The 230,686-nt window shown below is 38.0% G+C and carries 191 protein-coding genes, 3 tRNA genes, 4 pseudogenes and 2 riboswitches (2 of these 200 running past the window's edge); of the genes and pseudogenes, 40 read left to right on the top strand and 158 right to left on the bottom strand.

The window, feature by feature from the left end; genetic code table 11:
• Positions 1-806 (top strand): IS3 family transposase gene (locus AC4QJR_RS10220; RefSeq protein WP_496523681.1); it begins 750 nt to the left of the window's first position. Within the gene, positions 1-806 belong to an annotated coding region that runs on past the window's edge; the region does not span the whole gene.
• 81 nt (positions 807-887) lie between these two features.
• Here AC4QJR_RS10220 and thrC read toward each other — a convergent pair.
• Positions 888-2,291: a threonine synthase gene (thrC, locus tag AC4QJR_RS10215; RefSeq protein WP_496526088.1), complete on the bottom strand. Its 1,404-nt coding sequence runs from the start codon at positions 2,289-2,291 to the stop codon at positions 888-890.
• Positions 2,292-2,622: 331 nt separating this feature from the next.
• On the opposite strand from thrC, the gene AC4QJR_RS10210 reads away from it, so the two are divergent.
• A complete protein-coding gene (locus AC4QJR_RS10210) occupies positions 2,623-3,339 on the top strand; it encodes a hypothetical protein (RefSeq protein WP_496526087.1) in 717 nt (238 codons plus the stop codon).
• 175 nt (positions 3,340-3,514) lie between these two features.
• Here AC4QJR_RS10210 and AC4QJR_RS10205 read toward each other — a convergent pair whose 3' ends face one another.
• From AC4QJR_RS10205 to gdhA, 10 genes are all read right to left on the bottom strand, one after another.
• Positions 3,515-4,141: a DNA-3-methyladenine glycosylase gene (locus tag AC4QJR_RS10205; RefSeq protein WP_496526086.1), complete on the bottom strand. Its 627-nt coding sequence runs from the start codon at positions 4,139-4,141 to the stop codon at positions 3,515-3,517.
• A gap of 220 nt (positions 4,142-4,361) precedes the next feature.
• On the bottom strand, positions 4,362-5,501 hold the full coding sequence (locus tag AC4QJR_RS10200) for a M20 peptidase aminoacylase family protein (protein ID WP_496526085.1): 1,140 nt from the start codon (positions 5,499-5,501) through the stop codon (positions 4,362-4,364).
• Positions 5,502-5,541: 40 nt separating this feature from the next.
• Positions 5,542-6,378 carry a GNAT family N-acetyltransferase gene (locus AC4QJR_RS10195; protein ID WP_496526084.1) on the bottom strand — a complete coding sequence of 279 codons (837 nt, stop codon included), beginning with the start codon at positions 6,376-6,378 and terminating at the stop codon, positions 5,542-5,544.
• On the bottom strand, positions 6,356-7,963 hold the full coding sequence (locus AC4QJR_RS10190) for an N-acyl-D-amino-acid deacylase family protein (protein WP_496526083.1): 1,608 nt from the start codon (positions 7,961-7,963) through the stop codon (positions 6,356-6,358). The genes AC4QJR_RS10195 and AC4QJR_RS10190 overlap by 23 nt, the downstream gene beginning before the upstream one ends.
• 34 nt (positions 7,964-7,997) lie before the next feature.
• The gene (gene menC / locus AC4QJR_RS10185; protein ID WP_496526082.1) at positions 7,998-9,128 is read right to left on the bottom strand and encodes an o-succinylbenzoate synthase; all 1,131 of its coding nucleotides are present in this window, start codon (positions 9,126-9,128) and stop codon (positions 7,998-8,000) included.
• A 28-nt stretch (positions 9,129-9,156) separates the two neighbouring features.
• Complete coding sequence (locus tag AC4QJR_RS10180) at positions 9,157-10,035, bottom strand: MurR/RpiR family transcriptional regulator (RefSeq protein ID WP_496526081.1); 879 nt, start codon at positions 10,033-10,035, stop codon at positions 9,157-9,159.
• A gap of 78 nt (positions 10,036-10,113) precedes the next feature.
• Positions 10,114-11,604, bottom strand: coding sequence for a M81 family metallopeptidase (locus AC4QJR_RS10175; protein ID WP_496526080.1), 1,491 nt, complete (start codon positions 11,602-11,604; stop codon positions 10,114-10,116).
• A 49-nt stretch (positions 11,605-11,653) separates the two neighbouring features.
• Positions 11,654-12,883, bottom strand: a complete 1,230-nt coding sequence (locus AC4QJR_RS10170) for an MFS transporter (protein ID WP_496526079.1) — start codon at positions 12,881-12,883, stop codon at positions 11,654-11,656.
• Positions 12,884-12,917: 34 nt separating this feature from the next.
• Positions 12,918-14,423: an amidase gene (locus tag AC4QJR_RS10165; protein ID WP_496526078.1), complete on the bottom strand. Its 1,506-nt coding sequence runs from the start codon at positions 14,421-14,423 to the stop codon at positions 12,918-12,920.
• Between the two features lie 771 nt (positions 14,424-15,194).
• On the bottom strand, positions 15,195-16,577 hold the full coding sequence (gene gdhA, locus AC4QJR_RS10160; RefSeq protein ID WP_496526077.1) for an NADP-specific glutamate dehydrogenase: 1,383 nt from the start codon (positions 16,575-16,577) through the stop codon (positions 15,195-15,197).
• Between the two features lie 146 nt (positions 16,578-16,723).
• Between gdhA and gltC the strand changes: the two genes are divergently transcribed.
• Positions 16,724-17,635 carry a glutamate biosynthesis transcriptional regulator GltC gene (gene gltC, locus AC4QJR_RS10155; RefSeq protein ID WP_496526076.1) on the top strand — a complete coding sequence of 304 codons (912 nt, stop codon included), beginning with the start codon at positions 16,724-16,726 and terminating at the stop codon, positions 17,633-17,635.
• Positions 17,636-17,707: 72 nt separating this feature from the next.
• Here the strand turns inward: gltC and AC4QJR_RS10150 are convergent, their stop codons facing one another.
• The gene (locus AC4QJR_RS10150) at positions 17,708-20,044 is read right to left on the bottom strand and encodes a YhgE/Pip family protein (protein WP_496526075.1); all 2,337 of its coding nucleotides are present in this window, start codon (positions 20,042-20,044) and stop codon (positions 17,708-17,710) included.
• A 294-nt stretch (positions 20,045-20,338) separates the two neighbouring features.
• Between AC4QJR_RS10150 and AC4QJR_RS10145 the strand changes: the two genes are divergently transcribed.
• The gene (locus AC4QJR_RS10145) at positions 20,339-20,665 is read left to right on the top strand and encodes a replicative helicase loader/inhibitor (protein ID WP_496526074.1); all 327 of its coding nucleotides are present in this window, start codon (positions 20,339-20,341) and stop codon (positions 20,663-20,665) included.
• Positions 20,666-20,746: 81 nt separating this feature from the next.
• Here the strand turns inward: AC4QJR_RS10145 and AC4QJR_RS10140 are convergent, their stop codons facing one another.
• The 6 genes from AC4QJR_RS10140 to argH form a co-directional block, all read right to left on the bottom strand.
• Positions 20,747-21,526, bottom strand: coding sequence for a Cof-type HAD-IIB family hydrolase (locus AC4QJR_RS10140; RefSeq protein ID WP_098575161.1), 780 nt, complete (start codon positions 21,524-21,526; stop codon positions 20,747-20,749).
• Between the two features lie 58 nt (positions 21,527-21,584).
• Entirely contained in the window at positions 21,585-26,054 is a 4,470-nt protein-coding gene (locus AC4QJR_RS10135; RefSeq protein WP_496526073.1) for a coiled-coil domain-containing protein, read from the bottom strand.
• Complete coding sequence (locus tag AC4QJR_RS10130; RefSeq protein WP_496526072.1) at positions 26,032-26,781, bottom strand: DUF6063 family protein; 750 nt, start codon at positions 26,779-26,781, stop codon at positions 26,032-26,034. The genes AC4QJR_RS10135 and AC4QJR_RS10130 overlap by 23 nt, the downstream gene beginning before the upstream one ends.
• Positions 26,778-28,283, bottom strand: a complete 1,506-nt coding sequence (locus AC4QJR_RS10125) for a hypothetical protein (RefSeq protein ID WP_496526071.1) — start codon at positions 28,281-28,283, stop codon at positions 26,778-26,780. The genes AC4QJR_RS10130 and AC4QJR_RS10125 overlap by 4 nt, the downstream gene beginning before the upstream one ends.
• On the bottom strand, positions 28,280-29,353 hold the full coding sequence (locus AC4QJR_RS10120) for a Wadjet anti-phage system protein JetD domain-containing protein (protein WP_496526070.1): 1,074 nt from the start codon (positions 29,351-29,353) through the stop codon (positions 28,280-28,282). The genes AC4QJR_RS10125 and AC4QJR_RS10120 overlap by 4 nt, the downstream gene beginning before the upstream one ends.
• A gap of 253 nt (positions 29,354-29,606) precedes the next feature.
• Positions 29,607-31,127 (bottom strand): argininosuccinate lyase, encoded by a 1,521-nt coding sequence (argH, locus tag AC4QJR_RS10115; protein WP_496526069.1) that lies wholly within the window; start codon positions 31,125-31,127, stop codon positions 29,607-29,609.
• A 153-nt stretch (positions 31,128-31,280) separates the two neighbouring features.
• On the opposite strand from argH, the gene AC4QJR_RS10110 reads away from it, so the two are divergent.
• Complete coding sequence (locus AC4QJR_RS10110; protein ID WP_496526068.1) at positions 31,281-32,201, top strand: hypothetical protein; 921 nt, start codon at positions 31,281-31,283, stop codon at positions 32,199-32,201.
• A 5-nt stretch (positions 32,202-32,206) separates the two neighbouring features.
• On the top strand, positions 32,207-32,941 hold the full coding sequence (locus AC4QJR_RS10105) for an SH3 domain-containing protein (RefSeq protein WP_496526067.1): 735 nt from the start codon (positions 32,207-32,209) through the stop codon (positions 32,939-32,941).
• Between the two features lie 163 nt (positions 32,942-33,104).
• On the opposite strand, the gene AC4QJR_RS10100 is transcribed toward AC4QJR_RS10105, so the two are convergent.
• The 20 genes from AC4QJR_RS10100 to AC4QJR_RS10005 form a co-directional block, all read right to left on the bottom strand.
• Positions 33,105-33,809, bottom strand: a complete 705-nt coding sequence (locus AC4QJR_RS10100; RefSeq protein WP_496526066.1) for a DUF421 domain-containing protein — start codon at positions 33,807-33,809, stop codon at positions 33,105-33,107.
• Positions 33,810-34,113: 304 nt separating this feature from the next.
• Complete coding sequence (locus AC4QJR_RS10095; RefSeq protein WP_180230168.1) at positions 34,114-34,287, bottom strand: hypothetical protein; 174 nt, start codon at positions 34,285-34,287, stop codon at positions 34,114-34,116.
• A 21-nt stretch (positions 34,288-34,308) separates the two neighbouring features.
• On the bottom strand, positions 34,309-35,175 hold the full coding sequence (gene purU / locus AC4QJR_RS10090; protein WP_496526653.1) for a formyltetrahydrofolate deformylase: 867 nt from the start codon (positions 35,173-35,175) through the stop codon (positions 34,309-34,311).
• A 69-nt stretch (positions 35,176-35,244) separates the two neighbouring features.
• Positions 35,245-36,645, bottom strand: coding sequence for a dihydrolipoyl dehydrogenase (gene lpdA, locus AC4QJR_RS10085; RefSeq protein ID WP_496526065.1), 1,401 nt, complete (start codon positions 36,643-36,645; stop codon positions 35,245-35,247).
• Between the two features lie 93 nt (positions 36,646-36,738).
• Complete coding sequence (locus tag AC4QJR_RS10080; protein ID WP_496526064.1) at positions 36,739-37,044, bottom strand: iron-sulfur cluster biosynthesis family protein; 306 nt, start codon at positions 37,042-37,044, stop codon at positions 36,739-36,741.
• 28 nt (positions 37,045-37,072) lie between these two features.
• Positions 37,073-37,951, bottom strand: coding sequence for a lipoyl synthase (gene lipA, locus AC4QJR_RS10075; RefSeq protein WP_496526063.1), 879 nt, complete (start codon positions 37,949-37,951; stop codon positions 37,073-37,075).
• A 638-nt stretch (positions 37,952-38,589) separates the two neighbouring features.
• Positions 38,590-39,705: an IS110 family RNA-guided transposase gene (locus AC4QJR_RS10070; protein ID WP_496524190.1), complete on the bottom strand. Its 1,116-nt coding sequence runs from the start codon at positions 39,703-39,705 to the stop codon at positions 38,590-38,592.
• A gap of 74 nt (positions 39,706-39,779) precedes the next feature.
• The gene (locus AC4QJR_RS10065) at positions 39,780-39,989 is read right to left on the bottom strand and encodes a hypothetical protein (protein WP_496526062.1); all 210 of its coding nucleotides are present in this window, start codon (positions 39,987-39,989) and stop codon (positions 39,780-39,782) included.
• A gap of 33 nt (positions 39,990-40,022) precedes the next feature.
• Positions 40,023-41,507, bottom strand: coding sequence for an aminomethyl-transferring glycine dehydrogenase subunit GcvPB (gene gcvPB / locus AC4QJR_RS10060; protein ID WP_496526061.1), 1,485 nt, complete (start codon positions 41,505-41,507; stop codon positions 40,023-40,025).
• Positions 41,500-42,852 carry an aminomethyl-transferring glycine dehydrogenase subunit GcvPA gene (gene gcvPA, locus AC4QJR_RS10055; RefSeq protein WP_496526060.1) on the bottom strand — a complete coding sequence of 451 codons (1,353 nt, stop codon included), beginning with the start codon at positions 42,850-42,852 and terminating at the stop codon, positions 41,500-41,502. Before gcvPA ends, gcvPB begins: the two co-directional genes overlap by 8 nt.
• Position 42,853: 1 nt before the next feature.
• Entirely contained in the window at positions 42,854-43,246 is a 393-nt protein-coding gene (gcvH, locus tag AC4QJR_RS10050) for a glycine cleavage system protein GcvH (protein WP_496526059.1), read from the bottom strand.
• A gap of 85 nt (positions 43,247-43,331) precedes the next feature.
• Positions 43,332-44,444 carry a glycine cleavage system aminomethyltransferase GcvT gene (gene gcvT, locus AC4QJR_RS10045; RefSeq protein ID WP_496526058.1) on the bottom strand — a complete coding sequence of 371 codons (1,113 nt, stop codon included), beginning with the start codon at positions 44,442-44,444 and terminating at the stop codon, positions 43,332-43,334.
• The gene (gene sdaAA, locus AC4QJR_RS10040; RefSeq protein ID WP_496526057.1) at positions 44,441-45,340 is read right to left on the bottom strand and encodes an L-serine ammonia-lyase, iron-sulfur-dependent, subunit alpha; all 900 of its coding nucleotides are present in this window, start codon (positions 45,338-45,340) and stop codon (positions 44,441-44,443) included. The genes gcvT and sdaAA overlap by 4 nt, the downstream gene beginning before the upstream one ends.
• Positions 45,340-45,852: a serine dehydratase beta chain gene (locus AC4QJR_RS10035; RefSeq protein ID WP_251456023.1), complete on the bottom strand. Its 513-nt coding sequence runs from the start codon at positions 45,850-45,852 to the stop codon at positions 45,340-45,342. The genes sdaAA and AC4QJR_RS10035 overlap by 1 nt, the downstream gene beginning before the upstream one ends.
• A gap of 14 nt (positions 45,853-45,866) precedes the next feature.
• On the bottom strand, positions 45,867-47,117 hold the full coding sequence (gene glyA / locus AC4QJR_RS10030) for a serine hydroxymethyltransferase (protein WP_496526056.1): 1,251 nt from the start codon (positions 47,115-47,117) through the stop codon (positions 45,867-45,869).
• A gap of 104 nt (positions 47,118-47,221) precedes the next feature.
• A riboswitch (glycine riboswitch) is annotated at positions 47,222-47,317 on the bottom strand.
• A 208-nt stretch (positions 47,318-47,525) separates the two neighbouring features.
• On the bottom strand, positions 47,526-48,914 hold the full coding sequence (locus tag AC4QJR_RS10025; protein ID WP_496526055.1) for an amino acid permease: 1,389 nt from the start codon (positions 48,912-48,914) through the stop codon (positions 47,526-47,528).
• Between the two features lie 343 nt (positions 48,915-49,257).
• Positions 49,258-49,359, bottom strand: a riboswitch (glycine riboswitch).
• A 176-nt stretch (positions 49,360-49,535) separates the two neighbouring features.
• Positions 49,536-50,714: a GNAT family N-acetyltransferase gene (locus tag AC4QJR_RS10020; RefSeq protein ID WP_496526054.1), complete on the bottom strand. Its 1,179-nt coding sequence runs from the start codon at positions 50,712-50,714 to the stop codon at positions 49,536-49,538.
• A gap of 199 nt (positions 50,715-50,913) precedes the next feature.
• Positions 50,914-51,948, bottom strand: a complete 1,035-nt coding sequence (locus AC4QJR_RS10015) for an electron transfer flavoprotein subunit alpha/FixB family protein (protein WP_496526053.1) — start codon at positions 51,946-51,948, stop codon at positions 50,914-50,916.
• Positions 51,949-52,776, bottom strand: coding sequence for an electron transfer flavoprotein subunit beta/FixA family protein (locus AC4QJR_RS10010; RefSeq protein WP_375376141.1), 828 nt, complete (start codon positions 52,774-52,776; stop codon positions 51,949-51,951).
• A 229-nt stretch (positions 52,777-53,005) separates the two neighbouring features.
• Positions 53,006-54,271: an MFS transporter gene (locus AC4QJR_RS10005; RefSeq protein ID WP_496526052.1), complete on the bottom strand. Its 1,266-nt coding sequence runs from the start codon at positions 54,269-54,271 to the stop codon at positions 53,006-53,008.
• Positions 54,272-54,427: 156 nt separating this feature from the next.
• Here AC4QJR_RS10005 and AC4QJR_RS10000 point away from each other — a divergent pair, with 156 nt between their 5' ends.
• From AC4QJR_RS10000 to ystJ, 3 genes are all read left to right on the top strand, one after another.
• On the top strand, positions 54,428-54,958 hold the full coding sequence (locus AC4QJR_RS10000) for an ECF transporter S component (protein WP_098575137.1): 531 nt from the start codon (positions 54,428-54,430) through the stop codon (positions 54,956-54,958).
• A gap of 311 nt (positions 54,959-55,269) precedes the next feature.
• Positions 55,270-55,884, top strand: a complete 615-nt coding sequence (locus AC4QJR_RS09995; protein WP_496526051.1) for an RraA family protein — start codon at positions 55,270-55,272, stop codon at positions 55,882-55,884.
• A gap of 280 nt (positions 55,885-56,164) precedes the next feature.
• A complete protein-coding gene (ystJ, locus tag AC4QJR_RS09990; protein WP_496526050.1) occupies positions 56,165-57,391 on the top strand; it encodes an NADP-dependent malic enzyme in 1,227 nt (408 codons plus the stop codon).
• A 170-nt stretch (positions 57,392-57,561) separates the two neighbouring features.
• On the opposite strand, the gene fbp is transcribed toward ystJ, so the two are convergent.
• The 3 genes from fbp to AC4QJR_RS09975 form a co-directional block, all read right to left on the bottom strand.
• Complete coding sequence (fbp, locus tag AC4QJR_RS09985; protein ID WP_496526049.1) at positions 57,562-59,493, bottom strand: fructose-1,6-bisphosphatase; 1,932 nt, start codon at positions 59,491-59,493, stop codon at positions 57,562-57,564.
• A 158-nt stretch (positions 59,494-59,651) separates the two neighbouring features.
• Complete coding sequence (locus tag AC4QJR_RS09980) at positions 59,652-60,356, bottom strand: response regulator (protein WP_496526048.1); 705 nt, start codon at positions 60,354-60,356, stop codon at positions 59,652-59,654.
• 16 nt (positions 60,357-60,372) lie between these two features.
• The gene (locus tag AC4QJR_RS09975; RefSeq protein ID WP_496526047.1) at positions 60,373-61,965 is read right to left on the bottom strand and encodes an ATP-binding protein; all 1,593 of its coding nucleotides are present in this window, start codon (positions 61,963-61,965) and stop codon (positions 60,373-60,375) included.
• Positions 61,966-62,316: 351 nt separating this feature from the next.
• Here AC4QJR_RS09975 and AC4QJR_RS09970 point away from each other — a divergent pair, with 351 nt between their 5' ends.
• Positions 62,317-63,618 carry a CitMHS family transporter gene (locus AC4QJR_RS09970; protein ID WP_496526046.1) on the top strand — a complete coding sequence of 434 codons (1,302 nt, stop codon included), beginning with the start codon at positions 62,317-62,319 and terminating at the stop codon, positions 63,616-63,618.
• 404 nt (positions 63,619-64,022) lie between these two features.
• On the opposite strand, the gene katG is transcribed toward AC4QJR_RS09970, so the two are convergent.
• Both katG and AC4QJR_RS09960 read right to left on the bottom strand, forming a co-directional pair.
• Positions 64,023-66,221, bottom strand: a complete 2,199-nt coding sequence (katG, locus tag AC4QJR_RS09965) for a catalase/peroxidase HPI (RefSeq protein ID WP_496526045.1) — start codon at positions 66,219-66,221, stop codon at positions 64,023-64,025.
• Between the two features lie 813 nt (positions 66,222-67,034).
• Entirely contained in the window at positions 67,035-67,223 is a 189-nt protein-coding gene (locus AC4QJR_RS09960; RefSeq protein WP_496526044.1) for a hypothetical protein, read from the bottom strand.
• Positions 67,224-67,848: 625 nt separating this feature from the next.
• Here AC4QJR_RS09960 and AC4QJR_RS09955 point away from each other — a divergent pair.
• Positions 67,849-68,193, top strand: a complete 345-nt coding sequence (locus AC4QJR_RS09955) for a hypothetical protein (RefSeq protein ID WP_496526043.1) — start codon at positions 67,849-67,851, stop codon at positions 68,191-68,193.
• Between the two features lie 719 nt (positions 68,194-68,912).
• Here AC4QJR_RS09955 and aspA read toward each other — a convergent pair.
• The 7 genes from aspA to AC4QJR_RS09920 all read right to left on the bottom strand — a co-directional run bounded on the left by aspA (position 68,913) and on the right by AC4QJR_RS09920 (position 77,534).
• Complete coding sequence (aspA, locus tag AC4QJR_RS09950; RefSeq protein ID WP_496526042.1) at positions 68,913-70,343, bottom strand: aspartate ammonia-lyase; 1,431 nt, start codon at positions 70,341-70,343, stop codon at positions 68,913-68,915.
• A gap of 126 nt (positions 70,344-70,469) precedes the next feature.
• Positions 70,470-71,870, bottom strand: coding sequence for a M20 family metallopeptidase (locus AC4QJR_RS09945; RefSeq protein WP_496526041.1), 1,401 nt, complete (start codon positions 71,868-71,870; stop codon positions 70,470-70,472).
• Positions 71,871-71,897: 27 nt separating this feature from the next.
• The gene (locus AC4QJR_RS09940; protein WP_496526652.1) at positions 71,898-73,274 is read right to left on the bottom strand and encodes a M20 family metallopeptidase; all 1,377 of its coding nucleotides are present in this window, start codon (positions 73,272-73,274) and stop codon (positions 71,898-71,900) included.
• A gap of 96 nt (positions 73,275-73,370) precedes the next feature.
• A complete protein-coding gene (locus AC4QJR_RS09935; RefSeq protein WP_496526040.1) occupies positions 73,371-74,609 on the bottom strand; it encodes an MFS transporter in 1,239 nt (412 codons plus the stop codon).
• A gap of 420 nt (positions 74,610-75,029) precedes the next feature.
• Positions 75,030-75,476, bottom strand: a complete 447-nt coding sequence (locus tag AC4QJR_RS09930; RefSeq protein ID WP_496526039.1) for a Crp/Fnr family transcriptional regulator — start codon at positions 75,474-75,476, stop codon at positions 75,030-75,032.
• 228 nt (positions 75,477-75,704) lie between these two features.
• Complete coding sequence (locus AC4QJR_RS09925) at positions 75,705-76,910, bottom strand: MFS transporter (protein ID WP_496526038.1); 1,206 nt, start codon at positions 76,908-76,910, stop codon at positions 75,705-75,707.
• A gap of 375 nt (positions 76,911-77,285) precedes the next feature.
• A complete protein-coding gene (locus tag AC4QJR_RS09920; RefSeq protein WP_496526037.1) occupies positions 77,286-77,534 on the bottom strand; it encodes a membrane dipeptidase in 249 nt (82 codons plus the stop codon).
• Positions 77,535-78,503: 969 nt separating this feature from the next.
• Here AC4QJR_RS09920 and AC4QJR_RS09915 point away from each other — a divergent pair.
• A complete protein-coding gene (locus tag AC4QJR_RS09915) occupies positions 78,504-80,579 on the top strand; it encodes a helix-turn-helix domain-containing protein (protein WP_496526036.1) in 2,076 nt (691 codons plus the stop codon).
• A 702-nt stretch (positions 80,580-81,281) separates the two neighbouring features.
• Here AC4QJR_RS09915 and AC4QJR_RS09910 read toward each other — a convergent pair.
• From AC4QJR_RS09910 to AC4QJR_RS09830, 17 genes and pseudogenes are all read right to left on the bottom strand, one after another.
• Positions 81,282-81,458 carry a hypothetical protein gene (locus AC4QJR_RS09910; RefSeq protein ID WP_496526035.1) on the bottom strand — a complete coding sequence of 59 codons (177 nt, stop codon included), beginning with the start codon at positions 81,456-81,458 and terminating at the stop codon, positions 81,282-81,284.
• Between the two features lies 1 nt (position 81,459).
• Positions 81,460-81,783 (bottom strand): 2Fe-2S iron-sulfur cluster-binding protein, encoded by a 324-nt coding sequence (locus tag AC4QJR_RS09905; protein ID WP_496526034.1) that lies wholly within the window; start codon positions 81,781-81,783, stop codon positions 81,460-81,462.
• 646 nt (positions 81,784-82,429) lie between these two features.
• A complete protein-coding gene (locus AC4QJR_RS09900) occupies positions 82,430-83,344 on the bottom strand; it encodes a catechol 2,3-dioxygenase (RefSeq protein ID WP_496526033.1) in 915 nt (304 codons plus the stop codon).
• An 82-nt stretch (positions 83,345-83,426) separates the two neighbouring features.
• On the bottom strand, positions 83,427-83,813 hold the full coding sequence (locus AC4QJR_RS09895; protein ID WP_496526032.1) for a VOC family protein: 387 nt from the start codon (positions 83,811-83,813) through the stop codon (positions 83,427-83,429).
• A gap of 12 nt (positions 83,814-83,825) precedes the next feature.
• Positions 83,826-85,295: an amidase gene (locus tag AC4QJR_RS09890; RefSeq protein ID WP_496526031.1), complete on the bottom strand. Its 1,470-nt coding sequence runs from the start codon at positions 85,293-85,295 to the stop codon at positions 83,826-83,828.
• Positions 85,296-85,470: 175 nt separating this feature from the next.
• Complete coding sequence (locus AC4QJR_RS09885) at positions 85,471-85,725, bottom strand: SDR family NAD(P)-dependent oxidoreductase (protein WP_496526651.1); 255 nt, start codon at positions 85,723-85,725, stop codon at positions 85,471-85,473.
• A gap of 17 nt (positions 85,726-85,742) precedes the next feature.
• Positions 85,743-85,943 (bottom strand): SDR family NAD(P)-dependent oxidoreductase, encoded by a 201-nt coding sequence (locus AC4QJR_RS09880; RefSeq protein WP_496526030.1) that lies wholly within the window; start codon positions 85,941-85,943, stop codon positions 85,743-85,745.
• Between the two features lie 50 nt (positions 85,944-85,993).
• Positions 85,994-86,179 (bottom strand): SDR family NAD(P)-dependent oxidoreductase, encoded by a 186-nt coding sequence (locus AC4QJR_RS09875; protein ID WP_496526650.1) that lies wholly within the window; start codon positions 86,177-86,179, stop codon positions 85,994-85,996.
• A gap of 168 nt (positions 86,180-86,347) precedes the next feature.
• Positions 86,348-87,628: a Rieske 2Fe-2S domain-containing protein gene (locus AC4QJR_RS09870; protein WP_496526029.1), complete on the bottom strand. Its 1,281-nt coding sequence runs from the start codon at positions 87,626-87,628 to the stop codon at positions 86,348-86,350.
• Between the two features lie 364 nt (positions 87,629-87,992).
• Positions 87,993-88,139, bottom strand: a pseudogene (locus AC4QJR_RS09865) (transposase domain-containing protein); the annotation flags it as partial.
• A gap of 580 nt (positions 88,140-88,719) precedes the next feature.
• Positions 88,720-89,952, bottom strand: coding sequence for a dipeptidase (locus AC4QJR_RS09860; protein WP_496526028.1), 1,233 nt, complete (start codon positions 89,950-89,952; stop codon positions 88,720-88,722).
• Between the two features lie 50 nt (positions 89,953-90,002).
• Positions 90,003-90,158, bottom strand: coding sequence for a hypothetical protein (locus AC4QJR_RS09855; RefSeq protein ID WP_496526027.1), 156 nt, complete (start codon positions 90,156-90,158; stop codon positions 90,003-90,005).
• Positions 90,159-90,168: 10 nt separating this feature from the next.
• Positions 90,169-90,999 (bottom strand): hypothetical protein, encoded by an 831-nt coding sequence (locus AC4QJR_RS09850; RefSeq protein WP_496526026.1) that lies wholly within the window; start codon positions 90,997-90,999, stop codon positions 90,169-90,171.
• Positions 91,000-91,548: 549 nt separating this feature from the next.
• Positions 91,549-92,751 (bottom strand): CaiB/BaiF CoA transferase family protein, encoded by a 1,203-nt coding sequence (locus tag AC4QJR_RS09845; RefSeq protein WP_496526025.1) that lies wholly within the window; start codon positions 92,749-92,751, stop codon positions 91,549-91,551.
• A 20-nt stretch (positions 92,752-92,771) separates the two neighbouring features.
• The gene (locus tag AC4QJR_RS09840; protein WP_496526024.1) at positions 92,772-94,100 is read right to left on the bottom strand and encodes a CaiB/BaiF CoA transferase family protein; all 1,329 of its coding nucleotides are present in this window, start codon (positions 94,098-94,100) and stop codon (positions 92,772-92,774) included.
• Between the two features lies 1 nt (position 94,101).
• Positions 94,102-94,554 carry a Zn-ribbon domain-containing OB-fold protein gene (locus AC4QJR_RS09835; protein WP_496526023.1) on the bottom strand — a complete coding sequence of 151 codons (453 nt, stop codon included), beginning with the start codon at positions 94,552-94,554 and terminating at the stop codon, positions 94,102-94,104.
• A 24-nt stretch (positions 94,555-94,578) separates the two neighbouring features.
• Positions 94,579-95,757 carry a thiolase family protein gene (locus AC4QJR_RS09830; RefSeq protein ID WP_496526022.1) on the bottom strand — a complete coding sequence of 393 codons (1,179 nt, stop codon included), beginning with the start codon at positions 95,755-95,757 and terminating at the stop codon, positions 94,579-94,581.
• Between the two features lie 250 nt (positions 95,758-96,007).
• Here AC4QJR_RS09830 and AC4QJR_RS09825 point away from each other — a divergent pair, with 250 nt between their 5' ends.
• The gene (locus AC4QJR_RS09825; RefSeq protein WP_496526021.1) at positions 96,008-97,972 is read left to right on the top strand and encodes a XylR N-terminal domain-containing protein; all 1,965 of its coding nucleotides are present in this window, start codon (positions 96,008-96,010) and stop codon (positions 97,970-97,972) included.
• Positions 97,973-98,076: 104 nt separating this feature from the next.
• Here AC4QJR_RS09825 and AC4QJR_RS09820 read toward each other — a convergent pair whose 3' ends face one another.
• The 19 genes from AC4QJR_RS09820 to AC4QJR_RS09730 all read right to left on the bottom strand — a co-directional run bounded on the left by AC4QJR_RS09820 (position 98,077) and on the right by AC4QJR_RS09730 (position 117,429).
• Entirely contained in the window at positions 98,077-99,432 is a 1,356-nt protein-coding gene (locus AC4QJR_RS09820) for an MFS transporter (protein WP_496526020.1), read from the bottom strand.
• 384 nt (positions 99,433-99,816) lie between these two features.
• Complete coding sequence (locus AC4QJR_RS09815) at positions 99,817-100,065, bottom strand: hypothetical protein (RefSeq protein ID WP_496526019.1); 249 nt, start codon at positions 100,063-100,065, stop codon at positions 99,817-99,819.
• Positions 100,066-100,248: 183 nt separating this feature from the next.
• A complete protein-coding gene (locus AC4QJR_RS09810; RefSeq protein WP_496526018.1) occupies positions 100,249-100,956 on the bottom strand; it encodes a hypothetical protein in 708 nt (235 codons plus the stop codon).
• 17 nt (positions 100,957-100,973) lie between these two features.
• Positions 100,974-102,128, bottom strand: coding sequence for an Alp7A family actin-like protein (locus tag AC4QJR_RS09805; protein WP_496526017.1), 1,155 nt, complete (start codon positions 102,126-102,128; stop codon positions 100,974-100,976).
• Positions 102,129-102,384: 256 nt separating this feature from the next.
• Entirely contained in the window at positions 102,385-102,570 is a 186-nt protein-coding gene (locus AC4QJR_RS09800) for a Fur-regulated basic protein FbpA (protein WP_496526016.1), read from the bottom strand.
• A gap of 277 nt (positions 102,571-102,847) precedes the next feature.
• Entirely contained in the window at positions 102,848-104,008 is a 1,161-nt protein-coding gene (locus AC4QJR_RS09795; protein WP_496526015.1) for an MFS transporter, read from the bottom strand.
• Between the two features lie 195 nt (positions 104,009-104,203).
• Positions 104,204-105,502: a CitMHS family transporter gene (locus tag AC4QJR_RS09790; protein ID WP_496526014.1), complete on the bottom strand. Its 1,299-nt coding sequence runs from the start codon at positions 105,500-105,502 to the stop codon at positions 104,204-104,206.
• Positions 105,503-105,872: 370 nt separating this feature from the next.
• Positions 105,873-106,031: a transposase gene (locus AC4QJR_RS09785; protein ID WP_496526013.1), complete on the bottom strand. Its 159-nt coding sequence runs from the start codon at positions 106,029-106,031 to the stop codon at positions 105,873-105,875.
• A 293-nt stretch (positions 106,032-106,324) separates the two neighbouring features.
• A complete protein-coding gene (locus AC4QJR_RS09780) occupies positions 106,325-107,026 on the bottom strand; it encodes an RraA family protein (RefSeq protein WP_496526012.1) in 702 nt (233 codons plus the stop codon).
• A gap of 220 nt (positions 107,027-107,246) precedes the next feature.
• Positions 107,247-108,140 carry a DUF1932 domain-containing protein gene (locus AC4QJR_RS09775; protein ID WP_496526011.1) on the bottom strand — a complete coding sequence of 298 codons (894 nt, stop codon included), beginning with the start codon at positions 108,138-108,140 and terminating at the stop codon, positions 107,247-107,249.
• Between the two features lie 546 nt (positions 108,141-108,686).
• Positions 108,687-109,535 (bottom strand): MurR/RpiR family transcriptional regulator, encoded by an 849-nt coding sequence (locus AC4QJR_RS09770; RefSeq protein WP_335540976.1) that lies wholly within the window; start codon positions 109,533-109,535, stop codon positions 108,687-108,689.
• Between the two features lie 316 nt (positions 109,536-109,851).
• A complete protein-coding gene (locus tag AC4QJR_RS09765) occupies positions 109,852-110,478 on the bottom strand; it encodes a fumarylacetoacetate hydrolase family protein (RefSeq protein WP_496526010.1) in 627 nt (208 codons plus the stop codon).
• Between the two features lie 133 nt (positions 110,479-110,611).
• Positions 110,612-111,670 carry an Ldh family oxidoreductase gene (locus AC4QJR_RS09760; protein ID WP_496526009.1) on the bottom strand — a complete coding sequence of 353 codons (1,059 nt, stop codon included), beginning with the start codon at positions 111,668-111,670 and terminating at the stop codon, positions 110,612-110,614.
• 145 nt (positions 111,671-111,815) lie between these two features.
• Positions 111,816-112,058, bottom strand: a complete 243-nt coding sequence (locus tag AC4QJR_RS09755; RefSeq protein ID WP_496526008.1) for an HPr family phosphocarrier protein — start codon at positions 112,056-112,058, stop codon at positions 111,816-111,818.
• Between the two features lie 184 nt (positions 112,059-112,242).
• A complete protein-coding gene (locus AC4QJR_RS09750) occupies positions 112,243-113,751 on the bottom strand; it encodes a tripartite tricarboxylate transporter permease (protein ID WP_496526007.1) in 1,509 nt (502 codons plus the stop codon).
• A 14-nt stretch (positions 113,752-113,765) separates the two neighbouring features.
• Positions 113,766-114,215, bottom strand: coding sequence for a tripartite tricarboxylate transporter TctB family protein (locus tag AC4QJR_RS09745; protein WP_496526006.1), 450 nt, complete (start codon positions 114,213-114,215; stop codon positions 113,766-113,768).
• Positions 114,216-114,296: 81 nt separating this feature from the next.
• On the bottom strand, positions 114,297-115,304 hold the full coding sequence (locus AC4QJR_RS09740) for a tripartite tricarboxylate transporter substrate binding protein (RefSeq protein WP_496526005.1): 1,008 nt from the start codon (positions 115,302-115,304) through the stop codon (positions 114,297-114,299).
• A gap of 1,075 nt (positions 115,305-116,379) precedes the next feature.
• Entirely contained in the window at positions 116,380-116,553 is a 174-nt protein-coding gene (locus AC4QJR_RS09735) for a hypothetical protein (RefSeq protein ID WP_496526004.1), read from the bottom strand.
• Positions 116,554-116,679: 126 nt separating this feature from the next.
• Complete coding sequence (locus AC4QJR_RS09730) at positions 116,680-117,429, bottom strand: DeoR/GlpR family DNA-binding transcription regulator (RefSeq protein ID WP_026566694.1); 750 nt, start codon at positions 117,427-117,429, stop codon at positions 116,680-116,682.
• A 213-nt stretch (positions 117,430-117,642) separates the two neighbouring features.
• Between AC4QJR_RS09730 and tkt (AC4QJR_RS09725) the strand changes: the two genes are divergently transcribed.
• Positions 117,643-119,655, top strand: a complete 2,013-nt coding sequence (gene tkt / locus AC4QJR_RS09725) for a transketolase (protein WP_496526003.1) — start codon at positions 117,643-117,645, stop codon at positions 119,653-119,655.
• 23 nt (positions 119,656-119,678) lie between these two features.
• Positions 119,679-120,347, top strand: a complete 669-nt coding sequence (fsa, locus tag AC4QJR_RS09720; RefSeq protein ID WP_098575127.1) for a fructose-6-phosphate aldolase — start codon at positions 119,679-119,681, stop codon at positions 120,345-120,347.
• 370 nt (positions 120,348-120,717) lie between these two features.
• On the opposite strand, the gene AC4QJR_RS09715 is transcribed toward fsa, so the two are convergent.
• From AC4QJR_RS09715 to AC4QJR_RS09700, 4 genes are all read right to left on the bottom strand, one after another.
• Positions 120,718-122,112 (bottom strand): sugar porter family MFS transporter, encoded by a 1,395-nt coding sequence (locus tag AC4QJR_RS09715; RefSeq protein WP_496526002.1) that lies wholly within the window; start codon positions 122,110-122,112, stop codon positions 120,718-120,720.
• Between the two features lie 300 nt (positions 122,113-122,412).
• Positions 122,413-123,837, bottom strand: a complete 1,425-nt coding sequence (araA, locus tag AC4QJR_RS09710) for an L-arabinose isomerase (protein ID WP_496526001.1) — start codon at positions 123,835-123,837, stop codon at positions 122,413-122,415.
• A 20-nt stretch (positions 123,838-123,857) separates the two neighbouring features.
• Complete coding sequence (locus AC4QJR_RS09705) at positions 123,858-124,583, bottom strand: L-ribulose-5-phosphate 4-epimerase (RefSeq protein ID WP_496526000.1); 726 nt, start codon at positions 124,581-124,583, stop codon at positions 123,858-123,860.
• A gap of 24 nt (positions 124,584-124,607) precedes the next feature.
• Positions 124,608-126,221, bottom strand: coding sequence for a xylulokinase (locus AC4QJR_RS09700; RefSeq protein ID WP_496525999.1), 1,614 nt, complete (start codon positions 126,219-126,221; stop codon positions 124,608-124,610).
• A gap of 333 nt (positions 126,222-126,554) precedes the next feature.
• Between AC4QJR_RS09700 and AC4QJR_RS09695 the strand changes: the two genes are divergently transcribed.
• Positions 126,555-127,646, top strand: coding sequence for a GntR family transcriptional regulator (locus tag AC4QJR_RS09695; RefSeq protein ID WP_496525998.1), 1,092 nt, complete (start codon positions 126,555-126,557; stop codon positions 127,644-127,646).
• A 182-nt stretch (positions 127,647-127,828) separates the two neighbouring features.
• Here AC4QJR_RS09695 and AC4QJR_RS09690 read toward each other — a convergent pair whose 3' ends face one another.
• Together AC4QJR_RS09690 and AC4QJR_RS09685 are read right to left on the bottom strand one after the other, a co-directional pair.
• Entirely contained in the window at positions 127,829-129,031 is a 1,203-nt protein-coding gene (locus AC4QJR_RS09690) for an aminotransferase-like domain-containing protein (protein ID WP_496525997.1), read from the bottom strand.
• A 151-nt stretch (positions 129,032-129,182) separates the two neighbouring features.
• Positions 129,183-130,571, bottom strand: a complete 1,389-nt coding sequence (locus AC4QJR_RS09685; RefSeq protein WP_496525996.1) for an aminotransferase-like domain-containing protein — start codon at positions 130,569-130,571, stop codon at positions 129,183-129,185.
• A gap of 241 nt (positions 130,572-130,812) precedes the next feature.
• On the opposite strand from AC4QJR_RS09685, the gene AC4QJR_RS09680 reads away from it, so the two are divergent.
• The gene (locus tag AC4QJR_RS09680) at positions 130,813-130,959 is read left to right on the top strand and encodes a hypothetical protein (protein ID WP_375376113.1); all 147 of its coding nucleotides are present in this window, start codon (positions 130,813-130,815) and stop codon (positions 130,957-130,959) included.
• A gap of 396 nt (positions 130,960-131,355) precedes the next feature.
• Here the strand turns inward: AC4QJR_RS09680 and AC4QJR_RS09675 are convergent, their stop codons facing one another.
• A complete protein-coding gene (locus AC4QJR_RS09675; RefSeq protein WP_496525995.1) occupies positions 131,356-131,559 on the bottom strand; it encodes a hypothetical protein in 204 nt (67 codons plus the stop codon).
• Positions 131,560-131,679: 120 nt separating this feature from the next.
• Between AC4QJR_RS09675 and AC4QJR_RS09670 the strand changes: the two genes are divergently transcribed.
• The 4 genes from AC4QJR_RS09670 (at position 131,680) to AC4QJR_RS09655 (ending at position 133,329) form a co-directional block, all read left to right on the top strand.
• Positions 131,680-132,126, top strand: coding sequence for a MarR family winged helix-turn-helix transcriptional regulator (locus tag AC4QJR_RS09670; RefSeq protein ID WP_098575123.1), 447 nt, complete (start codon positions 131,680-131,682; stop codon positions 132,124-132,126).
• Positions 132,127-132,302: 176 nt separating this feature from the next.
• On the top strand, positions 132,303-132,491 hold the full coding sequence (locus AC4QJR_RS09665) for a hypothetical protein (RefSeq protein WP_496525994.1): 189 nt from the start codon (positions 132,303-132,305) through the stop codon (positions 132,489-132,491).
• A 69-nt stretch (positions 132,492-132,560) separates the two neighbouring features.
• Complete coding sequence (locus AC4QJR_RS09660; RefSeq protein ID WP_496525993.1) at positions 132,561-133,046, top strand: ArsI/CadI family heavy metal resistance metalloenzyme; 486 nt, start codon at positions 132,561-132,563, stop codon at positions 133,044-133,046.
• Between the two features lie 67 nt (positions 133,047-133,113).
• Entirely contained in the window at positions 133,114-133,329 is a 216-nt protein-coding gene (locus AC4QJR_RS09655; RefSeq protein ID WP_375377418.1) for a hypothetical protein, read from the top strand.
• A 408-nt stretch (positions 133,330-133,737) separates the two neighbouring features.
• Here AC4QJR_RS09655 and arsC read toward each other — a convergent pair whose 3' ends face one another.
• The 4 genes from arsC to AC4QJR_RS09635 form a co-directional block, all read right to left on the bottom strand.
• Positions 133,738-134,160 carry an arsenate reductase (thioredoxin) gene (gene arsC / locus AC4QJR_RS09650; RefSeq protein WP_496525992.1) on the bottom strand — a complete coding sequence of 141 codons (423 nt, stop codon included), beginning with the start codon at positions 134,158-134,160 and terminating at the stop codon, positions 133,738-133,740.
• Between the two features lie 26 nt (positions 134,161-134,186).
• Positions 134,187-135,242, bottom strand: a complete 1,056-nt coding sequence (gene arsB, locus AC4QJR_RS09645) for an ACR3 family arsenite efflux transporter (RefSeq protein WP_496525991.1) — start codon at positions 135,240-135,242, stop codon at positions 134,187-134,189.
• 25 nt (positions 135,243-135,267) lie between these two features.
• A complete protein-coding gene (locus tag AC4QJR_RS09640) occupies positions 135,268-135,615 on the bottom strand; it encodes an ArsR/SmtB family transcription factor (RefSeq protein WP_496525990.1) in 348 nt (115 codons plus the stop codon).
• A gap of 919 nt (positions 135,616-136,534) precedes the next feature.
• Positions 136,535-136,855 carry an IS110 family transposase gene (locus AC4QJR_RS09635; protein WP_496525989.1) on the bottom strand — a complete coding sequence of 107 codons (321 nt, stop codon included), beginning with the start codon at positions 136,853-136,855 and terminating at the stop codon, positions 136,535-136,537.
• Between AC4QJR_RS09635 and AC4QJR_RS09630 the strand changes: the two genes are divergently transcribed.
• Complete coding sequence (locus AC4QJR_RS09630; protein ID WP_496525988.1) at positions 136,814-137,047, top strand: aldo/keto reductase; 234 nt, start codon at positions 136,814-136,816, stop codon at positions 137,045-137,047. The two genes, AC4QJR_RS09635 and AC4QJR_RS09630, sit on opposite strands and share 42 nt — an antisense overlap.
• Positions 136,939-137,745: an aldo/keto reductase gene (locus tag AC4QJR_RS09625; RefSeq protein WP_496526649.1), complete on the top strand. Its 807-nt coding sequence runs from the start codon at positions 136,939-136,941 to the stop codon at positions 137,743-137,745. The genes AC4QJR_RS09630 and AC4QJR_RS09625 overlap by 109 nt, the downstream gene beginning before the upstream one ends.
• Before the next feature lie 69 nt (positions 137,746-137,814).
• Here AC4QJR_RS09625 and AC4QJR_RS09620 read toward each other — a convergent pair.
• Positions 137,815-139,035, bottom strand: a pseudogene (locus AC4QJR_RS09620) (IS110 family RNA-guided transposase).
• Positions 139,036-139,817: 782 nt separating this feature from the next.
• Here AC4QJR_RS09620 and AC4QJR_RS09615 point away from each other — a divergent pair.
• Genes AC4QJR_RS09615 through AC4QJR_RS09605 form a run of 3 tightly spaced genes read left to right on the top strand, consistent with a single transcriptional unit; the run spans position 139,818 to position 143,549 of the window.
• Positions 139,818-141,311, top strand: coding sequence for a spore germination protein (locus AC4QJR_RS09615; protein WP_496525987.1), 1,494 nt, complete (start codon positions 139,818-139,820; stop codon positions 141,309-141,311).
• Positions 141,312-141,319: 8 nt separating this feature from the next.
• Positions 141,320-142,405 (top strand): GerAB/ArcD/ProY family transporter, encoded by a 1,086-nt coding sequence (locus AC4QJR_RS09610; protein WP_496525986.1) that lies wholly within the window; start codon positions 141,320-141,322, stop codon positions 142,403-142,405.
• A 13-nt stretch (positions 142,406-142,418) separates the two neighbouring features.
• Positions 142,419-143,549 carry a Ger(x)C family spore germination protein gene (locus tag AC4QJR_RS09605; RefSeq protein ID WP_251456042.1) on the top strand — a complete coding sequence of 377 codons (1,131 nt, stop codon included), beginning with the start codon at positions 142,419-142,421 and terminating at the stop codon, positions 143,547-143,549.
• A 1,038-nt stretch (positions 143,550-144,587) separates the two neighbouring features.
• On the opposite strand, the gene AC4QJR_RS09600 is transcribed toward AC4QJR_RS09605, so the two are convergent.
• From AC4QJR_RS09600 to AC4QJR_RS09535, 14 genes and pseudogenes are all read right to left on the bottom strand, one after another.
• Positions 144,588-144,800 (bottom strand): hypothetical protein, encoded by a 213-nt coding sequence (locus AC4QJR_RS09600; RefSeq protein ID WP_496525985.1) that lies wholly within the window; start codon positions 144,798-144,800, stop codon positions 144,588-144,590.
• A 21-nt stretch (positions 144,801-144,821) separates the two neighbouring features.
• Positions 144,822-145,810 (bottom strand): annotated as a pseudogene (locus AC4QJR_RS09595) (ROK family glucokinase).
• A gap of 147 nt (positions 145,811-145,957) precedes the next feature.
• Positions 145,958-150,235 (bottom strand): glycoside hydrolase family 66 protein, encoded by a 4,278-nt coding sequence (locus AC4QJR_RS09590; protein WP_496525984.1) that lies wholly within the window; start codon positions 150,233-150,235, stop codon positions 145,958-145,960.
• Between the two features lie 248 nt (positions 150,236-150,483).
• Positions 150,484-152,160, bottom strand: coding sequence for a glycoside hydrolase family 13 protein (locus tag AC4QJR_RS09585; protein WP_496525983.1), 1,677 nt, complete (start codon positions 152,158-152,160; stop codon positions 150,484-150,486).
• A 2-nt stretch (positions 152,161-152,162) separates the two neighbouring features.
• Positions 152,163-153,410, bottom strand: coding sequence for an extracellular solute-binding protein (locus tag AC4QJR_RS09580; protein ID WP_180230013.1), 1,248 nt, complete (start codon positions 153,408-153,410; stop codon positions 152,163-152,165).
• 44 nt (positions 153,411-153,454) lie between these two features.
• Positions 153,455-154,996: a response regulator transcription factor gene (locus AC4QJR_RS09575; protein WP_180230012.1), complete on the bottom strand. Its 1,542-nt coding sequence runs from the start codon at positions 154,994-154,996 to the stop codon at positions 153,455-153,457.
• On the bottom strand, positions 154,989-156,782 hold the full coding sequence (locus tag AC4QJR_RS09570) for a cache domain-containing sensor histidine kinase (RefSeq protein ID WP_496525982.1): 1,794 nt from the start codon (positions 156,780-156,782) through the stop codon (positions 154,989-154,991). Before AC4QJR_RS09570 ends, AC4QJR_RS09575 begins: the two co-directional genes overlap by 8 nt.
• Before the next feature lie 94 nt (positions 156,783-156,876).
• Entirely contained in the window at positions 156,877-157,578 is a 702-nt protein-coding gene (locus tag AC4QJR_RS09565; protein WP_180230011.1) for a YesL family protein, read from the bottom strand.
• 22 nt (positions 157,579-157,600) lie between these two features.
• A complete protein-coding gene (locus AC4QJR_RS09560) occupies positions 157,601-158,515 on the bottom strand; it encodes a carbohydrate ABC transporter permease (protein ID WP_098572274.1) in 915 nt (304 codons plus the stop codon).
• A 44-nt stretch (positions 158,516-158,559) separates the two neighbouring features.
• The gene (locus AC4QJR_RS09555) at positions 158,560-159,450 is read right to left on the bottom strand and encodes an ABC transporter permease (protein WP_098572273.1); all 891 of its coding nucleotides are present in this window, start codon (positions 159,448-159,450) and stop codon (positions 158,560-158,562) included.
• Positions 159,451-159,521: 71 nt separating this feature from the next.
• Complete coding sequence (locus AC4QJR_RS09550; RefSeq protein ID WP_496525981.1) at positions 159,522-161,174, bottom strand: type 2 periplasmic-binding domain-containing protein; 1,653 nt, start codon at positions 161,172-161,174, stop codon at positions 159,522-159,524.
• Positions 161,175-161,865: 691 nt separating this feature from the next.
• Positions 161,866-162,569 (bottom strand): annotated as a pseudogene (locus tag AC4QJR_RS09545) (SAM-dependent methyltransferase).
• Between the two features lie 84 nt (positions 162,570-162,653).
• A complete protein-coding gene (locus AC4QJR_RS09540; RefSeq protein ID WP_375377406.1) occupies positions 162,654-162,815 on the bottom strand; it encodes a hypothetical protein in 162 nt (53 codons plus the stop codon).
• Between the two features lie 188 nt (positions 162,816-163,003).
• Positions 163,004-163,085 (bottom strand) — tRNA-OTHER (locus AC4QJR_RS09535).
• A 255-nt stretch (positions 163,086-163,340) separates the two neighbouring features.
• Between AC4QJR_RS09535 and AC4QJR_RS09530 the strand changes: the two genes are divergently transcribed.
• The gene (locus AC4QJR_RS09530) at positions 163,341-163,625 is read left to right on the top strand and encodes a hypothetical protein (protein ID WP_098572254.1); all 285 of its coding nucleotides are present in this window, start codon (positions 163,341-163,343) and stop codon (positions 163,623-163,625) included.
• Positions 163,626-163,727: 102 nt separating this feature from the next.
• Here AC4QJR_RS09530 and AC4QJR_RS09525 read toward each other — a convergent pair whose 3' ends face one another.
• The 10 genes from AC4QJR_RS09525 to AC4QJR_RS09480 all read right to left on the bottom strand — a co-directional run bounded on the left by AC4QJR_RS09525 (position 163,728) and on the right by AC4QJR_RS09480 (position 171,649).
• Positions 163,728-163,940, bottom strand: coding sequence for a hypothetical protein (locus tag AC4QJR_RS09525; RefSeq protein ID WP_180230010.1), 213 nt, complete (start codon positions 163,938-163,940; stop codon positions 163,728-163,730).
• A gap of 189 nt (positions 163,941-164,129) precedes the next feature.
• Positions 164,130-164,285, bottom strand: coding sequence for a hypothetical protein (locus AC4QJR_RS09520; protein WP_496525980.1), 156 nt, complete (start codon positions 164,283-164,285; stop codon positions 164,130-164,132).
• 27 nt (positions 164,286-164,312) lie between these two features.
• Positions 164,313-164,522 (bottom strand): ATP-dependent DNA ligase, encoded by a 210-nt coding sequence (locus AC4QJR_RS09515; protein ID WP_375377424.1) that lies wholly within the window; start codon positions 164,520-164,522, stop codon positions 164,313-164,315.
• Between the two features lie 363 nt (positions 164,523-164,885).
• Positions 164,886-165,377: a carbonic anhydrase gene (locus AC4QJR_RS09510; RefSeq protein WP_496525979.1), complete on the bottom strand. Its 492-nt coding sequence runs from the start codon at positions 165,375-165,377 to the stop codon at positions 164,886-164,888.
• 99 nt (positions 165,378-165,476) lie between these two features.
• Complete coding sequence (locus tag AC4QJR_RS09505; RefSeq protein WP_098572272.1) at positions 165,477-165,842, bottom strand: Na-translocating system protein MpsC family protein; 366 nt, start codon at positions 165,840-165,842, stop codon at positions 165,477-165,479.
• A 181-nt stretch (positions 165,843-166,023) separates the two neighbouring features.
• Positions 166,024-168,636, bottom strand: a complete 2,613-nt coding sequence (locus tag AC4QJR_RS09500; protein ID WP_496525978.1) for a DUF2309 domain-containing protein — start codon at positions 168,634-168,636, stop codon at positions 166,024-166,026.
• A complete protein-coding gene (locus AC4QJR_RS09495; RefSeq protein WP_496526648.1) occupies positions 168,633-170,171 on the bottom strand; it encodes an NADH dehydrogenase subunit 5 in 1,539 nt (512 codons plus the stop codon). The genes AC4QJR_RS09500 and AC4QJR_RS09495 overlap by 4 nt, the downstream gene beginning before the upstream one ends.
• A 553-nt stretch (positions 170,172-170,724) precedes the next feature.
• Positions 170,725-170,832, bottom strand: a complete 108-nt coding sequence (locus AC4QJR_RS09490) for a hypothetical protein (RefSeq protein WP_496526647.1) — start codon at positions 170,830-170,832, stop codon at positions 170,725-170,727.
• A 271-nt stretch (positions 170,833-171,103) separates the two neighbouring features.
• A complete protein-coding gene (locus tag AC4QJR_RS09485) occupies positions 171,104-171,382 on the bottom strand; it encodes a hypothetical protein (RefSeq protein WP_496525977.1) in 279 nt (92 codons plus the stop codon).
• Between the two features lie 170 nt (positions 171,383-171,552).
• Positions 171,553-171,649, bottom strand: a tRNA-Sec gene (locus AC4QJR_RS09480).
• A gap of 299 nt (positions 171,650-171,948) precedes the next feature.
• Here AC4QJR_RS09480 and AC4QJR_RS09475 point away from each other — a divergent pair.
• Positions 171,949-172,374, top strand: a complete 426-nt coding sequence (locus AC4QJR_RS09475; RefSeq protein WP_098572248.1) for a DUF2621 domain-containing protein — start codon at positions 171,949-171,951, stop codon at positions 172,372-172,374.
• Between the two features lie 73 nt (positions 172,375-172,447).
• Here the strand turns inward: AC4QJR_RS09475 and AC4QJR_RS09470 are convergent, their stop codons facing one another.
• Together AC4QJR_RS09470 and AC4QJR_RS09465 are read right to left on the bottom strand one after the other, a co-directional pair.
• Positions 172,448-172,927 carry a CcdC family protein gene (locus tag AC4QJR_RS09470; protein WP_375374831.1) on the bottom strand — a complete coding sequence of 160 codons (480 nt, stop codon included), beginning with the start codon at positions 172,925-172,927 and terminating at the stop codon, positions 172,448-172,450.
• A 176-nt stretch (positions 172,928-173,103) separates the two neighbouring features.
• On the bottom strand, positions 173,104-173,811 hold the full coding sequence (locus AC4QJR_RS09465; RefSeq protein WP_496525976.1) for a cytochrome c biogenesis CcdA family protein: 708 nt from the start codon (positions 173,809-173,811) through the stop codon (positions 173,104-173,106).
• A 280-nt stretch (positions 173,812-174,091) separates the two neighbouring features.
• Between AC4QJR_RS09465 and AC4QJR_RS09460 the strand changes: the two genes are divergently transcribed.
• Complete coding sequence (locus AC4QJR_RS09460) at positions 174,092-174,268, top strand: aspartyl-phosphate phosphatase Spo0E family protein (protein WP_098572245.1); 177 nt, start codon at positions 174,092-174,094, stop codon at positions 174,266-174,268.
• A 55-nt stretch (positions 174,269-174,323) separates the two neighbouring features.
• On the opposite strand, the gene AC4QJR_RS09455 is transcribed toward AC4QJR_RS09460, so the two are convergent.
• From AC4QJR_RS09455 to yneA, 8 genes are all read right to left on the bottom strand, one after another.
• A complete protein-coding gene (locus AC4QJR_RS09455) occupies positions 174,324-176,114 on the bottom strand; it encodes an ABC transporter ATP-binding protein (protein WP_496525975.1) in 1,791 nt (596 codons plus the stop codon).
• Position 176,115: 1 nt separating this feature from the next.
• Complete coding sequence (locus AC4QJR_RS09450; protein ID WP_496525974.1) at positions 176,116-177,867, bottom strand: ABC transporter transmembrane domain-containing protein; 1,752 nt, start codon at positions 177,865-177,867, stop codon at positions 176,116-176,118.
• 229 nt (positions 177,868-178,096) lie between these two features.
• Entirely contained in the window at positions 178,097-178,309 is a 213-nt protein-coding gene (locus AC4QJR_RS09445) for a YneF family protein (RefSeq protein WP_373561664.1), read from the bottom strand.
• Positions 178,310-178,380: 71 nt separating this feature from the next.
• Entirely contained in the window at positions 178,381-178,821 is a 441-nt protein-coding gene (sirA, locus tag AC4QJR_RS09440; protein WP_026566602.1) for a sporulation inhibitor of replication protein SirA, read from the bottom strand.
• A gap of 245 nt (positions 178,822-179,066) precedes the next feature.
• A complete protein-coding gene (tkt, locus tag AC4QJR_RS09435; protein WP_496525973.1) occupies positions 179,067-181,073 on the bottom strand; it encodes a transketolase in 2,007 nt (668 codons plus the stop codon).
• Between the two features lie 176 nt (positions 181,074-181,249).
• Positions 181,250-181,480: a DUF896 domain-containing protein gene (locus tag AC4QJR_RS09430; protein WP_496525972.1), complete on the bottom strand. Its 231-nt coding sequence runs from the start codon at positions 181,478-181,480 to the stop codon at positions 181,250-181,252.
• Positions 181,481-181,558: 78 nt separating this feature from the next.
• Positions 181,559-182,206: a YneB family resolvase-like protein gene (locus AC4QJR_RS09425; RefSeq protein WP_496525971.1), complete on the bottom strand. Its 648-nt coding sequence runs from the start codon at positions 182,204-182,206 to the stop codon at positions 181,559-181,561.
• Between the two features lie 12 nt (positions 182,207-182,218).
• Positions 182,219-182,545, bottom strand: a complete 327-nt coding sequence (yneA, locus tag AC4QJR_RS09420) for a cell division suppressor protein YneA (protein WP_375374827.1) — start codon at positions 182,543-182,545, stop codon at positions 182,219-182,221.
• A gap of 159 nt (positions 182,546-182,704) precedes the next feature.
• On the opposite strand from yneA, the gene lexA reads away from it, so the two are divergent.
• Positions 182,705-183,328, top strand: coding sequence for a transcriptional repressor LexA (gene lexA, locus AC4QJR_RS09415; RefSeq protein WP_496525970.1), 624 nt, complete (start codon positions 182,705-182,707; stop codon positions 183,326-183,328).
• A gap of 199 nt (positions 183,329-183,527) precedes the next feature.
• Entirely contained in the window at positions 183,528-183,818 is a 291-nt protein-coding gene (locus tag AC4QJR_RS09410; protein ID WP_496525969.1) for a DUF4257 domain-containing protein, read from the top strand.
• Between the two features lie 69 nt (positions 183,819-183,887).
• Here the strand turns inward: AC4QJR_RS09410 and AC4QJR_RS09405 are convergent, their stop codons facing one another.
• The 5 genes from AC4QJR_RS09405 to hflX all read right to left on the bottom strand — a co-directional run bounded on the left by AC4QJR_RS09405 (position 183,888) and on the right by hflX (position 188,839).
• Positions 183,888-184,142 carry a hypothetical protein gene (locus tag AC4QJR_RS09405; protein ID WP_375374824.1) on the bottom strand — a complete coding sequence of 85 codons (255 nt, stop codon included), beginning with the start codon at positions 184,140-184,142 and terminating at the stop codon, positions 183,888-183,890.
• 248 nt (positions 184,143-184,390) lie between these two features.
• A complete protein-coding gene (gene glnA, locus AC4QJR_RS09400) occupies positions 184,391-185,725 on the bottom strand; it encodes a type I glutamate--ammonia ligase (RefSeq protein ID WP_098572235.1) in 1,335 nt (444 codons plus the stop codon).
• 37 nt (positions 185,726-185,762) lie between these two features.
• Positions 185,763-186,140, bottom strand: a complete 378-nt coding sequence (locus AC4QJR_RS09395) for a MerR family transcriptional regulator (protein WP_180230015.1) — start codon at positions 186,138-186,140, stop codon at positions 185,763-185,765.
• A 153-nt stretch (positions 186,141-186,293) separates the two neighbouring features.
• Entirely contained in the window at positions 186,294-187,565 is a 1,272-nt protein-coding gene (locus AC4QJR_RS09390; protein WP_496525968.1) for a methionine gamma-lyase family protein, read from the bottom strand.
• Between the two features lie 11 nt (positions 187,566-187,576).
• The gene (hflX, locus tag AC4QJR_RS09385; RefSeq protein WP_098572232.1) at positions 187,577-188,839 is read right to left on the bottom strand and encodes a GTPase HflX; all 1,263 of its coding nucleotides are present in this window, start codon (positions 188,837-188,839) and stop codon (positions 187,577-187,579) included.
• Between the two features lie 192 nt (positions 188,840-189,031).
• Between hflX and AC4QJR_RS09380 the strand changes: the two genes are divergently transcribed.
• Entirely contained in the window at positions 189,032-189,637 is a 606-nt protein-coding gene (locus tag AC4QJR_RS09380) for a trimeric intracellular cation channel family protein (protein ID WP_496525967.1), read from the top strand.
• Between the two features lie 55 nt (positions 189,638-189,692).
• Here AC4QJR_RS09380 and spoVK read toward each other — a convergent pair whose 3' ends face one another.
• From spoVK to miaA, 3 genes are all read right to left on the bottom strand, one after another.
• Positions 189,693-190,640, bottom strand: a complete 948-nt coding sequence (gene spoVK / locus AC4QJR_RS09375; RefSeq protein WP_496525966.1) for a stage V sporulation protein K — start codon at positions 190,638-190,640, stop codon at positions 189,693-189,695.
• A 203-nt stretch (positions 190,641-190,843) separates the two neighbouring features.
• Complete coding sequence (gene hfq / locus AC4QJR_RS09370; RefSeq protein WP_026566590.1) at positions 190,844-191,074, bottom strand: RNA chaperone Hfq; 231 nt, start codon at positions 191,072-191,074, stop codon at positions 190,844-190,846.
• Between the two features lie 26 nt (positions 191,075-191,100).
• The gene (miaA, locus tag AC4QJR_RS09365) at positions 191,101-192,057 is read right to left on the bottom strand and encodes a tRNA (adenosine(37)-N6)-dimethylallyltransferase MiaA (RefSeq protein ID WP_496526646.1); all 957 of its coding nucleotides are present in this window, start codon (positions 192,055-192,057) and stop codon (positions 191,101-191,103) included.
• A 307-nt stretch (positions 192,058-192,364) separates the two neighbouring features.
• Between miaA and mreBH the strand changes: the two genes are divergently transcribed.
• Positions 192,365-193,372 (top strand): rod-share determining protein MreBH, encoded by a 1,008-nt coding sequence (gene mreBH / locus AC4QJR_RS09360; RefSeq protein WP_098572229.1) that lies wholly within the window; start codon positions 192,365-192,367, stop codon positions 193,370-193,372.
• 296 nt (positions 193,373-193,668) lie between these two features.
• Positions 193,669-193,890: a hypothetical protein gene (locus tag AC4QJR_RS09355; protein WP_098572228.1), complete on the top strand. Its 222-nt coding sequence runs from the start codon at positions 193,669-193,671 to the stop codon at positions 193,888-193,890.
• Between the two features lie 99 nt (positions 193,891-193,989).
• On the opposite strand, the gene mutL is transcribed toward AC4QJR_RS09355, so the two are convergent.
• Positions 193,990-195,921 (bottom strand): DNA mismatch repair endonuclease MutL, encoded by a 1,932-nt coding sequence (gene mutL / locus AC4QJR_RS09350; protein WP_496525965.1) that lies wholly within the window; start codon positions 195,919-195,921, stop codon positions 193,990-193,992.
• Positions 195,922-195,934: 13 nt separating this feature from the next.
• A complete protein-coding gene (gene mutS / locus AC4QJR_RS09345) occupies positions 195,935-198,535 on the bottom strand; it encodes a DNA mismatch repair protein MutS (RefSeq protein ID WP_496525964.1) in 2,601 nt (866 codons plus the stop codon).
• 201 nt (positions 198,536-198,736) lie between these two features.
• Here mutS and AC4QJR_RS09340 point away from each other — a divergent pair, with 201 nt between their 5' ends.
• Together AC4QJR_RS09340 and AC4QJR_RS09335 are read left to right on the top strand one after the other, a co-directional pair.
• The gene (locus AC4QJR_RS09340; RefSeq protein ID WP_496525963.1) at positions 198,737-199,480 is read left to right on the top strand and encodes a YwaF family protein; all 744 of its coding nucleotides are present in this window, start codon (positions 198,737-198,739) and stop codon (positions 199,478-199,480) included.
• A gap of 174 nt (positions 199,481-199,654) precedes the next feature.
• Positions 199,655-199,728 (top strand) — tRNA-Arg (locus AC4QJR_RS09335).
• Positions 199,729-199,878: 150 nt separating this feature from the next.
• Here the strand turns inward: AC4QJR_RS09335 and AC4QJR_RS09330 are convergent.
• The 15 genes from AC4QJR_RS09330 to AC4QJR_RS09260 form a co-directional block, all read right to left on the bottom strand.
• Positions 199,879-203,271: a PA14 domain-containing protein gene (locus AC4QJR_RS09330; RefSeq protein WP_496525962.1), complete on the bottom strand. Its 3,393-nt coding sequence runs from the start codon at positions 203,269-203,271 to the stop codon at positions 199,879-199,881.
• A 461-nt stretch (positions 203,272-203,732) separates the two neighbouring features.
• Positions 203,733-204,215 carry a DUF2975 domain-containing protein gene (locus tag AC4QJR_RS09325; protein ID WP_496525961.1) on the bottom strand — a complete coding sequence of 161 codons (483 nt, stop codon included), beginning with the start codon at positions 204,213-204,215 and terminating at the stop codon, positions 203,733-203,735.
• 211 nt (positions 204,216-204,426) lie between these two features.
• On the bottom strand, positions 204,427-206,877 hold the full coding sequence (locus AC4QJR_RS09320; protein ID WP_496525960.1) for a family 43 glycosylhydrolase: 2,451 nt from the start codon (positions 206,875-206,877) through the stop codon (positions 204,427-204,429).
• A gap of 31 nt (positions 206,878-206,908) precedes the next feature.
• The gene (gene yjfF / locus AC4QJR_RS09315) at positions 206,909-207,955 is read right to left on the bottom strand and encodes a galactofuranose ABC transporter, permease protein YjfF (protein ID WP_496525959.1); all 1,047 of its coding nucleotides are present in this window, start codon (positions 207,953-207,955) and stop codon (positions 206,909-206,911) included.
• Positions 207,952-208,956, bottom strand: coding sequence for an ABC transporter permease (locus tag AC4QJR_RS09310; protein WP_496525958.1), 1,005 nt, complete (start codon positions 208,954-208,956; stop codon positions 207,952-207,954). The genes yjfF and AC4QJR_RS09310 overlap by 4 nt, the downstream gene beginning before the upstream one ends.
• On the bottom strand, positions 208,937-210,469 hold the full coding sequence (locus AC4QJR_RS09305; RefSeq protein WP_496525957.1) for a sugar ABC transporter ATP-binding protein: 1,533 nt from the start codon (positions 210,467-210,469) through the stop codon (positions 208,937-208,939). Before AC4QJR_RS09305 ends, AC4QJR_RS09310 begins: the two co-directional genes overlap by 20 nt.
• Before the next feature lie 201 nt (positions 210,470-210,670).
• Positions 210,671-212,557, bottom strand: a complete 1,887-nt coding sequence (locus AC4QJR_RS09300; protein WP_496525956.1) for a substrate-binding domain-containing protein — start codon at positions 212,555-212,557, stop codon at positions 210,671-210,673.
• Positions 212,550-213,752, bottom strand: a complete 1,203-nt coding sequence (locus AC4QJR_RS09295) for a response regulator transcription factor (protein ID WP_496525955.1) — start codon at positions 213,750-213,752, stop codon at positions 212,550-212,552. The genes AC4QJR_RS09300 and AC4QJR_RS09295 overlap by 8 nt, the downstream gene beginning before the upstream one ends.
• 48 nt (positions 213,753-213,800) lie before the next feature.
• Positions 213,801-215,432, bottom strand: a complete 1,632-nt coding sequence (locus tag AC4QJR_RS09290; protein WP_496525954.1) for a sensor histidine kinase — start codon at positions 215,430-215,432, stop codon at positions 213,801-213,803.
• A 330-nt stretch (positions 215,433-215,762) separates the two neighbouring features.
• A complete protein-coding gene (locus tag AC4QJR_RS09285; RefSeq protein ID WP_496525953.1) occupies positions 215,763-219,278 on the bottom strand; it encodes a 3-keto-alpha-glucoside-1,2-lyase-like domain-containing protein in 3,516 nt (1,171 codons plus the stop codon).
• Between the two features lie 140 nt (positions 219,279-219,418).
• Positions 219,419-220,024 (bottom strand): TlpA family protein disulfide reductase, encoded by a 606-nt coding sequence (locus tag AC4QJR_RS09280; RefSeq protein WP_496525952.1) that lies wholly within the window; start codon positions 220,022-220,024, stop codon positions 219,419-219,421.
• A gap of 226 nt (positions 220,025-220,250) precedes the next feature.
• Positions 220,251-221,270 carry an ABC transporter substrate-binding protein gene (locus tag AC4QJR_RS09275; protein WP_496525951.1) on the bottom strand — a complete coding sequence of 340 codons (1,020 nt, stop codon included), beginning with the start codon at positions 221,268-221,270 and terminating at the stop codon, positions 220,251-220,253.
• Positions 221,271-221,505: 235 nt separating this feature from the next.
• Entirely contained in the window at positions 221,506-223,473 is a 1,968-nt protein-coding gene (locus AC4QJR_RS09270; protein WP_496525950.1) for an acetate--CoA ligase, read from the bottom strand.
• 307 nt (positions 223,474-223,780) lie between these two features.
• Positions 223,781-224,830, bottom strand: coding sequence for an NAD(P)/FAD-dependent oxidoreductase (locus AC4QJR_RS09265; RefSeq protein WP_496525949.1), 1,050 nt, complete (start codon positions 224,828-224,830; stop codon positions 223,781-223,783).
• Between the two features lie 30 nt (positions 224,831-224,860).
• Positions 224,861-225,628 (bottom strand): hypothetical protein, encoded by a 768-nt coding sequence (locus AC4QJR_RS09260; protein ID WP_496525948.1) that lies wholly within the window; start codon positions 225,626-225,628, stop codon positions 224,861-224,863.
• Positions 225,629-225,935: 307 nt separating this feature from the next.
• Between AC4QJR_RS09260 and AC4QJR_RS09255 the strand changes: the two genes are divergently transcribed.
• The 4 genes from AC4QJR_RS09255 to AC4QJR_RS09240 all read left to right on the top strand — a co-directional run bounded on the left by AC4QJR_RS09255 (position 225,936) and on the right by AC4QJR_RS09240 (position 229,731).
• Positions 225,936-226,781, top strand: a complete 846-nt coding sequence (locus tag AC4QJR_RS09255) for an ABC transporter ATP-binding protein (protein WP_496525947.1) — start codon at positions 225,936-225,938, stop codon at positions 226,779-226,781.
• Positions 226,732-227,655: an iron-hydroxamate ABC transporter substrate-binding protein gene (locus AC4QJR_RS09250; RefSeq protein ID WP_496525946.1), complete on the top strand. Its 924-nt coding sequence runs from the start codon at positions 226,732-226,734 to the stop codon at positions 227,653-227,655. The genes AC4QJR_RS09255 and AC4QJR_RS09250 overlap by 50 nt, the downstream gene beginning before the upstream one ends.
• Positions 227,656-227,725: 70 nt before the next feature.
• Complete coding sequence (locus tag AC4QJR_RS09245; RefSeq protein WP_496525945.1) at positions 227,726-228,727, top strand: FecCD family ABC transporter permease; 1,002 nt, start codon at positions 227,726-227,728, stop codon at positions 228,725-228,727.
• A complete protein-coding gene (locus tag AC4QJR_RS09240; RefSeq protein WP_496525944.1) occupies positions 228,724-229,731 on the top strand; it encodes a FecCD family ABC transporter permease in 1,008 nt (335 codons plus the stop codon). The genes AC4QJR_RS09245 and AC4QJR_RS09240 overlap by 4 nt, the downstream gene beginning before the upstream one ends.
• A gap of 64 nt (positions 229,732-229,795) precedes the next feature.
• Here the strand turns inward: AC4QJR_RS09240 and odhB are convergent, their stop codons facing one another.
• Positions 229,796-230,686, bottom strand: the 3' portion of a protein-coding gene (odhB, locus tag AC4QJR_RS09235) for a 2-oxoglutarate dehydrogenase complex dihydrolipoyllysine-residue succinyltransferase (protein WP_496525943.1). It continues 366 nt past the right edge of the window; the window shows 891 of its 1,257 coding nt (coding positions 367-1,257); its start codon lies beyond the right edge, outside the window — the gene reads right to left on this strand; its stop codon occupies positions 229,796-229,798.

Below are 230,686 nucleotides of genomic sequence, written 5' to 3'. Positions count from 1 at the left end.
TATTATGTGAAATTGCGAGAATTCAACGCTCTTCTTATTATAAATGGCTTAATCGCACCCCTCCTGAGAATGAAAAGATGAATGAGGAAATCCTGGAGGAGATAAAACGTCTATATAAGAAAGTGGACGGTATATATGGATACCGCCGCATTACGATGAACCTAAATCGTACCTTACCAAAGTCCATTAATCATAAACGAGTGTATCGATTAATGAGAATAGCTGGAATACAATCCGTTATTCGACGCAAAAGGAAAAAGTATAAGCCAAGCACTCCACAACATGTAGCTGAGAACATCTTGAACAGAGAGTTCCACGCAGAGAAGCAAAATGAAAAATGGTTAACAGATGTAACTGAATTGAAGTATGGAGTCTCACAAAAAGCTTATTTAAGTGCGATTTTAGATTTGTACGATGGATCCATTGTCAGTTATGTATTAGGCAATTCAAATAATAATCCATTGGTATTTAAAACCCTCGATTTAGCTTTGGAAACTAACCCAGGAGCAAAACCTATCCTCCATAGTGATCGAGGATTTCAATACACTTCCCCTACTTTTAAAAGGAAAATTGATAAGGCAGAGCTGGTTCAGAGTATGTCGAGGGTCGGAAGGTGTATCGATAATGGACCAATGGAAGCTTTTTGGGGAACATTGAAAAGTGAAAAGTATTATCTGAACAAGTACAGCACCTTTGAAGAGCTGAAGAAAGACATTGAGGAGTACATAAAATTTTATAATTATGAACGATTACAAAAAAAACTAAACGGCCTAAGCCCCTTAGAATACAGGGCTCAAGCCGCTTAGTGTCATTTATTTATTTCCACTGTCTACTTGACGGGTGTCACTTCAGTAATAAGGGTAGGTGCCTTTTCTAATAAAAAGAGTTTATTTAGCTGAAAAATGAAAAAGCGTTTCTACTTGTCGAACTACTTCATCTTTATCCGCCTCAACCACTTTGAAATGCTGTGGTTTATTAAACAATTCACTTATTTGTTCAGGTAATGGCTGCTTAATATCACAACGTTCGATAGACTCATTAAATTTTGCAGGATGAGCGGTTGCAAGAGTGACACAAACCTCATTTGGTTGATTACACGTTTCGTATGCTGCGACCCCGCAAGCAGTGTGTGGGTCTAATAAATACCTTGTTTCATCATAGTACTTACTGATGGTTTGCAAGCATTCTTCCCCAACAACTCCATGCGCTGCAAAATCTTTTTTCACTTGATGGAGTAATTCCTCGTTAACGATGATTTTTCCGTCCGTCTTGAATTTCTCCATTAAGTCAGTCACATCTTTAGGATTTTCACCTAGCAAGTAGTACAGATAACGTTCAAAATTGCTTGCGACTTGGATATCCATAGAAGGACTATAGGTACTGCGGAATTCACCAGGCTGGTACACGCCATCACGGATAAAATCTTCTAAAATGTTATTCTCATTTGTTGCTACGATTAGTTTACCTACAGGAAGTCCCATTTTCTTGGCAAGATATCCAGCAAAAATATCTCCGAAATTCCCGGTCGGCACACTGAAGTTAACACTCTCTATGTTATTCTCTTTTTTAATTTGGAAGTACGCATAGAAATAATAAACAGTCTGCGCTAAAATACGAACAAAATTGATGGAATTGATGGCACGCAGATGATATTTATCTTTTAGATCGACATCTGCAAACAATTCTTTGATAATTCTTTGACCATCATCAAATGTCCCTTTTATAGCCAAATTCAATACACTTTGGTCATCAATAGTCGTCATTTGTAATTCTTGCACCTTACTTACTTTACCGTGGGGATACAAAATACAAATGCGAATGCCTTCTTTTCCTCTTACACCTTCAATGGCTGATGCCCCTGTATCTCCCGATGTTGCACCAAGAATATGAATCGTTTCACCCTTCTTCTTTGAAACATAGGAATATAGGTTTCCTAAGAATTGCAGAGCAATATCTTTAAAAGCAAAGGTTGGTCCATGGAAAAGCTCTAATACATACATATTATCCTTTAACTTTTGTACCGGTGTTACCTCTGGGTGGCGGAAGCTAGCATAGCTTTTTTGGATTAATTCCTTTAACTCATTTTCTGGAATTTCACCGTCAACATAATAGGAAAAGATTTCGAAAGCTAATTCTTGATAAGTAAGTTTTGACATAGCCTTTAACTTTTCTGCAGGAAGTTGAGGGATTTTCTCTGGTACCAATAATCCCCCATCGTTTGCCAATCCCATTAAGACTGTATCAATAAAACCAATTTTATTTACGCTTCCGCGTGTACTAACAAAGTTCATAGTTATCCTCCATTGTTGATAATTTTTTAGATTAATATTGGTGCTGTTGTTTTTCTTCTAATATTCTTGGCACTTTAATATATAAAATTTATTGTAACATAATTGAGCGAATAGTCTATAAATTGTCGTTTTTGAAAGCGTTTTTATATTAATTACATGTTTCGATAGTAGATTTCCTCGCAATTACTCAACAAATAGGGGTACTCCTCGTATTTCATAAGAAAGTGACGATAAAAACTCAACACACATATACAGGAATAAAAAGGATTATATGGAATATTACTCTTACAAGAAAAAAATCTTGTGACAAAAATAGAAAGGTTGTGAGTTTATGAGACTTTCTGATCTACAACCTAAGAAAAACTTCAGCTACATCTTCATTCAATTTCCAGGAATGAAAATGAATGTCCCTATGCTCTCGAGTGAGGAGAGAAAGGCGGTGAAAGAAGAGGTTGCTTTATGTCTCCAATTAAATAGTAATAAAAAGGTTCATCAACTCTATTTTGTCCGCACAGAAAGTATTAAACCCTTTGACTTTACCGATGAAGGAATTGGAGCAAAAGCTTTTTATAGAGTTGTGAAGCTAAATGAAAACACCCAAAACTCAAACACGAATGAATACGTAGAATTTGTCACGATTATTACAGATGAAGTAAAAATTGTACAGAAGAAAACAGAAACAGGCTTCGACTTCGTCTTAATGTTAAATAAACGTGAAATCGGAATAGTTGCTTCGATGGAAGTAGAAGTTGCTAAAATAGAATATGAATCAGTGCTAACCACTAAAGAATCGAATGAGCTTGTTGCTACTAAAGATAATAGTAAAAAAAATAAACCTGTCCATGACAGGAGAGCAATCATGGAGATTTTCTTAGGAGGCAATGTCTTTCAGGATATTGGAGTTATGAAATCGATCCGAATACTTTTGGAGGGCGTTAAAAGAAAAGTGCGGGTCTTTTCTCCTGCGGCATTAGATTTTCTCGGTCCGGGTGATCAGAACCAAACCATTTTAAACATGAGGGGGTGTAAATTAGAGTCGTTACTTTAATAAAAACTTCATAATAGTAAAATCGAATCAAAAGGATTAAATGGATAATCCTTTTCGATAGAATACACTTTAGGAAAGGAATGAATATAGGCCTCAAGCCTGTTACTTAATAAGGAAAACTAATCGAATCCATTTATTATAGGGACTTAACCAATGAGTTAAGTCCTTTTACTTTTCAGACAATTACATACTCAGATTTTTGGTGCCTTGAAACATATGGATTATTCGTAACCCAAAAGCGCCATGGATAATCCCGCGCTTCACCAGATTTGTCAATTCCAATCCTTTTGCCGACGGATATGCTGTCCGGACAATAGCCTTTGGCGATATATAAAGGTGGAAGTGTAAGGGGATGGCTATAATCCTCCATGGTAATCCCCAAGGATTTTGTCAAATTGCCAGGGCCATTGGTCAATTTTATAAGCTCTTCCACACCTCTCCTAATTTTCATTAACTCGAGACCCGATTGAGGTTCAAGGGCCCGGATCAAAACTGCTTCTGGTTTTTCTACACCGCCGCTTACCACATTGAAAAGACAGTGTGTGTGCATTAAATAAGTATACGCAAGGCCCGAATGTTGGAACATGACTTCGGTTCTAGCCGTCCTTCTATTATTGTAACTGTGTGCAGCCCTATCTCCAGGACCTATATAAGCCTCTGTTTCAACTATGTATCCTGCTGCCATCCCCTCATTCGTTTCTTTTACAAGGAGGCATCCGAGCAATGCCTTTGCCAGTTCAAGGGTGGGCTGATCATAAAAATCCAAAGGTAATGGTACGATTTCTTTTGTGAATTCTCCCACTAAATACGCCCTCCATAAAAATGATTTTCCTCTGAACTATGCACAAAAAAACAAATAATTAAACATTTTACAATTCTAACCTTTTTCTCATTTACAAAATAAAAAAATCCACCTTCTAAATAGAAAAAGTGGATGCACAAAGTAGGACTTGTGGTTGTTCATGCAAATGGTGCTAGTGTTTTTGGTAAACCGTACCTAAGTCCTTTTATTTTAGACTCTGCTATTCTTTAACCCCTTTCGTTTGGTCCTCAAATAACTTGATGATTGAAGTTGCTAAAATGGCTACGCCAGTACCCAGGGATTCTAAGTTAAATTTCATATTGGGGTGATGAAGACCTGGTTCTAAGCCTGTACCTAGGCCTACCATCGTTGCTTGAATAGCAGGTCTCTTCTTTGTATAGAAATGAAAGTCTTCACCCCCCGGAGTGACCGGAGGATGAGCAAGTGCGTTTTCACCAAGTACTTGGCGTACCGCTTCTCCAACTATTTTTTCCATATAGGTGCTCTTCTCAGCTGCAGCCATTTGTGCCACAATTTCAAGTTGTACTTCAGCGCCATTGGCTTCTCCTGCATTTTTGACCGCTCTCATTACACTATTTATTAAGGCTTCCATAGCCTTATTCGTTTGTGCCCTAAGATCAATACTAAATTCAGCCGCATCGGGAATCACATTGATGTTTTCCCCTCCGGCATTCACTTGTGTCACTTTCGCTGAACTTGGTATAGTTGGATCCACTTTAACCGAATTAACCGCTTGAATGATTGCACCAAGTGAATCAACCACATTAATGCCCAAATTCGGTCTTGCTCCATGGGCTTGAATCCCTATAATTTTTCCTTTTAATAGAGTGGCAGCACCATGGTAAATTGCTGAAGATGCTTGCCCCATCTCAATTTCGATTGCAGGTCTAACATGAATACCGAGCAAGAAATCCACTTCATCGACAATTCCAGCATTTATGATTGCAAGAGCACCTTTACCCGTCTCTTCAGCTGGTTGGAAAATAATTTTGAGACAGCCACAATCCGGTTTAAAATTGGATTCCTTTAAACAACGAAGTGTATTTAAGACCATGGTCATATGCGCATCATGCCCGCAGGAATGATTTGCCTTCCATACGCCATCAACATTTTGCCATAATGCATCCATGTCCGTCCGTAAAGCGATCGTTGGGCCAGGAGTACCGCTGTTCCATTTAACCACTATTCCACAATGATTATTGGATGTTTCGTATGGAAGACCAAGTTTATCAAGTTCATTACAAATGAAGTCCCTGGTTTTTTGTTCCTTCCAGCTAACCTCCGCCAAGTCATGTAATTTGTCGTAATTATCCAGCAGAAGGGTGTTGTTATTCTTCACCCATTCTTTGATGCTAATTAGACTAATGTTTATATGTGTATTATGCAGAAGAATCACTTCTTTCTAGCACGTAATATGCGATATAATTCTCTGGAATCAAACCAGTGACTTGATAGCCACTTGATAGGGCCTCACTTAGTTTATTCCTTGTGTGTGATCGCCACTGTTGGAACAACTCAGGTGAATCTTTTTTAATTTGCCGCACCTCTTTTGGAATAGGTAACAGAAAACCTGAATAATTAGGCTGAAATTTTGTATCATCGCAAGGTATAGGCAGTTCCCCGTCAAACCTAATGTCAGATATTTTTTCATACTTTTTCCATCTTTCTTGATGGCTACGGTCTCCCTCAAGCGCATTTTTAACTGGCTCAGACAAAAGATCCCATTCCAGCAAAAAACGGTCGGAAGGTGAATCTTTATTTAATTTATCATTCATGTAACCATAATAAGCTTTAATATACGTTTTTACATACCCACCAAGTTTGGAAAGGTTCAAATATCCATTTTTAACTTCAAGAGGGTCAAAAGTCCAAATGATTTTTTCATAACCATATTTAATTGCCCACTCTCGCTGTTTAATTTTCAATTTTTCACCGATTCCTTGATTGCGGTATTGGGAATGTATAGCCATCATATGTGAACAGAGATAAGGCTTTCTACTAAGGTTACTGAAACCGGCAAATCCATAGCAAAATCCTACTAGTCTATTACTTTCCTTTGCAAATGCACCAATGACTACCCCGCCATTGTGAATGGCAGCCACCATTTGTGGGAGAGAGGTGACTACCTCTTCTCCCCAAACTATTTTTTGCAATTCAACAATGTCTGATAGTGAATCAAACTCTGTAATTATCTTATACGTAAACTTTTCTTGCATTACTATTCTCCTGTCGCAGCACACTTCCTGCGGTAGTCCCTATATATTTGCCTTCCTTTACAGTCAGTTGCCCATTTACAAGAACGTAATTGATTCCAACAGGCTCCTCTAGCGGGCTTAGATAGGATGATTTGTCATTGACTAATTTGGGATCAAACACCACAATATCCGCAGCATAACCCTCTCGAAGGAATCCTCGATCTTTTAAACGAAGCAGTTGAGCAGGGGCTCCAGTCATCTTACGCACAGCCTGTTCTAGGGAAAGCGCCTGTTTTTCACGCACAAATCTTCCTAAAACTCGTGGATATGTTCCGTAAAGTCTAGGATGGGGCTTCCCGCCAAAAATACCGTCTGACCCAACAATCTGTAGGGGGTGCTGCATTCCAAAAATAACATCTTTCTCATCGCCCCAATGAACGACCATCGTAATTCCCGCATTCTCCTCAATTAATAAATCAAAGGCCGCCTCTGCAGGATCCACTTCTAAAATCTCTGCTACTTCAATCATATTTTTGCCTTCTGCCCAGCGGTTTTTTTCTGTAGAAACAGCAGAAATAATAATATTTTCCCAGCCACAGGTTAGGACCCAGTTTTCGTAGTCCTCATTATGCTTAAGTTCTTGTTTGATTTTTTCTCGAATATCCGGTTCCTGTAATTTTTCTAACAGTTCAGAAGTTCCTCCTGCATGCATCCAAGGAGGTAAAATAGCGTGGAAAACCGTTGATCCAGCTGTATACGGATATTGGTCAAACGTGATTTCGATTCCCTCATTACGGCCCTGGTCCATTTTTTCAAGCGCTTTGACAAATTTATCTCTATTTTTTTTACCTGCGACCTTGAAATGAGAGACATGAAGACGAACACCTGATTGACGAGCAACATCAATGACCTCATCCAATGCTTCTAGGGAGTGATTGCTCTCGTTACGAATATGGACCACAAAGCAACCGTCATATTTCGCTGCCCCTTTGCAGATGGCAATTAATTCTTCTTTATTGGAAAACACATTAGGAGGATAGACTAGTCCCGAAGATACCCCTACAGCTCCCTGCTTCATCCCCTCTTCGACAAGGAGTTGCATTTGATCCATTTCTTCTTGTGTCGCCTGACGTCCATCAAAGCCCATGACAAGTGTCCGAACTGCTCCATGTGGCACGAGGTAGGCGGCATTTCCAGCGATATCGGAATTCTCCAAAAATTGGAGGTATTCGTCGATTGTGTTCCATGGCCAATCACCGATATCTCCATTGAGTCCTTTTAGCTGCTTTTGCCAAAGAGGTTTAGTTTCTTCAGAAACCGGAGCTACGGAAATACCATCCTGTCCAAATAATTCTGTGGTCACACCTTGTAATACTTTAATATGGTGGATTTCAGGTTTTGTACAGAGTAAATCAGAATGGACATGCGTATCGATAAATCCTGGTGAAACAGCTTGACCCTTTGCATCGATCACCGTTGCAGCCTGTTCGTTACTTAAATCACCCATTTTGCTAATTACCCCATTTTGAACACCTATATCCAGTTTCGTCCATGGATTCTCTGTACCATCAAAAACTTGCCCACCTTTTATAATAAAATCAAACAATGTAACCCCTCCTATTCGTATGATTTATTCTCAATTATTTGACTATCAATTCATTTGTAAAATGCTCTTTACTGATCAGATATTGTTCAAATACAGATGTGTTGATTTCATATCCAATACCAGGGGAATCAGGTACTTGAAGACGACCTGGTTGAGATAACATAATCTCTGGCATAACAATATCATAAGCCCAATAACGATCAGAAGCAGATGTATCCCCTGGAATGCTAAAGTTGTCAAGTGCCGAAAGGGCAATATTATGTGCACGACCGATTCCCGCTTCGAGCATACCTCCACACCAAACGGGTATATTGTTAGATTTACATAAATCATGTATTTTTTTTGCTTCTGTCAGTCCTCCAACTCTTCCAACCTTAATATTGATAATTTTACAACTTCCTAGTTCAATAGCTTTTCTAGCGTCTTCTACTGAATGAATACTTTCATCTAGACAAATTGGTGTAGATAGCTGTTTTTGAAGCTTAGCATGATCAATAATGTCATCGTGAGCCAATGGCTGCTCAATCATAATAAGCTTAAACTGGTCCAATTGTTTTAGAATAGGGGCATCATCTAATGAATAGGCAGAGTTTGCATCTGCCATCAAAGGGACATCGGGACCAAATTGTTCCCGAATGGCACGAACTACTTCAATATCATGACCAGGTTTGATTTTCACTTTAATTTTTTTGTAGCCTTCAGCAATAAAGCGCTCCACTTTCTCTAGCACTTTTCCCACTGTAGCTTCGATTCCGATACTGACGCCTACATCGATTTCTTTTTTATCACCGCCGAGAGCGGTCGCAAGTGATATCCCTTGATGTTTTGCATATAAATCCCAAACTGCTCCATCAATAACTGCTTTAGCCATGTTATTCCGTCGAATTGGCTGAAATAGTCTGTGGATCTCAGTAGGATGTTTGATTCTTTCAACTGAAAACAATTTAGGTATTAGAAATTCCTTAAGGATATAACTGACAGTTCCCGTTGTTTCTTCATTATAGATAGGATAAGGAAGGGAAGCGCTCTCAGCATATCCGACAAAATCTCCACTATGAATACTTACTACGAGAAAGTCTTTAAACGTCAAACGTCCAAAGCTCGTTTCAAATGGTTGTTTAAGCGGCATTTTCAGTCTAGATATTTCCACTTTATCAATGTTCATATCATAGTCCCTTTCACTATTAATGTTTTTAGTATAAATCGTTCTCATGCTTAAAAAATGGGAAAAACTGTTCGCTGGTTTGTTGGTAATCATTAATACGATTTTGTACCTCTTCCCACTTTGAGGAGGCAACGCCAGATACAATCACATTCAACAACGAAAACATGGTAGCCATCCCATTTAGCCCTGTAGGAGAGGGTGTGTAAACCTTTATCAACAAATCCGCAAATGCTCCTAACGGAGATATTTCATTATCGGTAATCGCAATTATTTTTGCTCCCTTTTTCTTAGCGGCCTTGACAAACGAAATGGTTTCTTCTGCATAACGCGGAAAAGAGAAGGCGATAACCAGGCTGTCCTGGTCCATGTCCGAAATTAAAGAAATGGCGTCGTCAATTTCACCTCGATACAGATGGGTGTTTCCTTTCACAATATTTAAGCTAAACGCGAGCCAATTAGCAGCTGCATACGAACTTCTCATACCGATGACACATCTTTTTTTTGAATAGAGAATGGCATCGATAATTTTTTGATATAATTCCCCGTTCAAAGAATCCAGGGTTTTTTCTATAAAAGCCATATCGCGTTCCTTGATTTGTTTGATAAGATCATCATTATTCTGGCTAAGGGCCCCAGTTGATACTCTATACTTCCCTAATGGATCTGTTTGTCCATTTTCTAATAAGCTTGTCTGAATTTCCTTTTGCAATTGACTAAAACCTGTATATCCAAGCGCATAACAGAGACGTATCACTGTAGTTTCACTGGTAGATGTCAACTCCCCAACTTCTTTTGCCTTTTGGAATGCGATTTGTTGTGGATGATCCAATATAAATTTGGCAACAATTTTTTGACGATTGGTTAGCGTATTATAATTTATTCGAATGAGTTCTTTAATAGGTTCCATTTCTGATCTACCTTTCTAGATGATGTTCTCCTTGAATTGGAGCCTACAAGTTCACATCTTTTATATTGAAATTTATTATTAAACTTTTGATGCCTGCTTTTTATAATCTTGTACAGCGTCTAAAGGGAATATTGGCCGATTGATTCGTTTATACTCAAATGACGAGAAATCACATGTACTTAAACCTGGTGAATCGACTGTAATAATTTCTTCTGCAATCGACTGAAATGCTGCTCTAAAGTGCTGACTTGATTTTAACGCTACAACTTTATATTCTGCTACATCAATACCATGAAGTAAGAACACCTGCTCATCAAACGTTTGAGCCCTTACCGAGCAAACAATGATATCTACATTCTCGGTTTGTATTCTCGCAGATTTTCCAAGATTTACTTTTATACCTCTCCACATAGGAGAAGTTTGGAAAAACTGACCGTCCGATAAACTCTTTACATAAACTTTTAGTGACAAAGGTCGGCCGTGTAATAAATCTGTTTTGCCTCCCAATTCTACATTTATATATGACCCTGGACCTGCTTGGTGAGCCAACTCTGCGACTTCAGGGTCGTAAATAAATCCAAAGCATGTCTTTGGAGCATTCGCTTCCACCATTGCTTTTAATAAGAATGTTCCATCCCCTGGTGTCCCTCCACCCGGATTATCCGAGGTTTCGTTAATTACGATCGGTTGGCCCTGCTTAGATAAAGCCTGTTGAATTCCATCTTCAGGTGTTGGCAGGTCTGGACGAAACTCCATTCTTTTTTCCCAAATAGTGCTTGCTACCTTGTCTCCCACTTTTTGAGCCAATAAAGTATCGCCGTTTGTTATCGTAAGGATTGTAACGCCGACATCAGGAATATCTGTATAGGGAAACCCATGGAAGAATGTACAATCCACTACATTCTGGTCCTTTTCTAATTCCCAGCATAACTCATTAATATCCTTTGCTGGCGATACATAGGTTGTTGAAGTAGGAATGATTAGAGGCAGCTTTTCTAGATGCATTACTGGATCTATTTTACCTTGGATGATTTGCTCTAGTAACTCAATGGCTTCTTTTCCTCTTTCATGAGAATCCGTATGTGGATAAAAATTAACGCCTAAAAGAGCAGTTGCCTCTTGCACCATTAATTCTGTAACATTTGCATGTAAATCTAATGTTACAACAATAGGAATCTTATATCCAATCGATTTTCGGAGGGATTTTAGTAAATACCCTTCTAAATCATCGATTCCTTCAGCAACACCAGCCCCGTGTAAGGCTAGACAAATTCCGTCTACCTCTCCTGCATTTTGGATGCCGGTAATTAACTCGTTTTCTAATGTTTCATAGGTCTCTTTCGTGATCATTCCTGATGGACCAGTGAAGGCTGAAAAGGTTGGGGCGATTTCGATACCTAGTTGGTTGCATTTATCAATCATGCCCCCTACATAATCATCAACTCCTAGATGTCTTTCTATAATTTTTTCCTTGTAATCCCATTCCCAGCTTTTAAAAAGTTCGACTGTCGTTGGCACATTCGAAAATGTGTTAGTTTCATGAGCAATTTGTGCTATAGCTATTTTCATAGAAACTACCTCTTTTCATTAAATTTAATTGATATAGCAACTTAACTACCTATGCACTTTTTACGTTTGATTCTAGTGATTTTTTAGTATCACCTAGTGTAAAGCAGGCTATCACAGAGATAACAGAAGAAAGGAGTAAAAAATAGAATGCAGCATCGTAAGAACCATTAAAGGCAGTAATTAAAAAGCCCATGATCATTGGAGAAACAAAGCCAGCTAACTGCCCGCCAAAATTTATCATGCCGGCAGCAGATCCCATAACGGCAGTAGGAAGGAATTTTAGCGGTAATGACCAAATCCCTGCGAACCCTGCATATAAGAAAAAGGCTGATATTATTTGATAGGTAACTGCCAGTTGAAGGGATGGAGTTTTAAACATAAGGTAAAGAAACAGAGCTCCCAGTACTGTCACAACAATAGCAAAGTATTTTTCTCGGCCTACAAAATATTTATCAACTACCCATCCTCCTAGTACCATCGCAATTCCTCCTGCAAAAAATGGTAATGATGAAACAAAACCAGCTTGCAGAAGATCCAATTCACGTACTTTTAAAAGGTAGGAAGGCAGCCAGGATGCAAATCCCCAAATAACAACATCTAATCCAAACCATGCAATAACTAGTTTCCACATCGTTGAATTTCGCAGAAGGTCCTTCATAGAAATCTCTTTATTTTTTATCTGATTAGAATCATCTGTTTTTTGTTTTGGCTTCTTTAGAATGATCGAATAAACAGCAACGAGAACAATTCCTGCTAATCCAATTACCATAAACATGTTTCTCCACCCCAACACCAGCATCATTGGTGCTGCAAAGAGAGGAGCTAAGGCAGCGCCAAAAGCGTTGGAAGATAACATTGTGGACTGAGCTTTCGCCCGTTCTGCTTTTGGAAAATATTCGGCAATAGCTTTTGAACTGGCTGCAGGGAATCCGCTTTCACCAACTCCGAATAAGAAGCGGATGATGAGCAAAGAAGTTAATGACCATGCAAAGCCTGTAAACACCGTGAACAATGACCACGCAATAAGTGATACAACCATTACTCTTTTTGAACCGAACTTGTCTGCCAAATAACCGCCTGGAATTTGCATTAATGCATAACCAGCAAAAAAGGCACTAAGAACAATTCCTAATGATGCAGGACTTAAATGTAGGTCATCCCCTATTGACGTAAGGGCTACACTCATGACCATCCGGTCTAAATATGCAACCATCCACCCTGCAAATAGAATAAAAAGGATAAAATACTTATTTTGTGAGAACTCGCGCAAACACCCCATTAATGTTCCTCCCAAATTATATTTATTAAGTAGTTTAATTTCTTGAGGATATTTGATAATTGTCTAAGATGCGATTTCTACAAATCTCATAAATTTGATCCCATGGTTTTAGCTTTTCAAATACAGCACTAGCTGTAATAACATCGGTATCCGCATATCGTTTTCCGATTATTTGCATTCCAACAGGAAGTTGGTCCGCAAGCCCTGCAGGGATTGATGCAGAAGGATGACCGGTAAAATTGGTAATATAGGTCATACACCATCCAATTAAAGAATCTATTTCTACACCGTTAATTTGACTTGGCCCAACCGTGTTTCCATCATAGCCATTTTCTGTTGGGAGGGTGGCTACCGTTGGTGTTATTAATAAATCATAATCATTAAATACGTTTTGAACCTTGTCATAGATAGTAGTACGCATAATTTCGTCTTGATTAACATCGATCATGTTCATCTGGTATGCTTTCTCAATCCATTCAAGATACTGAGGAGGCAAATCTTCTCGATGATCCTTTAATAAATCAATTCCCTTACTTTTATAATTTTCGAATATGGAAATAGACCCTCTCATTACAATCCGATTAAAGAGTTCACTTAACATACCTTGATCATAGGGAATACCGATATCTACTTCTTCAACGGATGCTCCAGCCTGTTGGAATACTTTTACAGCTTCTGCAACGCTATGAGCAACACGACGATCAACCGGGTAAACGCCAAAATTTGAACTGTAAGCAATACGCCATCCTTTGATAGAACCCTTTAATGCTGAGAGGTAGTCCATTTTTTCATCTAGACAATATGGATCCCGATAGTCATACCCTGTTAACATGCTAAGACCTAGCGCAGCGTCCTCAACAGTCCGAGTTAATGTTCCTTCTGTGGAGGATATGTAAGTTCTCAAACCATTAGGCCGCCCTAAGAATGGTACGCGTCCCCCAGAAGGCTTAAAACCATATATCCCACACCATGCTGCTGGGATGCGAGTCGATCCGCCGGTATCAGATCCTTGAGCAATTGGAACAAGGCCATCAGCAACTGCAGCCGCTCCACCACCAGAAGATCCCCCTGCATTTTTACTTAAATCAAATGGATTTCGTGTTGGTCCAAACAAGTAATTATCTGTTACTCCACGAAAACCTAAGACAGGACTATTTGTCTTACCTAGTAAAATACCACCGGTTTTTTCAAAACGTTCCCCATAGGCACAATAATGGTTAACTACGTTATTTTTAAATGCCTTTATGCCCCCAAAGGTAGAAATCCAGCCAGGCTTTGCCCCAAACAAATCTTTTAAGGCAGAAGGTACACCATGAAAAATGCCCGCATCCTCACCAGCTAACAAAAGACGTTCCGCCTCTTTCGCTTTGATCAATGCATCTTGATATCCAAAATAGACAAAAGCATTTAAACTCTTATTTCTTTCCTCAATACGTTGGATAAAGGCTTCAGTTACTTCTACTGGGGAAAATTCAAGGTCTTTGATTTTTGAAGCTAATTCTCTCGCTGACATATAGGCCACTTCATTATGTGAAATCATTTTAAGCCCCCATACTAAAAAATTTTCTTCACATGGATCATCTCAATCACTAAAGCCCCTTTCTGTATATTGAAGTATCAACTTCAAAATTTTAATTATTTTGAAGTTGGCACTTTATAACGTAAAGTCTAAATAATTTAGAAGATTTAGTCAATTAATTTTTTATAATTTTTACAATTTTTTATATTTTTTAGATTTCAAACACATAAGCTCGGTCCCAATCTTGAAAATTTACGTTTTATTGAATTCTGTTTGGTTTGCCTAATTGTTTGCAAAAAAAATCCACCATTCATATAGAACTCGGTGGTTTTGACTTAATGCAATTACTTTTATTATGAAATTTACTTGGATAGACTGACTTCATCTTTTTGTTTTTTTCTCCTGCTTCTCTTTCTTATCTTTCGTAGATTTTAACTCCATGTTCTTGAAATACCTTAATCCAATGATCAAGGGCAGCCTGATTACTATGTGTAAAGCTTAAAACTTCTAATTGATTAAATGAATTAACTCCATACATCATCATTTTGGCCGTTCTTAAAGTAACTAGCGCTGCCCTTATTCGTTTGCATTTCCATTTAAAAACAACCCCCTGTCCTCTCACATTTTACAAGATAGTCAGCAGGAAAAATTACTCATTCTGGATAAGTCCATTGGCGGTATTTTTATTAATAAAAGGTTCTTACAAAATAACAAAAAGCCACCAATCGGTGACTTTTTATTCTTATATAGTGTGGATCCTTCTTCATTAAGATCTTTACTAGATAATAAATCTTATATAACTCCCTGTGCGATCATCGCATCTGCAACTTTTACAAATCCAGCGATATTGGCACCGACAACTAGATTCCCAGGTGCTTCATAATCTACTGATGCCTTCATACTCTTAGAATATATATCTTTCATAATTCCTTGTAATTTTAAGTCCACTTCTTCTTGTGTCCATGCCAGCCTTGCACTATTTTGCGCCATTTCTAACGCAGAGACTGCAACTCCACCTGCATTTGCTGCTTTGGCAGGAGCAAATAAAACATGATGTTCGATAAACGTCTCGATTGCCTCCAGAGTTGAAGGCATATTTGCACCTTCGCCCACTGCCTTAACACCATTCGAAACTAAAATGTCTGCCGCTTCCTTATTTAACTCATTTTGCGTTGCACAAGGTAATGCAATATCACAAGGGATGGACCAGATGCCTGAACACCCTTCTTGATAGATTGCATCTGGATGTTCATTAACATATTCAAAAATTCTTTTATTCTCTATTTCTTTTAATCGTTTGACCGTATCTAGATTAATACCGTTTGGATCATAAACGTAACCGCTTGAATCACTGCATGCTACTACTTTTGCTCCAAATTCCAATGCTTTTTCGATTGCATAAATAGAGACGTTTCCAGAACCCGATACTACCACTGTACTTCCTTCGAAGCTTAATCCATTATCCTTGAGCATTTCTTCAACAAAATATACTAATCCATATCCTGTTGCCTCTTTCCGGCCTAAGCTCCCGCCATAACCAATGCCTTTCCCAGTTAGAACCCCTGCTTCATAAGCACCTTTTAGTCTTTTATATTGTCCGAACATATACCCGATTTCTCTAGCTCCTACTCCAATATCACCAGCGGGAACATCTACATCCGGCCCGATATGTCTGCTAAGCTCCGTCATAAAACTCTGACAGAATCGCATAATTTCAAAATCGGATTTCCCTTTCGGGTCAAAGTCAGAACCGCCTTTTCCACCGCCGATTGGCTGACCTGTTAATGAGTTTTTGAAGATTTGCTCAAACCCGAGAAATTTTATGATGCTTGCATTAACAGATGGATGAAAACGTAGTCCCCCCTTATAAGGTCCAATCGAGCTGCTAAACTGAACACGATACCCGCGATTCACTTGTACATTCCCTCGATCATCTACCCATGGGACACGAAAGCTAATTAAGCGCTCAGGTTCCATCATTCTTTCGAGGACAGCTTGCTTAATATATATTGGATTTTTCACAAGGACAGGTACTAAAGAATCAAGTACTTCTTTAACAGCCTGCTGGAATTCCCCTTCATTTGGATTACGCATTTGAACCGTTTTAAATAAACGATTTACGTATTCTTTAACGATTTGCAATTGATTCTCTTCTACTCTGTCCAGCATTTTCATATCGGTCAGCCCCTAATGTATTATAAAGTTAAGAAAATTCCCTTTTCTTACGTGTGTTTTCATTTTATAATTTTATAATTAATAGTTTCAATCTTAATTTTCGATGAAATTAATGCGTTTTACGCATTAAATGGAGTGATATAAAAATGGAAATAAGGCAAATTCAATATTTCTTGGAAGTGGCAAAAAGAGAGCATGTGACTGAGGCTGCAGTCGCCTTGCATGTTGCTCAATCTTCGGTTAGCAGACAAATCTTCAATTTAGAAGAAGAATTAGGTGTAAAACTTTTTATACGTGAGGGAAGAAGTGTAAAGTTAACCCCTTTAGGCAGAATTTTTTATGAACGAATGAAACAGGTGTGGTATTTAATGGAGGACGCAAAGAGAGAAGTAGAAGAAAATTTAAACCCTGAAAAAGGAACCGTTCGAATTGCATTCCCGATTAGCATGGCGGCCCATACATTGCCTTCTATCATTTACGCATTCCGTATTCGGTACCCAGAAGCAAAATTTCAAATGAGTAATGCCCTTTATTATGATTTAATCGATGGTGTGATAAACGGTGAATTTAATTTGGCCATGATTGCCCCCATGCCCAATCAGGAAAAAGAGAAAAAAATCAAAGGAGCTACGTTATTTACAGAAAATATCGTTGCCCTCCTCCCGCTCCATCATCCATTATCTGATCGGAAAACAATTCGGCTTAGGGATTTAAGGAATGACCCATTTTGTGTCCTTCCTGAAGGGTTTGTATTTCGCAAACAGGTGGTTCAAGCATGCAATGATTCAGGTTTTTCACCACAAATCGACTTTGAAGGAAAAGATATTGATGCATTAAAAGGCTTAGTCTCTGCAGGCTTAGGTGTAGCATTGATGCCTGAGATGACATTGGTAGATAACACCCCGCGTTCTACCGTGGTGCTTCCAATTTCCGATGCGAATCTCACTCGAACAGTCGGTGTCATCTATCCGACCCAACGTAAACTGCTCCCAACCGAAGCATTATTTTATGATTTTCTGCTTGAAACTTATGAAAGATTAAATGAGTTTCGGAATTAATATGTTCTTATCTGCCAGAAGTAAAAAAAGAGGCAGGCCTTTTAAAAGGTCCTGCCTCCCGATCCTTAATGATTATTGTACCTGTAATGGAGACTGCCGTTTGAATTTTATGGTAAAAAATGTCAAAGTTGCAGTTAAGAATAAAACAAAGAAAATCGCAATGTGCCCGATATTATTCCACATATAACCGAAATCACCAGTTGAGATAATCGACCTAAAGCCAGAAATCGAATAGGTCATAGGTAAGAATTTCATTATATTTTGCAGGAATGTTGGGCCTAGTTCAATCGGGTACGTTCCTGCACTGCCTGTTAACTGTAATATTAAGATAATAACCGCTATGAAACGTCCAGGATTATCAAGAGCTGTAACAAGGAATTGAATGATGGCTAAGAATGCCCAGCTCGTAAAGATACTTAGCAAAATGAAATATGGAATGCTCTTCACTTCGAGACCAAGACCCGACAGCATAACCGCATCTACTAAAAGCGCCTGGCCAATTCCTACTGCTAAAATAACACTTGTTTTTCCAATGAACCATCTAAAACCGTTCTTCGGCTCCGAGGCTGGTTCAAACATTGGAAAAATAACGGAGAGCATTAGAGCACCGACAAAAAGACTAAGTGACAAGAAATAAGGTGCTAATCCACTGCCATAGTTTGGAACATGGTTCATCTTGTTGTTTGAAAGTTTTACTGGATCAGCGAACATATCATAAACTCGATCATTGGCTTTTACATCACTGGCATCCTTAGCTCCTTCAGATAGTTGATCGCCCAATTCCTTCGAGCCATCCACTAGTTTAGTCATACCGCTGTTTAAATCCTTCGAACCACTCGCAAGGGCGGACATTCCGTTATTTAAGTCTTTTTCACCCTGATATAGCGATGTGGTGCCAGATGCTAATTTGTTTGCCCCCTGTGCTAACTTATTTGTCCCTTCATTCAATAAAGCGGAACTGGATGATAATTTCCCTAACCCTGAAGTTAGACTGTTTGAACCACTTTCAAGTTGACCGAATCCTTTTTGTGCTTCATCAATCTTTGCACCAAACTGGGTAAGTCCTTGAGTTATCTGTTCTTGGCCATTTAATACCTGTTTTGCTCCGCCAGATAATTGGGTAATACCATCAGCCAGTTTCTGTTGTCCTTGATTCAACTGATTAGCACCTTCGGCTAATGAATCGGAGCCTTGTTTTATCTTCTCAGCACTGCTAGACAAATCTCCTACACCAGAAGCAACCTGCTGGCTGCCTTTCGACAATTTGGTCAGGCTATCCTTTAGTGCGTTTAGTTTTTCCTTCTCTGTTGGATCAGTCGTACTATCCTCCATGCTGCTTACTTGATCGAGCAGCTGCTGAAGTCCTTGACTGACCGTATCTGCACCGGACTTGGTATGGTCAGCTCCTGTCTTCCAACTACCTAAGGAAGCTGAGAGCTGCTCAGAACCATTTACAATCTGCTTTGATCCGTTTTGCAGACTAGGAACATTTTCTGCAGCAGATGTTAATCCATCCGATAATTGCTTCGTGCCATTCTCTGCTTTTTTCGCACCTGCTATCAACTTCGTATTGGCATCTTTCATTTGGCTGAGACCAGTGCTGAATTGCTGCAATCCGCTTTGGAGCTGTTTTGAACCTGATGAAGCTGAAACCACTCCATTTGAAAAAGCAACAGATTTATCTGCTAAAACCTCAAGGTTTTGCTTAATCGTTTTAGCGCCATCGTCCACTGATTTTGCACCATTCGCTAATTTTTCTGCACCACTGTTAGCAGATGTAATTCCATCTGATAAACTACCGGCCCCTTCTTTGGCTTCTGCCATCCCGTTTGAAAGTTCCCCCGCTCCATCACTAGCTTTGTTCAACCCTTTAGCGACATTCTTTAAACTGTCAAACATGGACTCGGCATAGGTCTTGATGACGGATTCGGACACGGCTGCTTTTATCTTTTCAACAGCTGAATCACCGATTTTGGATGATAAATAGTTATTACCTTCATTTACGGTATAGATTAGATTTAGTTTTTTTGGACTTTCACTTTGTAAAGTCGTGGCATTTTTTGAAAAGTCTTTTGGAATTTCAATTTCCAAATAATAATCTTGATTCTTCAAACCTTGTTTTGCCTTTTCTGTACTGACAAAATTCCAATTAAAAGTTTTTTTCTCTTTCAAATTCTCAACTAAATCACTGCCAACTGTTAAGTGCTCTCCATTGTACTCTGCACCTTGGTCATTATTGACAATTGCTACAGGCATTCTGTCCAAATGGGAATATGGATCCCAAAAAGCCCATAAGTAGGTTCCACTATAAAGAACAGGAATCGTCATCACACCGATAATTGCGATTAGTAATTTACGCGTCCGAAAAATCCGCAGAAATTCACTTTTCACAGAAGGGAAAAATTTCAAGTAACTCACCTCATTCAAATTCTTATTTCAGTCCGTTGTGACCGTAATCCCCATTTAGTCATTTTGAGACAAAAAATTTTTCGCCCGATTGACCGTTTTAGTTTTTTAGTCATTTATAAGACTTTGTTATAATACCACAACTTATTTTTAGTTTCAACCATTTCAGTGTTGATTTTTGTTTTGAGAATAGACCATCAAGTCAATACTAGTAGCGGAGAAAAACGGCAAACAACTATGCCCGATTGGATGGATCGGCTGATTCATGAAGGGAAATTGTGTTAGGAGAACATCACTATGACCAAGGAAGAGGTAGTTAAACTTTTAATACTTATAGAATCGGTATATCCTAACTGCGTATGTAAGGGCGAGACGGTCCAGCAATGGTTCCAATTTTGTTCAGAAATAGATTATGAAAAAGTAATGGGCCAGGTGAAAAACCACATTCGAAAAAGCCCCTTTCCACCTGCGTTTGCTGATATCGCAGTATTCACTTCTGTAGAAAATGATTTCCCAGAAACATTACAAAATGGAAAGAAGAAAATAAAACGTGAATGGAAATCTGACCATCGAAATTCAATACCTGAATGGCTTGGCGAATATTCAGCAAGAAAAAATGTTTAACATAATAAAAAATAAACCGAAAATATAAAGCTTCAAATAGAAAACTAATATTTTCGGTTTTTATAGTTTATCTGTATAAAGTTATAATAGACCCACCATTTGGAGACCATGAGTAATTCCATTGTCGTCAACGGATTTTGTCACATATTTTGCAACTGCCTTTACACTTTCTTCCGCATTCCCCATTGCCACACTATTTTTAATGGTGGTCAGCATTTCCAAATCATTAAGCCCATCACCAAAGGCAAATTGGTTTTCTTTTGGAATACCTAATTTTTCTACTATTTTTTCAATCCCTTTTGCTTTTGAGCCGCCGTTAGGGAGTACATCGACTGAAACAGGATGCCATCTTACAAAATCAAATTCACGAAACTCCTGTTCATATTGTTTCTCTTCCCCTTCTGGACAAAAAAGGAGAGATTGAAACAGCTCGCGTCCTTTGTAATAATTCGGATCGTGCGAAGGAAAACGGCTAATTTTTAATGTAGCAATACTTTCTGTAATGTAGCTATGCTCTGGTACATTCGTTTTCATATCCTCGTGATCCATAAAGACTACCGGATGATTGTTAAGAAGAGCTGCTTCTGTTAACTTTTCAATTGCTGAGGCATTTAAAGAATTTTTATATAACTCTTCACCTCTTAACACGACGTATTGTCCGTTATAACTTACAAATGTAGTAATATCCAATTCTTTTCGCAGATCCTCAAACATAAACGGGGCTCGTCCTGTTGCTATGGCTACTTCATGTCCAAGTTCTTTTAATTTAAAAATGGATTCTTTCGTTGAAAGCGGTAGTTCTTTATCATGATTAAGCAGCGTGCCATCTATATCAAAGAATATAATACTTTTATGGGTCATTTTATGATTCCTGCTTTCGATGTGTATTTTTCTTATTAATTCCCATTGGGTTTATTTATTATTTTACCTGAGCGACTGCCTCCCCTTGATAAATCCGAAAGGCTGGAACAATCGTGTCTGAAACAATTTCTTTTCCTTTTTCACGAATGAAATCTAATTTATAATAGGCGTCAAATCTTTGGCTGATTTCCGTTTTTACCAGTTCAGGCGGAGTAACGACGATGAATTGGAACTTCAGTTTTTCGGCGACTGCGAAGATCGGGTCAAGGACATGTGCGGAAGCGGCCTGACCGAACGGATTATCACAGACTAATGGAACCCAGCTTTGAATGGTTTCGCTTTTGACGGATAATAACATCATCATCATTACCATTCGGGCAGATAACTTCTGTCCCCCACTGCCATCGGACTTCGTTTTAGAACCCTGATTAATCGTCTGCCAGGTAGAATAATGTTCTTTTTGCGGTTTCCCGTACATAAAGGCATTATCTGTTCGCATATTATAGACCATCAGTTCAGGGTATCGATTTCGAAGTGAAACAAATAAAATTTGCTCATCACTTATCAGTTGTTTGATTTCTTCATCTAATAATCGGTTATTGTCATCAATCATATCAAATTGTTTGGTAATTTTGTTAATGGCAGTTACAAAGTGCTGCTTTAGCAGTGGTTCGATATCTTCAGCCTTTTTAGGTAAGATATCTTCTTTGAGCTGGACAAGTGGAAATGATCCTCGTTCATTTTTTAGCTTCATTTTCGAAACCATCGAACGAATGGCCTCTGAAATGCTCATTACTTTCATGCTGGCACGGCTGGCCCAAAAGTTTTGAGCTCTTTCTGCTCTTTCTTTGTCGCGTTCTAATTGTTCCAATCCACTTTGTGAAAAACGTTTCATATTTTTAACGATGGACTGGATATGCGAATAATGCCTTGTATCCAAATGGTCTAGTGTCGTTAACACTTCATTTTTAAAACGTATCTCCCAATCTTTCCCTTCAATCGTGAGCTTTAAATTCCTTAATGATTGATCGATTTTCGCATGCTTCTCTTGGCCTTCATCCTGAATCGCTTGATGTTCTTCACACCAGGCTAGGATACACGCTTTTCCTTGACTCTTAATTTTTTCTAGATCATCATTCGTAAAAACTGCAGCATCCTCTTTTAAGATAACGGAAAGCGTTAATAAATCGCCTTCATAACCCGTAATTTTGGAGTCCGTTTCTTTTTGGCGTTTCTCAGCCTGCTTGATTTCTTCTTTCGCTAATCTCGTTTGGTCTTTAATTTCTACTTCCTTGACTTCTAAGTCAAGGGCTTCCCACTGTTCAGGCTGTTTTTCATGTTTCTCGACTTTCTTCCCTAACTTATCACGCTGTTCACCCGCATGCTTTAAGGACGTTTCCGCCACCGTTACAGCCGTTCCTTGTTCCCGTTCTTCTTTTTCTGCTGTCTTCGCTTCCTTCTGTGCCGTATGCAGCATAGTCTCTAATATACTTAGAGGTTCATCAGGTTCTGCTGCTTTATTCCAGTCCTGATCATGGGTAGTCAGTTTTTTCTCTAATTTCTTTTGCTGCTTTTGTTCGGTTTCTCTTTTTGCTTGAAGAACGAGTAATTCTCTAGCCTGTTCTTCTTTTGATTTTTGAAGCTGTTTTAACTCTTCCGTACTTCCGTTAATCTCTTGTAGTAAATGCGTTGAAAGATGAGGGACCTCTTCGGATTGTTCGGCTTTTTCCTCAGCAGGAAAAGCTGCTTCTTCAATAAAAAACCGGATTTCCTTAATATTTTGCTCGGTTGTAAGCTTCCATTCCACATACGTTTGATTCCACTGGTTTTGTAGTTCAACTGTATTCTGGTGCTCTTTCCCTATTTCTTGCTGCTGAGCTCCTAAGGCTTCCTTTAGCATTTCTTTCTCGAGTTTTACCCGTTTATTTTCATGATGAAGAGTTTTTTCTTGATCAAACTCCTCTAATTTTTCTACATTTCTAGTAAGTTTCTCAATTTTACCTTTTGTCTTTTCTAGTTGTTCTTTTAACCCAAGCTGTAATACTTTTTCTTTTTCTTCCTGTGTTTTAATTTCCTGCAATTGCGTCTTTTTAGTAAGTAGAGCGTTTTGTTCCTGAGTGAGAACTTTTTCGATATCAGTCGAAAGTTCGCTAGATAAAAATCGATCAATTTCTTTTAAAATACGACGCAGGGAGATTTCTGTCTTTTCAATTTCTAGAAGTGTATCTTTCTTTTCGTCTATTTGTTTAGCAATCGTTATTTTCCAACTGGTGAATTGGTTTTTATCACTTAATAGATCTTTCTCCGATCCATTAATAATCACAAAGGACGGGTGGTGATATTCGCTGTTCATTTCCTCACGCAAGAAAATTGGTACAGGACTTTTAAACATCCTTCCTGTAAGAACCTGCTGATTAATTTTTTGCCATTGCTGCCCGCTTACGACCAACCCGTATGGAAGGAGCGGATACGTCATAAGGGAATGAGCCATTTCCTCTGAACTTAATGATTGGAGAAATTGGGTTCCATAAAATACATCAATTCCCGTCTTCTCATCGATCCATTCCTTTAATTCCTTCACATCCTTGTTTGCGATCCAGAAGGGCTCATCGTTTAAGGAATGGTCGAGTTGTGTTTCCCAAAGTTCCTTCTTTATTTGTTCAGCTTGTTGGCGGTTATTGCAGAGAATTTCTTCTATTTGTAATGCGTACTTCGACAAGAGTGATTGAGTAAATGGTGCTGTGACATCATCAATTAAACCAAGTAGCTTATCAAAGAGTTTTGCCTCTTTTTGTTTTTGCTCTTCATTTGCTATGTTTAAGTCTTCACATTTTTCCTCTGAATACTGAATCGATTGGACAAGCGTACCATGTGAAGTGGCAAGTTGATTTTGCTTTTCACTAGATTCTTTATCTTTTGCCTGCAGCTCAACTAATCCAGCCTTTTTATCTTCAATTTGTTTCAAAAAACTCTCGATCAAGCCCTTTAAGTCATAGGTTAAGCGATCGCCAAATTCTTGGATAAGTGCCGCTTCCTTCGACTCAAACCTATGCATTTGTGTATAAAGAAAATCAATTTCCGTACTTAGTTGAGCTATTTCTTTTGTCTTTTGTTTATCCTGCTGCAACAGCCCCGATGCTTTTTTATGTAAGAACTTTTGATAGCCCAAATACCGGTTTACACCATCTTGAATCAACAAATAGGATTGCTCCCATTGCTTTCTAGCTTCTTGTTTAATTTCTTCCATTCTTTGATTCACTTGCTCTAAGCCGCTGTTTTGCTCTAATGTCGCAATCTGCTGTGATAGAGAGCGAATAGTTTGTTCGTTTTCACTCCACTCTTTTAATAACAGCTGAAAGTCTAGTTGTGCTTTTCGTTCCTGTTTCTCTTTAACAATTGTTTGTAAGGAAGTATGTTTCTCCCTTTCTTCCACTAATTTCTTCTCCCAGTCCATGACCTCTCTATGAGCTTTCGCAAACTCTAAATTATCTTTCTGATAGCGCAAATCTGCCTGTCTAATCGCCAGTTTTTCCAATTTTTTCTCTAAACCATGCAGCATTTCCTCTTCCGATTGCTTCAAGTGTTCTAATGCACCAAGCAGTTGTCTTCCGGTCTGTATACTTGCATGAACAATTTCTTTATGTTCTACTCCTTTAGCTACGTACTCTTCAAATGGGACAATGTCTTCTAAAAATTCTTTATGGGCTTGCTCTCTTTTTAACAGAACAGGCAGGTCCTTCGCGATACTAGCCTGGCTTTTGAAAATTTCTACTAAATCGTTCTTTTGATGTTCAGCTCGATGCAACACTTGACTTACTGTAGGAATGATTCGTTTTTGAAAGAGAGAATGATCATCCTCAGCGCCCTCGAAATATTTTCCAACGCCGCCTTCATCCTTGTTAATGTCCTTCATAATATCCCAGTCTTTACGATTAATACCATATGTATCAAGGATGCGATAGTGCTTCTTCGGATCTCGGTAAACGTCATATCCATTCCATTTTAGATAGTCCTTTAAGCTTTCCGTTTCAGCAACCTCACCATTTTCATAAAGTGGAATATGCTCAAGCGATGCCTCTTCTTTCCGTTCAAATTCTCTTGTATAAAAGGTAAAAATAGGGAGAATTTTTGCTTCCTGTTCCAATGGTATCCCTTCATGTCCACCTTCATCATTCATCGAAATCCGCTGCTCGGCTGAGAACATCCCGCCCGTCACCAGATGCCGGTTGTCCGCCCCATCTAATTCCCACTGAATGAGAACATGGAAGGTATAGGGAATAAATTGCTCTTTATTGTTAAAGAAAAACTGCTGATAATATCGATTGTTTTGTTTTCCCCACGATGTTCCAGGTTTGAGTATTTGGAAAATAGTCTGGAGGAACACACCTTTCCCGCCCCCATTCATCATGGCAATGAGCCCATTTGTTGATGTCTCATCATTATGAAAATTAAACGTGGTATCTTTATATTGCTTTTGCATGCCATCATACTTGAGGCCGACAATTCTAATTCGATGGATTTTCGGCATGCATATCCTCCTCTGTAGTCATTAATTTTTTAAAAACTTCATAACGATCATAATCATGATACAAATATTCAATTCGCTCAAAAAGTTCTTGTTTGGGAATAACCTTAGCTATATCGTCCCGATCAAGAATGACAATAAGCCCCTCTGTCTCTAATAAGCGCATAGCGCCGGCAATTAAACCGATACGGGTCCGTCTATTGCCTTTTTTACTCCCATAATCATCCGAGTCAACCTCCATGTATTTCCATGTTGTTACAACTTCCTTCATATCAATCCGTTCTTCTTCTCCGAAGGTCGGTTCAATTTTAAGAATGCTCTCCCATTTCATCATTAAGTCATTGACTTGCCGTTCTAATGCATAGTAACTAATCCCTTCCCGCTTTGTGCGGATTTTTGCTGCCTGGTTGCGGTCTATGGCTGCTAAAAAAGACATAATGACAACGCTAATCAGATGAAAATGTTTCTTCGTTTCAACTTGTCTATGCTTTTCCTTCATATGGGTAAAATTCGTAGCAAAGACAGATCCGGTTGGCTGAACAACTAAGTGGATCCGTTTAGGCGATTCAATGATATATGTACCTGATTCGTCTGCCAATAAAAGAACGGTCTGTCTCACTTCCGGATCAAAATATGTCTGAAAGTGTTCGCTATTTTCGTCGATGACTTTATCTTTCAATAAAGAAAAATAGACAGCTGATGCTCTTTTGATCGTTTCTGCATTCATCATTTCTCCTCCTGAACACAAATTTTAAAAGGGGTAATTTTCATTTGATACCATTGATGCGGCTCTGCCCGATGGTCAAACATGGTATAAATCTTTAAGCCTTCGAAGACTTGAAATTGCGGATATTCCTTCATTAATTTATAAAGAAGAATTTCCCTCTCATCTGTTAAGGTTTCTTCCTTTCGATGCAGCACTTGAATCTTCAGCGGTTTTTTATCGAACATCATCCACAAATCAATCGTTTCAGATTCTTCAAACCATAAATCCTGTACTGCTAGTGGCAGCTCGGCTATATCAGCTAACGAGAACTCACGGTTTGTTTGTAAAAATTGAAAAACATAACTCCATGCCTTAATAACTGAATCCCAGTTCGTCACTCGCAACCGAGTAATGTTTTCTTCTGCCTCTTCTTCAATAACGGCATCAGTTAGTTGTTTTTCATCAAATTCTTGTTCGCCCCAAATCCAATCGAGCGGCAGAATAAATTCATTCTTCGGTGAAAATAACGGAGAAAGGACACCTTCTATTATCTCGAAATTTTTGATCCCTTCCTGCATGAACCAATTTTCATAAAAATGCTCCCGAAATGAAACCAGACTGTTTTCCCAAAACAATGAAGGGTTTTCCGCCTTTAATTTCATTTCATAGGAAATATTTTGAATGACTAGCTTAGCAAAACGATCATGCAATTGTCTTGTATGGCCAATTTTTTCTTGAAGAAGAATCAATTCTTTCTGCATAAAATCATCTTCTTCATTCCTGCGTTTGGTCTTTTCTATCATATTAGTAATGGTCCGGAAGTGATTCTTTTCTTCTTCAAATTGCTTTTCAATTTCAACCCGATTGTCGGCCCTTTGCCATTCCTCTTCCATTAATAAGATTTTGGGATTGTTAATCATTTCTTTTTGAAAGGTGAATTCATTTGCCATTAAGCGGTTTACTCTTGAAATGAGGTGATCGAGGTTTCGTGTAGCTTTTCGAAAATTACCGTTCTTAATCAACTGCATACTATAGAGCTGTTCTATTGTAATGGAGAATTCCTCTGCCATTTCTCTGCTCATAAAAATCATTTCCTGAGAGACATCCGTGAGTTTATAAACAATGGATCCTCCTATTTCTAAGTTCGTATATAATTCATCCATCGTGACATATCGATAGGTTTGCGTTTCCCACGATTGTTTGATTTCATCGTAATATAGGGCTTCAAACGGTTTACTATACTCTTCCTTTCCCTGATATAAAAGCCCACTGGTAATTCGTTCAATTTGCTTTTCGTCTGCTAAAAGCTTCATTTGCTTTATGGAATCTTCCACCATGTATTTGATATCGGATTTACTTCTATGATCATCATCATTTAATTCTCGATAAAAAATGGTGAGTAGCACATGCATGAGAATGGTTTGGATATGAGGTTTTAGATCCCCCACCTCCATTCCTCTGCCAAGTTCAAATAATGGATTTAATCTTTGCATCCGCTGGGCGAATCCTTCCCATGATTCGTTCACGTCCACCGCCTCCATGATTCGATCGTTAACACTTCTTGCGCTATCCGCTTATTTTCCTGCCATAAATCCTGTAATAGCGCTTGCTCTTCTTCCGTAAACCATTGAAAGAATAAATCACGGTATTTGAAGTTTTGTGTTTGACCTTGTTTCTGTTCATTCCTTTGTTCTATACATTCGAGCATCTTTCGGTAAATTTTTAAGGCAGGCTGAATACAGCAATCTGGATATTTTTCGATAAGCCGAATAAGGATTCCGTAACCTGCAGCATCAAGGTCTCCTGCATAATAGAAAAGATAGGATTTAGGTGGAAACATTCTAAAGAAAAAGGAGAAGCTCCGTTCAATTTTCGTTCCTTCACCATAAATAATCAGTTCCGGTTCATAGTCGAGTTGATTTGCTTCCAATAACTTAATGGATGTATGAAAGAAAGATAGATTTTCGACGATTAGAACTCTCTGAATATCTTTCATTTCTTTCCCTTGTTTCATCCAAAAGACAAAAGGCTCGCCGTAGTTTACCATTTTAAGCTGGTCGTCTCCAATGCCAATTCTAGCTAAAAAACCTTTTCCATCAGGAAAGCTATCACTGTCGAGTATGAATTTTTCATGACCAAAAAGCTCCAGGCTTCTTTCTTCGACTGACACGACCTCCCGTTCCTGACTGGACTTTAGAAATGTATAGACATTCTGGATACGATTCCATTCATCTTTCTTTTGCCATTCAGGATGCCGTTCATAAAAGGAAAAATCAAACTGATCACCTAATTTCATCATTTCAAGACGATTCCATTTGTTTTCCTGAACTTTTAAATTTACCCAGTGATATAACGATAGAGATGGTGTTCTTCCATTATATTGATTATTTAGAATGGGGATTAGTTGTCCTTCTTCTTTCAATGTTTCTATGGCACGATAAAACAGCGAATACCCATCCATTTCAAAATAATCATCTATTAACTTCCGCAACTGAAGTTCTAAATCGTTAATATTTATTTTCTTTTTTTGTTTAGGGTGTTGAATATCAGCTATAAAACTTCTCACCCGTGTTTCAATGATGTCGATTGTATTCACCTACTTAGATCTTCTTAGTTTCATAGAAATAGACTATTACAGCCAATTTGGACATCCTTTTATTATAAACTAGTTGTGATATGGTTGGTAAATGAAATTTGCTTAAAATAATGACAGGATGCGAAAGGACAAAAAACAATGCTAACACAGTCTAACTCGGGAATGGAAGTTAATCCAAAAACCGCACAAGTGAAAATCACCGTGCGGTTAGTTTTTAACTTCATGTATATCAATACTGATAAATTAAAGTCCACTAGTGTCTTCCATCTGTTTTGCCCCACTGACTTGTCAGTTGATCAAGTTTTTCCATACAAACTTTAAGCCGATTAACCTCGGTATGGAGTAATGAAACATGGTGGTGTAGACCTGCTTCTCTTTCCACAATCGCCCGCTGCATTTCTTCCGGTGCAGGTCCTCCAGGAAGCGATCGAATTTTCACAAAGTGTTCTGGGTCCATTGCTGTGCGAATAATCTCATCCGATAAATTCAATGGAAATCCGACAACTGTTTTTGCAGCTTCGTCTACGAGTACAGATGTGACATGAGTAGCATTCAGTCCCCTTGCCAAGGCAATTTTCACCACTTGGCTGGCTATGGAATGTGAGGTTCGGAACGGTATGTTTGCTTTCCTAAATAGCGTATCGGCCAATTCAGTTATCGTGGCAAAACTTTCTTGGGCCCTTCTTTTTAATAGTCCTTCATTTACTTCCAACGTTCCAACCACCACTTTTGCTAACCGAAAAACTTGATCAATTAGAAGCAGGCCCTTCCATAAATACGGCTGAAGGTCATCCTCAGTATCATTTATATCTCCGTACGGTGTGTTATGTAACATTTGAAGTACGGTTTGGGCATTTCCAATTCCGCTTGAACTTAATGCACGAATATGCTCTAGTGATACAGGATTTCTTTTTTGCGGCATAATGGAACTCTTCTGAACATAAGGGTCTGCCACACGAATCGCTGAAAATTCCTGGCTGGACCATAAGAGAAGGTCTTGTGAAAATCGGCCGAGATTGATAAAGGTTAATTGAATCGCTGTGGCAATTTCCCCTAAATAATCGGCACCGCCAATCGAATCATAGGCACTCTTGATGATTTTCGGAAATCCTAATAGCTCTGCGACTGTTTTTCGGTCAATCGGAAATCCGGTTGTCGTAAGTGCAGCAGCGCCGAGTGGACTTACATTGCAAGTATCATAGGCTGCTTTCAATCTTTTTAAGTCACGGTCAACGACATCGTACATACCCAGAAGATAATGGGAGAACGTCATCGGCTGGGCTTGCTGCGTATGGGTATGCCCCAAGACAATGGTTTCCTTATAGTTCTCGATCACCCTCAAAAGTGTTTCTTGAAACGAGAGCAGCGCCCGGGTGGCGAGGAGAATCTTGTCCCTAAGAACCATCCTGTATATTGCAACACCCATATCGTTCCTACTCCGGGCAAGGTGCAAACTTCCGCCAATCTCGCCAGCTACAGTCATAATTTTACTTTCCACAAGAAAAAAAAGATCCTCATACTGTCCATCATAGGTGGAATTAAGAAGTGCTTCCATATCAAGTGCGGAAATCCCTTCCATAATTTGGGATGCTCCATTCTCCTCCAACAACCCTTGTTCTACCAACATAATCAGGTGGGCTTTATGGACAGCGAGCATCGGCTCTAGTAAAGTTTGTTTGGCATGCTCATAAGCAGGTGCCAATACTACCTCTGAATAGGTCGCTCCTGGAAACTCTCGTCCTTCATTTTCAAAAATGGTATCCTTAATATTCATCACAATACCCCCTATTAATAATTATGTTACTTCAGTTCCCTCAATCCCCAATTTCTGCAGATTTGGGGGCTTTTCTTCCGCTTGTCAGCATAGAATGTAGACAAGCGGAAGTGATCTCTCAATGAAAATAGTTAACCAGGAGGGAATAACCTAATGCAATTTATTGAAGATGTTAAAGACGTCAAATTTAGCTTTTTGGAAAAACCGCCAGCGTCGTCTATGACTTATGCCTTTGTTTATGTTAATAATCACAACGAATACTTTGCAGTCAAAAATGGAGAGCGTTTGTCACGTAGTGAATTGCGGATTGGCAAATATAATAGGGTTTATACTGTCAATATGCAGCAGCAAACTATCGCCTACAAGGAGGAAGTCCCTTCGGCAACAAGAGGTAGAAGGTTCTCTGTCAATTTATTTATCGATATTGCTGTTGAACACCCCGAAAGGTTAGTTCAACAAAATGCAGGAGAAATTGGCAACATTTTCAACAATAATTTGCCCTTCTGGGTGGAGTCGGAAGCAAGATTTTTTCCTATTGAAGAGGATCTGAGTTTTGCCAGACATATTGAAGAATTTTTTCAAACCTCGCGATTGGTCAAGGTGTTAAGAGAGGCTGGTATTGTGGTTCGAAATGTTCGTGTTTTGATCCGGCAAGGTATTCGGGACCAGCGCCATGATGAGGCGATCGCCGATTTAGACCGGAATGCAGAACTATCCGCCTATCAAGAAGCTCTGGACTTGGAGGAAGCACGCCGGATTTCGGCCTCGATTAAAGAAGCCCTTCAAGCAGGTGATTTTATCACTGCAGGGAAGCTTGGAGAAAAAAATGAAATGGCAAAGCGGTTAGTAGAATCGGAGTTTAGCCAAAATCAAGCCTTCAAATATGAGGTAAACAAACAACTTTTAAACTTGATCAACGATCACACTATTAACCAGTTTGAGGCAGAACAAAGATTGGCCAAGCTAAAAAAACTATTCCCCTATCTCCCCGTCAATTTGGAAAACATCAATAGAAAAAAACAGATTGAAGGTCCAAGGAGAGAACTTTCATCCTATTTATATAAAGGAGATTAGCGATTGTGGAATCCATTTTAAATCAGCTGTTTTGGATCTGGTCACTTATTTCTGTACTTCCGGAATGGTTGCGTATTTTTTTGGTTCTCTTTGTGTTCCTGCAACTCGCAAGGCTGATTTTGTTGTACATGGTTCCTCCCTTCTTAAACTTGTTGTGCCGTTTGTTGAAAAAAATGCTTTATCCCATTTCTTACCCAATCATGGCACTTCTTTGCACGATGCAAAGAAGCCGGAGAGAAGCGGGAAAAGCTGGCATTTCTGTTTGGATTGATATCATTGAAGGATTGCTCGCCTTGTTCGAAAGATTTTTCAACAGAATCATACAGCTTTCCATGAAACGGAAAAGAAATAAGACAAGGATTAAAAGATGGTCCTTCTATTCTGCCACAACTCTAGTGATCTTGCTTACTGCAGCAATCATCAACAATCCAAATGAGTGGTATACACAAAAATGGAAGAAAACTGAGGTCTGGTTAAACCAAGAACATGTGCACATACAAGCATCCGTGACTTCACCTGAACGAAAAGAATTAATTTTAAATAAGAAATATGAAGAAGGCGGAAATATTCGTGATGCTCCTACACTAACCGCGCCCCATCTATACACTATTACAAATGGTGAAATAATGCACTTTTTAAATGAAGAACAAGTAGACTCCAAAGGAATAAAGTGGCTAAAAGTTCAAACCCCAAACGGAATTGAAGGCTGGATTTCCGCCCTGATTGTCAGGGAAAAATAAATTGTGAGGGTAATTTACTGTCTTAGTGTCGCAATGGATTGAAAAAATTTCATCATTTTTGATCCTTTTTCCAGTTCATAGAACTATCTAAATAAGGAGAGATGACTTCAATGGGTATAGTCCCCTCTCCTTAACTTTTTCACAACTTATTAGACTTTTCAAATTATTCAACATCTGTAGGTGAAATTAGTTTATCCTCATATTTATCTACAAAAAGGTAACCATTGCTATTGACTACAGCATAATAAATTTCTTCTATTCGTAAATTTCTTCTTTTTAACTCAGCTTCAATCCACTCTCGGTTATAGATGCCGGTAGCATTCTTTTGGATGATTACACCATCCATAATTAGTTCAACTGGCAGCGCCTCCGATGAAATGGGCAAATTTATATCTTTATTTATTACATTTTTAAACGGTGTCTTTTTAAGAATGGATAATTCCCCGTTCACTTCTAGTAATGCGTATTCAACTTCAAATATATTAAAGATATCCTTTTCCCTCAAAAGCTGATTAAGGTCATCAATCGAGAACTTTACCTTTTTCATATTCTTGTCTAGTAATTTTCCTTTTTCTATTAGCACAGTAGGTCTGCCAGATAACCATCTTCTAAAACCTCGACTCCTAGAAGATAACACCATGAACAAATAAAACATTAAAATTAATACAAAAAATGAAATTAGCATTTCTTTGAACTTTAAATTCGTATCAAACCCCATGTTAGCTATGAAGGAACCAATCGTAATGGATAAGGCAAAGCTATAGTGGTTTTTATGAGAATTAATGTGCTTTCCAATAACCAGAGTAACGAGAATTAAAAGCATAAAGCTGAAACCTGTTCTCAGAATTGGTATAATTGTATCTTCCATGTAAATCTCCTGTTTACTTATATTGTTGTTAAAAGACACTGGTTTCTATCTCTTAGAACAGAATCCATTTAGTGCACTTGAACAATCATAAAGTATCCCCTTTTAGTTAATTTATCTTTCCAATTTGCTATTTTATTTATCCATTAGATGTAAATTTAGGACAACACTAATTTTTCACCATCACTTTTCTAACAAAAATAAAAATCCCGCCTTCCATAATAGAAAGTGAGATTTTCACCAATAAATCCTCAAATTTTAGCTTGATAAAAAACTATTTAAACCAATCTAATTTAACTCTGTCCTATCAACTATTGATTGCTTGATAAAGTGAATTGAGCAATATCCCCACTGCAAGTACGAACAAAAAAACATGTGCGTGGTTTATCGTACGCTTTCGTTTATTTTGAAGAAAAATCCATATCCAAAGTATAGCTAAAAGGATATTAATCATGTCCCCTACAAGTTCATTTCCTGGCAATGGCACCCTCTCCTTATAGTCTTAAGCAAATACGATCGTTTTATTACCGTGAACAAGTACCTTATCCTCTACGTGCCAGGAAACGGCCTCAGCAAGAACCCTTCTCTCCACATGACGTCCGGCGGTCTTTAAATCCTCTGCAGTATAGCGTTGGTTAATTCGCTGTACATCCTGTTCAATAATTGGTCCTTCATCAAGATCATTCGTAACGTAATGTGCAGTTGCACCGATTAACTTTACACCACGGTTAAATGCTCTCACGTAAGGATTTGCGCCAACAAATGCCGGCAAGAATGAATGATGGATGTTAATGATTTGATTAGGATACTTAGAAATAAAATTAGGGGAAAGAATCTGCATATATCTAGCAAGGACAATTAAGTCCACCTTCCCTTTCATCAATTCTAATGCTTTCTGTTCGGCATCTTCTTTCGTTTCGTGAGACATTGGAATATGATAAAAAGGAATGCCATAACTTTCAACTACATCTTTTAAACTAGTATGATTACTAATTACCATTGGGATATCTACTGAAATTTCATTGGATTTCCAGCGCCAAAGAAGTTCGTTTAGACAATGATCAGTTTTCGAAACAAAGATAGCCATCCGCTTTCTTTTTTCATTACTGCTCAACTGCCAATCTAAGGCATGATCCTGCGCAAGCTCATTTAAATCTTCTTCAAGCTTTTTAATAGAAGATTCAAATTCTTCCAACTCGAACTCGATTCTCATAAAAAACATACCTGCTCTTGGATCTGTTGTATGTTGGTCAAAATGGACAATATTGGCTTTGTGTTCTAATAAAAAATTCGTGACAGTCGAGATAATACCCGGCTTTTCCCGACATGAAATTAGTAATTTTGCCCGGTTGGGCTTCGATGTTGTGATCACCGCTTATACACCATCCTTAAGATTATTAATTATGTATTATAGAAGGACGAATACCCTCGTAATGAGTTAGGCATGAATTTCCTGTCCATACACAGCAAGGGCAGCTTCACCAATAGCTTCGGCTAATGTAGGATGCGGATGAATTGTATGGGCAATATCCATTGCTGTTGCATTCAATACACAAGCAAGCCCGGCCTCAGTAATCATATCCGTTACATGGGGACCTACCATATGTGCTCCTAAAAGTTTATTCGTTCCATCTTCAACAACCAGTTTGACAAATCCGTCAGATTCACCAAAAACCAATGCCTTTCCAATCGCACGGAAGGAGAATTTACCAACCTTCACCAGGTAGCCCTTTTCCTTTGCAGCTTCCTCTGTGAGCCCGACACTCGCTACTTCTGGGCTGCAATAGATACATCTGGCAATAAGGTTTGAATCAAGTAGTTTTGGCGTTTTACCTGCCATATGTTCAATAGCAATGATTCCTTCATGTGAAGCAGCATGGGCAAGCTGTAAGCCGCCAATGACATCACCAATGGCGTAAATGTTCGGTTCATTTGTTTGATAGAACTCATTTGTTTGAATAAAAAACGGATTTAGTTCAACGGCCGTTTTTTCAAGGCCAAAACCTTCTGTATTTGGAGAGCGCCCTACAGATACCAAAAGTTTGTCTGCAGAAAATGGTGTTTCTTTACCTTTATGCTCCGCTTTAATGGAAACACCCTCACCTTTTTCCAGCGTTTCTGGAAGAACTTTTGCTCCTGTAACGATTTTTACTCCTTTTTTCTTCATCAAACGCTGTACTTCCTTTGAAATATCTGTATCTTCTGTTGGTAAAATACGCTCGGCAAATTCAATTACAGTAACTTGGATGCCGAAGTCAGAAAGCATAGATGCCCATTCAATTCCAATTACACCGCCGCCAACGATAATGATAGAACCCGGAAGCTTCTCCATTTTTAGCGCTTCATCCGATGTCATCACATACTTCTCATCCACTTCAAGGCCTGGAATTGTTCTTGGACGGGATCCTGTGGCAATTAAAATATTTTTAGGGCTTAAAATGACTTCCCCTTCACCATTATTCAATTCGACTAACACATCTTTTGTCTGTGTAATACTTCCCTTTCCATCATAAACATCGATCTTTCCTTTTTTCATTAAATGTTGGACACCTTTATATAGGCGATCCGTAATTTCTTCTTTCCGGGCCTGTACTTTTGAAAAATTAAGACCAACTACAGGGGCAATTACACCATACTTATCTGCATGCTTTGTTTGAGCGAATACTTCTGCACTTCTTAATAGGGCCTTACTCGGAATACAACCAGCATGAAGGCATGTTCCACCGATTTTTCCTTTTTCAATAACCGCCGCTCTTAAACCTAATTGTGAAGCGCGAATGGCAGCCACGTACCCACCCGTGCCACCACCGATAATTACAACATCATATTCTTTTGTCATGTGTGTTATCTCCTCTTACCTTTTTATCTATCGGAAAACTTGCTTTAAGATTGATGAAACTTTCCTATATATTACTAAGACTTCTCTATCTGATTATTCAATTGGAATGGCACATGCACTAGAGGTAAAGCTTTCCCCAATTATAAAACCTTGTTCTGAATTATAGTCAATATGCGTTTCTTCATCTAAATAGCGTTTTGTAAAACGGTCTATTTGAAACTGGATCCCTTCTATTTCCATACATAAATCATTTCGCCGAGGTTCATCAAATACAATCGAAAACTTAACAGATATTCCGCATCCGCCGCTAACTTCGGCATCAATCCGAGGATTTAAATTTTCATTGGCAAACATTTTTTTAAGTTTGTTAATGGCCGCTTCTGTCATTTTTATCATCATGGACCTTCTTCTCCTAACGCCAATTTCATTACACTGTTACGGTTGCGGCATTGACCTGTTCGTCCGCATGATAGGAGGAGCGAACAAGGGGACCTGCCTCGCAGTGACTAAATCCTTTTGACATGGCGATCATTTTTAGTTCCTCAAACTCTTGTGGACTCCAATACTTTTGAACTTTTAAATGATGTTTGGTAGGCTGCAAATATTGACCAATTGTCATAATATCCACATGGTTCGATCGAAGATCGTCCATCGTTTCGATAATTTCTTCCTTTGTTTCTCCAAGTCCAATCATAATACTTGATTTGGTTGGAATACTGGCATTCATTTCTTTAGCCCGGCGCAAAAACTCTAAGGAACGTTCATATGTTGCCCGTGCCCGAATACTTGGTGATAACCGTTTAACTGTTTCAATATTGTGATTTAATATATCAGGCCTTGCATCCATTAATGTTTTTAAGTTTTCATATTCACCTTTCATGTCGGACGGAAGGACCTCAATGCTGCAAAATGGATTTCGGCGTCTTACAGCTCTGATCGTTTCTGCAAATACCCCCGCTCCGCCATCTTTTAAATCATCTCGAGCAACAGCGGTAATCACGACATGTTTTAAGCCCATTTTTTCCACTGAATCTGCAACACGCTCTGGCTCTTCCCAATCAAGTTCTGTCGGCAGGCCAGTTTGAACCGCACAAAACCGGCAGGCTCGCGTACAAATACTTCCTAATATCATAAAAGTCGCTGTTTTCCGTTCAGCCCAGCATTCATGAATATTTGGACATTTTGCTTCTTCACAGACGGTATGAAGGTTTTTTTCACGCATCATTTTTTTTAGGCTTGTATATTGTTCATTTGTATTTAGTTTTATTTTTAACCACTCTGGTTTTCGAACATAATTTGTAGACATGTCTATCACTCCTAAAAACAGACATTAGATTTTTTGTATTAGCTGTGTGTTAAATAGGTCTGTTGGTTTCCGTTCCAGGCACTTCGCTTTCCGCGGGCGTGCCGGGGAGCCTCCTGATATGAACGAAACTGTCAAGGCTCCCCACTTAAACTCGGTTTTGGTTTATTTTTGACCAACTCTAAGAAGAGAAGCTATTTCTCGCTTCTTCGCTTACTTGGTTAGATAGTTAGCCGTTTAGGCTAGGGTAGCTCCTTCTTTAGCTTACAGACCATTTCTCATCTCTTTGAATGGCTGTCAAGTGCTCTCCTTGACAGCCATTCAAAGAGATGAGACACTTTATTAAGCTAAAGTTGGAATAATCTTCCTTCCTTCATCCTTCTTGGAATAGATGTTAAGGACACGGCACGAAGGCAAAAACTTCTACTGCGGTTAGCGCTCTGATATCCGTGGGTTTTCACATTTTATCTTTCCGTATAAAGGCCTTATCCACTAACTCGTGACGTGCGTTAATCTAATTAGATATAGCACAGAGGAGGCACGTGGGTTTTCCTTTCCGGTTTTTCTCTTTGCCTTCGAGCCCTATTCTCATCCATCTATTTTATTTCTAATGTACTAATGTCATAGAGAATCGTACTTCTTTAAGCTGCTGGTACTACTTCGTCTAATTCCTGCGTGATTGCCCAAATAAAACCTGCTAGCTCTCTTGCTACTGCCGTGATGGCTTTACCACTTTCTTTTCCTCTTGATAATAATCGAAAATATTTCTTATGAAGTCGGTTTTGTGCTTTCCAGGATATTGCTAGAACAGTCGGCGACTGTCCATCTTGTCTTTTTTGTAATTCACCTTTAACAGACGGTTTATATCTATAACTCCACGCCGATTCCACGAGTAGTCGCCGGACATGCCGATTTCCTGTTTTGGTGATCTTACCTTGTCTTCTACTTTCACCACTCGAAAATTCACTAGGTACTAACCCCAAATACGCCATAAACTGTCTAGCGGTAGAAAAGCGCTTAAAAGAACCTATTTCCGCCGCAATACTTGTCGCTGTTATTAGCGCAACGCCTCTTAAAGCTTGTAAAGCTTGAATGATTGGGGCATGAATACTGTTCGTTGCTTGTATTCTGATTTCTTCTTCTAGTCTCAAGACTCGTTGTTGTATCTCTTTAATTTGATGGTAGTACTCTTGAAAAACCACTTGTAGTTTTGAGTTTTCAAACTTTACCGTGTCCAACCATCTATAATACCTAACGGTCCATTTTTTTCCCTTTGATGGAGGTTGGATATCATAACGTAGTAAAAATTTACTTAACCGGTGTTTAGCCCTTAATTCGTCTTCTTTTGCATCCTCTCGACATCTAACAAGATCTCGTAAAGCCTCATCCTCTGGAGTAGGAACGTAAACAGAAGTTAATTCTCCAGCTCGATATAATTGAGCCAGTCGAACGGAATCTCTACGATCCGTTTTAATACGCTCACCAGGTTTTTGAGGAATTAAAGATGGCGCTATAACCATACAGTGAATATTTAGAGTAAGGAATAACCTATACAATGCATATCCGGTAGGACCTGCTTCGTAACACACTCGTAAGTTCTCGCTGTTTCCTAACTTTTTCATCAATTTCTTAACTGCTTCTGGTGTATTCGAAATCATGCCCCAATATCTAGGCTCATCTCGACCCTCATCTGCAATCGCAACAGCTATTTTTTCTTTTGATACGTCTAAACCTACGTATTTTATGGTATCCTTCATAATAACTAGCTCCTTCCGTAATGTAGCTCTGATTTGGTTATGTTTTTTTCAGTAAACATTCTAACCAAATTAACCTACGATGTTACGAGTAAGGAGCTAGTTTCGTTCATGATAACTCGTCGCTTTGCTCCTGCGGGGTCTCCCCTGCCCCGTACTCCCGCAGGAGTCTTCGTGCCTTCCACTCCAACCAACAGGGTTTCAAAATCAACATAACCGTTAACACAGCCTTTGTATTTAATAAACCACCAAGAATGAGAGATCATAGGAAGGTTAATTGTCTCCATTTCTTCATTCCTAGTGGTTCAATGATCATTCGTTTAAGATTTTACTGTTACCTTTTGATTAGTTTCTTCTATTATATATCGTAAGATTGGTTGTCTCGCCGCTTGTACTTCATCCAACCGGCCGATGACTGTCGTGTGTGGTGCCTCTAACACAATCTCTGGGTTTTCTTCTACTTCTTTTGCAATTTTTATCATCACATCGGCAAAGGCATCCATTGTTTCCTTTGACTCCGTTTCTGTAGGTTCAATCATCAAACACTCCTCAACATTTAGCGGGAAGTAGATGGTCGGTGGATGATAGCCAAAATCAAGGAGCCGTTTTGCCATATCAAGAGTTCTTACACCCAGTTTTTTCTGTCTAGAACCGGATAATACAAATTCATGTTTACACACTTGGGAATACGGAGCATCAAAATATGGTTCAAGTTTTTTACGGAGGTAGTTCGCATGAAGCACTGCCCCCTCAGAAACTTGACGTAATCCTACAGGTCCCATTGTACGAATATAGGTATAAGCACGAACCAAAATTCCAAAGTTTCCATAGTATCCTTTTACACGGCCAATTGATAGTGGATGATTCGAGTTCAGTACATATTTCTCACCATCTTTTTCAATACGTGGGACAGGTAAGTACGGAATGAGTTTCTTTTTCACACCGACTGGACCAGCTCCTGGGCCGCCACCGCCATGTGGAGTCGTGAACGTCTTATGAAGATTTAAATGCACAATATCAAATCCCATATGACCCGGTGTTGTTTTTCCAAGAATGGCGTTGGCATTTGCTCCATCGTAGTATAATAAGCCGCCTGCTTCATGAACAACTTTGGCAATTTCCAAAATTTCTTTCTCAAACAATCCAAGTGTATTAGGATTTGTCAGCATCAATGCAGCTGTATCCTGATCCACATGCTTTTTTAATTCTTCTAAGTCGACCAATCCATTTTCATTGGAAGGAATGGTGACTGTTTTAAACCCGGCAACCGTTGCACTGGCAGGGTTTGTACCATGCGCGGAGTCCGGAACAAGGACCTTTGTTCTTTTTTCTCCTTTTTGTTCAAGATAGGCTTTTACCATCATTAAGCCAGTCCATTCTCCCTGTGCTCCTGCAGAAGGCTGTAACGTTACTGAATCCATGCCGGTGATCTCTGCTAATTCTTCCTGCAAATTATATAAAAGCTCTAAAGCGCCCTGAACCGTTTCTGCTGGCTGATAAGGGTGAATGCGGCTAAAGCCATCAAAACGGGCAACATCTTCGTTAATTTTCGGGTTGTATTTCATCGTACAAGAACCTAATGGATAGAACCCATTATCAATTCCGTGGTTTCGGTTGGAAAGCGCTGTGTAATGACGGACAAGCTGAAGCTCTGATACTTCCGGGAGCTCGGCTGGTACATCACGAATCAAATGCTTCGGGTATTTCGTGTTTAAATCAATACGATTCACGTCAGTTTCCGGCAGGCTTGAACCCATACGACCTTCACGACTAATTTCAAAGATTAGCTCATTATATTCAATCATTTACGACTTCCTCCAATACTTTTACAAATTGGTCAATCTCTTCTTTTGTTCTCTGCTCTGTCACGGCAATAAGCATTTGATTGTCATAGCCGTATGCACTTTCCAAGTCAAATCCTCCGATGATTCCCGCTTCAAGCAGTTTGTTGTTGACCTCTTTGACCGGACGAGGAAGTTCCACCACAAATTCATTAAAAAATGGTGATTGATTGATAATGATAAAGCCTGCCTTTTGCAGACACTTTGCCATATAGTCAGCTTTCTCAATGTTTAGCTGGGCCATTTGTCGAATTCCTTGCTTTCCAAGTGCAGACATGCATATAGAGGATGCAAGCGCATTTAATGCCTGATTGGAACAAATATTAGAAGACGCTTTATCTCGTCGAATATGCTGTTCACGTGCTTGCAGCGTTAACACAAATCCACGTTTTCCTTGCTCATCCCTTGTTTGTCCTACAATCCGCCCCGGTACTTTACGCATAAATTTTTTGTGAACTGCGAAATAACCGCAGTGTGGGCCTCCAAAGGCCATCGGTATTCCTAATGGCTGCATATCACCCACCACAATATCTGCCCCGAGTTTACCTGGTGACTGCAGAAGCGCCAGTGCCAATGGATTAGCACTTACAATGAGTAATGCTCCTTGTGTATCCACAATTTTTTTAATTTCTGCCAAATCTTCAATCGATCCGAAGAAATTCGGGTATTGAACAATAACGGCGGCAATGCTCTTATCCATTTGTTCTTTTAGTCCTCTTAAATCGGTGACATCATCAACAAGATTGACTTCTTCTACTGCATATTCTTGGCCGCGTGCTACTGTATTTAATATTGCTCGTGATTCAGGATGAACCGCTTTTGAAACAAGCACTTTTGAACGCCTTGTTGATGAAATAGCAAGTGAGGCAGCTTCTGCAAGTGATGTAAAGCCATCGTACATGGAAGAGTTGGCAACATCCATTCCTGTTAACTCACAAACCATTGTCTGGAATTCAAAAATGGCTTGCAGCTCACCTTGACTGATTTCTGGTTGGTATGGTGTATAAGCTGTGTAAAATTCTGAACGTGAAATCATATGATTTACTACGCTTGGAATGTAGTGATCATATGTACCTGCACCAAGAAAGGTTGGATAGTTATTTGCACTTTTGTTTTTGGAAGCAAGCTGTTGCATTTTTTTCAACAGAAGCGGCTCTGGAACCGCTTCTGGAATGTTTAACTCACCCTCTAAACGTATTTCTTTTGGAATGTCCTCAAATAAATCATCGATTGAAGACATGTTTAAAAATGTGAGCATCTCCTCTTGATCTTGTTTCGTATCAGGAAGGTACCTAAATGTGTTGGTCATCTTATTCCCCTCCCTCAATATACGCCTGATACTCATCTTCATTTAATAGGGATTTTAACTCCTTTGGATTAGATAGTTCCACTTCTACTAACCACCCTGCATCATATGGCTGCTCATTGATTGTCTCAGGACTATCGTTTAAATCCTCGTTTACACAAATAACCGTGCCTGATACTGGAGCGTAAATTTCAGAAACAGCTTTAACCGATTCGATTGTGCCCATCGATTCCTCCACTGTAACTTCATCATCTACCTCCGGAGTTTCAACAAACACGATATCCCCTAATTGTTTTTGTGCAAAATGAGAAATTCCAATTCGTACCCGATTTCCGTCTAGTTGTAATACCCATTCGTGTTCCTTGCTATATAGTAAACTTGCAGTTGCGTTTGTCATAATTTTACTTCCCTTCATTTTTGTATTTGTATTTGACCATTTATCATGTAATTAAGTACTGTGGGTATCGAATTCTATGATTCTATTAACCCATTTTATAAAAAGGTGTCTTAATTACTACTGCATCAATTTGTTTATTACGGATTTCTACTTTTATTTGTGTGTCAACTTGTGCATACTCCGCTGATATAAGAGCAAGACCAATGCTTTTCTTTAGAGTGGGTGATTGTGTTCCCGATGTAACTACACCAATTTCCTCTCCACTCTCTGAAATTACTTTATAACCATGACGGGGAATCCCACGACCAGTGACTTCAATTCCTACTAATTTGCGTTTTAATCCCTCTTCTTTTTGTCTTAAAAGTGCCTCTTTTCCAATAAAATCACTTTCTTTATTGGTTTTCACCGCGAAGCCGATTCCTGCTTCAAGGGGACTAATATCGCTTAACAGTTCTTGACCATAAAGTGCAAGACGTGCCTCTAAACGAAGGGTGTCACGTGCACCCAATCCGCATGGCTTTAAGCCATCTTCACACCCTGCTTCTATCAGTTTTTCCCATAGTGCTTCCGCCTGACCAGCTGCTAAATAAAGCTCAAAACCATTTTCACCTGTATAACCTGTACGTGATACGAGGATATCTGTTATTCCGGAAACATTAACATGTTGTGCAAATTTAAATGAGCCAATTTCAGATAGATTGGTTTCCGTTAGTTTTTGCAAAATACGTTCAGCCTCTGGTCCTTGAATGGCTAGCTGCGCAATTTCATTGGAGATATTTTTGAGTGTTACCTCTCCTTTTACATGTTGCTTCATCCATTCAAAGTCTTTATCAATGTTGGCCGCATTGATGACGAGTAAATATTTATCATGCGTTAATTTATAAACTAGTAAATCATCGACCGTTCCGCCGTTCTGGTAGCACATTGCAGTATACTGTGCCTGATTGATACTGAGCTTCGTCACATCGTTTGTGACCAGATAGTTTATGTAGCTTTCTGCATCTTTTCCCTCTACCACTACTTCACCCATATGAGAGACATCAAAAAGTCCTGCACGGATACGTACTGACTCATGCTCTTCTAAAATACTTGAAAACTGTACCGGAAGCTCCCAGCCGCCAAAATCGATGACCTTTGCGCCATGTTTTTTATATGTTTCAAATAAGGGTGTCCGTTTTAACAATGTATTAGTAGTCATTGTGTTACCTCCGATTTAGATTTCCGACAAAATAACTGTTCTTTTACCTTTTTACCTGTTTCGGTCATCGCCAGCCCGCCAAGTGCGGTTTCCCTTAGTGTCCTTGGCATTTCCTTTCCAACCTTATACATCGCTTCTATGACTTCGTCACATGGAATCCGGCTTTCCACGCCAGCAAGTGATAGATCGGCAGCAGAAAAGGCAATCGAGGTACCAATGACATTTCGCTTAATACAAGGTACTTCAACAAGTCCTGCAACCGGATCGCACACCAAGCCTAATAATGATTTCATAGCAATTGCGGTTGCATTTACAGCTTGTTGTGGTGTACCGCCTTTTAACTCTACGATTGTCCCCGCAGCCATTGCCGTTGCGGATCCCACTTCTGCTTGGCAGCCTCCTGCTGCTCCTGAAATAAAGGAACGGTTAGCAATCACGTAACCTAGCATACTTGCAGTAAATAAGCCCATGACTAAATCTTTATATGAATAGGTGTCATTTTTATAAAGTGAAAACAATACACCAGGTAAAATTCCAGCTGCTCCCGCAGTTGGTGTAGCAACAATAATCCCCATACGTGCATTGCTTTCAGATGTAGCTAATGAAAACGTCATGGCATTACTAATGTAATTTCCTGACAAGGCATTGCCCTGAGTCATATAGTTATACATTTTCACCGCATCACCGCCGGAGATACCACTTGGTGCTGTTGAGCCGTCTTTAATTCCGCTATCGACGGCCTCCTTCATTTTGATCAATCGTTCTTCCATCATGCTGATAATGGTTTCTTCGTCTCTTCCCGACTTTTTCGCTTCCAACATCAACATGATTTGACCAATGGTTTTTTGTTCTCTTTCACAAGCTTCAATCAGTTCTGCCATGGACTTAATTTCCATTAAATTGCCTCCATAAATACTTTCTCGTTTGGTTGGAAATGACTAGCAAGGGACGTAAAATCATCGCCTGAACTTAACCGAATATCCACTTTTCTTCCGTTAATCATAAAGATTTTGGATAAACCACCGCCAAGGGATACCCCTCCAACTTTTACAGCCCGATTATTGCATTTGGCTGTCACAATCGTTGTATTGGGATGGTTATAAAAAGTACATTTGTCTTCAAACTCGAAATGGTACTGCATACCTTCCTCTTTTGCCCACTCCAACGAATTTTTTATTCGTGAATCGTCAGTATTCATACCAAGTAATCCGCCGATGAGCGCTTTATCTGTTCCATGTCCTTGGTACGTTTCAGCAAAGGAATCGTAAAATACAATTTTTGTCTCTTCTGGACAACGACCTAATAGTTCAAATATAAATTTTCCGATTGACACAACACCTGCTGTATGTGAACTCGAGGGCCCAACCATAATCGGGCCGATTATATCAAAGCAACTTTGAAATTCCATGGAATGTCTCCTTCTTAAACAGTAATTAACTGTTGAAATAGTGGATAGTTACCACAAATATTTTTAGTCGTTTCTTTTGCTTGTTTAAGAACTTCAAGATTACCTTTATTTTTCAGAACAGCAGCGATTACTTTACCGATCTTCTCCATATCATCCTGCTTCATACCGCGAGTTGTTAAAGCAGCAGTTCCCATACGGATTCCACTTGTGACAAATGGGCTTGCAGGGTCAAAAGGAATCGTGTTTTTGTTAACAGTAATTCCTGCTTCTTCTAACAATTTCTCTGCTTCTTTTCCTGTTAAGTTCCACGGGCGAACATCTAAAAGAACAATGTGATTGTCTGTACCTCCAGAGACAAGGGTTGCTCCTTCTTCCTTTAACGTATCCGCAAGTGCTGCTGCATTATCAATGATTTGTTTCGCATAATCTTTAAAGCTTGGTTGTAAAGCCTCATTGAAAGCAACCGCTTTAGCTGCAATGATGTGCATAAGGGGGCCGCCTTGAATTCCTGGGAACACAGATTTATTAATCGCTTTAATAATCTCTTCATTGTTTGATAAAACGATACCGCCTCGAGGTCCTCTCAACGTTTTATGCGTGGTGCTTGTCACAACATCTGCGTATGGAACTGGCGATGGATGAAGACCAGCAGCAACGAGTCCTGCAATATGCGCCATGTCCACCATGAATTTTGCACCCACTTGATCTGCAATTTGTCTAAAGCGTGCAAAATCAATTGTTCTTGGGTAAGCACTTGCCCCTGCAATAATCAATTTTGGCTGTTCTTTTTTCGCGATTTCCTCCAGCTCATCATAATCAATCAAATGATTGTCTTCTTTGACGCCATAGGACACAACATCAAACCATTTTCCTGAAACACTAACAGGACTTCCATGCGTTAAATGTCCACCTTGTGAAAGGTTCATTCCCATGATTTTATCGCCAGGCTGAAGAAGTGCGAAAAAAACAGCAAAGTTAGCTTGTGCACCTGAGTGAGGTTGAACGTTTGCATATTTAGCACCAAACAGCTTTGTTAAACGATCAATAGCTGCTTGTTCTGCCACATCGACAAATTCACATCCGCCATAGTAACGCTTTCCTGGATAGCCTTCTGCATATTTATTGGTCATCACACTTCCCATTGCTTCTAGGACATCTTGGCTAACGAAGTTTTCCGATGCAATCAACTCCAATGTTTGATGCTGACGATCCTGCTCCTTTTTAATCGCTTCAAAAATGGTTTGATCATTCTGTTGTAAACTCATGATAACTCCTCCTTGAAATATTGTTCAGGCTCCCCTTTATGCTTCAAATATCTGCTTTTTTGCACGCAAAAAAGGACAGAAGAAGGGGAAGCATGTAGCTTCATATTCCCTTCTCTGTCCTTTTTACCTGAGAGTTTAGTTCTGTTACGAACATTCCCCTTTGGTGGCATAACTTTAATGCGCTCTCCAGAGTTGCGTCCCGCTGTGGTTCCATCTACCTGAGAGATTAATTCCAAGGGTTTTTTTTGGAACTTGCTCCTTCGGTGGCGTGTAAAAATTGCACTCTCCCACAACCGTCATCCGCTCTATTTTTTTATTATTTTCAGAATAATTGTTACTGGAAGCCAAGTCAAGCTTTTTTTGAAAACGGTATCAAAAATGGATCATAAGACATTTTTGAGTTACCTATTAATTTTCTGCTATCTTTTCCTGATTGACTTGATCTGCATAGTTTGCCTTCATATTCCGCATCTTATAGATGGCAATTAGTAAAATAAACCAAACTGGAGTTACAAACAAGGCAACGCGAGTATCTTCTGCAAGTGCAAGCACAACCAGAACAAATGCTAGAAAAGCTAGGATCAAGTAATTAGAAAATGGATAAAGCGGCAATTTAAATTTGTTTATTTTTGCTAGATCTGGTCTTGTTTTTCGGTATTTCAAATGGCTGATAATTGTAATCCCCCAAATAAAGATGAAACATACGGTAGAAATACTTGTTATTAGGGTAAATACTCCTTCTGGCATAACATAGTTCAACACAACGGCAATTAAAATGACCACAGTTGAAAAGAGCAATGCATTTGAAGGTACTTTACGGGAAGTAAGTTTTGTAAATGGTACAGGTGCATTTTTATCTCTGGCAAGTGAGTATACCATACGGCTTGTACTGAAGATGGCACTGTTACAGGCCGAAGCCGCGGAAGTTAGAACGACAAAATTGACAATACCAGCAGCTGCAGCGATTCCAACCGCCACGAAGACTTGAACAAATGGGCTTTTCGCAGGATTTATCGCGTTCCATGGATAAATACTCATGATGACAATAAGGGCTCCAACGTAGAAAATCAAAACTCGAATAGGAATATTATTGATGGCCTTTGGAATTACTTTTTCTGGGTTTTCTGTTTCACCTGCTGTAAGTCCTACCAGTTCAATGCCAACAAACGCAAACACAACCATCTGGAATGAAAGAATAAACCCATTTATGCCATTTGGAAACCAGCCGTCATGGCTCCATAAGTTCGTGAAACTGGATGCTCCTGCATTGGTGGAAAAGCCTTTAATAATCATGAACACACCGATTACAATGAGTGCCAGTATCGCGATAACTTTAATTAATGCGAACCAGAATTCCATTTCGCCGAAAAGCTTGACAGTAGCGAGGTTCATACCTAGCAAGATGACAAGCGCAATTAATCCTGGCATCCACTGTGGTACAGAGGGAAACCAATATTGAGTATAAAGACCAACTGCTGTTAAGTCTGCCATTGCAATAGATATCCAGCAAAACCAGTAGGTCCATCCCGTGATAAAAGCTGCCATATTACCTAAATAGTCTCTTACAAAGTCAACAAAAGAATGATAGTTCAAATTGGTTAAGAGCAGTTCCCCAAGTGCCCGCATGATCAAAAAGCAAATGACACCTGTAATTAAGTAAGCAAATAATATTGATGGACCAGCTAAATGTATAGATTTTCCGGCACCTAGAAATAATCCTGTTCCGATTGCTCCACCAATAGCGATTAGTTGTACGTGCCTATTTTTTAGGCCTCTATCCAATTTCTGTTCCTGCATATGAATTCCCACCCTCTACTTTTTTATTTTGAAAAAGGTCAGTCCCATCCCATTAAAATTCTTTCTCCTCCTTATTTTAAAAATGAGTTAATTCCTTAATCAGTAGAAAAAAGTTATAAAAAAGCCATTTAAGAAGTGTTTTTGATGATCTTCACTTTTTATATGGCTATTGCTAATGTAGGGTTTAGTAGTGATTAAGTAGAATTTCGTTAATTTTTGCAACAAAAAAAGGACAGAAGAAGGCAATGTTTCACCTTCTCTGTCCTTTTACCTGAAAGTTTGTTCCGCATAAAAGCGAATCCCCTTTGGTGGCATATATAGAAATATGCACTCTCCAGAGCTACGTCATGTAGTGGTTCTTTTTACCTGAGAGATTAATTCCAAGGATTTTATGGAACTTGCTCCGTCGGCGGCGACATTCGTCACTCTCTCCCAATACAATCAATCGTAAAATATTAAATTATCTAAAAATTGAAAGCGTATTCACAATGCTATATTCTCATAAACATATTCCTTTGTCAATCCAATAATAAATAAAATTTTGAATTTTCTTTTTTTGAATAACAAAAAATAGCCCTAACAAAAAGTAGGGCCTGAATGAATATTTTTATTGGCGTTAAGTTAAAAGAAATCAAAAAATGACGATTTTATCGCTGGAATCTTTTTTTCGAAAAGATCTATCTCAGTCTTGGAACCTTTCAAATATCCCATTTCAAAAAGTTCCATCGGTCTCTTGTACCCGAATAGAATCGCTGAAAGGGAGTTAATATTTAATTGAATCCCTTTTTTAGGAGGATGAACACATTGACCTCCCGTTTTTTCTTTAAACACCCTGATTTCTCCCTTTCCTAGCAGATAACTCCCATTATTCCATGGTGCATGTGTATCTTCAAGATGGAGGAACAGTGGCTCATTTTCTTGTAGAAACGGAAATTTCAGTAAACATGCTTCAGCGTCGACAACCCTTGCCATAAAATAGGGAGCTAACTCATTTTTCACCTTTGGCTGCGGCAGAAAATAAGGAAATGGATCGTGAGTTGCAAGAGTCATAGTAACTGTTTCAACCATGGAGTCATGCTGGCAGATAAAATTCCATAGCCCTTTTCTCGCATCGTGGTCAAGAGTAACCAGCTCCTCCACATCCATTTTTCTATCCTTCACTTGGTACAGAAGATAGCCCCTTGCCTCGTTCGAGGAATGGTAATATACAACAAGCTGCGAATCCTCATTATAAACGTGTTTTTTCCACCAATTTGTATCGCGTTTTAACATTCCGGTATGTTGCGTGGAAAATTGCTGGTAAATCATTTCAATCTCCTCATTATGGGACTCTCTGGAATATCTCTTTATAAAACCTGTCTGCGTTTCAAGGAACTTAAGGTTTGCTTTTTCAAACGTTAATTTCTTCTGTTCACTTAAAACCTCCCATCCATATTTCCGATAAAAAGAGATATCAAATGGGTGTAAAAGCGATACAATCATATTACTATTTCGCATGTGTTTCAAAGATTCGACAATGAGTGCGTTTACATAACCGTTTCGTCTAAACTCTGGGTATGAAGCAACTCCAGCGATTCCACCCATTTTCCATTCGGCATCCTTCATGAAAATGGTGAGTGGCATAATATGCAGTTTCGCAGCCAGATTGTCGTCTTCATCCCATATTCCTAGAATAGTATGATTTTTCAATGATTCTTTTCTAGCCGGTATATCAACTTCCGGAATCTTATATTGAAAAGCATACATTGATAGTTTCATTGCTTCTAAGTATTCATTCTCGGTAATTTCTTTTACCTGCATTTAACCCAATCCCTTTCATTCCTCGACGTTAGTATATTTATGATTTTAATGATAAATCAATATGCTTATTTTTCCAACAATATTTGGAAATCAGATATGATCTTTACTTCAAATATAAAAATCAATTTCTTCTAAAAAAGCCTCGTTTGCTTATTGGGTTTCCCAACATAGCAAACGAGGCGGCCCTAACAATATTAGTTTAAACCTCTCTGGTATTGCTTACCTTTTCTCTAGTTAAAGCATTTTTAAACTGCTCGATTAGAATAGGAACGATTTCAAAGGCATCGCCAACAATTCCATAATGGCAATTCTGAAAAATGGGAGCCTCTTTGTCCTTATTTATGGCAATAATTAACCCGGAGTTTTTCATTCCCACAATATGTTGAATCGCTCCGGAGATTCCAATCGCAAAATATATTTTAGGCGTGACCGTTACACCGGTTTGCCCGACTTGATGAGCATGGTCGATCCAACCCGCTTCTACTACATCTCTGCTGGCACCAACCGCTCCTCCAAGCGTTTCAGCCAATTGGTGGATGATCTGAAATCCTTCGAAGCTCCCTAATCCTTTCCCACCTGCAACAATAATGTCCGCTTCGTCGATTCGTACTTTCTTTACTGTTTCCTTTACAATTTCCAAGACCTTTGTCCGAATATCTTCTTCCTTTAGGGGTATAGTTTCTTGAACAATCTTGCCGCTTCTCCCCGGCTCCGGGTCCAGTGCCTTCATGACTTTTGCGCGTACTGTCGCCATTTGCGGCCGGTATTTTTTACATAAAATAGTCGCCATTATATTTCCGCCAAAAGCCGGTCTGCTCGCCAGTAGTAAACCTGTTTCCTCTTCCACATCAAGTTCCGTTGTATCCGCTGTCAAACCTGTCGGAAGATCGGTGGCAACAGCACTTGCCAGGTCTTTTCCTGTTGAGGTGGCCCCATAGAGAATAATTTCTGGCTTATATTTGTCAGCACACTCCAGCAGCGCCTTCATGAAAGTTTCAGTCCGATAATGTTTAAAGATAGGTTGATCATATACATACACAGTATCGGCTCCATATTCAAAAACGGTCTTTGTTAATTGTTTAACATTTTCCCCGATTAGAATACCGGCCAATTCCACTCCCCGCTTGTCTGCCAACTTCCTACCGGCACCCAGTAGTTCTAGGGATACGGAAGCAACTACACCATCCTTTTGTTCAATAAATACCCAAACACCTTTGTAATCTTTGAAATCCAATTACACTCCCTCCTTTGTTTCAAACAACTCTTTCTTTTCTAGCAGGACAGAGAGCAATTGCTCAACTTGTGCGGATGGGCTACCTTCAAGGAACGTGCCCCCTGCCGGTTTCTGCGGAGCCCATACTTTGGAAACAATCGTTGGAGATCCCTTCAATCCAAGCTGTTTAATATCTACCTCTTCCAAGTCATCGACAGACCAGATGTGAGGATTATATCTGGCTGCTTTCAGCATGTTTGGCAGCGGAGAATAGGGTACTTCATTAATTGTTTTTTCAACAGAAAACAGACATGGCAATGTGGACCTTACGACTTCATATCCTTCCTCAAACTTGCGATGAACAATAGCATATCCTTCCTCTTGATTGACTTCCGTTACTTTATTCACAGACGTAAGGGGTGGAATATCGAGACGTCGAGCAATTCCAGGTCCGACTTGCCCGGTATCTCCATCAATGGACATTTTCCCGCAAATGATTAAATCAACGGGTTTCGTTTTTGCAATTTTTTCAATCGCCTTTGTTACGGCATAGCTCGTTGCCAATGTATCCGCACCTGCAAACCGGCGGTCCGTGATTAAATATCCCTCATCGGCACCTATCTCAATACACTTTTTAATAGCGGTAACCGCAGGAGGCGGCCCCATTGTTACAACAGATACGATTCCTCCATACCTATTCTTTAGACGAACCGCCTCTTCAACAGCATGAGCATCATACGGATTCAAGATCGCGGGCGCTGTCCTGCGGTCCATCGTGTTTGTTTTTGGATTCATCTTAATAATTTTGGTGTCAGGCACTTGCTTGATACAGGCTACAATATGCAGCATTTAACCCCCCCCTTTATTAAAAACACTTAGTTACATTAGTTAAAATAATATAAAACTAGCCGGCTGTTCTCTGGTTAAGAAGCCTTTTTACTCCCGTTACATTTACTTTATTAGAAGAGATGTCCATACATTCGAACTTTCTAACAATATCTATGTAAATGTTGCAAATGACAGAAGTTTTGAACTCTTGTTTGTTAGCCAAATATAGAATAAAAAAACACGACTCTTATTAATTTTGAGTCATGTTTTTCATCTGGCGCTTTTCCTTAATACAAATCACGCCTATCACACCAATCATAGAGAAGATAACTGGAGTAATGAAACCGTAGTAGTATCCATTACCCACACTACCTGAAGCTGTCAGAAAATGATCCAAAATATATCCAAAAATGCTTGGCAGCAATACCGCACTTAGAAATCCGCCTGTATTCGCAAACCCCGATACAATGCCGGATTCTATCATCGGAAAAGATTGGCGAACGACAGCAAAAGTTAAGGCACTTGCCCCGTAACCAAAGCCAATGATAAAGAAAAGCAGAACGAGCATGGAAAAGGGTGGATTCCCCTTAAATAAAAGAAAGAAGGACCAACTCAATAAAATCATAGTATGAACAATAACATAAGGTCGTTTAATTGTGTCTAATCGACTCGAAATCCAACTAGTTAGAGGAGCACCAATAAGTGCTCCAATCAGTCCAATCATAATAAGTTGACTTGCATCTGAACGAGTCATTCCATAGACATCCATCCCATAAGGCACTGCCCACGAACCGATAAATCCCACATATGCACCTACAATCCCAAAGTGACAAAAAAATAAAGCCCACGCTTGTCGATTCGAGAATATTCTTCGTAGTATCGTAAACGTTTTTTCACGTGGTATCACTTCTTTAACAGCGGCCGATTTGGTAAGAAAGATTTGTTTTGCTTTTTTTATAAGAACAAAATAAAGAAGGATTCCACACAGACATAAAAGGAGTCCTGCTGAAAAAAATGCCCCCCTCCAACCAAGTAAGTTAATTAATATGGAGAACGGGACTGTTGCAAAAAGGAAACCTAGACTTCCCGTCATTCCCGCCAAACCAATTAATCGAACAAATTCCTTTACTTTAAACCATTGGCCCAAAATTAACACCATATTTACCCAAATGGTCGCATCCCCCGTCCCCGTCAGTATTCTGGCCAAAAAAAGGACAATTTCATGGGTACCAAGACTATACATGATTGTACCTATGCCAGTAAGTATGGCACCTATCACGAGGAAAAAATTGGGTCCAAACCGATCTGCCAAAATACCCATTGGGATTTGCAATCCTGTGTATACAAAAAATTGTATACTTGTAAGTAAACCAATCGTTGTAGCAGTTACATTAAAATCCTTCATCACTTGTTCTGTAATCAACCCCGGTGCAGTTCGTTGGCTCGCCATCAATAAATAAGTAAACATGACAGAAGCAAATACAATCCATCTAAATCTGCTATTTTGTTTGTCCAATGATTTCTACTCCTATTTTCTTTTACTCCTATTTATATGGATTTTCTTTATCGGTAGATGTGGAAAATTACCTTAAAATCTAATAAATGTTTCAAAATTCCATTTATTAAATATTATTTGTATGATATTATTTTTAAAAAAAGAAGGGGTTAACATATGGAATCCACATTCTCACCACCAAAAACAACATCTAAGACAAAAGTCATTGTCATCAATGCATTATTCATTGCCCTAACTCTTTTAGCTACGATGTTCATTAACATTAAGCTCCCAATTATGGGTAACGGAGGGCTTATCCATCTGGGCAACGTTCCACTTTTTATTGCTGCCCTGGTTTACGGCAAGAAAACAGGAGCCATAGCTGGAGCTTTCGGTATGGGGTTCTTCGATCTAATCTCAGGCTGGGCTATTTGGTCCCCATTCACATTTATCATTGTAGGTGCTATGGGCTTTGTAGTCGGACTTATTTCCGAAAAAGTACCTGGCAATAAAATGTTTGTTAACACTCTAGCAATTGCCACCGCATTAATAATTAAGGTTGTTGGCTATTATTTTGCAGAAGTGATCCTTTATAGTAATTGGATACAGCCATTCGGCTCCATCCCTGGTAACATCATGCAGGTCGTAATAGCAGGTATCATTGTAGTACCTTTAGCAGAACGCTTAAAGAGTAGAGCCTTCAGATAACTAAATATAAAGTGCAGAGTCTATTTTTTAGTTTATTCACGGAGAGAGGATATTTCCTCTCTTTTTTTAATAGGTTTACGTAAATCCATTTCATCTTACACCTTTGTCCCCCTCCCCTTTCTTCAAAAATGTAAACTCTCTCATAATTACCTATCTAATTGAATAGGATTAATGGTGACATGAAATTTTACAACCATTTTTCAGATTCCTTTTGGTTTTATTCATCCATTATTTTTTACTATTATTAAAAGTCCAATGTTTTTAGTAGTATAGAATAACTTTCTATTACAATATTAAAGGAGGGCAACTCAATGAGCGAGTTTGTTTCAGCATTTCATGGGATTCCAACCACATGCATTTCTGACACAATGCAAGGATTAAATAACATGGATCCATTAATTAAACCATTAAAAGAGGAATACAGGATAGCAGGTCGTGCCTATACTGTAAAAATGCCTGTTGGTGATAATCAATGCGTGTTACGTGCGATTCGTGAAGCCAAGCCAGGAGATATTCTCGTAGTGGATGCCAAAGGTGATAGCTATCGTACCATTGCAGGGGATTTTATCCTTGGACTTGCACAAACATTAGGAATTGCAGGGATCGTAACCGATGGGGTTATTCGTGACATCCTTGGTGTAAAAAAGCTTAATTTTCCAGTCTTCTGCAAAGGTACGACTGTTGCATCAAGTGCTAAGGGTGGTTGGGGAGAAGTAAACGTGCCGATTTCTTGCGGTGGAACCTCAGTAAGCCCGGGAGATATCATTGTAGCGGATGCTGATGGGGTTGTAGTCGTTCCGAAAGCTATTGAGGAAAAAGTATTAAGGAAAGCAAAAGAAAAGCTAGTTAAAGATCAAGAACGGGATGAGAAAGTTTCCGGAAAACCAGTTGAAGTAATCCGCTATTTAGATAGTATGTTGAAATAAATAGATAACCAAAAGAAGGGAAACGCGATAGTGACGTTTCTCTTCTCTTTTTTTCATTTTATTAGAAAAGAGAAAAGTACTTTAATGGGCTGCAATCTAGGATGATCATTCTACAATAAAATCCTTTTTTTTCCATATAAAAATTTCTTATAGATAAGTATAATTTTTATCAATTTTTATTATTCTGAAAATTATATTATTATCATCCGTATAGTACTTATATTTTTTTAATAAAGGCGCAACACAAATAATGATTAATAAATGGGAGAGAAAAAAATTTATGTCAATTTTACATGAAGAAGCATTAAGGATACATAAGGAAAAGCAAGGAAAACTTGGCGTTATGTCAAAGGTCCCCTTGCGTGATGCAAAGGATTTGAGCCTTGCTTATTCTCCTGGGGTTGCTGAGCCGTGTATGGAAATTTATAAAGATGAAAACAAAGTGTATGACTATACAATAAAAGGAAACCTCGTTGCTGTTGTCTCCAATGGCACAGCTGTATTAGGGCTTGGAAATATTGGACCTAAAGCCGCTATGCCAGTCATGGAGGGGAAAGCCTTATTATTCAAATCATTTGCAGATGTTGATGCATTCCCAATTTGCTTAGATACATCAGATCCAGACAAGATTGTCGAGGTCGTTAAATTATTAGAGCCGACTTTTGGTGGTGTGAATTTGGAAGATATTGCAGCACCGCAATGCTTCGAAATCGAAGACAGATTGAGAAAAATTTGTAATATTCCAATTTTCCATGATGATCAGCATGGCACAGCCATTGTAACCGCTGCAGGGTTAATTAATGCGTTGAAACTCGTTGACAAAAAATTAGAAGATATTCGTGTTGTTGCAAACGGCGCAGGTGCTGCAGGGGTAGCGATCGTTAAGCTGCTGCTTAATATGGGTGTAAAAGATGTTATTTTATGTGATACAAAAGGAATCATTTATGAAGGTCGTCCAGATGGGATGAATCGTTTTAAGGAGGAACTGGCACGCATCACTAATAAAGAACAAAAGCAAGGTACACTGGCAGATGCTCTTGTTGGGGCGGATGTATTTGTTGGAGTATCAGCAGCTGGTGCCGTTACAAAAGAAATGGTTTATTCGATGAATCGTGATTCTATTATATTTGCAATGGCAAATCCGATTCCGGAAATCATGCCGGAAGAAGCAAAGGAAGCTGGAGCATTTGTTGTCGGGACAGGCCGTTCGGACTTTCCAAATCAAGTCAATAACGTATTAGCATTCCCTGGCATTTTCCGCGGTGCTTTAGACGTTAGTGCAAAAGAAATCAACGAAGAAATGAAACTAGCAGCTGTTTATGCGATTGCTGGGTTAATTGAGGATGAAGAGCTTACCCCGGATTATGTTATTCCGGATCCATTTGATCCTAGAGTAGCTGCACATGTTGCCGCTGCAGTAGCTAAGGCTGCAATGGAAACAGGAGTTTCACAAAGGACTATTAATTTAAACGAGATCGAAGAACGTTTATTGGTATTAAGGGACTAACCTGTCATAGCTTAAATTCTATATTGCAATATATAAAAACAATATAATAAGGAGAGTGGACACAAATGAATAGTCCCCTCTCCTTATTTTTTTCTCCCCATTTATCAAACCTTGATTTTTTATATGCAAAAAAACTGGGACAGTGTTCCTGCCCCATGTCATAATTATTGTCAATCCATATAGCGAAGTTCTCTCAGATTATTCAAAATAGAAATTTCCTGTAATAATTTCTCTCCAATATTCGTTTCTCTTACCTTTTTTCTCTTTAATTCTTTATCTACCAATCTTTTTATTGATAAAACATCAGTACCGTTTAGCAGGACGTCTTCTTTTGAATTAAAATGCTTATGTGCGACGAGCTGCATACCATAGGAATTATAGAGTAATGTATATCCTGCAATACCTGTTGTTGATTGATAAGCTTTAGAGAAACCGCCATCGATGACAATCATCTTACCATTTGCTTTAATTGGATTTTCTCCCTCAATTTCTTTCACTGGTGTATGTCCATTTATAATACGACCCGAGTCAGGATTCAGATCAAATTCAGTTAGGATTTTGCGGCAAAAATCTTCATTTTCGCGTAAATGGTAGTATGGGTTCTTTCCCTCTTTATGAGTTGCCTTGTCCTTAATAAAGTACCTCTCAAAAGTTGTCATTTCTTTTTTTCCAAAGAGTGATGAATATTCTCCTGTCCATAAATACCAGACCATATCTGTCGCAAGATCATCTGTCTCCTCAGGATGTGCAAAAGAATGGCGTAAATAATGTTCAAAAACATCCAGTAATTCACGACCTGAATAGTTTTTATTTTCAATCACCATTTTCCCCATATTCCCTTCTTCATCTAAAGGAATACATCCATGTATTAAAAGGTTCCCGTTATATTTTAAATACAGACTACCTTTCTTCATAAGAAAATTCATATGTCTGGCCAGCTTTTCTGAATGCTGGATAGAAAATAATAATTTTTCCATAACCTGCTTTTCTTCTTCTAATAATTGATCAGGCTGCTCTGGATTTACGGTCGCAAAGCAAGTATTTTCTAGAGGGTAGGTTTTCCCATAAATCGTTATTTCATTTTTGTCATAATCAATTTTCTCCAGCAAAAGCCTTTTTGACATATTAAAATTCGGGCGTCTCTTTATAATAGGCATTTCGAGCTTAAACTGAATCATCGCAATTGCTTGATGAATTTTCGTTATTTGTAATTTTTCATGATCAGATAGTTTCTTTTCTGAATGTATCTTAGGCCTGAAAGCTGGATTGTCCTCATAGTATTTCTCCGCAAGATTCAGCAGGGGTCTAAGATTGATTCCGTATACATCTTCAATAATATCCAAATTGTCGTATCTTGCGCAGATACGAATGATATTAGCGAGACAAACCATTGAACCAGCAAAAGCACCTAGCCATAGTACATCATGGTTTCCCCACTGAATATCAACGGAATGATAATTGATCAGAGTATCCATGATTTTATCAGGTTCAGGTCCACGATCATAAATATCCCCCACTACATGAAGATGATCGACAACCAATCTCTGAGTGGTATACGCAAGTCCTGTTATGAGTTTATCAGCCTGACCTAAGGAGATGATCTGCTGGACAATTTCTGTATAATATTGCTCTTTATTTGTAGATTGATATGTTTTGTATAGCAGCTCTTCTATAATAAACACAAACTGACTTGGCAATGCTTTTCTTAATTTCGAACGTGTATATTTAGAGGAAGCATGAGAAATAAGCCTTATCATCCGCTCGATGATTACTATATACCATTGGTTTAATTCTTGTTCATTGCCAAAATGATTTTTAATTAATTGTAATTTTTCTTCAGGATAATAAACTAACGCCGCAAATTCATTTATTTCTTTTTCAAATAAAACATCTTGAAACAAGTCCCTGATTTTCTCTTTTACATTCCCTGAACCATTTCTTAACACATGTTGAAAAGCTTGATACTCCCCATGTAAATCACTGACAAAATGTTCTGTCCCCTTTGGTAGATTAAGAATGGCTTCCAGATTAATAATTTCAGTTACTACTTTTTCTTCGCAATCATATTTTTGGACCAGTAAATCTAGATACTTTGAATTCAAAATTATGTATCCCCTTTCAAAATTCATCATTTATTTTCTATGTATTCGATTGAGATATATTATTTATATTATCAGATAAACTTAAATTATAGTTATTTTACTATTAAGAATCTCTATGTCAACCATATTCTTAATCAATGCCCAAAATATTAAAGCTTTTACTTCTTCCGATATTTCCTCTCAGGGCGTCCTATCGTCCCATATATAACTTCAACTTCCATCTCATTGATTGAAACTAAATACTCAAGATATCTCCTGCCTGTAGAATGACTGGCTCCGATTATTTTTGAAAATTCTTCTGCATTTATGTTTTCATTTATATCCTTTATTTGCTGTCTCACTTTTTTTAATGTATGTTTGTCAATTCCCTTTGGCAGTATTTCAGGTAATTCCTCCCGGGTTAAAGAATCTTCCCGTGGTTTTTTCAACATGAAAAAATCATTCACATCTTCCTGTTCGACAATGGTTAATTTGACTAGTTTTTCTCTAGTTTCTTTAAATTGTTCCAGTACCTCAAAAAACTTGTTAATCATAATGGGTTTAAGGATATAACTGAATGCGCCTCCCCTGATTGCTTCACTTACCGTGCCAACATCATTAGCTGCTGTAATCATAATGATGTCCAAACTTCTCATATTCTTCCTAATCTCCCATAATAGATCGATCCCATTCATATCAGGAAGAAAGACATCAAGTAAAATGAGATCGGGAGTAAACACATTAAGCATGTCTAGTGCCTGTTTCCCCGTATTTGCAATTGCCACTACTTGGAATCCTTCTGCTTTATCAGTAAATTTTTCATAAATTTTCGCCGCTGTTTCATCATCTTCTACAATCATTACCTTGATTAAACTTTTGCTCATATATCGTAACCCTCTCTTATTTGCCTTTTGGTAAAACAATGGTAAATTGAGCTCCGCCTGAATCACTGGTAGAAATAAAAATCTCCCCGTTCATTTTTTTTAACGCATTTTTAACAATGGCTAGTCCCAAGCCATGATTCTCTCCTTCTTTTGTCGTAAATCCTTGAATAAAAATCATATCCTGCCATTCTTGGGGAATACCGTTGCCGTTGTCTTCTATATCAAAGATGATATCGCTACCAATATCTGTGAAAGAAACTTTCACTTTAGCCACCTCAGAATTAGTCCGAACTGCTGCCTCCATGGCATTATCTATAAGATTACCAAGTATTGAAACAAATAGTTTTGTATTTAATGTAGAGGGGATACTCTCAAGGTTGCTCTCTTTATCTATTTCCAGGTCTACTTTTAATTCCTTTGATCGATTTATTTTTCCGAGCAGACAAGCGGCAATAAAAGGATCTTTCACGGAAGAAGTTAAGAAAACCACAATATCCTGACGTTCTTTGACTTCTTCTGAGATTAGTTCCCTTACCTCATCATATTGTTCCAGGGTAATCAATCCATAAATAGTATTTAATTTATTTAAATACTCATGATTTTGAGCGCGGATATGCTCAGAAACGTTTTGAACTTTAGAAACTTCATCTATAATCTCCTCTATTTCAGAAACAGGACGTATGGTTAATACGGCTCCGCTTGTTCTTTGATTCTCTAGTATAGGAGATGCATCAACCAAATAGAGCTGTTCGCCAAAGATAACTTTTTGATTAATGGTGTTTTGTTGATTTCCCATTACGGTTTTAATCAGTGTATTTAAACGCCCATGCTCCATTCTTATGCCTTTCTCAATGTGGTCGTGTTTCAGCAACTCTCTTGCCCGTTTATTGATGGAGGTTACTTTGCCATCTTTATTTACTGCAACGGTGGCATCTCTAATCGATTCTAAGGTCGCTTCTTTTTCTTTAAACAAAAAAGATATTTCTTCGGGCTCGAGATTAAAAATCAATTTTTTTACCCTCTTTGATATAATGACCGCCCCTCCAATCCCAATTAGCAAAATAAAAACAGTAAAATGAAGTAACTTAAGGCGATAGCTATGAACTTTACCCTCCACTTCCGAAGTTAAGAAGCCAACGGACGATACACCGATTATTTCTCCGTCCTCATTATATATGGGGGTCTTTGCTTTAATAGCCTTTCCCGAAATACCAGTACCTTCGTAAATGATAGAGGCGTTATTTTTAAATACCGTTTTATTGCTGGAACCCATAGTCTTTCCAATATATTTTGTTATATGGTGAGAGTAGCGAATATTTTCTTTATTGCCAATTACAACATATCCGGCACCTGTGGCTTTGCGTATTTCTTCTGCAATGGGCTGTATGGTTAGAGACGGATTTTGATCCTTAAAAGCATTGATAATTTGTTCCTTTTGAGACGTCATCTTTGCTACTGTCATGGCCTGGTTTCCCAATGAAGTTTTAATCATATCATCAATCATAGAGGAAAAGAGGGCGCTTACCGATACAATTGTAAGAAGAATAATAATAGAAATAAATACAATCATTTGTGTTAGCAACCGTGTTTTTTTAATTTTTTTGCCCAATCATTTCGCCTCGCTTATTTTCCTTCATAATGTAACTACTTTATTATATAACAACTATGGTAATATTCTATTTTTTTTAGTTCAACTGCCATCAATGTTACTAGCTATTTAGTAACATTGAAAAATTATAGAATTGGCTGTGAAAAAAATGAAAATAATTATATTTATAAAGAATATTAAAAATATTTGATATATATATTTCTTTGACTGTATCCGTGTTAATCTTTCTAAGAAAGCGCTAACAATCAGTAGGTCACACTCTTGTATTCTTATATGGATTTACATTACTCCAAGAAAATGAGATTTTTTTTGACCCGCTTTTAACAACAACAACAAAGGAGGATATAAAGTATGCTATCTTTTTTGGGTTTTTCTATGGTTGCAGTTTTTATGTATTTAATTATGTCAAAACGATTAACACCCCTTGTCGCTCTCATGCTCATTCCCATTCTATTTGGTCTAATCGGGGGTTATGCGAATGATTTAGGTACGATGATGTTTGAGGGTGTCAAAGCTATTGCCCCAACCGCCATTATGATCTTTTTCGCCATTTTGTACTTTGGACTAATGATTGATACTGGTTTATTCGAACCACTTATTGGAAAAATTTTAAAACTCGTCAAAGGTGATCCTTTAAAAATTGTTGTAGGTACAGCTGTCCTGTCGATGATGGTTGCTTTAGATGGTGATGGAACCACAACCTATATGATTACGGTTTCTTCCTTGCTTCCCCTATATAAACGTCTTAGAATGAATCCTCTAATTCTTGCAGGAGTAGCCATGTCTTCAATGGGAGTAATGAATATGACTCCTTGGGGAGGAGCTTCTGCAATGGCGATGACTTCATTGAAACTTGACTCATCTGAGCTGTTTCTGCCACTCATTCCTGTCATGGGTTTTGGGCTTTTATGGGTACTGGTTATATCCTTTATTTTCGGAAAAATGGAACGCAGAAGACTTGGAGTTATCGATTTTGATGCATTTCGGGAAGTGGCCGGTACGGCTGAAATGGATGCAAAAATTGAGTTTAACTATCGCCGTCCTAAACTGGTATGGTTTAACTTTGCTTTAACCCTTATTCTCATAGTTTTGTTAATTATGGATATTATACCGCTCATGATTTTATTTATGGTTGCATTTGCTATTGCTTTATTAGTTAATTATCCAAATATAAAAGAGCAACAAGAACGAATCTCTTCACACGCAAGTAACGCAGTAGCGGTCGTCTCCATTGTTATTGCAGCAGGTATTTTTACAGGTATTATGTCAGGTACGAAAATGATTGATGCTATGGCTACTACTTTAGTGTCATTGATTCCTGAAGCATTTGGGCAGCATTTACCAGTAATTGTCGCTTTTTTAAGCGCACCCTTTACATTTTTTATGTCCAATAATGCATTTTATTTTGGGGTACTTCCCATTATTGCCCAAGCTGCCGAGTCTTATGGCATTAGCGCTGCCGAAATAGGCCGTGCCTCCATACTAGGACAGCCTTTACACGTACTAAGTCCATTAGTGGCAGCAGCACATTTATTAATAGGTATGGTAGGAATCGAATTTAGTGATTTACAGCGTTTCTTAATTAAATGGGCGTTAGGAACTACTACAGTAATGGTAATAGCAGCACTAGTTTTAGGGGTTATTTCTTTATAAAACAAATGCATATAAATTCATTTTTTAATTGGGGGTTAATACCATGTGGATCATTACTGTATACAATTCCTACTCTAAGGATAATAAAATTACAATGTTTGAATTTGAGTCGGAAAAGGAAGCCAAAGAAAATTATGAAAGAATTCAAGGTTGCAAAATTCTTTCCGAGGTTATTTATAATCACTCCCCATATTTTTCTTTAACTTAAGAATGAGCTGTTATATACCAAGGCCAGTGGGTCAGTCCCCCACCATATTAAAGTATCAATTTATTGGGGGGACTGGCTCCTAGATTGGCTGCTATCATTTCCACAACAATCCTAAATCAAAAAACAGGCCCAAACCTTTTTGTTCAAAGGTTTAGGCCTGTTTGTATTTTACTCTAATTAGATTTTTAACTTGTTACTATGAAAAGCCTAGCAGTTGAGCTTTCTTCAACCGAAGGTCGAAGCGATCTGCATTCATAACTTTGACCCAAGCAGCTATAAAATCACGTACAAACTTCTCTTTGTTATCATCTTGAGCATAAACTTCTGCTATGGCACGTAGAACGGAGTTTGAACCAAACACTAGGTCAACACTAGTTGCTGTACGTACAACTACTCCTGTCTTGCGATCACGTCCTTCAAAAACGTCACCGCCTACAGGCGTCCACGCTATTCCCATGTCAAGTAAGTTAATAAAGAAGTCGTTAGTAAGTGTGCCTAAACGATTAGTGAAAACTCCGTGTTTCGTGCCACCGAAGTAAGTACCTAATACACGCATCCCGCCAATAAGTGCAGTCATTTCTGGTGCAGTTAGGCCTAGAAGTTGCGCCTTGTCAACTAGCAGCTCTGCCGCACTTACACGATACTGTTCCTTTTGATAGTTGCGGAAACCATCAGCGATAGGTTCTAGCACGGCAAAACTTTCTAAGTCAGTTTGCTCTTGGGTTGCATCGCCACGTCCTGGAGCGAAAGGAACTGTTACATCAAAACCTGCATCTTTTGCTGCTTTTTCTATTGCCGCACTACCACCTAGTACAATCAAGTCAGCCATACTAACTTTCTTTCCTAGATGACTTTGAATGCTTTCTAGTACAGAAAGTACTTTGGTAAGTTGTTCCGGCTGATTTACTTCCCAATCCTTCTGTGGAGCAAGACGGATGCGAGCACCATTTGCACCGCCACGCATATCTGAGCCGCGGTACGTACTTGCTGAAGCCCAAGCAGTTGTTACTAATTCGTTGATAGTAAGTTCTGAGTCTAAGATCATGACTTTGATCTTATCAACTTCTGCATCTGTTAAGGCATATTCAACAGCCGGTACAGGGTCTTGCCAGATAAGAATTTCTTCTGGAACTTCTGGGCCTAGATATCTTGAACGAGGCCCCATGTCACGATGTGTTAGTTTAAACCAAGCACGTGCAAATACATCCGCAAACTCTTCTGGATTCTCATGAAAACGACGAGATATCTTTTCGTATTCTGGATCATAACGCAATGCCATATCGGCAGTAGTCATCATAGTCGGAACACGAACGGATGAATCTTCTGCATCCGGTGCAAGATCCTTCTCATCAGGGTTTACCGCAAGCCACTGATAGGCACCTGCAGGACTCTTTGTAAGCCACCATTGATATCCAAATAATAAATCAAAGTAACCATTATCCCACTGTGTTGGACTAGCAGTCCAAGCACCTTCAATACCGCTGGTGATGGTGTCATGACCTTTACCGCTGCCATGTGTGCTTAACCAGCCTAAGCCCATTGTTTCAATTGGAGCAGCTTCTGGTTCTGGACCAACATGAGCAGCATCTCCTGCACCGTGTGCCTTACCAAAAGTATGGCCGCCGGCTATTAATGCTACTGTTTCTTCATCGTCCATTCCCATACGTGCAAAGGTTTCGCGTATGTCACGACCACTTGCAAGCGGATCTGGATTACCATTTGGACCTTCTGGGTTAACATAGATAAGACCCATCTGAACGGCTGCAAGTGGGTTCTCAAGCTCACGATCACCTGTATATCGCTTATCACCTAACCATTCTGATTCAGTCCCCCAGTAAATGTCTTCTTCTGGATGCCAAACATCTGCGCGTCCTCCACCAAACCCAAATGTCTTTCCGCCCATTGATTCAATAGCGACATTACCTGTAAGAATAAATAAGTCAGCCCATGAAATCTTGTTGCCATACTTTTGCTTAATCGGCCAAAGTAGTCGACGAGCTTTATCGAGGTTACCGTTGTCAGGCCAACTGTTAAGTGGCGCAAAACGCTGTGTGCCAGTACCACCGCCACCACGGCCGTCACCCGTACGATATGTACCAGCGGAGTGCCAAGCCATACGGATAAAGAATGGACCATAATGTCCATAGTCAGCTGGCCACCAATCTTGACTGTTTGTCATTAAATCGCGAAGATCCTGTTTAAGGGCATAGTAGTCTAACTTTTTAAATTCTTCTGCATAATCAAAGTCTTCTCCCATAGGGTTTGATTTTCTGTCATGCTGATGGAGAATGTTCAAGTTCAACTGGTTAGGCCACCAGTCTCGATTAGTCGTACTCCTAGAATTGTTACTTGCAGCGCCGCCGTGAAACGGGCACTTTCCAATATTAGCATCCATTCGTTTTTCTCCTCCCTATTCTTGTGAATTAAGCAGTAAATAATTATGTCTCTTTTATTAAGAAGCTTACAAACTGGTTGTATTAATTATTATGATTCAATTCTACTAAACTATTACTTAAAATTGAAAAAATAACCAATTTTATCACAAATTTGTAATATTTTCCGCAAATGCTGTTATACCAAGTTTTTACCGCATTGTATTTTCTTGTTTTCGTAATTTCAAAAAAGAATACCCCTTTCCTGCATCAGTGCAGAATGAACAAGTTGATTCGCTCATCCTGACGTTTTGATAGGTGCGGTTTGACACAAAGAGATACAGCAATACCATAGATTACTTAAGTAGATTACTTCAGAGAGGCTCTGTTATAGCTGAATGTTGATTTCATTATGTTGGAAAAATAAACGGTAAAATTCCGTTTAAATTGGGAAATATCCACATTTCCCTAAAAATAAAGAGTTTTTCCGTTTATACTATCTAAATCTTTGGATTATGTCTTATTTAGAGCAGTTAATCGGAATTTCTCCGCTTATATCTGCTTCTTAAGCCCCAATATTTACATTAGCCGGAAATTCTCCGCCTATGTATTCTCATACCTATACAAAAATCTCATAGATACGTACGGTTTTGATGGATTGCCAAATAACTGTGCCTATTATACTCTTGCACACGCTTTGGTTTCACTGTTTAGTCAAGATAGAAATATATTAAAGGTTTGGGCTTTTAGCACATTGCGGTGCAAGAAGCCCAAACCTCCAATGTTTGACTTAGAATTACTACATAGACACTATTGAAGCTAACAATATCATATATCTAAGTAACTCGAATTCTACCAACTCTTCTATTTCGATTAGGATGCTTATTATTCAGTGATCTTTGGGATTTAGGAATACCTGGAAGTGATATGAGGCCAGCCTTAAACAGGGTATATCCGATAAAGGTAGCAAAAATCGAACTTCCGATCAGAAACCAGATGAGTCTTCTGCCAACATTGCGTAACATGTTTTCACCTCTTTAACCTCTTATTGATGATAAATATGATGAAATCATCTTTTTTATGTCGTCTCATTCAACTCTGCCATCCTTCTTCACTTTCGAGAATTCCAGGGAATCACTTAAAACGTAATAGTTTGGGTGCGGGAGGAGGTTCTTACTTTTCCCCACCAAATCTAAGCTTCAATAGGAAACCATGCATAAGCAGGAAAACCATAATTCCCATCGTTTGAAAGGTTCCTACCATGGTCTTAATCGAGAAACTTCCTCTTAGTTTATTCCTATAAGTAATAATATAATTTCCATCGGCAGAGTTCGCCACGAATAAAAGGATCCAGCTAAGGACGATTAACAATGCACCCAGGACAATAAAAACAGTATGTAATTTACTTTTATCCAAATAGATTAAGAGATTAGTATTAGAAAACCGAGGAGTGCTACAACAACATAAAACCACCAAAAGGATTCAGCACCAACTTTAACTAACAAAACCATATACTGAATCGTAAAACCCAAACTCATTAAAAAAATAGAAACACTATAGAAGCAGGATGTCATGAATTCCCTTTTGTTGTTTTTTCCCATTAATATTAAAAAACGATGATGCTAGGAATTCCTATGACCCAATTTATAAATGCCAATCCATTTTAAACATGGTGAGACAGTTGGGGTTTCAGTAAAACAAATCTCTAAGAATCTAAGCGAAGTGGAGAAAAAGGTGGAGTTCCTTCTCAAAACGTTGTTCGCTGAAAAAGACGAATATCAAAAAGAAAAATTTATCAAGACCTTTTGTGAGCATTTGACTTATTTTGAGGAAGTTCTTTGCTATGAACGTGGCATTCATCCCAATCAGATACCCAATAACAGTGCCGTTATTGCTCGGAATAAGGACCAGTACATACGAAAAGTTGAAGAAGTAAAGAACAGGATGGAGTTACAAATCGAACGACTTTCTGAGCATTTGACTGTTTTTATATAAAGCCATCATTATTAGTAGATATTGGGGCTAAATTGGTACCGTATGGATATGGTACCCCAACGCATTTATCAACTAATGCTCCCTTTAGTTAATATTTTCTATTTATTCAATCTCAAAAGTTGAGCAATAATATCAGAATGGAAATTATTATATATGTTTAAATATATTTTAATATCATTATTGACATATAGGGTAAAAAATGAAATAAATCAATCCTAGATTTAATTCATTTAGAGTAAAACTAGTGCTCAACAGGAGTTCTTTACATATATATAAAGCCTGGAATATTCATTTTCGAGACTTTCAGTTTTTGCAATTCCTCTTTAACGAGCTTGAGATCTATTAGGGAACCAAACAATTTAGGTTTAGGTAGGTAAAAATGGATTTTAATAACCGAATCGTGAATTTAAAAATTAAAAATAAGAATCAATTAACATATCAATTCAATGATTCATACTTCATTTCAAAAATAGGCTGTGTTAAATTTGGCTGTTGATTTCCGCTCAAGGCACTTGCTTTCCAAGGACCTGCCGGGGAGCCTCCTCAGCCCCGTACTCCCACAGGAGTCAAGTGACTTCCGCTACAATCAAACAGGTTAAAAAATCACCAATGTCCTTTAACACAGCCTAAAAATAAAAAAGAACATCCTCATTCAAGAGAGATGTTCTCGCACATTAGATATCCATGCAAATCAATTTAAAAGTCAATTATATATTACATTATTCTCTTTCAAGCAAAGCAGCTCCTGCAATTCCGGGGTGTGTCATTTCATATGGATCAAGTATCAAATTAAGTTCCTCTTCTGTTAACACATCATATTTCAAACATAGATCCCTTATTGGAGCACTCGATAAAATGGCCTCCCTGGCAATTCGAGCTGCAACTTCGTACCCAATATGAGGGTTAACAGCTGTTAGCACTCCAACACTCTTCTCTACATACTCTTTTAGTCTATCTTCATTTGCCTTTATTCCTTTTATGCAATGGGATGTAAATGTGCGGAAAGCATTATTCATAATGCTGATTGATTGTAGCAAATTAAAAACCAGGACAGGCTCCATGACATTTAATTCAAGCTGCCCCGCTTCCGATGCAAGGCAGATTGTATGGTCATTGCCAATAACTTGAAAAGCTACCTGATTTACAACTTCTGCCATTACCGGGTTAACTTTACCAGGCATGATGGAAGAGCCCGGCTGCCTGGCAGGTAAAGTGATTTCGCCCAAACCTGCTCTTGGACCTGAAGCCATTAATCGCAAATCATTGGCGATTTTTGATATATTCATCATACAAACTTTTAGTGCCCCGGATACTTCTGTGTAAGCATCTGTATTTTGCGTTGCATCAACAAGATGTTCAGCACCAATTAGTGGCAGGCTGCTAATATCAGCAAGATGTTTTACGACCAATTCTATATAACGGGGATCGGCGTTTAATCCGGTTCCGACAGCAGTCGCTCCCATGTTTACTTCATATAAGTGCTGGCGTGATTGTTTAATACGCTTGATATCACGTTCAATAACTCGGCTATATGCTTCAAACTCCTGTCCAAGCCGGATGGGCACTGCATCCTGAAGATGGGTGCGCCCCATTTTTATAACATGACTAAATTCTTGAACTTTTTGCTGAAAAACTGTCTGCATATCTTCCATTGTTGCCAACAATTTTTCTAATAGCTTAAGAACCGCAATATGAATCGCTGTAGGAAAAGAATCATTTGTCGATTGTGACATATTTACATGGGTATTGGGACTGCAGTGGAAATAGTCACCCTTTTCTTTTCCTAACAACTCAATCACACGGTTGGCAAGGACTTCGTTAACATTCATGTTAATCGACGTTCCTGCTCCTCCTTGGATTGGATCGACGATGATTTGGTCGTGCCATTTGCCATCAATCATTTCATCGGCCGCCTTGACAATCGCTTCTCCAATACTAGAATTAAGCCGTTTGACGTCCATATTTGCAAGTGCAGCTGCTTTTTTCACCATAGCCATTGCCTTAATTAATTCCCCATGGATCCTGTACCCTGTTATTGGAAAATTTTCAACAGCACGGAGTGTTTGGATCCCGTAATAGGCTTTGGCAGGAACTTCCTTTGTACCTAAAAAATCCTTCTCGGTTCGTAATTGGTTCTTAATAACTGACATCCTTTAACACGGTCCTTTCCTTTATTAAAGCAAATTCCTGTTACGTTCCAATTAAAAAAATAGTTTAAATTTGTATTTCTTTTCAACAAAGGGAGAGACTGTAGTCCCTCCTTTTATTGACATGTTTTAGAACTTTTTTAAGGATTTTGGTTTGGATTCAGGTGGAATAAGCGATGAATACACTTCCCCACCTAGTTGTTTTTGGTGCTCTTCCTTTGCTCTTTGAATGAGCTCAGGATTTTGCATCACTTCAATCGCAGATGCCGCAATTACTTTTCCAGCTAACAGCATTCCTTTATGCGCAATTGATGATTTCCCTTGCGCTACCAATTGCCAACTATGAAAAGGTGTTGCAAAAGCGCATGTGGTTACATATATTTGGCCTGTAGGTACAAGCCAGCTTACGTCTCCCACATCTGTAGAACCAGCTAGGAAGCCTGTTTCTCCTGAATACGGATTAACCGTAGCTGAAATTGTTTTTCCACCACTTTTAAGAATTATCTTTTTTTCTTCTTCCGAGTACGTGGATTGCATAGCTTTCGCAAAATCTAATTCTTCTTTGTTGTAGGAAGCAGCCCCTATTTTTTCAAAATGATTGTGCATGATCTTACCTAACGCTATATTAGGTATTAAATCGGCAGAAGCTGCATCAAATTGAATCTCCAGTTCCGTTCCGGTCATCAAAGCAGCTCCCCTAGCATTATCATCAATTCTGGAAAGTATTTCTTTTACCTGGTGCATCTTAGGGGCCCGAATTTTGTATAATACCTCGGCCTCAGCCTGTACCACATTCGGGGCAGAACCACCGGCATTGGTGATGGCGTAATGCAGTCTTGCATCCGGGATGATATGCTCCCGCAAAAAGTTTGTTCCGACATTCATTAGCCCAACAGCATCTAACGCACTTCGACCCAAATGTGGACTAAACGAAGCATGACTGCTTTTTCCCTTAAATTTGTAATAAACCTGGCAAGTAGCCAGCATTTTGCAATTATAGGCCATATTTTCGTCAAAGGGATGCCACGTGAAGGCAATGTCTACATCATCAAACAAACCTGCCCTGGCCATGAACGCCTTCCCGCCTCCGCCTTCCTCAGCGGGGCAACCATAATAGCGCACTGTACCCTTCAATCCATACTGCTTCATGTAATATCTAATTGCAATCGCTGCTGCGAGTGATCCCGTCCCCAAAAGATTATGTCCGCATCCATGTCCGTTACCATCTTTTACAATATCTTCTTTAAGAGCTACGCCAGCTTTCTGGCTTAAATTTGGCAAGGCGTCGTATTCTCCCAAGATCGCAATCACAGGAGCCCCAGTTCCATAGCTTCCAACAAAAGCCGTTTTAATCCCCCCAGCCTCACTTTCAACCTGAAATCCCTCTTCTTCAAGGATTCTGCATAAATGCTCAGCTGATTGGAATTCCTCGTATTTTGTTTCCGCAAAATCCCAAATTTTATCACTTAATGCAATTAATTTTTCACGTTTTTCCTCAATAATCTCTGATATCATTTGGTAATAATCCATATATTCACCTCCAATTTTTTACTGAAATTATAAAACAGGCTCCGGCTTCCTTTCCGGCGGAATCAGTGATCTGTATTCTTCTCCTGCTAATTGTTCTTGATGTTCTGCCTTCGCCTTTTGAACAAGTTCAGGATTTTGTAGTACTTCTATAGCAGATGCCGCAATTACTTTGCCAGCTAACAGCATTCCTTTATGGGCAACGGAGGATTTCCCCTGGGCAACCAATTGCCAACTATGATTCGGTGTTCCGAAAGCGAATGAAGTAACGTAGACTTGTCCAGTAGGCACAATCCAACTTACATCGCCAACATCCGTAGAAGCTGCAAGAAAGTCCGGTTCAACATTGTAAGGGTTAATGGTGTCAGCAATTACCTTGTTCTTTTTTCTAAGTACCTGCTTTTCATCTTCAGTGAAAGAAGCCTGGATTGCTTTCGCAAATTCGAGTTCCTCTTGGCTATAAGAGACAGCACCGATTTTAACAAACTGATCATGCATTATTGAACTTAATGTAACATTGGGAATCAAATCTGCTGAAGCCGAATCAAATTGAACCTCCAACTGCGTTCCTGTCATTAAAGCAGCACCCCGCGCTATATCATGAACTCTATCAAGAATTTCTTTAACCTGATTCATCCTAGGTGCCCGTATTTTATATAAAACTTCAGCCTCCGCCTGAACAACATTCGGTGCAAAACCACCGGTATTTGTAATTGCATAATGCAATCTTGCCTCCGGGATGATATGTTCTCTCAAAAAGTTTGCTCCCACATTCATTAATTCTACTGCATCCAATGCACTTCTCCCCAAATGCGGACTAAATGAAGCATGGCTGCTTTTTCCCTCAAATTTGAAATAAACTTGACAAGTTGCCAACATTCTCGCGTTATATGCAAGATTCTCTTCCCAAGGATGCCACGTAAATGCAACGTCAACATCCTGAAACGCCCCTGCTCTCGCCATGAATGCTTTTCCACTGCCACCTTCTTCTGCTGGGCAACCATAATAGCGTATAGTACCCCTTAGTCCGTTCGATTCCATATAATGGCGAATCGCTATCGCTGCAGCCAGGGATCCAGTCCCAAGAAGATGATGTCCACAGCCATGTCCGTTTCCATCCGGGACAAGCTCTTCTTTAACTGAAACATTAGCCCTCTGACTTAATCCAGATAAAGCATCATATTCTCCTAAAATAGCAATAACAGGACTTCCACTTCCGTAACTACCAATGAATGCAGTTTCAATTCCTCCGATATTTCTCTCCACTTGAAAGCCTTCATCTTCAAGTGCAGAACATATTAATTTCGATGACTGAAATTCTTCATAACGAGTTTCGCAAAATCCCCAAATTACATCACTCATTTCAATAAGCTTTTGTTTTTTTTGTTCTATTATATTTGATATCATTTGATGGTAACTCAATAAATTTCACTCCATTTTCAATAATTGGATTAGTACGATTGGCTGAAGTAGGTTTTTAGATTCATATTTTCTTTTACTAATTTACTGGGCGTTTTGTAAAGAATTTGGTTCTTCCATGCTGTCCCTTTTGGTATTTACCGTAAGTCCTATGACCAAAACTACTAGAGAAGAGGCTACAAGGAACATGAAGGCTGCATTATAATTTTGATTAAATGCACTAATTAAATAACCGATAAGTGCAGGGGTAATAGTCGAACCAATTTGTCCTCCGGTATTAATAATCCCTGTAGCTGTACCTACAGAATTCTCTGATATATATTTCATAGGTAGTACAAACACAGTTATATTCAGAGCATTAAGAAACACATTAGACAAGGATAGATATGCAAATGCAAGTGGGATTGATTGCGTATTAAACATCAGATAGATGAACAAAGCGGAAAGAAATCCGCAAATAACAAAAATAAATTTCTCACGACCGGCTAAAAATTTATCCAGTAGCCAACCACTAAAAAGGAAAGAACAGAATCCTAAAATATAGGGAACAGATGAATACATTCCCATGGACACCATATCCATATGTTTGACGTTTACCCAGTACGATGGCATCCAGCTTTGAAGTCCCCAAAATGCCATGTTGGTAAAGCAAGCTGCGATCAACAGTTTCCAAACCAGGGGATTTTTTAATGAAGCTTTTACAATACTCTTGTCTTTACTTTTTTTCTGTAGCTTTGCTTCTTCTTTCTTATCGTTTTCCTGGATGGTAGTCCAAAGAAGAACAGCAATTGCCAGTCCCACAAAGCCTAAAAATAGGAACATCCACTTCCAACCAATGGAAGTAATCAACAAAGTACAAATAATCGAACCAATCGCAAACCCTACCGAGGCACCGGCTGATATTACAGATTTGGCCCTTGCCCGCGCCTTCCTTTGAAAATTATCAACAATGGCGACAGAACAGCTCGCAGGAAAAGCCCCTTCTCCAATGCCAAGCAATAAACGAGAACCGATCAATGAAAAAGCGGACCGTGAAAGACCAGTTAAGCAGGTGGCTAGGGACCAAATAACAACAGCACTAGGTAATACTTTTTTAATTCCATACTTATCAGCTAAATATCCTCCAATAAATTGCATAATCCCATAAGCTAGGAAAAAGCTGCTTAAAACGAGTCCGACTGTTCCCGATGATAAATTCAAATCCTTAGAAATAGGGACAATGGCAAAATTCATCGCGGATTTATCAATAAAATTAAGAATCTGGGCAATAAATAACACCCCTATAAGCAAATAACTCTTTTTAAAATTCTGAAACGCTTTCATTAAATCTACCCCCGATATAATTTTTTTTAACGGTTAACCTACTCATATAAATAACCTCATCGACTTATTGAATATTTTAAATTATCCTTACAATAATAAAAATGTAGGTTTCTAACTATTTTTTATTATTTTTATGTATTTTTGTACACTATAAGGTTTGACACCTATTAAAAGCCTAAAGATAAATACATAATCCCCTATTTCTCTTCCTTCGAGTTTAATGAACCTAATTGGCATACTGGATATACTTTGCTTCAGAAAAAAAATAATACTTGTTATTCTCTATGAATACACATAAACATACACATAACTGTACACAGAAAAAAATCCCAGAACCAAATTATTGTTCTGGAATTCTTTTTCACGTTTTTAATTATTTATAAATGCTGTGCATTTATATGTTCCATGTCATACTATCTTTTAAAAAACAAAATTCCGAAGACCTTCTTTATCAACGATATAGATATGATTCTTAATCTTTTCTACCAATTTGTTCTTCCTTAAGGAACTAATGACTTTCGATATTGTAGCTCGTGAAGTTCCAACAAGATTTGCCAATTCCTGGTCCGTCAAGCGTACTGAAATTTTCAAACCATCGGAAGTGTCTGAACCTATATCCTGGGATAACATTAGCAAGGTATAGCAAAGTCTTTTTTCAACCGTCAAGAACGCCATTGTACTTAATTGAAACGTTAAATGATGGACCTTGGCACCCATCTCCTGAAGAAAAGGCAACATCCATTCAGGCTTATTTGATAAAAAACAAATTAAAGTAGATACCTTAACTTTTATAATAGTGGAAGGATTCGCCACGATCGCTGTCGTAAACTGCGGAATCTGGTTAATAGCAGAAATAATTCCCAGCATACCCCCTTCTTGGTTAATCAAAGTTTTCTCAGAACCATTTTCCCAATAAACAACAATTTTACTAGCCTTCAACTAAATAATAAAAATAGTTGGTTTTGTCGCCTTGAGTAAATAAACAAGTACCAGCTTCATACTGAACAGGTGTACCAATAGCATGAAAAAGTTCTTGAGAAGAGTAACCACCTTTTAGCCAAAATGATTATTTTCCAACTTCTTTTATTAAAAAAGTTAATTTTTCTGAATTAAATTATGATTCATCCTCGTGCTAACATTTTTTCCGTGAACAATATGATACAAAATGATGGTTAAGAACACCATAACTGCCAGGATAGCGTACATTCCCCGAAAATGTACAATTGGAACGATCATTCCTGTTAAAAATGGGCCTATTCCCATCCCCGCTTCAAAACAAATGAAAAATGTCGAGGTAGCAAGTCCTACCCGGTGCTTCGGAGATCGTTTAATCGCAATTGCTTGTGCACAGGACAGGATCGTTCCGTACCCCAAAGCAACCATCATGCTTGCGATTAAAAGAACGAAGCCATTCTGGGCTCCACTCAGTAATAATAGGCTTAATGAGAACATTAGTAAGGCAGGATAAATGACAATATTATCCCCTTTAAGGTCAAGCAGTTTCCCTGTAAAAGGTCTGGAAATAAATAAAAAGACAGCATATACAATAAAAAAGAGGCTTGCTGCATCTTCTAAGTTAATTTCTATCGCATAATTGTTTAGAAAAGAAACAATTCCTGAATAGGCAATTCCAACCAAGACCATCATAAGCGAAATTGGAACTGCTTTACTTTCAATGAAATCAGGTATTTTAAATCCTGATTTTAATATTTGGAGCTGTTCTTTGGTGATGTTTGCTTCGGGAATTTTTGAAAATAACATGATTATCAGCGTTATCACAGAAAGAATCGTACAGGTTACAAAAATAAATTTATACTCTGCATGCTGCGTTATTAGCAGGCCAATGAAGGGGCCAAGTGCCGTTGCAGCTGTTGGACTTAATGCGAAGTAACTCGTTCCTTCACCGCGCCTCTCATGTGGGATTAAGTCCATGGCTGAAGCTGTCATGGCTGTATTGGCAATACCAAAAGCTGCCCCATGAATGACACGAATGACTAGTAGTAAGGTTAGGCTGCTAGCCGGAAAGTAAAGCAGTCCTGCAATTAGAAATAAAAGTAAACTGTTGAATATCAAGTTTTTACGGCCGATAACTTCCATATATTTTCCTGCCAAGGGTCGCGAAATCACGGCCCCAATTAAAAAGATACTGGAAGCAAACCCAGCTTTACTTTGTGAAGCATGAAAATGTTCATAGGCATAAATGGTTAGTGTGGTCATTAATATATAGAAAATAAGAGCCACAAAGAAGCTTGCTAACCATAAAACGCTAAAATCCTTTGTCCACAACTTTGGTTTACTCAATAATTTCCCCTCCAAACGATTACCAACTGTAGACTCTATGGTTATTAGACCACTCTAATTTCCTACAAAAATCTTGTTAGTTTAAATATTCTCTTAATACCCGCAGTGCATTGTCACAGGTGATTTTTTGAATATCTTTTACTTTATAGTCATGTTTAATCATCCAATTAATCATATTTTTCGTTAATTCTTTTGGATTTTCCAAGCCTTTAACATAGGATGACTCTTCAAAACTTTCACCATGTGATTCACTAAGAGACAGCTTGTCATCAAATGTGTGCTGTAATCCTACATGATCTCCAAAAATGTGTCGGGCCCAAGTCCCACATGTTCTACTCCAACTAGATCAATTAAATATTCTAAATGCTCCATCACTTATTCAATGTTATGTTTGTTTGGATTTTCTTCTGATAGAGTGGTATTGGGTGCAACACAAACGCCGATTACTCTTCCCTTATTCGCACAAGCCTTTAGGACTTCGTCTGATTTCATTCTTTGTGAGTTCCAGACCGCCCGTGCACCTGCATGGGTGATAAAGACAGGTACTTCACTTGCCTCAATAACATACAAACTCGTCTGATTTCCACAATGTGAGATGTCAATCCCCATCCCCATTCGATTCATACTTCGCACTTTAACCCGTTGGTAGATGTCAAAAACGAGATTCCATCCATGAAGTTATCAAATAGTACGTCTATTCCGGATAAGGACATTCCTTCAAAATCGTAGACTGTATAAAGCTGCCGGCAATAAGAGATAATATCTTCTTTATTCTTAGGAACCACAAAGCCTTGATCTCAAAGGGAAACAATTGGATAGTATATTAATAAGGTTTAAAATCTCTTTTCTTGAACTTCTCTTAGTTTAATTTCTTCCGTCTGCGGATATTTTTTGGACTGTGGCAGTTGGAAAGGTTTTTAGTGTTTTCCTGGAGTTAAATATTGAAAGGACTGATACCCATCATAGTTCTTTAAATTCATATTTTCGACCTCACTTTTTGTATATTGATCCTATTGCTATAGGCCTAACTCTCATCTCTTTAAATTTTATCAAATTATTCAAAAAATTTAACAATAGCTTATTTTATAGCAATTTACTTACTCAAACAATTTAGCTTTAGGCCTGAAAATATGGTTTTTACAACCAAATCGTACAGTAAATATTCATCTTGAACATGTTAGTTAATCCAATAATAAAAAACTCATATGTCAGGCCTTGGTTCTTACGCCAAGCCTGAATAGGAGTTTTTCCCATGATTATATTTTGACTTTAAATCTTGAAACAAACGATTCCGCACCTCTCATAAGCAAGGAAAAAACTGCTTAAAACGTTTCAGGATGTTTCCGTTGGTCATTTCAATCTTTTGACATAGGAATGATGGTAAAATTGTTCGCAGATTTAATTATAAAACTTTGTAAGCGTATTCATATAACTCACTCCTCTATTTATCTATTTGACTGTTAACTTAATCAAATAACAAATTCCTCTCGACTATATGCTTATTTTAAACTATTATAAAATGATAATATATGTAGATTTTTAACTATTATCAATATGATTTATGTACTTTTATACACCAAAGGAGGGACTTCAATGCCCAATATTTCTACAATCGAAAGATTCGTACATGAAAAATTCGCGGGGCTCAAATACCACGTATGGTTGGGTAAACCAAATAAAATGGAATTATGCTTAACAAATGCAGAATTCTCCCTCTCTCTTCCTTCCCAGCTAGTAAACTTACATGGGAATACCAACTATACTTTTCTACAACAAAATAATGAGGTGTACATGTCTATTCCCTTTGTAGATAACGAGCGGGTAATCCTGTATTTGTCAGGTAACTGCAGTTCTCTTAATCGAACTGATTTCGATCAGTTTTATCTCCTATTTTCCGGTTTTTATTATACGGAGATTAGTAAATCCGACAATAATGAGCTGGAAAAAATAATTGAAAGTACTCAAGCTCTTACTTCCACACTGGTTCTCAAAGAGCTGTTGAATAAAATTATCAGCATTGCACTTACTGTTATCCCTGCCGCGGACGCAGGTGTTTTCCGGCTCTTTGATACTGAAACCAAACTTTTAGTTCCACGCGCATTAGTTGGACTGAATGATGAATATTATCAATATAAAACCAAAATCGGCGAAAATATCTCTGGTAAAGTATTTGCTGATCAGATCCCAAGAATATATCATTTCCAAGAAGAAATTGTATCCGATAATGATTCTCGTGAGCATTTAATTTTTGATAAACAAAAGGATACTGCAAAGGCAATGATTATTGTTCCAGTTATGCTGGAGGAACAATGTATAGGCACGCTAGCCGTTCTCCAATTTTATAAGAGTAGAAGTTTTGCAGAGAAAGATTTAAGGTTACTAGAGGGCTTCTCCTCCCAAGTCGCTATTGCCTATAACAACGCTAAATTATATAAAGACGCCCAAACAAGATTGGAGACTGTTGAGCAATTAAGCAAAGAATTAGAGGAGAAAAACCAACTACTGCAACAAAGAATTAGTGTGCATGAAACATTAACTCAGCTGTCCATAAAAAATAAAGGGATAAAAAAAATTATTGACGAAACAGATCGGATACTAGGGATGCCTATCGGTTATGTTGACCTTTTAGATAACGAAGTATATTGGGGGAAAAATAAACAACAGAAAATAACCTTTGATATGGTATCTAATGTTATTTCAAATGAACAATGTACTCCCGTTTTTATCGAAATTCAAAATCAAGACTATTACTTTTATCCTATTGTAGTCGGTAATGTCATATTGGGTTGTATAATTGTTACTCTCTTTCACCCACTTCGTCAAATGGACATAGTCAGCATTGAACAAAGTGCTTCGGTTCTAGCACTGGAACTCGTGAAGAAAATTTCATTAACTGAACTTCATTATAAAAAAGCACACGAATATTTTAATCAGCTGCTCGAAAGTCCGGATCACGAAACCGTCATTTCAACAGCATATCAATTCAACTTTACATTTTCATCTTATTCATTTGTTGTTTTATGTGAGATCCCGAGTTCTATTGAGCCATACAAAGTAGAGGCACGAATTCAACGATTATTGTCAAAATTAAATCAGGAACTTTCGAATATAAACAAGCTTGTTTATGCTTATCACAATAAAATCACTCTTCTCATTTCCATTGAGAACGTTAATTACGCCAATACCATTGTTTATCACCTGAAAAATGTGATTAAAGAATGGGAAAAAAACGAGAAACAGAATTTATATGGCGGCATCGGTTCAACCTATCGGAATATCGAAGACATTGCAAAAAGCTATACAGAAGCGAACAAAGCCATTTCCTTTTTGCTTAACAGGAATAAACCTGGGCTAATGCGATATGAGGATATTGGGGTGAATCGATTTTTTCTAACTCATCCCAATCAAGAGATTAAGAACTATACTGAAGAAATATTCTCACGTCTACGAACTGAAAAAGCTCAAAATAGTGAGTTGGAAAAAACCCTGCTAATATATATCTCGTCAAATAAATCTGCAATAGATACTGCTAAGAAAATGCATATTCATATCAACACATTATATCAACGATTAAAAAGAATTGAAGAAGAATTAGACCTAAGCTTTGATAATCCTGATGACATGTTAAAAATTCATTTGGCTTGTCATTTAAAAGAAACTTTTAATTAAGGTAAGTGCCAGTCTCGCTTACTGTTCCAAAAACCATTAAAAAAGAAGAAGTATCAGATTGTTATCATCAGTAATTTCAAATATTGGAGATTTTTGACTAACAATTGATTACACTTCTTCTTTACAAAAGGTTAACCCTGTCTTTGGCATTCTTCTTCAAATACTTTTAAGCCCGATAGCGCACATTAGACATCTTGATTATAGGTTTTATTATATTAAGCTAGCTCTGTTGCAGAATTTCTATTCATTTCATTGCTTTTGTTAGTATTAATGGTTAAGGAAATGATTAATGTCAGAATGGCCGAAGCAACTAGAAACAGAAATAAAAGGCCCTAGTACAAATCTGTTCAGGTGGTATCCCAATAAACTGGGATTCACCTTGTTCCAATGTTCAACTCTCACTTAAGGAATGATTAAACAACTTCTGTTTTCGGATACCGTTGTACGTTATTCATCAGGTAGTCTTAACAGTCATAATCATCCCCACACCTTATTAGTGGTAGTCTCTGCCCTTTTATTGGAACCCTGTCACGAAAACATGTCAGAAATTCACGAATAGAAATTTGTTAGCCAAGATAATAATTTTCTAAATTATTAGATAAATATATCTTGCTATTCATAGCTTCAGTGAAAATTACAAAGTTTCAGCATATTAAACTTTATAGTCTGAAAAGTATTATTATTTTCATTACAAGGGATTGTCTACGAATTCTTCATAAATTGGACGCTCAACGTAAATTCTTGAACCGCTTTTAAATTGGCTCCTTCATCTACAATGGCAGCATTTATTTTAATTCCAAACTCTTTTGCTTTATTTGTAACTGCCTCAAGAATTTTCAATGCTAGCGATTGGGTTAAAGCGTATTTTTGATATAGCATCTTATTTCTCTTCCAAACTAGCTTTTTTTAGTTGGCTTTCGTAATCTTCTGCCGTAATAATACCAAGATCACTTTTAACTATCATACAACAAGCCAGAGCAAAACCATTAGCTAGTTCCTCATCAGACAGTGCGTCATGTGAACGAACCAATTCTTGCTCATATTCCCCTTCTAAAACTTTCATCTTGCACATCCCGCAGCCACCGCGCTGGCATCCTGTCGGAAATGGTATAAACTCGTTTCGAGCTGCTCTTAAAGGTGTTTGGTCTGGAGTACAATTATACTCAAATTGTTGATTTCTTACCTTTAAAGTTACTTTATACATATCGTTGCTCCTTTATTTTAGATAGACTCTCGGCATTCGCCGAGACAGAAGGGATAAGGAATCCCTTGCTCCACCTCACCTCCACCTTGTAGGGAGTCTATTATTTTGATCAATAATTTCAAACCGGAAATAAAGTGTTGAAATATTGTCGTGATTTATTCAAAAAACCTCCTGACTTTTTAAAAACGCCCCAATAATCGCAGTTAGAGGGATATTTTTCCTTATTAAAATTATGAAGGATAGGGGTTTTTCTATTGAAACCTATTATTATTTCACTTCAGACCTATCAGAATATCGACAATGGCTGAGATATACATAGAATGAAATATTTCAATAGTTATCATCTCTATTTGATGAATGCCTACGATTGCCAATATGACTTGCCCTTATATCCGCATTTAAATCATGCCTCTAATCATGACGCAGTGAACTTTGCTGCCATTTGGCTTGTAGTGCTAAAAACACCGGCAAATCACCATGTTCATCTACCAAATACGGACGAACCTACCGATACCCATAGTAAATACAATCTTCGTTTATTCCCAAAGACCTCAAAAAAGACCGATATTACCAGTAATTTTTTTGGAATCCAGTGGGAAATACCGAGAGTGTATTTCAGTTAATTTCATTTACTATGCAACTTAAATCAAGTTAACGCTTTCATGAAGGATTCAGATAATTCTCTGCGGTGATAAAAAATGCCGGTTCCAATTTTTGATGCATCCCATGTAATCGTTGGCATATCCCGAAATGCCATATATCCACCTGCAAATGCTTCGTTACGGTTTCCTGATGGGTCAAAGAAATAAATTGTTTGTCCTCTTGAAATTCCGTGTCGGGTAGGAGTCACATCGAATGGTACTTCATACATCGATAATAAATCCGCTGCTTTAAATACATCATGAAGGGAATCTACACCGAATGCTGCATGATGAAGTTTTGCATCAGGCCCTTTTACAAAAGCAATATCATGAGCTGTATTTGTCGTAAATAAGAAACTGCCGACTAATTCTTCTTCCCCTTCTGTAACTACTCTTTCACTTTGTCCGAAATTAAGCACTTCAACAAAGAATCTTGTAACTGTTATTAAATCGTCACCAGTAAGTAATAGGTGATCAAGGCGATGTGGAGCGATCCCTTTTGTACCTATTGGCCACGGATGAGGGTTTTTCGTTCCCACGGCTGTTCCCAAGAAACCGATTTCATGATAAAGTTCACAGTGATGACCAGTTGGTAAAATAAAATGGACGGCTTCCCCTTCAGCTAATCTAGTATTGTTGGAAATACGAGTAGTCGCACATCCAAATTCCTCTATTCTTCTTTCATAATAGGCCAGATCATCAAGAGTCTCTACTTTAAAGGCTAAATGGATTAAACCCGCCTTGTTCGATTTTGTTAAAATTAAACTATGATGATCAAATTCATCCCATGCTTTTAAGTAAACACTGTTTCCCATACGTCCCGTTTCTTCTAACCCAATAACCTTTGTATAGTATTCTACTGATCTATCTAAGTCTAATACATTTAATTCCACGCGGCCTAAACGCATAACTCTTGCCATTTTTTATCCTCCTAATATATGTAGTTTTTTGAGAGATGACATCTTAATGCCACCTTAGCACTATTGAAAATGCTGACCCGGCTCATTTTACTTTTTCTACTAATTGCAGCAGCTCCCGGCTTGGCCCGTGAAAGAGGATCATGCGCCCGCCTTCCAGCGTTGGCTTCACTTCATCCGAAGTAAAGACGATCTCTTTTTCTTTTAAAAACTGAATCGTTTCATCAATGTTTTCGACTGTAAAAGCAAGATGGTTCACAATACCCGTTTCACTGTACTCAGCAGCTGCTGTTTTCTCTTGAATAAGCTCAATCTCCAAATCCGGCTGTGATTCAAGATTCAAAAAAGTCATTTCGCGTTCGGGTTTACTTCCCCGGAGACGGACGTTAAATCCAAAAATCTCCGAATAAAACCGAATCGATTGATCCATATCACGAACCATTATGGCTACGTGGTCCATTTTCCGTATCATATAGTTTTCCTCTTATTCTTTATTTTGTTTGAGGAAACAGGATAACCGTCCCTCTGCTTCCTTAGTTCGAGGATGGAGCGGAACCGTCCCCTTGCATAATTTTAGTGCTTTGACCCATGGCATTGAGCTTTCGTAGCAGTCGCCAATTTGAAGCACTCGACAATCTGTGAATGGTTTTCCGATTAGTTGCAATCCAACTGGCAAGTTTTCTGTTGTAAAGCCGCAGGCTACGGATAGCGCTGGGAAACCCAGGATATTGGCTAATGGTGTTTTTCCAAGTGTAAACATATTGCTGATTGCCATTGAAGGAACCATTGTACCGATTTCAAATGGCGGCTGGACATTTGTTGGGCCGACTAAGGCGTCAATCCCATGCATTTGTTTAATTGTTTCTCTGACAAATTGGTCTCTTCTGCGCTGGGCACGAAGATAAGCCGTTGCGGAAATATCACTGCCAAATTCAAACCGGTATTTCAAATCATCTCCGTATAGATGACCGTATTTTTTAAATAATGGTTCATGAACGGAGACCACCTCTGATTGTGCGATTGCCTTTAAGGCGTTAAGGGCTTCATCTATTCCTGGTAAATCAATCGGAATGATTTCAGCGCCAAGTGATTCTATTTGACGGAATGCTTGTTCAATCACCGATTTCACATCAGCATCAATCCCAGAAAACATGTAAGGCTCGCAGAATCCTAGCCTAACACCCTTTAAATCGCCTAAGGAGTCAAATCGAACAGGAACATTCCTTTTAACAGATGCCGGATCTTTCACATCATGCCCTCTCATGACCTCAAGCATGATGGCCGCATCCTTTACGGTTCTTGTCATTGGCCCTACATGATCCAATGACCAACTGAAAGGAAGGCAGCCCCGTCTGCTGACTACTCCATAGGTTGGTTTGAATCCTACGGTACCACACATCGCAGCCGGTAGCCGGATGGACCCGGCCGTATCAGTACCGACCGCACCAAAAGCCATCCCTGTGGCGGTGGCTACCGCTGACCCGCCGCTTGAGCCGCCTGGAATTCTTGCTGTATTCCAAGGGTTCTTTGTGCTGCCATAATGAGGATTTTCGGTCGTCGCACCCATGGCAAATTCATGTAGGTTGGCCTTTCCGATAATAATGGCACCGGCTTCTCTTAATTTTTGAACAGCTGCGGCATCTTCATTAGGAATCCAGCCTTCAAAAATCTTCGAGCCGCCAGTCGTTTTCACACCCTTTGTTTGTAAAATATCCTTCACCGCAATCGGTATTCCGTGTAAGTGCCCCCTCACATGATTGTTCAGCAATTCTGCTTCCAATTGCTTCGCCTGGGCCATTGTCTCTTCTTCCATTACGGTAATAAACGCATTGAACCTTGGTTCATGCTCGCGAATCTGGTTTAAGGTCATCTGCGTTAGTTCAACCGGTGATAACTGTTTATTTTTAATCGCATTCCCTACGGATTCAATCGTTTCAAAAAGAAGTTCATTCATGGCATGTCTCCTCATATTCTTCTAGATTAAAAGTAAAGGCCGGCTCCAGTATTGCTAGCTCTATTTCCTTATCATCTAAAATCGTGCGCAAGTATTCTTCTAATGTCATTAAAATCCCTGCTTTCCGTCTCTCCTTCTCATTTTTCCCGCACTTAACGCATCAACAAACCGCCATTTATATCAATCGTAGCTCCCGTGATATATTGGCAGCATCTGAGACAAGATAGGAAACCATATTCGCTATCTCATCGGCAGTACCAAATCTCTTTAACGGTATCGCCTTTTTCATCATTTCTTGTCTATCCGGATCTATCTTGTCCATCTCCGGTGTTTTTATTGCTGCGGGGGCAATGGAATTAACCGAAATCCCATCGTTCGCGAGATATTTGGCAAAGGTTTTGGTTAAGAGCTGCGCTGCTTTTGAAGCAATGTAGTGTGCACCAGAGGTTAATGGCTAGGTTGACCACTATAAGATGATAGATTGATTATCCTTCCCTGACCTTGTTCCTTCATGATCGGGATAACCGCTTGAGAGGCAAGATTGACAGATAGAAGATGATTCCATTCTTCTGTTATATCCTCAATGGTGGTTTCCTTTTGAACATCTGCGTTATTTACTAAAATGTCAATTCTTCCCCAATTTTCCAAAATTATTATGACACTATTTTCAACAGCTTCAACATTGGAAACATCTACCGTTAAAAAAGGCTTTTAGAAGGATGATAGTCTTTCAAAAAGTCAGAATTCCTGACTTGATGTAACAGATCGTCATTTACATCAACAAACACAACATTCAGACCTTCTGATAAAAACTTCTTTGCAACGTCAAGACCAATCCCTTGCCCGGCACCTGTAACAATGGCAACTTTATCCTTTGATTTCATCACGATACAGCTCCTTCACCCATTGTTTCTCCTTCATAACCTTCATCTCAAACCTGTCGAAACATTCGTAAATCTTCTGTCGAATAAAGGTGCTTGATTATTAAGCCAATCGGCTGCTGGATTCTTGCATGACGCTTTCCAGCAGCCGATAGAGCTTATTTCCATTTATCACGACTTTACTTCGATCTCTTTCTTTTTAAACTGGTCCTGTATAGGAAAGGCCTCCTGCCATGACTTTTGATTGCTGTCATATAGTCCTGCACTGTAAAGGTTTTTCAGGGAACCATTCTCTAATGTGAAATTTTCTTTCCCTTGTTGGAATACCTTGACCTGCTCAAGTAATAAGCGACGCATATGAATAATTGGCAAATCACTTGTACCAAGATGCTCTTTGGAGCGGTCTACAATTGGCCCCATCGTTTCTGTTGCCGCATGATCTTGATTGGCGATTCCTCGGATCCCTGTGAAGTTTCCTGTTTTTTGCAGCTCGCGATCTTGTGCATAATCATTTTCCAGACTAATTTGTTTTTTGAAATCCGCATCTAACTTTAAGCCGCGGCGTTCATAATTGGCCTGCACATCAATCGGACGATTATGAGCAAATTGGACATCCCAAGACCAAGTACTGTAGTCATCCCTTGGAATGAACGCATGCCACATGCCGTCCTCCCCTTCAAATCTTGGCGGGTACGTATAGAACGGGAAGATATAGTGAATTTCCATAAATGCATTGTCTGTTTCATTGCCAATTCCTACTGCAACACAGCGCTTCCCATAATTTGCATCCTCTACATCCTGTTTAACCGGTGGATTTTTAACAAGCGGGTGGTTCGGATCAATTCCTAAATCAGTACTTAAAATTCCTTCTCCTGTATCCTGCTTCCCATGTGCTTTATGAAGAAACGCAGCATGTACATAATCCAGGTCATTTTCCATTACTTGTGCATAGTTACATTCCTGCCAAACCCGCTCCGACATCATATTTTCATCCGGCAGTCCCATCCAGTAGAATTCAGGGAATGCCGGCTGTTCCTCCTCCGGTCCCATGTACGTCCAAATCATCCCTTTAACCTCTTTAACCGGATAATTTTTGATTTTGATTTTCTTTCTGAACTTTGGATCTCCTTCTTCAGATGGAATTTCTGTGCAATCACCGTTCGTATCAAACTTCCACCCGTGATACATACAGCGGAGACCGCATCCGTCATTAATTCCATAATAGAGTGATGTCCCACGGTGCGGGCAGGCTTCTTCCATTAAGCCGACCTTTCCTTCTGTATCACGAAAAGCGATTAATTCCTCCCCAAGCAGTTTCACACGCTGCGGCTTCCCGTCATTCTTTATTTCATCTGACTTTAAAGCCGGAATCCAATAACGGCGGAACAATTCACCCATTGGCGTTCCAGGTCCTATTCTTGTTAATAAATGATTATCTTGTTTTGTTAACATTTCGTTTCCCCCTACTCTACTTTAATTTGATTATTTAGAAAATTTATATTCATGTATACATATTAGTAAATTCATCCCATTCAAACAATTTAGTTTTAGGTCGGAAAATTTGATTTTTACAACCGAAACGTACAGTGTTTCATTACCGCTCTAATTTATATCCTCTAAGTTACTGAATCATTGAACTTTTATTATTATGGATACAAAGCAATCATTCTTAAAACTTCTAAATAAAAAGGTGCATCTTTACCAAAGTAAAAGTCAAATAGTCCCACCTTCAAAAAGGTCGGGACTTGATTTATTATTTAGCTAACTGATTAAAGTCAATACAAGAAACAGGTAAAGTTGCTGACCATGGAAGTAGTTAGTCCAAGGCATTAATATCTGTCAAATCCATATTGGGAAGCTGCTCAAATAGATAGCGAAGATAGCGGTATGTATGTAATCCATTTGCTTTAGCTGTCTCCACAATACTGTATATAAGAGCACTAGCTCTTGCACCTTGCGGTGTTTTAAAGGAGTTTGCGACCTTTCTGAAGGAGAATGGAATAGACACCGAGAACAATGAAGAAGTCTGTAGTAACATGTATCCGGCTTTTAAGAAAGGCGTAAAAAATAGAGTTTCCTATTGGTGTCTTTTAATTTCAAAACTTTTTCCTGTTGATTCTGAATTTTGATTTTGTTGGTTTTTTAACCAAAAATAACTTGTTTTTTTCCCGGGCTGTTCGTATTTGTATCCGAAATATTGGTGTACCACCTTCCCCTATTTCTTCATAATATATTTCTGCTTGAGAAACTTTATAATATACCATTAATAGCCCCTCTTTCTTAAATATATGTAACTACTCAGCCCCCTATATTTTATTAAAAATCTCTTCACCTCCATGTTTGATTTCATGATAACTAGTGAACTATGGAAATATCATATCAAGAGAAGTGAAGTGTATGACCTATAAATAGTTTTTAATTTTTAATATCCCATTCATGAACATCTATAAGCATACACTTCCGCCAAATGGAAAAGTTTTGATTTAAAGCATGGGGGTGGTTCTCTTGCTTCAAATGGGAGCAAGAGAACCGTCCCATTCACCTTATAAAATATCCTTTAATACCCGCAATACATTGCCGCCAACAATCTTTTGGATGTCTTGTACCTTGTAGTCGTGTTTAATCAACCATCTCACCATATTTTTCGTTGCTTCGGTCGGATTTTCTAAGCCTTTAACATATGGAGATTCTTCGAAACATTCCCCATGTGATTCACTAAGGGACAGCATGTCATCAAATGCGTGCTGCAATCCAACATGGTCGCCAAAAAAGGTATCAGGACCAAGTCCAACATGGTTAATTCCAACTAGTTCAATTAAATATTCTAAGTGCTCCATAACAGACTCAATGGTATGCTCGTTTGGATTTTTTGCTGAAAGAGTGGTATTTGGGGCTGCACAAACTCCAATGATACCGCCTTTATCTGTACAAGCCTTTAATACCTCATCCGATTTCATTCTTGGTGAGTTCCAGATTGCTCGGGCACCTGCATGTGTAATAAAAACAGGGGCTTCACTTACCTCTATCACATCCAAACTTGTCTGATCACCGCAATGCGAGATGTCAATCACCATTCCCAATCGATTCATTCTTTCAACAACTTTGTAGCCAAATTTCGTTAGCCCGCTGTCATTTTTTTCAATCAAGCCTGATCCTAATGTATTGGCTTCATTATAAGTAATACCCATGCATCGTACCCCTAGGCCATATAAAACATCTACCCGGTCCACTTCATTCTCCAATATACTTGCCGCCTCTAATGAAGGCAGAATCGCTATCCGATTGGTCTTTTTTGCATCCAGTAAATCTTGATAATTTTTGGCAATATAAACTGTATTTTGTTTGGCAATATCACAATATCGGATGCCTAATGTTAAAATAACGTCATCCCATTTTAACCCATTCGAAGAGGTCAAAATAGAAATTCCGTCCATGAAGTTTTCGAATAGAACATCTACTCCGGATAAGGCTAATCCTTCATAATCAAAGGCTGTATGGAGCTGCCTGCAATAAGGAATAATATCTTCTTGTTTCTTGGGTACCACAAAACCATGATCTCTTAGGGATACAATGGGATAGTATTTCAATAACGTTTCAAAAATCCTTTCCTTATCTTCTCTAAGTTTTATTAACTCAGTCTGCCGATATTTTTCTGACTGCGGCAGCTTGAAGGGTTTATAATGTTTTCCTGGAATTAAGTATTGAAAGGAGTGATATCCATCATAATTCTTTACAATCGTACTTTTCACTTCACTTTTTTGCGGCGTCATAACCATTTTTCTACCCCTTAATATTTTTTCATAGATTACAAGAGAAAATAACCGATCTATATGCCAATGGCTCCGAAAAGTAAGGAAAAAGGCAAATTATTTAGCGTAATCCGATACGGGTTTTGCTGGGTTGCCACAGAAGTCATGGTAACCGTAACCCCGTAAGCTCCGGCTGTTGCTGTTGCCGTAGCCAGTGCACTTGTAATCACCACGATCCAGTCTCTACATGGGATTAATCATCCCATATAGAGACTGGATCACTTCAAATAAAACACCGATCGTGGTAATAGCATGTACACCGATTAATCCGCCCAATAAAAAAACAACCTGAATAAAAATTAAGATCACAATGAGATTATCACTAAAGGCAAGAAACGGTTGTTTTATAACATCATGAAAGGAAGTCTCGCTTAAACTGCTGGAAAATAATGAAAGGGAAAGAAACAAGACAACAAAATTCTGCATTTTATTCGTACGTTCCCACCCAGTCTTCCAACCAATTACCTTAAAGCTTTTCCATCTCTTCAATAATATCGCCCAGCATAGAGAAAACAACGGAATCACAAGTGCTACTGATAAAATAAAACTTAGTTGTAACAGGCTCCCGGTTAGCACAACAACGATTAAAAAAATGACTAAAGCCATTACTAATTTGATGATTTGAATCATCATTTTCTTGACATTTATCTTCTGATTTACACCTTCATCGTGTTCAACGTTTATCGAGCGAAAACTTCTTTTCCCGATGATCCAATCAAGAGAAATGACAATAAAGGAACAGAGTAACAGCCATGGCAATAAAGATAAATAACTGATACCTGTTGAATCCACTGTTATGGCCACTATAATTTCCGTCGGGCTCCAAATTAATGCGACAGCTAATGCTCTAAGTGTCATCTTACTAATAAAGACTTTTCTTATTTTTTGCGGGATATTTTGTAGGCTTGATGTAAAACTTCCTGCGATAATGTTAAGGCAGATATATTGATAAATCCTGTTAATAGATAGGTTGTCATCGAACTCCTGATATACAAATTTCCCTAAATTACCCAATTCCCTCTCATTAATTCATTAAGTCTTCGGTCAAATCTGCCTGCATATACAACACTTGTCATAAAAGGAAGAACGGTTAACAAAGACAGCAATGACATATTTGAGGACATATACAGCGGAAGTTGAACAATAGGCATTCTCGCATTTATAAAAAATAGTAGACCCGTAAAACTAAAATAAGACATAAAATTTTAATTAGCTACTTGCTCCTTTGAAAGAGATGAATACGAGAATGATAGCCATTAGCCCAATGGAGTATTGGATGATTCAAATTCGGAAAAAAATTGTAAATATGTAAATCGAAAAAGTCAGGGCATATAAAAGATATAAATGACTATTCACCCAGGAAGAAATTGTACTCATAATTGTTAAACTCGTTTATCTTCAACACTTTACGAACAGCAAAAATGTAGTTTAACAAATGAAAGCGCAAAAGATTTTTTCTTAAGTAGTTAATGAGTTGACTACAAAATCAACTCATTAACCGAATAGTAAAGATTCATATCATACTATTTTTACGCCCTGAAATATTAACTGAATTCCCTTGTGTTAATTAGAAAGATTTGTCTTTACATTTGAGATCAATTCTTCATTATTCTCCCCTAATAATGGAGGTCTTGTAATACGCCCAGGAGTCTCATGGAATTTATACGGCGGACCTGGATAGGTAAACCATTCGTCTACTTCCGGATGATAGACAGGTTCGAAGACATGTCGATCTTCGAATATATGCTTATCATGAATCATATTCTCCGGTGCGCGAACTGGTGCCCAAGGAAGGCCGATACTTTGTGCAGTATGGTAAATATATTCTGACTCATATTGAATACAAAAACGCTCTAATACATCTGTTACGTGCTCCATTCTTTCCGCACGGAATTTATCATTTGCATATCTTTCGTCTCCCAAATCCTCTTCCAGCTGATGGGATGACAGCCAGGAAACTAGACTCTTCCATCTTTTTGCATCCAAGTAAGTATTCAGGATGAGAATGTATTTTCCATCCTTACATTTGAGATTCCAACGCACTGAACGGTTCGGTAGGGCATGCCGGCCTGTTTGGCGGATGACATGCTCTTTTTGATAAATCCAATACGGCAGGGACATCTCGGTAGAGACAGTCACACAATCATGTACTGAAATATCAATATATTGGCCTTGATTTTTAAAATCTCGATACAGTAATACACTAACAATGCCCATAGCAGCAAAATATCCTGCAAGATGGAAGGATTGTCCGCCAGTTGGAGCAATGGGGGGAGCGTCAGGAATATCATCATACCCAGTGACAGCCATAATGCCGCCCAATGCTAATTGGGCAATATCCGATGATTGATAGCTGCTCCATGGTCCATCCTGGCCAAAAGGAGTAACAGAGCAATAGACTAGTCTAGGAAACTTCCTCGACAACTCATCATAATCCAAGCCCCATTCTTTCATTTGAGCTGGTTTATTCCCTTCAAGAATGACATCTGTATCGTCCAGTAAATGTAGGATTTTTTCTTGACCTTCTTTTGTATTTAAATCCAAAGTAATCGATTTTTTAGAAGTATTATAATTCCAAAAATATAAGCTTCCATTTTTATCAGGAATATCTTTGTAAAATGGACCTATATTTCTCGACGGTGCACCCTCCTTCGGTTCCACCTTGATCACCTGTGCGCCCATATCTGCAAGAAGCTTGCCGGCAAATTGAGTCAATTGATCTCCTATCTCGAATATCTTAATCCCTTTTAAAGCGGCCTTTTCCACCAGAGTTCACTCCTTCCCTTTTACCATAATGGTCTAACTGCTTTAAACGAATCTTTTGGCATATCCAATGGCCAGAAAACACCATTACGATTCAGTAATTCTATTTCCTCTTCTGAATAATCCAGTATTTCTTTTAATACAAAATCATTGTCTTCTCCCATTAGTGGCGCAGGTTTACGAATGGATGGGGATGTTTGAGACATTTTAATAGGAACACCTTCTACTAATCTTTCACCTAAGAGCGGATGTTGAATAGCTTTAAACAGACCTCTGAATCTTAATTGAGGATCATTTTCTACGATTTCCTCATTTTGTTGAACGGCTGCAGCAACAATGCCGTATTTCTGCAATGCTTCCATTACTTCATATTTATGAAATCTGCTTGTATACTCTTCAATATGTTGATCTAGTTCATCCTGATGTTGGATACGGCATTTTAGGTTGTTAAATTTCGGATCATTCACCCATTCTGGCTCACCGATCGCCTCTTTAAAACTTTCCCATTCATCATCAGAGTAAATAGCGATAACACAATAGTCATTCACGTCCTCGCCCGCACAACGGTATGTGTTTTGAGGACAAGCAATCGGACCTCTAAAGTCTGATTTGCTTTCATCAGTAGAAAGAATAGAACGATTACCGGTTGGAAAATCAGGTCTGTTGGAAGGGCGGCCATTGACAAAGTAATCTAATAGGTTTGTACCAACTAAAGGCAATGCTGTTTCCACCTGTGAAATATCAATATATTGACCTTCGCCTGTACGATTTTTATATAATAATGCCGTTAAGACGGAGTACGCACCTGTATATCCCGCAACAATATCTAAAATCGAATACCCCCAGCCGCTAGGATGTTTATCTGGCAAACCGGAGATATAGGTCATGCCAGATAAAGCGGCAGCTGTCGGACCCCATGTTCCATAATTTTTTTGCCTTCCTGTATGACCTAATCCGGAAATACTCATATAAATAATTCCTTCATTCAATTCTTTTAGAGACTCGTAATCCAATCCCCATTTTTCAAATACACCTGCACTAAAGTTTTCCGTAATAATATCTGATTTCTTAATCAGCTCTTTAATAATGTTCATACCTTCAGCGGATTTGATATTAACGGTAAAGCTTCTCTTGCCGACATTTAAACTGTTAAAAAACGCGCCATTATCTAAGCCAGGTTCATCATCCTTTGCATACATAGAAAACCGCATCATATCAGGTGTCTTTGGCCATTCCACTTTAATTACCTCTGCCCCCATTGATGCCAGTATTCTTGTTGTGGTTGAACCTGAAACACTCCAGGTAAAATCAAGAACCCGAATTCCAGTTAAGAGGTCGTTTTGGAAGTTCATTTTAATTCCCTCCATTCACAGGCTTCCATTGAACCAGGGTTACTTCATCATCGACTTTTTCAAACACCGCTTCCATTTCCATGCCTACTTTTACTTTCGTCGGGTCCATTCCAACTGTATTTCCGAGAAATCTTACTCCGTCTCCTACATCTACTACAACAAGGGCATATGGAACTTGATCATAAAAATATGGATAAAAAGCTCGATGTACAATATTAAACGTGTAAATAACACCTCTTGTCCCTACCTCAACCCACTTTACTTCAGCGCCTGGTTCATGTGGAGATAAAAATCTCGGCGGCCATATTTTCTTTCCTGTAGTAGTACATTCCTGGACAAATAGTTTACATTCTCTTGTTCCTTCCCAAAAAGGTTTATATAAATTCCAATCACGTGACCAATCTGAATCTCTATTTGGTAAAGGCCTAATTACCTGCATTTCAACTTGATTCATTATGACAACCCCTCTTTCAATAAATTAATTGTGTAAAATCGCAATGGATCCATCACCCATATCGCCATATCCTGTCACTAACCCTATTTTTGCATCTTGTACCTGTCCGGCTCCTGCTTCGCCTCGTAATTGATGGACAGCTTCTACCACATGATTAATTCCTACAATATGCGCCTGTGATAATAAGCCGCCATGTGTATTAATCGGCAATTGTCCACCATACGTAATTCGTCCATTCTTTACAAACTCAGGTGCTTCCCCTCTTTCACAAAAGCCCATTTCTTCAATTTGTCTTAAGACGATAAACGTAAAACAATCATAGATTTCAGCAAAATCGACCTCATCTCTTGAGATCCCGGCCATTTCAAAAGCTCTTGGTGCCGCATATTTAATTCCCATATCCAAAATGTCAGGCCGCGTTGGCATATCATCAGGCTGATTCGGATGACCTTCTGCTATGCCGGCAATATAGATAGGCTTTTTGAAACGGTGTGCATTGCGTTTGGATGTGACAATGACAGCGCCAGCCCCATCTACCTCTAAAGAACAATCGAATAATCGAAAAGGAGTAACCAGCATCGGGGAGTTTTGATAGTCTTCCTCTGTCATCACTCTCCCTTTCATATAGGCTTTACTGTTATTATGAGCATGCTCCCGGCATGTCATTGCCACAATTTGCATGCCGATTGGGTCTGGATTATATTGGTAAAACCAGCGATTCGCATGTAGAGAGAAATACTGCATCGGAACCATTAATCCATATGGGTATTCCATATTATCCCGATACTCTGGATTAGGCATAATTGTATTATTGAAGTCTAGTATTCTCGGATCTGTTCCTCCTAATCTCGGTCCAGAAAATCCTTTTTGCCCTGTAGTGACAACCACATATTCTGCTACACCCTGTTCTACAGCAAGAGCAGCCTGCTGAATCGCGGCAATCGCACTGGCTCCTCCCATTTCACTTCTGCCGCTGAATTTAAGTTCTTTTATTCCTAAACCTGCAACCAAATCTTCACAGCGGACATTATATCTCCATGGATTAATGACACCATCAATCTCAGAAGGATGAATCCCGGCATCTTGACAAGCGTTCACCGCTGCTTCCGTTAATAATTGTGTTAATGACTTATCTGTACCCCTTACAAAGTTCGTTTCACCTACTCCGACAATGCACACTTGATCACTTAATGAACGTCTCATCTTTTATTCCCCTTTACGTTTAAATGAAAAACTTCATTTATTCTTGTCGTTTCTATCGTTTGCCGAAAAACTTTTCAGAAAATTAAATCTATATTAATATCTTATTCAGATAAGGAACCTGAAACAATTTATGATTAGGTAGGAAAAATTCATTTTTACAGCCGAAATGTACAGTAATTAATTTTTAGAAAATTCAATCCGATTATGATAGTATAATAATTAATCATCTATTCGTATTGGAGGGTGAAAAATGGCGATAAAAGCAAACACAATTACCTTGAGTGATTTATTTAAAGCAAACACTGAGAAGGGCAACTTTCTTCAGTCTCATCGAATGTTTATTTCAAGCGCGGATGCTTGGGGAGCGTTAATCAAAGATTTAGTTTTAGCTCTAGGAATTGAAAGAGCCAAACGCTTTCTATTACGTTATGGATATCAATGCGGACGGCATGAAGCCTTAATGCTGAAGGATATGTTTAATTGGGAAAATCAGAAAGAATGGATTATGGGCGGAGTCACGATGCATAACCTCTCGGGACGATCATCATCGGTTCCCATAAAGGTTCATATCGATGCTGATAAAAAAGAACTTGATGTGGAAGGGTTTTGGCATGATTCTTATGAAGCGAAACAATATTTGCAGCACTTCCCCACTCATTCCGAACCTGTCTGCTACTTTTTAGAAGGATATGCAAGCGGCTACTGCAGCACCTCATTAGGCAAAAAAGTAGTATTTAAAGAAGTTGAGTGTATCGGAAAAGGGGATCCTCATTGCCATTTTATCGGAAAAACATTGGATCTTTGGGGAGATGATATTTCACCTGAATTGGGTGATTACGAACATGAAGATATTGGAGACGAACTGGATCAAGCACATAAACGAATCGAAAGACAAAGGGAAATATTAAAACGAATGAATTTCTTAAGCAACCAATTGACAGAAATTGTCTTACAAGGAAAAGGGCTTGACTCAATCTCTCAGACACTTGGACGCAGCTTGAAATGCGGCATTGTTATATCCAACAAGGATTTTGAAACCCTGTCAGAATATGGAGATATATTAGATTATTCTTTAAAAAACATTATCGAGAACAAGGTACATCTTCACTCATCAGACCAGGATAAAATCAATGAGATGTTACAACAGAGAGCTACTACTATCCAACTAAATTTTTTAAAGGAACAAGGATTCTCTTATTATCCGTTAATTACACCGATTATCGTACAAAACCGTGTATATGGTTATATTTCAATCATTAAAAACTCAAAAGAAATGGAAGAACTAGAGTCATCTTTTTCCGAGAGGGCAGCAAATATTTGTGCACTGCACATTCTAAATGAAAAAACCGCTATTGATACAGAGCAGCGAATGAAAGGAGAACTATTAGACGAGGTCTTACTAAAGCCAAATTTAGATGCTAACATTACGAAAAAACTATCTTTACTAGGCTATAAGATTAACAAACATCATTATGTGTTTATTTTTAACTTACAAAATCAATCCTTTGATTTGCAAAAAGATGAATTTGTAAATGATGAAAAGGAAGTGATTATAAATATCCTTCGAAAATATTCATCTTCTATTGCAGGAGAAAATATTCTAATCTCGCACTCGTTTGGACAGATTCAAGCACTTATTTCCGTAGATTTATTAAAGGCTTGCCATATGAGCGAAGAGAAATTCGGGACATACATATTAAAAGAAGTAAAGCAGAAATTACCTTCAGCACAGCTACGTATTGGAATAAGCAATATATGTCCAAGTATTCATAGAACTCACAAAGGTTACAAACAAGCTAAAAAGGCATTAGAAATCGCTCAAATCAATAAGCAAAAACAGCAAGTGTTTTTATTCTCGGCGATTGGACATATTTCCATTTTATTAGATGCCAGAAATCCGCAAGAATTAGAGAACTATGCCGATAACATTTTAGGTTCTATCTTTGACTATGATATTCAGAAGTCCTCAGAACTGTTGAAAACTCTTTATTTTTATTTAAATAATGAATGCAATTTGCATAAAACCGCCCGAATCCTTAACCTGTCCATTGGCGGCATGCGTTACCGCCTTGCGAATTTAAAAGATAGATTTAACATTGATATGATGGATTCCGCTACACGGCGTGAGGTACAAATGGCCTTAGATATATATGTTGCTTTTGGAAAACTGCCTGACAGCTTACTGGAGCAAAAGGAAGATACGATAGACTATTAATTTTTCCTCTCATTAGACCGAATCCTATAAAGAAATGTCCTTCATCATTTGATGAAGGACATTTCTTTACCATTTCTTAAGGAAGCCTGTTTTTAAAACAACTATTATGCTTTTACATCTTCCGGAGTTTTTACGATCAATCCACTTTCACGGCCTGCACTTACTGTACCTTCTTGTTCAGTTGCTAGATTCTTAAGTTTGTAAGTACCAATCAGGCCAAGAATAGACACAACCGCGATATAAATTCCAAGTGACCAAATTGTACCTGTTGCCTGTATCAAATACGTACAAACAATTGGAGCAATCCCTCCTGCAAAGATGGCAGGGATTTGCGTACCTAGTGAAGCACCGCTATAGCGTAAGCGGGCAGGGAATGCCTGTGAAGCTAAAGCTGGAAGTGCACCTGTCTGCATACAAAATGGAACCATAGAAATAACCATAGCTGCTGCGATGAGAGCTTGTACACCTGTATTGACTAACCCTACAAATACAAATCCCCAAATCAGTGTGGCAGCGATTCCCATCCTAGACATACGTTTAATTCCAACCTTATCAGAAAGGTAGCCAAAGAGCGGGATGAAAATACATAATAAGAAGCTTGCTCCGGTATTCGCATTGACCATAAAGGACGAACTCACATGAAAATTATTAATACTGTAATTAATCAAGAATGTTGTATAGATAGCAAACGGCGTATGTTCAGCTAATTTAACTAATGCTGAATAAAGTATCTGTTTTGGATGTTTTTTCATAACATCTAGAATTGGCAGTTTTGAAACACTTTCGCCATCTTGAACTTTGCGGAAGGATGGTGTTTCATCGATCTTTGAGCGAATAATAAGCCCTGCCACTAATAGCAATAAACTGGCTAAAAACGGAATTCTCCATCCCCATACGTAGAAATTGTCCCCACCTAGAGTAATACACAACCCTATTATCGCAGAAGAAAGTAACATCCCCGCTCCTACTCCAGCATTTGGGATACTAGCCATAAATCCTTGCTGCTTTTTCTTTCCCCATTCCATTGATAATAGGATAGCTCCTGCCCATTCGCCTCCAATGCCAATTCCTTGAATTAATCTCATCAACACAAGCAGGATGGGAGCCCATATTCCAATCGTATCATAGCCTGGTATTAATCCCATTGCGGCACTGCTCAAACCCATCATCCATAAGGTAGCAATTAATGCTTTCTTTCGTCCAATTCGATCCCCAAAATGTCCAAAGATAATCGCTCCTATCGGTCTTGCTAAGAAACCAGAGGCAAAAGTAGCGAATGACAGGATCGTTGCAATAAACGGGTCTGTATTCGGAAAAAATAGTTTTGGAAAAATGACAGCTGAAGCAGTAGCATAAAGCGAAAAGTCATACCATTCGATAATCGCACCCGAGGTAGATCCAATTAGTGCCCTTCTTGACATTTTTTTTTGTGAAATTTCATTTGCATGAATGCTAGTCATTATTTACACCTCCGATAGATTCCAATTGCGGGCAAGGCTACCCCCATTTCTTAACAAACATCTCATGACCTTTCGTTTTCTATTAGAACTACTATTTTAAATTCATACCTCCTTTTTTCCACTATGACTATGTTGTAAATTGATTATACAGAAAATTTAATCATTTTGTATCCTGCAGAACCTGCAGGAAAAATTTAATTATTCTGTACCATTAAGTTAGAATCAACCGATTCCACTGCTTTCTAAATAGGTTTTTTCATGATATTTAATCCTTCTCTATTTATTGTTTGATAACAGTCTGACTTTTATCGTTTAATCTCAGAAAAGGGTGCTCCATCCACAGGTAAAGGCACGCGACTATTGGCCCCAGCTAAACGACCATAATTAGAGTCCCAACTGCAACTGGACCACTGAAAAGAAAGGCAAGTGCAACCACTGCCATACTGCGTTTGCATAGCTCTCCTTTAAAGGGAGCTCCACGACTCCTTGAAAAGTTTCCCCATCTAAATGACCCACTATCATATACCAACCTAAATACAATACGAGGAAAAAACAGCCTAATAGCTTTAGTCCTGTACCGAATGTACTTGTTTCCTTCTTCCTTGCATTATGTTTTTGGTTCTTTTTACTCAATAGTTACACCAACTTTTTTCTGGAATTCCTTACTATTTTTCTATCAAAATGGCTCTAGGCCAGTGGGTTAGCCCCCCACCGCATTAATTTATTGGGAGACTGACTCTAGATTCCTGTTTATTTCACTAAATAAATTCGTCCCACTAAAAAAAGTAGCGGAACAATGTTCCACTACTTCATATTTTAAAAATCCATATCTATAACTTCTTTAATAGTCCCTGTAACTCGATCGCCTTCGAGCAATTGCCCTTCTTTCAAATCGTTCACTTCATTTGCTTGTTCTACAGCGGGCTTTGTGTTACTTGGATTTGCAGGATCAACTGGACGAACAGTAAGTTCACTTTTAAGTATGTTAATCTCACTTAATAACTCGCTGCGAAGGGATTTTAATAACGTTTGGAATTGATCTTTATCTAACTTTTGCTCACCGAGTTTCGTTACAAAATCCCGTAACTCGTTTGTTTGAACGGACCCCACCCCAATACGCCCAACATCCAAACGGGAGGCAAATTCTTGTTTAAGTAGGTTGATCTTATCTAAAAACTCTTCACGAAGTGTACCTATTGTCTCTTCTTTTTCAAATTTATCCATATCCTGCTCAACAAGCTTCGTTATATACTCCTCCAGTTCATTTTCTTGTGCTTTTTGCTCAAGAAATGAATACACCTTTGGAGAAATTTTAGAAGTTTTTAAAGTCAACCCTACATATTCGTTTTTACTTCCTGATTCCATATTCATTAATCTGAACACATCCGTTTGGAGATTGGCAGCCGTTAAAAAAAAGTTTGAGAGAGCGTAAAATGGTGCAAACATCTGTGCACCCAGATGTGAATCCCTATTGTTTACTCCGAAAGCGGACTTATCACCAAGAAGATAATCTTTGTTGCTCATACGTTCTTCTCCCCTTCTTATGCGAAAACAGCGTTTGTTTCATGCCTGCTTAGAATTTCTAGTCCATACAAATTTAACTTTCTTGAATCAGGTAGGAATAGATGATTTTGCTCTCTAATTTCGACACCATACCTTGTATCAATCGATTCCTCGATGAAGAATTTTAGAATTCCAGCGATTCCACCTATATAAACATATTTATAGACCTTATCTTTAGGAGATGGGAAAGTGTTTTCAATTTTCGTTAATAAAATTTGCGTGTACTCCCTTAAAGACTCATGGATTTGCTCTGTAAGATCAACTTTTTTACCGCTATTTCCATCCCGTTGCTCCATTTTTGTTTTATCAATGTTATTAATAATGAATTCTTCTAGTGAGCGAAAATCCTCAAAATACTCAAGTAACTTTTCACTTCTCAGTTTATCGATATGCTTTAAGTACGAAATGTCTGCAAAGCAGTTCAATGAATCCCTGCTCTTAGGAGCTTGAAGTCCTGCTTGGAGCAAGGCAAGATCAACAGTCCCTCCCCCTAAATCTACAATTAGGGTTTCATAGTTTTTAAATGAATTGGCTTCCTCACGATCCTGTAAATCAAAATCTTTCTTAATTGCCCAACGAGCAACTTCGCTTTCAATCCGGCATTTGCTTGTTTCGACGTGAATGGAAATAACTCTTTCTAACCCTGGAGTCAAAATGGCTACCTGGTGCTCACCTTCAAATCGGCTGGCCATTTTATTTTGCATATCGCTGAACTTGTTCGTTTTCTTAAGTAACCAAATTGGAAGCATAGTTGAAAAATAATTAATGTTCACTCTGTTATCTTCTTGGCCGTTTCCTTTTAAAACATTGTAATAGGCCACTGAAGCCAGGAACATCACGTAAGGAATCTCAGATTCTGTTTTATCATGAAGCTTGTTGATATGAATATTTCCTAACACCTGTTTTTCCGCTGAATCGCCCACCAGATAATATTTCTCTACACCGTCTATCTTAGTTGAAATGAGCATATTTTGAAGAAGGAATTGGGGATCATTAAAAGTAGACGGATAGTGGCCGTCTGCCTTTTCCTTCGTTATTTCTACTACATTTGTAGGAACCTCAAAATAATAACCATCCACAAGGGTTTGAAAGATAGAATTACCAAAATCGACATTTTGACGCTTAATATCCATTATTTCTCCTCTTTTCATGCTTTTTCCTAATAATAAGTATATATTCTTCTCTTCTGTTTGTCTAAATATGTTAATAATTTTTTAGATTTTGATAATTTAATATTCCACATTATGTTGAAATTAACGTTTTATTTAGTAGAAGCTTTTGTCATGATTTTAATTTCATGCCTTGAATGGATATTAAAAAAGACTGCAGGTGCGGAAACACCATACAGTCTTAGGCAATTAACGATGCCTTCATGCAAGCAAATCTATTTTAGACCCATTGAATTGAGCCAAACTCACCATGTGGATGGTTTTGTAATTTAAATCTCCTATACTCATATTCTAATTTCGATAGTGGCAGCTTATAAAGCTGTTGATCTTCTTTATTATATACGTTTAAAAAAATTAGTTTATTGATAAGTTTGCTTCGCTTTTTTTCATCGTTATTCCTCATCATAAACACTCCTTCATTTTAAAAAAACTGCCCTTACATACATCAACTTTAAATTCAGACTGATTAAAATTTTTTTATTAGATTAATTGTATTGTAAACCAACAATTCCTATCTGTAAAGTATGAATTAAAAATAAATAATGAAGGCACTCTCATCCTGAAAGTACCATTCATAGTTGTTGATATTTACATTAACTAACGCACCAACCAGACCTGGCACGCAGGTCTCAAGCAGTTTTGAGGTTTGCTGGCGTTTGTTTTTCTAATATCTTGATATACCCTCATTTATTTTTTGTAAATAAACTTCTATCTGGATTGAGGGAACCAGCCATAATAAAAGCGCCACACACATAAAATACACCAGACATTCCTGCAATACTGGAAACGGCCCCTAACGAAAGCGGAGCAATTATCTGTGTTAACTTATTAAACATTAGACGAAGACCAAGACCTTCCGCCACTCGATCTTGCGGCAATGAACTAATGGTTGAAAAAATAGAAAGCGGCTGCCCTATGCCTGAACAAAATCCAAGAACAAAGGCGAGAATACTTAGCCCTATTACACTATCGACGAATGGATTTAAAATATAAATAATTCCAGCTACAACGATTGATATTGTAATAATAACGTTTCGCTTCAAACGTCGTACAACCCATGACAAGATGCTTCGAATTAAAATTCCTGCAGCGGCATTCAATGAGATAATAACACCAATTGCAAAAGTTGATACACCTTTTTCCACTGCCAATAATGGAAAAAAAGCGATATATGCATCTTTCGCCAACAAAACAAGCGAGCTAACTAAGACTGCTTTGCGCAAATCTTGGATGCGTAGTAAGTTAAAAGAATTCTCTTCTTTTTCCCCTTGATCGGCTGGTTCTAGTTTTTTCACCTGTAATTTTCTTAATAGAAAGGACGAAGGTATAGCTAATAAGATAACAAATCCCAAAATGAAGAAAGCGTAAGTATTACTTAATAGATCTGAAAGTCCTCCACTAATCAGCGGGCCAACAAAGCTGCCCGCAGCAACCGCAATACTAAAAACAGAAATAAAGTATTCACGCAACTTACTTTTCGAAAATTGCCCGGCATACGCCTGTATCGACAGAACAAATATTAACTGAGCAAGACCGGAAAAAATTTGCGATATGTATATACCCACTAGATTGTTGAATACCGCAAGAACGATCATCGAAAGACTACCAAACAGAATACCCAGAATAAGCGGGTTTCTTACCCCGATACGATCAATTATTTTGCCTGCTTTTATCGATAAGAACAAAGGTAAAAAAGAAAACAACGCAACAATAATCCCAATTTCTGCATGGCTGGCACCTAAACCTCTCGCGTAAAGCGGAATAAGGGGACGACTTCCCGCAATCGTAATCATAAACAAACATACACTAATAAACACAGCATAACGATCATGCCTATTTTTCATCTCAATCTACTCCTTATCTCTACCATACAAGAAAAGGCAGACTTATACACAAGAGTAAGTCTACCTTAATTTTGATCATATTTATCCAACATCCTGAGTAAAACTCACAAGGTCAACCACGTCTATAAGCTTGATATGAAGATGTTCCTTTTGGCAAGGAGATATGAGCGCTCCCGGATTATAGTGTTTATATAATTAAATAGATAGCACTCCGAACAAAACTCCGACAATGGTCATGACCAATGCTGTCCCTAACGCAAACTTGGCTGAAAAGCGAATATGGTCACCAATATCAATACCAAGAAGCCCTACTAGTACGTAAATAGAACCTTGAAGCGGGCTCAACAAGTGAAACGGTTGTCCCAACAGGGAAGCCTGTCCTATTTCTATTGGTTGAATTCCAAAGTGAGCAGCTGTTTCCGCCATGATTGGGATAATCCCGAAATAAAAGGGAGCATTCGCCATAAAAAAAGTAAATGGCATACTTATTAGTGCAACAATAGCGGTTAATCGCGGTCCAAATGCATCTGGAATTACTGCAATAAGAACATCAGCGATAGCTTTAACGATTCCAGTGCCCTCTATAATACCCGAAAATACACCCGCTGCAAATATCATAGAGACAACAGTTAATATGTTACCTGCATGTGCGTGCAACCGGTCCTTTTGGTCCTGCAAGTTAGGATAATTAGCAATCATGACAATCGCAAATCCAAGCATGAATAATGCCGGTATCGGTAAGAAGCCTGCAATTAAAGCTACCATTACTAAGATTGTTAAAACTAGATTAAACCAAAATAATTTTGGACGCTTTATAGACGAATCCATTCCTATGTCAAGAGTAGCAGCGACCTCATTGTTAAAATCTACATCAATATTGGTAACTCCTAACCGCTTACGTTCCCTACGTCCGAGAAAATAGGCAACGGCCAGAACCCATACCCCACCTGCAATCATAGAAGGAAGGATTGGAATAAGCATTTCTATTATATCCACATTTACTGCTGTAGCAGCTTGAACAGCCGGTCCTCCCCAAGGTGTTAGATTCATAACCCCCATCGCCAATGCGGGAATACAAGCTAAAATAAGTTTATTCATACCTAGACGGTTATACAATGGAAGAAATGCTGTTACTACAATAAGATACGTAATTGTCCCGTCACCATCTAGAGCAACTATCAATGATAAAACTGCCGTTCCAAGTACAATTTTTAAAGGGTCACCACCCACCATTTTTAAAATTTTCAATACTAGTGGATCAAAGAATCCTGTATCTATCAACACACCAAAGTAAAGTATGGCAAAAATAATCATAATAGCAGTTGGAGCAATTTTCTCGAGGCCCTCCAACATCATTGGGCCTAAATCGGTAAAACCGCCAATTAGTGCAAAAACGACCGGAACTATGGTTAGTGCGTTGAAGGCTGACAAACGCTTACTCATGATTAAATACATAAAGACCACAATCATTGCAAATCCCATAAATGCTAGCATTATATACTTCCTCCATATTTCGTTGAATTCCTTAGATTACATGTCAGTTTTCAGCAGATAATCCTTCTAAAGTTAACATCAATAGTAAACATAAAGAAGCATTCAAGGCATAAAGTGCCCAATGACCTCACGCTCATTTGTAAAGGCTTTCAAATCTAACAGGCTGAAATCTTCTTACATATGCAAAACTAAAATACATGCCGGGCTTTTATTACTATAAAAATATTAAATTTAATAGACATAGTCAAAGGAATCATTAGCAAAAAGTTATAGAAAACAGAACGATTATGATTGTTACTTATACCTTATTCTAGATACATTATCAATCTAATACAATTCGTATTTTCCTTCCATTTATTTGAACAATTATTTAGCTATAATATTTTCCGTCTCTATATTCTTTAACCCAACGGTTCACCATTTTGGGACAAAGCTCATAGTGACGGGCAATATTTGCTGCATTACCTTTGTTAATAGCTTCTTTACAAACTTGAATTTTAAACTCTTTTATATATTTTATACGAATCATGATTTCAACTCCGTAAATTGAACTACAACGTTTTTTTTAATCATGTTTTATTTATGAAAACAAATGTAAGCCCTGTTTCTTGAACTGATTAACTAGGGTGAAAATGGATAAATCACGGAATTTCTTGTTTCGAATCACATCCTGTATCCAATTTGCCATCTTCACAACAGAAAAGCCTTAGAACTTTATAAAGCTTTTCTGTTATGTTTTTCGATATAGTAGTAATATTTATATTATTTAGTTTTAATAGCGTAAATATTACTACATACCTAAACGCAAAATTCCTTTACTACTTAAGATTTATATATATCATCAATAATCTCACAATTTTTCTTCATTAGTGTTTCGTCTACCCAATCTCGGTTTGCAGATCCGTCTATGGCTGCCTGTAATTTTTTATGATCATTTGCGGATACAATCTGTGCATTTTTTAGAATTTGTACGGCATCATTTTTAGGTATTACAATAACACCGTCAGAATCACCTAGGACAATATCCCCTGGACTAACATGAATACCCCCACAGGCAATCGGAACATTAATTTCTCCCGGACCCTCTTTATAAGGACCACCTGGTGTCGTTCCCGTTGCATAGACTGGTATAGTCATTTTTGAAATCTCGTTAATATCACGAATCGGTCCGTCCAATACTAACCCGGCAATTTTTTTCGTGTGTTCCGCGTAGGAAACCATAATCTCTCCCATGAGAGCTTGTGTCCGGTCACCCTCATTGGAAACAATAATAACATCACCTTCAGAAGCCATATTTAAAGCTTTGTGTAATAAAAGGTTGTCTCCCGGACGCGCTTTTACTGTCAGAGCTATACCAACCATTATTCCATTGTTAGGATTGGACATTAATTTTATTTCTGAACTTAATGCACTTAATCTTCCCATGCAATCTGCAGCATTCGCCGCTGGAATTGTTTTAAAACCTTCTATTATATTTTGATCCGGTAACTCTCTCTTCAAAAATACCCTATTTCCAACACTCATTCTTTTACATTCCTCTCTTTATAAATTTTTAACCAACATTTGGTCTAATTGTTCTACCGCTTCAAGTTCATCGGGACCTTCAGTAGTAATAGTAATCCGTGCTTTAGTATCAAATACATTTCAATTAAAGTTTTCCTTAAATAAATTAAAAGAATCACTCTGCAACTTTTTCTTCATAATGAATTACGTTTTGCTTCATCTTAATCAAACTATTATTATGCTAAGATATCAAGTCTTGCTCCTTACAAGCTGTTATTACATCCAACCAGCTTTCGGGGGTCTTTCCTTGGAACTTTTCTTTTAAATTTATTTCTGCCAACAATTTAAGTTTATCTTTAGCTGCCCTAGTCATCACGGAACTCAAATTTGAGGATTCTAGCATTTCTATCGACCCTTCTAATTCAATCGATCTTCTTAATGCATGAATAGAAGTTCCAGTTACCAAACGATTCATAGTTTCTTCAAATGTTTTTGCATTCATGGTTTCACTTATAGAGTTAATGACTAGTTCTTCCACACTAAACTCACTTGCAGCTTCTAACATTTCAAGCAAAAGAGCAGGTAAGCCTTTCATAAAGATGCTACGAATTAATTTTACGGCAGATGCATCTCCCGGATTTTCACTTACTTTTGTAATATTCATGTCATATGGGGACATAAAATCAATAAAAGCGTCCGTTCCCTCACCACTTGCTAAAATTGGTACTTTATGTTTATAAACTGGCAAAGGACCCATCATCGCTGCATCAACGAAATATGCTCCTTTCTCCTTGATATTATCATTAATATTTCGCTTAACATTTGGGCTTGAAGCAGATACATCGATATACACAAGATTGTTTTTAATATATGGTTTTAATGTCTCACTAACCTCGTATGCTTTATTTGCAGGCACAGCGACAATCAGGATATTGATTTCTTCCAAATTGAATAAACATTCTAACGAATTTTCCAGTTTAACTTGTGCTTGTTCTGCACGTTCACGGACAAGTTTTCCGTACACGGGGTGATTCAAGAGCGAATCATATGCAGCTATTTTTTCTAAACCATGTACTTTTAGTCCAGCCGCCATTTCGAAAGCTGCTTCTCCAAACCCTACAAACCCTAATTTCATTCTGATATATCCTCCCTCTTTTACTACAGAAGCTTCTGATTTTGGTTTTCATTACTTTGATTCAAGTTCCTCATTTTAGGCCTTTCTTTTTGTATACTATTAGCAAAATAGCAAATGGACATTTTACCTAATGCAGAGGAAAATCCTACATGGTTATAAACTTTTTCTAAAGTTTAATGTAGTAAAAATAACAACCAATAAATAAAATGTAATATTTATTACACCTTAATGTTATCATCGTTTTGTTTATATGTAAACCTTTTCACTATATAAATTTTGAAAATAAGTAAAATTCACATTAATCATTACCGTATTTGGTACACTTTGCTGAATTTAATATATATATAAAAGGCCATACGTGAACTAAACACGTATGGCCTTTTTGTTTCAGAATGACTTTCAGTTATTTATGGAATCCCATAAAGAAATAAAAAATCCTAAACTTACTCCTGATAGTCAATATGTAATTAATTTGTATAAAGTACTATATTAATAAATCCGCAATCTCTTGAACATCTTCAATAGATTTACGTTATCCTTTCTTCCTTAATCCAAATAGTGATATCCCAAATCGGTAATGATTGGTTCAATTGACTTAAAGCGTTCTTTTGTTTTATCTGAGTAATTAATTGCAATGGCACTAATAAGATAATCAGCGATAAACATTGGTCCAATGATGGAATTGTGAAAAGCAATGCTTTGGTAACTGCAAGGAAGTAATAAATCGGTATAACCCACTAGAGGAGATGAGTATCCGTCTGTAATAGAAATAATCTTCGCATTATTTTGTTTTGCAACTCTCGCCATATTAATCATTTTGCTTGAATATCTTGGAAAACTGATAATTATCACTAAATCTGATGGTGAAAAATTAGTTACTTTTTCTGGCCACTCATCCTCATTTGCCAAATGACTGTTACCAAACAATCGATTGAATCCATGATTTAAAAATTGAGCTACTGGCTTACTTGTTCTGGAACCCAAGCAATAAATCTGATTGGCAGAACATATCATATCCATCATCTTATTCAAAGTTTGGCTATCAATGAGATCCATTGTGGAACGAATATTTTCTATTTGTTTTTCTGCACAACGCACTAATAAATCGCTTTCATCAATTTCCTTCAGATTTACTTGCAACCTTGTTTGAGGATCAACCCTATTTCTAAGTAGTTCTTGAAGTTCCTTTTGAAATTCTGCATAACCCGAAAAACCTAATTTAAAAGCCATTCTCATAATCGTAGTTGTACTCGTTCCTACGAGTCCTGCCAATTGATCAACTGTTAAAAAAGCAACATCCATCGCATTCTTGATTATATAATCGGCTACTTTGCGTTGTGATTCGGTTAATTCAGGTGCCTTATTTTGAATTAATTGTATTACATTCGTTTTCATGACTTTTCTCCTATACTGTAATTATAACGGTACATATTCTACATCATACCATAAAGAAATAGTTAAGAAGCAGCGGAGAAAAAATAAGAGGAAATTAGAAAATTACTAAATAGGAAAAAAAAGGGAAAATGGTCATTTTAATGCCCTATTCTCCTTTTTTCTACTGAGAACAAAAAATCAATGTAAAAGTTTTAAATTAATTCAATTTAATTACTATCGTACAAGGATAGTGGGACTGACCCTAGATTCCAGGATTGATAAAGAGATTTTAAGGAACAGTACCCAAGTGTTCATCGGCATGGAGGATTCCTCTGACTCAACCTAATTTAGCTGTAAATTTACCTAGCTCCTCTTGTCCCCATACTAAAGATAAACGATCACCATCTAATACAGCTCCTACACCAGCCGGTGTCCCAGTAAATATAATATCGCCTTTCCCCAATCCAAAATTAAGGGCTACGAAATCAATAATGGTTTTCAAGTCAAATAGCATATCTTTGATATTGCCACGTTGTACCTGTTCGCCATTTTTCATAAGAGAAAAATCAATTTTTTTGCATTCTTCAACTCCTGGAAATTCGATGAACTTCGTCAACACGCCTGAGTTAGGAAAACCCTTAGAAAGCAACCAAGGGTAACCCTTCTGTTTCAGTTCGCTTTGAACGTCGCGAAGAGTAAAGTCAATGCCTAGAGCTATGCGATCAACAAGCTCCTCAACCTTCATTCCCTTTTCATATTCTTTGCTGATATGAATTACTAGCTCCACCTCGTAATGTAAAGCCCCCCGATCGCCTGGCAGCTTCACTTCCCTTCCATCCGCCAATATAAGAGAATGAGTTGGCTTGACAAAAAGAAACGGAGATGTTGGCACTTCATTGTTTAATTCCTGTGCATGCAGTATATAGTTTCTACCTACACAGTAGATGTTCTGAATGGCGTTCATTTTTATCTACCTCTTTCCTAGATTGATTTCACCATTCAACCATCCACTAAATATGAACTTCCTGTCAAGTAACTATTCGCTCAGTCCAGTGAATTTTCAAATTATTTCTATGTGTTTCCCCTCCGCATACTCTTTATTTAAAAGGAAATGGAAGTCCATATCGTCTTCCGACTGCTTCCAGTTCGTTCAAAATATGAATTGATAAGGGGATTCCAATTGTTTGCCTCTCCATGGTCCGTTCTAATTCGATCTCTCCAGGCAAATAGATTTTCTCAAATCCTTCAGCCAAGGGAATATGGCGGATCTCTCTAATCATTTGATCCATACGGTTCTTAAATTCTTTTAACTCTTCAAATAAATCCGCTTTCATGACAAAGAAAAATTGGCCAACATTTTGGTTTCGATCTAAATCTTTGTATAAACTCGCAATATACGGGCCAAATGCTGCTCCCGTTAAAAGACCGGATAATACCTCCATTAAAAAGGCAAGTCCATACCCTTTGGGTCCTCCAACGGGAAGTACCAAACCATCAGCCGCCTCATTAGGATTAGTTGTCGGGTGACCATCTTTTGTAATCGCCCATCCTAATGGGATTTGCTGATTGTTTTTACGAGCAAGTGTAATTCTCCCTCGCGCTACCACACTGGTAGCCATATCAAAAACTATATCCTGCTCTTCCCCTGCAGGTACTCCATAGGAAAAGGGATTCGTACCAAAATATCCCACTTTCCCTCCCCAAGGTGCCATGCTAGATGGGGCATTGGTGGTGGCTAGAGCAATACAATCATGTTTTGCTGCATACATGGTATAGTCCGCCAGCATTCCGCAATGCGACGAATTTTTAATCCCGACAACCGCGATTCCAGCTTCCTTTGCCTTTTTAACCGCAATTTCCATTCCTCTCGTTGCCAAAATAATGCCTAAACCATTTCTTCCGTCTACTAACATGCTCGCTGTAGATTCTTTAACTACTTTTCCTTCTGTCGTCTTTGCCGTTACGCCTAAATCCAGTCGTTTGGTGTAAATATCCACTCTACTTACCCCATGCGAGTCAATTCCACGAAGATTCGCTAGTACAAGATGCTTTGCAACTATCGAAGAATGTTCCTCGTTCAAGCCTGCAACTTGAAAGACATTGGACACAAACCGTTCCAACTCTTCTTTATTTACTCTTGTAACAGATTCAAACAAAGTTACTCATCCTTTCATATTTCCTAGCAACAAGGAAATCGAGTTCAATTTACTGCAAACCCTCACACTATTTTAAAGCCTGGAGTCAGTTCCCAGGCTTTTAACACTTAAACTAATAGAAGGTCATCGAGATGAACATCCAACTTTAAATAAGTTCTACCTTTAATCCGTGCTTTTGAAAAACATTAACCATTTGTATTTTGGCTTCCTCTTCATCTGGACCATGAATTTCAAGATGATAATCATTAGAAGTAATAAGGGTAACACTCAAACCAATAATACTCTTTACGTCCAGACTTCGGTTATTAACACGGAGAACAATACTCGATTGGAAATTATTAGCTGTTTGATTGATTTCGACAATAGCGGTTGTTGTAATAATACTCATTTTTATGCCTCCATACTTTAATGAAGATCTAACATCAGCTTTTGATAATAAGGTACTTGCACATCGGTCATCACGTCATGGTCTGCAGTAAGCAGGTCGACGTAATTCAAAATATAAGCCTCTCAAAATGACCCATGGAATGATGAAAAAGTCTTCTTAAGCAATCTCCTTCTACCACAAGGGTTTACATCTCTACATCTTCAGTAACTAATCTTCGATTTTTCATAGAAGCAACGATGCTAAAAACAATAGATATAATCGCAATGGTTAGAATCGTGCCAGAGATTGGACGCGTGAAGAATCCAAAGAAACTTCCTTCAAAAATGGTTAAGGACTGCAATAAGGTTTTTTCTAAGAGAACACCTAATACATAGGTTAAAATGATCGGGGCCAAAGGAAATTCAGCTTTTTTCAGGAAATAGCCAATGATACCGAATACTAACATCGCACCTACATCAAACAAACTATTATTCAAGCTGTACGTTCCTACGATGGTAATCATCAAAATGATGGGGAAAAGTAGACGATATGGAACCAAGGTCAGCCGTGCCCAGAAATTGGCCATCGGTAAGTTCATAATCAACAAGATTGCATTCCCAACGAACATACTTGCAATAATTCCCCACACCATTTCTGGATTCTTTTGGAACAACATTGGCCCCGGTGTCAGACCATGCATGATAAAGGCGCCTAATAAGACGGCAATGGCAGGGGAGCTTGGGATTCCCAGTGTAAATAGAGGCACTAATGCACCACCACAGTAGGAATTGTTAGCTGTTTCCGGTCCAGCAACACCTTCTATCGCCCCTTTACCAAAACGGGAAGGATCCTTTGCCAGCTTTTTCTCCATGGAATAGCTCAATATGGTCGGAATAACGGAATTGGTACCCGGAATTAATCCGACGAAAAAACCTAAAAGACTTCCTCTCCCAATAGACTTCATCATCGGTTTCCACTCCTCACGATGGGGAAGGAGACCTTGAACCTTCGGAGGCGCTTCAGCATTTGAACTCATGCTTGCCTCTGCATTCAAAAATAATTCAGATAAACCAAAAAGCCCCATAGCAATCGATATAAAATCGAAACCATTCATGAGATGGGTCTCACCAAAAGCAAACCGGATAATTCCTGAACTTGGATCCTGTCCGACAAAAGCCAAAGATAATCCAAACAGCGCTCCAAGAATCCCTTTCAGTAACGATTTCCCCATTAATCCGAGAAGTAACGCCAGACCTAAAGACACCATCGCGAAAAATTCTGGCGGACCAAATTTGAGTGCCTGTTTGGCCAAAATCGGCCCCACCAATACTAGACCAATGATCGAAATGATACCTCCAATAAAAGAACCAATACCGGCGCTTCCTAAAGCCACTCCCGCTCGACCTTGTTTTGCTAACGGATACCCATCCAAACAGGTGATCAGGGATGCTGCTTCCCCCGGCGTATTAATAAGTACCGAAGTAATCGTTCCGCCATACATCGAACCATAGTAAATTCCAGATAACATAATTATGGCGGAAACCGGTTCAAGTGCGAACGTCAACGGCAGGAGCAATGCGGTTCCGGCAGTGGGGCCAAGTCCTGGCAATACCCCAATTAACATCCCGAAGGTGACCCCGACCAGGCAATAAAGTAAATTCGTCCAAGTTAGCGCCGTTTCAAATCCTCCAAGTAAAAAACCTACTGATTCCATATCAACCTGTCCTCCTACCAACCAAATTCATTTACAGGCAGTGGAACCTGCAATAATACATCAAATAATCCAAATACAACCAAAGAAACGGTTACCGATAACCCAATAGCCCAAGGCCATTTGTATCCTCGCTTAAACAGCAGCAATAGTGTGATCGAACTGCCAATGAGAAAACCCGTAAAGGGAACAATGATCATGAACAGGATGAGCGAGCCCATACAAGTTAATACATTGATGAGCCCTTCTCCTTTTGGCATCACTTTAGAAAAGAGAATGATTTCCTTTTTGATCGAAAACCAAAGATAGAATAAGGATAATAATATTATCAAACCGCCAGTCCAAAGTGGTAACAAGCCTGGTCCTGGACCGTATTCGCTATAATATCCCATCGTAAATGATTGTGAAAAAACAACGACACCAAGGAGTAGGAAGAATAAGCTAAGGTAGATTCCTAAATTTTTCAATCGAAAACAAATCCTTTCCCTAAAAACTATACTAGGCAGACGTTTTGCTCAAGATCAACGCTAGCCTAGTATTCTGTTAAATTACCAACCCAACAATTTCTTCATTTCTATTACATTGGTTTCTTCCTTCTTTAACATTTCTTTAAAGTCTGGACCTTCGGTGGTATCAATATTTAGCCCCATATCACTCATTTTCTTGGCGTGCTCTGCATTTTTCTCAGCTTTTTCAAATGCATCTTGAAGCTTAGCTACGATTTTAGGATCCATTCCTTTAGGGCCAGCGATACCTCGAATTGAATAGTTTTCAATATTGACACCAACAGCTTCTTTCACGGTAGGGACGTCTGGAAATTGAGGAACGCGCTCCGGCATCATTACAGCCAACACCTTCAATTGTTTATCTGCTGCGGGTTCTTTGACTTCCCCAACCTTGGCAATTAATACATCTACATGGCCGCCAAGCACACCGGTAATCGCTTCAGATGTTCCGCCGAAGTGAACGGATCTAAATTTGGTTCCCAATTCTTTGTTCATCTGCAGTGCAGCAATGTGATTTCCGGAAGCAACACCATTACTGCTTGCCGACATTTCGTGTTTCTTTGCATACTCCACTAAGCCTTTGATATCCGTAAAACGCTTTTCATCCGTACGTACAGCAATCACACCTGCATCCTTTACGTGATTAATAATGAAGTCAAAGCTATCCAAATTCTCTTTTCTTTGCGCCGTCGGATTGACATAGCCAGTAATCAGGCCAGGTGTATTTACATACCCAATTGTGTAACCATCCGGAGCAGAACTAAGCAATTGCGAATATCCAACCCAACCGCCTCCTCCGGCTTTATTTTCAACGACTACAGGAACACCTAATTCTTTTTCTAAATAAGGCGTTAACTGACGAGCACCCAAATCGGTTCCTCCACCTGCAGGAAAAGAGACGATTAACTTGATTGGCTTAGTTGGATAATCCGATTTCTCAGTTTTGGCTTGCTCACCCGCTTTCGGAGTTTCCGATGTCTTAGCAGCGCACCCCAACAAGGTTCCAACAGATAACGCTAGCACTAATGCAGATGTAAGAATTTTTTTCATATATATCCCCCTCATATAAATGGATGTTTTTAAGCCTGTTTACTTGCGTCAATCACTTCGAGACAGTGCTTTGGTTTATTGACTGCACACTTGTCTTTCAAATAAAACTTGCTAATTTTTGCAGTTTTGCTTTGACAATTCTCACCCTATCCTTTTATAGCGCTTTCATTTTATCTGATTATGCATTCTTCCAATCATTTTTAAGAAACATTAACCCACAATCATTGTTTCAAAAAAAAATCTTCTAATCGGAGGAAATTCCCCCAAAGGAAACTAGCATTTTCAACTCCCATAACCCATCCCTTTTGTCATGATAAGTTTACTTCAGATAACATCCTCTCTAAGACTTCTTCTAAATTCTTACCGTATTCTTTTTTTCACTGTTAGTGGAATAAATTATCCCCTAAACTCAATGTGTTAAAGAAAACGTTTCCAATAAATTCAGTCTTGAAGAAATAGAAATATGCTTACTTCATATGACCTCCTTTTGTTATTAGAGATAGTAATATTGTAAAAAGAAATTTTATGTAGTAAATATTACTAACAAATCATTTTTTGTAATTTTTTTTACAACATTACTTAACTGTATGGTATCACGCTTATAATTAAGAGTAAATAGATTTAACAAAAAAAATAAAATTTTCAGATAATACCTGCAGATCCATTCTTAAATCCAAAGAAATGATCACGGAAATAAACAATATATTTACCCACCATCCAAATGGTTTAGTCAATGGAATTACAATGCACACTTATATACATGTATTACCAAATTCGCATAAAAAAAAGCCGCTCTTAAATTTGAGCAGCTCGTCAAATAACTTAGCTAAATGCCAAAAATATCGATGTGACCAAAGAATAAATTTTTCTACTTGTTCGCGAACAAACAATTACCTAATCTAGATTCTATAAAAACTCTTGTTTTCTTCGGTTTCATCACAATTTCTTTAATAGATTAAAACTTTTACTAAAAAAAACACCAACCAGGACTTTCCATATGATAAGAATGGCATATGAAGTATGATGAGATCGTAAAATGTTTCAAACAACTTTTATCATAAAAAACAGCACCTTATTATTTTATTCGTTTAATTCTGTTTTCCTTTTTGGCTTTCATGAGTTTTTGCTTTTTGACCATTTTCCTTCTTTCTAACTCTTTGGAACAATCTTCACTCCATGCAATTAATTCTTCATCAGACATTGTTGGTATTCTTTCAATTATTTCGTTTAATTTTTCCCATTTAATCATGTTCAAAAACCCCTTCAAAAGTTTATCTTGATAATCTTTGTTGGGTGTAACTTCTTTTATACTATTTTTTTCTTTTCTTTTTTCCCCTTGTCTATTTCACTGAAAGCTAAAGCGACCCTACTATTTTCAAATAATTTCAATATCGAATTCCATGTACTTGTTTAAATTATGACTTGATGGACCATCTTCCGTAATTAAGTAATCAAGTTCTGAAACGGGACCAACCAAGTAATTGGAAATTGTATTAAGTTTACTTCTTGTAACCAGGGTTGCGATCTTATTTGAACTTTTAATCATCTGACGTTTAGCATAAGACTCTTCTATATGAGGGATGCTGATACCAAAGTCAGGGTGCAAGGAATACACTCCTAAAAAACAGAGATCGGCTCTAATATTTTTAAGCACTTCAATTACATCTAATCCTACAGTTACATAAGATTCCTTAAAAAAGGTTCCACCCAAAAGGATGATATCTGTATTTGGATGTTTTGATAATGCCAAACTAATAGAGGGACTATTCGTAATAACGGTCCCTTTAAACTCCATTGGAATTTCTTGAGCCAGAAAAAGATTTGTTGTACTTCCATCTATTAAAAGAACTTGTCCATCTTTAATAATCTTCACTGCTTTTAAGGCTAATTCTTTTTTTGCATCTATATTTTCTTCCGTTCTTTCAGAAAATGTTAAAGCGCTCGCAGATGCAGGAAATGCCCCGCCGTGTACTCTCTTGAGAAGGCCTAATGAATCCATTTCCCTTAAATCTCGTCTAATTGTGTCCTCGGATACATCCCATTTCATGCTTAATTCTTTAGCAACGACTTTCCCTTCTTTTTCAAGTATTTGTAAAATCTTGCTTTGTCGTTCTTTTCTTAGCATAACAATGATCAGCCTCCGTGTTTTTGCATGTTTTTTCTTATATTATATTATTTTTTCTTGAATTCACAATTTTTTTTTAAAAACAGGCAAAGTTTTTCTTGTTTTTTCTTGTTTTTAAAGATAGAATATTCACGAATAAGAAAAAACTTGCGTTAAAATGCAAAAGCAAGAAATTATTTGAGGCAAGAAAACAAACTAATTATTTAAAATTATATGAATAAAGAGGAGGAAAAAAAGGTGAATAATAGTATCGAAACACTAGCTGTAAATACGATTCGCACCTTATCCATTGACGCGATCAATAGTGCTAATTCCGGTCATCCAGGCCTGCCTATGGGGGCTGCTCCAATGGCCTATGCACTATGGGCGAATCATCTAAATCATAATTCTGCAAATGCAAAATGGTTTAATCGAGATCGTTTTATTCTTTCTGCCGGACACGGCTCTAGCTTGTTGTATAGTTTGCTTCATTTAGCTGGGTACAATGTATCTTTAGAAGATTTAAAAAGTTTTAGAAAGCTTAATAGCAAAACACCTGGTCATCCCGAATTTGGTCACACAGATGGTGTTGAAGCAACAACTGGGCCTTTAGGGCAAGGTATTGCAAATGCAGTAGGAATGGCGATGGCTGAAGCGCATTTAGCTGCAAAATTCAATCAAGATGGATATCCTGTCATTGACCATTATACATATGCTTTAGTGGGCGATGGAGATTTAATGGAAGGCGTCTCTTATGAGGCCATGTCAATGGCTGGCCATATGAAACTAGGAAAATTAATTGCATTATATGACTCCAATGATATTTCTTTGGACGGTGAATTAAACCTTTCCTTTTCAGAAGACATTCAAAAGAGAACAGAATCGGCTCATTGGCAATATTTACGAGTAGAAGATGGCAATGATGTAGCAGAAATCTCAAAAGCTATTACATTAGCTAAACAAAATTTAAACCAACCAACCTTGATCGAAATTAGAACTACGATTGGTTTTGGAAGTCCCAAAGTGGCAGGATCAAACAAGGCACATGGAAATCCACTTGGAGCAGAAGAAGCTCGTGCAACAAAAGAAGTATATGGCTGGCACTATGAAGAGGATTTCTTTGTACCAGAAGAGGTTAAAGCCCATTTTGAAGAGCTAAAACAAAGAGGAATGGGTCAAGAAGAACAATGGAATGCATTATTCCAGTCTTATCAAGAGACATATCCTGAATTAGCAAAAGAACTGCAACAAGCCATCACGGGAGATGTTTTAATTAATACAGAGGACATCCTGACATTTGATACAGGTAAAACAATCTCTACTCGTGTAGCCAGCGGAGAAGCTATTAACCATTTTGTCAAATCAGTTCCTTCTATTTTTGGAGGTAGTGCAGATCTTTCTCATTCCACAATGACAGATATTAAGGAAAACGCAGCATTCGCGGTAGAATCATTTAGCGGACGGAATATTTATTTTGGTGTCCGGGAACACGCAATGGGAGCGGCTGGCAATGGTTTAGCTCTTCATGGCGGGGTAAAGCCATTTGTAAGCACATTCTTTGTTTTCAATGATTATCTCAGACCATCCATTCGTCTGGCAGCCTTGCAAAAGCTTCCTGTCACTTATGTATTTACTCATGATTCAATTGCGGTTGGTGAGGATGGTCCAACGCATGAGCCAGTTGAGCAGCTAGCTTCTCTTCGTGCCATCCCAGGGCTAACCGTCATTCGTCCATCTGATGCGAACGAAACTGCAAATGCTTGGGCATATGCACTAAAACAAACAGACGGACCTGTTGCAATGGTCCTAAGTCGTCAAAACCTCCCTGTGCTCCAAGAAACACAAGCGGGTTTAGACAACCTTTCAAAGGGAGCTTACGTATTAACACAAACAAATGACCAACCAGAGGTTATCATGATCGCAACTGGTTCGGAAGTGTCATTAGCCATTAACGCGAAAGCTGAACTTGAAAAAGAAAATGTATCAGTTCGCGTTGTCGCTATGCCAAGCTGGGAACTATTCGATCGTCAACCGAAAGAGTATAAAGAGCTTGTCCTCCCTGCTTCTATCAAAAAGCGTGTGGCACTCGAAATGGGTATCTCTCTTGGCTGGGAACGCTATGTAGGATTAGAGGGGAAAGTATTATCTATTGAAACTTTCGGTGCTTCAGGAACAGGCGCTGCAGTCATGGAGCTATTTGGATTTACGACTGAGAATGTTGTTCAAACTGCAAAAAGTCTACTATAATCTTAAAATGGAGGAAATATACAATGAAATTATTTATTGATACAGCTAATCTTGTTGATATTAAAAAGGCATATAAAATTGGTGTTTTATCAGGTGTTACCACTAATCCTTCCCTAGTTGCGAAGGAAGGCGTAAAATTCGAAGACCGCATTGAAGAAATCTGTCAAGCAGTTCCAAAAGTAGAGTCTGTTTCCGCTGAAGTAACTCCAGATGCCGTTACAGCTGACGAAATGATTGCTCAAGCTGAGGAGCTTATTAAAATTAACGGCGGAGATGAGAAAATTACAATCAAGCTTCCTATGACTTTAGATGGTTTAGAGGCTTGCCGTTATCTTGCTGATAAAGGCGTTAAAACAAATGTTACGCTTATCTTTACAGTAAACCAAGCACTATTAGCGGCTCGTGCAGGTGCAACTTATGTATCTCCATTTTTAGGACGCTTAGATGATATTTCCGAAGACGGCGTACAATTAGTATCAAAAGTAGCTGAACTTTTCAACATTCATAATTTCGACACACAAATTATTGCCGCATCTGTTCGTCACCCAGATCATGTTACTCGTGTAGCAATGGCAGGTGCACATATTGCAACGATTCCGTTTTCAGTCATTGAGCAAATTTCAAAACATCCACTTACTAATCAAGGGATGGAAAAATTTGCTGCAGATTGGGAAAATACTCTTAAAAACTAAGTTATAGAAAAAACGACAGGTCAATTGCCTGTCGTTTTTTTAATTCCTAATTTGTTATATAAGATTTTCAATTGCCCCTCTTTTATATTGCAGCCCCATAATATAACATAAATTTTCAGCCATTTTGATATAGATAATCCACTGATTGGCGATCCCCTAAAAGCGAGGACAGAGGCGTAGTTGGACAGATGCGAATAAGAAAGGCCGAAACAAAGGTTCCGGCCTTTCTAAATGAGTGCGGTGAACGTTTCCCAGTTTAGAACGCTTTCATTTCAAACAAGTATGCAGAAACGAAATAAACTTGCATTGAACATCAGCTGCATTTTCGAATAACTTCCTTTGAATTCCATTCTAAACATCATAGGTCAATTTAAGCGCTTTTTTCATTAACTTGTCTAGTTTCTCCAAATTTTTCAATTTCCTCTAAACTACGACCGCGTGTTTCTGGAACACGTGTCCGGATAAATAAAACCCCAAGGAAACAAATTATACCGAAGATTGCGAAAACAACTTCTTGAGCCATTGAAGCCGTCATGATTGGGAATAGTAATCCAACCATGAAAGAACCAATCCAGTTAAATGATGAAGCTAATCCTGACGCACGTCCGCGAATTGCAAGCGGGAAAATTTCTCCAACGATAACCCAAGTTAAAGGAGCCCACGTGAATGAATATAATGCTACATAAATACTTAAGAAAACAACCATCATCATCGGATCAGCATTAGGAATGAGTACATTCAATATTGCAGGTAAAATAAAAGATAGTCCCATAATCGTTCCGCCAACGGTTAATAAAGTACGGCGATTAAATTTGTCAGCAATCATTAGGAATACTAATGAACCTAATACGAGTATAACTCCTTGAATAATTGGCCACATTAACGCTGAACTAGCTGCATGCCCTGTTGCGTTTTCTACAATCATAGGAATGTAATAAAAAATTGCGTTTGCCCCTTGGAATTGTTGAAAAGCAGCAACACCCACACCGGCAATTAATAAATAACGGTATTTATTACTTAAGAGCGTACCCCATGATGCTTTTTGAGATGCCTTAGCTTCCAATTTAGCAGTTTCTTGAATTTGTTTAATTTCAGAATCAATTTCTTGTTTGTTAGAGCGAAGATGGCCCAACACTTTACGAGCTTCATCAAGTTTATTGTTCTTTATTAGAAAACGAGGTGATTCAGGTAACTTTAACATTCCAATATATAAGATGATAGCAGGTACGGCAGCCAAACCAAGCATCAACCGCCATGCCATTGTTTCTGGTAAATCCTTCAATAAATAATCGACAATATACGAAAGCAACATTCCAGAAACAATCATAGTCTGATTAATTCCTGACAGACGTCCACGTAAACGCGCAGGCGCCATTTCCGACATATAGGCTGGGACCAACGCAGAAGCTGCACCAACGGCCAATCCCAATAAAATCCGAGCAACAATCAAAAATAGTATTCCATCATATGGGGAGATTCCTGACAGGACAGATCCAACAGCAAAAATGATTGCAGATAGTAAAATCATTTTACGCCTACCTAAACGGTCAGACAGTTGTCCGGCCAGAGCACCACCAAAAATAGCACCCAACATCACCGAAGAGGTAATCCAGCCAATTGCGCCAGCGTCGTCTTGCAGGCTCCAGTCATGTTGTAGAAAAGGCAAAGCACCCGTCATAACTCCAATATCATAACCGAAGAGAATACCAGCAAAAGCCCCAAAAAAATAAATGAAGCCACTAGAGATTTTCTTTTCTTTCACCATTATCGTTCCCTCCTCAAGGGGTTAATTATATTGTTTATAAAACACAACTACTTATTAATCTTAATAATTGATTAATTTGGATTAATTCTGTGTCGTTAAAAAAATTTGAGAGTTTCCCCATAAATCAAATAGTATTATACCGCGAATATAAATATTTTCAACTTTCACTAAAATCTACGATCACGCTTACAAATCAAAAGACTATGAATATTTTGAAAAAAATCCCTTTAACTTCTGAAATCTTTTATTTATTACCTCCAAGGAAGCAGAACCTCCTTGGAAGTTAGATGCATTACTTAATTACTTAATCACTACATATTCAAGATCAACCAGTTTTGCATAGGTGATAATTTGGTCTGTTGTTAAATTCAATGAAACAACTGTGTGATGACCGCCACCATTCTCAATCCATGCCTTCACTCCATCTTGGAAGTTTGGCTTCACTTCCCAAAGTACACGGGCCACGGGGAGGTTTGGTGCTGGAACAGCTGGCTCGAATGCGGAAACTTCGTTAATCAACAGTTTGTAATTCCTACCAAAGTCAGCCATTGAAATCACCACTCCATCTCCTGCTTTTCCGTCGAATACTAAGCGTGCTGGGTCTTCACGATCACCTATGCCTAATGGAGATACGATAATTTTTGGTTTATTGCTTGCTAAAGATGGATCTACTTCAAGCATATGTGATTGAAGGATGGATTCTTGACCAGCAGCTAATTCATATGTGTAATCTTCCATAAAGCCAGTTGATTGGTTATGGCTCATCACTTTCAATAAGCGATCGAGTGCTGCTGTCTTCCAATCCCCTTCTCCTGCAAAGCCATATCCTTGTGCCATCAAACGTTGGACTGCAAGACCAGGGAGCTGTTTCATTCCATATAAATCTTCGAAGTTTGTTGTGAAGGCCGTGTAACCGCCATCATCAAGGAAACACTTAATTGCGATTTCATAGCTTGCTTGTACTTTTACGCTACTCTCCCAATCTTCCTGACTGTAAGTACCATAATCAAATTCATAAAGCTCTGCATACTCTGCCAATAAATCATTAATTTCTTCGTCCGTAACAGCATTCACATATTGAACAAGGTCTCCAATACCAAAGTAATCAACGGTCCATCCAAATTGAATTTGTGCTTCAACCTTATCCCCTTCGGTAACAGCAACATTACGCATGTTGTCACCAAATCGAGCGACCTTGATATTGAAGCTTTCGTTATAAGCAACCACTACGTCCATCCAGTCTGCAATTTGCCGTTGCACGTCAGGACGCTCCCAATAACCTACAACTACTTTATTTTGTTTTTTCAAACGGGCATTGATAAATCCATATTCACGGTCACCATGAGCGGCTTGATTTAGGTTCATAAAGTCCATATCAATTGTTGCCCATGGAATACTTTCATTAAATTGTGTTGCTAAATGAAGTAATGGTTTTTGTAATAATTTTGTACCGCGAATCCACATTTTTGCAGGTGAGAAAGTATGCATCCAAGTGATAACACCGGCTACTTCGTCACGATAGTTTACTTCCTTCATGATGCTTGTGATTTTATCTGCACTTACCGCTAAATCTTGCAATACAAGTGGGTATGGTAAAACATCGCTTTCATTTAATGCATCAGTCATCGCTTGTGCGTGCGCTCTGACTTCAGCTAACGCTTCTTCTCCATAAAGGTTTTGTGAACCAACCACAAACCAAAATTCTTTTTTTCCTGTTGTTAACATAATCATCCTCTTTTCTTCAATTAATGGTTTGATAGTTTAATAGAATTGAAATTATTTTGGCCATAATATGAATCTTTTCCATGTTTTCGAAAATAATGTTTATCTAAAATACGTTGTGGTAATTCTTTTGCAAAATGATTTAATTCTCGTGTAAATAAATTCATTTTTGCAACTTCGTCCAACACCACACTATTCAATACTGCTGATTTTGCATTTTTTCCCCAAGTAAAAGGACCATGACCATGAAGTAAAACACCGGGAACGGCTAATATATCTAAGCCACGCTCTTCAAATGTTTCGATAATTACTTTACCCGTTTCTACTTCGTAACCTCGATCAATCTCCTCTTGTGTCAAATAGCGGGCACATGGTATGGAACCATAGAATGTATCTGCATGAGTGGTCCCCATCGCTGGAACATCAAGGCCTGCTTGAGCCCAGATTGTCGCCCAAGTTGAATGTGTATGTACAATACCACCAATTTCCGGGTAATGCTTATAAAGGATTGCGTGAGTCGCTGTATCGGATGAAGGCCTCAACTCACCTTCAACCACATTGCCATCTAAATCAACAACCACCATATCACTAGCTTTCATAGTTTCATAATCAACACCACTAGGTTTGATAACGAATAGACCAGTTTCTTTGTCAATGGCACTTGCATTTCCCCATGTGTGTTTCACGAGTCCATATTTAGGTAAGTCCCAATTTGCTTGAAATACTTCTTCTTTTAGTTGTTCTAACACGTCAATCCCCCCGTTTTCCACTAATTAAATCAAATAATCTACAGCGGCCTGCTCAACCATTAAACCTCTTTTGTATCGTTCGATAAATGCTTCAAATCCTTCAACATCAAATTGATCTGGATAAATTTCTTGCCCTTCAACTTCTTCAAAGACTTTTTTGTCGAGGAAATCTTCTAAGCTTTCTTCTTGATCTTTGTTCATCATGTATGTAGCAAGAATTGCCATTCCCCACGCACCGCCTTCTCCAGCTGTTGCCATAACGGATACTGGCGTATTCATGGCAGCCGCAACCACTTTTTGTCCAACAAGAGGGGTTTTAAATAAACCACCGTGAGCTAAAATACAATCAATTGTAACTTTTTCTTCTTTTGTCAAAATATCCATCCCGATCTTCAAAGCACCAAAAGCGGTAAAAAGGTGTGTTCGCATGAAGTTCGCTAAATTGAAATGACTATCTGGTGAGCGGACAAATAATGGTCGGCCTTTTTCTAATCCAGTAATATTTTCACCTGAAAAATAACCGTAGCTTAACAATCCCCCTGCATCTGAGTCGGCTTCCAAAGCTTTATTTAACATCACTTCGAATAATTTATTCGTATCAAGCTTTTGTCCCATTGCCTCAGAAAATTCACGGAACAATCCCAGCCAAGCATTGATATCACTTGAGCAGTTATTCGCATGAACCATTCCAACTGGACTACCATTTGGTGTTGTTACCAAATCAATTTCTGGATATACTTTTGAAAGTTCTTTCTCTAATACAATCATGGCAAAAACAGAAGTTCCTACTGAGATGTTTCCAGTACGTTTTCTCACACTATTCGTAGCAACCATTCCTGTTCCAGCATCGCCTTCTGGCGGACAAATTGGAATGCCTGGTTGTAAATTTTTTGATTGATCCAGAATTTTTGCTCCAACTTCGGTTAATTCTCCTGCTTGTTCTCCTGAAATATAGATTTTAGGAAGAATATCTTTTAGCTTCCAAGGATAACCTTTGGTCGAAATCAGTTCATCAAACTGCTTAACCATCGCTTCATTATAATTTTGCGTTGATTCATCAATAGGGAACATGCCCGAAGCATCTCCTATGCCAATTGCTTTATTTCCAGTCAATAACCAGTGAATGTACCCAGCTAAAGTGGTTATATAATCAACGCGAAGCAAATGCTTTTCTTCATTTAAGACAGCTTGATATAAGTGAGCAATACTCCACCGTTCAGGGATATTGAATTGAAATTTATCCGTTAATTCATTTGCTGCAACACTCGTTGTTGAGTTACGCCAAGTTCGAAACGGAACTAGCAGCTCCCCTGTGTTGTCAAAAGCCATATACCCATGCATCATTGCAGAAAATCCAATTGAACCAATTTTTCGAATGGTAATACCATAATTTCGTTCAACTTCTTCCTTCATTTTACTGTAGGCTGTTTGCAATCCAGTGATAATATCCACTAAGTTGTACGTCCAAAATCCATCTTCCAAGAGGTTTTCCCACTCATGACTTCCAGATGCGATTGTTTCAAAACTACTATCAATCAACACGGCTTTAATACGTGTGGATCCGAACTCGATTCCAAGTGAAGTTTTTCCCTCAGTTATCGCCTTTTTTATGTTTACTCGATTCGTTTTCACATTCATCACCTCTCTATTAGCAATTTTAATTTCTATAATCGATTGGATACGCTTTCTTTTCGATTTATAACCTTAGTATATTTTTTGTACGTACATTTGTCAACGAAAATAAAATTAATACAAACAAATATATTATGTCCTTTTATCTGAATGTCTGAAATAAAGGGGTTTCATGAAACATGAAACCTAAATTAAAAGGAATAATAATAATATTATTATTAATTTATAAGAAAATATGGTGAAATCTTTTAAATCATGAAAAAACATGGTAAAATATGTCCATACAAATATTTCGACTAAAAAATTTGACTGCAAACAACTTTGAAAGAAGTGAATTAAATGAAACCAAAATATCAGGTCATCATTGATGATATAAAAAGTAAGATTCTTTCAGGAGATTACAGCGTGGGAGAACAAATTCCTACTGAAACCACCTTGCAAGAAGAGTACAAAGTTAGTCGACACACTGTTCGGAAGGCTATTTTAGAACTATCGAACGAGGGCTTCTTAAGAAGCGAAAAAGGATCTGGCACTTATGTTAGCAACCAATATCAATCAAAATCTGGTGGAAATTCTAATAATAAAACAATCGGGGTAATCACGACCTATATTTCTGATTACATTTTCCCCTCCATTATTCGTGGAATTGAAGGGAGATTGAATGAGGATAATTATTCGCTATTATTAGCTAGTACAAATAATTGTGTCGAACAAGAAAAAAAAGCTTTGGAAATGATGTTGTCATTTGGAGTAGATGGTTTGATTGTTGAACCTACGAAAAGCAATCTATACAATCCCAATATTGCTTACTACCTATCGTTCAAGGAACAGGATGTTCCTTTCATCATGATCAATGCTTATTATGAAGAATTAGATGTTCCTTTCCTTTGTCTCGATGATGTAAAGTCCAGCTATCTTTCAACAAATGAATTGATTTCAAAAGGACACACAAAAATTGGAATCATTGCAAAAACGGATGATTTACAAGGAAAGTATCGAATGAAAGGGTATATAAAAGCGCTAGGAGAAGCCAAATTACGATTTCAACCAGAACACGTGCTATCGTATAATACGGAAACGAAGTTGGACCTATACACTAACTTGAAGGAGTTTCTAAAGGAAAATAGAGATGTGTTGACCGCAATTGTTTGCTATAACGACGAAGTAGGATTGGAAGTAGCAAATGTATGCAGACAACTTGATATTTCTGTTCCAGACAAATTATCAATTATTGGTCAAGACAATTCGTATATAGCAAAAAATGCAAATATCAAACTAACTACTTTGACACACCCTCAAGAACAAATGGGACGCGATGCAGCTGAGTGGGTCATTAAGAAACTACAAGGAAAGAAGGATTTACCGAACGAAACCTATTATCAACCGGTGTTAATTGAAGGTGAAACAGTAAAAGATTTAGAAGTACAATAATTTTTGTTTGAAAAAGGAAAACCCAGTCCATGTTCACAAAAGGAGTGAACATGGACTGGGTTGTTTTAATCCGTTATCAGAAACAGAAGTAATAAAAAATGTGATTTTAGAGGGCTTAGGTATTAGATTCGGACCATCATTTTCTAACAATTAACACAGTTCCCAGTCCAATAAACACTGAATCATAAAAGAATTGTTTCCTTTTCTAGTTTACGATGGAGTACTTCCCCCAAACGCTTCATACCTTCCCTAATTTTCTCTATAGGCATATTCGAATAATTTAAACGTAAAGCATTGTTCTCTGTTCCATTCGGAAAAAATGGTGAGCCAGGAACAAACGCAACATTATTTGCCAAGCATTCAGCGAATAATCCCCTAGAATCAACTGACTTAGGAAGCTCAACCCAAATAAATAATCCACCTTCTGGCTTACTATAGGACAAATTCTTTGGAAAAAATTCCTCAATGCAAGATAACATAACTGTACATCTTTCTTTATAAACCGCTTTGATTTTATTAATGTGCTCTTCGATATTGTAAAGTTCCAAATATTTTGCTGTAATTCTTTGAGCAAAGCTATCAGTATGTAAATCAGCTGTTTGCTTAAAAGCAACATACTTTTCAATAAAAGTTTCATCTGCACAAATCCACCCGAGTCGAAGACCGGGAGTAAAAATCTTAGAAAAGGTGCTGATATAAATTACTCTGCCCTCTGTGTCAAAATATTTTACAGGCGGGAGTGTCTCCCCAGCAAATCTAATCGCTCCATAAGGATTATCCTCTACAATTAGTACATCATATTGATTTGCAAGCTCTATCATTTTCTTTCGTCTTTCTAGCTTTAATGTACGACCTGTAGGGTTTTGGAAATCTGGAATTGTATAGATAAATTTCGTATTAGGATGCTCTTTCAGCTTTTTCTCTAGCTCTTTCATAACCATCCCATCATCATCCATAACTACTTCAACAAATTTGGGTTTGTATGACTTGAATGCATTTATTGCTGCAAGGTAGGTTGGGCTTTCACAAATAATCGTATCTCCCTCATTGATAAATATTCTTCCAGTAAGATCGATTGCTTGCTGGGATCCTGATGTGATCAGAATTTTATCAATAGTAGAGTTGATTTTCATACCTTTCATTCTTTGATTAATAGCTTCTCTTAAAGGAATATATCCTTCAGTCGTACTATATTGAAGAGAAGCCGCACCTTCTTCATTCAATACTGCATTGCATGAATTCTTAAGAGCTTCTACAGGGAACAACTCTGGAGCTGGCAAGCCTCCTGCAAAAGAGATAACCTCTGGTCTTTCGGTTACTTTTAATATTTCACGTGTCTCAGAAGGTTTTACTAAATTAGTTCTATCAGCAAATTTATTTTCCACTTTTCATCATTCCTTTTTAATAATAACTAACTTCACGTTAGAATACGCTGAATTTTCAGTTACTTTTTCAGAACATCTTAACACACGCAAAAAAACCATACAACAATATAATTGTATGGCAAACAATATTATGAATGTAAAGCAAATTCAATTAGGTATAATCGTTTAGTAAACCTTTGAGAATGATCAATCCTTGCTCAAGCTCTTCGAGTGTTTCTGTTGCACTTACTGCAATTCTTACAGCACGCTCTGGACAACTATTTCCAACTACAAAACGTTCTGCCGCAAACACTTGTACCCCATGCTGGGCAGCTACCTTTTCAAATTCCACACCTGTGATTTTGCCTGGTAATCGTAACCAACGAAAAATGCCTGCTTCAGTACCTAAACAGGTATAGTCTGACAAATATTGATTTACGACTTGGTTTCTACGAATCGTTTGTTTCCGATGACTCTTAATGATGTTTTCAAATTGATTTGATACAATCGTACGTGCCGACAGTTCTGCTAATAATGGGGAAACCGATATATTAAGATTATAAAGTGCCTTTGAAATTGGCTTCTTGAATCGACTCGGCACGGCTACATAGGCTAGGCGTAACCCCGGTGCTATTGATTTCGATAAACTCGCAATATAGATAACCTGTTCTGGAGCAAATGATGCTACTGCTGGAATTGGATTTTCGTTGAGGAGTTGATAGGTCCCATCTTCGATAATGAACTGATTATACTTTTTGGCAATTGCTGCAATCGTTTTTCGGTTCTCGACAGACAAACAGGAAGCTGTTGGATTATGATAATCTGGAATTAAATATATGCCTTTAATATGGTCATTTTTACAGGCATATTCAAAGGCATTTGGACTCATTTCATCATTCTCTGACTTTATCGGGACTATTTGCACACTAAGCATCGCGGCAATCGTTTTTAAGCCAGGGTAGGTATGGTGGTCAGCACCAATGCGATCTCCAGGCTTACAAAGACTTGCTAATGTAGCAGCAATCGCATTTTGACCACCATTTGCAAATAAAATTCGATCAACGGTTGTTTCAAATCCACCTCTTCGGATTAGCTTTTGTGCTGCAACCTTTTGCCAGAGGCTTTCCCCTGCTCGACCATACCCAAACCATTTTGCATAATCAGGCTCTTGAAGCATATTTTTCAGTTGGAGTAGTAGTAGCTCGTATGAAGCATTATCTGGTAGTGTCGCTCCCATTTCAATTAAATGCTTCGGCTTTGTATCTTCAAGTAAATACGAATTCGATAACGCATCAAATGATACAAATGTGCCACTTCCCACAGAGGCACTTATCAATCCCTTTAACTCACACACTTTTAATGCTTTTGAAATGGTACTCAAATTTAAATCTAAATAATCGGCCAATTCGCGCTGTGGGGGAAGCTTTGTTCCGGGTAATAAAACACCGTTTAAAATATCTTGTTCCAATTGCCCTGCAAGTGTTTGATAAATTGGCTTTTTTGTTTTATCAATCGATGGCTTCCAGCTCATCGGATAGTTTTCAAACGAATTAATCGGCATGATACGCATCCTTTTTCATACAATTATATGATTGTGTGGTTTATAAAACAATTGCAGGCTCATTTAGCTAAATCAATAACTTATTCCACTCACAAAGTATTGCAACAAGAAAAAAGGATCGTCTCTGCAACCTCTTATTGACAGACACTCATTGGTTTCGTTAAGGCCTCTCCGATTATGGTCCCTTGCTGTTGATTAATTGGATACGTTTCGGACACTCTAGAAATAGGAGGTGCTCTTCATGTATTCTTGGATATACTCTCATTTTATAAACACAGGCTGGTTTGTCATCACTGTGTTCTCGATTCCTTTAGTTTTATTAGCTTTTTTATTATACTTTGAGGTAAAACAGCATATGCAAAATAATGACGGTGGTCAAAATCAATAGTACATAGCGTTATTTCTTCCATATCTCGCACCATTACCCGCACATATCCCAAAATACCGCGTTCATTCTATTATATTCCCCCGGTAGGTATATTCGTAATATCCTCAATAATTCCGACAAATAAATGATTTTAAAAAGGATAACGCTTACAACTTAGCGAATATATACATTGAGTTACTAATAAAATACACGGAGGGATGTCTTTTGTTGAACTGCAAAAAATGTGAAAAAGAGTTTTATTTCCAAGTTACGGAAATGAATGTCCCTGGAGGCAAAGTGCGTGAGAATATAAATTGCCCACATTGCGGTGAAACAAATGGCTCAGTTCTAACGAGCGGTGTCGTGTATATTCATAAAATTGAGGAAAACTCTAAGAATTAATTAACTATCGATACTTTACACGACAAATGGGCCCTTGTATATAGGGCTTTCTTTAATTTTTGTACAAATAAAAACGCCATCCACGAGTGAGGAAATGATAAACGATTTTTGGTCTTCCTCCAACGTGGCTATCTTATCTTCAATTCCCTGATTATAAATTTTCAAAATCGATTCCTGATCATTTATTGAAGCCAGTCTTGTTCTATATTCCTCTTTCATTACTTTATCCCCTAGATTTTTATCTGCTTACAACCAATATATAAAAAATTTTTAATTTCCAAACAAATATTGGTTGCATTTTGCAAATAATTTGTATATAAATAAATCAGAGGTGAAAAAATGGAAAACGTGAGAGAATTGTTCCAAGTTATGACAAGGCGATTTGGTCTTTTAAATAAAAACTGTTGTCAAATAGGTGAAACTGAAATTTCTCTTGTACAGAGTCATATCCTTTATGAAATTCTACGTCATGATAAACCTTCCATGCAACAGGTTGCTGATACTCTGGGGATGGATATAACCACTTTTAGTCGCCAAATCCAAACACTAGTAAAGATGGAACTAGTTAAAAAAGCGCCTCTTCCTGATGATAGACGTGTTTCAATACTTACTTTAACTACACAAGGAAATTATGTTGCTGCTAAAATTGATGCGGAAATGAATCAATATTTAAATGAAGTATTTTCACATATGAGCGAATTTGAACGTGAAATGGTTATTAAATCAGTCAAATTACTTAACGAAGCAATGTCAAAATCCACTGTTTGTTGTAAACCATTAATTTGAGCAAGAATCACTTGCTCTTTTAATAAAATAAATACTTGCAAATTGCAAGTATTTGAAAGGAGGGATTTTTTCAAAGTCGATAAATTTTCCGATTGAACTTACTATCCCACTTTACCAACTTTCAAGCATACCTGTTTTAATTTTTTATTTCTTTGATTAATAGGGGGGGATTCATCATGTTTAACGAGTATGGAGTATATCAAATCATGAAATTACGTCAGGAGGAAGCGGAAATAAAAGCCCGAAATGCTTGGAAATTTGCAGATTTCCATAAGGAAACATTTCTTGAAAAAGTCATAAAGAAATGGAATGAAGGTCGAAATTCATCAAGAGTACAACCAAATTGCTGCAGTTGCGCTTGTTAAACCGTTGCTTATTAAATAAATCCCAATCATATTATTGATGATTAATTAAATTATTAGGAGGAAATTTAAATGAAATATGCACATATTGGTCTTAATGTTACTAACCTAGAAAAATCCATCGAGTTCTACAGTAAAGTTTTTGGAGTTGAACCAGTTAAAGTAAAGCCTGATTATGCAAAGTTTCTTCTTGAAACACCAGGATTAAACTTTACCCTTAATCTTCGAGATAAAGTAAGTGGAAATCAAGTAGGACATTTTGGTATTCAGGTTGAAAGCACAGATGAGGTTAGTGCTCACAAGAATAGACTCGAAGCAAACGGTATTCGTACACAATACGAAGAAATAAACACCACATGTTGCTATGCTCTCCAAGATAAATTTTGGGTTCTTGACCCTGATGGAAACGAGTGGGAGTTTTTCTATACAAAAGCAGATGTTGAAGTTAACAGTGAAAATGCTTCTTCTTGTTGTACTCCTGAACCGACAGTTGAAAAAGTGGAGCAGTGTTGCTCAACGACTACTCAAAGCAAAAATACAACTAAATGCTGTTCTTGAAATACTTTAATGATCAAATGAAGGGTCTCATTTTAAGTAGAGACCCTTTTTATAGGGGGATAATTGTATGACCGTGAATCATGCAGGTGCATTAAAGAAAGAGTATTTTTTATCTTATTTAAACCTAATTAGACTTTCACGAAATTGTACGATTGAGCAAGCAAAAGAAATTGCCATGGAGCTATTTTTCCATTACAACATCGAGGAATACGGCTCCCAAACTTATCAACAATTCTTAGCTGCATTTTATGAACTAACAGATAAATTAAAAAAAGACCAGTAAAGGTCTTTTCTAACAGCATCTTCCCGTATTACCGATCATCGAAATTCCATAACCATTTCCACTACGATCAAGGATAAGGTCTTCGGTGTTGGGTTCAATAATTGGGTCAATTGCTACTTTTATATCATTTATAGTGACGATTATATCGTCTGCTTCTGGCTCATCCAGAGCCAGTCCAATCCTCGGCTGTCCTCAGCCAAAGCCATCAAAAAAGATACGAATGTTTTTAGCATTCTCTTTTTTGAACATTTTTTTAAATTCATCACGTGCTTCATCAGTGATTTTCATGTCCATTTCCTCCTGCTTGTTTTACCTATTTATTTTAATCCACTTCTTTATAATAAAGTAATAAAATTGCTTAAAAATTAAAGCCAGGAGAGTATAAAATCTCCTGGCTATCCAATCCTCTTACTCACCAGTTTCAGCAAAACGCTTAATGCGATCTCCGATTTCATCTCGAACACGTTGAAAGAATGCCCATTTTTCTTCTTCACTTCCTTCTGCCTTAGCAGGGTCATCAAATCCCCAGTGTTCTCGTTTTACATGTGGAGGAGTTACTGGGCAGTGTTCTGCTGCATGTCCGCATAGCGTAACAACCAAATCAGCATTGTTTAAAATTTCAGGGTCGATAACATCAGATGTCTGGTTTGAAATATCGATTCCCACTTCTGTCATTGCTTTTACTGCATTAGGGTTTAATCCGTGTGCTTCAAGCCCAGCACTTTTCACTTCCCACTCCTCACTTAGATGCTTTATAGCCCAACCTTCTGCCATTTGGCTACGGCATGAGTTACCAGTACATAAGAAATAGATTGTTTTTTTGTTTTCCATGTTGATTTCCACCTTTATTATTAGTTTTAGGCTGCATGTTCTTTAAAGTATTTTCTTTTGAACCATAAAGCCACGTTTACTAAAGCAATCATCACTGGCACTTCTACAAGTGGTCCAATGACTGCTGCAAAAGCTGCACCAGAATGGATACCAAATACACCAACAGCTACCGCAATTGCTAATTCAAAGTTATTACTTCCAGCAGTAAAAGCAAGGGTTGTGGTAACAGGATAATTTGCTCCTATCTTCCTTCCCATGAAAAAGGAAACAAAGAACATTATTACAAAGTAAATTAATAAAGGAATTGCAATACGAACTACGTCTAATGGCAAGCTCACAATAGTGTCCCCTTTTAATGAGAACATAAGGATAATCGTAAAAAGTAAAGCAATTAATGTAATAGGACTGATTTTAGGAATAAACACTTTCTCGTACCATTTTCTGCCTTTAGCCTTTACCATTGTAAAACGTGTAATCATTCCAGCTATAAAAGGAATTCCAAGATAGATGAAAACAGATTTAGCCACTTCAATCATCGTAATGTTTACTACTGCCCCCTGGATTCCAATCAATTCAGGGATGATGGTTACAAACACATATGCATAAACAGAGAAGAACAACATTTGGAAAATAGAGTTGAATGCCACTAAACCTGCTGCATATTCCGTATCACCCTTTGCAAGATCATTCCATACAATGACCATTGCAATACATCGAGCTAAACCGATCATAATAAGACCTACCATATATTCTGGTTTATCAGGAAGAAAAATAATGGCTAATAAAAACATAAGAACTGGTCCAATGATCCAGTTTTGTACAAGGGATAATACTAATACTTTTACATCTTTAAATACACGCCCTATCTCCTCATAACGAACTTTCGCCAATGGAGGATACATCATTAAAATCAAACCAATGGCAAGTGGAATCGATGTTGTTCCTATCTGCAAGCTGTTCATACTATCGACAAAACCTGGAGAGACAAACCCTAATCCTATTCCGATTGCCATAGCAAGAAAAATCCAAAGTGTTAGGTATCGGTCCAGGAACGATAGACGTTTCTTTTCTGTCTTACTCATTTTCTCACTCCCTAATTAAATAAAACTAACAACCACATCGGAATGTGGGATTGTTTTTTTCAATCATTTTGATTTTTTCTGTTTGATCAGGTACATGCTTTAAAATATCTTGTATCATTCCATATACCTCAATTTGTTGATTAAGGGAATAGTAAATCCACTGTCCTCTTCGTTCTTCCTTTACCATTCCAGCATCTTTTAATTTTCGAAGGTGCTGACTAATGGATGGTTGACTCATTTCGAACACTTCAAGAAACTCACAAACACAGCATTCCCGTTGTTTCAACATCGCAACAATGGATAATCTTGTTTTATCCCCTAATAGTTTTAATATGTTTGCTGATCGCTCTATATCAACCACTGATTTCAACATGAAGAACACCTCCTCTTATTTTGATATTGTTCATATGTCAAAGATGACCTAATAATTGCATAGTCTCCTTCAAATCAATATATAACTATTTGCTTATATATTAGTTTTAAATTTAATTGATTTCAAGAGCTTAATTGTAAAGATACTGTAAATATACAAAAGATGCTACCCCCTCTGTTTTCTTAACAGTCATAAATTTATCAAACAGCTCATCCAATGTCAGGATATTTGATTCAGTTTTGGGTTTCATTTTGCTGCCCTCTCTAATCTTCCCTAGGTTCGGCTTAACCTATTTGGGCGAATCTTGGTCTGCATAAAAATAACCTCCAAAAAATAATTATTTGGAGGTTACAGGAATTGTTCTCTACAGTTTCGCCAACAGCCCCTCTACAGTCTTGTCAGTAGATAGAGGTGAGACTGTGAAGGAATATGTAAAAACTTTATTCAAGTAAATCTACAAAGACCTTGATAAATCAACTTTTATGGCGGGACTGCGTGAGAATCGGACCCACCAGACCTGGCAAGCAGGTCTCGAGCAGTTTTGAAGTTTGCTGACACCTGTTTTTCTGATATCTCCATGTATCTTCAAGTGCTGATAAATCATGGTTTCTTACTTCCTAGTGTTTTCATGTGTCTTTAATATTAAAAATTTGGGCACCAAGCATGGCACCAAAGCACCAAACCATATTTATTTTGAAATATAAAAAAGGCGCCTTTTTATAATTATCTTTTAGTCATTTAGGTCATCATTGACCATTATGACCTGAAATTAAACTAAAAGAAAACAGGATAATCAGAAATCAAAATAAATAATTAGGTGAGCTCAACTCTGTCAAGGTTGTAAAGTGAATCTGATTATCACAGAATCATTTGAAAACGTTGGTATAATAGGCTTATCTTTTACAATTATATGATTCAATCAGAAGTAATTGGTGGCAAAGGCATCTACGGCATCTGTCTTTACTTTTCTTAAACTTGATCCTCTTGCCTTGTATGAAATCAAGGGGTTGATAATAATTAATAAATAACCTCGTTCTTCCAAATAATGAACGACAGGTGTTTGATAGTGCCCAGTAGCTTCTAGTATGATTGAAGGCTTCTTACCAGACTCTTTTTTCACATCCTCCAGAAACAATACAAGATAACTTAGCCCTTCAACTGTATGAGATACCTTAAAACTCTTTCTGAATATGGCTATATGGTAAATGCTGAACGTAGCGAAAGCATTGCAACAATCCACTCAGCACTTGAGGAAGGCATTACACTCTTTGATACAGGGGATTTCTATGGCGATGGACACAATGAATTACTTCTACGTGAAGCATTCCAAGGAATCCAACGGGAAAATGTGTTCATTTCAGAAAATTCGATGGCAAGCTCCATTCTCAGGGCAAGAGTCATCGAAAGAGTGATAACCACCCTCATACAGTAAAGAATTTCCTTGAGGATACCCTACTGCGCCTAGGTGTTGAATACATCGATCTTTATCAACCAGGCACAGCCTGCATCGATCCAAACGTACCAATTGAAGAAACGGTTGGTGCCATTGCCGATATGGTAAAGAAGGGATATGTGCGTTATATTGGTCTTTCTGAAGTAGGAGTAGATACAATTCGTCGCGCACACGCTGTACATTCTATTAGTTGGCTGCAAATGGAATACTCACTATTTAATAGGGGTATTGAGACCACTATTTTGCCTACTTTACGGGAATTAGGCATTTCGCTTTCGGCTTATGGTGTTCTCTCTAGAGGGTTACTGAGTGGTACATGGTCTAAAGAGAGAGTACTAGGTTCAGATGATAAGCGCGTTAATGCGCCGCGGTTTACCAATGAAAACCTTGAAAAGAACCTAGCCCTTGTAGAGTCCTTGCGTGAAATTGCTAAAGAAAAGCAAGTAACTGTTGCGCAGCTTGCTATCGCATGGGTTCTATCTCGGGGTAAAGATGTTATCCCATTAGTTGGAGCAAGAAAGAGATCACAACTTCAGGATTCACTCGGTTCACTTGACCTGAATTTAAGTTCAGACGACCTTTTACGAATTGACAAAGCCGTACCTCCAGAACTTGTCGCTGGTGAATACTTTCCTATACCGCGGGAGAAATGGTTTTTAAACTACCATGAAAATTAACTTCTGTAATATTCGTAAAATGGCAATACTAAAATAGACGCAGCTCATTCATTTTGAATCGTGACTGGATTAAGATGCTTTAGGTTCTTCCAACGTAACGGTGTATCCTAAGCTTTCGAGTCGTCTCAGTGAATGCCGAACGATATATTGTTGTCTCTGCTTATCAAAGTTGTCTTCGCCTAGGTCTACATACATTTCTTTTCGGGTTAAGAAATAATAAGAGATACGTAACATTGCGTGAGCAACTACAATACCAGCACGTTTCTTACCCTTTCGGGATGCTGTACGTCTATACAGTGCTCCGAGATAGTTTTTGGATCCTCTTACTGAATGAGCTGCTTCGGTTAACGCCGATCTTAAATACTTATTTCCTTTTTTAGTTTTGGCTGATTTTCTTTTTCCGGCACTTTCATTTTGCCCAGGAACTAATCCTGCCCAAGAACACATATGAGCTGCAGTTGGGAATTATTTCTTCACATCAGTCCCAATTTCGGATAGAATTTGCTCAGCCATTCTGGTCGCTATACCAGGAATCGAATCCAATCGTGATACATCTTCTTGATGAGAGCTGACTCTGTCCGCAACTTCCGTATCAAGCATCTCGATTTGCTCAGTAAGAAAATCAATATGACCTAAAATGGTTTTTAACATGAGGCGTTGATGTGAATTGATATAGCCTTTTAGGGCGAGTTCCAGTTCTTCTTTCTTCTTCATGCTGCGTCGAACGAAGTTTGCTAGTTTTTCAGGGTCCTCTTCACCATCGGCAATGGCATCAAGCATATCTCGTGCTGAAACACCCAACACATCTGAAACCACAGATCCCAACTTAATGTTCGCGCCTTCTAATACCTTTTGGATTAGATTATGTTGTCTGGCACGCTCCTCGATAATACTTCGACGATAGCGAACGAGTTCACGCAATTCACGTTGATTTCGGTCAGGGATATAACTAGCTTTAAGTAGTCCATGGCGAAGAAGTTTGGCGATCCATTCTGCATCCTTTACATCTGTCTTTCGTCCTGGAACTGCCTTCATATGTTGGGCATTCACCACTAAAAACTCAATATCCTCGGCTTCTAGTAAATTCACAATAGGCTTCCAATAAACACTCGTGCTCTCCATGGCGACATGAGTACAATTATGTTGTTTAATCCAGTCAACCAACTGTAATAGAAATACAGTTTTAGTAGAGAACATTTGAGTCTCCTTTCCTTCAGGTGTCAAAATACAGGCAGTAATATTGTCCTTATGGACATCCATACCGCATGCTCTTTCAATGACTACATCCATTGAAAACATCCTTTCTACGGCGATCATTATAATTAGAGGCTGGTGCAACAACCAGAATAGGATTAATCTACCATGTGTGCTTCCCGTAAGGGAGCGACAGTCAGTGGTGCACCGTGGTCGGTGGAGTCAGACTAACGGATGGGCTCTAACGCACCATAGTTCATTGACCTTCCTCTCCCAGCCGTAGAATCAGTATTTACGGTTCCAACCCATTTTCATTCTCTGTAGTGAAGCGCTGATTTTTGCGCTTCATGGCTGGCTAACGGGTGCAAGTGTTTAAGTACGGAGATCGCTGCGGCGATCTTTTCATTTTGTTCTAACGGGGCAGTTTAGTTGAAGAATAATTTACATTTGACTAAAAATATAAAAACATAAATTGGTCCGTGAGAGAACATGAACGTTAACACAGCTAAATAAAACATATTGTGTCTTTTTCAACGGGTGCGTTCAACAAAAGAGTGCAATACTCCAACTGAAGTAATGCTTTAAACTATCGCTCACCATATAGTTTTATACAAAATCATAAACAATCCTTATCACCAAAAATGATTTTAGTTTACCGTTATTCATGATACGGTTCTCCGTACTGTATCTAAGTGAGGTTTTTATTCACCCTCTTTACAGTACACAGCTACTAATGCTGTTTCCACACAGTTTTTAGTCCCAGAAATCACTTTCTGTTCAATACAAATAAACATTCAAAGGTCAATCCTTACTTCTTTGTTAAAACAAGTATAAAATAAATGCCTACTTCAAATACTAAAAAAAATCTATTGAAGGATATGTTTCAATTGAAAATCCATCTAAATAAAAATAACTGCCCTAACTATGAAAAAATTAAATACATCCTAAACGAATCACCAGACTTAATGTGTAGAACACTTGAAGTTGGTGGAGATTGTCTCGAAGTTATTTTTATGAAAAATTTAATTAAACATGAGTTTCTAAATGAGTATGTAATTAAATACATTCAACAACTTCCAATAGAATACATAACTTTCTCTTACTTATTGAAAAACATACCAATGGACGAAGTAAAGACAAACTTTGATGAACAAGAGGTTATCTCTTCCCTCTTAAAGGGATTCGTTTATATTTACTTATCAGTCGAAAGTAAAGCATTTATGGTAAATTGCACTAACCCTATTGAAAGGTCTATCGAGAAAGCTGAAACAGAATCATTGGTATACGGTCCTAAAATATCATTTACAGAATCATTAACTTCAAATATAAAAATTATAAGACAAAATCTAAAAGATTCTAATTTGTGTACAGATGAACTAGAAATAGGAGAACGTGCTAAAAAGCAAGTAAGAATTATATATATTAAAGATATAGCGGATGATGACATACTTAAAACACTTAAGGAAAGGTTTGAAAAAATAAAAACTGACGATATAAGTGACAGTTCAGTATTAGCACAATGTCTTGAAGATAATCATTACTCGTTTTTTCCACAGTTTATATTAACAGAGTTGCCCGATCGATTCCTCTATTCTATTTTAAACGGAAGGATTGGTGTTCTAATAGATAGAAGTCCCGTTGCCATTATAGGACCTGCTAATTTTTTATCATTTTTTGAATCAACAGAAGATATTTATTTAAGATGGTCCTTAAGTACTTTTATTAGATTTATACGATTATTTGCTATGGTTGGGTCACTCCTCTTTACAGCATTCTATGTTGCAACCATTACCTATCACTTTGAACTTATTCCATCTAAATTGTTAATAATAATTGGTCAATCCCGTTCACAAGTTCCTTTCCCCCCTTTGCTAGAAGCACTTTTATTGGAATTTTTAATTGAATTACTTAGAGAAGCAGGGGCACGCCTTCCTTCAAAAGTAGGTCAAACAATGGGAATTGTTGGAGGGATTGTTATTGGCCAAGCAACTGTTGAGGCGGGCTTGACTAGTAATATTCTAATTATTATTGTGGCATTTAGTGCATTGGGGGCGTTTATGGCTCCAATTTATGAAATGGGAACTGCTATAAGAGTTGCCAGATTTCCTTTCATCATTCTAGCAGGTATTTGGGGATTAAATGGAATTATTATCGGTGTCTGTGTACTGATGGTCCACTTGTTAAAATTAACATCATTAAACAAACCTTATCTTGCACCTTTATACCCGTTTAGGATCGAGGATTTAAAATATTTCTTAATACGTCTCCCACATCATTTTTATATGAAACGTCCTATTGTCAATCGTCCATTAAATGCAATCCGCACCAGGTGGAAATCTAAAAAAACAGAAAAAGATTTGGATGAATTTTGAGGTGGATAATGAAATCAAATATTAGTTTTGTAAACGCCTATATTGCTTTCTTTATCATACACACTTCGCAAATTGGGATGGGCATCCTTGGTGTTCCTAGAATAATTTATCTTGAAGCTAAGCAAGATGCATGGATGTCCATTTTACTATCTGGTCTATACATTAGTCTTATCACTTGGATTATGATTAGCTTACTAAATAAATATGAAAACTGTAATCTTTATGAAATACACGAAATTTTGTTTGGTCGCTTTCTAGGTAGTATCATCAATACCTTTATTGTCATTTACTTCATTGCAGCCAATTACTCTATCATCATTGGTTATATAGAATTGTCCCTAACATGGGGCTATGAAGGGTTTTATGAATGGGGAGCCACTTTAGTACTATTATTACTAACCATTTATGCAGTATCAGGTGGATTCAGAGTAATTGCAGGGATATGCTTCTTATCCTTTATAATGACTATATGGCTGGTATTTGTGATGTATCAACCACTAGATTCCATAAAGTTTACTAGAATTTTACCCATCCTGTCTGCTTCCCCTTCAGAATTGATGAAAGGAGTCTTTAAAAGTAGTTATACCATGTTGGGTTTTGAGACTTTATATTTTATTTTTCCCTTTATAAAGGAGAAAAATAAAATACTTTTTTTCAGTCAATTAGCAGTTTGGTTTACCACCCTCCTTATTTTATTTTCAACTGTTATTTCTATATTATTTTTCAGCCCAAAAGAATTAGAAAGGCATATCTGGCCTATTGTCAGTATGATAAGTTCTGTCCATTTTCCATTTATTGAGCGTTTTGAATTTATAGCCGTTTCATTATGGATAATAGTCATTTTTCCGAATTTATGTACATACCTATTTATTTCTTCAAAAGGAGTTAAACAAATATTTCACTTAAAACAAAAACACGGAATATGGGTAATTTCTATCATCATTCTTATAACCAGTCTTTTTATCACAAAAAGAGTCGACAATAACCTTTTTTTTGATCAAGTTAGTCAGGTTGGCTTTTACCTATGGTTTATCTATCCGATATTCTTATATTTCATTTCAATCATTAAATCTAAAATCTTTTCACGTTCTTAACGGAGTTGAAAAAATGAAAAAATGTTTTATTCTATTGTGTTCCCTTCTCTGCACTGCATGTATGCCCCCTGATAAAACATTAGAAAGGCAAGGGATTTCAACAATTATTGGTTATGACTTACTTGATGAGGATACATACAAAGGTACAATTAGCTTGTTACAATTCGACCGTAAAGAAGAAAAGACAAGTGTAACCATTTCTGCCGTCGGAACGACAAGCAAACAAATAAGACAAAGGTTAGAACAACAGACAAGCCACGACATTACTTCTGGACAACTAAGGACAATATTATTTGATAAAGATATGACTGAAATGTTAGGAATTGCTTCTTTTTTAGATACCATGCAACGTGACACCAGCATTGGGTCTTTAATATTTTTGGCAATTACAAACAATGCTGAGGATACGATTAATAATAATAACTATGAAGAATTCCCTGACATGGGATCATATATTTACCAATTATTAGATAAACACGAAAGGAAGGAAATGTTAATAGACTCCAACTTGCACGATTTTTTCTCCTCACTATATGATATTGGTATCGATCCTACCTTACCTATTATAGCGAATAAGAAGGGTGTAGCCCCCTATATCAATAGTGTTGCATTATTTAAGGGTGATAAAATGGTGGGTTCTATCTCTTTGAAAAAAACCTTGTTCATAAAATTATTCACTAAAAGAGATGCTTTTTTGGGAGATATAACATTTAACATTCCTGTTGAGGTTTTAGAAAAAAAGGGAGTAACACTAGTCGAAAAGATAAAAGGAGATAAATTTAATATTACCATTCGCCCAATAAAGTACCGTGGAAAAATTGAATTTTCTAAAGAAGAGGCGGTAAACCTAAACGCCACTATTTCAGTTTCAACTATAGAATTACAGCCTGCTGTGACTTTTAAAAATAAGGAATCCATAAAAAAATTGGAGCAAATACTTGAGGAAGAACTAAACAAAGAATTAGGGGATATTCTTGAGGTGTTTAGGAAATTAGAAATTGATCCAATTGGCATTGGAAGAAAAATAAAAAGTATTCGAAAATATTCCAATACTAATGAAGAAGATTTGAGAGAAAAGTATTCCAGATTAAAGTTCAAACCAAATATAACGATAGAAATAAAACGAACTGGGGCAGTTGATTAGTAAAGATAATGATAAAGTCTTATTCTTCCATGTATCAATATGTAAAACCATAATTAACTACAATCCTTGTTCAACAATTGGGCCAGATTGTTGAACAAAGATCAAACAACACTTTCAACATGAGAAATTATGTAAATGATGAAAATCCATAATTGGCGGGACTGCGTGGGAATCGAACCCACCAGACCTGGCACGCAGGTCTCGAGCAGTATTGAAGTTAGAGGAAAAGTGTTATTTCAAGTTTTTTTAAGTACTTAATAGTTATTGGTAATCCTTATTCTTAAAGGCTTTTTTAGGCACTGTTATAAATTTGGTTACTAATTATTATCGGAAGTTATTTTTAGTTCGTTACCAAAATGTTACAAACTTATTTCTATTCGGAACCCGCCCTAAGTTACCGACAACATCTGCAGATCCTTTTTAAGTGGTCTGCAGATTATTTTATTTATTTTTTAATTTTTACTTTTAATCCATTACTAAATTGACCATTAATCTTTGGTATCGTAAATGATCTCAACCTTGTCAAGGACGAGTCTTGTATTCTTTCTAATTATTTATTGTTACCGACAGTTTCTATTAATCTTTATTTATAAGTTGACTTGAGGGATCTCTTTGACATTTCACATAAATAATGTTCCATATTTAATCCCCTTTCTCTAATCCACTTTTAAGACAATTATGATTTTAAATCCCTTTATAAGAAACCGTTTCATCACAAAAAAGGTGTCTTATATTACGCATCTCTATCATTCTTTTTTCTTATAAAAGGATAAGGTGTTCTTTATTAGTATTAAATAGCGATAAAGGACATCTTTTAAAAATATAAGGAATAATTGCGTAGAAAGCATCCTAAAATTCACAATAAAAAAGTAGGGAAACCTCTCACGAGGCTTCCCCCTATTTTAAACCCTATGTGCCCTACTAAGGCAGCTTTCTAACATGATACCGCCCTAATCCCCTGGGACATATGGTTTTTTACTAATATTCCATCCTGTGTTTTTACTACAAACAACATTTAATTTAATAGAACACAATAGTTCAAATGAAAGGACCACTAGAACTATTATCTCTAAAAGATATTAACCCTGTTTTCTTGACAGCCATAGGCCAACTTAATTTTAATCTTCGACAAATAGTTGTACTTAATACTTGGCCCTTCCTCTTGAATAAATCATAATCCCTTTGCTTGGTTGAACCAATCCGAAGTAATTCTTTTTTTAGGTCTTCAAGGGTTTCTTCATTTGATTTCAACAAAACCACCCTCCATATATTTTAGATCAACACGTTTTTTATTAATTTAGTCAAGTGTTTTTTTACCAGCCAAGCTCCTCCAATTACGCCTGCATTATTTCCTAGTGTTGCAGGAACAATCTCTACACCTTGGGCTACTCTTGGAAAAGTAAAGGAAAAAAACTCCTCTCTCAAATTACTCAAAAGTGCGTTACCTGCTTTTGACACTCCGCCTCCGATGAAAATTTTTTCAGGATTTAAGCCATTAGCTAAATTGGCCAAAGCCAATCCCAAGTGATATGCAACTTGTTGGATTATTTGCTTCGCAAATTCATCCCCTTCGTTTGCAGCATCAAAAACTTGCTTGGCTGTTATTGCTTGATTTTCCTCATGAATTCCCCTTAATTTACTAGTACAATCATCAAAAGCTAGTCGTTTTTGAGCTAATCGGACAATTCCTGTTGCAGATGCAACGGTTTCTAAACACCCCGTTTTTCCACAATTACAAGGTAAACCATCTCTGGGAACAGAGGTAATATGATCAATTTCTCCGCCAGCTCCATTGGTACCATGTACAATCTCACCGTTGACGATAATCCCGCCTCCTACGCCTGTTCCTAAGGTGACACAGATTAAGTTCACAGCTCCTTTGCCTGCACCTTTCCACATTCCTCCTATTGCTGCAATATTAGCATCATTTTCAACAATAACTGGTAAGGATGTTTCCATTTCAAGAATTTCCCGTAAAGGAAATTTCTCCCACCCTAAATTTACCGCCACTTCAATGGAACCGTCTTCTTTATTAACGGGACCAGGTGCTCCTATTCCGATACCTATTAACTTATTTTTTTTTCATATAATTCGTTTAACTTTTGATCAATCGATTTTGAGATAGTTGTGGGAATATGCTGACCCCTTTCCCTTTTGTCCGTTTCTATTTCCGAACTTTTTATAATCTCACCATGCAAGTTAACAAATGTTTTAATGGTGGTCCCACCTATATCCACACCAACAAGCCATTTTTCTTCCATAACTATCACTCTTTTTCCCTTTTTATTTATATGATCTTTAAAACTATCATTACATTTTCTACCTAAAAAAGGGACTTGGCTTTATAAAAATAGAAGAATAGAGTGAGATTTATACATTACAGATAATCTCACTCTATAAATATCATACTATTTTATTTTCTCTGTTTTTTTATTTTCAATTCCGTCGCGGTCGATGACAATCATTTCCCAGTATTCCAAGCTTGGAAGGGTAATGACTAACTCTTCCTTCTCCCATTTATACTGAAGTTCTTTTAATTGTCCCTGGTCGGCATCCGGACTAGCTGAATAAACCTTTAAGTCAGGCAGTTCTTGTTGGCTCATTCCTATTGGGTATCGTACTGTTAATTCTTGATGCTTAATTGGTTTTGATGCTGCATTTCTCCAGTTGGAATCATTATTTAATAGATTAATGAGATGAACTACGTCATAGTCCTCAAAACCATTATTCTTGTTTTCCCTAACAATTGACCAAATAGTATTTTTCTCTCCATCTCTGCTGACTTTTAGTGGCTGGCCTTTCTCTTCGGCCTTTATCATCCGATCCGTCCCTTTACTATCAAAAAGCAGATTTTCGTAGGCAGCAAAAAACTTATAATAATCCTTCATAGATTCTTTAAGAGATTGACTCATTTTTTTACTGCGATTCGGATAATATTCATGTGCCAACATATTAGGTCCTTCATCGTATTTCTCAGCTGTACCCATTTCAATATGTGTCGCGCCCATTGCCGCGAGTCCCGCATCCATTAAACGTACCGATGGTTCATCAAATAGTCCAACGGTCATACGACGTAAATTAATAGAACCCTTTTGATTATCATCCTGTTTCAACGTGATCGTATGTTTACCTGAATCTAAACCTGGTAATACCACATATCCGTCTTCACTATAGGTATCTATATTTTTTGTAGTATTAAATGCGACCGTATACGGATTCCCTTTGTCATCTAACACTGGTTTTCCATCCACATAGATTGTTCTTACTGTGTCGGCTCCTGCATTAGAATAAGTAAATATAAAACTAGTTTCTCCTTTTTCCTTTAAATCTACGTCAAAAGTAACTTCATCCCCTGCATGTCCGAAATTTAATAACGTATCTTTATAGATTTGCATTGTAGGCAGAGAATTAGTTGATTCGGCATGATACTTTTTACTTCCGATTTGTAAATAATCTAGCTTCACCCCATCATCATCTAGATTCTCGACTTTTATGGTAATCTTATTTTTTCCTTCTTTTAAAGGAATTCCTGTCATAGTTTGATCTTTCCAATTATTACTGTAAGCAAAATTAACATCATCTATTTTCTCGTTATTTACATAAACAGAACGATTCGCCTTTCTTTTTGACGAAGAGTCATTGTTATACCTCCATGTCAAATCATACTTCCCTGCATTTGCTGTATTTACATCAAAAGTCAGGAAGTCCCCATCCTCGTTAAAGTCGTATATATAGCCTTCTGATGTCGTAATTCCATTACCTTCCGGAGCAAAAGCTGCCTCTTCGACTTGATATTCCTCATCTCCAACCAGCAAACTATCTAAATTGATATACTCTCCATTTGAAGCCAATTCAAATAACACCTCATGCTGGCCGGCAGGTACAGTTGCTTTAATAGACTTTTCCACCATTGCACCGTCCCAGCCACCTGGTGTACTGGCAAAAATATTCTCAGAAACCGTTTTCCCGTCCACATATGAGTTATTTGCTGGTATTAATTTTCCATCGACATAAATATTTACCCTTGGATTATTACCGGTACGATATTTAAACCGGAGAGTATCTGTTTCTTTTTCGTTATTAACGGTAAAGATGGCCCGTTGACCTGCCTGACCAAAATTATCGGTTTTTCCAGGAGATACAGAAATGCTGCTCGTTCTAGCCTCAACAGGACTCCAGCCTAGATCGGTTTTTTCTGCTTCAATTACTTGATGGTTTACTTCCAACTGATCCACTTCAATACCTTTTTCAGTGGTTTGATCTTCCATCTTCAGTTGAATCTCATTTGTTCCTTTATAAAGATAGAATGGTACATGAACCTTGTTCCAGCCAGCGTTTGTCTGATTAAAGTGAACGATTCCTGCTTTTTTTCCATTTACTAGAAGACTGCGTTCTGTTTCCGCTCCAGCATTTTTATATGTAATGGAGATTGGTAACTCTTTAGACTCATCTGAATCCACTTTGAAAGACAGATAATCTCCCTGCTGTTTAAAGTTACTAATTTGATTACTTGCTGTTTCTATTATTGGCTTCTGAGTAGGGTCCCAGCCAACAGTTGATTTTTCCGCTTGATAGCGAGAATCCCCTATCTTAAGATAATCTACTTTAGCGCCTGTATCATTTACCTTTTCTACCTTTAATACCACTTTATTTTCTCCTGCTTTTAAAGGCACTTGAATAGCTTCGGAATCATTAAATATCTCCCAGCTTCCAGTTGGTTCTAATTTAATAGAATTAGATATGAGCTCATTATTCACATACAGATTACGATTGACCGCCGTTGTTCCTACACTATAGCCAAATTGAATTGGATAAGTTCCAGCCTGGGCCGACTTTACCGTAAACTCGATATAATCTCCGTCTATCTCAAAATTTTCCACATGTCCAATTTTATCAACTTTACAACTGATTAATTCTGCATCTTCAGCTTCATATTCTTTTTCAAACGAATCGTTTTTAACCACCATACTATCTACGTTTAGCCACAGATTGTTGGTGTTAAGTTGAAGCTTAATTTTATTGGTTCCTTTTTCTAAATGCAGAGATAAATTCTTATTGGCAACTGGATTTCCCCAACCTGTTTTTTCATTAAAAGTAATGGCATTCTCTACAAGTTGGTTATTAACAGATAACTTCCCTTCTGGGCTAGCCTCATTATCATGTCCATATTTGAGATCCACATTGTAGGTTCCTGATTCCGGAACATCCACTGTCCAAATAATTTGATCCTCGTCTTGTCTTCCGAAGTCCCCTACCCAGCCCGGGACTTTTTGAATACTAGAGGAAAATCGCTCTGCTTTCGGAATACCTTTCACATCTGCAGCCTCATAGTGAATTCCGGTTGCCTGCTTATAATTCATATATCCTGCAATAACCACAGCTTTTCCGCCGTTTGTCTTACGAGTATCTTCTACTACTTTAACTAGATCACGATAGTTGTCCTTGTCCTGCCAAATTTCACTGTAATCAAAATCCGTGTTAGTCGTTGGCTTAGGGACATCCTTGTAGCCTTCATTACCTCCAACCATGTTAAAGGTAACAAAATCCTTCTTACTATTATTTTTCACAAGTGAATCTTTAACCGAATTGATTAGTGAATCATAGTCCTTGGAAAAATAACGTTCCTCACCATTGTAGTCATATAAGTAATCATTATCATTTGCGCCCCATTGATCAAGATGCATTCCATCAAAGCCGAAATCGTTTACACTTCTAGCAAACTGTTTGTTAATATAAGTTTGCCAAGATGGATTACCTGGATCCTGAAGGTAAAGTCCTGTATTTGCCCAGTCAAAGATAAAACCTTCCTGATCCTGTTGAGAAGGATTGGGAAACTGGGCATTCTTCCGATACAGTCCCCATTCTTTTTTTACACCGAAATCCTGATAATTTTCCCTTGCCGCGTAGTTCATTTGATAAGCCATGGCGGCTGCATTATATTTTTCCGCAGCTTGAACCTGTTGCTTTATGGTAAGCGGAAACAGCATTCGGCCTAATAAATCTTTGTAAACTGTATTTGAACCGATTTCTTCAGTAATAAAATTTCCGTCTTTATCCAAAATCGGTTTCCCATTACTGCCCGTTTTGGAATAAACCGATACGTCATGGCGCCACATCCAATCATAAAATTGGAATCCATTTAAATAATATTCCTGTGTAAGCTGCTTCATCTTTTTATCGCTTTCAACGGCTGTCTCTTTAGGAAACTCCGTCGTATACCCGTAACGTGGATAGTGAGTCCAATCACTGGAGACATCAATTGCAGCGGTTAGCGTTTGATTGGACCCCTCGATTGAGGCTTTTACCATATAACCGCGGAAGTCATCAGCAGGTGGAGTCCAGACGATTTCTAATCCCTTTACATCCCTCTTGACCTGAATATTCTTCTTTCCTTCCGCTACCTTCTCATTTAAATGATAGACGTCCAAGTTAAGTGTACCTTTCCATTCCTTAGATGAATCGAAAAGTAGTGACATTGTCACTTTTTCCCCCGGATTATAACGGGCTTTATCTACTAAAAAGGCTTGAATTGGTTCACTTGGCAGCTGCTTTTTAGCAGCCTCATAAATATTGGGACTTGTGGCGTGAGCTTTTGTCATTGGTATCAACGGCAGAGAAGTTAGAGTCAAGTTTAATGCAACTAAACTAGCAATTGGTAATATTCGTTTCTTTTTGGATTTTTTCATGGCTTCCTCCTTAAATTCTTGAGATATTGTGAACAAAAGACTCCTTTCGAAATGAGATGATAGGTTCATTTTCTTATAGACAAAGGTAACTTGTAACCGTTAACAATACTTTTTTGGTGTCTTTTATTTTGTTCTTTAGAAGTAAACTTGATTTCGATAGTGTTTTATATTAATAGGTGAGAAATAAAAAACACCAAAAGAACTCCACGAAAAAACCCTGCCAATCAGACAGGGTTAACAAATAAGGATTATTTTATTAAATAAACTCGTGCTTCATATGGCTTCAGGCTAAATGAGGTAACAGGTACTTCTTCATTAACCTCATAGTTGCCAATTAACAGTTCAGGCTTAATAAATTTAATATCATCTGGAAATTCAATTGGTGCATCTTCACCAGAGAAATTACACAAAACCACTAATTTCTCATTTCCTAGTGTCCGCGTATACGCGTAAATCTTTTCATCAGCTTCCAAGATTAAATCGTATCTACCATAGACAATCACCTCATATTCCTTACGAAGTTTAATCAACTTTTGATAGTAATGAAAAATCGAATCTTGATCGGCAACTGCTTGAGCTGCATTGATTTCCTTGTAATTAGGATTCACCTTTAACCATGGTTTCCCTATCGTAAACCCAGCATTTTCACTGTTATCCCACTGCATCGGTGTTCTGGCATTATCACGGCCCTTTATATAAATGGCCTCCATGATTTGATTGTGATCTTCCCCGCCTTCCACCACTTTCTCCATATACATATTGTGGATTTCAATATCGTTGTAATCTTCTATTTGTTCAAAGCAGACATTGGTCATACCAAGCTCTTCCCCTTGGTAGATATACGGAGTCCCTTTCATCATATGAAGAAAGGTCCCGAGCATTTTGGCAGATTCAACCCTGTATTCCTTATCATTTCCGAAGCGGGAAACCATTCTTGGTTGATCATGGTTATTTAGATAAAGACTGTTCCATCCTTTACCTTCCAAATCATTCTGCCATTTGGACATAACTTCTTTTAGGTCAGATAACTTCCAAGGCTTTACATTCCATTTACCTCCAGGACCTGAATCCAAATCCATATGCTCAAAGGTAAAAATCATGTTCAACTCTGTTCCTTCATTGTTTGCATACTTTATGGCATCTGTGGTAGTGGCCCCAGGGCATTCACCAACGGTTATAATGTTATATTTTGAAAGAACTTCCTGATTCATTTCTTGCAAATACTCATGGACACGCGGACCATTCATAAAGAAATCTCCGCCCCAGTCGTATGGTTTTCCCCCAGGAGCACTCGGAAGTCCATCCACTTTTGAAATCAGGTTAATCACATCCATTCGGAATCCATCAATCCCCTTATCCAGCCACCACTTCATCATGTCATAAATTTCTTTTCTAAGCGTAGGGTTTTCCCAATTCAAATCAGGCTGCTTTTTGCTGAACAGGTGTAGATAATATTCTTCCGTTGCTTCATCATATTGCCATGCTGAGCCGCTAAAGAAAGAGGTCCAATTATTCGGTTCTGTCTCGTCCTTGCCCGGCCTCCAGATATAATAGTCACGATATGGGTTATCCTTTGATTTACGCGACTCGACAAACCAGTGATGCTCATCCGATGAATGGTTCACAACCAGATCCATCATCAGTTTCATATCACGTTCGTGTAGCTGTTTCAATAGCTCGTCCATATCTTCCATCGTACCAAACTCATTCATGATTTTTTGATAATCACTGATATCATACCCATTGTCATCATTTGGGGACTGATAAACTGGTGACAGCCAAATGACATCCACACCTAATTCTTTTAGATAATCTAGTTTAGAAATAATTCCACGGAGATCTCCGATTCCGTCTCCATTGCTATCCATGAAGCTTCGCGGATAAATTTGATAAACGACACTATTTTTCCACCATTGCTTTTCCATCTTTATCTTCCTTTCTCTTTCAGAAGTTGGTTATCTATTTCCTTGGCTGCAAGAGACATTCCCTCTTTAGCGCCAATTTGGTCAAGGATGATCATCCTAATATATTTTATATAAATTTCTTCAATCTCGGCCCAATTAGCCAAGGGTGGTAATGAAAAGGAATTCTCTAAACCTGCAATATAACTATCTATGTAACCAGCCTCTTTAATCGATTCTTTTATATTCACCCCTTTTGCAGTGGGCATAAGGCCTGTTTTCATTAAAAGCTTTTGTGGCTCCGAAGTGGCCATCCATTTGACAAATGTCCAACTAGCTTTCGGATTCGTGGCTCCTTTCATGATGACAAGATTCTCTCCACCAAGAATAGACCCTTTTCCGTTTGTAACAGGAAACGGAACTGAGATAGTATTTTTCATAATTTCTTCAAGCTTTTGAGGAGATTGAATACTATAAAACCAAGGACCTTCATCAATCATTAAATACTTTCCATCGATGACGCCCTCCCAAGTATCCGAATTCCCTGATGCGTTAAAGAGGATGCGTAATTTCTCTGCGGCTTGAATACTTTTGGGACTGTTTAAATATCCTTCTGCCTTTTTTAAATCGGGACTTAGTATTTTCCCGCCAAACCCATAAAAGTAAGGCAGACTTTCCCAAGCCGTATATCCAGTCAGACCTATACGGTAGTTGTTCTTGAGAATCAAATCCAGTAATTCATCCATATTACCAGGAGGACTAGTATATCCAACATTTTTAAGGAGCTGGCGATTGAAAATGGCCACCTTCGTATTAGTATTAAGGGGGAGGCCGTAATATTTTCCGTTAAGAAGGTTTGATTTTAATGGTGCCTCAAGAAAACCTTCCTTTACCTGAGTAAAATCATTGAAATCACTGACAGAATAGATTTGTCCCATCTTTGCAAAAAATGGAACCCATGAAATATCCATACGGACGATATCAGGAGGTCTCTTGGCTGATGCTCTTGCTAGAAGTGTCCACTTTAATTGTTCACCATATGGCTGACGGACAGGCTTGACATCAATATCGGGATGCTGTTTTTCAAATAGAGGAATGACCTCGTTTTCAAATACTTTTGTTTCCTCTTCACTATAAGTATGCCATACAATAATTTCTTCCTTCTTTTTGTCCGCTTTTGAAAGAGAATGGCTTCCATACATAATCGATTGGTTATTACAGCCTGAGATAAACAACAATCCTGCTAATACGATTCCTAAAAGCCTCCAATTCAAAACCAGCATCCTCCTTCCGTATCAGATATGTCGAAGTTTCAAACTTAAAATGGACTCTGATTTTTTGAACGGAAATCAATTGGTGTTGATCCTATTAACTTCTTAAATAGCTTGCTAAAATACTTTACATCGTTAAACCCGGATTGTTCTGCCACTTCATACACCTTTAATGAGGTATTTTCTAATAGTTCTTTTGCCTTCTGTATCCGTAGATTCATCACATAATCGATAAAATTTTCACCGATTAACTGTTTAAACAAGACACTAAAATAATTGCGGCTGATATGGACATGACTGGAGACCAACTGCAATGTCAGTTCTCCTGTATAATGACCATGAATAAAATCAAGAGCTTTTTGCATGATAGCATTGTCAGCATGCGGATGATGACGCTTTTGCTGGCCCAACTCGACATATTCTTCTATCTGCAGCAGCAGTGTACTCTTGATTTCATCTAACGTTTCTATCTTCTTTATCTGCTCATATTTTTCCATTAATGTATCAAAATCCAACTGTTTCATGAACAGATGGCCGAAAATCTCACAGGCATCATTTTTTATTTCCATTGGAAGAGCCATTTTCGACTCCCATTCTTGAAATCGGTTCGTTAAAAAGTCCATTAGTCTTTGTTTGTCATAAGGCAATAGAATTGGATGTAGCCACTCAATATCCAGTGAAGTCAATTTTCCCGCTTTAAATGATTCATAGCGGAATATAGATTCATTTGAATGAAAAAACCTTTGTTCAGAAGCTAATCGACTTCTTTCAAAACCCTTTTTTACAGATAATAGATCTTGAATCATTTCGAAGCCAACCGTAAAGCTAGAGTTTGTTTCCTGTTCGAGTTCCTCTTTTAATTTTCCGATAACCACATACGGATCTACTTTTGTGTTTAATAGAAAAAACATTTGATTCTCATTTACTGGAAAACAAATTCCCTCATCCATATTGTTATAAAAATAATTCTGAACATCTTCTAAAATCATTGTTTTATATAAAAAACCATACTGTTCTTCTAACATATCATTATGATTAAGTGTCATGGTTGACAAAAGGAATGGTTCCTTTAGCCAGCTCACTTTCTGATGGAGTTCCTCAGAAGAAGCGTCCTCAAGAATAACTTTTTTAATAGCCTGCTCTAGACTTTTTCGTTCCCTTATAAAAGTGGTTTGATTCACAAGTGCCAGTTTTTCTTCGACCATCCGATCCATTTTGATCATATCCACACACTTCTGAATTAGCTTGGTGAAATCCTCTGGTTCTAAGGTAGGTTTTAATACATAATCTACAGCACCTAACTGTAAGCCTTCCCGAACGTAATCAAAGTCGGTATAACTGCTAACGAGAATCACTTTTAACCGGGGAAAAAGTTGGAGCATTTCCTTCATTAATATAAGGCCATCCATAACAGGCATTTTAATATCTGTAATTAATAAATCAAGGGTTATGCCCTCTACTGCTTTAAGGGCTTCCTCTCCGTTTGGGTAATCTCCTACATAATGAAGGCCCTCCCTTGTCCAATCAACAGAGGCCTTTAAACCATATCGTATTACTGGTTCATCATCTACTACCATGACGTTATACATGCTTTCCACCCCCATCTTTAGGGAATAATTCTAAAGTAACCAAAGTCCCATGTTCTCCACTTTTAATCGTTACAGTTGATACTGGTGAAAAATAAAGCCGAACCGAATCGTACACATGATTCAACCCGATACCTAAAAATGAATTTTTGGTTTCCCCTTTTCGCCTGATTTGGTCTAATCTATCTTTTTGAATTCCGATTCCATTATCATGTACTTCAATTTTTACACCATTGTTTAAGGTACTTGCTTTAATCGATATGTTTCCAGATTTCCCAGTAGGAACCAGGCCATGGAAGGCTGCATTTTCTACAATAGGTTGAATAAGCATCCTAGGAATAACAAATACTTCGGTTCCTGCTTCGATATTCAGCTGTAAATCAAAAGTCTGATCATAGCGGATTTGTAGAATAACAAGGAATCGTTCAATAATTTCTAACTCTTGATGGAGCGTGACAAAGTTACCATTTTTCCCCATGCTCGCTTCAAGCAAACGACTTAATGCAGATAAAGCGGTATTTGCTTTATCTGTTTGCTTAAATTGTACAAGCCATCGGATGGTAGTAAGGGTATTAAATAGAAAATGTGGATTGATCCGATGTTTAATTGCCCTTAGTTCAGCTTCTGTCTTAAGACTTTGCTCCTCTTTTACTTGCTCCAGTAATTGATCAACTTGTTTCGTCATCTGGTTAAATTGGTCACTCATCAACCCAATCTCATCATTTGAATTAACTTCGGAGCGAACTTTAAAATTCCCTTTTCCGACCTGCCTCATTTGCTCCGTCAGTTTTTTTATCGGTTTTGTGACCTTATTGGTTGCAATTAAACCAAAAACAACAGCAAATAGAGTAAATAAGATCGAAATTAATATGGTAATTTGCTGGAGCTTTGTCAACTCACCCGTAATTTCCTTAATAGGCACAATCCCCACCAATGACCAGCCATTCGACAATGGTTGTTTCACTCCATAAAATAGTTCATCATTGTTCTTAAATTCAAATTCATCAGTATTTTTATTTTGAATATGCTTGAACAAACCAGGATTTTCAACAGTCTTGTTGATTTTATCCATATTGGAATCAATCATGATTTGACCCTTGTCGTTAACAACAAAAAAATGGCCTGTTTTTCCAAGCTTTAATTGTTCTATTTTATTCAGGATTGATTTACCGTCCAGATTCACCTGTATATAAGCGATATTCCCCATGTTAGTAAAGTCTTTCATAACCCTAGTGACTGGCAGAACAAGCTCCGTATTCTCACCAGCCCCGCTAAATAAATCATATTGGAGCCCCCGCCAAACGAGGCCCCCATCTTTCTTCTTGGATTCCTGAATCCAATCGAAATCTACGAGATGATATTTGCTCAATTTAACAGGTGAAAAAGTTCCGCTCCCCCAGCTCGTTCCCTCTTCTTTTAATATATAGAGAATTCGAACAAAGGAGCTTGAAAAAATTTGTGAATTTAAAAAAGTTTTTATTTCATCATAATTCTGTTCTTTATCAATCCGAGAAAGTTGGGGTTCCCGGTCCATTTTGACCATTTCCTGAAGCCGCTTGTTACTATACAGAAGATCCGACATATCACTTCCTACCGACAAAGCGAATGATAGGGATTCAGCCGCCTGGGTAGCTGTCTGAAGAGAAGATTCCCTGACATTTTCTTTCACAATGTTAGAGGAAGAGATAAAATAGAATACACTTATGAACGAAGTAGGAATCAATATCCCAATACAAATAGCAAGGATAACCTTCGTAGAAAACTTTTTAATTAGTGGCTTCTTGTTCATATGATCCCTTCTTTTCTTCCATTCATCTGTATTCCATGTTACCGCTTCAATCAATATGGTTCAACCGCGATTTAACTAAAATAGTTATCTATCATTAATTGGTAAATAATTCTTGACTAGTTTGCCTCTTTTTCAATTCAGCTCTCATACTTTTCTCATAAAAATAAGTCGATAGAAGAGCGACCAACCCAGGCAAAATAAAGAGTAATAAAGGTGGAAAGACCATCCACATGATATAAGCAGCTGCGAATATCTCAAAAATCATAAGAAGCCCATTGAAAGGATATTTGAGCAATAACATCATGCTATTGCTTAAGTATGCCTTCAAAGGTAATTCCTGGTCGACAAGAAAACTATAAACGTACAGGAAGAAAAATGGGGTCACAATGGCCAGAGCATAAAAGAAGGTCGCCAATATAGGAGAAAGCCCTGCATAATACCTTATGGATAAGTAAAATACAGTTAATACTGCGGTATTAATAATCCCAAAGATCATACTTTTTACGTATTCCCTTGTGTAATACTTCCAGAAAAACTTAAAAAACGGAAGCTCATCGTAACCTTTTATATATTTTCTTGCCAGTGCCAAGGTTGTCACAGTCGCTGGGATTGCCACAAATGGAAAAAGGATTAGGCCTGTGATGCCCATCATATGAACGGTAGCTACATCAGGTGCCCCCCAGAGATACGCTCCTATTAATATATATGGGACATTTAAGAGCCACCAAATCCCCGTCAGTTTTAGAATCGTATAGAGCGAATTCATCAAATGGTTACTGTGTTGAAATAAGTTCATTTGCATGTCCCCTTAAAAAAGGCTATTCCTTAACAGAACCGATTACTAATCCGCTTGTAAAATATTTCTGTAAAAACGGATAGATTAATAGTACAGGAATTGTAGAAACCACAATCTTCGCGGCATTTAATGTTTGATTTGAAATTTCAGCTACAGCTTTTAATTGAGACACATCTGTAATTTTTGTTACGTCGATGTTTAGTTGTTGAATATATGTTTGCAATGGATAATTAGCCGCTTTGTTAATATAAAGCAAACCACTAAAGTAGTCATTCCAATGACCTACAATTGCAAAAAGTGAAATAGTGGCCAACGCTGGCAGTGAAATAGGTAAATAAACTTTGAATAAGACTTTTAATTTTGTCGCCCCATCCATAATTGCCGCTTCTTCCAATGAACTTGGAATACTCTTAAAAAAGTTCATAAGTAGGATAATGTTAAAGATTGGTACTGCACCTGGCAATACAAGCGACCAAATGGTATCAAGCAATCCTAAGCTCTTTACAACTAAGAACGTTGGGATCATCCCACCGGAAAAAAGCATTGCAAAAATTAATAAATTCATATAAATATTACGTGATCTAAATTGCTGCTTACTTTTTGACAATGGATAAGCCATCAAAATTGTTAACAACATATTAAGGGCCGTCCCTAGGACCACTCTTTCTACCGATATCATAAACGATCTCCAAAACTGTGTATCACCTAAGAGCACTTTATAAGCACCGACATTAAAATTGACAGGCAGTAACCCCACTTCATTTGCTTGGGCCGCAACTCGGTCGCTAAAAGAGATAGATACCATGTTAAGTAAAGGTAATACACATAGGGCTGTCACTAATAAAAGAGTAACCCAGATACATATATCAGCAATCCTGCTTCCAAGTGGTTTAGAGCGTTTAGATATTTTCAACCCTCTCCCCCATGTAATAGCCATCTGACTGGAGACTGTTTTTGGTTTCATTGGATCTGTCCCTCCTTTTAAAAAATCCTCATGTTTGCAAGTTTTTTAGATAATTCGTTGGCTGATAAAATGAGGACGCAGCTTACCACTGATTTTAATAAGCCAATGGCTGTTGCAAAACTATATTGTTGACCTATGAGACCAATTCGGTAAACATAAGTATCAATGACATCCCCAGTTTCATAGACAATCGGATTATACAAGGCAAAAATCTGGTCAAAACCAGCGTTTAAGATATTCCCCAAATTGAGTGCGGTAATCAACATAATGGTTGGTAAAATACCTGGTAAGGTGACATGCAATAATTGCTTAAAACGATTCGCACCATCCATTGAAGATGCCTCATATAGCCCTGGGTCAATCCCCGTTAACGCGGCCAAATAAACAATGGCACCATAGCCAAAACCTTTCCATACATCGGTTGAAACAATGATACTTCTAAACCACTCGTTGCTCCCTAAGAATAAAATTGGCTTATGTCCAAACGCCTGTAAGAAATTATTTACTGGTCCATGATAGTCAAAAATGTTTATAAAAACGGCTGCTAAAACGGCCCACGATAAAAAGTTTGGTAAATAAACAATCGTTTGAATCGATTTCTTTGCCCATTTCAATCTAATTTCGTTTAATAGTAAGGCAAATATAATGGGTACCAGCGTTCCTAGAATAATCTTACCAACTGCTATCACAAGAGTATTCCTTAGTATCTTCATACTATCTGGAATTTCAAGCATATATTTAAAGTTTTCAAAACCGACCCATTCGGATCCAAAAACACCTTTAGCAGGAACATAATCTTCAAATGCCATAATGATTCCAAACATTGGTATAAAACTAAAAATAATCAAAAAAATCATGCCTGGTGCCAACATTAGATGATACTCCAGCTGCCCACCACGTTTTTTCATGTCCATCGCACCCTCTTCTTAGAATAATGATTTTAAATGGGTACAAATCAAGATTTGTACCCATTTGTAGATTACTTTTCTTTAATGGCTTCCGAAACTTCTTTCGTAATTTCAGTACCGCCTGTTTTCTTCCAGTTTTCAACAAACTTATCAAAGTAATCTAAGTCTTTCTCACCTGTTACAATCTTTAAGAACGCCTCATCTTCTAACTTTGTTAAATTAGCCCATTTTAACTTCATGCTTTTGGTCTGGCCAAAGAAAACTGGATTTACCTCATTTATTTTTGTTTCAGCCATTAACTTACCCGCTACCACTCTGGAATTATAAGCACTCCATTGATTAGCGTCTGCCTTCGCTGGGTCTTTTAAATAATCTGTGATCTTTTGATAGGATGATAGATCATCTAGTGATAATGTTTTAGGATCTTTTTTACCTTCAATGGCAGCATTAATATTTTCATACATTTGTGCTGTTGCATCATTAAAGTTAACCATGATATTTACTGGTGCCCCACGGTCTCCGCCAAATTTAATGAAATCTACTACAGGCTGGTAATTACGGTCTTCTTGACGCAGCTTATCATCTAATGCACTAACTAATTTAGGAAGTACTTCTGGATGTTTAAAACCTTTTCTTACAACATAGAATTCAGATGCCGGGTTTTGTGTATAAGCTGTGATGGTGCCACTACCATCTTTTGAAATGATAAATGGTGCCCATTCAGCATTTGGATTTTTCTGTTTGGCAGAATTCAAAGGATAATCTGGGGTCCACCATGGTCCAAAGTACGCACCTGTCTGACCTCCAATGATCAAATCTTCAATACTTTTACGTACTGCTATTTGAGGATCGATTAGACCTTTTTTGTACCAATCAGCCAGTTTGCCTAACCCTTGTTTTGTTTCTTCTGTAATTGATCCATAAACTACCTTGCCATCTTGTTCAATCCATTGACGCGGGAATGAATCATAAGTTTGAAGGATATTGTCCGCTTGGAACAGTGATCCGTACATTCCACCAATACTTGGGGATAGCGCTAAACCTACTGTAATTCCTTTCCCATTACCACCTGGATCTTTTTGGGTAAATTCAGTTAAGATTTTCTCTACGTCATCCAACGTCTTTGGTCCTTTTAAGCCAAGCTTATCCAACCAATCTTGGCGGAGCCAAAGCATAGTTGGGATGTTTGCATTTTGTGTTGATGGCAGGGCCATTAGTTTACCATCGAATGTAGCAGCTTCCAATGCACGACCATCGTATGAATCATACATATCTTTTACTAAGTCAGAAGTACTTGATTCATACACATCTGTTAGATCGGCAATTAATTCATTATCGACCAACTGACGTAATGTTGCAGCATCAACAGCCATAATGTCAGGTATATCACCTGATGCAACAGCCATGGAAACTTTCTGTTTGTAGGCATCTCCATCTTGTGCCTCAAACTTATTTTTACTTTGAATATTAAGCGTTTCCTTTAAGTATTTTGTATAAGCATTGTCTTCGTATGTTTGTCCTGGAGGTAATTTTGCAATACCAGGTGTGGACTTCCCTACCGTATAATTGACTGTTTCTTTATATTTCCCGAATGGTTTTAATTCTTCTTTGGTGGCTATTGGTTTTGTATCTGTATCTCTAGAAGAACTTGGGCCAACCGAGCATCCTGCCAAAATTCCAAATGACATCATGGTTACTGCAGCAATTGAAAAAACTTTTTTCATGATTGTTTCCTCCAACTCATTGTTTCAAATCAGTTAACTAAACTGCTAGCTTTTTAGAGAATCTTCCCTTAAATCTAATAGAAAAAATTTGCGGTGTTCAACTTAGTCCAATAATGTACCGCTTACAAAGCTTCATAAAAATAACACTAGTACAAATGTAATGGATTTAACTTTATCATTTGGTTCCCCCTTACTATCTATTTATAAGTTAATTATGATTCTAAAACCCCATTCAGGAAACCGTTTCCATCATAGAGAAGGTGTCTTATATTACGAACATCTCTACCTCGTTTTCCCATAAAAAGGATTTAGTGTTTTTTATTAAATTTAATAGAGATAAAAAACTCCTTTTTTTATTCGTTTCTAGTAGGAATTGTAAAAAACATAAAATTTTACATGAGAAAAAGCCTCCAAACTATGTAATTTGAAGGCTTTGAATAAACTCAGGTTTCTTGGGGTTCAAATACATACACTTGATGAATGAAATGCTTTAATGCATAATACGCTCTTCTGTAAAACAGTCATTCCATAAAAGATTGTATTTCCTATTTCCCAAGGTCTTGTGGTTATACAAGTAATACTGCCCCAGATAAGTAAAAGACCGCCGCAGCGATCTTGACTTTTACTCCCATATTTTTAGTAAGATGTGTTTTAAAAAAGGGGCAACGCTTACACGTTACCCCTTTCTTTTCTAAGCTTTTTTTATTTTTAACATCGAGTTAGCATTTTTCTGAAATTCATATGGTACTTTGACTTCTTCAACCATACAGCCATTGTCAGTCAAATAACCTATTATTTCATCTAATTTCTCGTATCTGTTTCCCTGTAAATCAACTAAAGGAAAAATTCGAACTTCCTCTTTCGTTATCCTTAAGAACTCAGTTAACGGTTCGATGTGAATTGATAATCTAAACGATCCGCATACATAAATAGAAAATGTGCAGATAGAAGAATATCAAATTGTTCATCCTTAAACGGTAAAATAGGTAGAGGAACGGGAATGTATCTTTCTCTGGATTCTATCATATGGTTGGTACAATCTTGTAAGGCACTTAAACGATTATTTCTAAGTCCTTCTATATCCTTGAAATAATCCCATTTATAATTGTTATGGGCTTTTTCCATATGCTCCATCGCGTGTTTAATATCCTGAAGACCTTTATTTTTTAGGTCTTCACCTGAGTGATAATAAGCAATATCGCACGCTGTTACATCTAAATCTGATTTGTTACCAACAGCAGTATATGAACAAGCTCCTGCTGGACAATCAAGTATTTTCTTTCCTTTTAGTTCTTCCTCTGAAAGAGAAAACATATCAAAATACTCTTCGAATGTTCTCCCAATAAAAACAATTCTTTCTAAACCGAACTTTATACTCTGCTCTACATTACTCAACTAAACTCACCTCATCAAAAAGCATTACATTCCCAGTTTCATAACCAAGTTGGTTCCTATAATTATTTTGCTGTGACCTTTAAATTATCCTTGAATTGTAGGTTTTGCCAAACCCTCAGTTTGTTTGAAGGCCATAAATCGCTCAAACATTTCAAACAGAGTCATCTTTTGCTCAGTTTGTTTGAACCGTTTAATATTCTGATTACTTCTTGAACCTTTTCGCTGAGTTTTCCTTACGGGTTGCATAAAAAAATCCACCCTTCTTACAAGAATTTGGTGGATTTGACACACTGGTACACACAAAATCAGTCGCACTTGTACTATGTAATTTTTAGAAAAAATACTGGTGACTTTTTAACTTTAACTCATTTTTCAAACAGTCGGTAAAACAAAGATGAAAAACAGTCGAAACCCTTGATATATCTGGGTTTAGTTGGCGGGACTGCGTGGGAATCGAACCCACCAGACCTGGCACGCAGGTCTCAAGCAGTTTTGAAGACCACGTAATACAATCCGCTTAATCATTCCGTTCAATCAGCGTTAACCTCAACGTTCAATCAACGCTTTACACAGTTTTCGGTCAATCACCGTTACAGTTTTCGTTCGTCCTTTACGGTCTTATAATAGTTGAAAGGTAGCGAAAATGTCAAGATTCGAAAACCGTACGCCAACGATGTCCGCAAATATAAAAATTTTGAATTCGCTAGTTTGCATTTACACAAAAAGTAAAAAATTGTAAAATTAACCAAAAGAGTGTTGGAGGGGATTCGCATGTCAAACGCATTAAAATGGGCGGGCTATTTCGCCATTATTACCGGAATCATCATCGCCATTTACCTTATTACTTCGTTAAAGGTAATCGACATAAACGCAATTGACTATCAATCACCGCACCCTTATCGCTGGCTATACGCTTCCCTAGTCCTCGCAGTCACAATGCCAACCGGTCTAATGTCGGTCGCTGCCTCGAGCTTCGTCGAAAAGAAATTCACCGACTACACTTACGACGCGAAAGAACGGAAAAATGAATCGTATCATAACCGCCCATTTTATTAAGCCTTGGCGTACCTGCCGTGGCTTTTTTAGCTGAAATAGTTACTCTCGGTTTTCTTGGTTTGAAATATCCTATTTCGTTTCACCCCAATAAAAAACACCCGATTATTCGGATGCGTACTTAATTATTCCATGTAAATAAACCGAGTATTCTCGCTGTATACACTCTCTTAACTTGATTTTTCCTTCACTTTCTAATTCTCCAACCCATTCTTCAATCTTTTTTTCATCTTCTTTTGTAGCCTTAGGAATCTCTGTTGAAAAGAAATTACCTCGACTTGCTTTGTGTAGATTTTTTAATAAACCAACTTTATTCATTGGGTCATCCCCTTTATCTATAATTTTCGACATAAAGGAGGTTTTCTCCTTTGATACCAATAATTTTCTCGAGTTTTCTTATTCAGCTAACGAGTGCTTTGTTAAATAAGATGTCATCAAAAAAGTCCTTTTTCTTTTGGTAAATTATCAAGGTTATTGTATAACAGATCTTTAAAAAAGAGTAGGTCGTTAAACCCACTCTACAAAACTAGGCAGCCGTAATAAGCCAGCTTTAGTTAGATTTCGGTATTTCACACGTAAACCAATCGGAGCTACATACGCAAAATCATCTGTTTCCTTTATGATTGGAGCGCGATACACTTTCGCTTTTTCACGCGTAAGCACACCGAGTTCCATCACGCCCATGTATTTTCAATCAGTGTCAGCTAATTGCCAGCCGAAATCCTTCGGTTGCTTACGGTAGCCAACAACGATTATATCAGCGTACTGGTAATTGATAACCTTCAGCCAGGAGTGCGATCTCTTGCCGACTTCGTAACGTGAATCTTTGCGTTTTAGAACAATTCCTTCGAGGTCTTGCGTATGTACAAACCCTAATTTATTAAAGGTAAAAGAACTTATGAAGAAATAGTTAGTAAATATCCTGAATATAAGTAGTCTTTTACAATATTGGACAATTTATAGTTGTATCTTCTCGTAGAAAAGGGAAATAAACGTGTACATAGGGGCTTCCTTCGGGAAGTCTTTCTTTTGTAAGCAATATTAAATAAAAATAACATGAAAAAAGGAATACAGCCACCGTTTAAGGTGACTGCTTAATGAGCGAACACTTAATTTATCAACTTTTTTGGCAAGTAAGATATGTATAAAAAATCTATCATTGAATGCCTCTTTAGATATTAAAATAAAAAATAAAAATGTCCATTTTCTTTTAATTTGAGGAATTAAGACTCTGATTTCATTAATATTTAGGTAAATAGTTTATTAGACAATTCCAGATAGCTTTTCATTCTCCTTTTTAATAAATAATTCATTGACCTTTACATGCGACGGAAGCAGCGGATGATGGCGAATGATGTGGACTGTTTTTTGGACACCATCCATTAAAGTTTTTCCTCCCTGTAACCATTCACTTACCGTACCCCTAGGAAATTCTGGCTTGGTATTACTAAAAAGATAATTCAGTGTTTGAATCTTATCCTTTAATTCTTTGTTTTTATTAATTTTGATCAGTATATCCTCAGTGTTCTTTTGATAATCATCTGTGAAGGCAACAACGATTTCTTCAACATTTTCCTGAAAGACCGTAATGATTATGTCCCTCACTAATTCGTCGAAGGGGTGTGAAATGACCAGTTGATTTCTATGCAAGATAATCATATTTTCCTGATTGTTGGTTTCTTCTTTAATAAAACGTTCTAATTTATGATCCATACCAATCACATATAGTACTTTTTTCTTTTCATCTCTAGACATCAAATTCACCTCATTATTAATTTGTATTGTACTCTAAATAAGATTCTGATGCTTTCCTTTAGAAAAAGATATTTAAGCCTTGAATATATCCTTTTATTTCTAACATAATTTGCTTTGCAGATTGCTGGAAAGCTTAAAGACCATTGATCGTTCTCCAGTATGCGTACTAATATCGGTGTGAAAACTAATTACTTCTTCGCCTGTTATCGTTAAGATAATTTCCTTTAAATCAGCCAGACCGGATTCCACTAAACTGTTGCGATATTCTTTTACTGATAACAATCCTTCTTTATCCCGACATACTTCATATTCTGCAGGAGTTAAAATAGCTCCAAGAATCACAATCACCATATCCCGTAATATATCTGATTTAACTGATACGGAGCCTCGTCCAAGATAATTTTTCTCCCAATGTGTTAAAGCTTTGCTTATTTCAGCTTCAAGAATTCCTTTTGATTTTTCCATACCGATTCCTTTTCCTTTATTCAAAGTTACATTCATAGATGGCCAAACATTGCCTATAATATTCAAAAAACAATCTATTTTATCAACGTAACACTATCTTTTAGAAAGCTATTTACCATTGCTTTAAGAACTGAAAAGAAAAGCAGCCTAATCAAGCACATTATATAAAAACCAGGAATTGTTAAGACCAACTCTCCCAGTGTCCTTCCGGGTCAATGGACGCAAGCCGAATCCATCCGTTTTTCACTTTTTGCTGAAAGGCATGATCGTGGTCGAGCATCCTTTTTACATATTCCTTTGGCGCTTGGATGACCACCAGCAAACGTAGTGGCTCATGATATGCCTCTTCATCTGATTTCATCACAGATTGCCAGGGAAGTCCGGATAGTAAGTCACTAGCGTTCCCTTGCATGACCCCGAGCCCAGCTGTCAAGGTTTGGGTTGTTTTATTCCCGCTTCCATAATAATGAGGGGCAACAGTAGATGCATAATATTGCAGATTAATCCATTGAGCTACCGTTGCAGGTCCGGAAATAATGTTTGCTAGAATATGACCGTTTTTATCCTTCTTCCAGTTATAATTATTGAGGAAAACTCTTCCACCCAGATTGCAACCTTGGGTCAGCCAACGTTCCCCGATGATAAACGCAGCGTTGCGCGCTAAACCCCATTCCGGACGCACCTCACTCCAATCTTCTGAAAGTCGTTGAGCCTCAGCCTTTGGACTTTTAAGATGGGGTCCGATATTTGGCAATTGCGGAATCCTCTCAGAATTGGCTTCCTCACTCACCTTTGGCAACTCGGCCTGGACACGATAAAATGCTTTCTTAGCTTCATCTGATAGTTCTGGAATGTAAAGCCAACGCAATTCATCAAGTGTAGTAATATGCTCAGCAGCTGCAAAAACGGTATCTTTAGGAATAATTATTCCCTCTGTTTCGAGGCTCTTCCTTACGGTTGGCAGATTGCACAATGCTGCCAGCACTCTTGCATTGAATCCGCTTGAGGCTCCTCCACATGCACCGCAGTCGAGTGCGGAACTATATGGATTGTTCGTGCTGTGACTTCCATGTCCGCAAATAACCACTAGTGGTGCAAAATGATCGGTGAGCCCCATCATTATTAGTGCCTGCCTTACGTAGTGTACTTTTTCTTTCACCGAAAAGCCAGTTGGCAAAGCTTTTTCAAATGTTTGCGTATGGTCAAGCAAGAGTTCATGGGATGGTTTATGTAGCCATCTTTCGTGCAATTTCCTTAATGTCCGTCCTGCACTCCTAGGCACAAAGCTGCGAGCGAGTGATTGCAAGCTGAGCCAAGGACCGCTAATTTCCGGCAATACCATACTGGAAATCAGATTATGTTTCATCGCATTAAATGTATAACCTATTGAATTGACTACATGATGCCGTTGTTGATAGGATTCAGACTCCGGTGAAAACTCTTTTATTTTGTATTGCGGTTTAAACATTACAGGCAAAGAGTTATGCGTATGGTTACTGCCAAGCTCGTAGGTTTCTATCGGTAATCCGAAAAAGCCTGCTGTTCCAAAAGTCTTAAATTCTCCTCCTTTTTCAAGTTTGCGGCGAAAAGGCTCTGAACGAACATCAATACAAAATACAAACTGAGCCAGTTCCGGCTTTATGTTTTCCGCCTCTTCTGCCGTCTGTTGGGATATAAGCATCTTCTTTAATTGGTCCTCATATGTTTTTTCCCATGCTTCAAGCCATAGTCGATTGCGTTGAATCTTATCAAAACGATATGCAAGGGTCAAACATGCCTTTATTTCTGTAGACGATAACTGAGACCAAGCATTGATTGACAGGTTCCCCCATTCGGCCCAGGCCGTAATCAATGGTTCTAAATGTACTTTATTGTTTCTTTTTTCAGGCAAGGGAAGAAAGGGTTTAACTAAAGCCCATTCCATCGATATTCGGACGGCTAAATACTCAAGTAGTAGCGAACTTTCTTCGGTCGATTGCTGCGAACGCCAAAGCATCATGCCACTCCAGCCCGGTAATGCAAGGAAATGGCCTTCAAAATATTCTTGAATTTCTGAAAATCGAATTTCTAGTGCGAACAAAACTTCCATTAATGCAGCATCAGCTTCTTCCGGCAAATCACTTAATTGTTTACGGACCTTACGGCTAAGTGCCGGGTCGTGCTGGACTAATTTCCGCCACGCACGATAGAAACCTTCTTCACGATTTGGCATCGACCAGACAGCTTGGGACTCATCAAGAAACAATTTACACCACTTGATAATATTGCAGTTAAGATCGTGAGCTGCATTTACCCTTCCCAGCTGTTCCAAGCGTTGGCTATAGGTTTTGACCGAATGTTTTTCGGTCATTTGGGATGTAAAACGGTTTAGTTTTCTTGCCATACTTTTTAACTTAGGTTCTTCCATAGTGCTGGAAGGTAGTTGCTTTTGCATTAGTGCAGCTCGGCAGAACCGCTCTGCGACCTCATACGGCAACTCCAAAGATTGTGTGTTTAGCCAATGTTGAAGTCCATTTTCTAAAAAATCCTGATGAATCTCGCCTCGTTCCCAAGCAGATTGAAATACGGAGTCATTAGGATAGATATCTATATCACAAGTATCTTTGAGCCAGTAAGCCGTTTTTTCAAACGTTTGTCCCTCCAAGCCTACCCAGGGGTTACGTGCTGCAAATGTGTTAATTGGCCCGAGCGGTACAATAACCCTGCTGGCCGATTTCACTAAGTCAATAAGATCAAAATCAAGACTATCAGGCAGCTTTTCCCAATGTAATGTTTTTGCTAATGTTGTATTCATCGTAAATGACCTCCTCTAAAGAATGATTGTGTCAAATATTTAGGATGACTTTCTATCAAATTATTTTGAGGCTCACCCAATCGTACAAGCCAAAGATAAATAACAAAATAGGCAGCTGATGAACGATTACGAGCAAGCCATGCACCTGCAGCACTTCCGGCCAATAAAATAATCAGAAGTAAAATTGCCGCCGGTTCCGGTGGTTGCATTCCCTTCGGGATTGAATTTTGTAATACACCATAAAAAGCATCATGTACGAAATTATATACAATTGCCGCTACTGCAAATAAAGAAAATCCTGCAATCCGCGCGATATGTCCAGAACCAAAAGCCACGAGCTGGGTCCAGGCTAATGAAACTGACCACCCTAAGGTAAGAGCGCTTATGATTTGATAATTCTCTCCAGATGAAGATAGCCAAAGACCAATTGCCACCAGGAGGCCTAAAATCCCTCCTGTGATTGTCCATAATAATGACAATGGCTGGTTTGACTCTGATGTTGGCTTCTTGTGATGTTGAAGCGTAGAGCCAGCCTGTAAGAAAAGAGTTGACTTAAATAGACCATGTAAGACAGCGTGGATAATGGCAGCCAAAAAAGCACCTAATGCACATTGGATTAACATAAACCCCATCTGTGCAATCGTAGACCCAACAAGCTGTCGTTTATAATCAACCTGGACCAGCATAATTCCGGTACCTGTCATGACTGAAACACTAGACACTAAAAGTAAAACGATTTGGGTAATATCTCCACTAAAAAGCGGAGAGAACCGAGTCAAGATAATTCCGCCAGCATTCACTAATCCCGCATGCATTACCGCGGATACAGGAGTTGGAGCTACTACTGAATTCAATAGCCAGCGTTGGAAAGGCCACTGTGCTGCCGGAATTACGACAGCCAAGATTAGCATCAGGCTAATACAAGTCCTTTCCCATAAATCAAGCTGTGTAAGACTGCTTTTTGTGAGGACAAGCGACAACTGCCAATGCCCAGTGGATTGGGTTACCCAGATGACAGCTCCAAACAGTATAAGCCAGCTTATTGCAAATAGTCGTCCTGATTGTTTAGCTGCGTTTCTAGCAACACTCCACTCCTTTTTTAATCTTATCAGTAGTATTAGCCCCAGGAGTGTAACCCCCCAGCAAATCAGCAACAGGCGAAGATCATTACTTAGCCAGACAACTGAATCAGCAGTAATAGTAATAGTCAGCAAGGCAAAATATTTTCGATAGGAACGATCACCAAGGAAGTAACGAACAGAATAGCACTGCACGATAAAACCGATGGTAAGGACAAACAATACCAGCATCCATGATAAGGAATCAAGCCACCAGGGACCATAAATTATGGTCTCCTTGGTAGTAACAAGGACCATTAGGGCAGCCAGTGGAGGCAACAATGTGATACCGATGTGAAGCCGAACAAAAGACAGTGGAACCCTTGGATATAACAGGAACAGTGCACTAAGCACCGATATCGCAAGCAATACAAAAAATATTTCTGGCAGGGAATTTAACATTTTACTTCCCTCCATCGGTGGATAGAATAAACCAACATTATGAAAATATGACTTTGACCGATTTCCTTCATTACGCTGCATTCCTTTCTGTTTTATAAAAAACAAAAAAACCGACAATTTTTAAGCATAATGGTCAAAACCATTAAACTTTGAAAATTGTCGGTTTACTTTTAACGGGCCATTCAGGCCTTTTAATAGTCTACCTAATTATGTAATAGTATTCATACCTAAGAGGTATATTTACAGATTACCCTTTTGTTATAGATTTACTTTTTCATTGAATCAATAGATAGTTATTAACCTTATGCTAAAGTAATCTATTTAGTTAGGGAAATCATTTAATCAATTTATTTATGAAATGAATTTTACTATTAATGAAAAATTATGTCAAGTTGTAATTCGGTTCAAACTTACTGGGTCTCCGAGTAATTCGTCCTATCCATTTACATACCAACTTTCTTTCCAATCACTGTCCACGAAGATAAGGCTATTTACCTTCCACCAACCCGATTATCTACTTGCCCTTTTTTGAATTCATCTCTGGAAAAAAATAAACTCAAAACTTGTGCTATCCTTGGACATCCATATTGCTCATCTGAATATATTTACGTGTCATGCTCATATCTGTATGCCCTAAAGTTTTTTGTAAGCTAAATGGATCTCCACCTTTTTTTATATACCATAGTGCACCAGTATGACGAAATGTATGAGGACTGACACGTATCTATATTTACGTTCTCCCTCTTCATTGCGTAAAGTTCTGAAATTCGCACTAGCGTATCTAAACTTCAGCGGGTGTGAATGATTCTAACGTATCCTCAGGTATTTTTATCGGCTTGAAATCCTCATGGATAGGCTCAGTAATTCATTCCTTCTTATGACAGTACCTAATCAATGCCCTTATATTACGAATGCGAATATTAACTGACATAGGGGAAAGTTCCTTATCAATGAAGCATATACCCTACATATCCTTGGAAATCCTCTGTAGTAACGTTCTCATTCGTCATTTCTTCACCAAGAAAACCTTTGAGATAGGCATAGTTATTGTAGTACTCATCAAGCGCCCTAGGTGTTAATCCTTCTGTTTTCTTAGCGGTCATAAACTTATTAAACATCTGATCCAATGTCAGGATATTGGAATTTGCCTTTGTTTTCGTTTTGCTTCCCTCTCTAATCTTACCTAGTTTCGGCTTTACCTTCTTTGGAATAACCTTTGATTGCATAAATATAACCTCCAATAAATAATTATTTGGAGGTTGAAGGAAACGTTCTCTACAGTCTCTGTAACAGTCCCTCTACAGCCTTTCCAGTAGATAGGAGTGAGACTGTGAAGGAATCTGTAGAATTATTAATCAATATAAACTTTCGAAAACCCTTGATACATCAATAAATTTGGCGGGACTGCGTGGGAATCGAACCCACCAGACCTGGCACGCAGGTCTCAAGCAGTTTTGAAGACTGTGGAGGACACCAGTACCCCATTCAGCCCCATGATTTTAATATATCAATATAGTTGTAAGTATAACAACAAAAGCTATCTTATCCAATAGATTTCATCATTTGTTATCATATTACAATGGAAAATGATGATAATCAATACATACCGCGTATTTGTCATTTTTTCGACAAGCTTTTCAATTGTCAAAAGGAATTCTTAAGTTGATTGGAGATTACTATACCAGCAGAAGAACATCAGGTAAAATTTATACAATTACGTCCAATACTTGTCTATCCTTATAAAAAAAGATTATAATAAAATGAAAAATAGTTATTTATGTAGGTGAATAGAATGCTTCATGGTTGGTTTTTATGGTTTATCCTGTTCTGGGTAGTTTTCCTAGTTGGTTCTTTTGCCATCGGTGGATTTTTTATGTTCCGGAAGTTTTTGAAAAAGATGCCGAAAGAAGATGGCAAGTCAGTTATGGATTGGGAAGAACATTATGTTAATGAATCCCGTCATTTGTGGGGACCCGAGGAGAAAGTGCTCCTTGAGGATTTAGTCAGCCCTGTTCCCGAACTTTTCCGTGATGTGGCCAGACATAAGATTGCAGGAAAAATTGGCGAAATCGCCTTAAAAGAAAAAGCTCCAAAAATTACTCAAGATTTAGTTATTCGCGGCTATATTCAAGCAACACCAAAGAGAGATCATAAATTCTTACGCAAAAAGCTGTTTGAAAATCGGATTGATGTCGCTCCCTTTGAGCACCTATTTTAACCGTCTAGATAATAGACGGTTATTTATTTTCAATAAAAAAACTGATCCAATAAAGGACCAGTCTCTCTCTTTACTATATCTGTTTCCCACCATGCAGCTGTTTGAACAGTTTTTTATAGTCCAAATACATCGCGATCCGCCAAGGCACAATCATTGAATAGGCCAGGAGGAAGAACATACCGCTTAGTTCTCCAATATCGATGGTTGCACTTAGCACCGACTTCATGACAAGACGTACAACTAATAGCCCAACTAATATAAAGAAAAATGCTTTGGAGCGTTTTAGATAAATATCGTTATCACGAATTTCAAACTTCGAGGTTTTAATAAGTAAAATAGAGAATAGCATCCCCACAATTGCTGCCTCGAACATTTCTGCTCCAGTTAATCTAAATTGCGGTTCAATATACATTAATGCCCCACTCGACATGAACAGAGGCGGTAGAATTATTTTACGAGCATTGGTGGGTTTCTTTGCGGCTTTCATCCGGACTACTAAGGCCAGACTACCCATAAACACCGCTCCAATTGAAGAAGCAAGAACTATGTTCATTAGATTCATTCCTTATCTAATTTATTTACTACCCCATTATAACTCAAATAAATGGATTTGAAAAAAATTATCTCAATAAAAAGGAACCCATTTTTACCAACCTTGTTATCGATACAAAAAGGGAAAAACCTCCTCAGGAATTTTCCCTTACATACAATATTTATATTTTTATATATTTAGAACCCTGTAAAGCCACCAAACAAATTTGAAAAAATCGAAATGATTTTTGTCATCCAGTCAAAGAATAAGACAATCCCCATGACAATCATTATGTAACCACCAATTTTGACGATTTTCCCGCTGTTCTTCTTAATCCAATTCATGCGGCCAAGGAAAAATGAAAGAATAAAGAAAGGAATCGCAAAACCTAGCGAGTAAGCAATCATATATATCATCCCAGAACCAGGATTAGTCGCTGCTAAGGAGATAACAAATGAAAGAATTGGTCCGGTACATGGTGTCCATCCAGCTGCAAACGCCATCCCGATTAAAACGGAACCAAAATAACCAGAAGGACGATTTTTAAATTCAATACGGCGATCCTTCATCATAAACTTCGGATTTAAAATTCCAACGATCACTAAACCAAAGAAAACAATAAAAATTCCGCCGAGTTGACGAATTAGATCTTTATACTGTAAAAAAAAGCTTCCTAGAAACGAAGTTCCAAATCCAATCGCAATAAAAATAATTGAAAAGCCTAATAGAAAAAATAAGGTGTGGAGTAAACTCCGCCTTTGAAGCATGGCATTTTCACTTTTTAACTCCCCAACAGACATCCCTGTGATATATGAGAGAAATGCAGGATAAAGCGGCAAACAACAGGGTGAAATAAAACTTAAAAATCCTGCCCCTAATGCTAAAAATATATTTACATCTGACATATTAACACTCCCACTATAGTCGATACGTTTCTATTCTAACAAATGTTTGTTGTAAATGATAATGTTGAACTTGAATATTTTGTGTCGCACTCGTTTTTTATTTCTCCTTTCCAATACTTCTCCTAACTATTTATATGCATAAATTGGATGGGTATTTATTTACAATTCTCTTTGAAAAAATTTACAACATAGGTTATACTAGTAAAACCAATTGATATTTGGTATATTAGTATTCTGTTTTAACCAAAATTTAGGGGTTACTCTGGAAAGGAAATCGGCCGTGACAAAGGATGATTTAGTTACTTTAATTGAAAAAAAACGAGCTGAATTAATTCAAGTCGCTACTAGCAACGGCTTGACATCCTCCGTTGCGATTCGCTACAGCCAGGAGCTTGACCACCTCTTAAATGAATATCATCGTATATATATAAAAAAGGTTCCATCATCAGCTTGTTAAGAAAAAACTCCTATAAAAATACGAAAAGCCTGGCAGCGCTGCCAGGCTTTCTTCATTAATTCACAACATCCATACTCTCTACCACTCCATTTTGTAAAAGGAACATTTTATGGTATAACCCACCTAGAGCGAGGAGTTCCTGGTGTGTTCCCCTTTCAACAATTTCTCCTTGGTGCAAAACTAAGATTAAATCAGCATCTTGAATCGTTGACAGCCGATGAGCAATCGCAATGGTGGTTCGCCCTTTTCGCATTTTGGAGAGGGCCGTTTGAATAGCTTCCTCTGTTTCCGTATCAATATTGGCTGTTGCTTCATCAAGGACCAATATTTTAGGATTGGTCGCAATCGTTCTAGCAAAGGCGATTAATTGCCTTTGACCGCTAGAGAAAGCGGTCCCTCTCTCTACTACTTTATGATCAAATCCATCGTCCAATTTTTCTATAAAGGTATGGGCCTGGACAAACCTCGCCGCCTCTTCCACTTGTTCGTCCAACATGTCATTGGCATGCAGGCGTATATTGTCCTTTACCGTCCCGAAGAATAAAAACGGATCCTGTAAAACGAGGCCCATTTTCTCTCGGAGCTCTGTTTTGGTGAAATTCCGGATAGAATGACCATCAATGAAGATGTCACCCCGTTCATATTCATAGAACCGCATCAACAAATTAATGATTGAGCTTTTCCCGCTACCGGTATGACCAACTAGGGCGACGGTTTCGCCAGGTTTAGCCGTGAATGAAATAGATTTAAGCACATCCTGTTTCCCATTATAGGAAAAACTCAAATCCTTAAATTCAATTTTCCCTTGCTCAATCGCTAGACTGTTCTCTTCCTTTTGGGCAGGTGCTAACTCCGATTCATCTAATAATTTAAAGACGCGTGATCCAGCGACAATTGCTTGCTGGTACAAGGAAAGTCTCATCATCATTTGATTAACCGGTTCAAAAAAACGATCCAGATAGTTGATAAAGGCATATAAAACTCCGATTTCAATCACATGGTTCAAAGAAGTAAGCCCAAAATACGATAACACAATGATTAATGCTATAACGTAAATCAAATCTATCGCTGGTCTTAACAGAAGTCCGTCAATTTTAAGATTCTTTATTCCTGCCTCATAGTGCTGGTCATTTATCATTCCAAATTCAGCACGCAGTCTTTTTTCCTGACGAAACACTTGAATGATGCCCATTCCTGATAAAGATTCACTTAACTTGGCATTCAACTGGCTCAGTCGTTCGCGCATATCAAGGTAGAATCGTGAACTTAACTTTCGATAGAGGTTCATGACAAATACCAGCATTGGAAGGATAATGACGCATAATAATCCAAGTTTGATATTCAAGATAAACATCGCGATAAAAATCCCTAATAATAAAACCCCACCTTGGATAAACGTTGCAATAACTGTGACAAACATGTCTTTAATCGCTTCGGTATCATTCGTTACCCTAGAGACAATACTTCCGGCAGGTGTTTGATCAAAATATTTCAGCCCAAGTGACTGAACTTTAGAAAAAACATCTATTCGAAGCTGTTGAATAATTTTTAAAGCTAGCTCTTGGAATTTTACAAATTGAAAAAACATTAGAATGGCTTTGATAATTTGAATGCCCATATATGTGGAGCCAAGGATTAATAGAGGCTGAAATTCAAGCTTTCCGGGTGTTAAATAATCATCGATAAAAATTTTGACTAGGATCGGAAGGACAATATCACCGATGGTCGTTAATAATAGAAAGATAAATGCCATTCCTATCAGTTTTTTATGTGGTTTCGTGTAGGACAGCAGCCGAAATAATATATTTCGTTGTTCACGGTCAGAAAGATGTATTTTCTCTTCCATATTAATGTCCTCCATGCTCGACCAGCTCTTCTAGCTGCTGGCGTATATACATTTGCTTATACCATCCGCCCATTTCCATTAATGCCTGATGGGTGCCTCTTTCGACAATCTTACCCTCTTCGAGAACGAGAATGAGATTGGCATGTTGAATCGCACTTAATCGATGGGATGTAATAATGGTTGTTTTTCCTTCCCGGTTTTCTCTTAACGAAGAAAGAATGGCTTCTTCTGTTTTTGCATCTACTGCAGATAAGGAATCGTCGAGGACCAATACTTCTGGATTCATCAAAATAGCCCGGGCAATCGAAATCCTCTGTTTTTGCCCGCCAGATAATGACACCCCCCTCTCCCCAACAACCGTATGATACCCTTCCGCAAATTGAAGGATATCATCATGGATATTCGCTAACTTTGCGGCATTCTCTATTTCCTCTATCGTGGAGTTAGGATTTGTAAAGGCGATGTTTTCACCGACTGTAGCCGAAAACAAAAAGTGATCTTGCGGTACATAACCAATCGCCTCACGTAATTTTTCAAGTTTGTAGGCCTGAAGTTTCTTTCCACCAAAAGTAATTTCCCCTTGATAACTATCAAACTCACGAATGAGCAGCTTTAATAGTGTTGTTTTCCCGGCTCCCGTTTTACCCACTATACCGAGTGTTTCCCCGGCATGTAGAGAAAAGTTAATATCCTTTAAAACTGGTTCCGTTTCATTTGGGTAGGTAAACTTCTCAAGGTCGAATTTTATTTTTCCTGCCGGCACTACGTTTAAAGCATCCTCCTGATCGGTAATATCTACTTTTTCCTGAAGGAGCAAGGTGACACGGTCATAGGAAGCCCTGCCTCGCTCAACAATATTAAACAACCAGCCAAATGCAAGCATCGGCCAAATAAGTAACCCCAAATATGTAGTAAACGAAAGTAATTGTCCAATCGTTAGTTCCCCATTAAGGACATATCTAGAACCAAATACAATCGATAAAAAGAAAGAAATCCCCACAATAATTGATATCGTTGGATCAAACAGTGAATCAATTTTAGCAACACTAATATTTTTTTGGACAACATCTTCTGATTTCTTCCGAAAATCCTCGATATCTTCGTTTTCCTGACCAAACGTCTTAATCACTTTAATCCCAGTAATACTTTCCTGTGTTTTATCATTTAAGGACGAGAAAGCTTCTTGTGCCTGATAAAAGGTTCGATGAAGCATTGTTCCAAACCAACTCGTAAGGATGACCATAAAAGGCATAGGAATCAAACAAATTAAGGTAAGTTTCCAGCTGATTGTAAATGCCATCGCACAGATCACAAAGCCACCAGTTGACAGCGAATCAACCAACGTTAACACGCCAACACCAGCTGTTTGCTGAATTGCTTGCAGATCATTTGTAGCATGGGCCATCAAATCGCCAATACGACGCTTTTGGTAGAATGATGGAGACATATTTGTAAAATGCTGATACAGTCGATTCCGAAGCAGTCTACTGAGCTTTACAGATGACCCAAAAATCATCACTCTCCAATAATAGCGGAGAACATACATTGCCAGGCCTACTGCAACAAGAGCCCCTATCCACTGAAGGAGGATTCCCTTTGTCATAGTCCCATCCTTAATTTCGTCAGCGATGATTCCAATGACCTTTGGCGGCACTAACTGAAGGACAGCTACAAGCATTAAGATTAATATCCCTGAAATATACGCTTTTTTCTCTTTTTTAAAATACCATGCTAAGTCTAAAAATACTTTCATCCAACCGCCCCCAAAACACAAAAAAATAAATTGTTGTCAGGTAAAATAATCCATTTACTGGAGTTCCATTTTACCAAATATTATCAAGATAAGAAAGATTAAGAATACTTATTGAGGACGAAAAAACATAAGGATCTTCCTTTATGAAAATAAAAACCACCTGTCGGAATTTAATAAATTCAGAAAGGTGGTTAATTATTGTCTGATCGGATCGTGTTCGCTTGTCCGTTTATTTAGATTGTTGCTTGTTCATGGCAGCCATCATTTGGTTGATCTTCTTTTGTGATGGTTTTTGTCCCATTTGCATCATCATCATTTTCAGCATTTGTTCATTGATAGGCGGATTTTTCTTTAAGTAGCTCATCATATATTTACGAGCAATGAAAAATCCTAGTGCTACACCAGCTGCTAGTGCCAGTATACCAACTAGAACGTAATACATATTCAACTTCCTCCTTCGTGTTGTCTACCATACAGTGTACTAAATAAAACACGATTAGACAATATCTGCAATCAGATAAATTTTCTTTCTTTTATCGGTTTTAACCAGCCATATCTTTGATGTTCAAGGTCAAGCGCTAAAAAAGAAGACTCGCATTTTCTTAATACTTCAAAAAAGGCAGTCTCGGCTTCATAGCTTCCTTGTGCATCAATAGTAATTAAGTCTTGGAATACCTCTAACTTTGCCGTACTTAGTTTTCCGCTTAATTCCATCGAATATGCACCATTTTCAGCTTTAAAACCCTTGATTTTTCCAAGTTGCTTTAGAATAAGCTGATGAATCTTTAGCGCCTCGACTTTTCTGGTTATATAGGAAATTTGTTTTTGGGTTATAAATTTAAATTCACCGTTTGCTTTATGATTCTCTTGAAAAAGTTGAAAAAACAATCGCTCTCTTCCGAAGTAATGGGTCGCAAATTCATCTTCTATTAAATATAGTTGATATTTTCTCACCACTGTTCTCTCCTTCGTTGGTTACCCTTTTTACTATTATAAAAAAAGACAAGCGAAACTTTTGTCTTACGGCGCCAAAAACTTCCACTATTTTTGTCGATTGCAAGAATTGCAAGCTATTTTTTATATTTCGGTAGATTTTATGAATTTTCCTGCAGCAAAATCTTTTTGCATATTTTTGCAAATATTTTCTGCCCGAACAAAAAAAGAGAACGGATAAATCCGCTCTCCTTAAAATTACGATTTTATTTTTGTAAAAGTGCCTTCACACGTGCCACAACATTATCTACGGTAAATCCGAATTCTTCCATAATCTTTTCTCCTGGTGCAGAAGCTCCAAAATGATCAATTGCTAATACATCGCCTTCGTCACCAGTATATTTGTGCCAGCCAAACGATGAGCCAACTTCAATTCCAAGACGTTTTTTCACACCTCTTGGTAAGACTGAGTCTTTGTATTCTTGGGATTGTTGCTCGAAGCGATCCCATGAAGGCATACTTACGACTGAAGCATGAACCCCTTCTCCAGCAAGTGCTTTTTGAGCTTCCACTGCAAGACTTACTTCAGATCCAGTTGCTAAAAGCAATGCATCTGGAGTTTCTCTTTCAGAAGGAGATACCACATAGGCGCCCTTAGAAACACCCTCATAAGCATTGGTATCAGTATTTTTTAATGTAGGTAAATCCTGACGAGTTAACACAAGTGCAGTTGGTTTGTCTGTTGACTCAACAGCAAGCTTCCATGCTGCCGCTGTTTCGTTTCCATCTGCTGGGCGAATGACTGAAATTCCTGACATTGCACGTAATGCCGCCAATTGTTCTACCGGTTCGTGCGTTGGTCCATCTTCCCCAACAGCAATACTATCATGCGTAAATACATAGGTAACAGGCAATCCCATTAACGCAGCTAGTCGAATCGCTGGACGTAAGTAATCAGAGAAAACAAAGAATGTTCCGCCAAAAACTTTTACTCCGCCATGAAGAGCGATCCCGTTCATTGCAGCACCCATTCCAAATTCACGAACACCAAACCAGATATTGCGGCCTTCATAAGATCCTGGCATAAAGTCTTTCGTACCTTTGATCATCGTTTTATTAGAGCCTGCAAGATCTGCTGAGCCCCCAATAAAAATAGGTAGATTTTTAGCAATGCCATTAATTACTTCACCTGATGAGGCACGGCTTGCAAGGCTTTTCCCTTCACTATAAACAGGGATATCCTTGTCCCAATCCTCTGGAAGTTCATTATTTAAAGCTTGCTCAAGCTGAGCTGCTAATTCAGGGTATTCATTTTTATATTGAGCGAAAAGGTCATTCCACTCTTTTTCCTTTTTCTCACCATTTTCAACGATAAGCTTTTGGAAGTTATCATAGACTTCTTGTGGCACATGGAAATCTTCTTCAAAAGTCCATTTATAGGATTCTTTAGTAAGTTTTAATTCATCAGCACCAAGTGGTGAACCATGAACACCTGATGTACCCGCACGATTTGGAGAACCATAACCGATTACTGTTCTTACTTCAATCATTGTTGGTCGTTCTAAATCATTTCTTGATTCTTCAAGCGCTTTTGCGATTTCTTCTAGATTGTTTCCGTCCTCCACACGAAGATATTGCCAGCCGTAGGATAGGAAGCGATCTTTGACACTTTCTGAAAAAGACTTATTTAAATCACCATCTAGAGAGATATCATTTGAATCATAAAGGACCACTAATCTTCCTAGTTTCAAGTGCCCCGCGAGTGAAGCTGCCTCTGCAGAAACACCTTCCATCAAATCTCCATCTCCACAAATACTGTATGTAAAATGGTTCACAAGTTCATATTTATCTTTATTATAAACACTTGCAACATGGCGTTCTGCCATTGCCATTCCCACTGCCATTGCAATCCCTTGTCCAAGTGGACCAGTTGTTGCTTCTACACCTTCAGTGTGGCCGTATTCAGGGTGACCAGGTGTTTTTGAGCCCCATTGACGGAATTGTTTTAAGTCATCCATGCTTAAATTGAAACCAGACAAGTGAAGCATGCTGTATAACAACGCTGACCCATGTCCAGCAGATAAAACAAAACGATCACGGTTAAACCAACGTGGATTCTTCGGATTTTGGTTCATGAAACGAGTCCATAAAGTATACGCCATTGGCGCTGCACCCATTGGCATCCCTGGGTGTCCAGAGTTTGCTTTCTCGATTGCATCAATCGAAAGAGTTCGGATCGAGGTAACTGATAAATCATCAATAGTATTAAACATGAATTACATCCTTTCCTAATGACTAGGTACTAAGTACATTTCAATTTTATATTGATACTGTGGTTTATTCAACAAATAGCATAATAATAAAGAACAAAATCCGCTTTATTTTTAGTTTGACACAGAATATGCCGCACTATGTAAAAAAGGGATACAAAAATTGTATCCCTGAATTTTTAGTGAAGTGTATTTTTTTTCCTAGCTTTGATTTTTTCTGGTGTGACATCATTTCCCTTAGGATCAATAAACTTAGTGTTGGTAAGGGTATCTAGCATATTAGAACGAAATGTCGCCAAATATTCGCTTCTTAATTTTGATTGTTCTTTGGCTTCTGTTTCAGTCAATCCCGTTGCTTTTGCTTTTCTTGCCAACTCGTTAATTCTAGCCATTTTTTCTTTGGATAGCATGGAGTAAACCTTCCTTTCTACCTGTTTACATGACACCTGATTTTACTAAAAAAAAAACCTAATGACAAGGCAAAAGGTTTACTCTTCTTGTGATTCGATATATTCTTGGTATCTTCTATGTACGGTTGCCTTTGAGATGTTATAACCAAAACCTCTCAAAGTGGCAGCAATTTCAGCAAAAATTAATCCATTCTTTCTTAGCCGGACAATTTCTTCTACCGGTACTTCAATTTTTTCACGTCCGGAACCTTCACCAAGATTTTTTAAGTTTTTTTCAGGTTTATAACCATTCTGTACAGCTCGCTTCATGCCGCGCTTAATTTTTGCATTATGAAGTTTACGTTGATATTCTTCCACCATGCCAACAATTTTTAAAACCATGGAATCTGATTCTGACAGCTGTAATTCTCCACTTTGAGAGATACTGTAAAGTTTAATATTTTCTTTTAAAATGCAGTGCAAAATCGCTATTTTAGCGTTACCTCTACCAAGTCGGGTTTCGTCCTGGATTAAGACCGCATGAACTTGATCATCTTTAAAACGCTCTAATAACTGAAAGATCCCTTCCCGGTCGAATTCGTAGCCACTTGCCTTTTCTTTAATTACACTATCAATTTCAAATTGATAGGAATGAGCAAGTTGTGTTAATTCCTCTTCTTGGCGCTTTAATGATGTTTCTTGTGTTTCTTTGTTGGTGCTGACACGACAGTATATGATTGCTTTCATTGTTATTCCTTTCTATTCACTCACAGCACTAGCTAATTCTTGTGTTGTTAAACCCTTTTCGTTACTCACTGGAATAATAATTTCTTCACCAGGAAAAATTAGGTCTTCATCAATTTCATTATGCTTTTTTATCCAAGAAACAAATTCCTGGTTTGATAATGAATGTTGTTCGGAATATTGGTCAGAGATTTCCCAAAGTGAATCCCCTTCTGAAATCGTAATCTTTAAATACTTATCTTGATCATTTGAATGATGTTGAAAAGATAATATGAAGGAAAGTGAACAGCTTAAAATAATTAGAATAATAGCATAGGAGTATTTGTTCCATAATTTTTTCATATAAAAAACACCTCTACTAAGAATATATGTTCGTTTTATTAATATGATTATAAACCGAACGTTTGTTTGTTGTCAACTATTTTTCGAACTTATGTTTGTATAAAAAACACGAACATGGTATAATAAAGACAACAAAAACCAGACGAGGTGGATTTTATCATGGCTAAAATATCAAAGCGGCAGCAGGATATATTAGACTTCATTAAAAGTGAGGTTAAGTGTAAAGGATATCCCCCTTCCGTAAGAGAAATTGGAGAAGCAGTTGGACTTGCATCCAGCTCCACTGTTCACGGTCATTTAGCAAGGCTGGAAAGCAAAGGACTGATTAGACGGGATCCAACCAAACCAAGAGCAATTGAAATATTAGAGGCAGATGCTGCAGCACATATACCAAGAAATGCAGTTGTAAATGTTCCCGTGGTAGGTAAAGTAACTGCAGGATTACCAATTACAGCTATTGAAAATGTCGAAGAGTTTTTCCCGCTCCCAGAAAGTCTTGCACCTGCAGATGAACAGGTTTTCATGCTAGAAATCATGGGTGAGAGTATGATAGAAGCTGGGATACTAGATGGGGACTACGTCATTGTGAAACAGCAGCCAACCGCGAATAACGGTGATATCGTTGTAGCAATGACCGAGGAAGATGAAGCCACCTGTAAGAGATTTTTTAAAGAAAAAGATTACATACGCCTGCAGCCGGAAAATTCTACAATGGACCCTATTATTCTAAGGAATGTTTCAATTCTAGGAAAAGTTATCGGCGTTTATCGGCATATTCATTAATAAGGAGCTTGCACAACTGTGCATGCTTTTTTTATGTCGCATTATTGGGAAAATTTTTCATTTTTATCATATCATGTATATTATATAGTGAAAATTCAGTATTTTTACTCATGTCCATGTTGGAAATGTTTGATATAATTGAACTACACCAAGATTTACCTTAGGTCCAAAAAATTAGGCTTAAGGAGGTTGAGAAACAGTGTTAACCGACATTATTTTCTCTATTGTAATTGGTGGAACTGTTGGCATTGTTGGACATGTTCGTAAGAACGGAAAAATTATCATGCCAAGGAAAACAAAAAGATTCATTTATCTCGGCTTTTTAGAAGAGTTGCTCCTAGGTGCTTTTGCTGCGCTTCTCCTCGTTCTATATACAGCTCCAAATTCAACGGTGGAAAATATCCTTTTTTCAATCATCGCAGGAATTGGTGGTGATGCCATTCTTTCTAAAATTAAGCTACTTAATCAGAGTGAAAAGAATAATGAATAAATCGAGAGAAACGCCATGATACTATTCGTATTATGGCGTTTCTCTTACCAATGAAGACTGTTTATTTGATTATTTTGCTATCCGTGCCTGTATTTCAGATAATTTCACCTTAAAAAACGCTTTGTAAACTTCTGTATCCGCTTCCTTAAATACGGAATGGCTCACATAATCTCCTTTTAACGTTCTACGTTCCTCATCAAATAGAAAACATTCCTGACCTTTGGCTCCTGACTCTAGCAAACTTAATATAAGGTCCGGTTTCTTATACGTCTTTTCACGAAGTATTTCTTGGGTTTGAGCATTACAAATTTGCAGTTTATACAATTAGAGCACCTCCCAAATGTTTTCAAGTTAATCATATAATATATATGAGTAGCAGAAGGAAGATAATTGTGAATTTTTCAAGAAATAAAGGAAAATTATAGATATTATTGAGGATTGACGACCTAATTTAGACGTTATAAGTAATTTAGGTCGTCAATCGGGGGCTATTGGCGACTGTAGTTTGCAAATCAACTTGATAAATCACAACAAAAAAACCCTGTCACTACAAGTGACAGGGTTTACTGATATTAATACATGCTCATATATTGATCGCGTTCCCATTGGTGAACGACTGTTCTAAACATATCCCACTCGATTTCTTTTGCCTCAACAAAGTGTTCCATAATGTGCTCGCCTAGACCAGCCACGATTACTTCATCAGCTTTTAATTGATCTAATGCTTGAGCTAATGTAGCAGGAAGATCGATGATGCCTTCTTCGATTCTTTCTTCTTTGCTCATTACATAGATGTTTCTATCAACTGGTGCTGGCGGAGTTAATTGGTTTTTAATTCCGTCTAAACCGGCTTTTAGAAGAACAGCCATTGCAAGGTATGGATTTGCAGATGGATCAACACTTCTTACTTCCACACGAGTACTTAATCCACGTGAAGCAGGGATACGAATTAATGGTGAACGGTTTCTAGCAGACCAAGCTACATAGCATGGTGCTTCATAGCCAGGAACAAGACGCTTATAAGAGTTTACTGTTGGGTTGGTAACCGCAGTAAAGGCTGGAGCGTGCTTTAGAATTCCGGCGATAAATTGACGAGCTGTATCGCTCATTTCTAAGTCGCCGCTTGGCTGATAGAATGCATTTTCTCCATTTTTAAATAATGAAAGGTTCATGTGCATTCCAGATCCATTAACTCCGTATAAAGGTTTTGGCATGAATGTTGCGTGCAAGCCATGTTTACGAGCGATGGTTTTAACAACTAATTTAAACGTTTGGATTTGGTCACATGCAGTTAATGCATCAGCATATTTAAAATCAATTTCGTGCTGACCTGGTGCTACTTCGTGGTGAGAAGCTTCAATTTCAAAGCCCATTTCTTCTAATTCAAGAACGATATCACGACGGCAGTTTTCACCTAAATCTGTTGGTGCTAAATCAAAATAACCGCCTTGGTCATTTAACTCTAAACTTGGCTCGCCTTTTTCATCTAATTTAAATAAGAAGAATTCCGGCTCAGGTCCTAAGTTAAAGTTAGTAAAACCTAACTCTTCCATTTCTTTTAATACTCTTCTTAAGTTATTTCGAGGATCCCCTTCAAATGGTTTTCCTTCTGGAGTATAAATATCACAAATTAAGCGTGCAACTTTCCCCTTTTCTGCTGTCCATGGGAATACCACCCATGTATTAAGGTCAGGATAAAGCAGCATATCAGACTCTTCAATTCGTACAAAACCTTCAATTGATGATCCGTCAAACATCATTTTGTTATCAAGTGCTTTTTCTAATTGAGAAATTGGAATTTCCACGTTTTTAATAGTTCCAAGGATGTCTGTAAATTGTAAACGAATAAATTTTACGTTTTCCTCAACAGCTAATCTTTTAATATCTTCTCTTGAATACTTTGCCATTTTCTTACCCCCTATTTTTTGAAAAGATGCTGCCAATTTAATGGAAGAATCTTGACATATCTCCTTGACGTAATGATGATCGGTTGTTTCGGCCAGAATGCATCATTTCATTGCGTAGTAGTTTTCTAAGTTGGTCATCCGTTAATTCGCGTTTAGCCTTCTCTGCTTGTTGTTCGATTATGTTAGATTGTTGTTGCTCTTTTACTAGGAATAATTGTTTAATACCAGCCATGTTCACACCTTGATCAATCAAATCCTTAATTTCTAGAAGCCTATCAATATCATTTAAGCAATATAGACGTCTATTCCCTTCGGTTCGAGCTGGAGAAATCAATTGGTGTTCTTCGTAGTAGCGAATTTGCCTGGCTGTAAGTTCCGTTAACTGCATGACCGTTCCAATTGGGAACAGCGGCATGGAACGGCGAATTTCCTTTCCACTCACCTAATTACTCCTCCCTTCGGGTTTGTTTATAATGCTATTATATTTCGTGTTAGAAAAGTTGTCAATGATATGTTAGACTTTCTCACATGAAATTTTCTTAAAGAATCGTACAAACCAATAAATGCACTAAATAAGGTCTATTAATCCTTTTTCAGTTAAATGATCAATCGCGAGGCAAACAGCCATTTTTACGTGGGCATATGTTAAACCACCTTGTACATAGGCAACATATGGCGGTCTAATCGGCCCGTCTGCGGTGAGTTCAATACTTGCTCCCTGGATAAAGGTACCTGCAGCCATAATCACGTCGTCCTCGTACCCTGGCATATAGCTCGCATGGGGAGTCACGTATGAATTAATGGGCGACGCAAATTGAATGGCCTGACAAAAAGCAATCATTTTATCAGGGTCATCAAACTGTACAGATTGAATTAAGTCAGTCCTGTTAGCATTCCATTTTGGCGAGGAATTCATACCTAATTTCTCCAGCATTGCCGCCGAGAACACAGCACCTTTTAAGGCCTGGCCCACCACATGAGGAGCTAGGAAAAAGCCTTGATACATTTCTTGAAGACTATAGAGGGATGCACCAGCTTCAGCCCCAATCCCAGGTGAAGTCATCCGATATGAACAAGCTTCTACCCACTTTTTTTTCCCAACGATATATCCGCCAGTCTTCACGATTCCGCCGCCAGGATTTTTAATCAACGAGCCAGCCATTAAGTCCGCACCGACATGACAGGGCTCCAGTTCTTCTACAAATTCTCCGTAGCAGTTATCCACAAATACAACGACATCTGGCTTAATTTCTTTTACATACTTAATCATTTCGCCAATTTCAGCTACTGTAAAAGAAGGTCTTGGGTCATAGCCCTTGGAACGTTGAATCCCAATCATCTTCGTATTCGGTTTTATTTTTTCACATACTTGATCCCAGTTCATTCGCCCTTCATTTGTCAGGGCAACACTATCATAAGAAATGCCAAATTCTTTTAAAGAACCAACCCCATTTCCACGAAGACCGACGATTTCTTCCAAGGTATCATACGGTTTGCCTGTAATATAAAGGAGTTCATCCCCAGGGCGAAGAACACCAAATAATGCAATGGAAATGGCATGGGTACCAGAAATGATTTGCGAGCGAACCAGTCCTGCTTCACCGCCAAGGACATCTGCATAGACATTTTCCAACGTATCTCTTCCTATGTCATCGTAGCCGTATCCAGTTGACGGGATAAAATGAGAGTCACTGACCCGATGTTTTTGAAAACTCTGTAAAACCCTAAATTGATTGGTTTCGATTCTTTCATCAATTTCCTTATGTACCCCAGCAATTTGTTGTTCGACTTCCCTAACGATTGGCTGGAGTTTTTCCCCATTTTTTAACTGTTGAAACATGCATGAATCTCCTATCTACTTTTATAATTCTGTAATTGGCCTGTAATTTGATGATCTTGCAGCGAAAATCCCTTACAGTGATATAACTGACTATCTTCATCAAAAGAAAGTCCTCTTAAGATGGTCTCATTTTTTAATTGAGAAAGCAGTTTTCCTTCCGTAGAAGGAACGGCTACCTCATAAGGAACCATCAATTCCATCACAATTTGCTCTATTTTTTCTTTTAAAGAATGGCGGTCATTCTCGTCAAAAGCACTGATAAATGCTGTTGGTGTATCAGCAGTTGGGACAAAATCGGCATGCTGAATATCCCTCTTATTATATACCGTTATTTGCGGGATATCTTTCACTTCTAAGTCATCTAGCAGTCTTTTTACCGTTTTCTCATGATGGAAATAATCCGGGTTGGACATATCCACTACATGAAGCAGCAGATCCGCCTCCTTTACTTCCTCGAGGGTGGACCGGAAGGCAGCAATAAGCGTTGTCGGTAAATCTTGAATGAAGCCAACTGTATCCGTAATCAAAGCAAAGAAACCACTGGGCAGGATCAGTTTTCGTGTCATTGGATCAAGGGTGGCAAACAATTGATTTTCCTCATAAGACTCGGCTTCGGATAAACGGTTAAACAAGGTTGATTTACCAGCATTGGTATATCCAACAATAGCCACTTGAAAGGCTTTATTTTTCTTCCTTCTTTCTCGGTATCGATCCCTGTGCTGAACGATGACAGAAAGCTGACTTTTGATATCATCGATTCGGCGCCGGATGTGACGACGGTCCGATTCTAATTTCGTTTCACCAGGTCCTCTAGTCCCAATTCCGGCACCAAGACGAGATAAAGCGGTCCCCTGACCGGCAAGCCGCGGTAGTATGTATTGCAATTGAGCAAGTTCCACTTGCAGTTTCCCTTCTTTGGACCTCGCTCGCTGTGCAAAGATATCTAAGATCAGCTGGGTGCGGTCAATCACCCGGGCATTTAATTCTGTAGCAAGATTTCTCTTTTGACTTGGCGAGAGTTCATCATTAAAAATGACGATATCAGGCTCAAGTTCCTCTACGAGTGCATTTAGTTCTTCGACTTTCCCTTTACCTATGTATGTCGCTGGATGACGGCGCTCTCGTTTTTGAACGACAGATACCAACACTTCCCCCTGAGCGGTTTCAGTTAATGCCTCTAACTCCTCCATTGAATAGTGAAAACGTAAGTCATCGTCCCCGCTGGTTTGGCAGCCAACCAGGATTACTTTCTCTTTCGTTTCTTTCTGTTCCAAAAGGCAACCTTCCTTTCTAAACATCTAGCTTTCATCATAACAAAAAATATATATAATCTCTATTTTCTCCAATTCCCAAAAAACTTATTGTATTTTTTCTACAACATGATAAAATTTTAATGTTTGAAACCTGTTACATATTTACTATATTAATAGTGTAAAAATAAAATAGACATCAAGGGGATAGCAAAAATGACATGGGATGTTTTAAGTATGATTGGAACCATAGCCTTCGCTGTCAGTGGAGCAATTGTGGCGATGGAGGAAGAATATGATATTTTCGGGGTTTATATTTTAGGAATCGTTACTGCTTTCGGAGGCGGAGCAATTCGAAATTTATTAATTGGCGTACCGGTATCTGCACTTTGGGACCAAGGATTATTTTTTCAAATTGCCTTGTTATCAATTACTGCTGTGTTTTTATTTCCAAGCAATCTTCTCAAACACTGGCAAAAATGGGGGAACTTATTTGATGCGATCGGCCTCTCTGCTTTTGCCATTCAAGGTGGCATTTACGCTGTAAAAATGGACCTCCCTCTTAGTGCTGTAATCGTTGCCTCGGTCTTAACTGGAATTGGCGGCGGAATCATTCGTGATTTATTAGCCGGAAGAAAGCCTATGGTACTAAGAGCAGAAATTTATGCACTCTGGGCCATTTTGACAGGCTTATTTCTCGGGCTGGGTATTGCTGAACAGCCATTGGAGTTATATTCCTTATTTGTTATTGTAACTGTGTTACGAGTACTTTCTTATACCTTTAATTGGAAATTGCCCATTCGTAAGCTCGAAGCAAATTAAGATTCTTTTCCAAATAGAAACGACAGATTATCAAGAATCTGTCGTTTTTTTGTGGTTAATCTTCTTCAAACACAAGATCATTACTTCTGAGTGTCATTAATTCATGACGGTCATAGCTATTTAACATAAGCAGCCTCATTGCCTGAGCACGGATTGATTTTTCAATAATATTTCGAACATACCTACCGTTTGAAAAACTATTTGGGCTTAATACTGCTTTCACCCATATTAAATGTTCTTTAAGCTTTTTTTCCGCTTCATGACTAAATGCATATTCTCTTTCAATTAGCATTCTACCTGAAATCTCCATTAATTGGTCGATATTATAATCAGGAAAATCTACCACTAATGGAAAGCGCGAATGCAGCCCAGGATTAAGCGTTAAGAAATGATCCATTTCCCGAGAATATCCGGCAAGAATCAGAATAAATTCATGCTGTTTATCCTCCATATGCTTTACTAGGGTATCAATAGCCTCTTTGCCAAAATCCTTTTCACCACCTCGGCCCAATGAGTACGCCTCATCAATAAACAAGATTCCCCCTTGGGCCTTCTTGATTAAATCTCTAGTCTTTTGTGCGGTGTGGCCAATATACTCGCCGACGAGGTCAGCACGCTCAGCCTCAATTAAATGACCTTTTGTTAATACACTCATTTTTTGAAAAAGCTTTCCAATTAGTCTTGCTACTGTCGTTTTTCCTGTACCTGGATTTCCTTTAAACATCATATGAAGGGCTTGTTTTCTTGCTTTCAAACCCATTTCTTCACGTTTTTTATTTACATAAATCCAAGCATAAATTTCCTTAATCATCTTTTTCATTTCTTCCATCCCAACCAATGCCCCAAGCTCGTCTTCAATTTCTTTAAGAGCCGCATGTTCAGGCGGAATATCCTTCGGAACCACTTGAAATTCAGGTAACTCTTTTGAAATGGTTTTTCCCTTTTGTGAGTTGAGGACAACACTTATTTGGCCGTTACTTTTCATTCGAATGGGTTGGTCCAAAGCTTTCACCTCTCATTTTCGCCAACAGATTACAAAGGATGCTTTTTTATGGCCACTCAGAATTTATCCTCTAAATTCCGACCTCAAATATACTTAGGAGAAATGCATAGTCCTTCAACTAATATGTATTCATACACGGTGAATTTCATTAAAAAAGTTTTCACAAAAATAAAAAAAAGCCCTTAGGATGGGCTCTTAAAAACTTATTGGTTATCCAATTCAAGATGAACGTTTCTTTGCGGTGCAAAGGTTGAGATGGCATGCTTATATACTAATTGCTGCTTACCTTCTGATTCAAAAAGGACTGTAAAATTATCAAAGCCTTTAATTTGGCCTCTTAATTGGAATCCGTTTAATAAAAAGACGGTCACATGTATGTTATCTTTGCGGCACTGGTTTAAATATTGGTCCTGAATATTAATTGTTGTTTTCATTTGTATTTCCTCCTCTTTTATCTCTACTAATATGTATTCGATTTTACTTTAAGCTTTCCTTCAACACAATGTGAAATTTCCTTTATTTTTTTTGATATATTCTCCACATCGGTCATATCAAACCAAACAACATCCATCTTGTTCCGAAACCATGTCAATTGTCTTTTTGCGTATCTTCTCGAATTTTGCTTTAAATTGGCTATTGCTTCTTCTAACGACATTTTACCATCAAAGTATGTAAAAATCTCTTTGTAGCCTATCGCTTGGATGGATTGGCAATCACGTAAACCCTGTTGATATAGACGTTTTACTTCTTCTATGAGCCCTTCCTCAACCATGATATCCACTCGGTAGTTGATCCGCTCATAAAGTTTCTCTCGTTCCATTGTTAACCCAATAATCGCAGTATCGTACAAAAGGTCTGGTTGCTGCGTACTTTGAAACTCTTGCATTGTTTTCCCTGTCAGATGGAAAATTTCAAGAGCACGAATGACTCTTCTTATATTATTCGGGTGGATTTGTGAAGCACTTTCAGGATCCACCTCTATTAATTCTTTATACAGAGCTTCATTTCCGATTTCCTTTACTCTTTCCTCCAGCATAAGACGATACGTCTCATCACCGGGCACATCGGAAAATTGATAATCATAAATGACAGACTGTATATATAACCCTGTTCCACCAGCAATGATAGGCAGCTTGCCTTTTTGGACAATCTCATCAATCTTAGCCCGAACAAGGTGTTGAAATTCGGCAACCGAAAAATTTTCAGTTGGCTCCTTAATATCAATTAGATGGTGTGGAATTCCTTCCATTTCTTCTGGTTTAATTTTTGCTGTACCAATATCCATGCCACGATAGATCTGCATCGAGTCCCCGCTGATAATCTCTCCATTATAGCGTTTAGCCATTTCGATACTTAACTTTGTTTTTCCGACAGCAGTTGGTCCGATGATTACTAATAACTTTTGTTTTAAATCCAATATTTTCACACTGCCTTATCCCATTTTCAGTGAAAGCACGCTTTCGATTCCACTTTCACCCCTTCATCGTAACATAAATTTAAAAAGCAGTTGAACATCAAACTATTATATACATAAAAGTTCTTTTCTATGCTCCTAATCCATATGAATCATAATTTTTCATTTTCATTACCAAAAAGGAATAATTTTCTTGTAACTTTACAAAAGGATAACGGTTCATTTACAAACCGCTTACTACCCCCAACTTTATGATAGACTACCCGTAGCATATCTAGTAACCAAAAATAATGGAATAAGGTGAAAAAAGATGTTATCAACTTTTGATATTGGAATTGATTTAGGAACTGCAAATATACTTGTGTATAGTAAAAATAAAGGAATTGCGATAAATGAACCAGCGGTGGTGGCAATCGATACGGTCACCAAAAATGTAGTAGCTGTTGGTCAGGAAGCTAAAGAAATGATTGGAAAAACACCTGAAAAAATCGTGGCTATTCGTCCGATGAAGGATGGAGTAATCGCCGATTATGATGTAACGACTGAATTACTGAAACATATCATGCGCAAGGCATCCAAAAAGATTGGTTTTGCCGTCCGGAAACCAAATGTTGTCGTTAGTATCCCATCTGGTTCTACAAGTGTGGAGAGAAGAGCGATCCAAGATGCGGTAAGACAAGCTGGTGCAAAGAAAATCAGCTTAATTGAAGAACCGGTCGCAGCAGCAATCGGGGCAGGAATGCCAGTTGATGAACCAGTTGCCAATGTTGTGGTTGATATTGGCGGCGGTAATACGGAAGTTGCCATTATCTCCTTTGGTGGTGTAGTTGCCTGCCATTCCATTAAAATCGGTGGAGACCGTCTGGATGAAGATATCATTCAACATATTCGAAAAGAATATAATATCCTAATCGGCGAAAGAACAGCGGAAAACATCAAGATGGAAATTGGATATGCCCTCATTGACCACGAGGAAATTTTCATGGACATCCGCGGTCGTGACCTTGTAACAGGTCTGCCAAAAACAATTAAACTATCATCATATGAAATCCGTGTGGCTATCAAGGAAGCACTTTTGCATATTTTAGAAGCCATCCGTGCAACTCTAGAAGATTGTCCAGCCGAACTAAGCGGGGACATTGTCGACCGTGGTGTGATTCTGACAGGTGGTGGAGCTTTATTAAATGGAATGGAAGCATGGCTAAGCCAAGAAATCGTCGTTCCCGTCCAGCTTGCTCCAAACCCGCTTGAATCAGTAGCAATGGGTACTGGCAGGGCCCTGCAGTACATGAGTAAAGTGCAAGCCGCAATGAAATAAACCAATTCAAGAGCGAAACCAAGCATACTCCCCTATATAAAAACTTTTTGAAAAAAGCTGTAGAATTCTGCAGCTTTTTCTTTATTATTAGATCGCCATTTAATGCTTGTTAGTTTCAAAGAGTTAATTAATCGGATACAGAAAACCTCCATGCCAGAAAATGTCGAAATTTGTCGAAAAATATAATTTCATTGTATCCGCTTCCACTTGTTAAAATTATTTTATCATAAATATTTATAATTTTTTTTGTTTTTAAACTATTCTTTTTTTTTAATTGCACAGGGGAGGCATGATTAATGCAGCAGCTAAGAAAAGAGGAACTAAAGGAGAAGAATTTGACCGAAACGGTTCAAGTAAGTATCGACGTTCCACCACATATTAGAGACAGATTTTTGGAAGCAGTAGAAAAAAGCGGAAAGACAATTAATGATGTTTTAAAGTTGTATATGCAAAAATATACGTGGAAACAGGGAGAATTGCAGAGAAATAGACAAAAACGCCGTCAAGAACTTGGCTGATGCTTCGGAATTAAAGAAGAGCAAAAAGCCTTACTCAATAAAGAGTAAGGCTCTTTGCTCTTCTCATAGGTTCTGTGCTCGCTTTCTACATATAGAAAATCACATGACCCGTTTAAACATTTTTTCCATTTCATAAACCGAATAATGGACAATGATTGGTCTACCATGCGGACACGTAAATGGATCGGAGGCCTTACGTAGATCATCCAAGAGTGCTTGGATCTCGTCATTTCGTAAATGGCGGTTCGCTTTTATGGATGCCTTACAACTCATCATAATCGCGGCTTCTTCACGTAGTTTTTTAATATCTACCTTTTTCATTAATAATAGCTGCTCAATCATCTCTTCAATGATTTCTTTTTCCTCCCCTTTTGGAAACCACTGCGGGTGGGAACGAACAATATAGCTATTAATCCCGAACTCCTCAAGAAAAACTCCAACTTTTTCGAGCTCGTGTTGGTATTCATTTATTTTCAAAAATTCATCCGTCGAATATTCAAACGTTAAGGGTACCAGCATTTCTTGTAACTCAGATTGGACCTGACCTACCTTTTCCCGGAAATACTCGTACTTTAACCGCTCTTGGGCTGCGTGCTGGTCAATGATATATAAGCCATTTTCATTCTGAGCAAAAATATAGGTCCCATGCATTTGCCCAATTGGATATAACCGGGGGACTCTACTTTCTGAAGGCGTGTCACACTTAGTCTCGATTATATCAGGGTTGGGTTGAACAGTAGTGCTTACATATGAATCAGACCTAGCCGGCGCCTCACTAAATGGATTCGTCTCGAACCAGGTGTCAGGCACCATTGTTTCTTCCTCTTCGATTTCGGGTTGAATAGGCCATTTGGAAATAGGTGTTTCTGTTGGGCCATCACCCAGCGATGGACGTTTTTCTTGGACGATTGCCGTGGCTTCTGGCCGGAACCACTCCAACTCTTTCCTCTCCACGGGCGTTATGGTTCCTTCATCAAGGGCCAAGGAAGTTTGTTCTTCCTTTGCCGCTTCTTTTTTCACGGCTGTATAGGCTGTCGGGATGAGGATTTTCGATTTAAACTCCTCTTTTATCATCGTTGTGACAAGTTCATTCAACTCTGCTTCTTTACTAATACGGACCTCCATCTTGGAAGGGTGAACATTGACGTCCACAAGCAATGGGTCCATCTCAATGTTAAGGAGAACAATTGGGAACCTGCCGATTGGAAGCAAAGTATGGTAGCCTTCTTGGATCGCCTTGGCTAATGGATAGTTTTTGATAAAACGGCCATTAATCATCGTTGAAATATAGTTTCGTGAAGCTCTGGTTACCTCAGGCATGGAAGCAAAACCAGTGATGTTATAATCGAGCGATGTCCCGGAGATGGGAACCAGCTGCTTGGCGATTCCCAAACCATAAATCGATGCTAGGACCTGGCGAACATCTCCGTTTCCATTGGTTTGCAATAATTTCCTATCATTATGGATGAGGCGGAAGGCTACTTCTGGATGGGAAAGTGCCAATCGATTCACAACGTCCGTTATATTTCCAAGCTCGGTATGAATGGTCTTCATATATTTCAAGCGGGCAGGTGTATTGAAAAATAAATCGGTAATCGTAATATCGGTTCCTCTTCGGCTCGATGCTTTCTCAAATATTTCCACTTTTCCGCCCTCGATAACCACCCGATTTCCTGCCCCTTCACCCGTAGAAGTTTTCATCTCGAGCCGTGAAACAGAGGCGACACTTGGCAGAGCCTCTCCCCGGAATCCGAGGGTCCTGATTCGGAACAAGTCATTTTCATTCTTTATTTTAGAGGTGGCATGGCGTTGAAAGGCGAGTAACACATCATCTTCCTCAATCCCATATCCATTGTCGGTAATGCGGATTTTGGCAAGTCCGGCTTCTTCCACTTCAATTTCAATCACCGTACTGCCAGCGTCAATTGAATTTTCAACCAACTCTTTTACCACGGAGGCAGGGCGCTCGACTACCTCTCCCGCTGCGATTTTATTTGATAAGGCATCATCTAATTGAATAATTTTCCCCATTCCGATTCACCCCCTACTTTAACTTTTTTTGGAGCTCATACAACATATTTATTGCTTGAAGTGGTGTTAAATCCAATATATCTAATTCCTTCATTTTATCAATCACACGCTTCTCTTTAGAAGATAACTCTTGCTTCTTCACATCTTTCGGTTCATCAAAGAAAGAAAGTTGAGCAGGCTGTTCTTCTACGTGAACTACCTCCACTACTTCTGTTTTCGGCTTGACCTCCTGGGAATCAGACTGCTCTAGTGCAGTTAATATTTCATTCGCACGGCTGATTAAGTCTGAAGGCAGTCCTGCCAGCTGAGCGACATGGATACCGTAACTCTTGTCGGCTGGTCCTTCTTTTATTTTATGAAGAAAGACGACTTTTCCATTATGCTCAATCGCACTAACGTGGATGTTTTGCAGCTTAGATAGTTCTTCCTCTAAAACCGTTAATTCATGATAATGGGTGGAAAAAAGAGTTTTTGCCCCAATATTGGTATGAATGTATTCAATGATTGCTTGTGCAAGGGCCATCCCATCATAAGTGGAAGTACCACGCCCGATTTCGTCAAATAAGATTAAGCTGTTTTGTGTAGCATTTGAAATCGCATTTTTAGCTTCAAGCATCTCAACCATAAAAGTACTTTGTCCGGAAATTAAATCATCGGCTGCACCAATCCGGGTAAATACTTGATCAAAAATGGGCAGGACCGCTTCGGAGGCTGGGACGTAACAGCCGATTTGCGCTAGTATCGCAACCAAAGCGACTTGACGCATATAGGTACTTTTCCCCGACATGTTCGGGCCTGTAATCAATAAAACTTCCCGGTCGCTGTCCATGAAGCAATCGTTTGGGACGTATTCCTGGGCGTTCAATACCTTTTCTACCACGGGATGACGGCCTTCTTTAACAACGACACGACCCTCCATGGAAAACTGTGGTTTGACATAATGGCGGTCTTCACTTACTTGAGCGAAGCACTGCAGGACATCCAGTTCACTAATCGTTTTGGCTAATGCTTGTAAACGCGGAATCTGTTCTTTTACAATCTCGCGAATCTCCGTAAACAATTCATATTCCAGTTCACTGCTTTTTTCTTCTGCTTGTAAAATTAATGCTTCTTTTTCTTTTAAATCCGGAGTAATAAACCGTTCCGCATTGGATAATGTTTGTTTCCGTTCGTATTTTCCTTCTTCTAACAGATGGAGGTTTGCACGTGTAATCTCAATATAATAACCAAATACACGGTTATAACCAACTTTTAGTGATTTAATACCGGTCTTCTCACGTTCTTCCCGTTCCAGCTGAGCAATCCACGTTTTTCCATTCCGGCTGGCATCACGGTATTGATCGAGCTGGGCATTGTACCCATCGCGAATCATATTCCCTTCTTTTAAGGAAAGCGGTGGATTTTCAACAATCGCCTGCTCCAACAAATCCGTAATTTCTTCACAAGGATCAAGCACCTCTGCGATTTGGTTCACTTTTTCATCCTTCATACCTTGCAAAATTTGTTGTAAATATGGAACCTGCATTAACGAACGCTTCAATTGGACCAAATCACGGGCATTGATATTCCCAAAGGCTACTCTTCCAGCTAATCGTTCTAAATCATAAACTTCCTTTAGTTTTTCACGTAGTTCTTGACGCTCAAAATAATGTGATATTAGGACTTCCACAATCGATTGGCGCGATTCAATCTCAATTTGACTGATTAATGGACGGTCGATCCAGTGCTTTAACATCCTTCCGCCCATTGCGGTCATCGTCTCATCTAAGAGCCATAATAAAGAACCTTTTTTTCCTTTGGAACGAATTGTTTCTGTTAATTCAAGATTACGTTTGGAATAGTAATCAATTTTCATATATTGATGGATTTGGTAGGTGGTGACTGGCTGTAGATGATCCAAACTTCTTTTTTGCGACCGGTATAAATAATGAAAAAGCCGCGCCATTGTTTGCTTTAGCTTTTCTTGATTCAAATCTTTTAGCAAATGAGAAAAATTCATATCTATTGAACTATTATCTTCAAATGAAATCGCTAAGACGTCACGTTCCCGAAGTTTCTTTTGCCATTCACCGTCAAAGTTGCTCGCAACAACTACTTCCTTCGCACTTAGAACGGCTAACTCATTTAGGACCTCATCAAAATTTTTCGATAGGAGTGTGACTCGGCTTTCACCAGTTGAGATATCATTGTAGGCGAAACCAAAGGTTTCATCATCAAATTGGGTAATTGAGGCAATATAATTATTCTCTTTATCCGATAAACCCTTCCCTTCCATCACTGTACCAGGCGTGATTAATTGGACAACTTCCCTTTTCACCATACCCTTGGTCAGCTTCGGGTCTTCAACCTGCTCACAAATCGCCACTTTAAAGCCTTTTGAAATAAGCTGTTCAATATAGTTAGGTGCAGAATGATAGGGAACGCCGCACATCGGAATCCGGTCATCCGTGCCACCTTGTCTGCTTGTTAGAGTTATTTCTAATTCTTGTGATGCTTTAATGGCATCATCGAAAAACATTTCATAAAAATCGCCTAAGCGAAAAAATAAAAAGGCATCTTGGTAATCTGCCTTAACGGTTAAGTATTGTTGTATCATCGGCGTATATGCAGCCATAATGACCTCCACTAAAAAAAGACTTTCGATTTTCTTCGACAAATCATTATACCATACTTCTAGAGGACTTTATTAGGAAGAAAAATCCTAATTATAGAAGGGAGTGAAATGGAAATATTTTATATTTTTGAAGAGGTGTAAAAGCAATTCCATCGAATATAATTAGAAAAGGTACTATTAGACAAATTAGGTGGTGGGGCAATGGATGGGGTGTTTGGACGCAGCTTTACAAACTATGATTTTGAAATGTTTTCAATCAGTCATTTTGTTATTATTGCAGTCTTAATCCTAGGTTCCATCTTTATCTATCTTAATAGAGATAAATTTAATGCTAAGCAAAGAAGATGGACCGAAATCGGTATCGCTATCACTCTCATCATCATGGAATTGACCTATCATTTTTGGATGATTATAAATGGCAGTTGGAATGTTAGTCACGCTATTCCATTGGAGTTATGCAGCATTAGTTTAATATTAACCGTCCTTCTGTTGATGACAAGGAAAAGAATTATCTACGAGATATTATTATTTACTGCTTTATTAGGCGCATCACAGGCATTATTCACTCCAGCTTTAAATTATGACTTCCCACATTTTCGCTTTTTCCATTTCTTTTATACACATCTGATGGAAATCTGGGTGCCGCTTTATTTTACATGGGCAAAAGGTTACCGGCCGACAATTTGGTCCGTCTTAAAATTATGTATCTTTTTAAATGTGCTTATGCCAATCATTATGTTGATCAATAAGCTGGTGGGCGGAAATTATATGTTCTTAAGTCATAAGCCTGACAGTGCGAGTTTATTAGATGTACTAGGCCCCTATCCATGGTACATTTTATCACTGGAAGGTTTATTAATTGGGCTCAGTTTAATCGTTTGGTTGATATTCCGTGAAAAAACTTCGAAAGGAACCGAAATGGCCAGAGAACTACCGTTCCAATAATATCAACTTTTTTATTGACCTTTTGTCATTAACAAATTATAATAAATAACGTTCCTAATATGTTTTGTCGCCAAGTTTTTACTTCAGCGTACTGATTGAACCGCTTCTTGAATATGCTTTCTGAAATCAGGACGGGATATATTATTAGAAACGAGTAAAATAATATTACAACTTGTCTCGATAGCTCAGCAGGATAGAGCAACAGTTTCCTAAACTGTAGGTCGGAGGTTCGAATCCTCTTCGGGACGTCAAAAAGTCTTGATTTTTCAAGGCTTTTTTATTTTGTTTATTATATCTAAGCAGTAGAACATAAAATAAATAAAATCCCACTTAGCGTACTTAAACTAGCAGAAGTGGGATTTTTTATTAAAAGTATCTGTTCTTACACTTCCAAATGCTTATTGAAGACCTTGCGTTGTAAAATAATCAAATGTCATTGGCACAAGTTGATTACTTACAGTACTTGTTCCATAAATTCCTACTTTACTTACATTAAGATCAGATGTAATGGGATCCGCTGCTTTTTGCCATTCCCCATTCGCCCAGAAAAAGGTTGAAATGACATTACCAGTTTTTTTAATTTTCAAGTAAACCGTGTCATCACCAGGATGTTGTGCGATATTTTGGGCTTTACTATATTTAGCATTTTCTTCCTTAGCTGCTTCAAGTTTTAAGCCATTATCCCAGACGTGACCAAGACGAACATAATTATCCGCATCTTGCCAAATATACAATCCACCTTGCTCATAGTTATTTTGGACAGGAGCGTTTAGTTTGGTCGTAATTTCAAAGTCACCAGATGGGGCATCCTGAAGGAAAACATTCTTAATGTCATTACTTTTCTCATGAGAATCGCCTTTTTGACCTGTAATAACTAAATGACCTGGATTTTCTATTAAGCTCCATTTAGAAGTATCTTCTTGGAATATGGTCCAAGCTTTTGACAATGTGGAGCTATCAAATGGGTCCACTTGAGCCCCTGCTTCAATTGGAGGGTTAACCATCTCCTTAAATTCCCTTAATTGTTTTGTTAGAGTGTCAACAGCAGAAAATTGTTCATCTGAAGTAGCGTGTGGATCATTGTAGACCATTTTAGCTGCTTTGATGGAGTCCTTCAAAAATTCAATGGCTTCCTTCGAATATTCTCCCGGTCCATTACCTTTTTTCACACCTTTTTGGGTGGCCTTTGCACCATCAAGCTTTTCTTTTAAGACATTTTTTGCGGATGATAAAGCGATTAACGACTGGTTGGCTTCACGGACTCGATCTGCATCCATCTTAACAATTTTCCTGTCATAGGTTAACAGTCCATTTAACTCCCCTTCTACATCGGTCGTTTGCGTGTAAACAGCTGCACTAAGACCATTCGCATACATATAACGTTTTAATGATTCAATATAATCGACATACGTATTGGTTACTTCTTCACCGTCTTTCATCATGACGTAGTTCCATCCAGTTGTGCCCCACTCATGTCCAGGTGTTGCCAACCCGAGCCCGCCGTATTCCCCAATTACTGCAATTCGGTTTTCTTCTACTTGTGGTGATCTTGGAGCGGTATACGTATGCCAGTCTAAAACATCCCCAGCTCCAGCGTCAGTCCAGCCACTGGCATTCGAAACTAAACGTGTAGAATCAAGGCTTTTCACATAATTTGTTACCCCCTTGGTGTCGTACTGACCCCAGCCTTCATTAAAGACCGTCCATAAAAAGATTGATGGATGATTGTATCTTTCTTGAACCATTTCTTTGTATTCACGTTCATATTGGGCACGGTCTGCATCCGTGGCTCTTGCACCTGCTCCAGACCCCTCCATGCTCGGCATATCCTGCCACACAATCATACCCAGTTTGTCTGCCCAATAATACCAGCGTTCTGGCTCCACTTTGATATGTTTCCGGATCATATTAAAACCAAGGTCTTTTGTTTTTTCAATATCAAATTTTAATGCGTCCTCTGTTGGTGCGGTTAACCCACTTTCTGGCCAGTAACCTTGATCTAAAGGCCCCATTTGGAAAATAAATTCTCCATTCAATAATGGACGAAGCTGACCATTTACTTTCCCAAGAGAAATTTCCCTCATTCCAAAATAACTCTTCACTGTATCTAAAACTCTAGTATTATCCTTAACATTGACTTGTAAATCATATAAAAATGGATCTTTTGTTGTCCATAAGTGTGGACTTGGGACAGGGACAGCAACTGTTTCCCCAGCTTTACCAGTAGCCACTCCTACTTTCTTTCCTTTTTGATACACAATCGCTTCGATCGTTTTGTTTTCTAAATTCTTACCATTAACCGTTACATTTACTTTATCCGCATGGATATCTGCAACCGTCTTGATCGACTCAATATGTGTTTCAGCAACCGGTTCTAACCAAACAGATTGCCAAATTCCAGAAGTAGATTCATACCAAATACCTTCTGGGTTCGTAGTCTGCTTGCCTCTTGCTTGCCCGCCTGAAGTTTCGTCATAGACTTCAACAATCAGTTCATTATTGCCCTTTACTAAATGATCGGTTATATCAAAGCTAAAGGAATCATAACCTCCAATATGCTCTCCTGCTTTTACTCCATTTACATAGACGACGGTTTTATAATCAACAGCATCAAAATTCAATTTGATTCTTTCGCCATTCCATTTGGATGGGACTGTAAAGCCTCGTTTATACCACATATGTTTTTCCTGTCTATCAATTCCAGAAAGCTCGGATTCGACTGCAAATGGAACAAGAATCGATTCCTTTAGTTTCTTGCCTGCAGGAACCGCTTCACCCTCTGCTGCACGTTGAAACTCCCATTTCCCATTAAGGTTCATCCAATCCTCGCGTACCAATTGTGGACGTGGATAATCTGGTAAAACACTTTTAGGGTCCACTTTATCAGCCCATGGTGATTCAATGTTAAATTGGGAAAGGTTTTCGGCTCTGTTTGTAAATGCAGATACCTCATTTCCCTCTTTTGTTAGGATATTCCCCTCTCCATCATAGCTTACTAGCACATTAGTAGCCGATCTTTCATAGATTGGTGCAGTGGTCTCGAGTACGATTGTTGAAGGGTCATGTTTCTTTAAAGAAAGATTAACAAGTTCCCATTCACGTCCACTTAACTTCACTTTAAAATGTCTCTGAAGTCCTTGTGGCAAAGCTTCCAGTTCATGATTAAAAGCTAATTCAACATGCTTCCCGTCTTCTAAAACTTTTATTGTTTTAATATCATTACTTATGCTGTACCCATCTGGAAGGAAAAAAGCACTGCTTGGGACAATTTGTTTTTCTGTACTCGCACTAGACCAATAGAGTCTAAGATTGGAGCCGCCATAATTTTCAAAGTATTCTACTTTGATATCATATTCTTTCCCTGCTTCTAACGAAATGGGTGCACTCTTTTGCTCAATATCCCATTTATCCTCCCAAAAATCAATCGCTAGCTTGCCATCAATCCACACTCTGAAACCGTTATCGCCTATCATGTAAAAGGTGTAATCTTCTGTTTTTTCAGGAACAATCTTACCTGTCCACCTAGCAGAAACATCATCATTTTGGCCGGTAAACATATTTAATGTTGGTTCTAAATCAGGAAAATTAATATTGTAATCGACAATCGTAGTTTTCAATTCCTTGAAGTCAAACTTTCCGGGGCCTGAAGAGGTATAATATTCCCCCTTTAACCCATGAGCTTTTTCAATTGTTGCTGCCTTTGCTGATGATTTTGTTAAATCACTTAATCCCAATGCCTGTGATAGAGCAATCGTAACGATTGACGAATAGACCAATAGCTTTTTTTTCATATTCCTTACCTCCCTTAATAGAACTCATTCATGATCAAGTAAAACTGGAAAATTCACCTTGCCAAATCTCCTCCTCTTTTGTCTTTACAAAACAACTTTACCAAGAATTCTAGTAAAGGTATTTACAATATGTGGCTAAGATTTACAATTTTCTGATAATTATAAATACCTATTACCTCTAGCCTATAAAAAAGCGTAAGAAAAGGAGGAAGACCAGACTAAGCCGTTCCACTTTGAGGTGCATATAATAAAATTGACAACAAAAATGGCGTGCGAACTGACAACAGTTTTGGCACGCCATTTTTACGTTATTTATATAAAATTTAACATTGAAACTTTCTTAACTATTAGATAGTTTACTTGATTAATTTGTTGTTTATTTTTATTGAGTTCTTTTAAGGTTCAAGGATCATGTGATTACTACCTTCCATCAAAAACAACCTATCTAATATTTAAAAATGTTAATTGTTTTTTGGCTGTGAATCCAAGAAATCCTTTATAGTTTTTTGAAGTACATCCACAATGGCTGCGATAACACTTGTTGCCAAGATACTCATTAGACCTATAGATATTGGACCTGCTGCATCATCACCTGTGAATTGAACAAGCACCCTTAAATAAACTATTCCTAATAAAATGAAGAAAATGACAGTAAACGTGCATTTTTTAATTTTCTTTAAAGATTGAAGAGCTAACTCAGAAAAAGCATTATTCTTTTCGACATAGGTTAAAAGTTTAAATATTTGATACACCGCCACAGAAAACGTAATACATATTCCATATGCACATACCAAAAGTGGATATAGCGAATAATCACCTGGACGTTCTATTGCATCTCTTCTGGCTGCATCAGGCAAAAAGTATAAGCACACGGCAAGCACTGCAATTCCAACCATAAAAATAATGACCTTTAAGAAAGTGATTGAACCTCGTTTAACATTCATTTAAGACACCTCACTTATTAAATAACAATATGAATTTAACACATTATATATCGTTTTTCAATAAACTTTTGCTGATTTTTATTATATTATTGTTGTTATTTATAATTCCTTTTAACTTTAAACAAAAAAAAGCATTTCTCATTACAAAGAAATGCTCTTACTTTAAATATTTTTAAGACCAGACTTCACTCTTTATAGAGACTACTATAAACTACTCCCAAAAATCGATTAATGCTTTTGCATCTTGATTGAGAATGTCCTTTGTTTCATCTGCAATGAACTTTTTCATTGCTTCATTATTTAAATGCTTTAAGAAATCGTTCATTTTACTAATTGCTTGCTTCTTGTTCTTTTTCTCCAATTGTTGTGCTGCTCCGTCTAGACTGTTGCTAAGTTGGGTGGCCAATGGATGATCAATTTTCCCATCCTTTTTAGATTCAGCAATGATTTTTTTCATCCCATCTAAACTAACCGTCGGATTGGGTACATCTGCCTTATACATCGTTAGATAATCAAAATTCACATTACCAATACTTCCATTATCAATTCGATAACTAATGACATTTTTTCCGGCCTTAAGACTCAACCGTTCAGTAGCTGTAAACCATTCTTCCCAGCTGGTGGCTGTTTTATCGGGTGTAATTGTTTTTACATGGATCCCATTGACATATACATTGATCTTTGCTCTTGCAGGTAACTGTATGCTTGAGTTATCGGTAGACTCCCCTTCTACTTGAACACCATATGCATATCTAGTCCCTACGATATAATCACCAGCATCTTTTGCAGATACAACAAAATTTGCTTCCGCACCAGATTTTTTTGGCAAGTTAATATAGCCCGTTCCCTGAAAATTTTTATAGCTATTATCTGTTGTAATATCACCTAAATGAATAGCATCTTCTGCTTGATACATATCACCTTGCCCTAAATCACCAGAAGGTAATTCCTGCCATTCATATGGAGAAACCGGTTCACCAAAGTTAGGTGTTCCATCCTCATTCCAGCCAAATTTCTTAATATTTACTTGACGCCACGAGTTACGCCCAGTATCTTTGTAGACTCGTGAATGATAGATCATCCAATCTTCGGTATCGTCTACTGATTTGACAAAACCTGCTCTGGCAGGACCTGATACTTCTTTCGTAGCAACAAACACATTTTCTTTACGAGTCCAAGAATTGGGATTTAAAATATCTCCATCGGTATTCATAAAATAGGATAAGCGATAATCATTTGCTTGATAATCCCCAACCGACATGGTGATAAATACTTTTCCATCTTTTTGTAATACACGAGGACCTTCCCCGCCGCCGCCTGGTAAGAATGAGCGGTCCTTTGTAATGGTGTAGGGATTATCCATTGGAGCAATTGCGGGACCAATTGGTTCACCCTCACCTAAGGTACCCCAAACAGCATACAGCTGGCCCTTATTTTCAAAAACCGTTAAATCGTTCGCTTGTTTATACTTACCGTTTTCCCCCAGATATAATGCACCTTTATCCACATACTCCCCTTGCGGATCATCGGTAACAGATTCCAACACGGTTCCCATATGTTTGTATCCATATTCCTTCAAGTCAGCACAGTAATAGATATACCATTTGCCATCAAAGAAGAAGATTTCTGGAGCAAAAATACGCGTTTGTGTTCCTTTTGAATCATAGACCATTACCTTCTCACCTTGATCTGTCAATGTACGGGATTTGGATACATAAACTTTATTGTTAGAATCTAAGTTACTAGAAGAAACAAAGTAATAGAATCCATCTTTGTACGTTACAAATGGGTCCTGTCCTTGATATAACGGATTGTTAAATTTGTCATGTACTGTAGAACTTGTGACACCCATTTCTTTCATAAAGTCGGAACGGGCAATCGATACAGTCTCAGCTTCCTTTATTATTAACTCTGCCTTTTCTCTATCGTCACCTTCTTGATCATCAATTGTATTAAGCAATTCCAGAGATTCAATTTTTGTTGCCTTTAAGTTGTTTACTACGTTTTTAGATACTTTGTCTGCAAAGTTATCTATCAAGTAATCTAGCTTTTGAATTTCTGCTGTTAAATCACTTTTTTTAGTAGTAATGACACGATCTATCGGCAAAAAAAGCGCTGATTCTGGAACAACCTCCCTTTTCTGGCTGGCACTTTCCCAGTCCATCCGGAGCGAAGAGCCTCCCCAGCCTTGTAAATATTCAACTTTAATATCATAATGCTTTCCTGCTTCTAATGAAACTGGCGCACTAACTTGTTCGATTTCCCATTTTTGCTCCCAAAAGTCTATGATCAACTTCCCATCAATCCAGAGTCTAAACCCGTCATCCCCTATCATATGGAAGGTATAATCCTCCGTGTATTTCGGCACAATCGTGCCAGTAAAGCGAGCAGTATTATAATCCGGTGTTCCTGAAAATTCATTAAAAATGCCTGCAAAGGAATCACCATTCAAATTTCCAATGGCTCTTTCTCCCCGCTTATCATCAAAATTAAATACATTAATATCTTCTCGATTATCTGGGTTTGGTTCTACTTTAAAAAACTCCCCCAACAAACCGTGCCCATCCATCGTGGGATCTGCGGCTTTAACCTTCATAGGCAGGTTAATTGAGCCTGCAAATAGGAAGATTGCCAAGAATATTCCTAAGATTTTTTTCATCATTGTTCCTCCTTTTTCTTCATATTAAAAACTTCTAATCGAGATCACTTGCAACCGAATGAGAATTTACTTGTATATTACTAGGTTTTTTTTCAAGTTTTATGACCCGCTTTCTTCCGCGCCTCATGATGATCAGCCTTTGTAAGAGGATGAACAAAAAGAGAAGGAAGCCAACAGCAATTTTCGTCCACCACGAACTAAGCGTTCCTTGGAACATGATAATGGTTTGAATAATTCCCATACTGAGGACACCAAGTGTGGGTCCTATTAAATATCCGAACCCCCCAGTTAGTAGAATACCACCAATAACACATGCGGCAATAGCATCCATTTCCATCCCTTGCAGGTGGAGTCCATAGCCCGACAACATGTATAATGTAAAAACTAAGCCACCTAAAGCAGAGCAAAATCCTGATAAAATATAGACCATCATCGTTGTTTGTTTCACTGGGAGACCCATTAATTTTGCTGATTTCACATTCCCGCCAATGGCATAAACATTTCGGCCAAACTTTGTAAACTTAGCCATGTAAATCGCAGCTGCCACTACGATGAGGGCAATAATCGTTCCTATTGAAATGTAACTATCTCCCATCAAATAAACTTTCGCCTGCGAAATAGAGCTATAGGTTTCATTTGTTATGACAATACTTTCTGTACTAATCAGGAAACTTGCTCCTCTTGCTAGGAACATGCCTGCCAGTGTAACAATCCAAGGATGTAAATCGAAGCGATAGATCAAATACCCTTGACATGCACCGAAAAGGACGCCAATGAGTAACGTAAGCAGCATAACAAGATACGCATTTAACCCCTGCTGTAACAACGAAGCCGAAACCATGCTAATAAAGGCAACTAACGCGCCAACCGATAAGTCAATCCCCCCGGTGATAATGACAAACGCCAAACCGGTAGCAACAATGATTAAATAGGCATTATCAATAAATAGATTTAAAAATACTTGTGAACTAAAAAAACCAGTGTAGGAAAATGATCCATATCCGAATAATAAGACAATTAATAGAATGGTAGCCACGATGAAAATATGATTTTCTTTCATACTAAATTTTAATAGCCTCATGAGATGCTCACCTTCTTATTTCTAACTTGCGAAAAGAGTTTTCTAAATTCCTCTGACTGAAATAGACATACAATAATAACAACAAAGGCTTTTACAACCATAACAATTTGAGGATTTATTCCAACAGAATAGATGGTTGTAGTTAACGTCTGAATAAATAAAGCGCCAACTACCGTGCCACCTAGAAAATATCTTCCGCCACGCATAGAAGTACCACCAATAACAACAGCTAAAATAGCATCGAGCTCAATCCATAAACCGGCATTATTGGAATCCGCACTGCTAACATTGGCACTTACAATAATCCCTGCAATTGCCGCACATACTCCACAAATGGTATAAACGAGGATAATAATCTTCTTTGGTTGAATTCCAGCGAATTGACTAGCAGTCTTGTTACTGCCTATTGATTCAAGGAAAAGTCCCATAGCTGTTCTTTTCTTCAGAACAATCATGATCAACAGGATGGCAGTGCCGATAAATATTGGAAAAGGCAGTCCGAATAGAAAACCAGAGCCAAGGTATCCATATACATCATTATCAATCGTTAATATCTGCCCGCCTGTTATCAACTGGGCAATCCCTCTGCCTACTGTTAACAAGATTAAAGTGGCAACCATTGGCTGTATTTCAAAAACAGCAACCAATATCCCATTCCATAGGCCGCATAAGATCCCAACAATAACTGCTGCCATTAGCGCCACCCAAACGGAAGTGGTGTCCATCATTGAAGCAGCCAGTGCCCCAGATATAGCCAAAACTGAACCAACTGAAATATCAATACCCTCTTTTGCTATCACAAGAGTCATACCTATAGCAATGATTAACAACGGCACTACACGATTTAAAATATCAATTAAACTTCCAAATAAGTGCCCATCCTTTAACTCTATTGAAAAAAAGCCAGGAATGAAAATCGAATTTAGAAGGAGAAGTGCAAATAACGCTACCAGTGGCCAAAAAATTTTCATTTGGGTAAAGTTAGATAGTGCTTGCTTCAATTACACCCTCTCCTTCCGCTATCATATCCATGATCCTAGACTCAGTCATTTCTTCCCCTTGCAATTCTCCAATTTTGTATCGGTCTCGAAGCACAACGACTCTGTCACAGCACGCAACCACTTCTTCTAACTCGGCAGAAATAAACAATATCGATAAACCCTCCGCTGCCAGATCTAAGATTAATTTGCGAATTTCACCCTTTGATCCAACATCAATTCCTCGTGTTGGCTCGTCTAATATTAGTAATTTCGGATTCGTTGCTAACCACCTTGCAAGGATTACCTTTTGCTGATTTCCACCGCTCAGATGATCGATTCTTTGTTCCATACTAGGTGTTTTAATTCTTAACAGATCTATATACTTTTGGGCAATTTCTTTTTGTTTTTTGATCGGAATATGTCTAAATAATCCCTGTTTCGTCTGTAAACCTAAGACAATATTCTCACGAATTGTCAATTCATTTACAATACCTTCCATTTTACGGTCTTCAGGGCAAAAACTTAACCCTTTTTCGATCGCAACCTTTGGATTCATCGACCGGATCATTTCATGATCAATGGTTAGAACACCTTGATCAGCCTTATCTATTCCAAAGATTACCTTAGCTATTTCTGTCCTTCCTGAACCCAACAATCCAGCTAACCCTAAAACTTCTCCTTTACGGATAGATAAGCTGATTGGATTAATCATTCCTTGCCTGCCTAAATTGTTGGCAGTTAAAAATTCTTCCTGACTTCTTTCTCTTCTAGTCCTGTGATTCTGACTAGAAGTATTTTCTCCCCATTCTCTGCCAATCATTTTAGATACCAGTTCTGTTCTTGATATCTTTTGGGTCTCATATTCTCCTATTTTTTTACCGTTTCTAAGCACGGTAATCCGGTCGGTTATTTCAAAAATTTGATCTAAGAAATGGCTGACAAAAATAATACCCATACCTTCATTTTTTAAATTCAGCATGACATCAAACAACTGCCTCACTTCATTTTTATCCAAACTTGAAGTGGGTTCATCCAGAATTAATATGCCACTTGAAATATCGACAGCTCTGGCAATAGCTACCATTTGTTGAACAGCTGTTGAATAAGATGATAAAATTTTCGTCACATCTATATTTATCCTTAATCTTTCCGACAGAATTTTCTCCGCTCTTCGGTTCATTTCTTTCCAGTCAATTCTTCCACTGCGTTTAGGTTCCCTTCCAATGAAGATGTTTTCTGCCACTGAAAGGTTTTCACACAAGTTGATTTCTTGGTACACTGTACTAATTCCTAATCGTTGTGCCTCCTGGGGGGAGTCTGGATTAATTTTTTCACCCTCCAAATAAAACGTTCCTTCATCTTTTTCATATACACCTGTTAAAACCTTAATTAACGTGGATTTCCCTGCTCCATTCTCACCCATTAGCGAGTGAATTTCGCCTCTTCGTAAATTGAAATCCACGTTTGACAATGCTTTTACTCCGGGGAACGATTTTGTAATTCCTTCCGCTCTCAATAATATCGCAGAACTCATTTGAATCACCTACTTTATCTCATAATAGTAAACATGACGTCGTCTCTAATAATGCTTACCATTAGTATAAATAAGCCCCAAAAATATGTATTTAAAATAAAGTGTCTTTTTTTATAAATTTCAGATAATTACTCCAATACAGAAGCAACAAAAAAGAGAGTCAATTAATTACAGATAATTGACTCTCCCGTCATCACTCATTTAATAGTTTCTTTTCTTCATTTCTTTTCTTGCTTCTTCTTGTGTAAACGTTCGTTCAGTAGTAATAATCCTCATTGGAATTTCTTTGCCCATCACTAGATCTTTTGCAGATTTCATCAATTGAGGTCCTAACAACGGGTTACATTCTACTGAAAAATTTAGTTTTCCTGTACTTAATGCACTGAATGCTTTTTTCGTTGCATCGATTGAAATGATTTTTATATCTTTACCCGGCTTCAACCCGAACTCTTCAATGGCTTCTATTGCCCCAATGGCCATATCATCATTGTGAGCATAGACCACGTCAATTTCCTTATGATACTTTATGAGCGCATTTTTCATCATTTCTTTTCCGCGGGCAAATGTAAAATCCCCCTGCAGCGATTCCAGTATTTGATAGTTTGGATTATCAACTAACACTTCATTAAATCCCTGTTCTCTTCCTTCGGCGGGAGCTGAATTCTGAGTCCCTCTTAATTCAATAATATGAATCACTTTATTGTCAGGATCCTTTTCATTTACTAACCATCTTGCCGCTCTTCTTCCCTCTTCGATAAAGTCCGATCCAATAAATGATGTCCGTAAAGATGAATCATTTACATCTATTTCTCGATCTGAAAGGATAATAGGTATTCCAGCTGCTTTCGCTTCCTTAAGCACTCCTTCCCAACCATGTTCTACTTTTGGGGAAAAGGCAATTACATCTACTTTCTGTTTAATAAATTCTCTAATGATGTCTATTTGCTTTTCTTGGTTATTATTTGCATTCTTCAGAATTAGTTTGATCCCAGCCTTTTTTGCGGCATCCATAATAGAATTAGTATTAGCTGCACGGAATTCACTTTCATTTCCTACCTGAGCAAACCCGAGTGTGATATTCCGTTTTTTATCACCGGTTGAATTTGTCACTTTTTCTTTTTCTTTGAGATAATCAGTAATATTATTACGGTTCACCTCATGATTTCTTAAGATAATCTTTTTAGGAATGACCTCTTTTTCATTGAGAATCTCCATTGCATACTGTATCGCTTCCTTCCCGCCAGTCGGGGTAATGAAAGTTGTGTCTATTTTTTTCTCTTTTACTAACTGTAATCCACCATTGGGCTTATTGACCCCATCGCTTCCAATGATCACAACATCTTTAAGAGCCAATGATTGAATTGCCCTATATGCTCCCAATGCCATTGCATCATTATGGGCATAGATTAAGTCAGGTGGTTCAGCACCATTTTGCAATAAATCCTTTAGCTTATCTTCGGCATAATCTCTTTGCCAGTTTCCTACAAGGACATCACTAATTTTGTAGCCGGGATTTTTAAGCAATGTCTCCTGAAAACCTTTACTTCTCTCCTCTGCTTGTAATGCACTCTCAAGCCCTTTTATTTCAACGATGTTTCCACCCTTATGACTTAGCAAATTCATTGCAGCTTTAGCAGCCATCTCGCCTATGAAATAATGATCAGAACCAATATAGAGTGTATAGTTATAACCTGTGACACCTCTTCCAAGAACAATTACTGGTATATCTTTATAGATTTTTGAAATGACAGGCGTTAAGGCAGATGAATTATCAATGGAAACAATCAAAAGGTCAATTCCATACTCTTTTAAGGATTGAATATCGTTAATTTGTTTATCGGTACTTTGAGCAGCATCAGTATAAATCACTCGTACATTGTCATACTTAACGACTTCATTCTTTAATTCCTCATTCATGAGAACCTGCCATGGTTCATTTAAGTTTGGTTGTGATACGCCAATGACAAAATCGACTTCATGCTCCTCTGACGCCTTACCAATGGATATCGTTTGTCCCAGCATAAAAAGAAGAAATAAACCGATACTCGTCCCAAATAATACGGTTCCATATTGAATTTTTTTATTCATAACTTTTTGCACCGCTCCTATATACCGTTGGAGAAATCCCTGTTACTTTTTTAAAGGCGTTGCAAAAATAGTGTTGTGTGCTATATCCAACCATATCAGCAATTTCATAAATCTTTAAATATGGATCTTTCATTAACATAAGTGCTTTATTTATTCTTACTTTAGTCAAATAGTTGATAAAGGAAGCACCCAGCTCCGTTTTTATTTTCTTACTTAAGTAGGTTGGACTTACTTGAACCATATCAGCTACTTCGTTCAAAGAGATACTATGTTCGAAATAATGATGATCAATATAATCTTTAGCAAGGATCACCATTGGAGATAAACCATTATAAGAAGTGATCTCTTTTCTTAAGCTCTTGAAATAAGCTGGAAACTCTTGATAGTTCGTAAGAATTTGCTCATTACATAAAATCACTCTTCCTAAAAATCTTTCGGCATATTCTTTAACTTCTCGATTCACCCTAATCAATTCTTCCATATCAATATTGGGCAGAATTGAAATTGTTTGACCGGTATGGTCTTCGAACACTTCACGGTATGGATACGCTTTCAAAATTTCTTCGATTATATTTTTTAAAGAGAATGCAATCAGCGTTTCACTCCAATATTGCTCTGTTCCACCTTCATCAATCTCTTTTACCACTTTATACATGCTGATTCCAACTTGCCCTTCTAATTTTATATCTAGTAATTGGAATCGCTTTTTCACATTTTCATCCGATAGCTGACCAGTCCCCCACTCTTGAAAGAATTTTCCCTTTAGGAATTGCTTGTTATCTTCTAACTGCAAATCTAGTTGTTTATTTCTACTAGTTGTCTCAAGTATCTCCAATGCATTCATTACTGTTTTTTTTAATTCCTCTGTATTTACAGGTTTTAATATATAGTCAAAAACATCCATTTTTATGGCCTGTTGGGCATAACTAAATTGGTCATACCCACTGATCACAATAAAAATCGATTCAGGAAGATGCTCCCTTAACTCTTTTATTAATTCTAACCCATTTAAAAAGGGCATATTAATATCTACGAATAAAATATGAGGTTGTAATTCGATGGCCATTTCTAATGCGATTTCTCCATCCTCAGCCTCACCAACGATTTCAATAGAGTAATCTTCCCAGTTTGCAGCATTCCTAAGCCCTCTTCTTATCGTTGTTTCATCTTCGGCAATTAATAATTTCCACAACATTAATCCCCCTCGATAATCAACTAAATTATTACTATATTAACCACTTTTTCACATAAACTTAGTAGGAAGTTCTGCAATTACTGTCGTTCCTATTTTAAATTCACTTTCAACACGTATTCCATAGTTTGGTCCATGCGTTAACTTAATTCGTTCATTGACATTATATAACCCATACCCTTTTTTATGTTCATCACTCATCGTTGCTAATGAATCGTTTAAATGGTGGAGACGTTCTTTTTCTATACCAATTCCAGTGTCAGATACAGATAATACTAATACATCCTGGTCAATCCCAATACGAATGGTGATTTTCCCTTTCCCCCGCTTGTTTCTAATCCCATGATAAATTGCATTTTCAACCAGTGGTTGTAAAGTAAGCTTCAGAACTTGGTAATTTTTCACCTCTTCTTCCATCTCTATTTCATATTCAAGCTTAGATTCATATCGTGTCATTTGAATGATCAGATAGCTTTTGACATGTTCAATTTCTTCTTCTACGGTGATAAATTCATTGCCTTTATTTAAACCAATTCTAAATAAAGTCGTAAGTGCATTCACCATTTCTACAATTTTATATACTTTATGTTCCTGGGCCATCCATTGAATGGTATCGAGTGTATTATATAAAAAATGAGGTTTAATTTGAGCTTGTAAAATTTTGAGTTCCGCTTCACGTTTGCTTTTTTGTTCGCGATAAACCAAGTCAATCAGCTGTTCAACTTTTTGAATCATCTTATTGTAGCTGTTTCCTAGTTGACCAATTTCATCATTGTATTTTCCATGGAATCGCAAGTCTAATCTTCCTTCTTCTACTTTACCCATTAAATTCATGAGTTTTTTTACAGGATTTGTGATTGTACTGGCAAAAAACAAGGATACAAATGCACCAATCACTAAGGTAATCACCGCAATAATAAATGTGTAGCCCTGGACTTTTGAAACAACCTCGGTCGTTTCGTCCAACGAAAATACTCCTACAATTTTCCAATCTATATCAGGAATCGTGTTATAAATGATTTGAAACTTATCTTTTTTAATCTTCTTTTCGATAGGTGGTGACTCTTTTTCTGCTATCCAAGCAGGATGAATACGATATACTGTCGAATTGACAGGCGAATAGACAACATTTCCATCCTTATCCATAATAAAAATAAAGCCACTTTTCCCAAGCTTGATAGATTCAATAACGTTTTTGATGAAATCTAACTTTAGATCAATTAGGATGACACCTTCAACTTTGTTGGTTTTAGGATTTTTTACAGCCTTTACAAGTGATAAGACATTATTAACTTGATAGCTTAATTGATTTTTGAGATTTCTTCCAATCGGATTACTTATTAAATGTATTTTATTAGGTGATTCTATTGCTTTTTTATACCAAGACTCTTCTGTAAGTGGGTCTCTAGATACTCGTATCATTTCATTACTAATAGAATTATCAAATTGGTTAACTAATAGAGTCCCAGCTATTTCAGGATGACGATCTTTATAGACTTGGATTTTTTCTTTCATTCCCCTTTCCATTGTTGACGAAGTGTGTTTTTGTTCCATGAATTGCTGAACAAAATCCTCATTAGCTATGTAATACATAATATTATCATTTTCTTGAATAGTGGTTTCTATGTTATTCCATACTTGTTCAAGCATCTGGTCAGTATACACATTTGCTTCCTGTTCCATGGATTTCTTGTATATATTTCCCCCTAAAAGGCTTAGTGTGGAAACACATAAAATAATAATAACAATGAAATAGAATAATAACTTAAATCGAATACTAATGTTTCTAAACTGGGATAACCTTTTTAAAACAATATGCCTCTGCCTCACTTTCCTATTAACTATTATTTTTATTATCAACAAAATTGATTGAAATTTCAATGAATTTAAAAAGTTTTAACAGAACGAAAAAACGAAATTTGACAAACACATACAAAGAACCCAGTAATAAAATAACTGGGTTCTTCTCCTCCTAATTTTCCCCTTTAGCATAGGTCTAACGATTATTTTCTTTTAAGGATTATCCATTTTTAGTGGTCTAACCACAATATAATCCAGTTCATAAAATCCCTGATCCTTCATGAACTTGATCGTATTAGTGCCTTCTTTTAATGGAACCTCTATTTTTGTGGCCATAAAGCGCCCCCAACCTTGTGTACCTTGATATGTCAATGAGTGTACTTCACCATTGACAATTATTTTGCCGTTGGAGGAATTATATCCAAGTCCATTGGCAAACCAAATATCGACATTATATTTTCCTGCCTTAGGAGCAACAACTTGATTGAACTTAACATAACTTTCAGCAAAATCAATTCCTCCTACATAGCTTCTCCCTGATGCATGGGGTGCGTTCGTTCTTACTTCTGCGCGGAATATTTCGGCTTGTTCCGCTTCATATTTGGCGGCACCCGTTTCTGTCAAGTTCTCCGTCACTTCAGGAAAATAAGAGATACGAAGGTTCTCTGCTCCATAGGGAACCAGTGTAATATTTTCAGTCGGTTCTGCAGAAAGAATTGGTCCAACAGGCGGTTCTGCTGCTTCTACGTTATTAGCCGCCTTACCCCATGTTGGAATTTTTTTTGCTTTAGCTACCAGCTTTACTGGTGTTGTTGCTTGCTCGAATGGATTCTCAGGCATTGATCCTGTAATCACATCAATGGACTGCTCTGGATGCTCCCGATCAATAAGTAAACCGTAGTTCCATGGATTTTCCGCCTTTACACTATACTCATTGAAACCTATTGCAGATGCATTGAATCCTGGCACTTCTGCAATCGGCTTGTTTTTAACCTGCCAATTCTCATCCATTTGGAGGGAATACACAAGCGGACCGCGTTCAATACCAATGGAATTATTTACCCATGTTGACGTTTTCAATTCCATAGGAACTTGAAGAACTACTTTGTCACCGTTCTTCCACTTTCTGTCGATGCTGACATACTCTCCTGCTTTCACACCTTTCACAAGTTCTCCATTCACAGTTACAGTAGGATTAACCGACCATGCTGGAATACGGAGTTTTAGTGGGAACTGCACTTTTTTGGATGTGGTTACATCGAAATTGATTTGATCCTCAAACGGATAATTTGTATTCTCGTTAATTGTAACATTTGAATCTTTCAGTCTCACAGAAACCTGACTCGGACCGTATGCAATGATCCCAATCCCTCCATCTGCTGATGCTGCCCACATATTTCTCACTAAATATGGCCATCCCATATGCATGTTGAAGCGGCAGCAAGGAAAACCAGAAGTTGGCGAAGGCATCATCCCGTTGGAATAGTTTTGTTTAAAGCCATGGTCTGCATTGTTACTCTCCACTTGATTCGGTAATGAGTAATATTGATGGTTCTTGATTTGTTTATCCATGGCTCCAGGAAGAGAATTGAAGGCGATTTTTTCCAAAGCATCTCCAATGTGCGGGTCTCCAAGAATCATCGCTGCTTCCTCATTACTTTGCATCCGCTCTGTAATGGCGCAAAGTTCGACTCCCTGCGTGGAAGAGATTCCAGCAAGCATTTCGGTACCGGAAGTCATGCCCGTTATCTGATTATGATTAGATAGATTTTTCACTCCTGCCTCGAAAGCATTACGGTCGTTTTCGGAATGCGATCGTTGGTAATAAATTGCAGGCATTTTAATCGCTTGATTCACATTAACCGTATGAGTTGGCTGGAAATCGCCTTCAAAATCCTGAAACTTATTTTTGTTAAAAATATCTGCAATTGGATAACCCTGTCCTGCCAACAGATCTGTCAATTCAAGCAAGAACTCGTCACCCGTATGGTTGTACAACCATAATACGGTATCTATATTATCTCCAACACGGATTTTCCCCCAATCCCTTAATGGCTGGGCAGATAAATGGGCGGCTTGATACTTAAAATAATTTGTCATAAACGGAAGTACGCGTTCATCACCTGACGCTTCGTAATAATCTTTCAGCGTATAAAGCGCCACCATACGAGGCCACCAATCGTTATTCTTAACCGGACCGAAGAAACCGTCTTTTTGTTGACTTTTCAAAATGGCGTTTATCCATTTTTGGGAAGTTGCGATAAGATCTTTATCATTCAACGTATATGCAAGAGGTATTAAGCCTTTTAAATAATAAACCGGCCTTTCCCAATCGGAATCTGGCGCGGTACCGCCTAGCCATGCTGCATTTGTTCCCAATTCATTATACAGATCCTCCGCATAACCGGTAGCTCCGTCGCGCTGCAGCTCAAGTTGCTTGAGCAGCCACCCTTTAGCTTCAACTGAACCAAGAGGCAAAGGTGAAAACGGTGTCTTAACGAGCGGATTCTTGTTTACCACAGGTTCTTTGAAGGTATTGTCAGGTATTACATACGAACTTGCTATAAAATTATCAAAGGAAGCTTGGGTTTGGTGGATTTGCAATCCAATTCCACCTTTATTGTTATTGACTCGGCTTTTATCATTATATTGGATGACTGGAGTGCGCGTATTGTTTACGTAGATCTTTATAGTAGATTGGCTGGTTACTACTTTTAGATGGTAAAACATATTAGGATCGATACTATCAAACACTTTTAATGTTTTCAGGACCTGCTTCTTGTTGTTTTTCATTTCATTTAGAGTTACCTTACCTTCACCGTTTAATCCAACATAAAAACCGTGTATGTTTGCTTTTCCTTGGGAAAGGTTCTGTATTCCGAATAGGAAACCTGCGTCTCCACTTCCCGTATCTGCGGACAGTTTTACATCAACTTCCAAAGTCAAGTCATCGAATCTCATATCCTTAGCCAAAATTTTATGACTCTCACCATTATTGACCTTTAGGGAACCTGACATTAATCCCCAAGTACCTTCAACGATATCCCATGATTCGATCGTCTGCTCTGCATCAATTTCGAACTTATCCAAGAATAAGCTGCTGCCATCCATGGTACTAGCCATGAAGTTATCATAAGTTGGCTGGGAATTGTAATTTCTAACTCCGATATTCCCTTCTGTATAAGTACTGTCTGTTTGTTCAAGCACCAAATCATCATTTAAATAGACTTGGATTTTGTCGCCAACAGCCGTCACCTTTAAATGATAGATAGTATTTGGTGTTATTGTAACCCCAGAACGTTTCAATTCGTTCCAGTTGTTGTCCATGCGTCCTAGAAAGACAGACCCAGTTCCATTAGCTGTCAATCCAGCGTAATAGCCTTTGACATTGTCAGTACCGGGAGAAGCACTGTTAACCCTAAATAATACCCCAGCATCACCATCTTTGTCTGCAAGGCTGATATCTGTCTCTAAAGTAAAGTCTTGAACCATTGCGTTATTGGCTATAGCTTTAAATCCAGGTCCCTTACTCACAGTCAACTTTCCTGAATCGATTCCCCATGGCCCTTCAATCACATTCCATTTATCATTTATTATTGTTTTATCGAAATGATCTGAGAAATAATCGTTGATTATTTTTCTCTCGGCTCCTTTGGCAGAAACTTGCAAAACACTTGATATAAATAAAGTAAAGATAAGAAACTGAACAACCACTAATTTACCTTTCAATTAATTCACCTCTCACTACTTGTTATTCTACTTACTTTTTTATTAATCACAGCCCCTTTCTCTTAAATTAACTCTCATATCCCAATACCTCCATTCAAAAAAAGATTCTAATAATAAACTTAACTAAAAGTTTAGTAAGTTTACTTTTCAGCAAGACGACCAATCTTTTCAGAAAGTTCAAGAGGATCAACCAAGTGAAATGTATCGACGATGTATCCATCTTTATCGATTAGGAACATTGTAGGCAGCGCATGTAGTTCGTAAAGGTCGGCCACGTGCCTATGCTCATCAAGTAAAATCGGGTATTTAATTTCGTTTTTCATAATAAAAGCCCTAATATTTTCAGGCTGTTCTTCCGTTGTCACATTAATTCCATAGAAATTGATTTGATTCTTATACTGTTCATAGATCTTCGCTAGCTCCAAAGCTTCCACCGAGCATGCATCACACCAGCTCGCCCAAAAATTTAAGACGATCGGTTTTCCACTTTTTCCGCCAATGGAAATATAGCTGGAATCATTTAGTGGTTTCAGTGTAAATGGAGGCGCTTTGACGCCTGTGGATTTCTCCATTTGGTCAGAACCTGCACGATTTACAATTTTCTCCAATTCTTCAGCACCCAAACTCTTGACCTCACCTACATTCACAGTGTCGGCTGCCATTTTGTTTACGGACTGGATGATCGCAAAGGTTACAACGAGTAGAATGGCCATAAATAGCAATAGGTTCTTCTTTATTAAAATCATCCTTTTTCTCCTTTTGGAATCGTAGCGTTTTCAGTTTTTTATTGAGTGAATAAAACTATCATAAATGAATTCCCATCAGGTGTATTTGTAATAAAAACTTAATTTTTACAATTTTCAGAGTAGGGGATAATTAGTCGTTTAAAGATGACCTTTTCAATTTAAAACTAAAAACCTACTAAATAAAAATCGAAATTGCTTGATCACAACTTCGATTTTTCTCCTCCTATTAATATTGACGTGATGGTAACGCTTTTTCTGCCTCTTCTTTTCCAACGAAAACACTTTCCTCCGTTTTGATCCATCTTTCAATTTCTTTACCAGCTTGTAAATCTAGAGCAGCCTGTGCAAGTTGGGGTCCAAGTAGTGGATTACACTCAACAATAATATTGGCCTTCCCATCGGAAACCGCTTTAAAAATATCTTTGATTCCATCAACTGAAACAACTTTGATATCTTCTCCTGGTTTTAATCCATATTCTTCAATGGCTTGGATCGCACCTAATGCCATATCATCATTATGCGCGTAAACTGCATCAATATTTTCTCCATCTGATTTCAAAAATGCTTCCATTACTTCTTTACCTTTTGCACGAGTGAAATCTCCTGTTTGAGATTTAATAATTTTGTAATATGGGTTTTCTTTCATTACATTTGCGAAACCTTCCATACGGTCATTTGCCGCACTTGCTCCAACAGTTCCTTGCAGTTCTACAACATTAACTTTTGAATCTTTTCCCATTAGCGTAATTAATTCCTTGGCAGCGTTTTCACCTTCGAGGATAAAATCAGACCCGATAAAACTCGTATATAATGATTCATCCTTTACATCGATTCCACGGTCTAATAAGATAACAGGAATTCCAGCATCCTTTGCTTCTTGTAGTACTGTATCCCAGCCTGACTCTACAACTGGAGCTAAAGCAATTAGATCTACCTTTTGAGCGATGAAACTTCTAAGTGCTTTTATTTGATTTTCTTGTTTTTGTTGTGCGTCAGAAAATTTCAATTCAAATTTTGGATCATTCCCTAATGTTGCTTTAATGGATTCAGTTTCCGCTGTTCGCCATCCACTTTCTGCTCCAATTTGCGAGAATCCCACAACAATTTTTTCTGATGCTTTTCCTCCTTTACCACCATTACCCTCTTTAGTACCTGTACTGGTTGATTCGCTATTACATGCAGCTAGTAATAGAACCATCATTAGTGCTGAAAATAAGAACGAAATAAAACGTTTTGTCTTAAACACCTTCTTTTCCCCCCTCATGTTTTATTACCTTTAGGATACAGAGAATAAAAAAGAATGTATTTATAATAAAACGGGATTATTTATAATTTTCAGTTTTTAATTATTTAAATTAATGATAGAGATAGACTGGAGATTGTTGATGTTGATATCACAATTATTTCAAATAGAAATGAAAAAAGCATAGTAGTTTGATCTACATAAAAAGTCTGATGGAAATCCCATCAGACTTTTTGTTTTATTTCACTATCGATCTTTCATTGATAATCATTTGAATTTGCGAAACTGTTGCTGGATCCTCAAGACCTGTTATATCACCTGAAACTTTTCCAGATACGAAAATTTCCTTTAATAAGCGGCGCATGATTTTTCCGCTAACTGTTTTTGGCAGTGTTTCTGTGAAGATGATGGATTTTGGCAGAGCAATCTTTCCGATAAGCTGTATAATCCGCTCATTAATCTTTTCTTTTAAATCATCAGTCCCTAGAGAAAGATCATTTACCCGAACAAATACAAGAGGTACCTCACCCTTGATTTCATCTGGGACACCAATTACAGCCGCTTCAGCAACTCCTTCACATTCAAGAACTGCACTTTCAATTTCCATTGTACTTAAACGATGCCCGGCAACATTGAAGGCATCATCCGAACGACCAACAACCCACACATAGCCATCCTCATCAATTAGAGCCAAATCACTTGCAAAATAGCTTCCTTCTACCTGGCTAAAATAAGAGGAAATATAGCGCTCCGGTTCCTTCCAGAGTGTGCGGCAAAGCATTGGGAATGGTTTTCTAATGATTAAATTTCCTAACGTGCCCGGTTTTACTGGATTTCCCTCTTCATCCACTACAGCTATCTCTGTACCTAAAAATTGCATTCCGGCTGATCCCGGCTTCATTGGAGTTAACCATGCGGCACCAGCAATTGGACAGCCCGCTGTTTCTGTTTGTCCCCACGTATTATTAACACATATTTTTTTCTTTCCTAATACATCATACGTCCATTGCCATGATTCTGGATCAAAGGGTTCACCCACTAGGGAAACGACATCCAGACATGATAAGTCAAATTGATTCCGTACTTTTTCCCCTAGACTTTTTAACATCCGTAATGCTGTTGGCGCGGTAAACAATTTATTGACACGGTATTTCTCAATTACCTGATAAAATCTGTCCTTTGTTGGAAAGTCAATCGATCCTTCATATACGACAGTGGTTACTCCATTTGCGAGTGCGCCCGCAATTCCCCAAATATGCATCGTTAACCATCCAATATCAGCCGTACACCAGAAAACATCATCATCGTGATGATCCATATGATATTTGCTATAAATGTAATTTTGGATTACAAAGGCCATTCCGGAATGAACGACTCCCTTTGGTTTTCCTGTTGTACCGCTCGTATAGAAGACAATTCCATATTCATTGGCCTCGAGCTTCTCAGGTTCACAATGAATATTTGCCTTTCTGGTCAGTTCCTCCCACCAGAAATCCCGTCCTTCTGTCATATTGATTTCTGAATTAAGGCGATTAACAACGATTACCGCTTCAATGGATGGAATATCTGGTATTACCCTGTCCACTTTTTCCTTTAAGCAAACTTTGTTTCCACGTCTTATCGTAGCGTCAGTCGTTACGATAATCTTTGGCTCAAAGCTAATGAGACGGTCCTTCAATGACTTTTCGGAGTATCCTGAAAATACTGTATTGTAAATTGCCCCAATCCGAAAGCAAGCGAGCACGGCAATAATTGCCTCTGCCAAATTCGGAAGAAAAATCGCCACACAATCCCCTTTTTTCACACCAAAGGAACGCAAGACATTCGAAAAGCGATTTACTTCTGCTAACAGCATATTATATGTAAAAAACTTAGTGTCCCCGTTTTCTCCCTCCCAAATCAGTGCGGTGCGATTTCCAGCACCATTTTCCACATGACGGTCGAGTAAGTTAACACAAGGGTTACTGATTCCCCCTTCAAAAAAGCGAAAGTCAGGAAGGCTTCCACTTATTGTTTTTTGCCAAGGCTCATACCAGAATAGCTCTTTCGCCACATCGTTCCAAAAGGCTTCGGGATCTTTTTGGGATTTTTGAAGAAGTTCTTGAAAAGCTTTACTGCTTCCAATTGAGGTGATAGATTGTTTTTCTTCGCTTGGATATACAAGTTTACTTTCTGCAACTACCTTTAAAATTCCGCTTACATCCATATAAATCCCCCTAAATTGAAAATATTAAATCCATAGTGACCGACTAGTTGGTTAGTTCAGCGCTAAATCTATGAAAGCGCTTTACTATTATGTAATACAAAAATTACTGCTAAAATAGCAGCCTGTCATTGATGTACATCAATAAGGTTAACATAAATATTCTGAATTTTCAATAATACTAAATTCTGTAAAAGTAAAAAATAAGATTCTTCCAAAAGGGATGCAGAGTGGGCGTAATCCGGTTGTATTATATAAAAAAAGTCCTTCATCATGCCGGTGAAGGACTTCTTTTACAAATTGGTTAAGCTTATTTCATCATTTGTTTCACTAATTCCCTATTACGCTTCTTAAAGAGTTCATTGTGGGAAGACACCATCCCGTTTTTACTTGCTTCAGGCTGAATAAATTGTTTCGCTTTATTTACTGCGTTGGCTGCATCTTGGAATGCACCTGTTATTAAATTAACTTTACCATCATACATAAGGATATCACCAGCCCCATAAAGCCCCCCTACAGAAGATTCACTGACAGAATTACCAGCAATATAATAATTGTCTGCTAGCTTAATATTTAAACTGCTATTTTCCAGTAATGTTGCATCTTGCTCATACCCATGATTAATAATTACTTCATCAATCGGTAAACAAGAAACTTCTCCTGACACATGGTTTGTCAGTTCTACCATTTCAATAGATTCATGATTGCGGCTGGCAATCAGTTTGGTTATCGAGGTGTGAAATAAACAAACTGCAGAACTCTTCATTAACTGCGTTGCTTGCGCTTCATGGCCTTTTAATGTCTCTTTTCGATAGGTCACGTAAACTTTCCTGGCAATCGACTCTAACTCATTCGCCCAATCAATGGCTGTATTTCCTCCACCTGAAATAATGACAGTCTTATCTTTGAAATGCTTTAATGACTTGACTGTGTAATTTAAATTAGATATCTCAAATCTTTCGGCCCCTTCAATGTCCAGCTTTTGAGGGTTCAAAATTCCACTGCCAATTGCGACTATGACTGTTTTCGAAAAATGTTTCTGGCCGGAAGCTGCATGTAATACAAAAATACCATCTTCATTACGTGTAATCGACTCAATCTTTTCGTTTAACACTACGGTTGGATTAAACGTTAACCCCTGTGCAACCAATTGTTCTATTAATTTGGACCCAGGAATGGGCGTTTGCCCGCCAACATCCCAGATCATTTTTTCTGGATAAACATGAATTTTCCCGCCTAACTGCGGTTGGAATTCGATGAGCTTTGTCTTCATTTCTCTTAGCCCGCTATAAAAAGTTGAATAAAGTCCTGCTGGTCCCCCACCTATTACGATTACATCAAATAATTCCTGTTGCTCCATCTTTGAACACTCCCTGCAAAAAAAATCTTTTTATGAATAATATGTAGTCGGTTCATTTTCATTTCGCGCATCACGTTTACAGACCTGTTCGAAAGGACAAGTTATACAATTATCTTCGTTGTATACTTCATTAAAACTAGAAGAATCACCTAGCATTTGATTCATCAATTCCAAATAACGGATCCCTTCATCAATTTTTTCAGATGTAGGGAAATACGTGTTCTTCTTTCCATCCAATAAGGTGGTCACTTCAATTCTGCTAGGGATTTTATTAAAAACCTTTTTAGAAAATACGGCAATTAGATAGTTATATAGCATTAACATGTCTGTTTCAGCGTCAACCAAGTATTTTTTTACAACAAAGGAGGAATCGGACCATTCCGCCACATCAATTGTTAAAGAGATATCCATATCTAGTTCTTGTATAGTGGATGTAAATTTTTCAAATAAAAACAAAGGCGGGGCTGAATCTTGTTCTGCGGTCAAATTTTGCATTATGTAATCGGTAATTCGGGCTGTCACCGTATAATATTGAATTCGAGAATCAAATATTTGAGGAGAAATGTTAGACCAATATCTTTCAACCAATCCAAGGATCTTCGTTGCTGACCGCTGTCCAATGGGGATTTGAAAATAGGAATAGACGACTTGATTTACCACCTGTTGAACCATGTGTCTCCAGTCCATCGGCCGATTTTTCTTCTCAATATATTCATAATAAAATTTATATGGACAAGTAACGAACTCTCTTAAATTTTCTTCTGTCAAATATTTCATTACGTTCAGCTGGCTCTTCATGTCAAATCTCCTCCACTAATATCCATCCCACTCCACTAATTGATAAATATTATCACTTAATCCCATTTTAATTGATAACGATTATCAATATCAAATATTTTTTTATTTTTTTGAATTTTTTTTATTACATTGTAAACATCCTCTCCGTCCAATCAACGATTTCCCGCTCTTTTCACAAGGATTCTCTAAAAAACTAAAAAAATATTTATTGACAAGAAATAAATCGACCGAATATAGTTAGTTGTGAAAATGATAATCATTATCAATAATATCTTGTTACTTACTCTTGTTTAGAAGGAGGTCAAAAATGGTTCGGTTATATACAGAGGATTTAAACATTAGCTATGATGACCAGTTGATCGTTAAAAATCTCAGTGTGAAAATACCCGATCGAAAAATTACAACCATCATCGGATCAAATGGCTGCGGAAAGTCTACCTTATTGAAAGCAATCACAAGAATTATACCGCATCAATCTGGAACCGTTTTATTAGATGGGAAAGATATCTCTAAGGAAAATACAAAGATTCTTTCAAAAAAAATGGCCATTCTCCCGCAATCACCTGAAAGTGCATGGGGATTGTCTGTGGGTGAGCTCGTTTCCTATGGCCGCTTTCCCTATCAAAAAGGTTTTGGACGCTTAACAAAAAAGGACTATGAAGTTATTGACTGGGCACTTGAAGTCACAGGTTTACTAGATTTTAAGTTTCGTTCAGTCGATTCCTTATCTGGTGGCCAACGCCAACGAGTTTGGATTGCCATGGCTTTAGCTCAAGAAACAAACATCATTTTCCTGGATGAACCAACCACTTATTTAGACATGGCCCATCAACTGGAAGTACTAGAGCTTCTTCAAAAATTAAACATCGAACAGGAACGTACAATTATTATGGTTCTCCACGATTTAAATCATGCTGCGCGGTTCGCTGACCATATCATCGCTCTGAAAGAGGGCCATATTGTCAAGGCAGGAGATTGTGAGGAGGTTATGACTCCTGAAGTGTTGAAAAGAGTTTTCCAAATTGATGCCCAAATTGGACGAGATCCACGAACAAATAAGCCCATGTGTATTACCTATAACTTATTAAAAGGAGAAAATCAAAATGAAAAAGCTGCTATTCCCGTTTATCCTGCTCTTAGTGTTAATTATTAGTGCCTGCAGTAATGAGACGTCAGGAAAAGAAGAAAGTTCCTCTAAAAAAGTAGAACAACCAGAAACCATTACATATCAATCAGAAAATGGCCCAATAGAAGTCCCATCCAACCCAAAACGTGTCATTTTGCTGTCAGGATTCACGGGTAATGTTATCGATTTAGGTGTAAATATCGTTGGTGTTGATGTTTGGTCTAAAAATAATCCCACTTTTAAAGAAGAATTAAAAGATGTCGCAGAAGTATCTGATGAAAATTTAGAAAAAATTATCGAATTAGAACCCGATTTAATCATTGGGTTATCTAATATTAAAAACCTTGATAAATTAAAAGAAATTGCTCCAACCGTAACTTATACATGGGGGAAAGCCGATTATTTAACCCAACATATAGAAATCGGAAAGCTGTTAAATAAAGAGAAAGAAGCACAATCCTGGGTTGATGACTTCAAAACTCGAGCCAAAACTGCAGGAGACGAAATTCGTTCAAAAATTGGGGAAAACGCAACGGTATCCGTCATCGAAGCTTATGATAAGGATCTATATGTGTTCGGTAATAACTGGGCAAGAGGAACGGAAATCTTATATCAAGCCATGAATTTAAAAATGCCTGATAAGGTAAAGGAAATGGCTTTGAAATCTGGCTACTATGCGATTTCGTCTGAGGTTCTTCCCGAGTATGCCGGGGACTATATAATATTAAGTAAATACGCAGATGCAGATCACTCCTTCCAGGAAACAGAAACATACAAGACGATTCCAGCTGTTAAAAATAATCATGTCTTTGAAATGAATGGAAATGGGGCTTCATTTAGTGACCCAGTTACATTAGATAAACAATTAGACTTTTTTAAGAAGTCGTTTCTAGGAAATTAATAATCTACGAGGGATTCTTTATCAAGAATACCCTTTTCCCATATTCTAAGAAAGAAAAGATGAGAGACTGATGACAAAAGAAAAGATCCCCTTTGTACATAAAATAATTATTTCAATCCTAATATTTGTCGCTATGTCAATTGCTGCCTGCGTTTTTGGAGCGGCCGATACCACTGTCAAGGATGTATGGCTAGCATTAACTTCAAATGTAAATGATAAGACCACTTTGATGCTCCGTGAAATCCGATTTCCAAGAGCAGCGTCAGCCATTTTTGTTGGTGCTGCACTAGCTGTTTCAGGAGCGATTATGCAAGGACTGACGAGAAATCCACTTGCAGATCCTGGTTTGCTTGGTTTAACAGCTGGTGCGAACGCAGCACTTGCCATAGCCATTGCGTTTATCCCTTCTTCCAATTATTTCAGCCTGACGATCGCATGTTTTGTGGGAGCTGCGGCTGGAACATTGATGGTTTTTGGTATCGGTTCCATAAAGAAAGGCGGTTTTTCTCCGCTTAGAATTGTTTTAGCTGGGGCAGCGGTCTCTGCTTTCCTTTATGCTATTGCAGAAGGAATTGGGATTTATTTTAAAGTTTCCAAAAATGTTTCCATGTGGACTTCAGGAGGGTTGATGGGGACATCATGGAAACAGCTTCAAATCATCGTCCCATTTATTATTATTGGGATCCTTGTGTCACTTTTTCTATCCAGACAGCTTACTATTTTAAGCTTAAATGAAGAGGTTGCCGTTGGATTAGGTCAAAAAACAACTCAGATAAAAACGATTCTATTTATAGTGATCATTCTATTAGCTGGTGCTGCTGTGGCACTTGTCGGGAATATGACCTTTATCGGCTTAATGGTTCCCCATTTGGTTCGTGCAATTGTCGGAACGGATTATCGGTTCATCATTCCAATGTCCGCTATTTTTGGAGCTACTTTTATGCTTTTTGCTGATACACTTGGTCGAACAATTAATGCTCCTTACGAAACACCAATCATTGCAATTATGGCTGTAATGGGGCTGCCCTTCTTCCTTGTTATTGTCCGTAAAGGAGGAAGCGTATTCTCATGATTCAGCCTTCTTTAATAAAAAAACAGCGGATACTTTTAACTAGTTTACTAGGATTCATATTGTTATCATGCATTATTGGCATGGGCTTCGGATACTCTTCCCTATCCTTTGACAGACTTATTCCAACTCTTCTTGGACATGGAACATTTAAAGAGGATTTTGTCTTCTTTTCTATCCGTATACCAAGAATGATAATTACCTTGTTAGCAGGGATGGCCTTAGCCTTATCTGGTTCTATTTTGCAAGGAATCACACGAAATGATCTTGCTGATCCTGGTATTATTGGGATAAACTCAGGTGCTGGGGTTGCCATTTCCGTTTTCTTTCTGTATTTCCCAATCGAGGCAGGTTCATTTGTTTATGTGCTTCCCCTTGTAGCTTTTTGCGGTGCGATACTAACTGCCGCACTCATCTATCTTTTTTCCTATAAAAGAAATTCTGGCATGCAGCCGGTGAGATTAGTTCTAGTCGGGATTGGTTTTTCGATGGCACTTTCTGGGGTCATGATTGTCCTGATTTCATCAGCCGAGCGTGAAAAAGTCGATTTTATTGCGAAATGGTTAGCGGGGAATATTTGGGGAACGGATTGGCCTTTTATTTGGGCACTCTTACCGTGGTTAATGATATTAATCCCGTTCACATTGTACAAAGCCAATCGATTAAATCTTCTCGGACTAAGTGAGTCTGCTGCGATTGGTGTGGGTGTTTCAATTGAAAAGGAACGGATCGTTTTACTAATAACTGCCGTTGCCTTAGCTGCATCTGCTGTTTCAGTTACCGGAGGAATTTCCTTTATCGGGTTGATGGCTCCCCATATCGCAAAAGCGTTGGTAGGACCTAGAAATCAACTATTTATTCCTCTGGCCATTCTAATAGGCAGTTGGCTCTTACTTATTGCTGATACCATTGGACGGAATTTGATTGAACCCAATGGGATTCCCGCTGGTATTATGGTTGCCTTAATCGGTGCCCCGTACTTTATGTATTTGTTATTAAAAAAGTAAAAAACAATGAATCCCAATTTGGAGGGATTCATTGTTTTTTTAAGAGCATGATCCTATGAAACTTTTACCCTTCTAATAATAACGAGTGTGGATCCTCCAATAATTCTTTGACTGTCGCCAAGAAGCTAACGGCCTCTTTGCCGTCTACAATTCGATGATCGTATGACAAGGCGATATACATCATCGGGCGGTTTTCCATTCGCTCCTTATCAATCGCAATTGGTCTTGTTTGAATTTTATGCATTCCGAGAATCCCAACTTGCGGGCTATTCAAGATTGGCGTTGACATTAACGAACCGAAAACTCCACCGTTTGTAATGGTAAATGTTCCACCTTGCAAATCATTTAACGTAAGGGCATTATCACGAGCTTTTTTACCAAGATTACTGATATCCTGTTCGATTTCGGCAAAGTTTTTCTGGTTCGCACCGCGGACAACCGGGACGACCAAGCCCTCTGGTGCTGCAACAGCAATACCGATATCATAGAACTTCTTGATAATCAATTCATCGCCTTGTATTTCGGCATTTAAAAGCGGGAATTGCTTTAAAGCTGAGACTACAGCTTTGGTAAAGAATGACATGAATCCCAGACGGACACCATGTTTTTCATAAAAGGCAGCTTTCCGCTGATTGCGTAAATCCATAACGGCCGACATATCGACTTCGTTAAAAGTGGTTAACATCGCTGCTGTATGCTGGACTTCTACTAGACGTTTAGCGATGGTTTGACGCCGGCGGGACATTTTCACCCGTTCAACTGGTTTGTCAAACTCTTCATCTATTTGTTGTACGGCTGGTTTTGAGCTAATTTTTTCCAACTTAGCCTCTTCTTTAACTGAAGGTGCCGGAGTGTATGCTTTTACATCCTCTGGTCTAATTCTGCCAAGTGGATCCCTGCTGCTTACTTGCGCTAAATCGATTCCCAATTCTCTGGCCAATTTTCTTGCCGCTGG

It is taken from the genome of Neobacillus sp. BP17, assembly GCF_059579525.1.
The sequence above is the reverse complement of the archived record's forward strand: the minus strand, read 5'-3'. Positions and strand labels throughout refer to the sequence as shown.

Coding starts and splice junctions, on each gene's coding strand:
- thrC (WP_496526088.1), bottom strand. CDS start 2,291: ATGAACTTTGTTAGTACACGCGGAAGCGTAAATAAAATTGGTTTTATT.
- AC4QJR_RS10210 (WP_496526087.1), top strand. CDS start 2,623: ATGAGACTTTCTGATCTACAACCTAAGAAAAACTTCAGCTACATCTTC.
- AC4QJR_RS10195 (WP_496526084.1), bottom strand. CDS start 6,378: ATGCAAGAAAAGTTTACGTATAAGATAATTACAGAGTTTGATTCACTA.
- menC (WP_496526082.1), bottom strand. CDS start 9,128: ATGAACATTGATAAAGTGGAAATATCTAGACTGAAAATGCCGCTTAAA.
- AC4QJR_RS10180 (WP_496526081.1), bottom strand. CDS start 10,035: ATGGAACCTATTAAAGAACTCATTCGAATAAATTATAATACGCTAACC.
- AC4QJR_RS10175 (WP_496526080.1), bottom strand. CDS start 11,604: ATGAAAATAGCTATAGCACAAATTGCTCATGAAACTAACACATTTTCG.
- AC4QJR_RS10170 (WP_496526079.1), bottom strand. CDS start 12,883: ATGGGGTGTTTGCGCGAGTTCTCACAAAATAAGTATTTTATCCTTTTT.
- AC4QJR_RS10165 (WP_496526078.1), bottom strand. CDS start 14,423: ATGATTTCACATAATGAAGTGGCCTATATGTCAGCGAGAGAATTAGCT.
- gdhA (WP_496526077.1), bottom strand. CDS start 16,577: ATGAAAATGCTGGACAGAGTAGAAGAGAATCAATTGCAAATCGTTAAA.
- gltC (WP_496526076.1), top strand. CDS start 16,724: ATGGAAATAAGGCAAATTCAATATTTCTTGGAAGTGGCAAAAAGAGAG.
- AC4QJR_RS10145 (WP_496526074.1), top strand. CDS start 20,339: ATGACCAAGGAAGAGGTAGTTAAACTTTTAATACTTATAGAATCGGTA.
- AC4QJR_RS10140 (WP_098575161.1), bottom strand. CDS start 21,526: ATGACCCATAAAAGTATTATATTCTTTGATATAGATGGCACGCTGCTT.
- AC4QJR_RS10135 (WP_496526073.1), bottom strand. CDS start 26,054: ATGCCGAAAATCCATCGAATTAGAATTGTCGGCCTCAAGTATGATGGC.
- AC4QJR_RS10130 (WP_496526072.1), bottom strand. CDS start 26,781: ATGATGAATGCAGAAACGATCAAAAGAGCATCAGCTGTCTATTTTTCT.
- argH (WP_496526069.1), bottom strand. CDS start 31,127: ATGAATATTAAGGATACCATTTTTGAAAATGAAGGACGAGAGTTTCCA.
- AC4QJR_RS10110 (WP_496526068.1), top strand. CDS start 31,281: ATGCAATTTATTGAAGATGTTAAAGACGTCAAATTTAGCTTTTTGGAA.
- AC4QJR_RS10100 (WP_496526066.1), bottom strand. CDS start 33,809: ATGGAAGATACAATTATACCAATTCTGAGAACAGGTTTCAGCTTTATG.
- lpdA (WP_496526065.1), bottom strand. CDS start 36,645: ATGACAAAAGAATATGATGTTGTAATTATCGGTGGTGGCACGGGTGGG.
- AC4QJR_RS10080 (WP_496526064.1), bottom strand. CDS start 37,044: ATGATGATAAAAATGACAGAAGCGGCCATTAACAAACTTAAAAAAATG.
- lipA (WP_496526063.1), bottom strand. CDS start 37,951: ATGTCTACAAATTATGTTCGAAAACCAGAGTGGTTAAAAATAAAACTA.
- AC4QJR_RS10070 (WP_496524190.1), bottom strand. CDS start 39,705: ATGAAGGATACCATAAAATACGTAGGTTTAGACGTATCAAAAGAAAAA.
- AC4QJR_RS10065 (WP_496526062.1), bottom strand. CDS start 39,989: ATGGAGACAATTAACCTTCCTATGATCTCTCATTCTTGGTGGTTTATT.
- gcvPB (WP_496526061.1), bottom strand. CDS start 41,507: ATGATTGAATATAATGAGCTAATCTTTGAAATTAGTCGTGAAGGTCGT.
- gcvPA (WP_496526060.1), bottom strand. CDS start 42,852: ATGACCAACACATTTAGGTACCTTCCTGATACGAAACAAGATCAAGAG.
- gcvH (WP_496526059.1), bottom strand. CDS start 43,246: ATGACAAACGCAACTGCAAGTTTACTATATAGCAAGGAACACGAATGG.
- gcvT (WP_496526058.1), bottom strand. CDS start 44,444: ATGACTACTAATACATTGTTAAAACGGACACCCTTATTTGAAACATAT.
- sdaAA (WP_496526057.1), bottom strand. CDS start 45,340: ATGGAAATTAAGTCCATGGCAGAACTGATTGAAGCTTGTGAAAGAGAA.
- AC4QJR_RS10035 (WP_251456023.1), bottom strand. CDS start 45,852: ATGGAATTTCAAAGTTGCTTTGATATAATCGGCCCGATTATGGTTGGG.
- glyA (WP_496526056.1), bottom strand. CDS start 47,117: ATGAGTTTACAACAGAATGATCAAACCATTTTTGAAGCGATTAAAAAG.
- AC4QJR_RS10025 (WP_496526055.1), bottom strand. CDS start 48,914: ATGCAGGAACAGAAATTGGATAGAGGCCTAAAAAATAGGCACGTACAA.
- AC4QJR_RS10020 (WP_496526054.1), bottom strand. CDS start 50,714: ATGCAGGTAAAAGAAATTACCGAGAATGAATACTTAGAAGCAATGAAA.
- AC4QJR_RS10010 (WP_375376141.1), bottom strand. CDS start 52,776: ATGCTGCATATTGTAGCCTGTATCAAGCAAGTGCCTGACACCAAAATT.
- AC4QJR_RS10000 (WP_098575137.1), top strand. CDS start 54,428: ATGGAATCCACATTCTCACCACCAAAAACAACATCTAAGACAAAAGTC.
- AC4QJR_RS09995 (WP_496526051.1), top strand. CDS start 55,270: ATGAGCGAGTTTGTTTCAGCATTTCATGGGATTCCAACCACATGCATT.
- ystJ (WP_496526050.1), top strand. CDS start 56,165: ATGTCAATTTTACATGAAGAAGCATTAAGGATACATAAGGAAAAGCAA.
- AC4QJR_RS09980 (WP_496526048.1), bottom strand. CDS start 60,356: ATGAGCAAAAGTTTAATCAAGGTAATGATTGTAGAAGATGATGAAACA.
- AC4QJR_RS09970 (WP_496526046.1), top strand. CDS start 62,317: ATGCTATCTTTTTTGGGTTTTTCTATGGTTGCAGTTTTTATGTATTTA.
- katG (WP_496526045.1), bottom strand. CDS start 66,221: ATGGATGCTAATATTGGAAAGTGCCCGTTTCACGGCGGCGCTGCAAGT.
- AC4QJR_RS09960 (WP_496526044.1), bottom strand. CDS start 67,223: ATGTTACGCAATGTTGGCAGAAGACTCATCTGGTTTCTGATCGGAAGT.
- AC4QJR_RS09955 (WP_496526043.1), top strand. CDS start 67,849: ATGCCAATCCATTTTAAACATGGTGAGACAGTTGGGGTTTCAGTAAAA.
- aspA (WP_496526042.1), bottom strand. CDS start 70,343: ATGTCAGTTATTAAGAACCAATTACGAACCGAGAAGGATTTTTTAGGT.
- AC4QJR_RS09945 (WP_496526041.1), bottom strand. CDS start 71,870: ATGGATTATTACCAAATGATATCAGAGATTATTGAGGAAAAACGTGAA.
- AC4QJR_RS09940 (WP_496526652.1), bottom strand. CDS start 73,274: ATGATATCAAATATAATAGAACAAAAAAAACAAAAGCTTATTGAAATG.
- AC4QJR_RS09935 (WP_496526040.1), bottom strand. CDS start 74,609: ATGAAAGCGTTTCAGAATTTTAAAAAGAGTTATTTGCTTATAGGGGTG.
- AC4QJR_RS09930 (WP_496526039.1), bottom strand. CDS start 75,476: ATGCTGGGAATTATTTCTGCTATTAACCAGATTCCGCAGTTTACGACA.
- AC4QJR_RS09920 (WP_496526037.1), bottom strand. CDS start 77,534: ATGAATCGAATGGGGATGGGGATTGACATCTCACATTGTGGAAATCAG.
- AC4QJR_RS09915 (WP_496526036.1), top strand. CDS start 78,504: ATGCCCAATATTTCTACAATCGAAAGATTCGTACATGAAAAATTCGCG.
- AC4QJR_RS09910 (WP_496526035.1), bottom strand. CDS start 81,458: ATGCTATATCAAAAATACGCTTTAACCCAATCGCTAGCATTGAAAATT.
- AC4QJR_RS09905 (WP_496526034.1), bottom strand. CDS start 81,783: ATGTATAAAGTAACTTTAAAGGTAAGAAATCAACAATTTGAGTATAAT.
- AC4QJR_RS09900 (WP_496526033.1), bottom strand. CDS start 83,344: ATGGCAAGAGTTATGCGTTTAGGCCGCGTGGAATTAAATGTATTAGAC.
- AC4QJR_RS09895 (WP_496526032.1), bottom strand. CDS start 83,813: ATGATACGGAAAATGGACCACGTAGCCATAATGGTTCGTGATATGGAT.
- AC4QJR_RS09890 (WP_496526031.1), bottom strand. CDS start 85,295: ATGAATGAACTTCTTTTTGAAACGATTGAATCCGTAGGGAATGCGATT.
- AC4QJR_RS09875 (WP_496526650.1), bottom strand. CDS start 86,179: ATGAAATCAAAGGATAAAGTTGCCATTGTTACAGGTGCCGGGCAAGGG.
- AC4QJR_RS09870 (WP_496526029.1), bottom strand. CDS start 87,628: ATGTTAACAAAACAAGATAATCATTTATTAACAAGAATAGGACCTGGA.
- AC4QJR_RS09860 (WP_496526028.1), bottom strand. CDS start 89,952: ATGGTTATGACGCCGCAAAAAAGTGAAGTGAAAAGTACGATTGTAAAG.
- AC4QJR_RS09840 (WP_496526024.1), bottom strand. CDS start 94,100: ATGAACTTCCAAAACGACCTCTTAACTGGAATTCGGGTTCTTGATTTT.
- AC4QJR_RS09835 (WP_496526023.1), bottom strand. CDS start 94,554: ATGAATCAAGTTGAAATGCAGGTAATTAGGCCTTTACCAAATAGAGAT.
- AC4QJR_RS09830 (WP_496526022.1), bottom strand. CDS start 95,757: ATGAGACGTTCATTAAGTGATCAAGTGTGCATTGTCGGAGTAGGTGAA.
- AC4QJR_RS09825 (WP_496526021.1), top strand. CDS start 96,008: ATGGCGATAAAAGCAAACACAATTACCTTGAGTGATTTATTTAAAGCA.
- AC4QJR_RS09820 (WP_496526020.1), bottom strand. CDS start 99,432: ATGACTAGCATTCATGCAAATGAAATTTCACAAAAAAAAATGTCAAGA.
- AC4QJR_RS09810 (WP_496526018.1), bottom strand. CDS start 100,956: ATGAGCAACAAAGATTATCTTCTTGGTGATAAGTCCGCTTTCGGAGTA.
- AC4QJR_RS09805 (WP_496526017.1), bottom strand. CDS start 102,128: ATGGATATTAAGCGTCAAAATGTCGATTTTGGTAATTCTATCTTTCAA.
- AC4QJR_RS09800 (WP_496526016.1), bottom strand. CDS start 102,570: ATGATGAGGAATAACGATGAAAAAAAGCGAAGCAAACTTATCAATAAA.
- AC4QJR_RS09795 (WP_496526015.1), bottom strand. CDS start 104,008: ATGAAAAATAGGCATGATCGTTATGCTGTGTTTATTAGTGTATGTTTG.
- AC4QJR_RS09790 (WP_496526014.1), bottom strand. CDS start 105,502: ATGCTAGCATTTATGGGATTTGCAATGATTGTGGTCTTTATGTATTTA.
- AC4QJR_RS09785 (WP_496526013.1), bottom strand. CDS start 106,031: ATGATTCGTATAAAATATATAAAAGAGTTTAAAATTCAAGTTTGTAAA.
- AC4QJR_RS09780 (WP_496526012.1), bottom strand. CDS start 107,026: ATGAGTGTTGGAAATAGGGTATTTTTGAAGAGAGAGTTACCGGATCAA.
- AC4QJR_RS09775 (WP_496526011.1), bottom strand. CDS start 108,140: ATGAAATTAGGGTTTGTAGGGTTTGGAGAAGCAGCTTTCGAAATGGCG.
- AC4QJR_RS09770 (WP_335540976.1), bottom strand. CDS start 109,535: ATGAAAACGAATGTAATACAATTAATTCAAAATAAGGCACCTGAATTA.
- AC4QJR_RS09765 (WP_496526010.1), bottom strand. CDS start 110,478: ATGAACGCCATTCAGAACATCTACTGTGTAGGTAGAAACTATATACTG.
- AC4QJR_RS09755 (WP_496526008.1), bottom strand. CDS start 112,058: ATGAGTATTATTACAACAACCGCTATTGTCGAAATCAATCAAACAGCT.
- AC4QJR_RS09750 (WP_496526007.1), bottom strand. CDS start 113,751: ATGGAATCAGTAGGTTTTTTACTTGGAGGATTTGAAACGGCGCTAACT.
- AC4QJR_RS09740 (WP_496526005.1), bottom strand. CDS start 115,304: ATGAAAAAAATTCTTACATCTGCATTAGTGCTAGCGTTATCTGTTGGA.
- AC4QJR_RS09735 (WP_496526004.1), bottom strand. CDS start 116,553: ATGATTAAATGGGAAAAATTAAACGAAATAATTGAAAGAATACCAACA.
- AC4QJR_RS09730 (WP_026566694.1), bottom strand. CDS start 117,429: ATGCTAAGAAAAGAACGACAAAGCAAGATTTTACAAATACTTGAAAAA.
- tkt (WP_496526003.1), top strand. CDS start 117,643: ATGAATAAAGAGGAGGAAAAAAAGGTGAATAATAGTATCGAAACACTA.
- fsa (WP_098575127.1), top strand. CDS start 119,679: ATGAAATTATTTATTGATACAGCTAATCTTGTTGATATTAAAAAGGCA.
- AC4QJR_RS09715 (WP_496526002.1), bottom strand. CDS start 122,112: ATGGTGAAAGAAAAGAAAATCTCTAGTGGCTTCATTTATTTTTTTGGG.
- araA (WP_496526001.1), bottom strand. CDS start 123,837: ATGTTAACAACAGGAAAAAAAGAATTTTGGTTTGTGGTTGGTTCACAA.
- AC4QJR_RS09700 (WP_496525999.1), bottom strand. CDS start 126,221: ATGAATGTGAAAACGAATCGAGTAAACATAAAAAAGGCGATAACTGAG.
- AC4QJR_RS09695 (WP_496525998.1), top strand. CDS start 126,555: ATGAAACCAAAATATCAGGTCATCATTGATGATATAAAAAGTAAGATT.
- AC4QJR_RS09685 (WP_496525996.1), bottom strand. CDS start 130,571: ATGCCGATTAATTCGTTTGAAAACTATCCGATGAGCTGGAAGCCATCG.
- AC4QJR_RS09680 (WP_375376113.1), top strand. CDS start 130,813: ATGTATTCTTGGATATACTCTCATTTTATAAACACAGGCTGGTTTGTC.
- AC4QJR_RS09675 (WP_496525995.1), bottom strand. CDS start 131,559: ATGAAAGAGGAATATAGAACAAGACTGGCTTCAATAAATGATCAGGAA.
- AC4QJR_RS09670 (WP_098575123.1), top strand. CDS start 131,680: ATGGAAAACGTGAGAGAATTGTTCCAAGTTATGACAAGGCGATTTGGT.
- AC4QJR_RS09665 (WP_496525994.1), top strand. CDS start 132,303: ATGTTTAACGAGTATGGAGTATATCAAATCATGAAATTACGTCAGGAG.
- AC4QJR_RS09660 (WP_496525993.1), top strand. CDS start 132,561: ATGAAATATGCACATATTGGTCTTAATGTTACTAACCTAGAAAAATCC.
- AC4QJR_RS09655 (WP_375377418.1), top strand. CDS start 133,114: ATGACCGTGAATCATGCAGGTGCATTAAAGAAAGAGTATTTTTTATCT.
- arsC (WP_496525992.1), bottom strand. CDS start 134,160: ATGGAAAACAAAAAAACAATCTATTTCTTATGTACTGGTAACTCATGC.
- arsB (WP_496525991.1), bottom strand. CDS start 135,242: ATGAGTAAGACAGAAAAGAAACGTCTATCGTTCCTGGACCGATACCTA.
- AC4QJR_RS09640 (WP_496525990.1), bottom strand. CDS start 135,615: ATGTTGAAATCAGTGGTTGATATAGAGCGATCAGCAAACATATTAAAA.
- AC4QJR_RS09630 (WP_496525988.1), top strand. CDS start 136,814: ATGGTAAATGCTGAACGTAGCGAAAGCATTGCAACAATCCACTCAGCA.
- AC4QJR_RS09615 (WP_496525987.1), top strand. CDS start 139,818: ATGTTTCAATTGAAAATCCATCTAAATAAAAATAACTGCCCTAACTAT.
- AC4QJR_RS09610 (WP_496525986.1), top strand. CDS start 141,320: ATGAAATCAAATATTAGTTTTGTAAACGCCTATATTGCTTTCTTTATC.
- AC4QJR_RS09605 (WP_251456042.1), top strand. CDS start 142,419: ATGAAAAAATGTTTTATTCTATTGTGTTCCCTTCTCTGCACTGCATGT.
- AC4QJR_RS09590 (WP_496525984.1), bottom strand. CDS start 150,235: ATGAAAAAATCCAAAAAGAAACGAATATTACCAATTGCTAGTTTAGTT.
- AC4QJR_RS09585 (WP_496525983.1), bottom strand. CDS start 152,160: ATGGAAAAGCAATGGTGGAAAAATAGTGTCGTTTATCAAATTTATCCG.
- AC4QJR_RS09575 (WP_180230012.1), bottom strand. CDS start 154,996: ATGTATAACGTCATGGTAGTAGATGATGAACCAGTAATACGATATGGT.
- AC4QJR_RS09570 (WP_496525982.1), bottom strand. CDS start 156,782: ATGAACAAGAAGCCACTAATTAAAAAGTTTTCTACGAAGGTTATCCTT.
- AC4QJR_RS09565 (WP_180230011.1), bottom strand. CDS start 157,578: ATGAACTTATTTCAACACAGTAACCATTTGATGAATTCGCTCTATACG.
- AC4QJR_RS09560 (WP_098572274.1), bottom strand. CDS start 158,515: ATGGCTATTACATGGGGGAGAGGGTTGAAAATATCTAAACGCTCTAAA.
- AC4QJR_RS09555 (WP_098572273.1), bottom strand. CDS start 159,450: ATGAAAAAACGTGGTGGGCAGCTGGAGTATCATCTAATGTTGGCACCA.
- AC4QJR_RS09550 (WP_496525981.1), bottom strand. CDS start 161,174: ATGAAAAAAGTTTTTTCAATTGCTGCAGTAACCATGATGTCATTTGGA.
- AC4QJR_RS09540 (WP_375377406.1), bottom strand. CDS start 162,815: ATGCAACCCGTAAGGAAAACTCAGCGAAAAGGTTCAAGAAGTAATCAG.
- AC4QJR_RS09530 (WP_098572254.1), top strand. CDS start 163,341: ATGTCAAACGCATTAAAATGGGCGGGCTATTTCGCCATTATTACCGGA.
- AC4QJR_RS09525 (WP_180230010.1), bottom strand. CDS start 163,940: ATGAATAAAGTTGGTTTATTAAAAAATCTACACAAAGCAAGTCGAGGT.
- AC4QJR_RS09510 (WP_496525979.1), bottom strand. CDS start 165,377: ATGTCTAGAGATGAAAAGAAAAAAGTACTATATGTGATTGGTATGGAT.
- AC4QJR_RS09505 (WP_098572272.1), bottom strand. CDS start 165,842: ATGGAAAAATCAAAAGGAATTCTTGAAGCTGAAATAAGCAAAGCTTTA.
- AC4QJR_RS09500 (WP_496525978.1), bottom strand. CDS start 168,636: ATGAATACAACATTAGCAAAAACATTACATTGGGAAAAGCTGCCTGAT.
- AC4QJR_RS09495 (WP_496526648.1), bottom strand. CDS start 170,171: ATGGAGGGAAGTAAAATGTTAAATTCCCTGCCAGAAATATTTTTTGTA.
- AC4QJR_RS09485 (WP_496525977.1), bottom strand. CDS start 171,382: ATGCAATCAAAGGTTATTCCAAAGAAGGTAAAGCCGAAACTAGGTAAG.
- AC4QJR_RS09475 (WP_098572248.1), top strand. CDS start 171,949: ATGCTTCATGGTTGGTTTTTATGGTTTATCCTGTTCTGGGTAGTTTTC.
- AC4QJR_RS09470 (WP_375374831.1), bottom strand. CDS start 172,927: ATGAACATAGTTCTTGCTTCTTCAATTGGAGCGGTGTTTATGGGTAGT.
- AC4QJR_RS09465 (WP_496525976.1), bottom strand. CDS start 173,811: ATGTCAGATGTAAATATATTTTTAGCATTAGGGGCAGGATTTTTAAGT.
- AC4QJR_RS09455 (WP_496525975.1), bottom strand. CDS start 176,114: ATGGAAGAGAAAATACATCTTTCTGACCGTGAACAACGAAATATATTA.
- AC4QJR_RS09450 (WP_496525974.1), bottom strand. CDS start 177,867: ATGAAAGTATTTTTAGACTTAGCATGGTATTTTAAAAAAGAGAAAAAA.
- AC4QJR_RS09445 (WP_373561664.1), bottom strand. CDS start 178,309: ATGTATTACGTTCTAGTTGGTATACTGGCACTAGCAGCTGGTGTAGCA.
- tkt (WP_496525973.1), bottom strand. CDS start 181,073: ATGTTTAATACTATTGATGATTTATCAGTTACCTCGATCCGAACTCTT.
- AC4QJR_RS09430 (WP_496525972.1), bottom strand. CDS start 181,480: ATGCTATCCAAAGAAAAAATGGCTAGAATTAACGAGTTGGCAAGAAAA.
- AC4QJR_RS09425 (WP_496525971.1), bottom strand. CDS start 182,206: ATGAAAGCAATCATATACTGTCGTGTCAGCACCAACAAAGAAACACAA.
- yneA (WP_375374827.1), bottom strand. CDS start 182,545: ATGAAAAAATTATGGAACAAATACTCCTATGCTATTATTCTAATTATT.
- lexA (WP_496525970.1), top strand. CDS start 182,705: ATGGCTAAAATATCAAAGCGGCAGCAGGATATATTAGACTTCATTAAA.
- glnA (WP_098572235.1), bottom strand. CDS start 185,725: ATGGCAAAGTATTCAAGAGAAGATATTAAAAGATTAGCTGTTGAGGAA.
- AC4QJR_RS09395 (WP_180230015.1), bottom strand. CDS start 186,140: ATGCCGCTGTTCCCAATTGGAACGGTCATGCAGTTAACGGAACTTACA.
- AC4QJR_RS09390 (WP_496525968.1), bottom strand. CDS start 187,565: ATGTTTCAACAGTTAAAAAATGGGGAAAAACTCCAGCCAATCGTTAGG.
- AC4QJR_RS09380 (WP_496525967.1), top strand. CDS start 189,032: ATGACATGGGATGTTTTAAGTATGATTGGAACCATAGCCTTCGCTGTC.
- hfq (WP_026566590.1), bottom strand. CDS start 191,074: ATGAAAACAACAATTAATATTCAGGACCAATATTTAAACCAGTGCCGC.
- mreBH (WP_098572229.1), top strand. CDS start 192,365: ATGTTATCAACTTTTGATATTGGAATTGATTTAGGAACTGCAAATATA.
- AC4QJR_RS09355 (WP_098572228.1), top strand. CDS start 193,669: ATGCAGCAGCTAAGAAAAGAGGAACTAAAGGAGAAGAATTTGACCGAA.
- mutL (WP_496525965.1), bottom strand. CDS start 195,921: ATGGGGAAAATTATTCAATTAGATGATGCCTTATCAAATAAAATCGCA.
- mutS (WP_496525964.1), bottom strand. CDS start 198,535: ATGGCTGCATATACGCCGATGATACAACAATACTTAACCGTTAAGGCA.
- AC4QJR_RS09340 (WP_496525963.1), top strand. CDS start 198,737: ATGGATGGGGTGTTTGGACGCAGCTTTACAAACTATGATTTTGAAATG.
- AC4QJR_RS09330 (WP_496525962.1), bottom strand. CDS start 203,271: ATGAAAAAAAAGCTATTGGTCTATTCGTCAATCGTTACGATTGCTCTA.
- AC4QJR_RS09325 (WP_496525961.1), bottom strand. CDS start 204,215: ATGAATGTTAAACGAGGTTCAATCACTTTCTTAAAGGTCATTATTTTT.
- AC4QJR_RS09320 (WP_496525960.1), bottom strand. CDS start 206,877: ATGATGAAAAAAATCTTAGGAATATTCTTGGCAATCTTCCTATTTGCA.
- yjfF (WP_496525959.1), bottom strand. CDS start 207,955: ATGAGGCTATTAAAATTTAGTATGAAAGAAAATCATATTTTCATCGTG.
- AC4QJR_RS09305 (WP_496525957.1), bottom strand. CDS start 210,469: ATGAGTTCTGCGATATTATTGAGAGCGGAAGGAATTACAAAATCGTTC.
- AC4QJR_RS09300 (WP_496525956.1), bottom strand. CDS start 212,557: ATGAATAAAAAAATTCAATATGGAACCGTATTATTTGGGACGAGTATC.
- AC4QJR_RS09295 (WP_496525955.1), bottom strand. CDS start 213,752: ATGTTGTGGAAATTATTAATTGCCGAAGATGAAACAACGATAAGAAGA.
- AC4QJR_RS09290 (WP_496525954.1), bottom strand. CDS start 215,432: ATGGAACAGGAAGCAAATGTGTATACTGACCAGATGCTTGAACAAGTA.
- AC4QJR_RS09280 (WP_496525952.1), bottom strand. CDS start 220,024: ATGATTTTAATAAAGAAGAACCTATTGCTATTTATGGCCATTCTACTC.
- AC4QJR_RS09270 (WP_496525950.1), bottom strand. CDS start 223,473: ATGGATGTAAGCGGAATTTTAAAGGTAGTTGCAGAAAGTAAACTTGTA.
- AC4QJR_RS09265 (WP_496525949.1), bottom strand. CDS start 224,830: ATGGAGCAACAGGAATTATTTGATGTAATCGTAATAGGTGGGGGACCA.
- AC4QJR_RS09260 (WP_496525948.1), bottom strand. CDS start 225,628: ATGAAGAGCCAGCTGAACGTAATGAAATATTTGACAGAAGAAAATTTA.
- AC4QJR_RS09255 (WP_496525947.1), top strand. CDS start 225,936: ATGGTTCGGTTATATACAGAGGATTTAAACATTAGCTATGATGACCAG.
- AC4QJR_RS09250 (WP_496525946.1), top strand. CDS start 226,732: ATGAAAAAGCTGCTATTCCCGTTTATCCTGCTCTTAGTGTTAATTATT.
- AC4QJR_RS09245 (WP_496525945.1), top strand. CDS start 227,726: ATGACAAAAGAAAAGATCCCCTTTGTACATAAAATAATTATTTCAATC.
- AC4QJR_RS09240 (WP_496525944.1), top strand. CDS start 228,724: ATGATTCAGCCTTCTTTAATAAAAAAACAGCGGATACTTTTAACTAGT.